General features: G+C 68.3%; 204 protein-coding genes, 1 tRNA gene and 1 riboswitch (1 of these 206 cut by a window edge). Of the genes, 84 read left to right on the top strand and 121 right to left on the bottom strand.

Translation table 11 applies throughout. The annotated features are described in order from the left end of the window. Positions 1–83 precede the first annotated feature (83 nt). From FS845_RS15220 to FS845_RS15230, 3 genes are all read right to left on the bottom strand, one after another. Complete coding sequence (locus FS845_RS15220; RefSeq protein WP_144636788.1) at positions 84–1,448, bottom strand: hypothetical protein; 1,365 nt, start codon at positions 1,446–1,448, stop codon at positions 84–86. An 11-nt stretch (positions 1,449–1,459) separates the two neighbouring features. Beyond that, positions 1,460–1,957: a type III secretion system chaperone gene (locus FS845_RS15225; protein ID WP_144636790.1), complete on the bottom strand. Its 498-nt coding sequence runs from the start codon at positions 1,955–1,957 to the stop codon at positions 1,460–1,462. A gap of 145 nt (positions 1,958–2,102) precedes the next feature. Next, positions 2,103–2,507 carry an NUDIX domain-containing protein gene (locus FS845_RS15230; protein ID WP_186332297.1) on the bottom strand — a complete coding sequence of 135 codons (405 nt, stop codon included), beginning with the start codon at positions 2,505–2,507 and terminating at the stop codon, positions 2,103–2,105. Positions 2,508–2,746: 239 nt separating this feature from the next. Between FS845_RS15230 and FS845_RS15235 the strand changes: the two genes are divergently transcribed. The 9 genes from FS845_RS15235 to FS845_RS15275 all read left to right on the top strand — a co-directional run bounded on the left by FS845_RS15235 (position 2,747) and on the right by FS845_RS15275 (position 10,394). Beyond that, on the top strand, positions 2,747–3,508 hold the full coding sequence (locus FS845_RS15235) for an autoinducer binding domain-containing protein (RefSeq protein WP_144636794.1): 762 nt from the start codon (positions 2,747–2,749) through the stop codon (positions 3,506–3,508). Positions 3,509–3,623: 115 nt separating this feature from the next. Continuing rightward, positions 3,624–4,583 (top strand): hypothetical protein, encoded by a 960-nt coding sequence (locus FS845_RS15240; RefSeq protein ID WP_144636797.1) that lies wholly within the window; start codon positions 3,624–3,626, stop codon positions 4,581–4,583. Positions 4,584–4,649: 66 nt separating this feature from the next. After that, the gene (locus tag FS845_RS15245) at positions 4,650–4,940 is read left to right on the top strand and encodes a hypothetical protein (RefSeq protein ID WP_144636799.1); all 291 of its coding nucleotides are present in this window, start codon (positions 4,650–4,652) and stop codon (positions 4,938–4,940) included. Positions 4,941–5,046: 106 nt separating this feature from the next. Further along, positions 5,047–5,838: an enoyl-CoA hydratase gene (locus FS845_RS15250; protein ID WP_144636801.1), complete on the top strand. Its 792-nt coding sequence runs from the start codon at positions 5,047–5,049 to the stop codon at positions 5,836–5,838. Beyond that, positions 5,838–6,962 (top strand): CaiB/BaiF CoA transferase family protein, encoded by a 1,125-nt coding sequence (locus tag FS845_RS15255; RefSeq protein ID WP_144636803.1) that lies wholly within the window; start codon positions 5,838–5,840, stop codon positions 6,960–6,962. The genes FS845_RS15250 and FS845_RS15255 overlap by 1 nt, the downstream gene beginning before the upstream one ends. A gap of 75 nt (positions 6,963–7,037) precedes the next feature. Then, on the top strand, positions 7,038–7,949 hold the full coding sequence (locus tag FS845_RS15260) for a LysR family transcriptional regulator (protein ID WP_144636805.1): 912 nt from the start codon (positions 7,038–7,040) through the stop codon (positions 7,947–7,949). Between the two features lie 112 nt (positions 7,950–8,061). Continuing rightward, positions 8,062–9,045, top strand: a complete 984-nt coding sequence (locus tag FS845_RS15265; protein WP_144636807.1) for a Bug family tripartite tricarboxylate transporter substrate binding protein — start codon at positions 8,062–8,064, stop codon at positions 9,043–9,045. 225 nt (positions 9,046–9,270) lie between these two features. Beyond that, complete coding sequence (locus tag FS845_RS15270) at positions 9,271–9,546, top strand: hypothetical protein (protein WP_144636809.1); 276 nt, start codon at positions 9,271–9,273, stop codon at positions 9,544–9,546. After that, positions 9,543–10,394, top strand: coding sequence for an OBAP family protein (locus tag FS845_RS15275; protein WP_186332298.1), 852 nt, complete (start codon positions 9,543–9,545; stop codon positions 10,392–10,394). Before FS845_RS15270 ends, FS845_RS15275 begins: the two co-directional genes overlap by 4 nt. Before the next feature lie 48 nt (positions 10,395–10,442). Here FS845_RS15275 and FS845_RS15280 read toward each other — a convergent pair whose 3' ends face one another. Next, positions 10,443–11,318 (bottom strand): LysR substrate-binding domain-containing protein, encoded by an 876-nt coding sequence (locus FS845_RS15280; protein WP_144636813.1) that lies wholly within the window; start codon positions 11,316–11,318, stop codon positions 10,443–10,445. A gap of 117 nt (positions 11,319–11,435) precedes the next feature. Between FS845_RS15280 and FS845_RS15285 the strand changes: the two genes are divergently transcribed. The 9 genes from FS845_RS15285 to FS845_RS15325 all read left to right on the top strand — a co-directional run bounded on the left by FS845_RS15285 (position 11,436) and on the right by FS845_RS15325 (position 20,887). Continuing rightward, complete coding sequence (locus FS845_RS15285) at positions 11,436–13,130, top strand: acyl-CoA dehydrogenase family protein (protein ID WP_144636815.1); 1,695 nt, start codon at positions 11,436–11,438, stop codon at positions 13,128–13,130. Positions 13,131–13,263: 133 nt separating this feature from the next. Further along, on the top strand, positions 13,264–14,247 hold the full coding sequence (locus FS845_RS15290; protein ID WP_144636817.1) for a Bug family tripartite tricarboxylate transporter substrate binding protein: 984 nt from the start codon (positions 13,264–13,266) through the stop codon (positions 14,245–14,247). Positions 14,248–14,257: 10 nt separating this feature from the next. Continuing rightward, positions 14,258–15,400, top strand: a complete 1,143-nt coding sequence (locus FS845_RS15295; RefSeq protein WP_144636819.1) for a CaiB/BaiF CoA transferase family protein — start codon at positions 14,258–14,260, stop codon at positions 15,398–15,400. 80 nt (positions 15,401–15,480) lie between these two features. Next, positions 15,481–15,556: transfer RNA gene (locus tag FS845_RS15300), tRNA-Asn, on the top strand. A 191-nt stretch (positions 15,557–15,747) separates the two neighbouring features. Beyond that, positions 15,748–16,140, top strand: coding sequence for a YkvA family protein (locus FS845_RS15305; RefSeq protein WP_144636821.1), 393 nt, complete (start codon positions 15,748–15,750; stop codon positions 16,138–16,140). Further along, positions 16,127–17,548, top strand: a complete 1,422-nt coding sequence (locus FS845_RS15310) for a DUF2868 domain-containing protein (protein WP_144636823.1) — start codon at positions 16,127–16,129, stop codon at positions 17,546–17,548. The genes FS845_RS15305 and FS845_RS15310 overlap by 14 nt, the downstream gene beginning before the upstream one ends. Positions 17,549–17,687: 139 nt before the next feature. After that, positions 17,688–18,419 (top strand): helix-turn-helix domain-containing protein, encoded by a 732-nt coding sequence (locus FS845_RS15315; RefSeq protein WP_144636825.1) that lies wholly within the window; start codon positions 17,688–17,690, stop codon positions 18,417–18,419. 333 nt (positions 18,420–18,752) lie between these two features. Further along, positions 18,753–20,063, top strand: coding sequence for an MFS transporter (locus FS845_RS15320; protein ID WP_260986298.1), 1,311 nt, complete (start codon positions 18,753–18,755; stop codon positions 20,061–20,063). A 35-nt stretch (positions 20,064–20,098) separates the two neighbouring features. Further along, positions 20,099–20,887 carry a substrate-binding domain-containing protein gene (locus FS845_RS15325; RefSeq protein ID WP_144636827.1) on the top strand — a complete coding sequence of 263 codons (789 nt, stop codon included), beginning with the start codon at positions 20,099–20,101 and terminating at the stop codon, positions 20,885–20,887. 20 nt (positions 20,888–20,907) lie between these two features. Here the strand turns inward: FS845_RS15325 and hemF are convergent, their stop codons facing one another. The 3 genes from hemF to FS845_RS15340 form a co-directional block, all read right to left on the bottom strand. Next, a complete protein-coding gene (gene hemF, locus FS845_RS15330) occupies positions 20,908–21,828 on the bottom strand; it encodes an oxygen-dependent coproporphyrinogen oxidase (RefSeq protein ID WP_260986314.1) in 921 nt (306 codons plus the stop codon). A 61-nt stretch (positions 21,829–21,889) separates the two neighbouring features. Further along, on the bottom strand, positions 21,890–22,954 hold the full coding sequence (locus FS845_RS15335) for a fatty acid desaturase (protein ID WP_144636831.1): 1,065 nt from the start codon (positions 22,952–22,954) through the stop codon (positions 21,890–21,892). Positions 22,955–22,966: 12 nt separating this feature from the next. Next, positions 22,967–23,578 (bottom strand): OmpW/AlkL family protein, encoded by a 612-nt coding sequence (locus FS845_RS15340; RefSeq protein ID WP_144636833.1) that lies wholly within the window; start codon positions 23,576–23,578, stop codon positions 22,967–22,969. A 110-nt stretch (positions 23,579–23,688) separates the two neighbouring features. Here FS845_RS15340 and FS845_RS15345 point away from each other — a divergent pair, with 110 nt between their 5' ends. The 9 genes from FS845_RS15345 (at position 23,689) to FS845_RS15385 (ending at position 35,630) form a co-directional block, all read left to right on the top strand. Then, positions 23,689–25,086: a GTPase/DUF3482 domain-containing protein gene (locus tag FS845_RS15345; RefSeq protein WP_144636835.1), complete on the top strand. Its 1,398-nt coding sequence runs from the start codon at positions 23,689–23,691 to the stop codon at positions 25,084–25,086. Positions 25,087–25,295: 209 nt separating this feature from the next. After that, complete coding sequence (locus FS845_RS15350; RefSeq protein WP_144636837.1) at positions 25,296–26,897, top strand: ABC transporter substrate-binding protein; 1,602 nt, start codon at positions 25,296–25,298, stop codon at positions 26,895–26,897. Between the two features lie 85 nt (positions 26,898–26,982). Next, a complete protein-coding gene (locus FS845_RS15355; protein ID WP_144636839.1) occupies positions 26,983–27,954 on the top strand; it encodes an ABC transporter permease in 972 nt (323 codons plus the stop codon). Between the two features lie 12 nt (positions 27,955–27,966). Continuing rightward, on the top strand, positions 27,967–28,887 hold the full coding sequence (locus tag FS845_RS15360) for an ABC transporter permease (protein ID WP_144636841.1): 921 nt from the start codon (positions 27,967–27,969) through the stop codon (positions 28,885–28,887). 10 nt (positions 28,888–28,897) lie between these two features. After that, positions 28,898–30,649 (top strand): dipeptide ABC transporter ATP-binding protein, encoded by a 1,752-nt coding sequence (locus FS845_RS15365; protein WP_144636843.1) that lies wholly within the window; start codon positions 28,898–28,900, stop codon positions 30,647–30,649. Positions 30,650–31,011: 362 nt separating this feature from the next. Further along, the gene (locus FS845_RS15370; RefSeq protein ID WP_144636844.1) at positions 31,012–32,562 is read left to right on the top strand and encodes a DEAD/DEAH box helicase; all 1,551 of its coding nucleotides are present in this window, start codon (positions 31,012–31,014) and stop codon (positions 32,560–32,562) included. A gap of 31 nt (positions 32,563–32,593) precedes the next feature. Further along, positions 32,594–33,223 carry a LysE family transporter gene (locus FS845_RS15375; RefSeq protein ID WP_144636845.1) on the top strand — a complete coding sequence of 210 codons (630 nt, stop codon included), beginning with the start codon at positions 32,594–32,596 and terminating at the stop codon, positions 33,221–33,223. 44 nt (positions 33,224–33,267) lie between these two features. After that, positions 33,268–34,875 (top strand): peptide chain release factor 3, encoded by a 1,608-nt coding sequence (locus tag FS845_RS15380; RefSeq protein WP_144636846.1) that lies wholly within the window; start codon positions 33,268–33,270, stop codon positions 34,873–34,875. Between the two features lie 29 nt (positions 34,876–34,904). Then, entirely contained in the window at positions 34,905–35,630 is a 726-nt protein-coding gene (locus FS845_RS15385; RefSeq protein WP_144636847.1) for a hypothetical protein, read from the top strand. A gap of 125 nt (positions 35,631–35,755) precedes the next feature. Here FS845_RS15385 and bfr read toward each other — a convergent pair whose 3' ends face one another. Both bfr and FS845_RS15395 read right to left on the bottom strand, forming a co-directional pair. Further along, complete coding sequence (gene bfr, locus FS845_RS15390) at positions 35,756–36,232, bottom strand: bacterioferritin (RefSeq protein WP_144636848.1); 477 nt, start codon at positions 36,230–36,232, stop codon at positions 35,756–35,758. Positions 36,233–36,608: 376 nt separating this feature from the next. Next, complete coding sequence (locus FS845_RS15395; protein WP_144636849.1) at positions 36,609–37,517, bottom strand: DMT family transporter; 909 nt, start codon at positions 37,515–37,517, stop codon at positions 36,609–36,611. 123 nt (positions 37,518–37,640) lie between these two features. On the opposite strand from FS845_RS15395, the gene FS845_RS15400 reads away from it, so the two are divergent. Beyond that, a complete protein-coding gene (locus tag FS845_RS15400; RefSeq protein WP_144636850.1) occupies positions 37,641–38,531 on the top strand; it encodes a LysR family transcriptional regulator in 891 nt (296 codons plus the stop codon). A gap of 98 nt (positions 38,532–38,629) precedes the next feature. Here the strand turns inward: FS845_RS15400 and FS845_RS15405 are convergent, their stop codons facing one another. Continuing rightward, positions 38,630–38,902 carry a bacterioferritin-associated ferredoxin gene (locus FS845_RS15405; RefSeq protein ID WP_260986299.1) on the bottom strand — a complete coding sequence of 91 codons (273 nt, stop codon included), beginning with the start codon at positions 38,900–38,902 and terminating at the stop codon, positions 38,630–38,632. 221 nt (positions 38,903–39,123) lie between these two features. Here FS845_RS15405 and FS845_RS15410 point away from each other — a divergent pair, with 221 nt between their 5' ends. Beyond that, positions 39,124–40,065, top strand: coding sequence for a bile acid:sodium symporter family protein (locus FS845_RS15410; protein ID WP_144636852.1), 942 nt, complete (start codon positions 39,124–39,126; stop codon positions 40,063–40,065). 194 nt (positions 40,066–40,259) lie between these two features. Here FS845_RS15410 and FS845_RS15415 read toward each other — a convergent pair whose 3' ends face one another. The 3 genes from FS845_RS15415 to rpoN all read right to left on the bottom strand — a co-directional run bounded on the left by FS845_RS15415 (position 40,260) and on the right by rpoN (position 43,016). Continuing rightward, positions 40,260–40,664 (bottom strand): VOC family protein, encoded by a 405-nt coding sequence (locus FS845_RS15415; protein ID WP_186332299.1) that lies wholly within the window; start codon positions 40,662–40,664, stop codon positions 40,260–40,262. 195 nt (positions 40,665–40,859) lie between these two features. Next, positions 40,860–41,471 (bottom strand): TetR/AcrR family transcriptional regulator, encoded by a 612-nt coding sequence (locus FS845_RS15420; RefSeq protein ID WP_144636853.1) that lies wholly within the window; start codon positions 41,469–41,471, stop codon positions 40,860–40,862. Positions 41,472–41,573: 102 nt separating this feature from the next. Continuing rightward, positions 41,574–43,016: an RNA polymerase factor sigma-54 gene (gene rpoN, locus FS845_RS15425; protein WP_144636854.1), complete on the bottom strand. Its 1,443-nt coding sequence runs from the start codon at positions 43,014–43,016 to the stop codon at positions 41,574–41,576. Between rpoN and FS845_RS15430 the strand changes: the two genes are divergently transcribed. The 4 genes from FS845_RS15430 (at position 43,015) to FS845_RS15445 (ending at position 46,614) form a co-directional block, all read left to right on the top strand. Further along, on the top strand, positions 43,015–43,632 hold the full coding sequence (locus FS845_RS15430; protein WP_144636855.1) for a hypothetical protein: 618 nt from the start codon (positions 43,015–43,017) through the stop codon (positions 43,630–43,632). The genes rpoN and FS845_RS15430 overlap by 2 nt on opposite strands. Positions 43,633–44,009: 377 nt before the next feature. Continuing rightward, on the top strand, positions 44,010–45,716 hold the full coding sequence (gene leuA, locus FS845_RS15435; protein ID WP_144636857.1) for a 2-isopropylmalate synthase: 1,707 nt from the start codon (positions 44,010–44,012) through the stop codon (positions 45,714–45,716). 128 nt (positions 45,717–45,844) lie between these two features. Further along, a complete protein-coding gene (locus tag FS845_RS26845) occupies positions 45,845–46,240 on the top strand; it encodes a type II toxin-antitoxin system VapB family antitoxin (protein WP_260986300.1) in 396 nt (131 codons plus the stop codon). Beyond that, positions 46,237–46,614 (top strand): type II toxin-antitoxin system VapC family toxin, encoded by a 378-nt coding sequence (locus FS845_RS15445; RefSeq protein WP_222129995.1) that lies wholly within the window; start codon positions 46,237–46,239, stop codon positions 46,612–46,614. The genes FS845_RS26845 and FS845_RS15445 overlap by 4 nt, the downstream gene beginning before the upstream one ends. Positions 46,615–46,646: 32 nt before the next feature. On the opposite strand, the gene FS845_RS15450 is transcribed toward FS845_RS15445, so the two are convergent. The 7 genes from FS845_RS15450 to FS845_RS15480 form a co-directional block, all read right to left on the bottom strand. Beyond that, positions 46,647–48,080: an aldehyde dehydrogenase family protein gene (locus FS845_RS15450; protein WP_144636859.1), complete on the bottom strand. Its 1,434-nt coding sequence runs from the start codon at positions 48,078–48,080 to the stop codon at positions 46,647–46,649. Between the two features lie 179 nt (positions 48,081–48,259). Then, on the bottom strand, positions 48,260–49,039 hold the full coding sequence (locus FS845_RS15455) for an SDR family oxidoreductase (RefSeq protein WP_144636861.1): 780 nt from the start codon (positions 49,037–49,039) through the stop codon (positions 48,260–48,262). 150 nt (positions 49,040–49,189) lie between these two features. Beyond that, the gene (locus FS845_RS15460; protein ID WP_144636863.1) at positions 49,190–50,059 is read right to left on the bottom strand and encodes an ABC transporter permease; all 870 of its coding nucleotides are present in this window, start codon (positions 50,057–50,059) and stop codon (positions 49,190–49,192) included. A gap of 11 nt (positions 50,060–50,070) precedes the next feature. After that, positions 50,071–50,841 (bottom strand): ABC transporter ATP-binding protein, encoded by a 771-nt coding sequence (locus tag FS845_RS15465; protein WP_144636865.1) that lies wholly within the window; start codon positions 50,839–50,841, stop codon positions 50,071–50,073. A 2-nt stretch (positions 50,842–50,843) separates the two neighbouring features. Beyond that, positions 50,844–51,908, bottom strand: coding sequence for an ABC transporter substrate-binding protein (locus FS845_RS15470; RefSeq protein ID WP_144636867.1), 1,065 nt, complete (start codon positions 51,906–51,908; stop codon positions 50,844–50,846). Between the two features lie 130 nt (positions 51,909–52,038). Continuing rightward, a complete protein-coding gene (locus FS845_RS15475; protein WP_144636869.1) occupies positions 52,039–52,248 on the bottom strand; it encodes a 2-hydroxymuconate tautomerase in 210 nt (69 codons plus the stop codon). A gap of 84 nt (positions 52,249–52,332) precedes the next feature. Then, on the bottom strand, positions 52,333–55,020 hold the full coding sequence (locus tag FS845_RS15480) for a DNA topoisomerase III (protein ID WP_144636871.1): 2,688 nt from the start codon (positions 55,018–55,020) through the stop codon (positions 52,333–52,335). Positions 55,021–55,083: 63 nt separating this feature from the next. On the opposite strand from FS845_RS15480, the gene FS845_RS15485 reads away from it, so the two are divergent. After that, the gene (locus tag FS845_RS15485) at positions 55,084–57,759 is read left to right on the top strand and encodes a GDYXXLXY domain-containing protein (RefSeq protein ID WP_144636874.1); all 2,676 of its coding nucleotides are present in this window, start codon (positions 55,084–55,086) and stop codon (positions 57,757–57,759) included. Positions 57,760–57,858: 99 nt separating this feature from the next. On the opposite strand, the gene gluQRS is transcribed toward FS845_RS15485, so the two are convergent. From gluQRS to FS845_RS15505, 4 genes are all read right to left on the bottom strand, one after another. Beyond that, positions 57,859–58,740: a tRNA glutamyl-Q(34) synthetase GluQRS gene (gluQRS, locus tag FS845_RS15490; RefSeq protein WP_144636876.1), complete on the bottom strand. Its 882-nt coding sequence runs from the start codon at positions 58,738–58,740 to the stop codon at positions 57,859–57,861. Between the two features lie 54 nt (positions 58,741–58,794). Further along, positions 58,795–59,253 (bottom strand): DUF494 family protein, encoded by a 459-nt coding sequence (locus tag FS845_RS15495; protein ID WP_144636878.1) that lies wholly within the window; start codon positions 59,251–59,253, stop codon positions 58,795–58,797. A 180-nt stretch (positions 59,254–59,433) separates the two neighbouring features. Then, positions 59,434–61,458: a TRAP transporter permease gene (locus tag FS845_RS15500; protein WP_144636880.1), complete on the bottom strand. Its 2,025-nt coding sequence runs from the start codon at positions 61,456–61,458 to the stop codon at positions 59,434–59,436. A gap of 97 nt (positions 61,459–61,555) precedes the next feature. Further along, complete coding sequence (locus tag FS845_RS15505; protein ID WP_144636882.1) at positions 61,556–62,518, bottom strand: TAXI family TRAP transporter solute-binding subunit; 963 nt, start codon at positions 62,516–62,518, stop codon at positions 61,556–61,558. A 135-nt stretch (positions 62,519–62,653) separates the two neighbouring features. Between FS845_RS15505 and FS845_RS15510 the strand changes: the two genes are divergently transcribed. The 4 genes from FS845_RS15510 to FS845_RS15525 all read left to right on the top strand — a co-directional run bounded on the left by FS845_RS15510 (position 62,654) and on the right by FS845_RS15525 (position 65,857). Continuing rightward, a complete protein-coding gene (locus FS845_RS15510) occupies positions 62,654–63,805 on the top strand; it encodes a DSD1 family PLP-dependent enzyme (RefSeq protein ID WP_144636884.1) in 1,152 nt (383 codons plus the stop codon). A 98-nt stretch (positions 63,806–63,903) separates the two neighbouring features. Next, positions 63,904–65,091 (top strand): acetylornithine transaminase, encoded by a 1,188-nt coding sequence (locus tag FS845_RS15515; RefSeq protein WP_144636886.1) that lies wholly within the window; start codon positions 63,904–63,906, stop codon positions 65,089–65,091. A gap of 217 nt (positions 65,092–65,308) precedes the next feature. Next, positions 65,309–65,512 carry a stability determinant gene (locus tag FS845_RS15520; RefSeq protein ID WP_144636888.1) on the top strand — a complete coding sequence of 68 codons (204 nt, stop codon included), beginning with the start codon at positions 65,309–65,311 and terminating at the stop codon, positions 65,510–65,512. 69 nt (positions 65,513–65,581) lie between these two features. Continuing rightward, on the top strand, positions 65,582–65,857 hold the full coding sequence (locus tag FS845_RS15525) for a type II toxin-antitoxin system RelE/ParE family toxin (protein ID WP_144636890.1): 276 nt from the start codon (positions 65,582–65,584) through the stop codon (positions 65,855–65,857). Positions 65,858–65,932: 75 nt separating this feature from the next. Here FS845_RS15525 and FS845_RS15530 read toward each other — a convergent pair whose 3' ends face one another. From FS845_RS15530 to FS845_RS15555, 6 genes are all read right to left on the bottom strand, one after another. Beyond that, a complete protein-coding gene (locus tag FS845_RS15530; protein ID WP_186332300.1) occupies positions 65,933–67,171 on the bottom strand; it encodes an MFS transporter in 1,239 nt (412 codons plus the stop codon). A gap of 162 nt (positions 67,172–67,333) precedes the next feature. Next, a complete protein-coding gene (locus FS845_RS15535; RefSeq protein WP_144637364.1) occupies positions 67,334–69,400 on the bottom strand; it encodes an acetyl/propionyl/methylcrotonyl-CoA carboxylase subunit alpha in 2,067 nt (688 codons plus the stop codon). Between the two features lie 150 nt (positions 69,401–69,550). After that, positions 69,551–71,158, bottom strand: a complete 1,608-nt coding sequence (locus FS845_RS15540) for a carboxyl transferase domain-containing protein (RefSeq protein WP_144636894.1) — start codon at positions 71,156–71,158, stop codon at positions 69,551–69,553. Between the two features lie 587 nt (positions 71,159–71,745). Beyond that, positions 71,746–72,927, bottom strand: coding sequence for an acetyl-CoA C-acetyltransferase (locus tag FS845_RS15545; RefSeq protein WP_144636896.1), 1,182 nt, complete (start codon positions 72,925–72,927; stop codon positions 71,746–71,748). Between the two features lie 146 nt (positions 72,928–73,073). Further along, positions 73,074–74,252, bottom strand: coding sequence for an isovaleryl-CoA dehydrogenase (locus FS845_RS15550; protein ID WP_144636898.1), 1,179 nt, complete (start codon positions 74,250–74,252; stop codon positions 73,074–73,076). A 174-nt stretch (positions 74,253–74,426) separates the two neighbouring features. Next, positions 74,427–74,816, bottom strand: a complete 390-nt coding sequence (locus FS845_RS15555; protein WP_144636900.1) for a MerR family transcriptional regulator — start codon at positions 74,814–74,816, stop codon at positions 74,427–74,429. An 87-nt stretch (positions 74,817–74,903) separates the two neighbouring features. On the opposite strand from FS845_RS15555, the gene FS845_RS15560 reads away from it, so the two are divergent. Then, a complete protein-coding gene (locus FS845_RS15560) occupies positions 74,904–75,962 on the top strand; it encodes an MBL fold metallo-hydrolase (RefSeq protein ID WP_144636903.1) in 1,059 nt (352 codons plus the stop codon). A gap of 132 nt (positions 75,963–76,094) precedes the next feature. Here the strand turns inward: FS845_RS15560 and FS845_RS15565 are convergent, their stop codons facing one another. Then, complete coding sequence (locus FS845_RS15565; protein ID WP_144636905.1) at positions 76,095–76,721, bottom strand: LysE family translocator; 627 nt, start codon at positions 76,719–76,721, stop codon at positions 76,095–76,097. Positions 76,722–76,941: 220 nt separating this feature from the next. Here FS845_RS15565 and metC point away from each other — a divergent pair, with 220 nt between their 5' ends. Then, a complete protein-coding gene (gene metC / locus FS845_RS15570) occupies positions 76,942–78,135 on the top strand; it encodes a cystathionine beta-lyase (protein ID WP_144636907.1) in 1,194 nt (397 codons plus the stop codon). A gap of 150 nt (positions 78,136–78,285) precedes the next feature. Here the strand turns inward: metC and FS845_RS15575 are convergent, their stop codons facing one another. The 5 genes from FS845_RS15575 to FS845_RS15595 all read right to left on the bottom strand — a co-directional run bounded on the left by FS845_RS15575 (position 78,286) and on the right by FS845_RS15595 (position 83,672). Further along, positions 78,286–78,924 carry a thiol:disulfide interchange protein DsbA/DsbL gene (locus tag FS845_RS15575; RefSeq protein ID WP_144636909.1) on the bottom strand — a complete coding sequence of 213 codons (639 nt, stop codon included), beginning with the start codon at positions 78,922–78,924 and terminating at the stop codon, positions 78,286–78,288. A gap of 63 nt (positions 78,925–78,987) precedes the next feature. Next, a complete protein-coding gene (locus tag FS845_RS15580; RefSeq protein WP_144636911.1) occupies positions 78,988–79,701 on the bottom strand; it encodes an SPOR domain-containing protein in 714 nt (237 codons plus the stop codon). A 9-nt stretch (positions 79,702–79,710) separates the two neighbouring features. Further along, positions 79,711–81,405 carry an arginine--tRNA ligase gene (gene argS, locus FS845_RS15585; RefSeq protein ID WP_144636913.1) on the bottom strand — a complete coding sequence of 565 codons (1,695 nt, stop codon included), beginning with the start codon at positions 81,403–81,405 and terminating at the stop codon, positions 79,711–79,713. A gap of 397 nt (positions 81,406–81,802) precedes the next feature. After that, a complete protein-coding gene (locus tag FS845_RS15590; protein ID WP_260986301.1) occupies positions 81,803–82,765 on the bottom strand; it encodes a Bug family tripartite tricarboxylate transporter substrate binding protein in 963 nt (320 codons plus the stop codon). Positions 82,766–82,817: 52 nt separating this feature from the next. Then, positions 82,818–83,672, bottom strand: a complete 855-nt coding sequence (locus tag FS845_RS15595) for a TauD/TfdA dioxygenase family protein (RefSeq protein ID WP_144636915.1) — start codon at positions 83,670–83,672, stop codon at positions 82,818–82,820. A 130-nt stretch (positions 83,673–83,802) separates the two neighbouring features. On the opposite strand from FS845_RS15595, the gene FS845_RS15600 reads away from it, so the two are divergent. The 3 genes from FS845_RS15600 (at position 83,803) to FS845_RS15610 (ending at position 85,476) form a co-directional block, all read left to right on the top strand. Next, complete coding sequence (locus tag FS845_RS15600; protein WP_186332301.1) at positions 83,803–84,606, top strand: IclR family transcriptional regulator; 804 nt, start codon at positions 83,803–83,805, stop codon at positions 84,604–84,606. Between the two features lie 79 nt (positions 84,607–84,685). Next, positions 84,686–85,036, top strand: a complete 351-nt coding sequence (locus tag FS845_RS15605) for a DUF1840 domain-containing protein (protein WP_144636919.1) — start codon at positions 84,686–84,688, stop codon at positions 85,034–85,036. A gap of 122 nt (positions 85,037–85,158) precedes the next feature. After that, a complete protein-coding gene (locus tag FS845_RS15610; RefSeq protein ID WP_144636921.1) occupies positions 85,159–85,476 on the top strand; it encodes a hypothetical protein in 318 nt (105 codons plus the stop codon). An 11-nt stretch (positions 85,477–85,487) separates the two neighbouring features. Here FS845_RS15610 and FS845_RS15615 read toward each other — a convergent pair whose 3' ends face one another. From FS845_RS15615 to FS845_RS15640, 6 genes are all read right to left on the bottom strand, one after another. Next, entirely contained in the window at positions 85,488–86,288 is an 801-nt protein-coding gene (locus tag FS845_RS15615; protein WP_144636923.1) for a carbohydrate ABC transporter permease, read from the bottom strand. After that, the gene (locus FS845_RS15620) at positions 86,285–87,148 is read right to left on the bottom strand and encodes a carbohydrate ABC transporter permease (protein WP_144637368.1); all 864 of its coding nucleotides are present in this window, start codon (positions 87,146–87,148) and stop codon (positions 86,285–86,287) included. The genes FS845_RS15615 and FS845_RS15620 overlap by 4 nt, the downstream gene beginning before the upstream one ends. Positions 87,149–87,196: 48 nt before the next feature. Continuing rightward, entirely contained in the window at positions 87,197–88,492 is a 1,296-nt protein-coding gene (locus tag FS845_RS15625; RefSeq protein WP_144636925.1) for an ABC transporter substrate-binding protein, read from the bottom strand. A gap of 46 nt (positions 88,493–88,538) precedes the next feature. After that, entirely contained in the window at positions 88,539–89,576 is a 1,038-nt protein-coding gene (locus FS845_RS15630) for an ABC transporter ATP-binding protein (protein ID WP_144636927.1), read from the bottom strand. 153 nt (positions 89,577–89,729) lie between these two features. Continuing rightward, complete coding sequence (locus FS845_RS15635; protein WP_144636929.1) at positions 89,730–90,551, bottom strand: phosphodiesterase; 822 nt, start codon at positions 90,549–90,551, stop codon at positions 89,730–89,732. Positions 90,552–90,666: 115 nt separating this feature from the next. After that, entirely contained in the window at positions 90,667–91,704 is a 1,038-nt protein-coding gene (locus tag FS845_RS15640) for a LacI family DNA-binding transcriptional regulator (RefSeq protein WP_144636931.1), read from the bottom strand. 255 nt (positions 91,705–91,959) lie between these two features. Between FS845_RS15640 and FS845_RS15645 the strand changes: the two genes are divergently transcribed. Next, the gene (locus tag FS845_RS15645; protein ID WP_144636933.1) at positions 91,960–93,258 is read left to right on the top strand and encodes an amidase; all 1,299 of its coding nucleotides are present in this window, start codon (positions 91,960–91,962) and stop codon (positions 93,256–93,258) included. Between the two features lie 47 nt (positions 93,259–93,305). Here FS845_RS15645 and ilvB read toward each other — a convergent pair whose 3' ends face one another. Beyond that, a complete protein-coding gene (gene ilvB, locus FS845_RS15650) occupies positions 93,306–95,123 on the bottom strand; it encodes a biosynthetic-type acetolactate synthase large subunit (RefSeq protein ID WP_186332303.1) in 1,818 nt (605 codons plus the stop codon). 93 nt (positions 95,124–95,216) lie between these two features. Here ilvB and FS845_RS15655 point away from each other — a divergent pair, with 93 nt between their 5' ends. After that, positions 95,217–95,693 (top strand): Lrp/AsnC family transcriptional regulator, encoded by a 477-nt coding sequence (locus FS845_RS15655; protein WP_144636937.1) that lies wholly within the window; start codon positions 95,217–95,219, stop codon positions 95,691–95,693. A 14-nt stretch (positions 95,694–95,707) separates the two neighbouring features. Here the strand turns inward: FS845_RS15655 and FS845_RS15660 are convergent, their stop codons facing one another. Next, on the bottom strand, positions 95,708–96,625 hold the full coding sequence (locus FS845_RS15660; RefSeq protein WP_144636939.1) for a bestrophin family protein: 918 nt from the start codon (positions 96,623–96,625) through the stop codon (positions 95,708–95,710). A 112-nt stretch (positions 96,626–96,737) separates the two neighbouring features. On the opposite strand from FS845_RS15660, the gene FS845_RS15665 reads away from it, so the two are divergent. Both FS845_RS15665 and ribB read left to right on the top strand, forming a co-directional pair. Next, a complete protein-coding gene (locus FS845_RS15665; protein WP_144636941.1) occupies positions 96,738–97,235 on the top strand; it encodes an SET domain-containing protein in 498 nt (165 codons plus the stop codon). 134 nt (positions 97,236–97,369) lie between these two features. Continuing rightward, a riboswitch (FMN riboswitch) is annotated at positions 97,370–97,521 on the top strand. A 106-nt stretch (positions 97,522–97,627) separates the two neighbouring features. Continuing rightward, positions 97,628–98,329: a 3,4-dihydroxy-2-butanone-4-phosphate synthase gene (ribB, locus tag FS845_RS15670; RefSeq protein ID WP_144636943.1), complete on the top strand. Its 702-nt coding sequence runs from the start codon at positions 97,628–97,630 to the stop codon at positions 98,327–98,329. 152 nt (positions 98,330–98,481) lie between these two features. Here ribB and FS845_RS15675 read toward each other — a convergent pair whose 3' ends face one another. The 3 genes from FS845_RS15675 to FS845_RS15685 are packed head-to-tail and all read right to left on the bottom strand — an operon-like array spanning position 98,482 to position 102,582. Then, complete coding sequence (locus FS845_RS15675; RefSeq protein WP_144636945.1) at positions 98,482–99,531, bottom strand: HlyD family secretion protein; 1,050 nt, start codon at positions 99,529–99,531, stop codon at positions 98,482–98,484. A gap of 10 nt (positions 99,532–99,541) precedes the next feature. Continuing rightward, entirely contained in the window at positions 99,542–101,098 is a 1,557-nt protein-coding gene (locus FS845_RS15680) for an MFS transporter (protein ID WP_144636947.1), read from the bottom strand. Further along, positions 101,095–102,582, bottom strand: a complete 1,488-nt coding sequence (locus FS845_RS15685; RefSeq protein WP_313960322.1) for an efflux transporter outer membrane subunit — start codon at positions 102,580–102,582, stop codon at positions 101,095–101,097. Before FS845_RS15685 ends, FS845_RS15680 begins: the two co-directional genes overlap by 4 nt. A 100-nt stretch (positions 102,583–102,682) precedes the next feature. Here FS845_RS15685 and FS845_RS15690 point away from each other — a divergent pair, with 100 nt between their 5' ends. Next, on the top strand, positions 102,683–103,387 hold the full coding sequence (locus FS845_RS15690) for a TetR/AcrR family transcriptional regulator (RefSeq protein ID WP_144636949.1): 705 nt from the start codon (positions 102,683–102,685) through the stop codon (positions 103,385–103,387). On the opposite strand, the gene FS845_RS15695 is transcribed toward FS845_RS15690, so the two are convergent. From FS845_RS15695 to FS845_RS15710, 4 genes are read right to left on the bottom strand one after another with little or no spacing between them, the layout of a single operon-like run. After that, positions 103,384–103,884, bottom strand: a complete 501-nt coding sequence (locus tag FS845_RS15695; protein WP_144636951.1) for a nucleoside 2-deoxyribosyltransferase — start codon at positions 103,882–103,884, stop codon at positions 103,384–103,386. The genes FS845_RS15690 and FS845_RS15695 overlap by 4 nt on opposite strands. A 5-nt stretch (positions 103,885–103,889) precedes the next feature. Beyond that, positions 103,890–104,498, bottom strand: a complete 609-nt coding sequence (locus FS845_RS15700; protein ID WP_144636953.1) for a flavin reductase family protein — start codon at positions 104,496–104,498, stop codon at positions 103,890–103,892. Continuing rightward, positions 104,495–105,424: a 2-dehydropantoate 2-reductase gene (gene panE, locus FS845_RS15705; protein WP_144636955.1), complete on the bottom strand. Its 930-nt coding sequence runs from the start codon at positions 105,422–105,424 to the stop codon at positions 104,495–104,497. The genes FS845_RS15700 and panE overlap by 4 nt, the downstream gene beginning before the upstream one ends. 46 nt (positions 105,425–105,470) lie before the next feature. Further along, a complete protein-coding gene (locus FS845_RS15710) occupies positions 105,471–106,418 on the bottom strand; it encodes a VTT domain-containing protein (RefSeq protein WP_144636957.1) in 948 nt (315 codons plus the stop codon). Positions 106,419–106,717: 299 nt separating this feature from the next. On the opposite strand from FS845_RS15710, the gene FS845_RS15715 reads away from it, so the two are divergent. Genes FS845_RS15715 through FS845_RS15735 form a run of 5 tightly spaced genes read left to right on the top strand, consistent with a single transcriptional unit; the run spans position 106,718 to position 112,636 of the window. Next, complete coding sequence (locus tag FS845_RS15715; protein ID WP_144636959.1) at positions 106,718–107,761, top strand: BMP family protein; 1,044 nt, start codon at positions 106,718–106,720, stop codon at positions 107,759–107,761. Next, entirely contained in the window at positions 107,758–109,305 is a 1,548-nt protein-coding gene (locus FS845_RS15720; RefSeq protein WP_144636961.1) for an ABC transporter ATP-binding protein, read from the top strand. The genes FS845_RS15715 and FS845_RS15720 overlap by 4 nt, the downstream gene beginning before the upstream one ends. Next, positions 109,305–110,375: an ABC transporter permease gene (locus FS845_RS15725; RefSeq protein WP_144637372.1), complete on the top strand. Its 1,071-nt coding sequence runs from the start codon at positions 109,305–109,307 to the stop codon at positions 110,373–110,375. The genes FS845_RS15720 and FS845_RS15725 overlap by 1 nt, the downstream gene beginning before the upstream one ends. A 10-nt stretch (positions 110,376–110,385) precedes the next feature. Then, positions 110,386–111,336 carry an ABC transporter permease gene (locus tag FS845_RS15730; RefSeq protein WP_144636963.1) on the top strand — a complete coding sequence of 317 codons (951 nt, stop codon included), beginning with the start codon at positions 110,386–110,388 and terminating at the stop codon, positions 111,334–111,336. A 16-nt stretch (positions 111,337–111,352) separates the two neighbouring features. After that, positions 111,353–112,636 (top strand): amidohydrolase family protein, encoded by a 1,284-nt coding sequence (locus FS845_RS15735; protein ID WP_144636965.1) that lies wholly within the window; start codon positions 111,353–111,355, stop codon positions 112,634–112,636. Positions 112,637–112,771: 135 nt separating this feature from the next. Here FS845_RS15735 and FS845_RS15740 read toward each other — a convergent pair whose 3' ends face one another. Both FS845_RS15740 and FS845_RS15745 read right to left on the bottom strand, forming a co-directional pair. After that, positions 112,772–114,274, bottom strand: a complete 1,503-nt coding sequence (locus FS845_RS15740) for a Fic family protein (RefSeq protein WP_144636967.1) — start codon at positions 114,272–114,274, stop codon at positions 112,772–112,774. Between the two features lie 78 nt (positions 114,275–114,352). Next, the gene (locus tag FS845_RS15745; RefSeq protein WP_144636969.1) at positions 114,353–115,273 is read right to left on the bottom strand and encodes a LysR family transcriptional regulator; all 921 of its coding nucleotides are present in this window, start codon (positions 115,271–115,273) and stop codon (positions 114,353–114,355) included. A 161-nt stretch (positions 115,274–115,434) separates the two neighbouring features. Between FS845_RS15745 and FS845_RS15750 the strand changes: the two genes are divergently transcribed. Continuing rightward, a complete protein-coding gene (locus FS845_RS15750; protein WP_144636971.1) occupies positions 115,435–116,367 on the top strand; it encodes a dihydrodipicolinate synthase family protein in 933 nt (310 codons plus the stop codon). Between the two features lie 233 nt (positions 116,368–116,600). Here the strand turns inward: FS845_RS15750 and FS845_RS15755 are convergent, their stop codons facing one another. The 11 genes from FS845_RS15755 to FS845_RS15805 all read right to left on the bottom strand — a co-directional run bounded on the left by FS845_RS15755 (position 116,601) and on the right by FS845_RS15805 (position 127,618). Beyond that, positions 116,601–118,148: a UxaA family hydrolase gene (locus tag FS845_RS15755; protein ID WP_144636973.1), complete on the bottom strand. Its 1,548-nt coding sequence runs from the start codon at positions 118,146–118,148 to the stop codon at positions 116,601–116,603. Between the two features lie 76 nt (positions 118,149–118,224). Then, positions 118,225–119,232, bottom strand: a complete 1,008-nt coding sequence (locus FS845_RS15760; protein WP_144636975.1) for a Bug family tripartite tricarboxylate transporter substrate binding protein — start codon at positions 119,230–119,232, stop codon at positions 118,225–118,227. Positions 119,233–119,394: 162 nt separating this feature from the next. Further along, entirely contained in the window at positions 119,395–119,754 is a 360-nt protein-coding gene (locus tag FS845_RS15765) for a RidA family protein (RefSeq protein WP_144636977.1), read from the bottom strand. 28 nt (positions 119,755–119,782) lie between these two features. Further along, positions 119,783–120,925: an NAD(P)/FAD-dependent oxidoreductase gene (locus tag FS845_RS15770; protein ID WP_144636979.1), complete on the bottom strand. Its 1,143-nt coding sequence runs from the start codon at positions 120,923–120,925 to the stop codon at positions 119,783–119,785. Beyond that, positions 120,925–122,403: an NAD(P)/FAD-dependent oxidoreductase gene (locus FS845_RS15775; protein WP_260986302.1), complete on the bottom strand. Its 1,479-nt coding sequence runs from the start codon at positions 122,401–122,403 to the stop codon at positions 120,925–120,927. The genes FS845_RS15770 and FS845_RS15775 overlap by 1 nt, the downstream gene beginning before the upstream one ends. Positions 122,404–122,420: 17 nt before the next feature. Next, positions 122,421–122,729, bottom strand: a complete 309-nt coding sequence (locus FS845_RS15780; RefSeq protein ID WP_144636981.1) for a (2Fe-2S)-binding protein — start codon at positions 122,727–122,729, stop codon at positions 122,421–122,423. Next, a complete protein-coding gene (locus tag FS845_RS15785) occupies positions 122,713–123,876 on the bottom strand; it encodes an NAD(P)/FAD-dependent oxidoreductase (RefSeq protein ID WP_144636983.1) in 1,164 nt (387 codons plus the stop codon). Before FS845_RS15785 ends, FS845_RS15780 begins: the two co-directional genes overlap by 17 nt. Further along, complete coding sequence (locus tag FS845_RS15790; RefSeq protein ID WP_144636985.1) at positions 123,876–124,676, bottom strand: ABC transporter permease; 801 nt, start codon at positions 124,674–124,676, stop codon at positions 123,876–123,878. The genes FS845_RS15785 and FS845_RS15790 overlap by 1 nt, the downstream gene beginning before the upstream one ends. An 11-nt stretch (positions 124,677–124,687) precedes the next feature. After that, positions 124,688–125,542 (bottom strand): ABC transporter permease, encoded by an 855-nt coding sequence (locus FS845_RS15795; RefSeq protein ID WP_144636987.1) that lies wholly within the window; start codon positions 125,540–125,542, stop codon positions 124,688–124,690. A 2-nt stretch (positions 125,543–125,544) separates the two neighbouring features. Beyond that, entirely contained in the window at positions 125,545–126,585 is a 1,041-nt protein-coding gene (locus tag FS845_RS15800; protein ID WP_144636989.1) for an ABC transporter ATP-binding protein, read from the bottom strand. Position 126,586: 1 nt separating this feature from the next. Further along, positions 126,587–127,618: an ABC transporter substrate-binding protein gene (locus tag FS845_RS15805; protein ID WP_144636992.1), complete on the bottom strand. Its 1,032-nt coding sequence runs from the start codon at positions 127,616–127,618 to the stop codon at positions 126,587–126,589. Between the two features lie 134 nt (positions 127,619–127,752). Here FS845_RS15805 and FS845_RS15810 point away from each other — a divergent pair, with 134 nt between their 5' ends. Beyond that, a complete protein-coding gene (locus FS845_RS15810; RefSeq protein ID WP_144636994.1) occupies positions 127,753–128,562 on the top strand; it encodes a GntR family transcriptional regulator in 810 nt (269 codons plus the stop codon). 46 nt (positions 128,563–128,608) lie between these two features. On the opposite strand, the gene FS845_RS15815 is transcribed toward FS845_RS15810, so the two are convergent. From FS845_RS15815 to FS845_RS15825, 3 genes are read right to left on the bottom strand one after another with little or no spacing between them, the layout of a single operon-like run. Beyond that, positions 128,609–130,300 carry a hydantoinase B/oxoprolinase family protein gene (locus FS845_RS15815; protein ID WP_144636996.1) on the bottom strand — a complete coding sequence of 564 codons (1,692 nt, stop codon included), beginning with the start codon at positions 130,298–130,300 and terminating at the stop codon, positions 128,609–128,611. Beyond that, positions 130,293–132,347, bottom strand: a complete 2,055-nt coding sequence (locus tag FS845_RS15820; protein WP_144636998.1) for a hydantoinase/oxoprolinase family protein — start codon at positions 132,345–132,347, stop codon at positions 130,293–130,295. Before FS845_RS15820 ends, FS845_RS15815 begins: the two co-directional genes overlap by 8 nt. Before the next feature lie 41 nt (positions 132,348–132,388). After that, the gene (locus tag FS845_RS15825; protein ID WP_260986303.1) at positions 132,389–133,297 is read right to left on the bottom strand and encodes a Bug family tripartite tricarboxylate transporter substrate binding protein; all 909 of its coding nucleotides are present in this window, start codon (positions 133,295–133,297) and stop codon (positions 132,389–132,391) included. A gap of 228 nt (positions 133,298–133,525) precedes the next feature. On the opposite strand from FS845_RS15825, the gene FS845_RS15830 reads away from it, so the two are divergent. Then, the gene (locus FS845_RS15830) at positions 133,526–134,425 is read left to right on the top strand and encodes a LysR family transcriptional regulator (protein WP_186332304.1); all 900 of its coding nucleotides are present in this window, start codon (positions 133,526–133,528) and stop codon (positions 134,423–134,425) included. Positions 134,426–134,428: 3 nt separating this feature from the next. On the opposite strand, the gene FS845_RS15835 is transcribed toward FS845_RS15830, so the two are convergent. After that, positions 134,429–135,592, bottom strand: a complete 1,164-nt coding sequence (locus FS845_RS15835) for an alpha-hydroxy acid oxidase (protein ID WP_144637002.1) — start codon at positions 135,590–135,592, stop codon at positions 134,429–134,431. 188 nt (positions 135,593–135,780) lie between these two features. Between FS845_RS15835 and FS845_RS15840 the strand changes: the two genes are divergently transcribed. After that, positions 135,781–136,065, top strand: coding sequence for an acylphosphatase (locus tag FS845_RS15840; protein ID WP_144637004.1), 285 nt, complete (start codon positions 135,781–135,783; stop codon positions 136,063–136,065). A 60-nt stretch (positions 136,066–136,125) separates the two neighbouring features. On the opposite strand, the gene FS845_RS15845 is transcribed toward FS845_RS15840, so the two are convergent. After that, a complete protein-coding gene (locus FS845_RS15845; protein WP_144637006.1) occupies positions 136,126–137,538 on the bottom strand; it encodes an amidase in 1,413 nt (470 codons plus the stop codon). 65 nt (positions 137,539–137,603) lie between these two features. Next, complete coding sequence (locus FS845_RS15850; protein ID WP_144637008.1) at positions 137,604–138,548, bottom strand: LysR family transcriptional regulator; 945 nt, start codon at positions 138,546–138,548, stop codon at positions 137,604–137,606. A gap of 217 nt (positions 138,549–138,765) precedes the next feature. Between FS845_RS15850 and FS845_RS15855 the strand changes: the two genes are divergently transcribed. The 5 genes from FS845_RS15855 to FS845_RS15875 all read left to right on the top strand — a co-directional run bounded on the left by FS845_RS15855 (position 138,766) and on the right by FS845_RS15875 (position 145,062). Then, positions 138,766–139,956: an acyl-CoA dehydrogenase family protein gene (locus FS845_RS15855; RefSeq protein ID WP_144637010.1), complete on the top strand. Its 1,191-nt coding sequence runs from the start codon at positions 138,766–138,768 to the stop codon at positions 139,954–139,956. A gap of 9 nt (positions 139,957–139,965) precedes the next feature. After that, complete coding sequence (locus tag FS845_RS15860) at positions 139,966–141,093, top strand: acyl-CoA dehydrogenase family protein (RefSeq protein ID WP_144637012.1); 1,128 nt, start codon at positions 139,966–139,968, stop codon at positions 141,091–141,093. Further along, a complete protein-coding gene (locus tag FS845_RS15865; protein ID WP_144637014.1) occupies positions 141,090–143,090 on the top strand; it encodes an acyl-CoA synthetase in 2,001 nt (666 codons plus the stop codon). The genes FS845_RS15860 and FS845_RS15865 overlap by 4 nt, the downstream gene beginning before the upstream one ends. 105 nt (positions 143,091–143,195) lie before the next feature. Then, a complete protein-coding gene (locus FS845_RS15870; protein ID WP_144637016.1) occupies positions 143,196–144,176 on the top strand; it encodes a tripartite tricarboxylate transporter substrate binding protein in 981 nt (326 codons plus the stop codon). A gap of 163 nt (positions 144,177–144,339) precedes the next feature. Next, a complete protein-coding gene (locus FS845_RS15875; protein ID WP_144637018.1) occupies positions 144,340–145,062 on the top strand; it encodes a ribonuclease activity regulator RraA in 723 nt (240 codons plus the stop codon). 3 nt (positions 145,063–145,065) lie between these two features. Here the strand turns inward: FS845_RS15875 and FS845_RS15880 are convergent, their stop codons facing one another. The 5 genes from FS845_RS15880 to dnaA form a co-directional block, all read right to left on the bottom strand. Continuing rightward, positions 145,066–146,541, bottom strand: a complete 1,476-nt coding sequence (locus FS845_RS15880; protein WP_144637020.1) for a hypothetical protein — start codon at positions 146,539–146,541, stop codon at positions 145,066–145,068. Beyond that, complete coding sequence (locus FS845_RS26850) at positions 146,538–147,866, bottom strand: KGGVGR-motif variant AAA ATPase (RefSeq protein ID WP_144637022.1); 1,329 nt, start codon at positions 147,864–147,866, stop codon at positions 146,538–146,540. The genes FS845_RS15880 and FS845_RS26850 overlap by 4 nt, the downstream gene beginning before the upstream one ends. Before the next feature lie 526 nt (positions 147,867–148,392). Then, a complete protein-coding gene (gene gyrB / locus FS845_RS15890) occupies positions 148,393–150,846 on the bottom strand; it encodes a DNA topoisomerase (ATP-hydrolyzing) subunit B (RefSeq protein WP_144637024.1) in 2,454 nt (817 codons plus the stop codon). Between the two features lie 166 nt (positions 150,847–151,012). Beyond that, positions 151,013–152,122: a DNA polymerase III subunit beta gene (gene dnaN / locus FS845_RS15895; protein ID WP_186332305.1), complete on the bottom strand. Its 1,110-nt coding sequence runs from the start codon at positions 152,120–152,122 to the stop codon at positions 151,013–151,015. 2 nt (positions 152,123–152,124) lie between these two features. Continuing rightward, entirely contained in the window at positions 152,125–153,567 is a 1,443-nt protein-coding gene (dnaA, locus tag FS845_RS15900) for a chromosomal replication initiator protein DnaA (protein ID WP_144637028.1), read from the bottom strand. A gap of 354 nt (positions 153,568–153,921) precedes the next feature. Here dnaA and rpmH point away from each other — a divergent pair, with 354 nt between their 5' ends. The 5 genes from rpmH to FS845_RS15925 all read left to right on the top strand — a co-directional run bounded on the left by rpmH (position 153,922) and on the right by FS845_RS15925 (position 157,703). Next, positions 153,922–154,056, top strand: a complete 135-nt coding sequence (rpmH, locus tag FS845_RS15905) for a 50S ribosomal protein L34 (protein WP_003800771.1) — start codon at positions 153,922–153,924, stop codon at positions 154,054–154,056. Positions 154,057–154,126: 70 nt separating this feature from the next. Continuing rightward, positions 154,127–154,498, top strand: a complete 372-nt coding sequence (locus tag FS845_RS15910; RefSeq protein ID WP_144637029.1) for a ribonuclease P protein component — start codon at positions 154,127–154,129, stop codon at positions 154,496–154,498. After that, positions 154,495–154,767 carry a membrane protein insertion efficiency factor YidD gene (yidD, locus tag FS845_RS15915; RefSeq protein WP_144637031.1) on the top strand — a complete coding sequence of 91 codons (273 nt, stop codon included), beginning with the start codon at positions 154,495–154,497 and terminating at the stop codon, positions 154,765–154,767. Before FS845_RS15910 ends, yidD begins: the two co-directional genes overlap by 4 nt. Before the next feature lie 49 nt (positions 154,768–154,816). Further along, entirely contained in the window at positions 154,817–156,505 is a 1,689-nt protein-coding gene (yidC, locus tag FS845_RS15920) for a membrane protein insertase YidC (RefSeq protein WP_144637033.1), read from the top strand. A gap of 208 nt (positions 156,506–156,713) precedes the next feature. Beyond that, positions 156,714–157,703 (top strand): tripartite tricarboxylate transporter substrate binding protein, encoded by a 990-nt coding sequence (locus FS845_RS15925; protein ID WP_144637035.1) that lies wholly within the window; start codon positions 156,714–156,716, stop codon positions 157,701–157,703. Between the two features lie 39 nt (positions 157,704–157,742). Here FS845_RS15925 and FS845_RS15930 read toward each other — a convergent pair whose 3' ends face one another. From FS845_RS15930 to FS845_RS15975, 10 genes are all read right to left on the bottom strand, one after another. Next, entirely contained in the window at positions 157,743–158,615 is an 873-nt protein-coding gene (locus tag FS845_RS15930) for an ABC transporter permease (protein ID WP_144637037.1), read from the bottom strand. Positions 158,616–158,624: 9 nt separating this feature from the next. After that, positions 158,625–159,443 carry an ABC transporter ATP-binding protein gene (locus FS845_RS15935; RefSeq protein WP_144637039.1) on the bottom strand — a complete coding sequence of 273 codons (819 nt, stop codon included), beginning with the start codon at positions 159,441–159,443 and terminating at the stop codon, positions 158,625–158,627. Between the two features lie 2 nt (positions 159,444–159,445). Then, complete coding sequence (locus tag FS845_RS15940; RefSeq protein WP_144637041.1) at positions 159,446–160,489, bottom strand: ABC transporter substrate-binding protein; 1,044 nt, start codon at positions 160,487–160,489, stop codon at positions 159,446–159,448. 40 nt (positions 160,490–160,529) lie between these two features. Further along, positions 160,530–161,429 carry a TauD/TfdA dioxygenase family protein gene (locus tag FS845_RS15945; protein WP_144637043.1) on the bottom strand — a complete coding sequence of 300 codons (900 nt, stop codon included), beginning with the start codon at positions 161,427–161,429 and terminating at the stop codon, positions 160,530–160,532. A gap of 320 nt (positions 161,430–161,749) precedes the next feature. Beyond that, positions 161,750–162,955 (bottom strand): M20 aminoacylase family protein, encoded by a 1,206-nt coding sequence (locus FS845_RS15950; RefSeq protein WP_144637045.1) that lies wholly within the window; start codon positions 162,953–162,955, stop codon positions 161,750–161,752. A gap of 59 nt (positions 162,956–163,014) precedes the next feature. Beyond that, positions 163,015–164,022, bottom strand: coding sequence for an ABC transporter ATP-binding protein (locus FS845_RS15955; RefSeq protein WP_144637377.1), 1,008 nt, complete (start codon positions 164,020–164,022; stop codon positions 163,015–163,017). A 66-nt stretch (positions 164,023–164,088) separates the two neighbouring features. After that, positions 164,089–165,084, bottom strand: a complete 996-nt coding sequence (locus FS845_RS15960; RefSeq protein WP_144637048.1) for an ABC transporter ATP-binding protein — start codon at positions 165,082–165,084, stop codon at positions 164,089–164,091. Between the two features lie 13 nt (positions 165,085–165,097). Next, positions 165,098–166,006 carry an ABC transporter permease gene (locus FS845_RS15965; protein ID WP_144637050.1) on the bottom strand — a complete coding sequence of 303 codons (909 nt, stop codon included), beginning with the start codon at positions 166,004–166,006 and terminating at the stop codon, positions 165,098–165,100. After that, complete coding sequence (locus FS845_RS15970) at positions 166,003–166,977, bottom strand: ABC transporter permease (RefSeq protein WP_144637052.1); 975 nt, start codon at positions 166,975–166,977, stop codon at positions 166,003–166,005. Before FS845_RS15970 ends, FS845_RS15965 begins: the two co-directional genes overlap by 4 nt. A gap of 46 nt (positions 166,978–167,023) precedes the next feature. Next, on the bottom strand, positions 167,024–168,613 hold the full coding sequence (locus tag FS845_RS15975; protein WP_144637054.1) for an ABC transporter substrate-binding protein: 1,590 nt from the start codon (positions 168,611–168,613) through the stop codon (positions 167,024–167,026). Positions 168,614–168,755: 142 nt separating this feature from the next. Here FS845_RS15975 and mnmE point away from each other — a divergent pair, with 142 nt between their 5' ends. From mnmE to FS845_RS15990, 3 genes are all read left to right on the top strand, one after another. Continuing rightward, positions 168,756–170,114 carry a tRNA uridine-5-carboxymethylaminomethyl(34) synthesis GTPase MnmE gene (gene mnmE, locus FS845_RS15980; RefSeq protein WP_144637056.1) on the top strand — a complete coding sequence of 453 codons (1,359 nt, stop codon included), beginning with the start codon at positions 168,756–168,758 and terminating at the stop codon, positions 170,112–170,114. A gap of 69 nt (positions 170,115–170,183) precedes the next feature. Next, on the top strand, positions 170,184–172,772 hold the full coding sequence (locus FS845_RS15985) for a glycosyltransferase (protein WP_144637058.1): 2,589 nt from the start codon (positions 170,184–170,186) through the stop codon (positions 172,770–172,772). A gap of 62 nt (positions 172,773–172,834) precedes the next feature. Continuing rightward, positions 172,835–173,767 (top strand): hypothetical protein, encoded by a 933-nt coding sequence (locus FS845_RS15990; RefSeq protein WP_144637060.1) that lies wholly within the window; start codon positions 172,835–172,837, stop codon positions 173,765–173,767. An 84-nt stretch (positions 173,768–173,851) separates the two neighbouring features. On the opposite strand, the gene FS845_RS15995 is transcribed toward FS845_RS15990, so the two are convergent. Together FS845_RS15995 and FS845_RS16000 are read right to left on the bottom strand one after the other, a co-directional pair. Further along, positions 173,852–174,901 (bottom strand): AEC family transporter, encoded by a 1,050-nt coding sequence (locus FS845_RS15995; RefSeq protein ID WP_144637062.1) that lies wholly within the window; start codon positions 174,899–174,901, stop codon positions 173,852–173,854. 105 nt (positions 174,902–175,006) lie between these two features. Then, positions 175,007–176,620: a B12-binding domain-containing radical SAM protein gene (locus tag FS845_RS16000; protein WP_144637064.1), complete on the bottom strand. Its 1,614-nt coding sequence runs from the start codon at positions 176,618–176,620 to the stop codon at positions 175,007–175,009. Positions 176,621–176,764: 144 nt separating this feature from the next. Between FS845_RS16000 and FS845_RS16005 the strand changes: the two genes are divergently transcribed. From FS845_RS16005 to FS845_RS16025, 5 genes are all read left to right on the top strand, one after another. After that, entirely contained in the window at positions 176,765–177,493 is a 729-nt protein-coding gene (locus FS845_RS16005; RefSeq protein WP_144637066.1) for a GntR family transcriptional regulator, read from the top strand. Positions 177,494–177,530: 37 nt separating this feature from the next. Continuing rightward, on the top strand, positions 177,531–178,454 hold the full coding sequence (locus tag FS845_RS16010; protein ID WP_144637068.1) for an NAD(P)-dependent oxidoreductase: 924 nt from the start codon (positions 177,531–177,533) through the stop codon (positions 178,452–178,454). Then, positions 178,451–178,864, top strand: coding sequence for a RidA family protein (locus tag FS845_RS16015; protein WP_144637070.1), 414 nt, complete (start codon positions 178,451–178,453; stop codon positions 178,862–178,864). Before FS845_RS16010 ends, FS845_RS16015 begins: the two co-directional genes overlap by 4 nt. A 23-nt stretch (positions 178,865–178,887) precedes the next feature. Further along, a complete protein-coding gene (locus FS845_RS16020; protein WP_144637072.1) occupies positions 178,888–180,126 on the top strand; it encodes a pyridoxal phosphate-dependent aminotransferase in 1,239 nt (412 codons plus the stop codon). Positions 180,127–180,237: 111 nt separating this feature from the next. Continuing rightward, on the top strand, positions 180,238–181,230 hold the full coding sequence (locus tag FS845_RS16025) for a Bug family tripartite tricarboxylate transporter substrate binding protein (RefSeq protein WP_144637074.1): 993 nt from the start codon (positions 180,238–180,240) through the stop codon (positions 181,228–181,230). 88 nt (positions 181,231–181,318) lie between these two features. On the opposite strand, the gene FS845_RS16030 is transcribed toward FS845_RS16025, so the two are convergent. The 14 genes from FS845_RS16030 to FS845_RS16095 form a co-directional block, all read right to left on the bottom strand. Then, a complete protein-coding gene (locus FS845_RS16030) occupies positions 181,319–181,828 on the bottom strand; it encodes a YcxB family protein (RefSeq protein WP_144637076.1) in 510 nt (169 codons plus the stop codon). A gap of 17 nt (positions 181,829–181,845) precedes the next feature. Beyond that, positions 181,846–182,967, bottom strand: a complete 1,122-nt coding sequence (locus FS845_RS16035) for a DKNYY domain-containing protein (RefSeq protein ID WP_144637078.1) — start codon at positions 182,965–182,967, stop codon at positions 181,846–181,848. 186 nt (positions 182,968–183,153) lie between these two features. Next, complete coding sequence (locus tag FS845_RS16040; RefSeq protein ID WP_144637080.1) at positions 183,154–184,494, bottom strand: amidase; 1,341 nt, start codon at positions 184,492–184,494, stop codon at positions 183,154–183,156. A gap of 21 nt (positions 184,495–184,515) precedes the next feature. Next, entirely contained in the window at positions 184,516–184,716 is a 201-nt protein-coding gene (locus tag FS845_RS16045; protein ID WP_144637082.1) for a hypothetical protein, read from the bottom strand. Positions 184,717–184,748: 32 nt separating this feature from the next. After that, complete coding sequence (locus FS845_RS16050) at positions 184,749–186,152, bottom strand: amidase (RefSeq protein ID WP_186332306.1); 1,404 nt, start codon at positions 186,150–186,152, stop codon at positions 184,749–184,751. Positions 186,153–186,177: 25 nt separating this feature from the next. Then, positions 186,178–187,581, bottom strand: coding sequence for an amidase (locus tag FS845_RS16055; RefSeq protein ID WP_144637086.1), 1,404 nt, complete (start codon positions 187,579–187,581; stop codon positions 186,178–186,180). Next, positions 187,578–188,675 carry an AbrB family transcriptional regulator gene (locus tag FS845_RS16060; RefSeq protein ID WP_186332307.1) on the bottom strand — a complete coding sequence of 366 codons (1,098 nt, stop codon included), beginning with the start codon at positions 188,673–188,675 and terminating at the stop codon, positions 187,578–187,580. The genes FS845_RS16055 and FS845_RS16060 overlap by 4 nt, the downstream gene beginning before the upstream one ends. Continuing rightward, positions 188,666–189,700 (bottom strand): ABC transporter ATP-binding protein, encoded by a 1,035-nt coding sequence (locus FS845_RS16065; RefSeq protein ID WP_144637090.1) that lies wholly within the window; start codon positions 189,698–189,700, stop codon positions 188,666–188,668. The genes FS845_RS16060 and FS845_RS16065 overlap by 10 nt, the downstream gene beginning before the upstream one ends. A 13-nt stretch (positions 189,701–189,713) precedes the next feature. Then, positions 189,714–190,730, bottom strand: coding sequence for an ABC transporter ATP-binding protein (locus FS845_RS16070; protein WP_260986316.1), 1,017 nt, complete (start codon positions 190,728–190,730; stop codon positions 189,714–189,716). A gap of 127 nt (positions 190,731–190,857) precedes the next feature. Further along, a complete protein-coding gene (locus FS845_RS16075) occupies positions 190,858–191,763 on the bottom strand; it encodes an ABC transporter permease (protein ID WP_144637096.1) in 906 nt (301 codons plus the stop codon). Positions 191,764–191,776: 13 nt separating this feature from the next. Beyond that, a complete protein-coding gene (locus FS845_RS16080; RefSeq protein ID WP_144637099.1) occupies positions 191,777–192,700 on the bottom strand; it encodes an ABC transporter permease in 924 nt (307 codons plus the stop codon). A gap of 15 nt (positions 192,701–192,715) precedes the next feature. Next, positions 192,716–194,320: an ABC transporter substrate-binding protein gene (locus FS845_RS16085; protein WP_260986305.1), complete on the bottom strand. Its 1,605-nt coding sequence runs from the start codon at positions 194,318–194,320 to the stop codon at positions 192,716–192,718. Positions 194,321–194,464: 144 nt separating this feature from the next. Next, entirely contained in the window at positions 194,465–195,937 is a 1,473-nt protein-coding gene (locus tag FS845_RS16090; RefSeq protein WP_186332308.1) for an amidase, read from the bottom strand. Further along, positions 195,930–196,169 (bottom strand): hypothetical protein, encoded by a 240-nt coding sequence (locus tag FS845_RS16095; protein ID WP_144637105.1) that lies wholly within the window; start codon positions 196,167–196,169, stop codon positions 195,930–195,932. The genes FS845_RS16090 and FS845_RS16095 overlap by 8 nt, the downstream gene beginning before the upstream one ends. Before the next feature lie 316 nt (positions 196,170–196,485). On the opposite strand from FS845_RS16095, the gene FS845_RS16100 reads away from it, so the two are divergent. The 3 genes from FS845_RS16100 to FS845_RS16110 all read left to right on the top strand — a co-directional run bounded on the left by FS845_RS16100 (position 196,486) and on the right by FS845_RS16110 (position 198,181). Next, entirely contained in the window at positions 196,486–197,250 is a 765-nt protein-coding gene (locus FS845_RS16100; protein ID WP_144637108.1) for a TetR/AcrR family transcriptional regulator, read from the top strand. Positions 197,251–197,601: 351 nt separating this feature from the next. After that, positions 197,602–198,018 carry a hypothetical protein gene (locus FS845_RS16105; protein WP_144637111.1) on the top strand — a complete coding sequence of 139 codons (417 nt, stop codon included), beginning with the start codon at positions 197,602–197,604 and terminating at the stop codon, positions 198,016–198,018. Between the two features lie 28 nt (positions 198,019–198,046). Beyond that, positions 198,047–198,181 carry an entericidin A/B family lipoprotein gene (locus FS845_RS16110; RefSeq protein WP_144637113.1) on the top strand — a complete coding sequence of 45 codons (135 nt, stop codon included), beginning with the start codon at positions 198,047–198,049 and terminating at the stop codon, positions 198,179–198,181. A gap of 166 nt (positions 198,182–198,347) precedes the next feature. On the opposite strand, the gene FS845_RS16115 is transcribed toward FS845_RS16110, so the two are convergent. The 18 genes from FS845_RS16115 to bcsD all read right to left on the bottom strand — a co-directional run bounded on the left by FS845_RS16115 (position 198,348) and on the right by bcsD (position 221,604). Next, the gene (locus FS845_RS16115) at positions 198,348–199,283 is read right to left on the bottom strand and encodes a 2-hydroxyacid dehydrogenase (RefSeq protein ID WP_144637116.1); all 936 of its coding nucleotides are present in this window, start codon (positions 199,281–199,283) and stop codon (positions 198,348–198,350) included. An 84-nt stretch (positions 199,284–199,367) separates the two neighbouring features. Continuing rightward, on the bottom strand, positions 199,368–200,102 hold the full coding sequence (locus tag FS845_RS16120; protein ID WP_144637118.1) for an SDR family oxidoreductase: 735 nt from the start codon (positions 200,100–200,102) through the stop codon (positions 199,368–199,370). An 81-nt stretch (positions 200,103–200,183) separates the two neighbouring features. Then, positions 200,184–200,765 (bottom strand): TetR/AcrR family transcriptional regulator, encoded by a 582-nt coding sequence (locus FS845_RS16125; RefSeq protein ID WP_144637121.1) that lies wholly within the window; start codon positions 200,763–200,765, stop codon positions 200,184–200,186. A 176-nt stretch (positions 200,766–200,941) separates the two neighbouring features. Next, on the bottom strand, positions 200,942–201,349 hold the full coding sequence (locus FS845_RS16130; protein ID WP_144637123.1) for an Hsp20/alpha crystallin family protein: 408 nt from the start codon (positions 201,347–201,349) through the stop codon (positions 200,942–200,944). Positions 201,350–201,374: 25 nt separating this feature from the next. Further along, the gene (locus tag FS845_RS16135) at positions 201,375–201,821 is read right to left on the bottom strand and encodes an Hsp20/alpha crystallin family protein (RefSeq protein WP_409929304.1); all 447 of its coding nucleotides are present in this window, start codon (positions 201,819–201,821) and stop codon (positions 201,375–201,377) included. A 236-nt stretch (positions 201,822–202,057) separates the two neighbouring features. Beyond that, on the bottom strand, positions 202,058–203,083 hold the full coding sequence (locus FS845_RS16140; protein ID WP_144637125.1) for an NADP-dependent oxidoreductase: 1,026 nt from the start codon (positions 203,081–203,083) through the stop codon (positions 202,058–202,060). A 185-nt stretch (positions 203,084–203,268) separates the two neighbouring features. Next, a complete protein-coding gene (locus FS845_RS16145) occupies positions 203,269–204,396 on the bottom strand; it encodes an alginate O-acetyltransferase AlgX-related protein (protein WP_144637127.1) in 1,128 nt (375 codons plus the stop codon). A gap of 13 nt (positions 204,397–204,409) precedes the next feature. Continuing rightward, the gene (locus FS845_RS16150) at positions 204,410–205,819 is read right to left on the bottom strand and encodes an MBOAT family O-acyltransferase (protein ID WP_144637129.1); all 1,410 of its coding nucleotides are present in this window, start codon (positions 205,817–205,819) and stop codon (positions 204,410–204,412) included. Between the two features lie 21 nt (positions 205,820–205,840). Continuing rightward, positions 205,841–206,515 (bottom strand): DUF4397 domain-containing protein, encoded by a 675-nt coding sequence (locus FS845_RS16155; protein ID WP_144637131.1) that lies wholly within the window; start codon positions 206,513–206,515, stop codon positions 205,841–205,843. A gap of 19 nt (positions 206,516–206,534) precedes the next feature. Further along, on the bottom strand, positions 206,535–207,197 hold the full coding sequence (locus FS845_RS16160; RefSeq protein WP_144637133.1) for an SGNH/GDSL hydrolase family protein: 663 nt from the start codon (positions 207,195–207,197) through the stop codon (positions 206,535–206,537). Between the two features lie 34 nt (positions 207,198–207,231). Continuing rightward, entirely contained in the window at positions 207,232–211,428 is a 4,197-nt protein-coding gene (locus FS845_RS16165) for a cellulose biosynthesis protein BcsC (protein WP_260986306.1), read from the bottom strand. Further along, positions 211,419–212,660 carry a cellulose synthase complex periplasmic endoglucanase BcsZ gene (gene bcsZ, locus FS845_RS16170; protein WP_260986317.1) on the bottom strand — a complete coding sequence of 414 codons (1,242 nt, stop codon included), beginning with the start codon at positions 212,658–212,660 and terminating at the stop codon, positions 211,419–211,421. Before bcsZ ends, FS845_RS16165 begins: the two co-directional genes overlap by 10 nt. A 5-nt stretch (positions 212,661–212,665) precedes the next feature. Beyond that, positions 212,666–214,999, bottom strand: a complete 2,334-nt coding sequence (bcsB, locus tag FS845_RS16175) for a cellulose biosynthesis cyclic di-GMP-binding regulatory protein BcsB (protein WP_260986307.1) — start codon at positions 214,997–214,999, stop codon at positions 212,666–212,668. Between the two features lie 38 nt (positions 215,000–215,037). Beyond that, positions 215,038–217,317, bottom strand: coding sequence for a cellulose biosynthesis cyclic di-GMP-binding regulatory protein BcsB (bcsB, locus tag FS845_RS16180; RefSeq protein WP_260986308.1), 2,280 nt, complete (start codon positions 217,315–217,317; stop codon positions 215,038–215,040). 68 nt (positions 217,318–217,385) lie between these two features. After that, positions 217,386–219,581, bottom strand: coding sequence for a UDP-forming cellulose synthase catalytic subunit (bcsA, locus tag FS845_RS16185; RefSeq protein WP_144637135.1), 2,196 nt, complete (start codon positions 219,579–219,581; stop codon positions 217,386–217,388). After that, positions 219,578–220,354, bottom strand: a complete 777-nt coding sequence (gene bcsQ, locus FS845_RS16190) for a cellulose biosynthesis protein BcsQ (RefSeq protein ID WP_144637137.1) — start codon at positions 220,352–220,354, stop codon at positions 219,578–219,580. Before bcsQ ends, bcsA begins: the two co-directional genes overlap by 4 nt. Then, positions 220,351–221,091 (bottom strand): cellulose biosynthesis protein BcsP, encoded by a 741-nt coding sequence (gene bcsP / locus FS845_RS16195; protein WP_144637139.1) that lies wholly within the window; start codon positions 221,089–221,091, stop codon positions 220,351–220,353. The genes bcsQ and bcsP overlap by 4 nt, the downstream gene beginning before the upstream one ends. 57 nt (positions 221,092–221,148) lie before the next feature. Further along, entirely contained in the window at positions 221,149–221,604 is a 456-nt protein-coding gene (gene bcsD / locus FS845_RS16200) for a cellulose biosynthesis protein BcsD (protein ID WP_260986309.1), read from the bottom strand. A gap of 530 nt (positions 221,605–222,134) precedes the next feature. Here bcsD and FS845_RS16205 point away from each other — a divergent pair. Continuing rightward, positions 222,135–223,562 (top strand): mannose-1-phosphate guanylyltransferase/mannose-6-phosphate isomerase, encoded by a 1,428-nt coding sequence (locus tag FS845_RS16205; RefSeq protein WP_144637144.1) that lies wholly within the window; start codon positions 222,135–222,137, stop codon positions 223,560–223,562. A 73-nt stretch (positions 223,563–223,635) separates the two neighbouring features. Next, positions 223,636–225,012 (top strand): undecaprenyl-phosphate glucose phosphotransferase, encoded by a 1,377-nt coding sequence (locus tag FS845_RS16210; RefSeq protein ID WP_144637148.1) that lies wholly within the window; start codon positions 223,636–223,638, stop codon positions 225,010–225,012. Positions 225,013–225,034: 22 nt separating this feature from the next. Here FS845_RS16210 and FS845_RS16215 read toward each other — a convergent pair whose 3' ends face one another. Together FS845_RS16215 and FS845_RS16220 are read right to left on the bottom strand one after the other, a co-directional pair. Beyond that, positions 225,035–226,312 carry a hypothetical protein gene (locus FS845_RS16215; protein WP_144637151.1) on the bottom strand — a complete coding sequence of 426 codons (1,278 nt, stop codon included), beginning with the start codon at positions 226,310–226,312 and terminating at the stop codon, positions 225,035–225,037. Then, positions 226,309–227,145: a WecB/TagA/CpsF family glycosyltransferase gene (locus FS845_RS16220; RefSeq protein WP_260986310.1), complete on the bottom strand. Its 837-nt coding sequence runs from the start codon at positions 227,143–227,145 to the stop codon at positions 226,309–226,311. Before FS845_RS16220 ends, FS845_RS16215 begins: the two co-directional genes overlap by 4 nt. A 212-nt stretch (positions 227,146–227,357) precedes the next feature. Between FS845_RS16220 and FS845_RS16225 the strand changes: the two genes are divergently transcribed. From FS845_RS16225 to FS845_RS16240, 4 genes are all read left to right on the top strand, one after another. Further along, positions 227,358–228,488, top strand: a complete 1,131-nt coding sequence (locus tag FS845_RS16225) for an SLBB domain-containing protein (RefSeq protein ID WP_144637153.1) — start codon at positions 227,358–227,360, stop codon at positions 228,486–228,488. A gap of 21 nt (positions 228,489–228,509) precedes the next feature. Next, positions 228,510–229,268, top strand: coding sequence for an SGNH/GDSL hydrolase family protein (locus tag FS845_RS16230; RefSeq protein ID WP_144637155.1), 759 nt, complete (start codon positions 228,510–228,512; stop codon positions 229,266–229,268). A 120-nt stretch (positions 229,269–229,388) separates the two neighbouring features. After that, positions 229,389–230,324, top strand: a complete 936-nt coding sequence (locus tag FS845_RS16235; RefSeq protein WP_144637157.1) for a glycosyltransferase — start codon at positions 229,389–229,391, stop codon at positions 230,322–230,324. Continuing rightward, positions 230,321–230,686: the start of an acyltransferase family protein gene (locus FS845_RS16240; RefSeq protein WP_144637158.1), read on the top strand. The gene runs 741 nt beyond the window's last position; the window shows 366 of its 1,107 coding nt (coding positions 1–366); its start codon is at positions 230,321–230,323; the stop codon falls past the right edge of the window. The genes FS845_RS16235 and FS845_RS16240 overlap by 4 nt, the downstream gene beginning before the upstream one ends.

Below are 230,686 nucleotides of genomic sequence, written 5' to 3' on the forward strand. Positions count from 1 at the left end.
GTTTCCTGAGTCACTGAAGCGTAGAGAACTCCAGTTTCCCAGACTCTTCCGGGTGAACAACCTATTGGAACATCACACCTAGATCACTCCTGCGACAGCAACTGTTGGTATTCGGTCTGGCCTGCCCGGATGAAGTCGACGATCTGGTCGATCGAATTGACGTCCAGTACGTTGGGATCATGAAACAGCGCCGGGCTCATGCCGTTCTGCAGCAGCAGTTTGTTGAGCGTCAGGAACGCAGCCGTCCGGATATTGCCGTCGGTAAACAGGTGGTGCTGATCCAGGTCCTGGCAGCATTTCGCGATACAGCGCAATGTCGACACCTCGTCGGTCGCCGTCTGGATCTCCTGGTGATACGCAGCAATGATATCGGCCGCCTTCTGGCGGCATTCGTGCTGCGGCTTCGCCTGGGCCACCAGATATTCCGTCGGCATGCCATGCGAGTCGCGCCACTGGAAGACGATCCACCGCTGGGGATCCCGCGCTTTGTCCGAGGCATCGAATTCGTCCCGTCCTTCCAATGACCAGTTGTTGCTCGCCAGCCCGAACATGACGCCCTCGTTGTCACGGTAACCCGGCTTGAGCACCGAGCCGCCATCCATTCGGTCGCGCTGGTGCACGCCCGCCACCGCGGTGTCGTGCAGAGCCTCGTACATATCCGCCGTCAATGGCTGATCCACCTCGCGGAGCATCTTGTTCAAGGCGCCCAGCATGCCGGCCATGTAGCCTCGCTCATTCTCGAAGTGATACATGCCGCGGTCATGGTGCTGTCCGTCCATCACGAGCTTGTACGCGTCTGCCAACGGACTGGACAGCTTGTTGACCCAGGGATTTCCGGATGCCTCGACCTGCGCGGAAAACCGCAATTGCTCCTGGACGGCCCGCAGGACCGAATCGACCTTCTCCTTGATCTGCGCGCAGGGGCCCTGGGCGTCACGAATGTCCTGGCGCATCTGCTCCAGCCCCGCCAGCATCTGTTCGGTACTGGGGGTCGGACCGTACTGATGCAGCAGCCGGTTTTCGATGACGACCTCGAGCTCGCCCTGGAACGCCCGCCCCAGATCGCTGCGCGGAGACAGCACGTCCGTGCCGCCGATATCGCTCCATTTCGCGCACAGGGCTGCGCACCCGGGCGGCGCGAAGTCGCTGGCCACATGCAACGCCTGGCCGATGATCGCGGGCGTCAGCGGCCGGCCCTCGGCGTGGGCCGTCTCCAGCAGCCCGCGCAATACGTCCTCGGCCTCGGGCGCCTCGCCATGGATCGCAGTGAACAGGTTGTCGAAGGCGGCCTGGTTCTGCCTGACGTAATCGGGTTGGTCCGTGGGCATGTCCTGCGTGGTCAGGCTGCCGGCATCGCCCAGCACGACGCGCGCATCGCCGCCGCCCTGCGCCATCTGGCGCCACTGGTCCAGCGCAACCGGATTCGAGACATTGTTCTGGATACCCATGCCGTGTCTCCTCAGGCGCGATTGAGCAACGGATCCAAGCCGCGAGGGCTGCCGGACAGGCCGCCCGCCGCGGCCTGCGAAGATGCGGTAGGCGGCGCGAGCCGATCGATGCGGCCCGACAACCGCTCGCTCCAACGCACGGCGTTGGCCGAAAACGTCTCGAAGATCGCGGCGAAGCGCTGGGCGTGCAGGCACTCCAGCGGCTCGTGATAGCGGTACACGACCGCCTGGTTCAACTCGCTCAGGCCGAAGAACCCGCCTGCCGTCAACGCGCCGTCCAGATTGCACTGCAGCAGGTAGCGGTGCAGCGCGGCGGCATCGCGCCCCGCCGTGCTGCACATTACCGAAGTCCAGTGCACGGCATCCTGCTTGTCGCTGTAGCTGATGTGCACCCAGCACGCGGCATCGATCCGGATCGAGCAGACCTGGGCGTCGTTGACGGGCAACTCGGGTTTGTCCAGCGAGCGGGCAAGATCCGCGACGAGACTTCGGAATACTTCAGCGCGCATGCTTCTCTCCAAGCGGTTGCGCCAGGGGCAATCCGGACGCCGGTCGATACTGGATGTCGGGCCATTCCCGAGTCAGTAACGCGGCGCGCATGGAGGTTCCACGAATCCGGCATTTCCAGCGCCCTGCACCGCCTTGCACATGCTTTCAGGTCACCGCGAAAACGTCCGGCTTGTTGGCCAGATACCAGGCTACCGACCGGGTGACCGGCAGTTGCCGTATCTCGGCGAGGTGGAAATAGCCGGCTCCGGCGCCCTCCATGACGCGGAAGTCGCCCCATTCGACGGGACGGGGAAGCAGCATCAATGGCGCCTCCTGGCCGTCGCTGCCGGTGCGCCGGCCTATCTCGATGAAATCGGCCGGCAGCGCGGCGATGCCCAGCTCTTCCTGCAGTTCGCGCGAAGCCGTATGCCGATGGTCGGCGTCCGCGGGCTCGACCGCGCCTCCCCAGAAGCTCCAGGCCAACGGGCCGATCGGAGCCGCGCTGTCGCGCATTTGCAGAAGCGATCGACCCAGGCGGTCGCGCACGAGAATGCTGATGTTGGTGATCAAGCGGCAGGTCCTGGCAAAAAATCGGGAGGGATGCGCCGGATCCGCGTCGTGACAACAGCGTCCGCGGCGATCTGGCGGCCGCTTTCCACGCCCGGCAGCCGGTCCCGCCGACACGGCGGCAACACGTGCCTCGTCCAGCATCCACGTTTCGATCTTAGTACGCGCGGGCCTGCCGAAGCCATCCTCCGGCCTACAATCGGCGCTTTCCAAGCTCTCCGCGCGTTTGCGCGCCCAAAAGAATGAGCGCCTCGCTGCCGATGTTCGAGCCCCTGCTGCACGCGCGCACGCGCGCCGAGGTGGACCGGTTTCTTGCGTCCCATGTTGAACAGCTGGACTATCGCTGCTTCTTCTATTCGCCCTTGCTGACCGAAACGCCCGCGCCGCGCTTCTTCCGCGATCCTGGACGCGTGCGCCGGGCCGAACAGCTGGGCCTGGAAAGCATCCACACCAGCTATCCCACCCCCTGGATCCAGCGTTACCAGGAGGCGCGGTTCGTCGAGACGGATCCGATCGTGAAACTGACTGCGAGCAGCACGCTGCCACTGCTTTGGGACGGGCTGTCGAAAGAGGATCGGCGCCATCCGGTGTTCGACGAGTCGCGCGAGCATGGGCTGGCCAGCGGCATCACCGTACCGCTGGCAGGCATCCATGGCGACAGGGCGCTGTTCTCGATCGCGGGCGACCTGCCGCCCGAACGCTCGCAGCGCCATACCGCCGCGATGGCCGGCCTGGTGACGATGACGGCCATGTACCTGCACGAGACGGTACGCCGCATCCAGCTGGGCCATCGCGCCGAGCAGATTCCCGCGCTGACGCCACGCGAGAAGGACTGCCTGCAATGGGCGGCCGTGGGCAAGACGTCCTGGGAGATCGCCTACATCCTGAACGTGTCGGAGCGCACGGTCGTGTTCCATATCGGCAACGCCTGCCGCAAGCTGGGCGCGGCGAATCGCCGCCAGGCCGTGGCGCGCGCCATCGGATTGCAGATCATCACGCCCTGACCTGTAAGTTCTTACAGCTGTCGCCGCACATGGGCTGCTGACACTATTCGCAACACCGACACCGGATCGCCGCAACGCGACCCGATCACTGTTCTGCGAGTCACTACCCATGAAAATGAAAACGACTTCTTTGATCGTCGCCTGCGGAATTGCCGCAGTGCTGGCCGGCTGCGACAAGGCGCAGACGCCCGCCCAGGCGCAACCCACGGCGGCCCCGGCGCCGGCGCAACCCGCTGCCGCATCCCCCGCGCCCGCCGCCAAGACGGCCGACGGCACGCTGCCGCGTCGCCCCGATGCCGAGCGCGCCTACACGCTGCTGGACCTGTCGCGCCAGAACATGCCGGAGCCTGTGTTCGATGCCCTGTCGGGCCAATTGCGCGACGCGTACTGGGCCGGAGCGGCCAAGGATTTGCCGGCGCTGGCGCAGGATTATTCGCCCGCCTATCGCAAGGAACAGGACAGCTTCAAGCGCGCGGACATCCTGAAGGAACTCACCCCGCAACTGGAAGCCGCGTATGCCGAAGCGCAGAAGCGCAAGGACTATGCGGTGCGCGTCCTGCAGACGGCATGGGTCGCCCCCTATGACGCCCAGAAAGGCGGCTTCGAGGTGACGCCGCTGGAGTCGGGCGAACAGAGCACGATGACGCTGCGCAAAAGCATGCGCGACAACGTGAATGCCATCTGGGAAACGGTGTTCGTGGGCACCTTGCCGGCGGCCGCCAGCTTCCTGTACAAGCCGCGCGACGAGGCCGAGGCACGCCGCGTCGAGGCCGCGCTGGCGCCGCAACGCGCGCATGGCAAGGACACGGTGCGCGCAACCCTCCAGTATCAGGGCCAGGTGCTGGGCGCGGCGCCCGCCAAGAATGGCTACAGCTATCGCGTGTTCCTGGGCGTGGACGCGATCACTCTGAACGACGGCAAGACCGGCCAGCCTCTGTTCACGATTCCCGGCAGTGCCCTGGGCCCCATCAAGACGGAATGCGCCTCGACGCGCGAAGCCCTGAACGTGGCCGAGCCTGTGATCACCGGCGGAGGCGTGTTCGGCTACAACGGCGCGTCGTCCGGCCGCTGCTGATTCCCTGATTCCCTGATTCCCTGATTCCCTGATTCCCTGATTCCCTGATTCCACCCGAGACCCGACATGACGATCTTGCGCTTCCCCCTGCCGCTGCGCGGCGCCCTGGCCGCCTTGTGCGTGACCCTGGCCGCCTGCGGCGCCGGCCTGTCCGGCGATTACGGCAACGAGATGGTGACTTACACCTTCCATTCGGACGGCACGGTCGAACAGAGCAGCCTGGGCATGACCATCAAGCTGAAGTACGAACTGAAGGGCAGGAAGCTCGAAATCCAGACACCGCAAGGCACTCTCGTTTATGAGATGCGGGACGATGGTGCGATCGACACGCCTTTTGGCGTGTTGAAGAAACGTTAGGCCAACATTCATTCCAATCCCGACTCAGTCCATGAAAATTAATCGTTTGTCGTGATCAAACAGCCTCTCTAGCATCGACGGGTACACCCCAAGATGGAGAGGAGACATGGCAGCGAGCATTCCCACCTTCGCGCACGCGCTGGTCACGCGCGACGCGCGTGGCGTCTACACCCTGCAGATCCACGACGCCAAGAGCCTGAACATCCTGGCCTCGGCGGTGACGCTGAGCCTGATCGAGGCGGCGCGCTGGATTGGCGCGCAGGACGATGCCCGCGCGGTCGTCATACGTGGCTCGGGCGAGCGCGCCTTCATCGGCGGCGCCAACATCTACGAGATGGCCGAGCTGGATCCGGAGGGCGGGCGCGACTTCATCACCCGGCTGCGCGACCTGTGCGACGCGGTGGCCGACATCCCGGTGCCGACCATCGCGCGCATTCCCGGCTTCTGCCTGGGCGCGGGCATGGAGCTGGCCGCGGCCTGCGACATCCGCCTGGGTTCGCATGACGCGGTGTTCGGCATGCCCGAGGTGCGCGTCGGCATTCCGTCCGTCATCCACGCGGTGCTGCTGCCCGCGCTGATCGGCCCCGGCGCCACCAACTGGCTGCTGCTGACGGGCGAGACGGTGGACGCGGCGCAGGCCTTGAAATGGGGTTTCCTGCAGTTCGCCGGCGAGGCCGCCGGGCTCGACGACCTGGTCGAACGCACCGTCGCCCCCATCGCGGCCAGCGGCCCGCGCGCGGTGCGGTCGCAAAAGGCGCTGCTGCGCTACTGGAGCGAATCCAGCATCCAGGCCGGCCTGGACCGCAGCGTGGCCGTGTTCGGCGACGCCTTCACCACCGACGAGCCGCGCCAGTACATGGCGCCCTTCGTCAACCGCAAGCAACATAAGGGGCAGTGATGGCGGGCCCCCTGCACGGCGTGCGCGTGGTGGACATGACGTCGGTCGCCATGGGGCCGTATGCCACGCAGATCCTGGGCGACATGGGCGCCGAGGTGATCAAGGTCGAGGCGCCCGAGGGCGACGTGTTCCGCACGACGGCGCCGGCCGCGCATGCCGGCATGGGCCCCGCCTATCTGAACCTGAACCGCAACAAGCGCAGCGTGACGCTGGACGGCAAGCAGCCCGAGGACCGCGAGCGGCTGCTGCGCCTGATCGACGGCGCCGACGTATTCGTGTCCAACGTGCGCACCGCGGCCCTGAAGCGCCTGGGCCTGGACGCGCAGACACTGTGCGCGCGCAACGGCCGGCTGATCCACTGTTCGGCGGTGGGCTTCGGACAGGACGGGCCCTATGCGGGCCGCCCTGCCTTCGACGACATCATCCAGGCCATGAGCGGCATGGCCGACCTGCAGGGCCGCAACGGCGGCGCGCCGGCCTACGTCAACACCATCATGGCGGACAAGGTCGCCGGGCTGACGCTGGCCTATGCGATTCCGATGGCGCTCTACGAACGCGAGCGCTCGGGCAAGGGGCAGGCCATCGAGGTGCCGATGTTCGAGACCATGGTCGCGTTCACGCTGGTGGAGCATCTGGGCGGCCACAGCTTCGTGCCGCCGCTGGGTCCGATGGGCTACGGCCGCGTGCTGTCGCCGCAGCGGCGTCCGTACCGCACGCGCGACGGCTATCTGGCGCTGCTGCCCTATACCGACGCGCAGTGGCAGCGCTTCTTCGCGCTGGCCGAGCGCGGCGACCTGGCGCAGGACACGCGCTACGCCACCGCGCCGTCGCGGGCGCGCCACTTCGACGCGCTGTACCAGGACCTGGCCGACATCGTCGCGCTGCGCGGCACCGAGGACTGGCTGGTGTTGCTGGCCGACGCGGACATCCCGCACTCGCGCGTGAACGCGCCCGAGGCCCTGCTGGACGATCCGCACCTTAAGGCGACAGGCTTCTTCCAGCACGTGGAGCATCCCACGGAAGGCCCGATGCTGGCCACGTCGATCCCCGTGCGCTTCTCGCGAACGCCGGGCACGATACGGCGGCCCGCGCCGCGCCAGGACGCGGATCGCGATATCCTGTAGCCGCGCCGCGACCGGCATGCACGGCCCGTGGCGTGCCGCATCGGGCAGCGCGCGCCACGGCGCCCACGCACAACCATGAACATCACCCTCAAGCAATTGCGCGTCTTCTGCGCGCTGTACGAACTGCGCAGCTTCACGGCCGCCGCCCGCGCGGCCTTCGTCACGCAATCGGCCGTCAGCAAGCTTTGCGCCGAACTGGAAGCCGAGATCGGCCAGCCCCTGTTCGAACGTTCCACGCGCAGCGTGACGCCGTGCGACGGCGCGGCCGAGTTCTATGCCTACGCGCAGGAGATACTGGGCACGGTGCGCGCCGCCGAACGCACCATGTCGGGCCTGCGCTCGCTGGAACGCGGCACGGTGGGCGTGGCGACCTCGCCGCTGATGATGGTCGGGCTGATGGGCCAGGTGGTGGCCGACTACCATCGCGCGCATCCCAGCGTGAAGCTGGAACTGTTCGAGTTGTCCACCGACGACACCATCGAGCACGTGCGCAACGGCCGCGCCGACTTCGGCATCGTGTCGCTGGAAACAGCGTCGGATGAACTGAGCACCCGCGTCATCTATCGCGACACCATGTATGCCGTCTGCGCGCCCGACCATGCGCTGACGCGCCGGCGCAAGGTGTCGTGGGAGGACGTGGCGGCGCACGATCACATCACCCTGCGCAACGTCTATAGCGTGCGACGCAGCCTGGACCGCGTGGCCGCCGACCTGAAGCTGGAATTCCGCTATCGCATCGAGGCGGGCATGCTGCTGTCGGCGCTCAACCTGGTGGGGGAAGGACTGGGCATCACGGTGGTGCCCGGCTATGCCTGCGACGTGGCGCGCCAGTTGGGGCTGCGCGTGCTGGACATCGACGGCGCGCGCCTGCACGGACACGAGCTGTGGCTGATCCAGCGCCGCACGGCGCGCCTGTCGCTGGCCGCGTCGGCCTTCCTGCAAGCCACCGAAGACTATCTGCGGCTGCGCCAATCCGGCAGGCATTGATCCCGGATTGGAATGAGTCTATGAAAATTAGTCCCTTGTTGGGATAAGCGGGCGGCGCGCATCATACGGCCTCGTACCAAGAGGCCGGTCCGCGGTCCCACAGGAGACAAGCATGATTCGATCGATCGGCGCATCGCGCCGCAAGCTGCTGGCCATGGCCTTCGCGCTGGCCGGCACCGCAGCAGCCGGCCTGTCGCACGCGCAACAGGGCTATCCGGACAAGCCCATCACCATCGTCGTTCCGTTCTCGCCGGGCAGCGCCACCGATACCAGCGCGCGCATCATCTCCGAGAAGCTGGGCCCGCGCCTGAACGTGCCCATCGTGATCGAGAACAAGCCCGGCGCGTCCGGCACGATCGGCGCGTCGTTCGCGGCGCGCGCGCAGCCGGATGGCTACACGCTGATCCTGACCAGCAGCTCGACGCACTCGGCCACGCCAGCGCTGTTCCGCAAGCTGCCGTTCGATCCCACCGGCGACTTCATCCACCTGATTCGCATCGCCACCATTCCGATGATGCTGGTGGTGCGCGAGGATGCGCCGTACCAGTCGCTGAAGGACCTGGTGAAGGCCACGCAGCAGAAGGCCCTGAACTACGCATACGGCTCGCCCACCAGCCAGATCGCGGGCGCGACGTTCAACACCGTGGCCGGCGCCGCCGCCAACGGCGTGCCCTACAAGAGCCAGCCGCCGGCCGTGACCGACCTGCTGGGCGGCCACGTCGATTACCTGTTCGCGGACCTGTCCGTGGTCACGTCCTTCATGCAGGGCGGCAAGCTGCGCGGGCTGGCGTTCACGGGGCACGAGCGCTCCAAGGCCTTCCCGCAGGTGCCCACGCTGTCCGAACTGGGCTACAAGAACTTCGACCTGGTCGTCTGGGTGGGCGTTGCCGCGCCGGCCAGGACGCCGGACGCCATCGTGCAGAAGCTGAACAAGGAAATCGCCGCGATCCTGGCCGAGCCGGAAGTCGTGCAGCGCTTCGAGTCGTTGGGCATGCAGGTCTCGCCCAACTCGGTGGACGATCACCGGGCCTTCGCGCTGGCGCAGCGCAAGATCTGGACGCAGCGCGCGGTCGACGCGAAGATCGAACCGCAATGACGCGCGGCGCGTCGCAGCAGGAAGCGGCCTGATTTACGGCCCGTTGAAATAAGCACTTCGGCCTGGCTGCCCTCACGCCGCGCAGGCCATCGTCGCCGGATCGCGGGCCGGTCCGGAAGGCGCTTCTTGCGCCACCGCCAACGACGAGGCGGCGCGCCGACGCGGCGGGCCTGGGTACGCGGTTTGCGCACAAGGGGCTCCACTCCCCGACTGGAGCCGCCCCTCATGATGCAATCCGCCCTTGGCCTGTCCGGCGCCCAGCCTGCGCCCCCCAGCGTGCACTTCCACACCGTGCCGCCCATGCCCGATCCCACGCCGATGCCCTCGCCGCCCGAAACGCCCCCGGGCGAACCGGGCCCTGACGTCGTGCCGCCGATCGATCCGCAACCGGAGATCGATCCCACCCCCGCCCCCGGCCCAGACATCGTGCCGCCGTCCATCCCTCCCGGCCAGACGCCTGTCGCCCGCGGGAGATACAGCCTGGCCTGGTGCTTCCTGTGAAACGGCGCTACGTGGCCGCCGCGGCGCTGCTTTGCCTGGCGGCCTGCAAGGACCGGGACACCGAGTCGCCGGTCGCCGCGCCGGGCGAGGACAAGAAAGCCGGCACCGCCGTCCTGGAGACGGGCGCGGAGGTGTTGCAGGACAAGCCGCCCATCGACGCCATCAACGCCTATCTGGACGGGTTCCATTTCTACAATGGCCGTCCGCAGGCGCAGATGGAGGCGCACCACTACTGCACGATCCTGAACGACGACATGATCCAGTGCGTGATCTACGACGGCAATGTCGGCGACGCCAAGCTGATGGGAATCGAATACATCGTCAGCGACAAGGTGTTCAAGACGCTGCCCGAGGCCGAGAAGCCGCTTTGGCACAGCCACGTGCACGAAGTGAAATCGGGGCAGCTCGTGGCGCCCGGCATTCCGCAGATGGCCGAGCATGCGCTGATGAAGAAGCTGGTGCACACCTACGGCAAGACCATACACACCTGGCATACCGACCAGGACAAGACGCTGCCGCTGGGCGCGCCGCAGCTGATGATGGGCTTCACGCAGGATGGGCAGGCCAACGAGGCCATGGTCGAGGCCCGCAACAAGCGGCTGGGCATCGATACGGTCGACAAGCGTGCCAACCGCGAGGACATCCCCACGCCGGAGGTGCTGCCGGGCGCGGATGCCTGGCAAGCCGGCAAGATCATCCAGTTCGCGGATCCGACGGGGCAGCGGCATGATCACCAGGGCAACCCGGGCGAACGCCCGGCCGAGTGGCGCCGGATGCGAACGCCCGGTCAGGACGGCCCTGATCCCTGGGCACGGAATGGGGATTCCTGCCCCTCGGGCCGCGGGTAGACGCGCGCCAGGGCGCATCCCTGGCGCGCCCGGCCGCGGTGTCGTCGACTAGGATTCGCCGAACGCGTCCAGCAGCCGCGCGATCAGCGGGTTGTCCGCGTCCCGCCGGCTGACGCCGTACGACTCGGACCGGGCCACCCCGCCCGCCAGCGGACGGAATACCGCGCCGCCCAGCGCCGAGCGCTCCAGGGCCTTGGGAACCAGCGCCACGCCCAGCCCCTGCGCCACCAGCGACACCACGGCCAGCCAATGCCGCACCTCGTGCCGCACGTCGGGGCGGAACCCGGCTTCGGCGCAGATGGACAGCACGCGGTCGTGATAGTCGGGCGACATGCTGTGCGCGAACAGCACCAGCGGCTCGGACGCCAGGTCCGCCGGCCGTACGGTGCGCCTGGCCGCCAGGCGGTGTTTCTCGGGCAGGCAGCACACGAAGGGCTCGGACAGCAGCAGCCGGCTTTCCAGTTCGTCCGGCAGGCGGCTGGTGTGCACGAAGCCCATGTCCAAGCGGTCCTGCATCAGTTCGGTGATCTGCTCGCCCGAGTTCAGTTCCGTCAGCTTGATGCGCACGCCCGGATAGCGCGCCTGGAAGCTGCGCAGCGCCTGCGGCAGGCCGCGATACAGCATGGCCCCGACGAAGCCGATGCGCAGCCGCCCGGCCAGCCCCGCGGCGGCGTCGCGCGCCTCGAGCGCGGCCTCCTCGGTCTGCGCCAGGATCTGGCGCGCGGAGGCCTGCATGGCGCGCCCCGCGGCGGTCAGCCGCACTTCCTTGTTGTTGCGTTCGAACAGCCGCGCGCCCACGCTGTCTTCCAGTTGCCGGATGGCCACCGACAGCGGCGGCTGGGAGATCGACAGGCGCGCCGCGGCGCGGCCGAAATGCAGCTCTTCGGCCAGCACGGAGAAGTAGCGCAGGTGGCGCAATTCCATTCCCGGACCTCGCTCAACGATACGATTTAAAAATCGTACAAAACTAAATCAATATTGGATAGCTATCGTCGCCCTCCCTAGAATGACCCGAAAAAGCAGTCATCAGGAGACCTCGGCATGTCCGACACCACCCCGCATCCCGTGCCCGACCGGCGCGGCGAGAATTTCTACACCACGGACCGGGAGCTGCTGCAGTTGCTGCCGCTGTACCTGCCGGCCGACCTGCTTGCGCACATGACGCCGCACCTGGTCCGCCTGGGCGAGCTGGCGGGCAGCCATCTGGACGAACTGGCCAGCACGGCCGACCACAACCCGCCCACGCTGCAATACCGCTCGCGCAGCGGCCTGGACGAGCAGCGCGTGCTGAAGCATCCCGCCTACGTCGAGATGGAGCGCCTGGCCTTCAGCGAGTTCGGCCTGGGCGCGATGTCGCATCGCGAGGAAACGCTGGGCTGGCGGGGCAGGATGCCGCCGGCGGTGAAGTACGCGTTGACGTTCCTGTTCGTGCAGTGCGAGTTCGGCCTGTGCTGCCCGGTATCGATGACGGACTCGCTGACGCGCACGCTGCGCAAGTTCGGCGACCCCGACCTGGTGCGCCGCTATCTGCCGCGCCTGACCTCGCTGGACTTCGATGAACTGGCGCAAGGCGCCATGTTCATGACGGAGCAGGGCGCGGGCTCGGACATCGCCGCCACGGCCACCGAAGCGCGCCGCGACGCGGACGGCAACTGGCGCCTGCATGGCGACAAGTGGTTCTGCTCGAACCCGGATGCCGACTTCGCGATGGTGCTGGCGCGGCCCGACGATGCGCCCGCCGGCATGAAAGGCATCTCGCTGTTCCTGCTGCCGCGCCATCTGGACGACGGCAGCGCCAACGCCTATCGCATCATCCGCCTGAAGGACAAGCTGGGAACGCGTTCGATGGCCAGCGGCGAGATCCGGCTGGAGGGAGCGCTGGCGTACCTGGTGGGAGAGCCCGGCCGCGGCTTCGTGCAGATGGCCGACATGGTGAACAACTCGCGCCTGTCCAACGGCGTGCGCGCGGCGGGCCTGATGCGGCGTGCGGTGGCCGAGGCCGAGTTCGTTGCGCGCGAGCGCCGCGCGTTCGGCAAGCCGCTGCAGGACATGCCGCTGATGCGCCGCCAGCTGGACAAGCTGCGCGTGCCCGCCGAACAGGCCCGCACCATGGTGTTCCAGACCGCGCAGGCGCTGGCCCGCTCGGATGCCGGCGAACCCGACGCCTATGCGCTGCTGCGCATCCTGACCCCCATGATCAAGTTCCGCGCCTGCCGCGACGCGCGCAAGGTGACGGGCGATGCGATGGAAGTGCGCGGCGGCTGCGGCTACATCGAGGAATGGAGCGATCCGCGCCTGCTGCGCGACGCGCACCTGGGATCGATCTGGGAAGGCACCAGCAACATCGTGGCGCTGGACGTGATCCGCGCCATCAAGCGCGAGGGTTCCTTGCCCGTGCTGCGCGCGCACCTGGCGTCGCTGCTGGAACAGGCGACCGTGGCGCCCGCGTTCGCGCAGGCATCGCGAGGCGCCCTGGACGCCGCCAGCGCGCTGGCCGAGACCGCGGCCCAGGAAGGCGGCGATGCGCTGGCGCGCCAGGCCGCGTCCGCGCTGTATCACTGCACCAGCAGCATCGCCATGGCCTGGGAGGCTTCGCGGACCGGCTCGGCGGACCGGCTGCGCTGGGCGCAGCTGGCGCTGCGCCACCGCGTGCTGCCGCGCGATCCGCTGGCGCCGGATGCGCTGCCCACCGCGTGGGCCGAGGGCCCGCGCCAAGCCGCCGCCAGTCCCGCCTGATCCCGAACACGGCGGCGCCGCCGTGTATTGCAACCCGGCGCCGCCATCCTGGTTTTCTTCACCCCCATAACAGCACCGCGATCCACCGGCACGCAAGCCGGCGCGACATGCGGCATGCACAAAGGAGACATCCATGCACAAGCGAATCTTCCTGTCCGCCCTGGCCGCGGCCATCCTGTCCGCGGCCGCGCTGCCGCCGGCGCAGGCCGCCGAGAGCTTCCCGGCCAAGCCGGTGATGCTGGTGATTCCATACCCGCCCGGCGGCCCCACCGACGCGATGGCCCGCACCCTGGCCGCGGAAATCTCGAACTTCATCAGCCAGCCCATGATCGTGGAAAACCGCGCCGGCGCCAACGGCAACATCGGCGCCGAATACGTGGCGCGCGCCGCGCCCGACGGCTACACGCTGATGTTCGGCACCTCGGGCCCGCTGGCCATCAACTCCAGCCTGTACAGCAACCTGAACTACGACCCGGTCAAGAGCTACGCGCCGGTGGTCAACGTGGGCTACCTGCCCAACATCCTGGTGGTGAACCCCAGCGTGCCGGCCAAGACCGTGCCCGAGCTGGTGGCGTATTCGAAGTCGCATCCCGGCAAGCTGACGTTTGCCTCGTCGGGCAGCGGCGCGTCGTCGCACCTGGCGGGCGTGATGTTCAACGGCATCGCCGGCACGGACATCCTGCACGTGCCGTACAAGGGCACGGGGCCGGCGCTGACCGACCTGCTGGGCGGCCACGTGACCATGAGTTTCACCGACGTGCTGACCGCCAAGCCCTACGTGGAGAACGGCAAGCTGCGCGCGCTGGGCGTGACCACGGCCAAGCGCTCGCAGGCATTGCCCGACGTGCCCACGGTGGCGGAACAAGGCTATGCGGGCTACGACGTCAGCGTGTTCTTTGGCATCGTCGCGCCTGCCGGCACGCCCGACGATCGCGTGCAGGTGCTGAACAAGGCCTTCGTGCAGGCTCTGCACTCCGACAAGGTGAAAGCCCTGTTCGCCGCGCAGGGCCTGGAGTCCGCGGCGGACAACAGCCCGCAGGCGCTGGGCAAGTTCATCACGCAGGAGAAGGCCAAGTGGAAGACGGTCGTCGAGAAATCCGGCGCCCAGGTCAACTGAGGAACACGGCATGAGCAGTGCAATCAACATGGGCTCGCTGGCCGGGCTGCGCGTGCTGGACCTGTCGCGCATTCTGGGCGGCCCGTACTGCGGGCAGATCCTGGGCGACCACGGCGCCGACGTGCTGAAGGTCGAGCCGCCGCAGGGCGACGACACGCGCACCTGGGGTCCCCCGTTCCGCGACGGCGTGGCGTCCTACTACTTCGGGCTGAACCGCAACAAGCGCGTGCAGCACCTGGACCTGGCCACGGAGCCGGACCGCGAGCGGCTACTGGCGCTGATCGCGCAGTCCGACGTGCTGCTGGAGAACTTCAAGATCGGCACGATGGAGCGCTGGGGCCTGGGCTACGAGGCGCTGTCGCAGCGCTTTCCGCGCCTGATCTGGTGCCGCGTGTCGGGCTTCGGCGGCGATGGCCCGCTGGGCGCCTTGCCCGGCTACGACGCGGCCATCCAGGCCATGAGCGGCATCATGAGCGTCAACGGCGAGGCCGGCGGCGAGCCGCTGCGCGTGGGCCTGCCCGTGGTGGACATGGTGACGGGGCTCAACGCCGTGATCGGCATCCTGCTGGCCCTGAACGAGCGGCAGCGCAGCGGCCAGGGGCAGTTCGTCGAGGCCTCGCTGTACGACAGCGGCGTGTCGCTGCTGCATCCGCATGCGGCCAACTGGTTCATGGACGGCCGCGTGCCGCGGCGCACCGGCAACGCGCATCCCAACATCTATCCGTACGACACGTTCCGCACGGCCACCGAGCCGCTGTTCCTGGCGGTGGGCAACGACCGCCAGTTCGTCACGCTGTGCGGCGTTCTTGGCCGGCCGGAACTGGCGAAGGACGAACGCTACGCCAGCGCGGGCGGACGTTCGACGAACCGCGTGGCGCTGAAGGAAGCGCTGGAGGCCGCGCTGGCCGGCTTCGAGGCCGAGACGCTGGTGCCGCGACTGATGGCGGCGAACGTGCCGGCCGCGCCGGTATTGCCGGTGGACGCCGCGCTGAATCATCCGCACACGGCGCACCGCGGCATGGTGGTCGAGATGGACGAGCACTACCGCGGATTGGGCGCGCCCGTGAAGCTGGGCCGCACGCCGGCCACCTACCGGCATGCCCCGCTGACGCCAGGCGAGGACTTCGACCCCTTGCCCGGCGAATCCGTGTGACGGGAAGGCAACAAAACCGCCTTCGATCCGGCCGCGCATGCACGGGGTCGTTTTTTCGTGCATAATCGCGGTCCTCCTGTTCCCTGATAGCTCAGTCGGTAGAGCGACGGACTGTTAATCCGCAGGTCGCTGGTTCGAATCCAGCTCGGGGAGCCAAGAAATTCAGTACGACGAACGGCCTTTGGGTGGCGACACCGAAAGGCCGTTTTTCTTTGGGCCGCCCGGCCGCGGCGCAGGCACGCCCGCAGGGGAACATCCCCCGGCCTATGGCACTCCAATAGACATCTACAATGTCTTTTCACGCTGGCGGCCCGCAGGCCGCCGGCCGCTTTGCCGGGGATGCCTCCATGCCGACCGTCGACACCGACTCTTACGAAAACGCCTATTCCGAGCGCCGTTTCTGGCGCAAGCTGACCGGCCAGGCCTCGGCCGCCGGCCGCCAGGCGCTGGAGAAAGCGCTGTGGCTGTACTACGGCGCGCAAAGCCCCGATACGCCCAAGTGGGCGCGCCGCACCATCTACGGCGCGCTGGGCTATTTCGTGCTGCCGCTGGACGCCATTCCCGATTTCGCGCCGCTGGTGGGTTACACGGACGATCTGACCGTGATGGCCGCCGCCCTGACCGCCGTGGCCTTTGCCATCGACGACAAGGTCAAGCAGCGCGCCAGCGACACGATGGCGCGCTGGACCCGCGGCAAACCCATCCCCGAGGCCGCTGCCCACACCGATGCCGCCTCCTGACGCGGCTGCACGGCCGGAAGGCGCCGCCTCGCACTGGCTGGCCGAGGCCGTGCGGCTGCGCGAAGCGCATTGGGGGCCGCTGGAAGACGCCGACGCGGTGCGCCAGGCGCGCCTGGCCGGCGGCACGCTGGTCTCGCGCATCCTGCTGCGAGCGCACCTGTTGGCGCGCCGCGAGGGCCTGGACGTTTTGCTGGGCCGCTGGCGCCAGGGCGCCGCGCTCACCTTCATCCTGCTGGTGCTGGCCACGCTGCTGGCCGGCGCGGGCGCCGCGCTGGGCGCCCTCGGCGACGGCAGCCGGCCCGTGAACGTGTTGTGGGCCGGCTCGGCGCTGCTGGGACTGCATGCGCTGATGTTCGTGCTGTGGCTGGCCACTTTCGCCATCCGCCGCACGGGGGCCACGGGCCTGGGCCGGCTGTGGCTGTGGACAACCCGTAAGTTGGCGCGCGGCCCCGATTCCGCGCTGGTGCCGCAGGCGCTCCTGAACCTGCTGGCCCGCGCCGGCGCGCTGCGCTGGCTGTTCGGCGCGGCCAGCCACCTGCTGTGGCTGGCCGCGCTGTGCGCCGCGCTGGCCGTGCTGCTGGCCATGCTGTCCACCGCCAGCTACCGCTTCGTGTGGGCCACGACGCTGCTGCAGCCCGATACCTTCGTGCGGCTGGTGGCGGCGCTGGGCTGGCTGCCGGCGCAGCTGGGCTTCAGCACGCCGGATCCCGCCATGGTGCGGGCCAGCGACGGCGTGCAGGCCCTGCCCGCCGGCGCGCAGGCGCAGTGGGCCGTGTGGCTGCTGGGCCTGGTGGTGTGCTATGGCATCGTGCCGCGCCTGCTGGCGGGACTGGTGTGCATGATCATGGCGGCGCGTGCGCTGCGCCGCCTGCGCATCGAGCCCGAACTGCCCGGCTATGCGGCCCTGCGCGATCGCCTGCAGCCGCCCGCGGAATCCATCGGACTGGACCAGCCCGCCGGACCACTGCGCACCCCGGCCGTGGTCGCCGCGCAGGCCTTGCCCGACCTGGCCGGCCATGCCGTGCTGGCCGGCATCGAGCTGCCGCCCGGCACGCCCTGGCCGCCCGAGCCGCTGCCCGAGCAGGCGCACGACGCGGGCATCCTGGACACACGCGAGCAGCGCAATGCACTGCTGGACGCGCTGGCGCGCAGCGCCGCGCCGCGGCTGCTGCTGGCCTGCGATGCACACCAGACCCCCGACCGCGGCACCCTGGCGTTGATCGCCGACCTGTCCGGCAAGGCGGCGCAGACGCGCGTATGGCTGTCGGCCGGCTTCGACGACCCGGCGTCCGCCGACCGCAGCGCGACCTGGCGCGCCCGCCTGCAGGAGGCGGGCCTGCCGCCCGAGGCGATCCTGGCGGACTCGGATGCGCCGCTGCAATGGCTGGCGTCGACGGCGCAGGCCTGAATGCGATTCGCGGTTCCTGGGCGTGGACCGTAAAAACAACAGGCTTCGACGAATTCGCGGAACCTTGCGCTGGATCAAATATCCCTACTCGAAATAGGGGTATGATGGTGACGACTCAGCGCCTCTCCAGGCTTACGCCATGCTCCCCCTGACCCTTTCCGCTTGCCCCGACGCTCCCCGGTCGGCCGATCCCGTCGCGTGCTCGAATTGCGCGCTGCGCGACGTCTGCATGCCCGACGACCTGACGCCGGCGGACTTCGAGCGCCTGGACGCGCTGGTCTGCGCCTCGCGCAAGATCACGCGCGGCCAGACGCTGTATCGCCAGGGCGACGCCTTCCGCAACCTGTATGCGATCAAGGCGGGGGCTTTCAAGACGGTGGTCACGCTGCGCGACGGCCGCGAGCAGATCACGGGGTTCCACATCGCGGGCGAACCGCTGGGCCTGGATGGGATCCATGCCAGCGAACACACCGCCGACGCGGTGGCGCTGGAAGACGGCATGCTGTGCATCATTCCCTACGGCCGGCTCGAGCGCCTGTGCGCCGAGATGCGCGCCATGCAGCGCCACCTGCATCGCCTGATGAGCGGCGAGATCGTGCGCGCCTCGCAACTGATGGCGCTGCTGGGCAGCATGCGCGCCGAGGAACGCGTGTCGGCCTTCCTGCTGAACCTCTCGCAACGGCTGCGCACGCTGCGCCATGCCGACATGGAATTCAAGTTGCGCATGTCCCGCGAAGAGATCGGCAGCTATCTGGGCATGAAACTGGAAACGGTCAGCCGCATGCTGTCGCGCTTCCAGGACGAGCAACTTATCGAGGTACGCGGCAAGCAGATCCGCATCCTCGACGCCGAAGGCCTGCAGCGCGTCTAGCCCGAGGCCTGAAAAGGTCGTTCATCCCGCACGCCGCGAACCCGGCCGACACGCCTGGTCACAGCCTGGTGCGCGGTTGCGCCCCTTTTTAACGTGGCGTTCAGTTCCAAGGAATAACGTAGCCACATACACAAATGTGGCCCGGGCAATCGTGCCCGGTGGCGTGCTTCACCGCGCCGTCCGCACGGCGAAGTGAAGGCAGCGCACAGGCGCAAGGTCCGCTATCCGCGCTCCGAGTGCACCGTGGCTGCCCATCGCATCCGCCGTTCGGCAGCGTTTCCCGAGCCTGGCCGGATGCGTTGCTCGCCTTGCCTTCCCAAAAGGAACGAGAGCATGCAACAGTCTGCATCGGCGCAGCGGCCTTCCGGGCTCGCGTTGGCGCGCATGGTCGTCCGCGTGACGGCCGGCAATTTCCTCGAACAGTTCGACTTCTTCCTGTTCGGCTTCTACGCGACCCAGATCGCGGCGGTGTTCTTTCCCGCCAGCAGCGAGTTCGCGTCGCTGATGCAGACCTTCGCCGTGTTCGGCGCGGGCTTCCTGATGCGGCCGCTGGGCGCGGTCGTGCTGGGCGCCTACATCGACCGCGTGGGACGCCGCAAGGGGCTGATCGTGACGCTGTCGCTGATGGCCAGCGGCACGATCCTGATCGCCTTCGTGCCGGGCCACGAGACGCTGGGCGCGCTGGCGCCGCTGCTGGTGCTGGCCGGCCGGCTGCTGCAGGGCTTCTCGGCGGGGGCGGAGCTGGGCGGCGTGTCGGTCTATCTTTCGGAGATGGCCACGCCGGGCCGCAAGGGCTTCTACACCAGCTGGCAGTCGGGCAGCCAGCAGGTGTCCATCGTGGTGGCCGCCGCGCTGGGCTTCGCGTTGAACCACTGGATGGATACCGCCACCATCGCGGCCTGGGGCTGGCGCGTGCCGTTCTTCGTGGGCTGCATGATCATCCCGTTCATCTTCATGCTGCGCCGCAGCCTGGAGGAGACCGAAGCTTTCAAGACCCGCACGCATCGCCCCGACCTGCGCGAATCGTGGCTGTCGCTGGTGCAGAACTGGAAGCTGATGCTGGGCGGCGCGCTGCTGGTGGCGATGACCACCACGGCGTTCTACCTGATCACCGTCTACGCGCCCACGTTCGGCAAGAGCGTGCTGCACCTGAGCACCTCCGACAGCCTGCTGGTGACGCTGTGCGTGGGCGTGTCAAACTTCATCTGGCTGCCCATCGGCGGGGCGCTGTCGGATCGCATCGGCCGCAAGCCCGTGCTGCTGGCGATGACCGCGCTGACCATCGTCAGCGCCTATCCGGCGCTGTCGTACCTGGCCGATGGCCCCACCTTCGGCAAGATGCTGGGCGTGCTGCTGTGGCTGTCGTTCCTGTACGGCATCTACAACGGCGCGATGGTGGTGGCGTTGACGGAAGTGATGCCGGCCGCGGTGCGCGTGGCGGGCTTCTCGGTGGCCTACAGCCTGGCCACGGCGATCTTCGGCGGCTTCACGCCCGAGATCGCCACGGGCCTCATCCACGTCACGGGCGACCGCGCGGCGCCCGGCTGGTGGGTGACGATCGCCGCGGCCTGCGCGTTCGGCGCTACGCTGGCCCTGTACGGGCGCCGCGGCACGCAAGCGCCTGCCAGCGCGCCCGCCCACTGAAGACCACGCAGGCTTTTCACACGACTGGAGCAGACATGAAGAGAATCCATTTTCGCGCCCTGTCCCTGGCGGGGACGCTGTTGGCATCCTCGCTGGCCTTGCCCGCCGTCCACGCGGCGGAACTGCACGTGCTGATCTCCGGCGGCTTCTCGGCCGCCTACGAGGAACTGGGCAAGGAGTTCACCAAGGCCACGGGCAACACGCTGGTCACCGAGCACGGTCCGTCGATGGGCACGACGCACCAGGCGATTCCCAACCGCCTGTCGCGCCATGAGCCCGCGGACGTGGTCATCATGGTGGGCTACGCGCTGGACGACCTGGTGAAGAAGGGCCAGGTGGATGCCGCCTCGCGCGTCGAGCTGGCCGATTCGCGCATCGGCATGGTGGTGCGCAAGGGACAGGCCAAGCCGGACATCTCCACCGAGGAAGGCCTGAAGAAGGCCTTGCTGGCCACCAAGTCGTTCGCCTATTCCGACAGCGCCAGCGGCGTCTACATCGAGCGCGAGATGCTGAAGAAGCTGGGCATCGAAGACCAGGTCAAGGACAAGGGCCACAAGGTGCAGCGCATCCCGGTGGCCTCGCAGGTCGCCGCGGGCAAGTACGCCCTGGGCTTCCAGCAGGTGGCCGAACTGCTGCCCGAGAAGGGCGTGACCTTCGTCGGCAAGGTGCCCGACTCCGTGCAGTCGGTCACGCGCTACGCGGGCGGCGTGCCCAGCGAATCGAAGCACGCAAAGGAAGCCGCGGACCTGTTGAAGTTCCTGGCTTCGCCGCAGGCCCAGGCCACCCTCAGGAAGACGGGCCTGGATTCCATCGCCGCGAACTGAGCGCGTGCGGCGCGGGCGCCTCAGCGCCCGCCCGCCAGCCAGTCGCGCCGCACCAGGAAGTCCGCGTACAGGCGCGCCTCGGCCGACCCTGGCTCGGGCTGCCAGGCATAGCGCCAGGCGGCGTTGGGCGGCATGGACATCAGGATGGACTCGGTGCGCCCGCCGCTCTGCAGGCCGAACAGCGTGCCGCGATCCAGCACCAGGTTGAACTCGACGTAGCGGCCGCGCCGGTAGGCCTGGAAGTCGCGCTCGTGCTGGCCGTAGGGCGTGTCGCGGCGCTGCGTCGCGATGGGCAGATAGGCCCCCAGGAAGGCGTCGCCCACGCTGCGCAGCAGCGAGAAGTCGCCATCGAAGCCCAGCTCGCAGAAGTCGTCGAAGAAGATACCGCCCACGCCGCGCGGCTCGCCGCGGTGCGGCAGGTAGAAGTAGTCGTCGCACCACAGCTTGAAGCTGCGGTAGAGATCCGAGCCATACGGCGCCAGCGCATCGCGACAGGCGCGGTGGAAATGCCTTGCATCGTCCTCGAAGCCGTAGTGCGGCGTCAGGTCCATGCCGCCGCCGAACCACCACACGGGGGGATGGCCCTTGGACTGCGCGCAGAACAGCCGCACGTTCATGTGCACGGTCGGGCAGTACGGATTGCGAGGATGCAGCACCAGCGACACGCCCAGCGCCTCGAAGGCGCGGCCCGCCAGGTGCGTACGGCCGGCGCTGGCGGACGGCGGCAACGCATCGCCGCGCACGTGCGAGAAGTTCACGCCGCCGCGCTCGAAGAACCCGCCGTTCTCGATCACGCACGAACGGCCCTGGCCGCGCAGCGCCTCGCCCGCGGGCCGGGCCCACTCGTCGACCTCGAAGGGTTCGCCGTCGAACTCGGAGAGCGCCGCCACGATGCGCTGCTGCAGGTCGACCAGATAGCCGCGCACGGCCAGCACGTCGATGTTGTCGTCCGCGGCGACGCCGATCGGCGCGATCCGCCGGCCCAGCGCATGGTGGGCCTGTTCAGGAAGTGGGAGTGCCATGGAAGTCGGTCCATTGATGAGTACGCAGGTCGTACAACTTGCAGCGCCGGGCGGTGTCCCGATACCAGCGCAGCGAGAACGGCTGGATGACGATGCGGTCCGGCAGCATGTGCTCCAGCGTGCGCTGCGCCGCGTCCAGGCGGTACAGCGGAATGCTCATGTCCACGTGGTGCGCCGTGTGTTCCATGATGTGATGCAGCAGGGCGCCCAGCGGCCGTGGAAAGGTCAGGTGCACGGTGGTGGACACGAAGGGCTGCGCCCGCCCCCATTGCGTGCGATCGTCGTACCAGCCCACGCGCACGTGGGTGTGATGGGCATACAGCACGAAGCCCACCAGGGTGCACCAGACGAAGAACGGCAAGGCCACGCACAGGACCAGCAGCAGCGGCACGGATTGCCCCGTGGCCAGCGAGGCCCAGCACGCCAGGCCTACGGCGGATGCGCCGAATACTGCTACCAGCAGGCAGTCGCGCAGGAACACGGGGCGGCGCGTCGGCATCGAGGCGCGGCTGGGAAAGAACAGCCGCCGCCACCAGATCTCGATCATGTAGTACAGCCCTGGCGCCCAGCCGCTGCGGTAGACGCGTTCCATCCACCGGCGATGCCGCGGCAGGGCGTCGAACTCGGCTTGCGTCAGCGGCGCCCAGACGAAGTCGAAGCCCTTCAGGTTGGTGTAGCCGTGGTGCACGACGTTGTGGCCCACTTCCCACAGGCTGTACGGCGTGAGGGACGGCAAAAAGGCGATGCGGCCCAGCCAGCGGTTCAGCCGGCGCGACGGCGTCAGGCTCTGGTGGCAGGCGTCGTGCGCGATGATGAAGAGGCGTCCGATGACCAGTCCCGCGGCGATGCCGCAGGCGATCTTCAGCAGTACGCTTTCCGCCAGCACCACGCCGGCCAGCGCCGCCGCCAGCAGCGCATAGTCCAGCAGCAACAGCAGCACGGGATACGCGTACGTGCGCGTCACCAGCGGCGCCAGCCAGTCGCGCAGCACCTTGCGGTGCGGCAACGGCGCGCCGGGCGGGACCGGCTCGTGGAAATGCGTCATGTCCCGCCGACCTCAGAAGCGCCGGCCGATGCCCACGCCGACCAGCCAGGGATCGATCTTCAGCGTGCCCAGCGAGGCGCCCGCCAGCGAGGCATCGGTGCGGATCCACAGCTTCTTCACGTCGACGTTCATGAACCAGTCGTCGTCCAGGCCGATGTCCATGCCCAGCTGCAGCGCGGGGCCGAAGCTGTCGCGGTCGATGCGTACGCGCTGGCCCCCCGCGGACAGGCTGTTGTCGTAGAAGCGCGTGTAGTTGACGCCCGCGCCCGCATAGGGCCGAAAGCGCCCGTCCGGGTTGAAGTGGTATTGCAGCGTCAACGTGGGCGGCAGCAGGCTGACCTTGCCGAGGCTGCCCGCGCTGGAGGCGAGGCGGTGGCGCGTGGTGCCCAGGATCAGTTCGGCGCCCAGGTGGTCCGTGAACATGTAGGTCAGGTCCAGTTCGGGCACGGTGGACTGTTTGACACCCGCGTCCAGCGCTGACAACGTATCGTTGGTCGACACGTCCGGCGCCACGTGCAGGACGCGCAACCGGACCAGGACGTCGCCCTGGGCTGCCACGGCATTTCCACCGGCCAATGCCAGCAGGGCGGCCGCGCAGGCTATTCTGATGCTCTTCATGTTCATGACTACGCTCTCGTTGAGGATGCAGCCATCATTCCATCGGCGCCCTGGCGGCGCCTTGCGGCAGATCAAGTTTTCCACGCCCGGCCCGCGCGCGGCCTCGGAGCGCGCCCATGGCTGAGGCGCCATTGAAGATCGCGGTGGTGGGCCACACCAACACCGGCAAGACCTCGCTGTTGCGCACGCTGACGCGCGATCCCGCGTTCGGCCAGGTGGCCGACTCGGCGGGCACCACGCGCCACGTCGAGGGCGTGCGGCTGGCCGCGGGCGACGACGCCACGGTCGAGTGGTACGACACGCCGGGCATGGAAGACAGCATCGCGCTGCTCGAATACCTGGAGCGGCTGGACGACCCCGGCCAGCGGCTGGATGGCCCCGCGCGAGTGCGCCGCTTCCTGGACTCGCCCGAGGCGCGCGGCCGCTTCGAGCAGGAGGCGCGCGTGCTGGCCAAGCTGCTGGACTGCGACGCGGCGCTGTACGTCATCGATGCGCGCGATCCGGTGCTGGGCAAGCATCGCGACGAACTGGCGCTGCTGGCCGCCTGCGGTCGGCCGCTGTTGCCCGTGCTGAATTTCGTGCAGGCGCCCGCGCATCGCGCGCAGGCCTGGCGCGACGCCATGTCGCGGCTCGGTCTGCATGCCGTGCTGGAGTTCGACACAGTGGCGCCGCCGCTGGATGGCGAGGCGCGGCTGTATGGCCGCCTGGCCATGCTGCTGCACCCGCACGCGGACCTGCTGGAGCGCATCGCCCGGGCCCTGTCGCGGCAACGCGCGCAACGCCGCGCCGACGCCTGCCGCGTGTCCGCCGACCTGCTGATCGACGCCGCTGCGCTGCGCCTGACGGTCGCGGACGAACCCGACGCGGTGGCCGCGGCCACCGACACCCTGCGCGAGCAGGTGCGTCTGCGCGAACAGGCCGCCTCGCAAGCCCTGTTGGCGCTGTACAACTTCCGGCCTGGCGACTACGCCGCCGACGCGCTGCCGCTGGCGGGCGAACGCTGGCGCATGGATCTCTTCCATCCGCAGGCGGTGAAGGACATGGGCGTGCGCCTGGGCGTGGGCGCCGCCGCGGGCGCGATGGCCGGCGCGGCCGTCGACCTGGCCGTCGGGGGACTGAGCTTCGGCGCCGGCATGCTGCTGGGCGCGGCCGCCGGCGGCCTGTGGCAAGGCGTCAGCCAACTGGGCCAGCGCATGGCCGACCGCATGCGCGGCCATCGCGAATTGAGCGTGGACGATACCGTGCTGCGACTGCTGGCGCTACGCCAGCGGCAATTGATCCAGGCGCTGGAGCGGCGCGGCCACGCCGCGCGTGACCCCGTGCGCCTGGACCAGCCGGCCGACGACGCGTGGCGGCGCGCCGCGCTGCCGGACGCGCTGGCCGAAGCGCGCAGCCGGCCCACGTGGTCCGCGCTGAATGCGCATCACGAGGACGACGACCGCCGCAAGCTGAAGCTGGCCGAACTGGCCGATCACCTGGCGCAGGACATGGCGCAGGCCGATCCGACCGAGTGATAACCCCAATCCAAATTGGTTGACGCTTAAACGTAAGATGCGACGTACATCGGCGCGGCCTGCAAGGTGCGGCCTGCAAGGTGCGGCCCCGCGGCCGCGCCGCCGGATTTGCTGGATGAGCCATGCCCCGGCCTGATGATCTCGATCGGGGAACGGGGCCCTGTCAGTTCTGCCGCGCCACCGCGCGCACCGTACGGAGCACTAGGGCTATGCGCATCAAACCCGCAGTAAAGATCTCGGCATTGGCCCTGGCCCTCGCGGCCTCGGCATTCTCCGCGGGCGCCACCGCCCGCACCCTGCACTGGGCCTACCAGGGCGACGCCACGTCGCTGGACCCGATGGCGCTGAACGAGACGTTCACGCTGGGTTTCCAGGGCAACATCTACGAAACGCTGGCCGGCTACGACGGCAACCTGAAACTGGTGCCCGTGCTGGCCGAAAGCTGGGAGAACCCCGAGCCCACCAAGTGGATCTTCAAGCTGCGCCAGGGCGTGAAGTTCCATGACGGTTCGCCCTTCACCGCCGACGACGTGATCTTCTCGTGGAAGCGCAGCCTGACGCCAGGCTCGGACATGAAGGGCTACGGCGCCAAGGCCAAGGACGTGCGCAAGATCGACGACCACACCGTCGAGGTCATCACGCCCACGCCCAACCCCATCCTGCCGCGCGAGTGGTCGTTCCTGTTCATCATGAGCAAGTCGTGGTCGGAGAAGAACAACGCCACCGAGGCCACCAACGTGAAGGGCGGGCAGGGCAACTACGCCAACCTGCATACCAACGGCACCGGCCCATTCATGGTGACCGAGCGCCAGCCCGACGTGAAGACGGTGCTCAAGCGCTTTCCCGACTACTGGGACAAGAAGGTCAAGACCAACGTCGACGAGGTCATCTTCCAGCCCATCGCGCAGGAAGCCACGCGCGTGGCCGCGCTGATCTCGGGCGAAATGGACATCGTGCAGCCCGTGCCCGTGCAGGACTGGCAACGACTGGAGGACGCCCCCGGCGTGAAGCCGCTGACCGCCCCCGAGGCCCGCGCCATCTTCATCGGCATGGACCAGGCGCGCGACGAGCTGCTGTTCTCCGACGTGAAGGGCAAGAACCCGTTCAAGGATCCCAAGGTGCGCGAGGCCGTGGTGCTGGCGGTGGACACCGCCGCCATCAACGCCAAGATCATGCGCGGCGCGGCCAAGCCGCTGGGCTCGCTGGTGGCCACCGCCATCAACGGCTATGCCGACTCGTACGGCGCGCCGATCAAGCCCGATCCCGAGCGCGCCAAGAAGCTCCTGGCCGAAGCCGGCTATCCCAAGGGATTCACGGTGACGCTGGACTGCCCCAACGACCGCTACGTCAACGACGAGAAGGTCTGCCAGGCCGTGGCCGGCATGCTGGCGCGCGTGGGCATCAAGATCAACCTGCTGGCGCAGAGCAAGTCCAAGTACTTCGCCAAGGTGCTGCTGCAGGCCGGCAACGAGACCAGCATGTACATGCTGGGCTGGACGCCCAGTTCAACCGACGCGCACAATGCGCTGCTGAACCTGGCGGCCTGCCGCGATTCGAAGACCGCCAGCGGCCAGTTCAACCTGGGCGGCTACTGCAACAAGGAAGTCGACGAGCTGACCACCAAGGTCGGCACCGAGACCGACCAGGCCAAGCGCAACGAGATGATCAAGCAGGCCTTCGAGATCGTGCGCAAGGACTTCGGCTACCTGCCGCTGCACCAGCAGCCCATGTCGTGGGGCGTGAAGGACAACATCCAGGTCATCCAGCGCGCCGACGACGTGCTCGACCTGCGCAACGTCGTGATGCCCTGACGCGTCGCCCCTGGGGCGGCCGGCGCGCCGCCCCGATGTCCTTCAACTCGCGCCCCGCGGCGCACGGCCCCGAGGCCCTCCGCACATGCTTTCCTTCATCGCGCGACGACTGCTGCAGTCGCTGATCGTCATGCTGGTGGTCGCGCTGATCGCCTTCTCGATGTTCCGCTACGTGGGCGACCCCATCGCCGGCATGGTGGGCCAGGACACCACCGAGGCGCAGCGCGCCCAGCTGCGCGACGACCTGGGCCTGAACGACCCGTTCGCCGTGCAGTTCGCCCGCTTCGTGGGCAATGCGCTGGAAGGCGACTTCGGCATCTCGTACCGCCAGCGCCGGCCCGTCAGCGGCCTGATCGAGGAACGCCTGCCCGCCACGCTGGAGCTGTCCTTCGTATCGGCGCTGATGGCCCTGGCCTTCGGCATTCCCATGGGCATCTACACAGCGCTGCGCCGCCGCGGCGTGCTGGCCAAGGCCTTCATGGCGCTGTCGCTGGCCGGCATCTCGCTGCCGACCTTCCTGATCGGCATCCTGCTGATTCTGGTGTTCGGCGTCCAGCTGCGCTGGCTGCCCAGCTTCGGACGCGGCGAGGTCATCGCCATCGGCGGATGGACCACGGGCCTGTTGACGCCCTCGGGCCTGGCCGCGCTGATCATGCCGGCCATCACGCTGGCGCTGTTCCAGATGACGCTGATCATGCGGCTGGTGCGCGCCGAGATGCTGGAAGTGCTGCGTACCGACTTCATCAAATTTGCCCGCGCGCGCGGCCTGCCCGAGCGGCTGATCAACTTCCGCCACGCGCTGAAGAACACCATGGTGCCCGTCATCACCATCACGGGCCTGCAGCTGGGCTCGATCATCGCGTTCTCCATCATCACCGAGACCGTGTTCCAGTGGCCGGGCATGGGCCTGCTGTTCATCCAGGCCATCGGCGCCGTCGACATTCCGGTAATGGCCGCGTACCTCGTGCTGATCGCCTTCTTCTTCGTCGTGATCAACCTGATCGTGGACCTGCTGTACTTTGCCGTCGACCCGCGACTGCGCGTGCAGAGCCGATAACCAAGGACGCGCATGAGCCTCACCCTGCTGTTCTCCCGCGCCGCCGACAGCGACCTCTGGCACAGCTTCCGGCGTTCGCCCGGCGCCATCGTCTCGGCCGTCGTCACGCTGCTGATCGTGGCCGGCGCGGTGCTGGCCCCCATCGTGGCGCCGCACAATCCGTTCGACCTGGCGTCGCTGAGCATCATGGACGCCAACACGCCGCCCTCCTGGAATTCCGAGGGCAACGCCGACTTCCTGCTGGGCACCGACGACCAGGGCCGCGACGTGTTCTCGGCCATTCTGTACGGCGCGCGCGTGTCGCTGACGGTGGGCGTGGCCTCGGTGCTGTTCGCCATGGTGCTGGGCGTGTCGCTGGGCCTGATCAGCGGCTATGCGGGCGGCCGCGTGGACAGCATCATCATGCGCATCGCCGACGTGCAGCTGTCGTTCCCGGCCATCCTGATCGCCCTGCTGGTCGACGGCGTGGCCCGCGGCCTGCTGCCGCGCGACATGCACGACCAGCTCGCGATGTACGTGCTGATCTTCGCCATCGGCATCTCGGGCTGGGTCCAGTATGCGCGCACGGTGCGCGGCTCCACGCTGGTCGAACGCAACAAGGAATACGTGCAGGCGGCCCGGCTGATCGGCATCGGGCCCATCACTATCCTGCGCCGCCACATCCTGCCCAACGTGATGGGACCGGTGCTGGTGATCGCCACCATCCACCTGGCCGTGGCCATCATCACCGAGGCCACGCTGTCGTTCCTGGGCGTGGGCGTGCCGCCCACCGCGCCGTCGCTGGGCACGCTGATCCGCATCGGCAACAGCTACCTGTTCTCGGGCATGTGGTGGATCTCGATCTTCCCGGGCGTGGCGCTGGTGGCGCTGGTGCTGTCGGTGAACCTGCTGGGCGACTGGCTGCGCGACGCGCTCAACCCCAAGCTGCGCTGAGGACGACGCCATGGCCCTGCTCGACATCGACGCCATCCGCATCGAATTCCCCAGCCGGCGTGGCAACCACGTCGCGGTGGACGGCATCACGCTGGCGCTGGAGCCCGGCGAAATCCTCGGCGTGGTGGGTGAGTCCGGCGCCGGCAAGTCCACCATCGGCAACGCCGTCATCGGCCTGCTCGAAGCGCCTGGCCGGCTGACCGGCGGCCAGGTGCGCCTGGAAGGCCGGCGCATCGACACGCTGCCGCCGCACGAGCAGCGCAAGGTGCGCGGCCGCCGCATCGGCATGATCTTCCAGGACCCGCTGACCTCGCTGGACCCCTTGCAGACGGTGGAGAGCCAGTTGGTCGAGACCATGCAGGTGCACCTGGGCGTATCGCATGCCGATGGGCGCCGCCGCGCCGTCGACCTGTTGAAGCAGGTGGGCATCGACAATCCCGAGCTGCGCGTGAAGCAGTATCCGCACCAGTTCTCGGGCGGCATGCGGCAGCGCGTCGTGATCGCGCTGGCGCTGTGCTGCGAGCCCGACGTCATCATCGCCGACGAACCCACCACCGCGCTGGACGTGTCCATCCAGGCGCAGATCCTCGACCTGCTGCGCAAGCTGTGCAAAGAGAAGCAGGTCGGCATGATCATCATCACGCACGACATGGGCGTGATCGCCGACGTGACCGACCGCGTCGCGGTGCTGTACCGCGGCCACCTGGTCGAGCAGGGCCCCACCGCCAAGATCCTGGGCGACCCCGACCATCCCTACACGCGCAGCCTGATCTCGGCCGTGCCGCGGCCCGACGTAAAGCTGCGGCGCTTTCCCCTGGTGACCTACATCGAGGACGTGCGCACGCCCGCCGCGCCGCTGGACCTCGCCACGCACTGGCTGGGGCAGCGGCGGGATTTCGGCGACGCCCAGGACGGCCCGCTGGTGCAGGCACAGAACCTGGGCATGCGCTTCGTGCTGCGCAACGCGTTCCTCAAGCGCAACCGCCGCACGCTCGATGCCGTGAAGCAGCTGGACCTGTCCATCGCCGAAGGCGAGGTCTTCGGCCTGGTGGGCGAGTCGGGCTCGGGCAAGTCCACCGTGGCGCGGCTGATCGCGGGCCTGTACACGCCCAGCAGCGGCGCGGTCAGCTTCGCCGGCACCAACCTAACCGCGCTGCGCGGCGAGAAGGCGCTGAATCCCTTCCGGCGCCAGATCCAGATGGTGTTCCAGGACCCGTATTCGTCAGTCAACCCGCGCATGCGCGTGCTGGACATCGTGGCCGAGCCGATCCGCTTCCACCGCCTGGCCGACGACGAGGCCCAGACACGCCGCATCGTGGCCGATCTGCTCGAAGTGGTGGGCCTGGGCGCGCAGGCCGCGCAACGCTATCCACACGAATTCTCGGGCGGCCAGCGGCAGCGCATCTGCATCGCCCGCGCCCTGGCCACGCGCCCGCGCTTCCTGATCTGCGACGAGCCCACCTCCGCGCTGGACGTATCCATCCAGGCGCAGATCCTGAACCTGCTGAAGGACCTGCAGGAACAGCTGCGCCTGACCATGCTGTTCATCAGCCACGACCTGCCCGTGATCCGCCAGATGTGCGACCGCGTCGGCGTGATGCGGCACGGCCAGTTGCTGGAGGTGGCGGACACGGAAACCCTGTTCCGCACGCCGCAGCACGAGTACTCGAAGCATCTGCTGGGGCTGATGCCGAAACTGCAGGCGATGTCGCGGGAGGGGTTGGAGATCGAATCGGCGGGGGCGGCGCCGCCAGACCGCTAGGCACCTTCAAACCGCCCCCACCTCCGCGGAAGGGTGTCCATGCCGGCTGGCCAGGGGCCAATGGCTGGATCGATCCAGCCCAACAACGACAGGATTCGGTGGGGCCTTTCCGTTCCACATGCCACGCCCGATTTCACATCGCGCGTGACATCTTCGCCACACGCGCGGCTCCCACCCACGGATCAGCTACAATGCCCCGCGTGCTATCCCAATCAGCACGCCGCCGCGGGCGCAATCTTGCCGCCTAGCGCCGGGGCTTCCGCCGCCCTACATACCCGGCGGGTCCTGCCCCCTTTCTCCTCATTTGCATGCCTGGATTGGTGTCACTCAACTCGAGCGACAGGCTTGCCGCTGGAGTTGTCTTGACTACCACTGTTTCCTTCGCCGACCTCGGACTGGTCGATTCGCTGTTGCGCGCGATCGCCGAGACCGGCTATACCGCTCCGACCCCCATCCAGGCACAGGCCATTCCGCAGGTGCTCAAGGGTGGCGACCTGCTGGCCGCCGCGCAGACCGGCACCGGCAAGACCGCCGGCTTCACGCTGCCCATCCTGCAACGCCTGACGCAGACCAAGCCCACGCTGAAGAAGCCCGGCCGCCCGCGCTGCCTGATCCTCACGCCCACCCGCGAGCTGACCGCCCAGGTCGCCGAATCGGTGCAGACCTACGGCAAATACACTGGCCTGTCGGCCATGGTGATGTTCGGCGGCGTCAACATCAACCCGCAGATCAGCGCGCTGAAGAAGCCGCTGGACATCCTGGTGGCCACCCCCGGCCGCCTGCTGGACCACGCCGGCCAACGCACGATCGACCTGTCGGGCGTCGAGATCCTGGTGCTGGACGAAGCCGACCGCATGCTGGACATGGGCTTCATCCGCGACATCCGCAAGGTGCTGGCCCTGCTGCCCAAGCAGCGCCAGAACCTGCTGTTCTCGGCCACGTTCTCGGACGAGATCCGCACGCTGGCCCGCGGCGTGCTGAACAATCCGGGCGAAGTCTCGGTCACGCCGCGCAATACCGCCACGGAGCTGGTCACGCAGACCGTGCACGCAGTGCCGCAGTCGCAGAAGCGCGACCTGGTCAGCCACCTGGTCAGCGAGAACGGCTGGCACCAGGTGCTGGTGTTCACGCGCACCAAGCACGGCGCCAACCGCCTGGCCGAGAAGCTGGTGAAAGACGGCCTGTCGGCCGCCGCGATCCACGGCAACAAGAGCCAGTCGGCCCGCACCCGTGCGCTGTCGGGCTTCAAGGACGGCAGCGTCGCCGTGCTGGTGGCCACCGACATCGCCGCTCGCGGCCTGGACATCGACCAGCTGCCGCTGGTGATCAACTTCGAACTGCCCAACGTCCCCGAGGACTACGTGCACCGCATCGGCCGCACCGGCCGCGCGGGCGCCACGGGATCGGCGATCTCGCTGGTCGACGACAGCGAGATCAAGCTGCTGAAGGCCATCGAGCGCCTGATCAGCAAGACCATCGAACGCAAGCCCGTGACGGGCTGGGTGCCGCCCGCGCGCAGCGCCGCCGATGAGCCCGAGGACGACCGCGACGACGACGACCGCCCGCGTGGCGGCGGCCGCCGCCCGGGCCAGGGCGCCGGCAATCGCGGCGGCAACGGCGGACGCGGCGGCCAGGGCAACGGTGCCCGCGCCGGCCAGGGCAACCGTACCAGCCAAGGCAACGCCGGCGGCCGTGGACAGGGCCAGGGCGCCGGCAACGGCCGCGCGCCGCAACCCGCTCGCGCCGCGCAGCCGCGCAACGGCGACCGTCAGCCCACCGGCGAACGCCGGGATGGCGGCCACCGAGATGCCCTCCGCCCGCAGGGTTCGCACCGCCCCGAAGGCGGCGCGCCGCGCAACGGCGGTTCGCGTCCGGCCGGCGCCCCACGTGCGGGCGTGCTGCTGGGCAAGTAAACTCGCCCATCCTCCACGCCTCGCACCCGCCATGCCGCTGTCGACCTGGTTGACCTTCTTCGTCGCCTCCTGGGCCATTTCCTTCTCGCCCGGCGCCGGGGCCATCTCGGCCATGTCGTCGGGGTTGAAGTACGGCTTCTCGCGCGGATACTGGAACACGGCAGGCCTGATCCTGGGCATCCTGATCCAGTTCATGATCGTGGCGGTGGGGCTGGGCGCGTTGCTGGCCACGTCCGAGACCGCCTTCGCGGTGGTGAAGTACCTGGGCGTGGCCTACCTGATCTATCTCGGCGTACGCCAGATCCGCACCGACGCGGCCCCCGTGGCGGTCGACGGCGGCGATCCGGGCCGTGCGTCGATCCGCGAGCTGGTCGTGCGCGGCATGCTCATCAACATCACCAACCCCAAGGGCACGGTGTTCCTGATGGCAGTGGTGCCGCAGTTCGTCGACCCCGCGATGCCGCTGACGGCGCAGTACATGGCCATCGCCGGCACGCTGGCCTTCACCGACCTGGTGGCCATGGGCGTCTACACGCTGCTGGCCGCCAAGGTGCTGCGCCTGCTGCGCAGCGCGCGCCACATCCGCCTGATGAACCGCATCTTCGGATCGCTGTTCATCCTGGCCGGCGTCGTGCTGGCCACGTTCCGCCGCCATACCTGAGTGGACACGGCGCCTTCGGGCGCCGCTTGTAAAATCCCCGCACCATGACGATCACCCAAGAAGTCGCGCGGCGACGCACCTTCGCCATCATTTCGCACCCGGACGCGGGCAAGACCACGCTGACCGAGAAGCTGCTGCTGTTCGCAGGCGCCATCCAGATCGCCGGCAGCGTGAAGGCCCGCAAGGCCTCGCGCCACGCCTCGTCCGACTGGATGGAGATCGAGAAGCAGCGCGGCATCTCGGTGGCCTCGTCGGTGATGCAGATGGAATATCGCGACTGCGTCATCAACCTGCTGGACACCCCGGGCCACCAGGACTTCTCCGAAGACACGTACCGCGTGCTGACCGCCGTTGACGCGGCACTGATGGTGATCGACGCCGCCAACGGCGTCGAGCCGCAGACCATCCGCCTGCTGCAGGTCTGCCGCGCGCGCAACACGCCGATCATCACGTTCATCAACAAGATGGACCGCGAGGTGCGCGAGCCGCTGGACCTGCTGGCCGAGATCGAATCCCACCTGGGCATGGACGCCGTGCCGTTCTCCTGGCCGGTCGGCATGGGCAAGGCTTTCGGCGGCGTGTTCGACATCCGCCGCGACCGCATGCGCCTGTTCCGTCCGGGCCAGGAACGCCGGTCGGACGACGATGACATCATCCAGGGCCTGAAGAATCCCGAGATCGCGGAACGCTTCGGCTCGGCCTTCGAGCAGGCCAGCGGCGAGATCGACCTCATCACCGAGGCGGCGCCCGCCTTCGACAGCGCGGCCTTCCTGGCCGGCAAGCAGACGCCGGTGTTCTTCGGCTCGGCCATCAACAACTTCGGCGTGCAGGAAGTGCTGGACGCGCTGGTCGAGCAGGCGCCCCCGCCGGGCGCGCGCGAGGCCATGGAACGCACCGTGCAGCCCGAGGAGCCCAAGTTCACGGGCGTGGTGTTCAAGGTGCAGGCCAACATGGACCCGGCACACCGAGACCGCGTGGCGTTCGTGCGCGTCAGCTCGGGCCGCTTCGAGCGCGGCATGCGCCTGAAGGTCGCCCGCACCAACAAGGAAATGCGCCCCAACAACGTGGTGTCGTTCCTGTCCCAGCGCCGCGAACTGCTGGACGAGGCCTATGCCGGGGACGTCATCGGCATCCCCAACCACGGCGTGCTTCAATTGGGGGACGTGCTGACGGAAGGCGAAGCGCTGCGCTTCACCGGCCTGCCGTTCTTCGCCCCTGAACTCTTCCAGGCGGTCGAGGTCAAAGATCCATTGCGTACCAAGCAGTTGCGCATCGGCCTGACGCAGTTGGGCGAAGAGGGCGCCATCCAGGTGTTCCGCCCCGAGGCGGCCGGCGGCGCGCTGCTGCTGGGCGCGGTGGGCCAGCTGCAGTTCGAAGTGGTGGCGCACCGGCTGAAGGCCGAGTACGGCGTGGACGCCCGGATGATGCCTTCGCGCTATAACATGGCGCGCTGGATCACCTCGGACGACCCCAAGGCGCTGCGCAAGTTCATGGATGCCAATGCCGCCCATATCGCCTATGATGTGGTCGATGCGGTGGCCTTCCTGATCGGCTCTGCGGCTCAGCTGCGCGTGGCCGAAGAGCTGTATCCAAACGTTAAATTCCACGCCATGCGCGAGCATGGCGGCAAGGTCTTCGCAGACAAGGTCTAGCCTGCCCAGGCAGGCGGTAGAGGGTATCAATGTCGTGGCGTGTATTGTTCGCGGTGCTACTGCTGGCGGTCGGCGCGGCCGCCTTCGGAGGCATCCAACTGGGTGATTGGCTGGTGGCGCATGCTCCGCAGGCCACGCCCGCTCCCGGGCAGGAAGAAACCGAGGCCGCCCAGCAACCCGTGCTGGATGCCAACGGCCGTCCCTACGTGGCGCAGCCTCCGCAGCCGCGCGTGGACGGCTCGTTGGGCGTGCCCGAGAAGCCTGCCGGCTCCGATTGGGCCATTCCCACCGTGTCGCTGTTCGACACCGTCACCGACCCGGCGGTGCAGATCTCGCGTACCAACGTCTCGCAGGAAGAGGCCCGCCAGCTGGCCGCCAATTCCGACGTGCCGCTGCCCAGCACCGGATCCGACGTCACCACGCTGGACCTGCAGTCGCTGGGCAACCAGGGCACCGGCGTGCAGCCCACGGCGCAACAGCCCGCGGCCACCCCGATCCGTCCCGCCCCCGGCGTGTCCATGAACCAGCCCGCCATGGGCCAGGCTTCGGCGCCCGCGGCCATGGGCCAGCCAGCGCAGCCCAGCGTGCCGCAGAACAACCCCGGCCATTGGCAGGAAGCGCTGCGCAGCGAACTGGCGCAGTGCGCGGACCGCGGGTTCTTCGAACGCCCCACCTGCTCCTGGAACGCCCGCAACAAGTACTGTGCGCCCAACCGCGCATGGGGCGCCATTCCCGAGTGCCCGAACCGGCCCTAGGCCACCAGGCATGACGGATCGCGCGCCCGGCGCACGATTCGATCGAATGACGAAAAGGGCGCGGATATCCGCGCCCTTTTTGCTTGCTGGCCGCCGTATTCGCACGGCGGCTGTCCGGCCATGGCTCAGCCGGCGACTTCCATCTGGCTTTGCAGGTAGTTCTGCAGGCCCACCTGATCGATCAGGCCGATCTGGGTCTCCAGGTAGTCGATGTGTTCTTCGGTGTCGTCCAGGATGTCCTGGAACAGATCGCGCGACACGTAGTCGCGCACCGACTCGCAGTACGCGATGGCGTCCTTCACCGTAGCCTGGGCCGCGGTTTCCAGCTTCAGGTCACAGGCCAGCAGTTCCGGCACGTCTTCGCCGATCAGCAGCTTGTGCAGGTCCTGCAGGTTGGGCAGGCCGTCGAGCATGAAGATTCGTTCGATCAGGCGGTCGGCATGCTTCATTTCGCCGATGGACTCTTCGTACTCGTGCTTGCCGAGCTTGTTCAACCCCCAGTGGTTCAGCATGCGCGCATGCAGGAAGTACTGGTTGATGGCAGTCAGTTCGTTGGTGAGCTGCTTGTTCAGGAACTGGATGACCGTCTTATCGCCTTTCATGATGAACTCCTTGTATTCATGCGCATGCCCGCGGCAATTGGCGCCATTCTCATGCGAATGCACGAAGGCTAACACCGCGCAATGGGCTGCGACTACCCTTTGCCTGCATTTGGTAAACGGCTTTGCGAGTGCAATACGGAAACGGGAATCGAATGAGAATGAGTATGCGTGCGCGACAGCCCGCATCTCCGGGCACGGTGTCACGCAGGCCGGCGGACCGCGCACGCCCTGGTTTCGCGCGGATTTGGCGGCCTTGGCGGCCCGGTTGACGCGGTACGCGTCGCCGCGAGCGCGCATGCCATGAAGATGACAGCCGTGTTGGCCTCAGGCAACAATGCCCCGCACGGGCACCAGGCCCGCGAGGCCGATGCCATGGTCAGCCGCGGCGCGTGGCCAGCCAGATCCCGAAGGCGATGGGCACGATGCCGGCCATGTCCATCCACGACACGGGCTCGCCCAGCACGGCCCAGCCGAACAGCAGGCCCAGCGGGGGCATCAGGAAATGCAGCGCGCTGGCCGACGTGGCGCTGTTTCGGCTCAGGATGGTAAACCACAGGGCATAGCTGCCCATCGAGACCGCCACGATGGTGTAGGCCATGCTCCAGAACAGGCTGGCGCTCAGGTGCACCTGGTCGAGCGATTCGTAGTGCAGCGCGAACGGCAGCAGCACCACGGAGGCCGCCAGCGATTGCACCGCGGTCGCGCTCCACAGGTTCGCACGCGGCTTCAGGCGCTTGTACGCCAGCGTGCCGGCCACCAGGCCCAATAGCCCCATCACCACGTGCAGCGTGCCCTGCAGGTCTTCATGCATGCCCACCAGGCGCGAGCGCAGCACCAGCATCACGCCCAGCAAACCCAGGCAAAGGCCCAGCAGCTTGCGCCAGCCCAGTTTCTCGCCCAGCACCGGCCCGGCCAGCAGGCCGATCAACAAGGGGTTGGTGCTGATCAGCACCGCCGTGAACGCGGACGACACCGTCGCCATGCCGCTCCAGCTGAACCCCAGGTAGAAGGCGTTGTTCAGCACGCCCAGGCCCGCCAGGCACAACAGCTCGACCGCGGGAATGCGGCGCAGTCCGCCCGTGATGGCCGCCATGCCCAGCATGAGCAGGCCGGCGATCAGGAACCGCACGGTCAGCAGCGTCAGCGGCGGACAGTCCTGCAGGGCGATCTTGGCCGACGCGAACGCCGAGCTCCACAGCAGGCAGAACAGGGCGATGGATCCCCATGCGGTGGGCCGCTCGCCGGACGGCGCAGCGCTGGCGGGCAGTGCAAGCGTGGATTTCATGGAGAGTGAGCGTGGAGATAGGCGCAACGGCGACTGTGAGGGGCATTCTGCGCCGGCCCTCATCCATTGACAAATTCTTTATTCGGATCAAAAGTATTTGAAATTCCACTGGATAGGCTTGGTATGGACCTCGACTTGCTGCACAGCTTCGTTTCCGTCGTGGATGCCGGCGGCTTCACGCGGGCCGGCGAACGCGTGCACCGCACGCAATCCACTGTCAGCCAGCAGATCCGCAAGCTGGAGGCGGCGCTGGGGTGCGCGCTCTTCATCCGCGAGGGCCGCCAGGTGCGGCTGACCGAGGACGGCGAGCGCCTGCTGGGCTACGCGCGCCGCATGCTGGCGCTTTCAACCGAAATCCGCGAGGCAGTCAGCGGCGCCCGGGGCGTCGACATGGTGCGGGTCGGCGTGCCGGACGACTTCGCGGTGGAACGCCTGACGGGACTGGTGGCCGGCTTCGCCCGCGCGCATCCGGCCGTGCGCGTGACGATGCGCTGCGATCTCAGCGCCGTCCTGTCGCGCAGCCTGGAGCGCGGCGAGCTGGACCTGGCGTTGTTCAAACGCGAGCCGGGCGCGGGTGATTGCGTAGCGGCCTGGCCGGAGCGCCTGAGCTGGCTGGGCGGCCTGGACTGGCCGCACGTGCTGCCCGACCCGGTGCCGCTGGTGACGTTTCCGCAAGGCTGCATGTATCGCAACCGCGCCATCCACACCCTGGAAAGCGCCGGCAAGCGCTGGCGCATCGCCTACGAAAGCCCGCACATGGGCGGGGTGCAGGCGGCGCTGGAGGGCGGATTGGGCCTCGGGTTGATGGACCGGCGCTGCATCACGCCGGCCATGCGGACCTGCGACGAGCTGCTGCCGCGGCCCGCGCCCAGCGAGCTGGCGTTGTGCCTGAGCCCAGCGGCGTCCACCGCCGCGCGTCTTCTGGCGCAGTCGATGCGGGATTTCTGCGAGGAGGTGGTGTCGACCGCACGCCTGGTCGACACGGCGACGCGCGGCGCGGCCATGGCGGCCTGATCACACGAAAATACAGGGACAAAGACGGCGCGGAGCCAGGAATGGAGGGCCGCGAGGAACGTGACGCGGCAGGGCGGCCCGACCCGAGCCCGGGACGATCAGGCGGCCTGGGAGACGGCGCCGGTGTTGGCGGCCGGCTGGTCGTTCTCGACCCGGACCGTGGGCATGTTCACCGGAACGGCAATCGAACGTACGTCGCAGACGGTGGAACAGCGGCCCCCCGGCAGGTACTCGGCCGCGGTGGCGGCACAGCAACCGCAGCACGAGGCGACGCCCAGTTCGAATTGCAGGTCGCCAAGCGACGTCGCGCCCGCGTCCACGCAGGCGCGGACTTGGCGTTCGGTGACAGCGTTGCAGACACAAATATACATGAGAATAATTATCGTCAATTGTTCTCGTGTGCGCAAGTACTGCGCAAAATCGGGGTGGCGCGACGGCAACGGGCGGCAAACCGCCCCCTGCGCAGGGCCGCTTGCGCCTGGCCGTGCTAAAAAGGCGGGCCCGCGCCGCGCGCGAGCAGCATTTCCACGAATCGCCTTTTCAAACCGTCCGTCGAGGCCCCGGCCGCGACGCGCCACACGCTGCACCCCTCATGTCGTTCATCACCCGCCTGTTTCCCCTCTGGGCGCTGCTCATCTCGGCAGCCGCCTACTTCGTCCCGACCACCTTCCGCCCGTTGCTGCCCTATGTGGAATACCTGCTGATGCTGGTGATGCTGGGCATGGGCGCCACGTTGACGTTCGCCGACTTCCGGCGCGTCGTGAAGCAGCCGGCGCCCGTCATCGCAGGCATCGTCATCCATTACCTGGTCATGCCGCTGGCCGCCTTCCTGGTGGCCAGGCTGCTGGACATGCCGCCCGAACTGACGGTCGGCATGATCCTGGTGGGCAGCGTGGCCAGCGGCACCAGTTCCACCGTGATGGTGTACCTGTCGGGCGGCGACGTCGCCCTGTCCGTCACCATCGGGGCGCTGTCCACGCTGGTGGGCGTGATCGCCACGCCGCTGCTGACCCTGCTGTACGTGGACGCGGCCGTGCCCGTGAACACGCTGGGCCTGCTCTTGAGCATCCTGAAGATCGTCGTGCTGCCGGTGGCGCTGGGGCTGCTGCTGAACCACTTCGTGCGCCCGCTGGTGCGCGCGGTCGAAGGCGCCCTGCCGCTGGTGTCAGTGCTGGCCATCATGGCCATCCTGGCCGCCGTGGTCGCGGCCAGCCAGGCCAGCATCGCCAGCGTCGGTCCCATCGTGCTGCTGGGCGTGATCCTGCACAACGGCCTGGGCCTGCTGGGCGGCTATTGGGGCGGGCGCCTGCTGCGCTTCGACGAATCGGTCTGCCGCACGCTGGCGCTGGAAGTCGGCATGCAGAACTCGGGCCTGGCCGCTGCGCTGGCCAATGCGTATTTCACGCCCCTGGCCGCGCTGCCCGGCGCGATCTTCTCGGTGTGGCACAACATCTCGGGCTCGCTGATCGCGGCTTTCTGGGCCAGCCGGCCGCCGAAGGACGGCGTCAAGCTCCAGGAAAGGCCACGGCATTGATGCAAAGGCGCGCGCGGGATGCGCACGCCTTGTCCTGCAAGCCCATGTCGGGCGATCGCTTGCGGCCGACCGTGTCACGCCGAGCATTCTGCGTCTGGCCTCAACGCCGGACGTTCCACGCGGCGTTCCGCGCCGGACGTTCCACGCCGGGACGTTCCACGCCGGGACGTCCACGCCGGACGTTCCACGCTGGATCACTCATCAAACGTGCCGCGGTATTCGGCCGCGACGTCGGCGCGCGTGTTGAACTCGAACATCACGCCGCCGGGCGCGCGGCAGAAGAAGCGCGAGCCGCGGCCGTTGTTGAACACGTCGGAGACCATCTCGACGCCCTCGGCCTTGAAGCGCGCGTACAGCGTCTGCACCGCATCGGCGTCGGGCAGCTCGAAGCCGCCGTGGAAGTTGGTGGGCCACGAAGGCTTGCCCTCGACGTGCTCGATCACCACGTCGAAGCCGGGCCGCTTCAGGATGTAGGACTTGTCCCATGTTCCATCGATGGTGAAACCCAGGTATTTCTCGAAGAACCGCACGGTGGCGGCAGTGTCGGCGGAAGGAAAGCTCAGGTGGTTGAGCTTCATGGCGGTGGTCAGTTCGGTCATCGTCGTCTCGTCGGGAGGGGTCGGGCACGGCGGCATGCCGTGCGCTGCGATGACGTCAGAATATAAGCAAAAGCTCGCATTGGCCTACTCGCATCCGGCCCAATGCCGCCGCTGGCGCGCAAGCCCCGACCCTGTGCGGCCTGACAGCATGCAGGGCTGTCGCACCGAGGCCGATTGCTCGCATTCGCCGATTTTTCAGGCCGCGTCGACGCGCGCCAGATAGCCGAAGACGGCCGCGCGGATGCGCCGTTCCAGATCGGCGACGTCGCGTTCGCCGCGCTCGCCCGCCGCGTCGGTCATCGCGCGGATGATGGCGGCCACGTCGCCGGCCGCGACCTCGGGCCGCGCGCACGTCCGCCTCGCGCGCCGGATGCACGTGATCAGCACGGTATGGAAATCCTGCGGCTTGTCGACCTCGCCGCGCAGCGCGGGCCGCGCCTCTTCCACGTCCAGCAGGCGCGCCAGCATCGGGCGCTGCAACTGCTGCCGCACGGCGGCGCCGATCAGGTATTCCAGCGCCGCCTTGCCGCTGCGCTGGGCCAGCGCGCCGCGCGCGTCGTCGTAGAAGCGCGCGGTCTCGCGCGCGATCAGGGCGACCGTCAACGCGTCCTTGCCGGGGAAATACTGGTACAGCGAGCCGATGCTGACGCCCGCGCGGCGCGCCACCGCGTTCGTGTTGAAGCCCTCCAGGCCCTCGGCCTCGAGCACCTGCGCGGCCGCCTCCACGATGGCGGCCACGGTCTCCTGGGAGCGCGCCTGCGTGGGCGCCTTGCGGGGCCGCAGGGGCTTTGCCTCGTTCTGGTTCATGCGTCTTCCTTGCCCGCCGTCGGGTCCAGGACAGTCCGGCGACCGCGGGCGTGCCGCGCTGCGGTCGGTCTGGTCACGATGCGCACCGGCATGCGGCGACGTTCAGCGCACGGCGGCCTGCGCCTTGCGTATCGCCGCGGGCGCGATGCGCAGGGACTCGCGGTACTTGGCAACCGTGCGCCGCGCGATGACGATGCCCTGGTCGGCCAGCCGCTGCATGATCTGGCTGTCGGACAGCGGCTTGGCGCGGTTCTCGCCCGCCACCATCTGGCGGATGTGCTCCTGCACGGCCGTGGCCGACGCGGAGTCGCCGCTGTCGGTGGCCACGCCGGTGCCGAAGAAGCGCTTGAGCTCCATCGTGCCATACGGCGTCAGCATGAACTTCTGCGTGGTGGCGCGCGAAATGGTGGATTCGTGCAGGCCCAGTTCGCCCGCGATGTCCTTCAGGATGAGCGGGCGCATGGCCGCCGGCCCCTGGCTGAAGAAAGCCGCCTGGTGCGCCACGATGGCCTGCGAGACGCGCAGGATGGTGTCGAAGCGCTGCTCGACGTTGCGGATCATCCAGCGTGCCTGCTGCAGCTGCGCATGCAGGCCCGCGTGGCTGGATTCGCGCTGGTTGCCCAGCATCTGCGCGTACAGCCCGTTGACTTGCAGGCGCGGCACCACGGCGCTGTTCAGCACGGCCTGCCAGCCTTGCCGCGTCTTGCGCACGATCACGTCGGGAATCGCATAGTCGGCCGCCGGCACCGTCCAGGCACGGCCGGGCCGGGGATCGAGCCGCTGGATGAGCTGATAGGCGGCGCGCTGCGTGGCGTCGTCGCAGCGCAGCGCCTCGCGCAGGCGCGCCGGATTGCCGGTGGCCAGAAGCGGCAGGTGCTGCGCACAGATCAGCCGCGCGGTGGCCAGCACCTCGGGATTCGCGGCTTCGGGCAAGCGCGACACGTCGGGATGGCGCAGCTGCAGCACCAGGCAATCGGCCGTGTCGCGCGCGCCCACGCCGGGCGGATCGAACGACTGCAGCAGCCTGAGCGCCGCGCGCAGTTCGTCCAGGTCGACCTCGAGCTCTTCCGGCAGCCAGCTCAGGATCTCTTCGAGCGGCGAGCCCAGGTAGCCGTTCTCGTCCACTTCGTCGATCAGCAGCGCCGTCAGGGCGGCGTCGCGGGGCCCCGCGCGGGTCAGGACCAACTGGCCCAGCAGGTGTTCGCGCAGGGTGTCGGCGCGGGCCGTCTGCGGCGTTTCGCTGTCGTCGTCGGGATAGACGCCGCCCGAACCCGGCATCTCTTCGATGCGCAGTTCGGTGTCGGGCGGGCCGTCGTCGTTCTCGACCGAGGCCTCGCGCTGGGGATCTGCCGCGTCGGCCTGGGCGGGGTCCTCGTCGCGTTCCAGCAACGGGTTCTCGGACAGCGCCTGCGAGATTTCCGCCTCGAGCTCCAGCGACGACAGCTGCAACAGCCGGATGGACTGTTGCAGTTGGGGGGTCAGCGTCAGATGCTGGCCTGGACGGAGTTCTAAAGCGGGACGACTCATAGGTACAATATTTTGCATGATGAATCCCACTTCGCCCGAACGCATTCGCCAGGACAGCCGCATCGTCGGCCAGACGCTGGTGAAACTTGCGACTCCACGCCTGGTCGTCCGGGCCTTGGTCATCGTCATCGCAGCCATCATATGGCTCTACGTGTCCTCCAAATTGCTCAGTGTCGGACGCTCGATCAACTTCGAGGGCCTGCACTCGCTGGGACAGCAAACCGTAGATCTGCTGACCAGGATCAACCCCTACGTCTGGTGGGGCGTGGTGGCCATCTGGTCGCTCATCGTCTTCTTCCTGGTGCGCTCGTGGGTGTATTCGGACATGGCCGCGGCGCGCGCCCGCCCGCTGGACGCCAACACGCTGGCCAGCCTGCGGGCCTCGCTGTCCGACGAATCCATCGACGTGCTGCGCTGGGTGTGGGGCGATCGCGACGAGCCCTTCACCGTGGGCGATCTGCAACGCACCCACCGGGAACTGCGCCACAACCGGATCGGCAAGATCGCGCTGGTGCGCGAGCAATCGGCCATCCTGGACCAGCGGGGCGCCACGGTCGCCACGCCAGCCGGCATACCCCTGGCACCCGCCGCCCCGCGCCAGCATACGGAACCTACCATCGGCCCGTTCCGATAGACGCCGTCAATTGCGCGCGCGCGCAAAATGTGTTTGACTACTGCTTATGGCCGCTGATTGCACCCTCCTCGCAATTGCCGCCGAGCGCATCGACGCCTCGGCCGCCGGCCTGCGCGCGTCCGTCGCCCGCCTACTAGCGCTATCGCTACACCTACCGATCGGTTGCCGGGCCTAGGGCCCAAAGTGGTAGCTCGGCAGCCTGGGTCAGCCCTATCCCGACCCGACACGCCCGCCACGCGTCCATCCACGTTCCCGCGCTTTTCCCCGATTTGAAACCGAATCCGGCCACACTTCTGGCCTGAAGCCTGAAACCAGGCCGCCGCTGCCGACTGTTCGCGCGGACGGCCTCCCGGATTCCAAGACACCGAGGTGTACCGATGATGCTCGCCAACCCCGCCACCAAGTACGTACCGTTCCGCCCGTTCGCCCAGGATTTCGCCGACCGCACCTGGCCCAGCCGCCGCATCACCACGCCGCCGATCTGGATGAGCACCGATCTGCGCGACGGCAACCAGTCGCTGATCGAGCCCATGAGCATCGAGCGCAAGCTGCGCTTCTTCGAACAGCTGGTGAAGATCGGCTTCAAGGAAATCGAGGTGGGTTTTCCGTCGGCCTCGCAGACCGACTTCGATTTCGTGCGCAAGCTGATCGAGGAAAAGCGCATCCCGGAAGACGTCACCATCATCGTGCTGACGCAATCGCGCGAGGACCTGATCACCCGCACGGTGGAGTCGGCGGCGGGCGCCAAGCGCGCCATGGTGCACCTGTACAACGCCGTGGCGCCCGCTTTCCGCAAGATCGTCTTCAACATGAGCAAGGACGAGATCCAGAACATCGCGGTGACCGGCACGCGCCTGATCAAGCAGGAAATGGCCAAGTACCCGCAGACGCAATGGCGCTACCAGTACTCGCCCGAGGTGTTCAGCACCACCGAGCCCGAATTCTCGCTGGCCGTGTCGGACGCCGTGGCCGAGGAATGGAACGCCACGCCGCAGGACAAGATGGTGCTGAACCTGCCAGCCACCATCGAGGCCACCACCCCCAACCTGTACGCCGACCAGATCGAGTGGATGCACCGCAACCTGGCGCGCCGCGACAGCATCATCCTGAGCGTCCACCCGCACAATGACCGCGGCACCGCCGTGGCCGCCGCCGAATTCGCCGTGATGGCCGGCGCCGACCGCATCGAAGGCTGCCTGTTCGGCAGCGGCGAGCGCACCGGCAATGTCGACCTGGTCACGCTGGCGCTGAACCTGTACACCCAGGGCGTGCATCCGGGGCTGGATTTCTCCGACATCGACGAGGTGCGCCGCTGCGCCGAGTACTGCAACCAGTTGCCCGTGCATCCCCGCCATCCCTACGCGGGCGACCTGGTCTTCACCGCGTTCTCGGGCTCGCACCAGGACGCCATCAAGAAGGGCTTCTCGCAGCAGCAGGCCGACGCTGTCTGGGAAGTGCCCTACCTGCCCATCGACCCGGCCGACCTCGGCCGCAGCTACGACGCCGTGATCCGCGTGAACAGCCAGTCGGGCAAGGGCGGCGTGTCGTACCTGCTCGAGCAGGAGCACGGCCTGGTGCTGCCGCGCCGCCTGCAGATCGAATTCAGCCGCGCCATCCAGCGCGTGACCGACGAAACGGGCCGCGAAGTCACCGCCGACGATGTCTACACGATCTTCGACGAGGAATACCTGCAGCAGCATGCTCCGTGGAAGCTGATCCGCCACCGCATCGACGGCGATCCCAGCGCCGGCGAAGGCAAGCAGTTCACCATCACGGCCGAGCTGGAATACGACGGCGAGCGCCGCACGGTCACGGGCAGCGGCGACGGCGCCATCTCGGCCTTCGTGGCGGCGCTGGACGTGCCGGTGCGCATCATGGACTACCACGAGCACTCGATCGGCACGGGCACCGACACCCGCGCGGCCAGCTACGTCGAGATGCGCGTGGGCGACTCGCCCACCGGTTTCGGCGTCGGCATCGACCGCGACATCGTCACCGCGTCGTTCCGAGCCGTCCTGAGCGCCGTGAACCGCCATCTGGCCACCGGGGCCAGCGTGGACGCCGACGAGGCCGTGGCGGCCTGATAGGGGATTTGGCGGGCCCCTCGGGGGCCGCCTGGCCCGTTGGGCTTGCCCGGCCTGTCCGTTTGCCTGATGAAACCCGCCTATTGGCGGGTTATTTCATGCCTGGACCAATGTCGTCCGATAAGCCCATGGCATCGGAGCTGGACAAAAGAATCTCTCTTTTGTCGGACTTGGCCTATTTGGCAGCGTGCTTTGCAACAACCGGCTTGCATCCCGGCAGACTGGTGTTTCACTGCACCGCAGGTATTCAAGGATGCAACATGGCCACGAACATGACGCAGGGCGCTGCTGGCGCCAATGCAAGTCCCGATCAGCACCAGGGGGCCGGTCTCAGTACAACTGTCACGGTGAACGATGAACTGTTATGCAAAGCACGTACCTACACCGGCATCGCGGAAACCTCGGCGTTGATCGACCGCGCACTGAAGTGCCTCGTGGAACGAGAGGCCTCGCGGCAACTGGCCAGGTTGCATGGTTACGCACCCGGCCTTAGCGATATTCGAGCAGCCGGAGGCGCCCGATGATGATGCTTGTCGACTCTGCCATCTGGATCGATCATTTCGACGGCAGAAACACCAGTCTGCAGGCGCTGTTGGACCGTACCGACATTCTGGTCCACCCTTTGGTGGTTGCCGAAGTCGCCTTGGGCAACCTTCCTCGACGGCAAGCCATCCTGCAAACGCTGCACGACTTGCCGCACATCGACGAAGCCTCGCACGCCGAAGCGCTGGCCTTGCTGCATGACAAGGGCCTGGATGGATCAGGCATAGGCTGTGTCGACCTGCACCTGCTGACCGCCGTAACGCTGCAGCCGGACACAAAGTTATGGACCAGGGACAAGCGACTGCACAAGGCTGCCCATGCAATGGGGCTGGCCGCATGTCCTACGCCAGCCTGACGCGTCAGGCTGGCACGTCATCACCACCGCGTTCAATCGTGCTTGATCGAGATCGTCTTCAGCACCGTGAACCCGTACAGCGCCTCGAAGCCCTTTTCGCGGCCATGGCCGCTGGCCTTCACGCCGCCGAAGGGCAGTTCGATGCCGCCGCCGGCGCCGTAGTTGTTGATGAACACCTGGCCGCTGCGCACCTTGCGGGCCAGGCGCAGCTGGCGCGCGCCGTCGCGGGTCCAGATGCTGGCGACCAGGCCGTATTCGGTGGCATTGGCGATGCGCACGGCATCGGCTTCATCATCGAAGGGCATGGCGCACAGCACCGGGCCGAAGATTTCCTCTTGCCCCAGCCTGTGGTCCACCGGCACGTCGCGCAGCAGCGTGGGCGCCTGGTAATAGCCTTCCGCGGGCGCGCCGTCCACCACGGCGCCCTGGGCCACGGTGGCGATGCGGTCCTGCTGCGCGGTCTTCAGGAAACCCTGCACGCGCTCCAGCTGGGTCTTGCGGATCAGCGGCCCGCAGTCCAGATCCATGGTGGCCGGCCCCGTGCGCAGCTTGGCGAAGGCGGCGCCCAGGCGCTCCAGCACGGCCTCGTAGGCCGTGCGCTGCACCAGCAGGCGGCTGCCGGCCGAGCAGGTCTGGCCCGCGTTCTGCACGATGGCGTTGATCACCACGGGCAGCAGGGCGTCGACGTCGGCATCGTCGAAGACGATCTGCGGCGACTTGCCGCCCAGTTCCAGCGTGACGGGCACGTGGCGCTCGGCCGCCAGCTGCGTCACCAGCGCGCCGATGCGTGGCGAGCCGGTGAACGAGATGTGGTCGACACCAGGATGGCGCGTCAGCGCGTCGCCGGCCTCGTGTCCATAGCCGGTGACGATGTTCAGCGCGCCCGGCGGAAAGCCCACCTCGGCGGCCAGCTCGGCCACGCGCAGCAGCGACAGGCATGCATCCTCGGCGGGCTTGACCACGCAGGCATTGCCCGCGGCCAGCGCGCCGCCGACGCTGCGGCCGAAGATCTGCATGGGATAGTTCCACGGCACCACGTGGCCCGTCACGCCGTGCGGCTCGCGCAGCGTCAGCACGGTGTAGCCCTGCGTGTAGGGCAGCGTCTCACCGTGCAGCTTGTCGGCCGCGCCGCCATAGAACTCGAAGTAGCGCGCCAGGGCAGTGACATCGGCGCGCGCCTGCTTGGTGGGCTTGCCGCAGTCGCGCGACTCCAGTTCGGCCAGTTCGTCGAAATGGTCCAGCACCTTCACCGACAGCTTCAACAGCAGCCGGCCGCGTTCGGCGGCGCTCAGCAGGCCCCAGGCGCCTTCGTAGGCGCGGCGGGCGGCCTGCACGGCCAGGTCGACGTCGGCGGCGTTGCCGCGCGCGATGCTGTCGAACTCCTGGCCGGTGGACGGGTCGATGACGGGGATGCGCTCGCCCGACGAACCCTGCGCCGGCCGATTGTCGATGAAGTGCTGTCTCATAACCACCTCTGATAGATAGGCTTGGGGAAGGTCGCGTCCGCATGACGGGGCGCCTGCCGTGGCGAGCCACGCCGTATGGGCGGGCCGGCATCCGATGGGCGGAGCCCTGTGCTGTCCTCGGATATGCCGGCACATCCCGTGCCTGCCTGTCCGGGCAGCACAGCCAGTGTAAACACTCTTCAGAACTGGACCGACAAGCCCCCGTCGACGACCAGGACGTGGCCATTGACGTAGGACGCCGCGGGCGAGGCCAGGAACACCGCGGCCCCGGCGATCTCCTCGGGCTGGCCCCAGCGGCGCATGGGGTTGCGCGCGGCCACCGACGGGCCGATCACGGGGTCCGCCACCATCGCGGCATTGGTCTCGGTGGCGAAGGTTCCGGGCGCGATGGCATTGCTGGTGATCCCCAGCGGCGCATACTCCATGGCCAGCGCGCGCATCATGCCGGTCAGGCCCTGCTTGGCGGCCGGATACACCGCGTCGCCGGCGCGCGCCAGTTCGCCCACCACCGAGGTGACGGCAATGAGGCGGCCATGCCGGTGGCGCGCCATGCGCTCGGCGGCCAGCTTGGCCAGCACCATGCCCGCCACGAGGTCGGTGTCGATCAGCGCACGGATCTCGGCGGGCGTCACGGCCTGCATGGTCTTGCGGTTGCGCGCGCCCACGTTGTTGACCAGGATGTCCAGCCGGCCGAAGTCGGCGTCGACGCGGGCGAAGGCGGCCTCGACCGCGGCATCGTCGGCCACGTCGAACGGCAACGCCGACGCGGCTAGGCCGTCGCCGCGCAGGGCTTGCACCGTCTGCGCGATGGCCTGGGCATTGCGGCCGTTGATCAGCACGTGCGCGCCGCTGCCGGCCATGGCGCGCGCGATGCACAGGCCAAGCCCGCGAGCCGAACCGGTGACCAGGGCGACCTGGCCGGCCAGCGAAAACTGTTGCAGATACGATGAGGCAGTCATGCGGGAGGACTCGAAACGATGGAAGCCGCGTTTCCGGCTTCGGGTGGCCCGGTGGCGGGGCCGGATCAATCGGAAGGCGCACGATGGCCAAGTCATCCGGCGCCGTAACGCGCCTTTGCTGCCCTGCCGCCGTGGCCACGTGGATCAACGCTACGAGTCGCGGAACTCGGGCGCCCAATGCAGCAGTCTACGCTCCAGCCACGTCACTGCGTACACCAGCACGATGCCGACGATGGACAGCAGCGTCACGGCGGCGAACATGTCGGTGGCGTTCAGCGTGGCCAGCGCGGTGATCATCAGGTAGCCCATGCCGGTGGTGGAGCCCACGAATTCGGCCAGCACCACGCCGATCAGCGCGAAGCTGATGGCGTTGGGCAGCGCCGCGAAGGTCCACGCGGCCGCCGTGGGAATGCGCACGCGCCACAGGATCTGGCGCGGCGAGCCGCCCAGGGTGCGGCAGAAATCCACCAGTTCGCGCTCGACGCTGCGGCCGCCCTTGTAGGTGTTGAAGAACACCAGGAAGAACACCACGAACCACGAGGTGACCACCTTGGACGCCAGCCCCAGGCCGAAGAACATGGTGATCAGCGGCACGAAGGCGATGCGCGGCATCGAGTTGAACGCCACGATGAAAGGATTGCACACTTCGGACAGCATGCGGCTGCGGGACAGCGCCAGGCCGACGGCGAACCCGCTGCCGACGCCGGCCAGCAGGCCCAGCATGGTCGCCTGCAGGGTCAGCAGAAGGTGGGGCCAGACCGAACGCGGACCGGGCTGCATCCACTGCCACAGCCGCACCGCCACGCGCGAAGGCTGGCTGATGAAAAAGGGATCGAACAGGGTGTTCTGCACGAACCAGGGAATGCGCGTCAGCCCTTCCCAGGCGCCCAGCAGCACGGCCAGGATCAACAGCTGCCAGAGGCCGACGCGCAGGCGATGGCGCAGGCCGGTGCGGCGGTCCTGGCGCACCTGGTCCTGCAGGGCGGCGGCGGCCTGGGAGGGAAGCGGATCGAACGCCATGGTGAAATCCCTCAAGCCGCCGCGCGGAACTGCTGGCCCAGTACGGACCACAGGCTTTGCACGTGCGCGGTGAACCGCGGCGTCTCGCGCAGGGCGAACACGTCGCGCGGATGCGGGATGTCGATGCGTTCGTCGCGCAGCACGCGGCTGGGCGGGCCGGACAGCACCACCACGCGATCCGACAGCGTGATGGCCTCGTCCAGGTCGTGCGTGACCATCACGATGGTCTGGCCCAGCTTGCGCCAGATCTCCATCAGCTCGCGGTGCAGGTGCGTCTTGGTATGCGTGTCCAGCGCGCCGAAAGGCTCGTCCAGCAACAGGATGCGCGGCTCGACGGCCAGGCTCATCAGCAGGGCGACGCGCCGGCGCATGCCGCCCGACAACTGGTGCGGATAGGCATCCGCGAAGGCCGACAGATGGCCCAGCTCCAGCAGTTCGGCCACGCGCGGCGCGATGCGCGCCGCGGGCACGCCCTGGAATTTCAGGCCCAGCGCCACGTTCTTGCGCACGCTGTACCAGGGCAGCAACGTGTCCTTCTGGAAGATGTAGCCCAGCGCCGGCGGCACGCGGCCCTGCACGGGCTGGCCGGCCACGCGGATGGCGCCGGTGGTGGGCGGCAGGAAACCCGCAATCATGTTCAGCAGCGTGCTCTTGCCGCAGCCGGACGGCCCGACGATGGACACGAACTCGCCCTGCACTATGCGCAGGTCGACGTGGCCGACGGCGTGCACGGTGCCGGTGCGCGCCTGATAGGCCTTGCCCACCCCTTCCAGTTCGATCATCGTCACAGGCCTCGTGCGCGGCGCACGAAACGCATGTCGACGCAGTCGGCATAGGGCGCCTTCAGCAGCTCTTCGTTGCTGTACTGGCGGCCGTCGCCCATCACCGCCGTCATGCGCGCATAGGCGTCCTGCGTGATGATGTTGTCGTTCAGGAAAACGGTCTTCTTGTAGACGTCCAGTGTCTTCTCGATGGCGGGCCGGGCGAAGGCACCGAGGTAGTCGTCGTAGATGGCGTCGGCGATCTGCGCGGCGCTGTGGGCCGTGATGTAGTCCTGCGCCTTGACCAGGCCGCCGACGAAGGCCTGCACCACTTCCGGGCGCTTCTCGATGGTGTCGCGCAGCGTCAGCGCCGCGATGCCCGGCACGTCGCCGCCCATGAATTCCTGCCACGAGGCCTCGGTGGTGGCGTCGAAGATCGGCACGCCCCAGCCTTCCTGCTGCGCCTGCTCCATCATCGACATGGTGGCCATGCTGGCCGACACGGAGCCCGTCTTCAACGCGCCCAGCATGGTGGCCAGGTCGCCCAGCGGACGGATGTCGACCTTGTCGCCCATGCCGGCCTTCTGCGTCAGGTACACGGCCATCAGCCAGGTGCTGGACTGCGGCTGCGTGGCGCCCATGCGCTTGCCGGCCAGGTCTTTCAGGCTGCGCACCTTGCCGCTGTCGTAGTCCTCGCGGCGCACGATGACGTTGGCGTAGGTCAGCTTGCGGTCGAAGCCGAACACCAGCGCGGCGGGCTTGCCCGACAGCGTCAGCGCGGGCGCGGCGGTGGCGGCCGTGGCGCCGAACACGATCTGTCCGGCCGCCAGCAGCTGGTTGGTGCGCGGCCCGCTTTGCGAATTCAGGTACTCGACCTCGAGCCCGTTCTCGCCGAAGTAGCCCAGCTTCAGCGCCACGTAGCCCGCGGCGAAGAAGGGATCGATGCTGCCCTGCCCGTAGGCGATCCTGCCCAGCTTCCGCGCGCCGAAGGCCGAGTACGGCGCCAGCATGCCGGTGGCGGCCAGTCCCGCGGAGGCAGCCAGGAAGCGGCGCCGCGAAGCGCCTGTGACCAGCGTAGGGGAAGTCATGTCGTCCTCGCGAGGTGTCGTTGTGATGATTGTGCGCACAACGATACCGCAGTCGGAGGGCTAGGGGACGCGCGTGCCCGGCCATGCCGCATCCCGCCAGGCGTGGCCGCGACATCGCCCACGAGGGGCGCTAGCCGTGGCCTTTCGGCGCGGCGCCGCGGCGCGAGATCAGCGTGCCTGCCACGGCCCAGTCATGCGCCGCGACGTCCTGGAACACGACGAACACACTCTGCGGATTGGCGCCGGCATGCTCGACCAGCGCCTGGGTCACCGATGCGGCGATCGCGGCCTTCTGGTCTTCGGTACGGCCTTCCAGGATTTCGATGCGGACGTAGGGCATGGGGATTCCTTGGTTGGGGAAAAAGACGGAACCGGAAGGCCCGGCGCGCGCATCCACGCGCGCCGGGGCCGATCGCCAGGCAGGTCAGCCGGCGGTCTTGGCGGCCTTCTTGGCGGCGGTCTTCTTCACGGCAGCCTTCTTGGCGGCCGTCTTGGTCGCGGTCTTCTTGGCAGCCGTCTTGGTGGCCGCGGTCTTGGCCGCCTTCTTGGCGGCGGTCTTCGTCGCGGCCGTGTTCGTGGCGGTCTTCGTGGCGGTCTTGGCCGCCGCGCCGTCGCCCGCCCCCGCCGCTGCCTTCCTGGCCGGCGCACGCCCCGGCTTCTCGGGACGCGGCTCGAACTCGAAGCCCACCTTGCCGTCGGGCTGGCGCACCAGGAAGGCCTTGAACTTGCGGTTGGTGCGGCTGGACACGAAGCCGTCCAGCAGGTCGGTGCGGCCGTTGGCCAGCAGCTTCTCCATCTGCTCGCGCGAGATTTCCTGCTGCAGGATGACCTTGCCCGACCGGAAGTCGCAGGTCTTGGACGGACCCACCGACTTCTCGCACAGGTAGCTCATGCCGTGCTCGAACACGCGCGACTGGCACTTGGGGCACGGGCCCACCGGCGTGTGGCCGGAGAAGTCCACTTCCTCGCCGTCCTCGTCATCGCTCTGGCCGAAATCGAACTCGAGCTTGTACTCGTCGCTGATGCGCAGGATGGCCGCGAACGGACGGCCCATCTTGCTGATGAAGCCCTGCAGCGGACCGATCTCGCGCTTGGCCAGCAGTTCTTCCACCTCGGGCAGTTCGAAGGTGCGGCCGCCCGGGTGCTTGCTGATCGAGAAATCGCACTGCGTGCAGGCGTAGCGGCGGTAGTTTTCCTTGACCACGCCGCGGCACTTGGGGCAGGGCGTGGTCAGCGTGGCGTAGTCGCCCGGCACCGTGTCGCGCTCGTACTCCTTGGCGCGCTTGACGATCACCTGGGTCATCTGCGCGATCTCGCGCATGAAGGCCTCGCGGTTCAGGCCGCCCTGCTCGATCTGCTTGAGCTTGTGCTCCCATTCGCCGGTCAGCTCGGGCGAGGTCAGTTCGGCCACGTCCAGGCCGGCCAGCAGCGTCATCAGCTGGCGCGCCTTGGCAGTGGGCACCAGGTCGCGGCCCTCGCGGCGCAGATACACCTCGTTCAGCAGGCCTTCGATGATGGCCGCGCGCGTGGCCGGCGTGCCCAGGCCACGCTCGGACATGGCCTCGCGCAGCTCTTCGTCGTCGACCAGCTTGCCGGCGCCTTCCATGGCCGACAGCAGCGTGGCTTCGTTGTAGCGTGGCGGCGGCTTGGTCGCCAGGCCCACCGCGTCGACTTCCTCGGTGCGCACGGTCTCGCCGTCGGCCACGGGCACCAGGTTGGCGTCCTCGCCCTGGGCTTCCTTGCCGTACACGGCCAGCCAGCCCGGCGACACCAGCACCTTGCCTTCGGTCTTGAAGCGATGACCCTGCACCTCGGTCATCCGCGTGGTGACGCGGAACTCGGCCGACGGGAAGAACACCGCCAGGAAGCGCTTGAGCACCAGGTCGTACAGCTTGCCCTCGGCTTCGCTCAGGTCGCGCGGCACCTGCAGGGTGGGGATGATGGCGAAGTGGTCCGACACCTTCTTGTTGTCGAAGATGCGGCGGTTGGGCTTGACCCAGTCGTTCTTCACCACCGTGCCCGCGTGCCGGGACAGCCCACCCACCGCGGCGGAGTCGCCCTGCGCCAGCGCCTGCATGGTCTGGCGCACGGTGCCGATGTAATCCTCGGGCAGGTAGCGCGAATCGGTACGCGGATAGGTCAGGGCCTTGTGGCGCTCGTAAAGCGTCTGCGCCAGCGCCAGCGTGGTCTTGGCCGAGAAGCCGAAGCGGCCGTTGGCCTCGCGCTGCAGCGAGGTCAGGTCGTACAGCGCGGGCGAAGCCTGCGTCGAGGGCTTGGATTCCTCGGTGACGCTGCCGGGTTGCTCGCGGCACGCGGCCACCACGCTCTGCGCGGCCGCCTGCGACCACAGGCGCGACTCGCGCTTCTCGGGATCGCGGTCGTCCTTCCTGAAATCCGGATCGATCCAGCGGCCCTGGTACAGCCCGGCAGCGGCCACGAACGTGGCATGCACTTCCCAGTAGTCGCGCGACACGAAGCGGCGGATGCGCTCTTCGCGTTCGTGCACGATGGCCAGCGTCGGCGTCTGCACGCGACCCACCGGGGTCTTGAAGAAGCCGCCGTCCTTGCTGTTGAAGGCGGTCATGGCGCGCGTGCCGTTGATGCCCACCAGCCAGTCGGCCTCGGCGCGCGAACGCGCGGCGGCCTCCAGCGGCTTCAACTGCGTGTCGTCCCGCAGGTTCTGGAACGCGTCGCGGATCGCCTGCTGCGTCATCGACTGCAGCCACAGGCGCTGGATGGGCTTGTTCACCCCGGCGTACTGGATGATGTAGCGGAAGATGAGTTCGCCCTCGCGGCCCGCGTCACAGGCGTTGATCAGGGCGGTGACGTCCTTGCGCTTGGCCAGCCGGACCAGCAGCTTGAGGCGCTCGGACGAACGCTTGTCGGTCGGGCCGAGTTCGAAGGCCGGCGGAATCACCGGCAGATGCGTGAAGCTCCATTTGCCCTTCACGGGATCATTGGGGGCGACCAAGCCGAGCAGATGCCCGACGCTGGAAGCGAGGACGTAACGTTCGCTTTCAAAAAAGTCGCCCTCTCGCGCGAAGCCTCCAAGGGCGCGTGATATATCCAGGGCTACCGAGGGCTTCTCGGCAATAATCAGCGTTTTGCTCATGGGTATCCAGTGGCGGCAGTCCCGCCTCAATTAGCGCGGATGATAAGAGGGGAGATTCGGGGCATGCAAGTCGGGGGTCATTCGCCGGCGGGATCGGAATTGCACACATGGCGCAATTTCCTGGCCCGCGCCACGCTCGGATTGGGCGTCGTGCTGCTGGGCAGCGGGGTCATTTGCTGGGTCGCGGCCAATTGGCCGGCGCTGGACAAGACCGAGCGTTTCGCGGGCGCGCAGGCCGTGCTGGCGCTGTGCGCGCTGGCCGCCGCCTGGATCGGACTGCGCCTGCGCGCCGACGCCGACACGCGGCGCCACGTGGCCGGCGCGGTGCTGACATTGGCCGGCCTGATGCTGGGCGCGCTGCTCGCCCTCGTAGGACAAACTTACCAAACAGGTGCCGACACCTGGGAATTGTTCGCCGTCTGGGCAGTGCTGCTGTTGCCCTGGGCGCTGGCGGCCGCCAGCCAGCCGGTCTGGCTGCTCTGGGCGATCGTGGTCAACCTGGCCGCGTCGCTGTGGCTGGGCGAGCAACTGTTCGTGTGGTGGGTCGCGTTCGCGGGCCCCGGCTTTCCCAGCCTGGTCATGGCCGGCCTGAACTTGCTGCTGCTGGCCGGCTGGGAACTGGCCGCGCGGCACTGGCGCGCCGGCACCCGGGTCGGCCCGCGCGTGCTGGCCGCGCTGGCGCTGGGCGTGCTGGTGCTGGGCCTGCTGGTGGGCGACGTCATCCTGGGACTGGGCACCTACACCGGCGTGGCCTGGGCGGCGGCCACCGTGGCGCTGGGCCTGTACTACTACAGCGTGCGGCGCGACCTGGTCATCCTGGCGATGCTGGCGGCCGGCATCATCTTCGTGTCGCTGCGCATCGTCGGCGAATGGCTGCTGCGGCTCGAGCCCGGCGTGTGGGTCGCGCTGCCGCTGGCCGCGCTGCTGATGGGCGAGGCCGTGCTGGCCGCCCGCTGGCTGCGCAAGCTGGCGGCCGCCACGCCTGGCCGGCTTCCGGCCGATCCGGAGCCCGCGGGCGCCTCGGCGGGCAATCCGGTCGATCCCGCCGCCGATACCGCTCCGGTGATCGCACTGGCCGACGGGGCAGTCCTCGCCCGGCCCGAGACCCCCTGGTACATCCACGGCCTGCTGGGCCTGAGCGCCTGGCTGGCGACGCTGCTGCTGTTGCTGTTCCTGGCCGTATCCGGCCTGATCGGCTCGCCGGAGTTGGGGCTGGTCGCCGGCCTGGTCCTGTGCACCGCGGCCATCGCGGTGCTGCGCAACGCCAGCGCGCCGTTCTGGCGGCAATGCGCCGTCGCGCTCGGCTTCACGGGGCAGATCCTGATCGCCTACGGGCTGTACGACGTGTCCTCCTCCATCGGCGGCACCTGGCTGCTGGTGCTGGCGATGGGCATCCTGGTGTACGTGCTTGCGCCCGACGCGCTGCTGCGGTTCCTCAGCGGCTGGATGATGGCGCTGGCCGGCGCCTGCCTCGTCTGGTGGTCCATGTTGCCCGGCCTGGCCGGCAACATCGACCTGCTGGACGCCATGATGGACTACGACGTGAGCGTGGCGTCCATCGTCTGGCAGCCGGTCGCGGTGCTGGGCGCCTGGGCGGCCGCCGCCGCCTTCTGGATCGGCCACCGGCTGGCGCCGCCGCGCCAGCGCAGGCTGGACCCGCTGGGCTGGTCGCTCGCCATCGCGGTGCAGGGCCTCGTGTGGATGTCCGGCGGCGTGGCGGCCCCGCACCTGTTCATGCTGTGGTCGGCGCGGCCTTCCACCGCTGCGTTCAGCGTCGCCGGCGCCCTGCTGCCCGCCGTGGTTGCGGCGCTGGTGCTGGGCGCGCGCCGCGCGGCGCTGACCGCCGCGCTGGTCTGGACGGTGCCGCTGGCCCTGCTGGTGCTGGCGCTGTTCTGGCTGCCCAGCCCGGGCATCGCCTTCGCGCTGGCGTGGATGCTGCTGGGGGTCGGCCTGAACAAGCCGCGCCTGGCCATCTTCGGCGTACTGGCGCTGCTGTCGTACCTGCTGATCTATTACTACCAGCTGGAGGTGCCGCTACTGCAGAAGGCGGGCTGGCTGGCCACGGCGGGCTTGCTGATGTTCCTGCTGCGCGGCATGGTGTGGCTGGTGCCGCGCGTGATGCGCACGACGACGGCCGCCCCCTTCGTCATGGCCCCCGCCACCGGCCCGCAGCGCTGGCGCGCGGCCGGCGTGCTGGCCGGCCTGCTGCTGGCGCTCGGCGCGGCCAATACCGCCATCTGGCAGCGCGAAGACCTGCTGGCCTCGGGCCGCGTGGCCATCCTGGAGCTGGCGCCGGTCGATCCGCGCTCGCTGATGCAGGGCGACTACATGGCCCTGCGCTTCGCTGCCGGCAACGACATCAATCGCCTGCACGACGCCGCGATGGAAGCGCTGCCCGAAGAGCAGGACAGCCGTTTCGTGCGAACCGATGGATACGTGGTGCTGACGCCCGATGAACAGGGCGTGGCCCAGGTCGCGCGCGTGCAGGAAGCCGCGCAGCCGCGCCAGGATAACGAGCTGGTGCTGCGCTACCGGCTGCGGCCGGACGGCGTGCGCATCGTCACCAATGCCTACTTCTTCCCCGAAGGTCAGGCGGAGCATTTCGCCAATGCGCGGTATGGCGAGGTCCGGCTGGACGACAGCGGCACGGGCTTGCTGGTGCGCATGCTGGATGAGAAGCGGCAGCCGCTGCAGGCCCTCGGGCCAGAAAGGCCGCCGGAAGAGACGGATGTGCCGTAGGGGGCGCTGCCTGGGCCCGGGCGGGACCGCACGGCCCTCGGGCGCGACACGCCAGCCAGGATGACGGCTGCGCGGCGCCGCATCGCGCAGGCAATCAAATCAATCCAGCGGAAACCGCCGCGCCCAGCGCCGCGTCGCGTCGGCCAGGAATGCCGGAACGTCCGCCGCGGCAAAGGCCTCGAAGCCCAATGCCAGCCAGGCCGCTTCGAGCGTCCGCAGCGGCCGCCCGGTATCCAGTGCCGCCGCGCCATTCTGCTTGGACAGCTTCAACCCGCTGGCCGGGTCCACGATCAGCGGCACGTGCATGACGCGCGGCACGGGCAGGTCCAGGAGGCGCGCCAGTATCCTTTGCCGCGCGGTGGAGCCGAGCAGGTCCGCGCCGCGCACCACGTCGGTCACGCCCTGCGCGCCGTCGTCCACCACCACCGCCAGCTGATAGGCCCACAGGCCGTCGGCGCGGCGCAGCGTGAAGTCGCCCACGGCCTGCGCCACGTCCTGCCGCTGCGGGCCCAGCCAGCGGTCCTCGAAGAACTCCACGCCCGGCGGCACGCGCACCCGCCACGCGCGCGCCTGGCGACCTGGCGGCAGGCCATGGCGGCACGTGCCGGGATAGGGGCGCTCGCCATCCGCGCCGGCCTCGCCGCCGCGCGGCTGCGAGTCGGCGATCTCGCGCCGCGTGCAGCCGCAACCGTAGACCAGGCCGCGCGCCGCGAGTGCATCGAACGCCTGCTGGTAGGCCGCGCCGCGCCGGGATTGCCACATGACGTCGCCGTCCCAGTGCAGCCCCAGGCCGCGCAGCTGCGCCATGATGCGGTCGGCCGCGCCCTCGACGGTGCGCGGGGTGTCGACGTCCTCGATGCGCACCAGCCAGCGGCCCTGCCGGGCGCGGGCGTCCAGCCAGCTGGCCAGCGCGGCCACCAGCGAGCCCGCGTGTAGCGGCCCGCTGGGGCTGGGAGCGAAGCGGCCGATGTACGTCGTCACGGAAGGGAATGAGAAAAGGGCCCCGGCGGGGCCCCGTGGTTGCCGCGGCGCCGCCTAGTGCAGGCGGCGGCCGCCTTCGTCGTCCAGCAATTCTTCGAGCACCAGGTTGTCGATCTCTGCCTCCTGGCTCCAGAGCACCATCAGCGCGATGATCTTGATGCGCGACAGCGGCACGGGCGTCTCGGGCGCCGCCAGGGCGCGGTCGATGACGATCTCGCGCAGCGGCGCCGGCAGCACGCCGGCGGATTCGAGGAAGGTGATGAAGCCGATGGACTCGGTGCCGAGCTGCTGGTACTCGGAATCGGTGTAGATGCGGATGCCGCTGCTGGGCACTTGAGCCAGTTCGACGCAGCGTTCGGTGGTTTCGGCCAGGCCGTAGAGCCAACCCAGTGCGTCGTCGATGTCTTCGTGCTCGAAGCCGGCCGCAGCGAGTCGCTTTGCCAGCACATCGGCCGCAGGACAGGCTTGCGGCGTGTAGTAGTTTTCGAACAGATAAACCAGGATATCGAACATATGGTGGCCAGGTGGCCGTTTGCCCAGTCGGCCCGCATATCGGCAAACCAGCAAACGTAAATTTACTTTACGCTGATTTGCCCCCTGGGGCAACTTGGTCCGACGGCCGAGCGGACGCTGTCGCCCGGCCTCCGAGACAGGGGTTGTCTGATCGACGCCACAGCACGGCTGCCCGGCGCGTCAGGCGGCCGCGACCCCTTTTTCCGCGCGCGCCTGCAGCACCTGATGCACCAGCGCGGGCGCGGCCACGGCCAGTCCGAGCAACCCGCTGGCCAGGCCCGGGGCGATGGTCAGCAGCGCGCCGATGGTGCACAGCCAGCGTTCCCACGATTTCATGCCGACCAGCATGTAGCGCGAGAATGCCGCCGACAGCAGCACCAGCCCGATCATGCAGCCGATCAGCGTCACGCAGAACTCGTACAGCGAGAAGCCCTGCACGGAGATCAGCAGCGACGGGGAGAACACGAAGACGAACGGCACGATCAGCTTGGTGATGCCCAGCCGGAACGCCGTGTTGCCGGTCTGGAAGGGATCGCTGCCCGCCATGCCGGCCGCCGCATAGGCCGCGAGGGCCACGGGCGGCGTGATGTCGGCCAGGATGCCGAAATAGAACACGAAGAAATGCGCCGCGATCGGCTGCACGCCCAGTTGCACCAGCGTGGGCGCGGCCACGGTCACCATGATCAGGTAGTTGGCCGTGGTGGGCACGCCGCATCCCATCAGGATGCACACCAGGCCCGTCATGAACAGCGCCGCCACCAGGGTCAGCGACTGGTTGCTGGCCAGCGTGTCCGGAATCACCGTACCCACGCCGGCCGCCAGCCACTGCGCGGCGGAGATCACGATGAAGGAGATCTTGAAGCCGACGCCGGTCAGCGTCACCACGCCGATGATCAGGCCCACGGTGCCCGCCGCCGCGCCCACGGCCAGCGCGTACTTGGCGCCGGTCTCGAAGGCTTCGTACAGGTCGCGGCCGCGCAGCCGCTGGTAGGGGTTCAGCAGTCCCACCAGGATGCAGCCGGTGATGCCGGCGAACGCCGCCAGGTAGGGCGTGCGCCCGCTGGCCAGCACGCCCACCAGCAGCGCCAGCGGAATCAGCGTCGGCCAGCGCTTGCGGAAGGATTCGCGCAGGCGGGGCATTTCCTCGGCGGTCAGGCCGCGCAGGCCCTCGCGCTTGGCCTCGAAGTGAACCTGCATGAACATGCCGAAGAAATACAGCAGCGCCGGGAAGATGCCCGCGATGGCGATCTGCTGGTAGGGGATGCCCAGGAACTCGATCATCAGGAAGGCCGCCGCCCCCATGATGGGCGGGGTGATCTGCCCGCCCGTGCTGGAGGCCGCCTCGACGCCGCCGGCGAAGTGGCGCGGATAGCCCACGCGGATCATGGCGGGGATGGTCAGCGAGCCGACCGTCACGGCATTGGCCACGGACGAGCCGGACAGCATGCCGAACATGGCCGAGCCGAAGACCGACACCTTCGCCGGTCCGCCCGCATAGCGGCCGGCCACCGTGGACGCCGTATCCAGGAACAGCTGGCCCAGTCCGATGCGGGTGGCCAGCACCCCGAACAGCACAAAGTGGAACACGTACGTGGCCACCACGCCCACCGCGATGCCATAGACCCCCTGGCTGGTCAGGTACATGTGGTTGACGATCTGCGCCCAGCTGTTGCCGGCGTGCTGGAGCAGGCCCGGGAACCACGGTCCGAATGCCGCGTACGCCATGAACACCAGTGCGATGATGGGCAGCGGCCAGCCCATGGCGCGCCGGGTGCCTTCCAGCAACCCGATGATGAGGATCGAGCCCATGGCCACGTCCAGCGGCAGCGGATTGCCGACGCGATAGGCCAGGTCGTCGAAGATGTAGGGGATGTACAGCACGCTGAGCGCCAGCACGCAGGCGATCGCCCAGTCGTACAGCGGCACGCCGCCCGGCGCGTACCAGGCGCTGCGCGGCTCGCGGCGATAGTGCGCCTTGCTGAAGCCGAACACAAGGAAGATCAGCGCCAGCACGAAGGCCAGGTGCACGCCGCGGTGCGTGGCCTCGCGCAGCAGGCCGAATCCCGCGGTGTAGTAATGGAACAGGGACAGCGCCACCAGCAGCAGCGAGACGATCCACGCGGCCGCCTTGCCCAAGGGGCGGAAGCGGATCTCGGAGTCGTAGGTTTCCGCCAGTTTCTGGGTCTTGTCGTGGTCGATCTGCATGGCGGCGAGCGCTCGGAAAGGATGCATGGGAATGCAGCGCGCCGGCCCGTCGGAAGGCCGGCGCGCGGGATGACGTGGGTGCCTGGCGCGGGGCCGATTACTTCAGCAGCCCCGCTTCCTTGTAGAACTTCTCCGCGCCCGGGTGGAACGGAATGCCCGCGCCCTTGACGGCGTTCTGCAGCGTGATCAGCTTGCCCTTGGCATGGCCGTTGTCCAGCGTCTTGCGCGTGGCGTCGTTGTAGAGCTTCTTGGTCAGCTCGTAGACGACGGCCTCGGGCAGCTTCTCCGACGTGACCATCTGCGCGTTGACGGAGATCGTCTTGACCTCGGCGACGCCCTGATAGGTGTTCGCGGCGATGACGTCGGGCGTGAAGAACTGCTGCTGGCCGCGCAGCTTGTCGATCTCGGGGCCGACCAGGGACACCAGTTCGATGCCGCCGCCGCTGGCGGCCAGTTCGGCGATGGCGCCGGCGGGCGCGCCGCCCACGAAGAAGAAGGCATCCAGGCTGCCGTCGCGCATCTTGTCGCCGGCCTGGTTGGGCTTGAGGTATTCGGCCTTCACGTCCTTGTCGGCCATGCCGTAGGCTGCCAGGATCAGGCGCACGTCGACCAGCGTGCCCGAGCCCGGTTCGTCCATCGACACGCGCTTGCCGCGCAGGTCGGCCACGGACTTGATGCCGGCGCCCTTGCGCGTCACCAGGTGGATGCTTTCGGGATACAGCGTGGCGATCAGGCGCAGGCCCTGCGCCTTGGGCTTGCCCTCGAACGTGCCGGTGCCGCTGTAGGCCCAGTAGGCCACGTCGGACTGCGTGAAACCGGCTTCCAGCGAACCGCCCAGGATGCCATTGATGTTGGCGACCGAGCCGTTGCTGGCCACCGCGGTGGCGATCAGCTTGCCGGGCTCGGAAATCGAGTTGGCGATCATCCCGCCCACGGGATAATAGGTGCCGGCGGTACCGCCGGTACCGATGCGGAAGAACTGTTGGGCGTGCGCCGACGTGGCCGCGCCCGTCATGGCCAGTGTGACGGCCAGGATCTTGATCCAGCGATTGAGCTTCATGGCTTCTCCGTAGTATTTAGGCACAGCTTTTTGTCAGTAAATTGTCACATGTGGCCACGTGTGCGCCAATGCTCGCGAGGCTATCGTTTACCTGGGGGTGACACCGTGCTCACCCCGCGGATTCCAAGAGGAAACATGGCGACACCCGACGCACCCACCAGCCCCGAGGGCGAACCCTTTCTGCCGCCCCCGGCCTTGCCCGGACAGACCCTGGCCAGCGTGGACACGCCCGCGCTGGCGCTGGACCTGGACGCCTTCGAGGCCAATCTGCGGCTGATGCAGGATTGGGCCGACCGGCACGGCGTCGCGCTGCGCCCGCATGCCAAGGCGCACAAGTGCCCGCAGGTCTCGCTGCGCCAGCTGGCGCTGGGCGCGCGCGGGATCTGCTGCCAGAAGGTCAGCGAGGCGCTGCCCTTCATCGCCGCCGGCATCCTCGACATCCACATCAGCAACCAGGTCGTGGGCCCCGCCAAGCTGGCGCTGCTGGGCCGCCTGGCGTCCGGCGCGAACCTGAGCGTCTGCGTCGACCATCCCGACAACGTCAACGCGCTGTCCATCGCGATGGTGCAGGTCGGCGTCCAGCTGACCGTGCTGGTCGAGGTGGACGTGGGCCAAGGCCGCTGCGGCGTCGCGGACAGCGGCCAGGCCGTGGCGCTGGCGCAGCGCATCCAGGCCGCGCCGGGACTGGTCTTCGGCGGCCTGCAGGCTTACCACGGCTCGGTGCAGCACCTGCGCACGCGCGCCGAGCGCGCCGCGGTGTGCGCCCAGGCGGCCGAACGCGCGCAAGCGTATGCGCAGGCCCTGCGAGACGCCGGCATCGCCTGCGATCGCATCACCGGTGGCGGCACGGGCAGCGCCGAGTTCGACGCGGCCAGCGGCGTCTACACCGAACTGCAGGCGGGCTCGTACGCCTTCATGGACGGGGACTACGGCGCCAACGAGTGGGACGGCCCGTTGGCGTTCCGCCACAGCCTGTTCCTGATGTCGACCGTGATGAGCACGGCCAAGCCCGGCCGCGCGGTGCTGGACGCGGGACTGAAGTCCACCACGATCGAATGCGGGCTGCCCACGGTCCACCAGCGCGCCGACCTGCGCTACGTCGCGGCCAACGACGAGCACGGCGTGGTGACGGTGCAGGAGGGCGCCGGGCCCGCGCTGGGCGAGCTTCTGAAACTGGTGCCCTCGCACGTGGACCCGACCTTCAACCTGCACGACGAGCTGGTCGCCTATCGCGGCGACACGGTGGCCGAGATCTGGCCCGTGGCGGCGCGCGGACTCAGCCGCTAGGACACCTTTGCAACAATCCCGGCCCGGCGGTCACGAAAGGATCGCCGGCCGATGCTACATTTCCGTTTTTCCTTGTTTCCCTATCGCCAGGAACCGCCATGGACTTCAACCAGTTCAACGTCAACGCCCTCATGGAGATCACCTCCCGCCCCGAACTGGTCTTCGTGCGAGGCCAGGGATCGTGGCTGGAAGACCATGAAGGCAAGCGATACCTGGACTTCGTGCAGGGCTGGGCCGTGAACACGCTGGGCCACTGCGCGCCCGAGATGCGCCGCGCCCTGATCGAGCAGTCCGAGAAGCTGATGAACCCGTCGCCGGCGTTCTACAACCAGCCCTCGATCGACCTCGCCACGCGCCTGACCGGCGCGTCGTGCTTCGACCGCGTGTTCTTCGCCAACAGCGGCGCCGAGGCCAACGAAGGCGCCATCAAGCTGGCGCGCAAGTGGGGCCAGGTGCGCCGCGACGGCGCCTACAAGATCATCACCATGAACCACGGCTTCCACGGCCGCACCCTGGCCACCATGTCGGCCTCGGGCAAGCCGGGCTGGGACAAGATGTTCGCGCCGCAGGTCGAGGGCTTCCCCAAGGCCACGCTGAACGACCTGGACTCGGTGCGTGCGCTGATCGACGACAAGACCGTCGCCATCATGCTCGAGCCGGTGCAGGGCGAAGCCGGCGTGTTCCCCGCCACGAAGGAGTTCATGCAGGGCCTGCGCAAGCTGGCCGACGAGCACCAGATGCTGCTGATCGTCGACGAAGTGCAGACCGGCATGGGCCGCACCGGCACGATGTTCGCCTACCAGCAATTCGACGTGGTGCCGGACATCATGACGCTGGCCAAGGGCATCGGCGGCGGCGTGCCGCTGGCCGCGCTGCTGGCCCGCCAGGAAGTGTGCGTGTTCGCGCACGGCGACCAGGGCGGCACCTACAACGGCAACCCGCTGATGGCGGCCGTGGGCGTGGCCGTGTACGACACGCTGACCTCGCCGGGCTTCATGGAAACGCTGGCCGCTCGCACCAAGCAGCTGTCCGAAGGCCTGAAGGCCCTGTCGGACAAGTGGGGGATGAAGGGCGAGCGCGGCATGGGCCTGCTGCGCGCCCTGCTGCTGGACCGCGACGACGGCCCGGCCATCGTCGAGGCCGCCCGCGACCTGCCGGAAGGCCTGCTGCTGAACGCCCCGCGCGCCAACCTGCTGCGCTTCATGCCGGCACTGAACGTCAGCGAAAGCGAAGTGTCGCGCATGCTGGAGCAGCTGGATGGGGTGATCGCCAGCGTGCGTAAGTAAGCGCCGCGGCACTTGGCCGCTGAAGAGAATCGCCGCGACTGTGCAGACAGCGCGGCGATTCCTTTGCACCCCCTGGGCCGGCAATCGCCATCCGTCTTCCTACGGGCAGCATCCTGTGGATGCGGCCTGGGCGCTGGGGGAATGGGACAGATTTGTCCCTATGTGCCATCGCAACGTCCATGTGCTTTAAAATAAGGGTTCATCAGGAGCTTTTGCCATGGGCGCAGTCCTCTCTCCCGTTGTCTCGAAATCCGAGACCGAAGACCAAGCGGTCAGCCATGACCGCTGGTTTCGTGCAAAGGTGCAGGCCAGCTTGTCCGATCCGCGTCCCGCCACCCCGCATGACCAGGTCATGGCCCACATGGATGCCATCATCGAAGCGGCGGAAAAACGTCAGCAAAGCGAGAAAGGCTGCAAGTAACCAGCCTTGAATCGAACCGGGACGGCATTCCAGCGAATGCCATGTGCCTGAAACGCGCCTGGATGACGCATGCTGGAAGTTTCCTGGCTACCCGCCGCCTTCGACGACTTGGCCAAAATCGTCACCTATATTGCCGAGCAGGACCCCAAGGCCGCACGCAACCTGCAGCAGCGCATCGAAAACGCAGTGCTGCCCGCCTCCGAACATCCTCATCTCTATCGACCCGGGCGCGTAGCGGGCACCCGCGAAATTGTCGCGCATCCCAATTACCTGGTGGTCTATCGCGTCACGGATGTGGCCATCGAAGTGATCAGCGTCCTGCATGCGCGGCAGCAATATCCCTGATACCAGGTTGGTGCCACGTATTGAAGAGGCCTGCTTCCCTCGAGAGAGCCTCTGCCGATATTGCGCAAGCCGACGTCAGTTCTCGCCATGCAGCGACTTCAGCTTCCTTAGCTCCGGAAACCACCACATCCACAACGCCGCCACCGCCACGGTGCCGATGCCGCCCAGCACCACGGCGGGCACGGCGCCCATCCAGGCGGCGCTCAGGCCGGCGCGGAATTCGCCCAGCTGGTTCGAGGTGCCGACGAACAGCGTGTTGACCGCGCTGACGCGGCCCAGCATTTCGTCGGGGGTGTTCAACTGCACCAGTGAAGACCGAACCACCACGCTGATGGCATCCGACGCGCCCAGCAGCACCAGCGCGGCCACCGACACCGGAATGGACGTGGACACGCCGAACACCACGGTGGCCAGGCCGAACAGCATCAGGGCGCCGAACAGCATGGGGCCGATGCGTTCGCCCAGCAGGTTGTGGCGTGCCAGCAGCAGGGCCATCAGCACCGCGCCGCAGGCGGGCGCGGCGCGCAGCGCGCCCAGCGCCCAGGGGCCGGCCTGCAGGATGTCCTTGGCATAAATGGGCAGCAGGGCCACGGCGCCGCCCAGCAGCACGGCGAACAGGTCCAGCGACAGCGTGCCCAGCAGGATGCGGCGCTGGAAGATGAAAGTGATGCCCGCGAACAGCGTGCGCAGGGTGGTGACTTCGCGGCGCGGCGGCGCGCGCTCGATGACCATCGTGACCATGCAGGAGAACGACACCAGGTACATCGCAGCGGCGATGCAGTAGATCCAGCCCGCGCCCAGGCCGTAGCCCACGCCCCCCAGGGCCGGACCGGCGATCATCGCCACCTGGTTCGACGACGTGGACATGGCGGTGGCGCGCGGAATCCACGCCCGCGGCACGATGGCCGGCAGCAGGGTCGGCAGGGTGGGCGCCTCGAAGGCGCGCGCGGAGCTGATGAGCACGATCATGGCGTACAGCAGCGTGCGGCCGCCGATGCCGTAGAGCGCCGTCAGGGCCAGCACCAGGGCCGCGACGGCCTCGATGACCATGCAGACGGCGACGATGGTGCGGCGGTCGTAGCGGTCGGCCACGTGGCCCACGGCCAGCGTCAGCACGGCCATGGGCAGGAACTGCGCCAGGCCGATCAGGCCCAGGTCCAGCGCGCTGCCGGTCAGTTCGTAGACCTGCCAGCCCAGCGCCACGGATACGATCTGGAAGGACAGCGAGGCGCCGAAACGCCCCGCCAGGAAATGCAGGAAGGCAGGCCGCGACAGCGGACTGGGGGAATCGGCGAGGGATGGATCGGCGGACATGGGAGGAAGCAGGTCGGCCGCCGACGCTCGTGTGTCGAAGCAAGGGGCGGCGTCCCTGGTGCGCGGGCGCTCGGACGGCGCCGGGAAGCGGAGATTCTAGCCACGCCTACCTGACATCGGACTAACGCACTTGTAACTGGCGCTTCCTTGGCAAGCCGCGCGTCAGCCCTGCGCCGCCTCCAGCGCCACCAGCTCCGCACCCTCGGTCACCTGGTCGCCCACGCCATAGAACACCTCGCGCACCTCGCCGTCGGCCGGCGCCGAGATCGTGTGTTCCATCTTCATGGCCTCCATCACGAGCAGCGGCTGGCCCTTCTTCACCGCATCGCCCGCCTGCACGCCGATCGAGATGATCTTGCCCGGCATGGGCGCGGTCAGGCCGCCACCATGGCCCTGCTCGTCGTCGCCGGCATGACGCAGCGCGTCGTGGCGCTCCAGCACGCGCACCGTGTCGCCGCGGAAGACGTGGAACTGGTCGCCCTGCACCACGACCGTGCCGCCCACCTCGCGCCCGTCCAGCACGATGCGCAGCGCGCAGCTGTCGGCGCCTTCGGATTCCACGCGCCAGGACCATGCCTGCTCGCCCTGGCCGCCATCGATGCGCCAGCCGTCGGGCCGGCACGCCGCGGCCACGGTGCGCATCTGGCCGCCATCGATCCACGCCAATTGCTGCGGCAGGCGGCCGCTGACGCGCCAGCCGTCGCGCACGCTCCAGGGATCGGCCGGCGCGATGCCGAGCGCGCCGGCAGGCGTTGCCGTCCCCGCCGACTGCGTCGCCGCGCCGCCCTTGCCATCCATGCCCTGCCGGGCCAGCCACGCGGCGCTGGCCAGCGCCAGCGTGTCCGCATCCGCCGGGCTTGGCGCGGGCAGCAGCGTGGCCCGGCGCCGCTCGATCAGGCCGGTATCCAGGTCCGCGGCCGCGAAGGCCTCGTCGCGCATCAGGCGGCCCAGGAAGGCCGCGTTGGTCTGCACGCCCACCACGCGCGTATGCGCCAGGGCCTGCAGCATGCGCAGGCGCGCCTGGTCGCGGTCGGCGCCATGCACGATCAGCTTGGCGATCATGGGATCGTAGAAGGGCGTGATGGCATCGCCCGCGCGCACGCCGCCATCCACGCGCACGTCGCCGTTGGCGAAGGCCGCATGCGCCGGCAGGTCCAGGTGGACCAGCGTGCCGATGGACGGCAGGAACCCATTGTCGGGATTCTCGGCATACAGCCGCGCCTCGATGGCGTGGCCCGTGATGCGCAGGTCCTGCTGGCGCGCCGGCAGCGACTGGCCCGCGGCCACGCGCAACTGCCATTCGACCAGGTCGTGGCCGGTGATCAGCTCGGTGACGGGATGCTCGACCTGCAGGCGCGTGTTCATCTCCATGAAGTAGAAGCGGCCATCGGGCTCGGCGATGAACTCGACCGTGCCCGCGCCCACGTAGCCGACCGCGCGCGCGGCCGCCACGGCTGCCTCGCCCATGGCGCGGCGGCGCTCATCGGTCATGCCGGGCGCGGGCGCTTCCTCGATCACTTTCTGGTGGCGGCGCTGCACCGAGCAATCGCGTTCGAACAGGTAGACGCATTCGCCCTGCGTGTCGGCGAACACCTGGATCTCGATGTGGCGCGGCTTCTGCAGATAGCGTTCGATCAGCACGCGATCGTCGCCGAAGCTGGACGCCGCCTCGCGGCGGCACGAGGCCAGCGCGTCGGCGAAGGCGGCCGAATTCTCGACCACGCGCATGCCCTTGCCGCCGCCCCCGGCGCTGGCCTTGATGAGCACCGGATAGCCGATGGCATCGGCCTGCGACTGCAGGAAGGCCGCATCCTGGTTGTCGCCGTGGTAGCCCGGCACCAGCGGCACGCCGGCCTTCTCCATCAGGGTCTTGGCGGCCGACTTGCTGCCCATGGCGGCGATGGCGTCGGCGGGCGGGCCCACGAAGGTCAAGCCGGCCTGGGCGACCGCGCGAGCGAAGTCCTCGTTCTCGGACAGGAAGCCGTAGCCCGGATGGATGGCCTGCGCGCCGGTGGCGCGCGCGGCCTGCAGGATGGCGTCGGCGCGCAGGTAGCTGGCGCGCGGCTCCGGCCCGCCGATGTGCACGGCGGTGTCGCAGGCCGCGACGTGGCGCGCCTGCGCGTCGGCGTCGGAATAGACGGCCACGGTGCGGATGCCCAGTCGGCGGGCGGTCGCGGCGACGCGGCAGGCGATCTCGCCGCGGTTGGCGATCAGCAGGGTATCGAACAGTTTGCTCATGGGCGGGTCCGAGAAAAAACTACAACGGCCAATACAGCTATCGCGGGCACCGCGGATCCGGGCTCCGCCGGCCCGCCGGTGCCGCCCCCTGGAGGGGGCGCGCGCAGCGCGTAGGGGGTGGGCTTTCTTCCAGGCTTTTCTCTACATCCGGAACACGCCGAACCGCGTGTCCTCGATCGGCGCGTTCAAGGCCGCCGACAATCCCAGCCCCAGCACGCGGCGCGTGTCGGCGGGCGTGATGATGCCGTCATCCCACAGCCGCGCGGTGGCGTAGTAGGGGTGGCCTTCGCGTTCGTACTGGTCTCGGATCGGCGCCTTGAAGGCGTCCTCTTCCTCGGCGGGCCATTGCCCGCCCTTGGCCTCGATGCCTTCGCGCCGCACGGTGGCCAGCACGCTGGCGGCCTGCTCGCCGCCCATCACCGAGATGCGCGCGTTGGGCCACATGAACAGCAGCCGCGGCGAATACGCGCGGCCACACATGCCGTAGTTGCCCGCGCCGAACGAGCCGCCGATCAGCACCGTGAACTTCGGCACGGCCGCGGTGGCCACCGCCGTCACCATCTTGGCGCCGTGGCGCGCGATGCCTTCGTTCTCGTACTTGCGGCCCACCATGAAGCCGGTGATGTTCTGCAGGAACACCAGGGGAATCTTGCGCTGCGCGCACAGCTCGATGAAGTGCGCGCCCTTTTGCGCCGACTCGGAAAACAGGATGCCATTGTTGGCCACGATGCCCACCGGCATGCCGTGGATGTGCGCGAAGCCCGTCACCAGCGTGGCGCCGAAGCGGGCCTTGAACTCGTCGAACTCGGACCCGTCCACGATGCGCGCGATGACCTCGCGCACGTCGTAGGGCTTGCGCGTATCGGCCGGGATGATGCCGTTGAGCTCGGCCGGATCGTAGCGCGGCTCGCGCACGGGCTGCAGCGCCAGCGGCCGGGGCTTGGTGAGATTGAGCCGCGCCACCGCCCCGCGCGCCAGCTGCAGCGCATGCAGATCGTTGGCGGCCAGATGGTCGACCACGCCCGACAGGCGCGTATGCACATCGCCGCCGCCCAGGTCTTCGGCGCTGACGATCTCGCCCGTGGCCGCGCGCACCAGCGGCGGCCCGCCCAGGAAGATCGTGCCCTGGTTGCGCACGATGATGGACTCGTCGCTCATGGCCGGCACGTAGGCGCCGCCCGCGGTGCAGGAGCCCATCACCACCGCGATCTGCGCGATGCCCTGCGCGGACATGTTCGCCTGGTTGTAGAAGATGCGCCCGAAGTGGTCCCGGTCCGGAAACACCTCGTCCTGGCGCGGCAGGTTGGCGCCGCCCGAATCCACCAGATACACGCACGGCAGCCGGTTCTGCGCCGCCACCTCTTGCGCGCGCAGGTGCTTCTTCACCGTCAGCGGATAGTAGGTGCCGCCCTTGACCGTCGCATCGTTGCAGACGATCACGCACTCCTGGCCCGAGATGCGGCCGATGCCGGTGATGATGCCCGCCCCGGGCGCCTCGCCGTCGTACATGCCGTGCGCGGCCAGCGGCGAGAGTTCCAGGAACGCGCTGCCCGGATCCACCAGCCGCTCGACGCGCTCGCGCGGCAACAGCTTGCCGCGCGCCGTATGCTTGGCGCGCGCGGCCTCGTTGCCACCCAGCGCGGTACGGGCCGTCTGGGCGGCCAGATCATCCAGTTGCGCCTGCATGGCGCGCGCGTTATCGGTGTATTCCTGCGAACGCGGGTTGATGCGGGATTCGATAATCGGCATGTAGGTCTTGTCTCTCTTCAACGCGCGCACGGCGTTTATGGCGCGGGGAATTATTTTTGTCGTACGGTCTTTGTGCTTTGCCGTTTCGGCATTGGTTCTTGAGGCGTCCTTTCAGCTTTCCGGCCTCGTGGCGGCCAATTGGAGCGAGGGCAGCCCCGCAGGGGCCGAGGGCGCCTGGTGGCGCGCCCGAACCGAGTGACTTGGCCGCCACGAGGCCGGAAAGCTGAAAGGACTCACAGCAATGCGAGCTCGCGGCATCGCAGTACTGGGGGTAGTGGGGTTCTGGTTGAACATGCACAGCGTGCATGCCGGCTCCGCTTCTCTCCACAAAGAAGAGGTCTGCCCACCACACCTCCAACGACATCGCAGCTGATTCCAGAGGTGTGACGGCGATTGAGTTTGCACAGAGCCAGCAGCGTTGCGGCGGATGGGGCGTCCCGGCCAATTGGAGGAGGGGAAGTCCCCGCAGGGGACCGAGGGCGCCTGGTGGCGCGCCCGAGCCCGACGACTTGGCCGGGGCGCCCCATCCGCCGCAACGCTGCGACTCAAGAACTCAAACAACAACCACCGCTACAAACCAAAACCCATCAAACCATCTCGATCGCCATGGCAACCGCTTCCCCGCCCCCGATGCACAGCGTGGCGACGCCCTTCTTGCCGCCCGTCTTGCGCAATGCGCCGACCAGGGTGGCGACCAGGCGGGCGCCCGACGCGCCGATGGGGTGGCCCAGGGCGGTCGCGCCGCCATGGACGTTGACCTTCTCGTGCGGCAGGTCGAAGTCCTTCATGGCGGCCATGGTGACCACCGCGAAGGCTTCGTTGATCTCGTACAGGTCGACGTCGGACGGCTTCCAGCCGGTCTTGGCGTACAGGTTCTTCAGCGCGCCCACCGGCGCGGTGGTGAACCACTGCGGTTCCTGCGAATGCTGCGTGTGCGCCACGATGCGGGCCAGCGGCTTGCAACCCAACTTCTGCGCGGTGGATTCGCGCATCAGCACCATGGCGGCCGCGCCGTCGGAGATCGACGAGGCGTTCGCGGCGGTGACCGTGCCGTCCTTCTTGAAGGCGGGCTTCAGCGTGGGGATTTTTTCCGGCATGGCCTTGGCGGGGGCCTCGTCGGTGTCGATGACCGTGTCGCCCTTCTTGCCGGCCACGGTGACGGGCGTGATTTCCCACTTGAACGAGCCGTCTTCGCTGGCGGCGCGCGCGCGGCGCAGCGATTCCAGCGAGAAGGCGTCCTGCGCTTCGCGGGTGAACTCGTACTTCGTGGCGCAGTCCTCGGCGAACACCCCCATGGCCTTGCCGCGGTCGTAGGCGTCTTCCAGGCCGTCCAGCGCCATGTGGTCGTACACCGTGGCGTGGCCGTAGCGGTAGCCCTGGCGGCCCTTGAGCATCAGGTAGGGCGCGTTGCTCATGCTTTCCTGGCCGCCCGCGACCACCACGTCGGCGGTGCCGGCCAGCAGCAGGTCGTGGCCGAACATCGCGGCCTTCAGGCCCGAGCCGCACACCTTGTGGATGGTGGTGCACGACACGCCCAGCGGCAGGCCAGCGCCCAGCGCGGCCTGGCGGGCGGGCGCCTGGCCCTGGCCGGCTTGCAGCACGTTGCCCATGATGACTTCGTTGACCTGCTCCGGCTTCAGGCCGGCACGCTCGACGGCGGCCTTGATGGCGACGGCGCCCAGCTCATGGGCGGCCAGGCCGGACAGGCTGCCCAGCATGCCGCCCATGGGCGTGCGGGCGACGGAAACGATGACGACGGGATCGGACATGATGAGACTCCTGGAAATCGGGACGAAGCGGGCGCCGGCACGGCGTGGCCGGCCCGGGCGCTGCCGCCTGGAAGTAATCGTAAGGGATAAAGTCTTTCAGCCGGACGCACGGCATCCCCGGGCGACGGCGCCCGCGGACGCGCGCGTCAGGCGGTTTCGTTGAACAGCTCCCGGCCGATGAGCATGCGGCGGATTTCGCTGGTGCCGGCACCGATCTCGTACAGCTTGGCGTCGCGCCAGAGGCGGCCCACCGGGTATTCGTTGATGTAGCCGTTGCCGCCCAGGATCTGCACGCCTTCGCCTGCCATCCACGTGGCCTTCTCGGCGGTATACAGGATGAGCGCGGCGCAGTCCTTGCGCACCTGGCGCACGTGCTCGCGGCCCAGGCTGTCCAGGTTCTTGCCCACGGCATAGCAGAACGCGCGGCTGGCCTGCAGCACCGCGTACATGTCGGCGATCTTGCCCTGGATCAGCTGGAACTGGCCGATGGCCTGGCCGAACTGCTTGCGGTCGTGGATGTACGGCACGGCCACGTCCATCACGGCCTGCATGATGCCCAGCGGTCCGCCCGACAGGACGGCGCGTTCGTAGTCCAGGCCGCTCATCAGCACCTTGACGCCGCCGTTCACCTCGCCCAGCACGTTCTCGGCGGGCACCTCGCAATCCTGGAACACCAGTTCGCCGGTATGGCTGCCGCGCATGCCCAGCTTGTCCAGCTTCTGCGCCACCGAGAAGCCCTTGAAGCCCTTCTCGACCAGGAAGGCGGTGATGCCGCGCTGGTTGGCCTCGGGGTCGGTCTTGGCGTAGACCACCAGGGTATCGGCGTCGGGGCCGTTGGTAATCCACATCTTGGTGCCGTTCAACACATAGCGGTCGCCCTTTTTCTCGGCACGCAGCCGCATGCTGACCACGTCGGAGCCGGCGCCCGGCTCGCTCATCGCCAGCGCGCCCACGTGCTCGCCGGACACCAGCCTGGGCAGGTAGCGGGCTTTTTGGTCGTCGGTGCCGTTGCGGAAAATCTGGTTCACGCACAGGTTGGAATGCGCGCCGTAGGACAGGCCCACCGAGGCGCTGGCGCGCGTGATCTCCTCCATCACCACCATGTGGGCCAGGTAGCCCAGGCCCGTGCCGCCGTATTCCTCGCTGACCGTCATGCCCAGCACGCCCAGGTCGCCGAACTTGCGCCACAGGTCCATGGGGAACTGGTCGGTGCGGTCGACCTCGGCCGCGCGCGGCGCGATCTCTTCCTGCGCGAAAGCGCGCACGGCGTTGCGCAGCATGTCCAGGTCTTCGCCCAGATCGAAACTGAGGCCGGGAATGTCCATGGTTGTCTCCGTGACAGTAGGCACTTACTTTTATGGTGTGCTTCGACGCTGCCGTCCGGTCGTGGCCGGCCGCGTCATCCTGCTCGCCAGCACAGCGCCGGGCAATGATGCACTGCAACTATAACGTTTACGTAAACGTAAAGTAGACAGGGAAAACCCGTACCCGCCGGCGGCTCAGGGAATCGTCCGCTTGTACGTCAGCAACTCCTGGCAGTTCAATTCCTGGCTCTCGATTTCCTGCAGGGTCTCGTCGATGTCCTGGCGTTGCTGCTCGAGCTGGGCCCGATGGCGGGCCAGCACGTTCAGGTATTCGCGCAGCTGCGGCTCGGTGTCGACCGGGCTTTCGTACATGTCGATCAGCGAACGGATCTCGGACAGCTGCAGGCCCAGCCGCTTGCCGCGCAGCGCCAGCTTCAGGCGGGTGCGGTCGCGCGTGCCGTAGACGCGGTTGCGCCCGTCGCGCGCCGGACTGACGATGCCCTGGTCTTCGTAGAAGCGGATCGTGCGGGGCGTGATGGCGAACTCGCGGGCGAGCTCCGAGATGGTCCAGGTTGACGGCGGCATGCGATGTATGGCAGTTTACGTAAACGTAAATTATGCTGGCCGGCCTGCCCCGTCAAGCCGGACGCTTCCACGTAGGCCTATCCGCAGATGAATCCCAACGAACATCAACTGCAGTATCCCTGGGGCGACGCGCAGCCCGACGCCGGCACCTCGCAAGCCGTGGCGGACGGCGTCAAATGGATCCGCATGCCGTTGCCGTTCGCGCTGGATCACATCAACCTCTGGCTGCTGCGCGACGAGATCGACGGCCGCCAGGGCTGGACCGTCATCGACTGCGGTATCTCGCGCGAGGAAGTGAAGACGCTGTGGAACCAGATCTTCGAGTCGCAGCTCGAAGGCCTGCCCGTGCTGCGCGTGATCGTCACCCACATGCATCCCGACCACGTCGGCCTGGCCGACTGGATCTGCCAGCGCTGGAACGCGCCCTTGTGGATGAGCATGACGGACTACGTCACCGCCTGCCTGTGGTGCTCGGACCAGAGCGGCTCCGGCCCCAACGGCGAGGCCGCGGTGCGCCACTTCGCGCGCCATGGCATGACCGATCCCGAGTCGCTGGAACAGATCCGCCAGCGCACGGGCTATTACATCAACCTGGTGCCGTCCATGCCGCGCCGCTACGTGCGCCTGCTGCACGGCGACCGCGTGAAGATCGGCCCGAACACGTGGCAGGTCATCGTGGGCTACGGCCACGCGCCCGAACACGTGTCGCTGTACAGCGACGCGCTGCGCGTGCTGATCTCCGGCGACATGGTGCTGCCGCGCATCTCCACCAACATCAGCGTGTTCGCGTACGAACCCGAGTCGAACCCGCTGCCGCTGTACCTGAACTCGCTGGACCGCTACGACGGCCTGCCGGCCGACACGCTGGTGCTGCCGTCGCACGGCCGGCCGTTCAAGGGACTGCACGAGCGCATCGCGCAGCAGCACAGCCATCACGCCGATCGCCTGGCCGAAGTGCTGGAGGCCTGTGCCACGCCGCAATCCACGTCGGACATCGTGCCCGTGCTGTTCCGCCGCAAGCTCGACCTGCACCAGATGACCTTTGCCATGGGCGAGGCGCTGGCGCATCTGCACGCGCTGTATTTCGAAGGCAAGCTCACGCGCGCCGAGGGGCAGGACGGGATCGTACGCTTCACCGCGGCGTAGGCGGCCGTCGTTGGCCGGGGGCACGCCAGGCAGGACGCGGCAGCAGCACCGTTTGCAGCGGTCGGGCTTGGCGACAGCGGCCGACGTGCGGCGGAGGCAAGGTCCGCCAGACCCCGCGCCCGCCTGCGCCTTTCAGCGGCTGGACGTCACCAGCCGCAGCGCCAGTCCGACGAACACCACCGCCGCCAGACGGTTCAGCACGCGCTGCGCCACGGGCGAGCGCTGCAGCAGCTGGCCGAAGGCGCCCGAGAAAAACGCGATGGCGCTGAACACCAGCAAGGCCGCCACCATGAAGGCCACGCCCAGCTCCACGATCTGCAAGGCAACCGGGCCCGCATCGGGCCGGGTGAACTGCGGCAGGAAGGCGAAAAAGAACAGCAGCACCTTGGGATTGGTCAGGCTCATGATCACGCCGCGGCGGTACAGCGCGGGCGAGGACATGCGCTCGGGGCGGCCCAGGTCTCCCGTGCCCACCGGCGCGCGCCACGCGCCCCAGGCCAGATAGGCCAGGTACGCCGCGCCCGCCAGCTTCAGCACCGTGAAGGCCGTGGGCGAGGCGGCCACCATGCCCGCCAGCCCGACCGCCACCGCCGCCGTGTGCCCCAGCACGCCGGTGCACAACCCCAGCACCACCATCATGCCCGCGCCGCGACCCCACATGGCGGACTGCACCAGCACGAACAGGTTGTCCGGGCCGGGCGCCAGGGCCAGCAGCACGGCAATACCGAAGAAGGCGATGAGGGCATCCAGGGGAAGCATGCGGGGTCTCCGTTTTTGATTTGCGCCATCGCACGGATGCGACGCCAGTGCCGCGCGCGAGGGGGCGAGGGGCAAGGCCGCGGGCCTTGCCTTGGCTGCCCGATGACGTGCTCCGATCATACGGGAAGCGCGTTCCGCCGGGCGTCCGCCCAATCCATGCGTGCCGGGCCATCGGTATAAGATTGGCCCCATCCCCATCAGACCCGACCCGCCGTAGCCCATGTCCGATTCCCGCCAGCACATCGATACCGTCCTGCAGCATACCGGCACCGCCCGCTTCGATCCCGAGACCGGCGTGGCGCCGGTCAACCAGCCGTCCGTGCGCGCCAGCACCGTGCGCTTTCGCGACCTGGACGCGCTGGAGAATGCCTACCGCCGCAAGGCCGCGGGCGAGCGGGCCATCACGTATGGCCGCGCCGGCATGGAGACCCACCTGGCGCTGGAAAGCATCTTCAACCAGCTGGAGGGCGGCACGCACTGCTACCTGTCGTCGTCGGGCATGGCCAGCAATACGCTGGTGTTCATGGCCCTGCTGTCCGCGGGCGACCATGCGCTGGTGGCCGACTGCGTGTACGGCCCCGTGCGCGAACTGCACGACGCGGTGCTGTCGCGGCTGGGCATCGAGATCACCTACTTCTCGCCCGACGCCGACCTCGAAACGCTGGTGCGGCCCAACACGCGTCTGCTGTATGCCGAATCGCCCGGCTCGCTGCTGTTCCAGATGATGGACATGCCCGCGCTGGCCGCCTTCGCGAAGCAGCACAAGCTGGTGCTGGCCACCGACAATACCTGGGGCTCGGGCTACGTGTACCGGCCGCTGGAACTGGGCGCGCACGTGTCGGTGATCGCCGGCACGAAGTACGTCGGCGGCCACTCCGACCTGATGCTGGGCGCGGTGGTGACCAACGACGACGAGATCGCCAGGCGCCTGGCCCGCACGCAGTACGCCATGGGATATTCGGTCAGCGCGGACGACGTGTGGCTGGCGCTGCGCGGCGTGCGCACCATGCCGATCCGCATGGCGCAGCACGCGAAACATGCGATGGCCGTGTGCGAGTGGCTGGCCACGCGGTCCGAGGTGTCGCGCATCTATCACCCGGCGTGGCCGCAGGATCCTGGCCACGCGCTGTGGCAGCGCGACGCCAGCGGCTCGAACGGCATGCTGGCCGTGTCGCTGAAGCTGTCGCCCGCCGCCGCGCGCCGTTTCGTCGAGGCCCTGACGCTGTTCGGCATCGGCTTCTCGTGGGGCGGCTTCGAAAGCCTGGTGCAGCTGGTGTCGCCGAAAGACCTGGCCAACCACGCCTATTGGCAGGAAGGCGACCTGGCGGCGGTGCGGCTGCACATCGGACTGGAGGATCCGCGCGATGTGATCGCGGATCTGGAGCAGGCATTGCGGGCGGCCGCGCAGGCGTAGAAGCCCGACGCGACGCGCAACGGGCGCGGCGTCTCTCGCCGCCATCGCCGGCGGGGCGACCGCGCGCCGCCCCAGGCCGGCGGATAATGAAAAAGGGGCGCTCGGTGCGCCCCTCGTCGTTGGCATGCGGCGCGAACGCCGCGCGGCCGATTACCTGTTGCCGGCGCGCGCCAGCGGAATCAGCTTGTCGACTTCCTTCAGGGCGCCGTCGTAGCTGTTGCCGGCCATGACGGGCGAGGTCAGGAACTTGCCGCCCACGGTGAACGACGGGGTGCCGTCGATCTGCGAGGCCTGGCTGAGCTGGTCGGCGCGCTGCACCTGGCTGGTGACGCTGAACGAATCGAACACGGATTCGAACTTGGCGCGGTCCACGCCCTGCGCGGCGGCCCAGTCGGCGATGGCCGACTTGGTGAACAGGCGCTTCTTCTCGACGTGGATGGCGTTGAAGACCTTGGGATGCAGGTCGGTGCGGCCCATGGCCTGCAACGTGTAGTACAGCTGCTGCAGCGGCTTCATGCCGGCGTTGAAGGCGATGGGCACCTGCTTGAGGATCACGTCCTGGGGCGCCTTCTTGACCCATTCCTCGACCATGGGTTCCATGGCGGCGCAATGCGGGCAGGTGTAGGCGAAGTACTCGACGACCTCGATCTTGCCCGGGGAGTCGGACGGCAGCGCCGGATTGATGACCTTGTAGGCCTGCGTGCCCTGGGCCTGGCTGGCCGGGGCGAAGAAGCTCATGGCGGCCAGCGCGGCAGCGGCGACGAAACGGGTGTAGGTCCTGGACTGCATCAGTCTTCTTCCTGAGGTAAATGAGTTACAGACCCCGGCCTGCGCCGGGAAGTTCCATGAAGCCTATTGCTGGCGCACCACGGTGGATTCGATCTTGTTCTCGCCCAGGCGGGTGCGCGCGCGATTCATGTCGTCCAGCTTGGCGAACGGGCCGACCCGCACACGGTTGATCTGCGCGCCGTTGCTCTCGGCCCGCTGCACGGCCACCGGCAATCCCAGCAGCAGGATGCGGGCACGCAGCGACTCGGCGTCCTGCTGGCCGCGGAACGCGCCGGCCTGCAGATAGTAGTTGCCCGATTGTTGCGGAGCCGTGGCAGGCTTGGCGGCCGGCGCGGGCGCGGCCGGCTTGGCGGCGGGCGTGGCCGGAGCGGCCGGAGCCGCGGGCTTGCCGGCGGGCGGCGCGGCGGGCGTCGCCGCTTCGCCGCTGGACGGCAGCGTGGCGATCAGCGCGCCCAGGTCGTCCGGCGGGCCCGACGGCTTGGCGGGCAGCACGCCCGGCAGCGGCGCCGACGGCGAGTCCGCCGTGGGGCCGGTGGGCACGTTGCCCGCCGGGCCGTCGCGGCCGTAGAGCGCCTTGTTGGGATCGTCGACCTGACGCGGGTCCGCGGCCTTGCCCTGGTCGTTCTGGCGGGTGGCGCGGTCGACGAAAGGCATGGGCGCATTCGTGACGTAGAACGCGACGACGGCGGCGACGATCAGGCCGATCAACAGCCCCGCCAGCACGCCGTACATCATGCTGCCGCCCTCGGAACGGCTGGATTTGCGCTTGGTGGCCATGGCGCCCCGTTACTCGCGATCCAGGCGGTCGGGGGCGGTGACCCCCAGCAGCCCCAGGCCGTTGGCCAGCACCTGGCGCGTGGCATCCGCCAGGCGCAGGCGCGCCAGGCGCAGTGCCTGGTCGTCGACCAGCCAGCGCTCGGCGCCGTACCAGCCGTGCAGGTCGGCCGCGCAGTCGCGCAGCCAGAACGCGATGTGATGCGGCGAGAGCTCCTGCGCGGCCAGCTTCACCACCTGCGGGAACTCGGCCAGGCGCTGCATCAGCGCGAACTCGGTCGGCGCCACCAGCAGCGCGGTGTCGGCCGCGGCGATGGCCGAGGCCTCGGCGCCGGCGTTGGCCGTGACGGTGCGGATGCGGGCATGCGCGTACTGGACGTAGTAGACCGGGTTCTCGTCGCTCTTGGACAGGGCCAGGTCGATGTCGAACACGAATTCGGTGTCGGCGCGGCGCTGCGCCAGGAAGAAGCGCACCGCGTCGCGGCCCACCCATTCGATCAGGTCGCGCATGGTGACGTAGCTGCCGGCGCGCTTGGAGATCTTCACCTCTTCGCCGCCGCGCATCACCTTGACCATCTTGTGCAGCACGTAGGACGGGAAGTCCTTGGGAATGCCGGCCTCCAGGCCCTGCAGGCCCGCGCGTACGCGCGCCACGGTGCCGTGGTGGTCGCTGCCCTGGATGTTGACGGCGTGGTGGAAACCGCGTTCCCACTTGGCCTTGTGATAGGCGACGTCGGGCACGAAATACGTGTAGCCGCCTTCGCTCTTGCGCATCACGCGGTCCTTGTCGTCGCCGGTGCCCAGCTCGGTGGTGCGCAGCCACAGCGCGCCTTCCTGCTCGTAGGTGTGGCCGCCGGCGATCAGCGCCTGCACCGTGTCCTCGACGCGGCCCGACGTGTACAGCGAGCTTTCCAGGTAGTAGTTGTCGAACGCCAGGCCGAAGGCCTGCAGGTCCAGGTCCTGCTCGCGGCGCAGGTAGGTCACGGCGAACTGGCGGATGTCGTCCAGGTTGTCGACGTCGCCGCTGGCCGTGACGGGCTCGCCGTCGGAGGCCTGCACCGTGGCGCGGGCCTGGAAATCGCGGGCGATGTCGACGATGTAGTCGCCCTTGTAGCCGTCGGCGGGCCAGTCGGCGGAATCGGTCTCGATGCCGCGCGCGCGGGCCTGCACGCTGATGGCCAGGTTCTGGATCTGGTTGCCGGCGTCGTTGTAGTAGAACTCGCGCGTGACGTCCCAGCCGCTGGCGTCGAACAGGCGGCAGATGGCATCGCCCAGCGCGGCCTGGCGCGCATGGCCGACGTGCAGCGGGCCGGTGGGGTTGGCCGACACGAACTCGACCAGCACCTTCTCGTCGCGGCGCGGCGCGCGGCCGTACTGATCGGCCTGCCGGGCCACCACGCCGATGACGGCCTGGCGGGCCGCGGCGGTCAGGCGGAAATTGATGAAGCCGGGGCCGGCGATCTCGGCCGTCTCGACGAGGGCACGCGCCTGCGGCTCGGCCAGCAGCGCGTCGACCAGCTGCTGCGCCAGCTCGCGCGGATTGCGCCTGGCCGGCTTGGCCAGCTGCATGGCCACGTTGCACGCGATGTCGCCGTGCGCCGCGACCTTCGGGCGCTCGAGCTGGACGTTGGGCTGGGCGTCGGGCAGGGCGCGCGCGACCGCGGCCTGGATCAGGGAAACGAGTTGTTGTTGTTGCTCGAGGAGCATGGATGACCGGAGAAATGAGTCAGTGAAAGCACGCGCGCCGCCAGGGACGCACTCGCAGCCCGGGGCCTGGGCCGAGGCGCGCCGGGGCCGGTGCGGCGCAAGGGCGGCAGACCGGCAAAACCGCCTAGATCATAGCGTGAATTGATGTCCGAAGCCGTCCGCGCGGCAGTGCCCGGGGCCATGTCCGGACTGGTGGATGTCAGATCTCGCGGGGGGCGGATCGTTCGCGGATGCCCGGTTCCGGAAGGGGCGGCTCGTCCGCGCCGCCGGATGGCGCGTGGCCCAGGTATGCCGTGGACGGCCCGGCGCGCGCGCCGCACCGTTCAGGAGAGGGTCCGCGCGATGGCATGCGCCAAGGCCGGCGGCCCCGCCAGCGAGGCCGCCGCGCCAGGCCTCGCTACTCGGCCTGGATGCCGCTGCGCTGCACGACGGGGCGCCACTTCTCGATCTCGGCGCGCAGGAAGCGGTTGAACTCGTCGGGCGTGGAGGCCACCGGCGACATGCCCAGCTCGGCAAGCTTGGCGCGCATCGAGGCCGCGGCCAGCACGGCCGCGGTGTTGTCGCGGATGTCCGCCAGCACCGGCTGCGGCGTACCCGCCGGCGCGATCAGTCCGAACATGCTGCCGACCTCGAATCCCTTGAACGTCTCGGCCACCGTGGGGATGTCCGGATAGGCCGGGTCGCGCCGCGGCGAGGCCAGCGCGATGATCTTCAGGCGTCCGCTCTTGACCAGCGGCAGCGCGGACTGCAGGACGTCGAACATGATGTCCACCTGTCCGCCGATCAGGTCGGTCTGGGCGGGGCTGCTGCCCTTGTACGGCACGTGCACGATGTCCACGCCCGCGACGTTCTTGAACAGCTCGCCCGCCAGGTGGGTGGACGTGCCGGCGCCGGGCGAGGCATACGAGAGCTTGCCGGGCTGCTTGCGGGCCGCCTCGACCAATTGCGGCACGGTGCTGAACGGCGCATCCGCGCGCGCCACCAGCACCAGCTTGGAATCGACCAGCTGCGTCACGCCCGTCAGGTCGCGCAGGGTGTCGTAGGACATGGAGCGGCGCACCAGCGGGTTGATGGTGAAGGCGCTGTTGACGATGCCGATGGCCTGGCCGTCCGCGGCCGCCTTGGCCACCTGGTCGGCCCCGATCATGGTGCCGGCGCCGGGCTTGTTCTCGACGATGACGGGCTGCTTCCAGCGCGCCTGCAGGCCCTCGGCGAGCAGGCGGGCCAGCGCGTCGGTCGGCCCGCCCGGCGGGAACGGCACGATCAGGCGTACGGGCCCGTTGGGGTAGGCCTGCGCCGCCGGCATGCCGGCGATGATGACTGCCGCGGCGCACAGCGCCGCGCTCAGGATACGTTTCACGGTGTCTCCTCTGCCGCTGATGCGGCTTGTTCTGTGGGTACTGCTTGAAAGTTCAGGCATCCAGGGTTGTGGTGCGGCGCAGCTCGCGGCGGGCCGACAGGTCGAAGGCGCGGCCGCGGTGCAGCGTGCTGCGGTTGTCCCAGATCACCAGGTCGGCGGGCTGCCAGACGTGGCGGTAGACGAAGCGCGGCTGCGTGGCGTGCTCCAGCAGGTCCATCAGCAGCAGGCGGCCCTCGGCCACCGACAATTGCACGACGTGGCTGGCGTGCGCGCCGATGAACAGCATCTCGCGGCCGCTGCCGGCATGGCGGCGCACCAGCGGCCACACGGCCGACGGAATGGCCCGGCGCTGTTCTTCCGTGTAGTCGGTGTCGCCCAGCAGGAAGCGCGAATGCAGCGCGTAGTGCTCGGCCGAAAGGCCCGCCAGCCTGCGCTTCTGGGGCTCGGGCAGGGCATCGTAGGCCGCCCGCATGTCCGCGAACTCGGTTTCGCCGCCCTCGTCCGGCAGCACCACCGCGTGCAGCATCGAATAGCGCGCCGCGGGCGCCTGGAAGGAACTGTCGCTGTGCCACAGCTGGTTAGCCAGGTTGCCCACGATCTTGCGGTGGTTGCGGTCGGCCACCTGCCCGTCCTCGGCCACGTTCGAAATGTCGAGCAGTTCGTCATGCTGCAGCCGGGTGGCGGATTTCGACGCTTTTTTGAAACCGAGGTCCAATTCTCCGAACGTCCGCGCGAAGCGCAGCTGCTGGTCGGGCGTCAGCGCCTGGCCGCGGAAGACCAGCACCGCATGCTCGTCCATGGCCCGGTCGATTGCGGAAACCTGGTCGCCGTCCAAGGGCTGCGACAGATCGATGCCCGTGGCATGGGCGGCGAAGCCCGGCTGTATGGGCGCCAGCGTTAGACTCATGTCATCCTCCATATTATGGAACTCAGTTTTATTATATTTACTTGTCTCGCCGCAATGTGGACCATTTTCCTAAGGGGAATCCCGTAAAATGAAACCGCCCCGGCCGTCCGGCCCATTTTCAGGAATCGACATGCAAGACACCCCGTCCGGCGCGGAACTGGCGGAAGGCGAAGTGAGCGCACTGGCGCGGGGCCTGGCGGTCCTGCGTTTCATCGGCGGGCACGAGAGCCCCGCCACGCTGAAGGAAATCTCGGAAGGCACCGGCATTCCGAAGGCGACCGCGTTGCGCCTGACGGGCACGCTGCTGGCGGCCGGGCTGTTGCGCCGTCCGCCGGGCTCCGAGCGCTACGCACTGGGGCCGGGCATCATGGCGCTGAGCAATGCATACCTGTCACGCATCGACCTGCGCGCCGAGGCGCGCGCGCCCATGCGCGCCTTCGCCGAGGAGGCGGGCGTCACCGTGCATCTGGGCACGCGCGATCGTCTGGACATGGTGCTGCTGGAATCCGTGCGGCCGGCCTCCGCGGCCATCGTCATGCGCATCGGCATCGGCGCACGGCTGGGCCTGGCCACGTCGGCCTCGGGCCGCGCCTATCTGGCCGGCCTGCCGGAAGACGAGCGCAGCCGCCTCATAGACAGCCTGCGGGTCGGCCTGGACGACCGCTGGCCCACGCTGGCGGCCCCGCTGCAGCAGGCCCTGGCGCAATACCAGGAGGTGGGCTACGTCGCCTCGTTCGGCGAGTGGCATCCCGACGTGAATGCGGTGGCCACGCCGCTGGTGATGCCGGACGGCGAGATCTATGCGCTCAATTGCGGCGGCCCCGCGTTCAAGCTGCCGCCCCAGGTGCTGTGCGACGAGGTGGCCCCGCGCCTGCTGGCCTGCGCGCGCGCCATCATGGACGGCATCGGCGCCACGCCGCCGTCCGCGGGCTGACGGCGCGGCGCGCAGGCTGGCAGCCCCGCACGGGCTGAGGTAGTGTACGGACTTGTAGTGTCCCTCAGGAGAAGACGACATGCTGGTCACTTTCCATTCCAAGGCCGTCGCGGACGTCCTGATGCGCAGCGACGACGTAGGCCCGCTGCTGATCGCCGCCGGCAAATCCTTCGGCGACAAGATTCCCGAACGCGGCGTGTTCACCCGCGAGCAGCTGCCGGCCGCCATCGCCGGCCTGCAGCGCGCCATCCAGGCCGACAGCGGCCACGGCGAGCCCGACGACGACGAGCGCGATCCCGACAAGCCACCGGTCCATCCCGTGGACCAGCCCGTCGCCCTGCGCAACCGCGCGTTCCCGCTGCTGGACATGATGCGCAAGTCGCTGGAAGCCGGCGAGGACATCACCTGGGAAACGTCGCGGGGGTGGTAGGCCGCGCCGTGCGAGGCGGGCGGGTCCCGAGGACCGGCGCGGCAATGTCGCAGCGCCGACATTCGATGGCGGCGTTTTGCCTCATACTTTCCACCCCGCCACACGACGCCAGGAGCCCCATCATGCGCAGCGACGTTACCGTGATCTTCGATGCCCGCCACACGGTCGACCTGTCGGTCGACGTCGACCCGTCCCCGCAACGCGCGACCCAGGCGCGCGACTGGTTCGAAAGCGCCTGGGAAACGCTGGGCTGCGAGCCCCTGCGCCCCAGCGGCAAGGTGCTGCTGCTGGACAAGATCATGGGCGTGGCGGACGCCCTGGGCTACGACACGCTGAAGAACGACGAGAAGGAATCGCGCGAATTCGCCGAACAGGCGGCGCTGGCGCTCGGCAAGGCGCGCATCACGGTGGACCTGCCGGGGCTGACGGTCGGGTACTGACGCCCCGTCCCCTACCGTATCCCCGCCCGCATGAACGACTGCACGAACTGACGCTGGAACAGCAGGAAGGCCACCAGCAGCGGCGCGGCGGACAGCAGGGTCGCGGCGGTGATCACCGACCAGTCGATGCCCTGGTCGGATGACGAGAACACCTGCAGCCCGACGGTCAGCGGACGCGACTCTACCGAGTCGGTGATGATCAACGGCCACAGGAAGTTGTTCCAGTGGTAGCTGACCGACACCAGGCCATAGGCCACGTACACGGGCCGCGCCAGCGGCACGTACACCTTCCACAGGATCTGCAGCGGCCCCGCGCCCTCGACGCGCGCGGCGTCTTCCAGTTCGCGCGGCACCGTCTTGAAGGTCTGGCGCATCAGGAAGATGCCGAAGGCCGACGCGAAATACGGCAGGCCGACGGCGAACACCGTGTCGCGCACGCCCAGCAGCGTCATGGTGCGATAGTTCTCGACCAGCAGCGCGTCGGGCATCACCATCAGCTGCACCAGCACCAGCAGGAACAGCGTGTCGCGGCCCCGGAAGGCGAAGCGCGCGAAGGCGTAGGCCGCCAGCGTGCACAGCACGAATTGCGCGCCCGTCACCATGGTGACCAGCAGGAAGGTGTTGAGGAAATACCGCGCGAAGGGCGCGGAGTGCCAGGCGCGCGCGAAGTTCTCCAGCGTCAGCGGCGCCAGCAGGTCGAAGCGCGTGGCGTACGCGGCAGGATGAAAGGCGGCCCATGCGGCATAGGCCAGCGGCACGATCCACAACAGGCCCAGCAACCACGCGCCCAGGGTGTCCAGCGTACGGTTCATTGGTAGTGCGTCCTGCGGTCGAGCCAGCGGAACTTGGCCAGCGTCACCAGGGCCAGCACGCCCAGCAGCACCACGGTCAGCGCGCTGGCGTAGGCGGTGTCCCAGAAGCTGAAGCCCACCTGGTAGATGTAGTACAGCAGCAGTGTGCTGGCGTTGTCGGGGCCGCCGCGCGTCATCACCACCACGTGGTCGACCATGCGCACGGCGTTGATCAGCGCGTTGACCAGCACGAATAGCGTGGTGGGCATCAGCAGCGGCCACAGCACGCGGCGGAAGTACTGCCAGCGCGACGCACCTTCGAGCATCGCGGCCTCGCGCAGCGAGGTCGACATCGATTGCAGCGCCGCCAGATAGAAGATCATGAAGAAGCCGGCCTCTTTCCACACGGTGACCAGCATCAGCGCGGGCAAGGCAGTGTCGCGGTTGCCCAGCCAATTGGGGCCGGGCAGGCCGAACACCTGCATCACCTGCGCGATCAGGCCGTACTGCGGCGTGTAGAAGAACAGCCAGATGTTGGCCACGGCCACCATGGGCAGCACCGTGGGCGTGAAGTAGGCCATGCGCAGGAAGCCGCGGCCGGCCAGCTTGCGGTCGACCCACAGCGCCATGGCCAGCGCCACGCCGATAGACACGGGCACGGTCACCAGCGCGAACCCCAGGTTGTTCCACAGCGCCTGCCAGAACACCGGGTCGTCGCGCAGCGCGGCGTAATTGTCCAGCCCCACGAAGCGCGCCGGGCGGTTGGCCTTGGGCGTGCTGAAGAAGCTGTGCCAGATGGTGGCCAGCGCGGGATAGTGCGTGAAGGCGGCCAGCAGCACGATGGACGGCAGCAGCATCAGCCAGGCATACACCTGGGCCATGCCGTTGCCCGCGGATCCGCGCGTTGCCATGGCCGCCCCCTCCCTGCCTTACTTGTACGGGCGCAGGATGCGCTCGGCTTCGCGCTGCGCGTCCGTCAGCGCCTGCTTCGGCGTCTTCGCGCCCGTCAGCGCGGCCTGCAGCGCGTCGTTCAGCACCTTGGTGACGCGCTGGTTCTCGTGCGTGGAGAACTCGGCCACGCTGACGTCCAGCTGGTCGCGCGCGACTTCGGCGGCGGGCACGTCCTTCACGTACTGCTTCATTTTCTCGGTCTGCCAGGCCGCAGGCGTGACGGCCACGTAGCCGGTGGCGATGCTCCAGTCGGCGGCGCGCTCGGGCGTGGTGGCCCACTTCGCGAACTTGACCGCGGCCTGCTGCTGCGCCGGCGTGGCCTTCTTGAAGACGTAGAAGTTGCCGCCGCCCGTCGGGCTGCCGCCGCGCTTGCTCTTGGGCATCATCGCCACGCCGAACGGGAACTTGGCGTTGGCGCGGATGTTGGTCAGGTTGCCCGTGGTGGTCCAGACAATGGCGGCCTTCTTCTCCAGGAAGTCCTTGGGCGTGGTGCCCCAGTCGATGGTGCCCTTGGGCATCACGCCGTGCTTGTAGGCCAGGTCATGCCAGAACTCGGCGGCCTGGACCACGCCCGGCTTGTCCAGGTGGACCTCGTTGCCGGCCTCGTTCATCAGGATGGCGTCGTTGGGCGTGGTCAGCGCCTGGAACAGCCAGTAGGCGAAGGCGCCGCCCGAGGGGATCTCGATGCCCCACTGCGTGACGTTGCCCGAGGCGTCCTTCTTGGTCAACTTGCCCGCGTACTCGACCAGCTCCTGCCAGGTGGCGGGCGCGCGCTCGGGGTCCAGGCCCGCTTCCTTGAAGAGCTCCTTGTTGTAGTACATGACGATGGTGGATCGCTGGAACGGCACGCCCCACACGTGGCCGCCGGTGCGGCTGTTCTGCATGAAGGCGTCGTAGAAGCCGCCCAGCCACTTCTTGTCCTCTTCGCTCCTGGCGACCGAATCGATGGGCACGATGGCGTCTTCGTCGATCAGCGTGAACATGTCGGTGGACAGCAGCACGGCCAGCTGCGGCGGCGTGCCGCCCTTCTGCGCCGTCAGCGCCTTGGCCACGGAGTCCTGGTACGAGCCCGCGTACACCGGCTTGACGCGGATGTCGGGGTTCTCGCGGTTGAACTGCTCGGCCATGCCGTCCACGATCTTGGTGACGGGACCGCCGACCGCGACCGGATAGTAGAACTCGACTTCGACCGGCTGCTGCTGCGCCTGCGCGGGCAGCGCGACGGCGCCGTACGCAAGCGCGGCGGCCAGGGTCTTGGATACGATGCGTCGCATGAGGGTGTTTCCTTTCCGTGAGGTTCGGCGTGCCCGGCCGAGAGGTTCAGACTGCGGTTGCCGCCGCATCGGCGGCGAAGAAATGCTGGTGGTCTGCGTCCCACGCCAGGCCGATCCGCTGGCCCTGGCGCAGCTCGGGATGGCCCGCCATGCGCACGGCGACCAGGCTTGCGCCCAGGCGGCACTGCACGATGGAATCGGCGCCGAAGTATTCGATGGCCTGGACCATGGCCGGCTGGCCATCGCCATGCAGGCGCAGGTGCTCGGGCCGCACGCCCAGCGTGCGGGTGTCCGCCGGCACGCCGGCCAGCGCGGGTCCATGCGTGCCCGCCACCACGGCCTGGCCGTGCAGGGTGTCCAGCGCGATCAGGTTCATGGGCGGCGTGCCGATGAAGCGCGCGGCGAAGGGAGTGGCCGGCCGGGCGTACAGACCCGCGGGGGTGTCCCGCTGTTCGATGCGGCCGGCCCGCATCAGCACGACCTGGTCGGCCATGCTCATGGCCTCGGTCTGGTCGTGCGTGACGTAGACCATGGTGATGCCCAGCTCGCGCTGCAGGTTGCGGATCTCGCGGCGCATCTCGTGGCGCAGTTGCGCATCCAGGTTGGACAGCGGCTCATCCATCAGGCACACCGGCGCTTCGGAGATGACGGCTCGGCCCAGCGCCACGCGCTGCTGCTGGCCGCCCGACAGTTGCGCGGGCCGGCGGTCCAGTAGCGCCTGCAAGCCCAGCAGGCCGGCCACGCGGTCGACACGGCGCGGAAAGTCGGCCGCGGGCTCGCGGCGCACGCGCAGGCCGAACAGCAGGTTCTCGCGCACCGTCAGGTGCGGAAACAATGCATACGTCTGGAACACCATGGAGATGCGGCGCTGCGCCGGGGCCATGCGCGTGACGTCGCGGCCGCCGATGAGGATGCGGCCCGAGGTGGGCGCGTCCAGCCCGGCGATCATGCGCAGCGTGGTCGACTTGCCGCAGCCCGACGGGCCCAACAGGGCCGTGAAGCTGCCGGACGGCGCGCTGAAGCTGACCCCGTCGACGGCGGCCGTATCGGCATATCGCTTGGTGAGGTTTTCGAGCACGAGCATGGGATTTTTCTTATGGGCGCGGCCCGCGCCGGGCCACGAATGAAATCCTTTTCATTCTGGCCAGGGAACATGACGGCGCGATGTCAGGAATGGGGGCCGCGGTCTGCGCACAACGGCTTGCAGGACTGCGTTGCGCGACAGGCCCGCGCGACGTCACTCGTCGATCAGTTCCCCACCCTCGTGGAAGGGATACGGACCCGGGTAATCGTCGATGTACGCGTGGTGCGTGACCAGCGCGCCGTCCCGCCATTGGTGCAGGTGGAAGCCCGGCGGCTCCATCATGAAGGCGGACGGGCCATCGGGCCGCAGGTCCAGCGCCACCTGGTGCGCCGTACTGGGCGCGGTGGACGCCACGGTGCCGGCATAGCGGCGGAAGATCGTGCGGTGCAGGTGCCCGCACATGATGCGTTCGACGTTGCCATGCCGGCCCACGATGGCCTCGAAGCGCTCCGCACCGCTCAGCAGCCCGATGGCGTCCATGTGCCCGATGCCGGTGATGAACGGCGGGTGATGCATGACGATGACGGTGGGTCGTTCCGTCTGCTCGTCCAGGCGATCGGCCAGCCAGTCGAGGCGCCGATCGCACAGCGCGCCGTGGCTCTGCATGGGCACCACGGTGTCCAGCACGACGATGCGCAGCGGATAGTCTTCCACCGTGTACTGCACGAAGCCGTCCACGCCACGCAGGTAGGTGTGGTCCTCGAACACGCTCTGCAGCTCGGCGCGCGCGTCGTGGTTGCCGGGCAGCAGGTAGTACGGCGCGGCCAGGCGGTCCAGCATGCCCTTCAGGTGCTGGTATTCGGCGGGCCGGCCAAAGTCGGTCAGGTCGCCGCTGATCATCACCACGTCGGGCGCGGGATCCAGCGCATTGAGCGCCGCCACGGCGGGCGGCAGGAACAGGTCGGTCTCAACGATGCGATAGGCCTTCTGGCCGGGCATGCGGATATGCAGGTCGGTGATTTGCGCAATGAGCATCTCGCGCTCCATGGATCAGTGATTGATCAGCTGCACGCTGACGGCGCGGCGGCAGTGCCCGGGTCCCGCACGGCCAGCGTGCCGCGCAGCATGGCGTTCAATGGACGTTTCATGGTCAGGATTTCCTGGTGGGACGCGTGGACGGGGCCGGCGCGGCGACCGTGCCCCCGGGGAGAATGCGATGCGGCAGGCGCACGGACGGCGTGTCCGCGCCGTCGAGCTGCGCCAGCAGGTGGGCGCAAGCGGTGGCGCCGATCTGCCGGCTGGGCTGTTCGACGGAGGTGAGCGGCGGCACCATGAGCGCGCCGATGGCCACGCCGTCGAAGCCGCACACGGACACGTCGCCGGGCACGCGCAGGCCCATGCCCACCAGGTGCGCGATGACGGAGGTGGCCAGCAGGTCGTTGGAGCAGAACAAGGCGGTGGGCGCCTGCGGTCCCTGTAGTGTGTCGCGCAGCACGTCCGCGCTGGCGGCGGTGTGCGCCGGCATGACCAGATGACCGAGCGGATCGAGGCCATGCTGGCGCGCCGCGGCGCGCGCGCCTTCGAGGCGGCGGCGCGCGCGGTCGGACGCGGCCAGCGGGCCGGTGACGATGGCGATGCGGCAATGGCCCAGCGAGGCCAGCCAGGCCACCATCTCGCGCGCCGCGGCGCGGTTGTCCACCGACACGAAAGGATGCGTGGCGGACTCGTTGTAGGCCAGCACGTGCGGCATGCGCGCCGCCTGCAGCGCTGCCAGCGTGGCGTTGCGCGCGGGCGTGCCGACGGTGAGGATCAGGCCGTCGATCTGGTGGTCGATCAGTTCCTGCACCACATGCGACTCCACGGCGGGCGCATAGCCCGTGGTGGCCACCATGACGCTGTAGCCGGCTTCGCGCGCATGCTGCTCGGCGCCTTCGAAGCAATCGGCGAACACGGGATTGGTCAGCGTGGGCAGCAGCAGGCCCAGGGTGCGGGTGCTGCCGGCGCGCAGGCTGCGGCCGACGCGATTGGGACGAAAGCCGTGTTCGCGCGCGACGGCCTCGATGCGCGCCAGCGTGTCGGCCTTCAGCAGCTCGGGCTGATTGAAGGCGCGCGAAACCGTGGCTGGCGACACGCCCGCCTGGCGGGCGACTTCGACGATGGACGAACGGGCGGGGGCTTTGCGGGTCACGGCGGCGGCCTTGGTGAAAACGATTTCAAATTTACGGGCCGCGGATGACAGCCTCATGTCATCCGCCCACGCCACGGGCACGCCTCTTGCGGCATATCAAGATGTCCGGAATGAGGCAATAACGCTTCGTGGGGTTGGCGCAACAGTGAGGTTGCTTCTACACTGCGGACATATTTGGTCATCAGGCCGAACGCTGGAACAAAATTTCGTGGGCCGGCGTCATAAAGAAAGAAAACACTCGTTGGGGAAAACGGGATGGCGACTGTATTGAACAAGCTGGGGGCGCTCGAGGCCGCCCGCCTACTCAACCGCCGGGAATTGAGCGCCGAGCAGTTGATGCGCGCCTGTCTGGCCCGCATCGAACAGCGCGAACCTCAGCTGCAGGCCTGGGCCGCCCTCGATGCCGATGCGGCGATCGCGCAGGCGCAGGCGCTGGACCGCGGCCCGATCCGCGGCGTGCTGCATGGCCTGCCCCTGGGGGTGAAGGACATCTTCGACACCCACGACCTGCCCACGCGCTATGGCTCCAGCATCTACGAGCATCATCGGCCCGATGCCGACGCCGCGTGCGTGGCGCTGTGCCGCGACGCGGGCGCGGTGGTGCCGGGCAAGACGGTGACCACCGAGTTCGCCACCTACACCCCCGGTCCCACGCACAATCCACGAAACCTGGCCTACACGCCGGGTGGCTCGTCCAGCGGCTCGGCCGCCGCGGTGGGCGACGACATGGTGCCGCTGGCCCTGGGCACGCAGACGGCCGGCTCCATCATCCGGCCGGCCGCGTATTGCGGCATCGTCGGTTTCAAGCCCAGCTTTGGCCGGGTGCCGCGCGCCGGCATGAAGAACCTCGCGGATTCGCTGGACACCATCGGCGGCTTCGGCCGTTCGGTGGACGACGTGGGCCTGCTGGCCTCGGTGCTGTTGCGGGATCCGCGTCTGCTGAAGCTGGGCTACGACGGCAAGCCGCGCATCGGCATGTTCCGCTCGCAGCAATGGCGCCACACGCTGCCGGAAAGCCGCACCGCGTTCGAGCACGCCGCGCGCGTGCTGTCCGCCGCCGGCGCGCGCGTCGAGGAAATGCCGCTGCCCACCGAAGACTGCATGGTCGTGCAGCTGCATGCCGACATCATGGCGTACGAAGCCGCGCTGTCGCTGGCCTTCGAACGCCGCACCTACGGCGCGCAGCTCAGCATGAAGCTGCAGGCCGTGCTGGACGCCGGCGCGGGCATCTCGACCGAGCAGTACCTGACGCTGCGCCAGCATGCCGTGCGTATCGCCGCGCGCATCGACGGCTGGTTCGACGACTACGACATCCTGCTGGCGCCCAGCGCCGCGGGCGAGGCGCCGTTCTTCGAACAGGGCACGGGCGATCCGCAGTTCTGCCGTGGCTGGACCATGGCCGGCGTGCCCACGGTGCACCTGCCTTTCGCGCAAGGACCGCAGGGCCTGCCCGTCGGCCTGCAGGCCATCGGCCGCGCCAACGACGACCATCGCCTGCTGTCCGTGGCCAGCTGGGTGCAGGGCGTGCTGGCCGAGCAGCCGCCCGAGATGTAGGCCGGCGCAGTCCCGCGACGCCGCCCATAAAGGCCGGCATCCCTGTTTCAGGTCGAGGAATCCTCGTACCAGACCCCTTCCGCCAGCATCATGCGATGGTGGCCCTGTCCCGCGGGCATCATCGGAAAGCAGTTCTCCTGCGCCTGCACCACCACGTCCAGGAAGAACGGGCCGTCGTATGCCAGGCATTGCGCCAGCGCGGCGTCCAGCTGCGCAGGATCCTCCACGCGCGCGGCGCCCCAGCCGAATGCCTTGGCCAGCGCCACGAAATCCGGCAGGGCCTCGTTGTAGCTGTGGCTGTAGCGGCCGCCGTGGATCAGTTCCTGCCACTGGCGCACCATGCCCATGTAGCCGTTGTTGCAAAGCACGACCTTCACCGGTACGCGGTGCTGGATGGCGGTGGACAGCTCCTGGATGTTCATCAGCACCGACGCGTCGCCGGTGACGCACGCCACGGTGCGGCCCGGATGGGCGATCTGCGCGCCGATCGCGGCGGGCACGCCGTAGCCCATGGTACCCGCCCCGCCCGAGGTCAGCCAGCGATTGGGCAGGTCGAAGCGCAGGTACTGCGCGGCCCACATCTGGTGCTGGCCCACGTCGGTGGAGACGATGGCGTCGCGGCCGGCCAGCGCCGCGTCCAGGCGCTGCATCAGGTGCTGCGGCAGGATGGCCTTGTCGTTCGGCGCGTAGTCCAGGCAGCGGCGCGCGCGCCAGGTGTCGATGCGCCGCCACCAGGGATCCAGCCGGCCGGCGGGCAGCGCCGGCAGGTCCGCCGACAGGGCCTGCAGCATCGGCAGGGCATCGCCCACCAGCGCCACGTCCACGCGCACGACCTTGTTGATGGAGGTGGGATCGATGTCGATGTGGATCTTGCGCGCGTGCGGGCAGAACTCGGCCAGCTTGCCGGTGATGCGGTCGTCGAAGCGCGCCCCCACGCAGATCACCAGGTCGGACTCGTGCATGGCCAGGTTGGCCTCCAGCGTGCCGTGCATGCCCAGCATGCCCACGAACTGCGGATCGGAGGCGGGAAACGCGCCCAGGCCCATCAGGGTCAGCGTGCACGGCGCGCCGCTGGCGCGCACCAGTGCGGTGAAGGCCGCGCAGGCCTCCGGCCCCGCGTTGACCAGGCCACCGCCGCCGTAGAAGACGGGTCGCTCGGCCTGCTCGATCAGCGCCAGCGCACGGCGCAGCGCGCCCTGCGGCAGGCGGCCGGCATTCTTGACGACGTGGCGGCGCGCGCGCAGTTCGGCGTCGCCGCGGCGCTGCAGGGCGGCTTCCGAATCCGCGCAGCCGGGCTCGGGCACGGCCAGCTGCACGTCCTTGGGCAGGTCCACCAGCACCGGACCGGGCCGGCCCTCGCGGGTCAGCGCGAAGGCGCGCGCCACCACCGAACCGACTTCGCCCGCGCAATGCACCTGCGTATTCCACTTGGTGACCGACCGCGAGATGCCCAGCGCGTCGCACTCCTGGAACGCATCGGTGCCGATGGCCGACGTGGCCACCTGGCCGCTGATGCACAGCACGGGGATGGAGTCGCACATGGCGTCCAGCAGGCCCGAGGTGGTGTTGGCCATGCCGGGCCCGGAGGTGACGAACACCACGCCCGGACGCCCGGTGCTGCGCGCATAGCCTTCGGCGGCGTGCACGGCGGCCTGTTCGTGGCGCACCAGCACGTGGCGCAGGCGCGGCTCGGCGTGCAGCGCGTCGTACAGCGGCAGCACGGCGCCGCCGGGATAGCCGAACACGGTGTCGACGCCACAGGCGATCAGCGTGTCCAGCAGGATCTGCGCGCCGTTGCGGGGCTGTTGGGCGGCGTCCAGGACGGCGAGGGCGGAGGGAGAGAGACGATCGTTCATGTTGATCATCTTAGGGCCAAATGAGAAGAATTTTTATCTTATTTTCTGCGCCACGAGCCGGATTGCAGTAAATTCTTCTTCAATTCTTCGGATGTGAAGAAAATGAATCTGGACAAATTCGACTTGGCAATATTGAAGGTCCTGCAGGACAACGCGCGCGCCAGCCTGAACGATATTGGCGCCATCGTGGGCCTGTCGCCCACGCCCTGCTGGAACCGCATCAAGCGCATGGAAAAGGCGGGCGTCATCCGCGGCTACACGGTGGACATCGATCCGGCCAAGCTGGGATACACGGACACGGTCATCGTGCACGTCACGCTGGAAAGCCACAGCGAAGAGACGCTGTACGAGTTCGGCCGCGCGCTGTCCGAGATTCCCGAAGTGCTGGAGGCCTTCCTGGTCTCGGGCGACTACGACTACTACATCCGCATCGCCGTGCGCGACACGCGCGACTACGAGCGGCTGCTGCGCGAACGGCTCTATCGCATTCCGGGCATCCGCCACAGCAAATCGGGCTTCGTGCTGCGCAGCCTGAAGGAATCGAAGCTGCCGCTGGTGGCGCCGCCGGCGGGCGATTGAGCCGAGCTGCCGGGTTAGGTCAGCACGTAGTCGCGAGGCGCCAGCGGCTCGGGCAGCGGCTGCACGCCCAGGCCCTCGAGCAGGTCGATCTCGATGGTGCGCGCCATGGCCTGCAGCGGCAGGTCGTTCTCGGCCATGCCGAAAGGCTCTTCCAGTTCGTCGCCCAAGGCATCCAGCCCGAAGAAGGTGTAGGCCACGATCACAACGGCCAGCGGCGTCAGCAGGCCCAACGCCCCCACCAGCCCGAACGGCAGCAGCAGGCAGAACAGCCAGGCCGTGCGGTGCAGCAGCAGCGAATAGGCGAAAGGCGTGGGCGTGTTCTGGATGCGTTCGCAGGCGGCCTGCACGCCGGCGCACGCACCCAGGCGCGCCACCATGCCCTGGTAGACGACTTCGCCGATCACGCCGCGGCGCAGGCAATCGGCCAGGTCGGCATTGATGGCGCGCAGCAGCGCGTCGGGCAGGTTGCGCCGGCCGCTGCACGCGCTGACGTCGGACGCTTCGAGCCATGGCCGCGCGGCGGCCAATGCATCGGTGTCGCGCAGCCGCGCCGCCAGGGCGTGCGCATGGGCGATGAGGCGGCGCACCAGGCGTGCCTGCAATTCGGGCTCGGCGGGCGACAGCACCGCCGCGGACTCGCGTGCCAGGCTGCGCGCCTGCACGATCAGCTCGCCCCACTGGCGACGGCCTTCCCACCAGCGGTCGTAGCAGACGTTGTTGCGAAAGCCCAGGAACACCGACAGCGTCAGGCCGAACAGCGAGAACGGCACCGCGCCAAGGTGCCCCGGATCGAACGCGCCACGCGCATGCATCCATCCGACCGCGCACGACAGCACCAGGATGCATGCCAGCTTGGGCAGGATGACGGGGATGATCGATCCGCGGCTGACGAACAACAGGCCCAAAGCGGAGGGACGCGGACGGACGATCATGGTGGATGCAAAGTGGCGGTACGGCAGACGGTGCCAACCACTATACGCCTGTGCCCGCGCCATGACGCGCCGATATAATGGCGCACGCTTACGCCACCGCATCCCGTTCTCAATGACCTCCGACACCGCCAAACCGTGGTACGCCGTGCGCCGCTCCGAGCTGCATGGCAACGGCGTCTTCGCCGCCCGAAAGATTCCCGCCGGCACGCGCATCATCGAGTACGGCGGCCGGCGCATCACGCCGGAGGAAGCCGATCGCCGGCATCCCACCAATCCCGACGATCCGTTCCACACGTTCTTCTTCGCGATCAGCTCGGGCAAGGTCATCGACGGCGGCGACGAGGGCAACGACGCGCGCTGGATCAACCATGCCTGCGCGCCCAACTGCGAAGCGCAGGAAGGCTCAGGCGGCAAGCGCGTCTACATCGTCGCGCTGCGCGACATCAAGCGCGGCGAAGAGCTGTTCTACGACTACGGCCTGGTCATGGACGGCCGCATCACCAAGAAGTTGAAGGAAGGCTACCGCTGCCTGTGCGGCGCGCCCGAATGCCGCGGCACCATGCTGGCGCTGCCCGAGAAGAAGAAGAAAAAGCAGAAGGACGCGGACTGAGCCAGAGGCGTTTGCCGCTGCGCGCGGCCACTGGCCCACCCCGTAAGCTTCAAAGCAATCTGTCTAACGCCGGCCGCTATTGCCGCCCATGACAGGCGTACAATTTGTGCACGGTCGCAATCCAGCGGCCTGCAGTACGTCTTCAGGGCGGGGCGAAACTCCCCACCGGCGGTATGCCGCGCAATGCGGCGAGCCCGCGAGCGCCCGTGGTCTTCCGATCACGGGGTCAGCAGATCTGGTGCGATGCCAGGGCCGACGGTCACAGTCCGGATGAAAGAAGATGTGCCGGCACGCCATCCACGGCAAGGGCTACGTACGCCCATGCCGGTGCGGCGTACGGCTGTCCGCAGCCCTGAAACGTTTTTCGCCCCTTTTTTCGCGAGAGCGTTTCAATGTCCTCTACCGTTTCCTCTTCCGTCGTTTCCCCCCTGTACGCGCAGCCCTTCGCCATGCGGCTGGAGCGCGCCCTGCAGCACCTGCGCATCGGCCGACCCATCATCCTGATGGACGACGCCGACCGCGAGAACGAAGCCGACCTGATCGTCGCCGCCGACAAGCTGACCGTGCCCGTGATGGCGCAACTGATCCGCGACGGCAGCGGCATCGTGTGCCTGTGCCTGCCCGGCGACGTGCTCGACGCACTGGGCCTGCCGCCCATGGTCAGCAACAATGGCGCGCGCCACGGCACGGCGTTCACCGTGTCCATCGAGGCGCGCGAAGGCGTCAGCACCGGGGTGTCGGCGGTCGACCGCGTCACCACCATCCGCGCCGCCATCGCGCCGCAGGCGCGGCGCACCGACCTGGTCAGCCCGGGACACGTGTTCCCGCTGCGGGCCCAGCCGGGCGGCGTGCTGACGCGCCGCGGCCACACCGAGGGCTCGGTGGACCTGGCCGTGCTGGCCGGCCTGCCCGCCGCCGGCGTGCTGTGCGAACTGATGAATCCCGACGGCACGATGATGCGCGGCGCATCGCTGGAACGCTATGCGGCCACGCACGGACTGGTGGCGCTGCACATCGCCGAACTGGCGGACCACCTGCGCCAGCGCGCCGAGGCGGCGCAGGCGGCCGACGCGGTCGAGGCCATCGCGGCCTGACGCGGCATCAGGCGCGATCACGCGTGATCCCGTGGATCGCGCGGCCAAGCCTGTATTCATCGCAACAGTGGGTCGACCCGAGGCGCGCCGGCGTCGACCATTGCCGCGCGCGACCGTCGGGCCTGGGCCCTGGGCCCTGGGCCCTGGGCGCATCATGAACGCACGGGCCGAGCCTCGACGTCGATCCGGGGCTGCACCGACATGCCCACGCGCAGCCGCTCCAGGCCGGGCTGGTCCGGGTCCAGCGCGATGCGCACGGGCAGCCGCTGCACGATCTTGGTGAAGTTGCCGGTGGCATTGTGCGGCGCGATGGGTGCATAGCTGACGCCGCTGGCCGGTCCCAGGCTTTCCACCGATCCCGAGAACGCCATGCCCGGCAACGCATCCACCACGATGCTGACGTGCTGGCCCGCCTGTACGCGCGCCAGCTGCGTCTCGCGGAAGTTGGCTTCCACGTAGATCTGCTGCAAGGGCACCAGCGTGACGATGGGCTTGCCGATGGCCACGAAGCCGCCGACGCGCACGGTGCGCTCGCCCACCGTGCCGGCCACCGGGGCCACGATGCGCGTGCGCGACAGCTGCAATTCCGCCTGCGCCAGCGCCGCGGCGGCCGTCTGGCCGCTGGCTTGCGCCTTCAGCAGCGCGGCGCGCAGCGTATCCGTCCTGCGGGCCTCGGCCTGCACCGCCGCGTCCGTGCGGTCGCGCGCGGCCTGCCGGATGCGCAGCGTGGACTCGGCCTGCTGGCGCGCCTGCGCGGTGCCGGCGCCATCCTTGGCCAGGTTGCGGTAGCGCACCGCATCGGCGCGCGCCAAGGCCAGTTCGGCATCGCTGGCCGACAGCTCGGCGTGCTTCTGGCGGATGGTGGAGGCCTGCATCGCGATCTCGGCCTCCAGGCCCTGCACCGCGGCTGCGGTCTCGGCCACGCGCGCCTGCGCGATTTGCACCGCCAGCACGAAATCTCGGTCGTCGATGCGCGCCAGCAACTCGCCGGCCTGCACGGCCTGGTTGTCTCGCACCGCGACCTCGACGATCTGTCCCGCCACCTGTGGCGCCACCAGCGTCATGTCGGCCATGACGTAGGCGTCGTCGGTCGCCTGCGTCGAGGACAGGGAGGCGGGACGGTTCAGCACGTAGATGCCGCCCGCGACGCAGGCGGCCAGCACGCACACGCCTGCGATCTTGATGGACTTGGGAAGTGCCATGATCGTGTCTCTATGAAGAACGGGTTTGGATCTGCGGCGCCGGGATGTACTTCATGGCGAACACGCAGGGAATCAGCAACAGCGCCGCGGCGCCCAGCGCCAGATAGGCGTCCGCGATGGACAGCACCGCCGCCTGCTGGCGGACGGTGAGCGCCAGGCTCGCGGCATCCGCCGCATGCAGGCCGCGCCCCGAGACGCCCGCCAGCTGGTCCAGCAGCATCTCGGCATGGAAGCGCTCGCGCAGCTCGACCAGCCGGGTAACCGCGGCGGAACCGGCCAGCGAGGCCAGCGCGCGCAGCAGGTTCACGGTTCCGGACACATAGGCGCCCTCGGACGGCTGCACCACGCTGGTGGCCAGGAACAGCATCGACACCACCGCCATGGGTTGTCCCACGGCCTGCAGCATCTGCGGCACGAGGAACTCGCTCCACATCCATTCATGGGTGAGCCTGCTGCCCAGCAGGCAGGCGATCGCGATCAGCACCAGGCCCAGCGCCAGCGTGCAGCGGGCATCCACCCACTTGCGGTACAGCAGCAGGGACACGGCCGGCGCCAGCACCAGTTGCGGCAACCCGATCAGCAAGCCGATCGGCGCGGACTGCAGCGCCCGGTATTCCCATGCGCGCGCGAGGTGCGACACGGGCAGCAGCGAGCCCGACAGGAAGATCACCACCAGGCAGAAGAAGATGGAAAAACCCAGACCCAGGTTGCGGCGCTCAAGCAGCTGCAGCTTGATGAAGGGCGAGGGATGGTGCCATTCGGTCAGCAGGTACATGCCCATGCATGCCACACCGCAGGCCGCCGCGCAGGCGATCAGCGGCGAACGGAACCAGTCCAGCCGGCTGCCCTGATCCAGGGTCACGGCCACCAGGGCCAGGCCCAGCACGCCGAAGACCATGCCGAACCAGTTCGCGTCCTTGAAACGCCCGGGCTTGGGCGCATCCTGCGGAATGCCCCACGCCACCAGAGGCGCGGCCAGCAACGCGGCCGGTACGGCCTGCCAATACACCAGGCGCAGGTCGGACACCTGGTCGGTCCACAGGCCCGTCAGCCAGATCGATACGTTCGGCGAGAAGGTGGCCGTCATCGAATAAATGGCCAAGGCATACAGCCGCAGGCTAAGCGGCAGGAAGCGCAATGCCGCCATCATCAAGAGCGGTATCAGCGCGCCGCTGGCCACGCCCTGTATCGCGCGCAGCGCCATCAGCAGCGGCAGGTTCTGCACCCAAGGCAATAGGATGGCGATGGCGGCGATGACGGCCAGCACCAGCAGATGGAAGCGGCGCAACGACAGCGTGACGGCGAACCACGCCGCGAACGGCATGGCGATCAGCTCGCCTGCGCTGTAGGCGGTGTTGAGCCACGATGCCTCGTCGATGCCCACGCCCAGCCCACCGCGAAGGTCCGCCAGCGCCAGCGCGCCCACGCGGCTGTTGATGCCGGACATCATCGCGGCGATGAAGATGCCCAGCAGGCCGACGGCGAGACGAGGCCCGAAGGGAATGGCCTGTACAGGTGCTGCCTGCGCTGGCGCGGCGCCCGAGAGTGGAGCCGTGGCACTGTTCATGAAGAGGCCTTTCGTGCCTCGGTCGCCGACTGCGAAGCAGCATCGACCGCATCCGGATCCCACCCGCCGCCCAGCGCCTTGTACAGCGCCACCAGCGACGTGCCCACCGCCGTCGTGCTGTCGGACAGCGCCAGCTGGTCTTTCAGCAAGGCCTGCTGCGCGACCAGCACGCCCACGTAGTCGGCCACGCCGTTCTGGTACTGGCTCTGCGTGGCCGCGAAGGCCTCGCGCGAGCGCGCATAGGCCTCGACCAGCGCGTCGTGCTGCTGATATTGCGCGCCACGCGCGTTCAACGCATTGTCGATCTCGTGCCAGGCCTGCAGCACGGTCTTGCGGTACTGGATGGCGGCGGCCTGCTGGCTCGCCTTGGTCAACTCCAGCGTGCGCTTCAGGCGCCCGCCTTCGAAGATGGGCAGGTGAATGGACGGGCCGATCGAGAAATTGCGCGCGCCCCATGTTCCCAGGTCGCCGTCGTCCAGCGCCTGCAGGCCGATCGAGCCGCCCAGCGTGATGCGTGGATAGAAGTCCGCCTGGGCCGCCCCGATGTCGGCGGTGGCCGCATGCAGCGCCGCCTCGGCCTCGCGGATGTCGGGCCGGCGATGCGCCAGTTCCGACGGCAGGCCTACGTTGGCGTTGGGGGGCACGCGCGGCATCGCGCCCGTGGGCGCCAGCAAGGCATCCAACTGGCGCGGCGCCTGGCCGATGGACAGCGCCAGCGCATTCATCAGCTCGTGCTGGCGCTGCGACAGCTCGGGCAACAGCGCCTGCACCTTGGCCAACTGCGACTGCGCGGCCGCCAGATCGAAGCGCGTGGCCACGCCGTTGCGCTGCCGCGTCTGCACCAGCTGCACCATGTGCCGCGCCAGCGCCTCGTTCTGCCGAGCGATGTCCAGGCGCTGCTGCACGCCGCGCAGCACCAGGTAGTTGCGCGCGATCTCGGCGGCCAGCGACACACGGACCGCCTCTCGCTGGTACGCCTGCGCCTGCATTCGGGCCAGCGCGCCTTCTTTCAGGCGGCCCTGGCGGTTCCACAGGTCGATTTCCCAGCGGGCGTCGAAACCCGCCTGCCACAGGTCGGTCGGGTCGGTGGGCGCGCCCAGCGCAGCCATCGGGCCGTTTTCGCTCAGGCGCTGGCGCGTGTAGCTGGCGCCGGCATTGATCTGCGGATAGAGCCCCGCGACGGCGATGCCGTATCTTGCGCGGCTTTGCGCCAGGCGGGCGGAAGCGGCCTGCAGATCCAGGTTGCCGTCCCACACGCCTGCCAGCAGGCCATCCAGCACCGGATCGCCGAACAGCGTCCACCAGCGGCGCGGCACGGGGTCGGACGAGACGGCGGCCTGCGCGTGCAGGGTGTCCGGCCGCGGCGCCAGCCGGGCCGATTGCAAGGCATCTTCGGGCCGCTGGAAGTCGGGACCCACGGCGCAACCGGCCAGCATGGCGGTGGCCAGGGAGATCGTCAGCAGGGTCGAGGAGCGTTTGAACACGGGAATCACCTGATATGCAAACTGTACTGTACGGTACAGTTCATATGCTAGGTTGTACAATTTCCCATGTCAACAGGATTGAACTGAAAGGTACAGTTTTATGTCTACGCCTGACCACACCCCAGCCGCACGGCCCAATGCCAAGGCCGCCAAGGTTCTGGAAGCGGCCCGCGACGTCTTCCTGCAACATGGTTTCGCCGAGGCCACGTCCGACATGATCCAGCAGGCCGCCGGCGTCTCGAAGGCGACCATGTACGCGCACTTCGAGAACAAAGAGGCGCTGTTCGTCGCGGCCATCGAGCACCAGTGCGGCGAGGTCGTCGCCGAAATGCGCAAGACCGAGTTCGCCGCCGGCCCGATCCAGGCCATGCTTACCGAGATCGGCCGCACCTATCTGCTGCAGGCGCTGTCGCCGCGCGGGCTGGCCACGGTACGCGTGGTGGTGGCGGCGGCGCCGCGCTTTCCGGCGCTGGCGCGCACGTTTTTCGTGCTGGGCCCACGCACGGTGTGCGATCTGGTCGCCCGCCAGCTGACGCTGGCCATCGGACGTGGCGACATCGACCTGGGCACGGTAGGCCTGGATGTGGCTGCCAACCATTTCCTCAGCCTGGTGCGCGGCGAGGCCCAGCTGGAATGCCTGCTGCATCCGGACAGCCGGCCTTCGCAGGCACAGATCGAGAGTTGGACCACGTCGGCCGTGGAAACCTTCCTGCGCGCCTATGGCGTGGCGCGCCAGGCTTCGGGCAAGCGCGCCGCCAATCCAGAGGCGAAGACGGCGGCACGCAAACAGGCAGCCCGCCGCTAGCGCGCGCGGGCCATCTCCCGCAGGCATTGCGCCGCGTCACCCACCACGATGCGGGCGCTGCAGGCCAGCATCAGGTTCAGGTTCAGGCCGAAGTCCTCGACCGTATAGCCCTGCGCATCGACAGTGCGCGTGGGGTCGGCCGGATCGGCGCCCACGCCCACCTGTCGCAGCAGCGGTTCGGCCCGGTCTGTATAGCCCCACACCGGCTTGCCCAGCGCCACCGCATAGCCCACCTCGAACGCCGTGCCGGAATCCGGCTCGGCGCCGCGAAAGGGCGCCAGGTTGGCCATGACCACGTCGGCCTGGCGGATCAGCGCGGTGTTCTGGCGGTAGATCCAATCGGCCAGCGCGCGGCCCGACAGGCCCGCGGGCACGGCGTTGTCCAGCGGAAACAGGCCTTCGTGGCCATGCTGGCGGCACTGCGCCTTCAGGCGTTCGCCGTGCGCCACGGCATCGGCCAGGAACACGTCGAAGCCGGCCAGATAGATGCGCGCCATGGCGTTTACTCCTTGCTGCCGGGCACGACGAAGCCCGGGCCGGTTTCGAAGAACGAACCGCCGGCCACGTAGTGCAGCGAGCGGCGTTCGGGGCCGGAAAAATGCCAGCGGTTGCCGGAGAACGCCGCGGGATCGGCCCAGGCGGCCACCACCTCGCCGATGAAGAGGTCGTAGCGCTGCTCGTTGCGCGGCTCCGGCACCACCTTGCATTCCAGGCAGGCCAGGCTGCCTTGCACCAGCGGCGCGCCGACGCGGCTGGCGGACTGGGCCACCAAGCCGGCCGCCGCGAACTTGTCCTGGTCCGGCCGCGCGGAATGCGAGCCCACGTACATCACGGCCCCGGCCTGCTCGCGCGCCGGCACGCACAGCGTGAACTCGCCCGAGGCCTCGATGAGCGCGCGCGTTCGGGTACTCTTGTCGACCACCACCAGCATCCTGGGCGGATCGAAATCCAGCGGCATGGCCCACGCCGCGGCCATGACGTTCCGCTCGCCCGCGTGCGCGCTGGTCACCAGCACGGTGGGGCCGTGGTTCAGCAGCAGGTAGGCGCGCGGCAGGTCGACGGGCGCGAAGCCATACGCCGACACGCCTTCGTCGTCCTGGGGAAGGCTCATTGCGACGCGGCGCGGCGCGCCTGGTAGACCTGCAGATGGATATTGGCCACGGTCAGGTAGGGCACGTCCAGGCCCGCCGCCGCCGCGCGGCGCACCATCTCGCCCACCAGGTGATCGCCCTCGACCTGGCCGCCCTGGCTCAGGTCGCGGAACATCGAGGCGGTCAGGGACGAGGTCCGGTCGGTCTGCGTCTTCTGCACGGCCGCGTCGGCCTCCGGACGCACCGGATGGCCGTTGGCGGCCGCCACCGACTGGCATTCGCGCAGCAGCGCAAGCATGAAGGCCTCGCCGCCGTCGGACGACGCGATCTGGCCGACCGTGCCGCGCATGAGGCAGGTGGCCGCCGCCAGCGTGGTCAGGCCGACGTATTTCTCCCAGATGTCCTGGTAGATGTCTTCGCTCAGGCGGGCCTTGAACGAGACGCCGGCCAGCGCCGTCTCGATGGCCACGCAGCGCTCGCTGCGCGGCTCGCCGGTGCGTTCGCCGTAGATCAGGTTGGCATGCTTGCCCATGTGCACGATCTCGCCTTCGGGGCCCATGGTGGCCACGATCTGGCACAGGCCGCCCAGCACGCGATGCGCGCCGAAGGCCGCATCCAGCGCGTCGTACTGGCGCACGCCGTTCATGATGGGCAGCACGACGGTGTGTTCGCCAACGGCGGGGCAGATCGCCTCGATGGCGCTGTCCAGGTCGTAGGCCTTGCAGCTGAGCACCACCACGTCGTAGGGGCCGCCGACGTCGCCGGCCACGGCCAGCTTGGGAGCCAGCGTCGCATCGCCCATCGGACTCTTGATGCGCAGGCCGTCGCGGCGCAGCTTCTCGGCACGGGCTTCGCGCACCAGGAAGGTCACGTCCACGCCGGCTTCTGCCGCGCGCCCGCCGAAGTATCCACCGGTGCCGCCGGCGCCCAAGACCAACATCCGCATTGCATTCTCCGAGATAGCGCGGCCGCCTGCCGGGCCGCGCCCGCCATTATGCGCCGTAAGCGGCGGGCGTCATCTCCGGATGCGTGCGGGCGGCGCGCTCCCAGGCCTCGTAGCCGCCTGTCAGCGCCCAGATGTGGACGAAGCCCGCATCGCGCAGCCGCGCGGCCAAGCGGGCCGCCGAGATCTCGTTGGGGCACGAGCAATAGACCACGATGTGCTCGGGCACGCCGTCCAGCGGCAGATCGGCCAGCCGCACTTCTGTATCGGCCACCAGCGCGCCGGGAATGCGCGGCATGGTGTCAGACAGGCTCGGCCGCACGTCGATCACCACGGGCGCCAGGCCTTCGGACTGCCAGCGCACCAGTTCGTCGGCGGTGAGGCGCGGCACGCGCTTGAGCGTACGCACCAGCACCATGCGCCGGAATGCGCGCACGGCCACGTACACGGCCAGCGCCAGGGCGATCAGCAGCAGGCCGTAGAGGCCATAGCGGTCCAGCACGTCCAGGATGTCGTTGACCAGCTCCTGGAAGAGCGCGCCGGCCGCCACGCCCAGGCCCGCCCAGATCATCGAGCCGGCCAGGTCGTAGGCCAGGAAGCGCCGGTACGGTGTGCCGGTGAGGCCCGCCATGATGGTCGACAGCGCCCCCGCCCCCGGCAGGAACTTCGACACCAGCAACGAGCGCACGCCCACGCGCAGATACAGTTTCTGCGCCGTGCGGATGCAGGAGTCCTGCGACAGCGACACCTTGCACGCCAGGCCCAGCAGCCGGCCGCCGATACGCTGGCCGGCCACGTACCAGGCGGTGTCGGCCAGCGCGCAGGCCAGCGTCGCCAGGAACCAGGTGCCGACCAGCCCGCCCACGCCCTTGGCCAGCGCGCCGGCGGCCACCAGCATGGGGAAGGCAGGAATGGGCAGGCCGGCCTGTTCGACCAGCACGTTGAAGAAGACCAGCCAGCCGCCGTACTGCTGCAGCAGGGTTTGGATGTCTTGCATGCGTAGAAGGAGAAGCGCGTGGGGAGGCCCGCATTTTAGGCCTGCGCCACGCGCGACGACCACAAGCCCATGGAATGGAAACGGGTACGCGCACCACACATTGCACTTCATTGGTGCATTCCCGCCTGACCTTCGGGCATGGACAGGCGTATCATTCCCCGCCGCGGTGCGCCCGGCCTCGAATCGCGGCATCCCGCGCGGGCCGGCGGCACGCCCCGGATGGCATGCATATTGCTTTTCTCCGGCACGGGCCCCACGCCCGCATTTCCCTTGATCGTCCACTCTCGGAGCCCCCTTCCATGACTTCCCGGTTCTCCTCTTCCGTGTCCGGACCCGCCCGCCGCGCCCTGCTGAAGCTAGGTGCTGCGGCTGGCCTGGCCGCCGGCCTCGCCCTGACGGCCTCCACCGTGCACGCGCAGGCGGCGCCGGCCAAGGTCAAGGTGGCCGCGGTCTACACCGTGCCGGTCGAGCAGCAGTGGGTGTCGCGCATCCACAAGGCGCTGAACGCCGCGAAGGACCGCGGCGAGATCGACTACGCGTTCTCCGAGAACGTCAGCAACGCCGACTACGAGCGCGTGGTGCGGCAATACGCCGAGCAGGGCAACAAGTTCATCGTGGGCGAGGCCTTCGCCGTGGAATCGGCCGCGCGCAAGGTGGCCAAGGACTATCCCGGCACGGCCTTCCTGATGGGCTCGTCGGGCAAGCCGCAGGCGCCCAACTTCTCGGTGTTCGACAACTACATCCAGGAGCCGGCCTACCTCACCGGCATGATCGCCGGCGGCATGACCAAGACCCACCGCATCGGCCTGGTGGGCGGCTATCCCATTCCCGAGGTCAACCGCCTCATGCAGGCCTTCATGGCCGGCGCCAAGGAAGTCGACCCGCAGGTCGAGTTCACCGTCAGCTTCATCGGCTCGTGGTTCGATCCCCCGAAGGCCAAGGAAGCCGCCTTCGCCATGATCGACAAGGGCGCGGACGTGCTGTACGCCGAGCGCTTCGGCGTGTCGGACGCCGCGAAGGAACGCGGCAAGCTGGCCATCGGCAACGTGGTCAACACGCAGCAACAGTATCCCGAGACCGTGGTGGCCTCGGCCCTGTGGAACATGGAGCCCACCATCGAGCATGCACTGGGCCAGGTGAAGGCCGGCACGTTCAAGGCCGAGGACTACGGCCAGTACTCGCTGATGAAGTTCAAGGGCTCCGAGCTGGCGCCGCTGGGCACCTTCGAAGGCAAGGTGCCGGCCGAGCTGATGGCCAAGGTGGCCGCCAGGCAGAAGGCCATCCTGGACGGCAGTTTCGCAGTCAAGGTCGTGGACAGCGAACCCAAGTCGACCGCCAAATGACACAGCAGTCCGCCGCGCTGCGCCTGACGGGCATCACCAAGCGCTTCGGCAGCCTGACCGCCAACGACGACGTGTCGTTGACGCTGGCGCCGGGCCAGGTGCTGGCCCTGCTGGGCGAGAACGGCGCGGGCAAATCCACCTTAGTGTCCATCCTGTTCGGCCATTACGTGGCCGACTCGGGCAGCATCGAGATCTTCGGCCAGCCGCTGCCGCCGGGCCGGCCCGACGCGGCATTGGCCGCGGGCGTCGGCATGGTGCACCAGCACTTCACACTGGCCGACAACATGACGGTGCTGGACAACGTGATGGTGGGCACCGAATCGCTGTGGCGCATGGCCTCGGCGCGGCGCCAGGCGCGCGCCCGGCTGGCCGAGCTGGGCCAGCGCTTCGGCCTGTCGGTGTCGCCGGACGCGCGCGTCGGCACGCTGTCGGTGGGCGAGAAGCAGCGCGTCGAGATCCTGAAGGCGCTGTATCGCGGCGCGCGCGTGCTCATCCTGGACGAGCCCACCGCGGTGCTCACGCCGCAGGAATCGCAGGCGCTGTTCGCCACGCTGCGCGAGTTCGTGGCGCAGGGCCTGGCGGTGATCTTCATCTCGCACAAGCTGGACGAAGTCATGGCCGTGTCGCAGCGCGTGGCCGTGCTGCGCCAGGGCAGGCTGGTGGCCGAGCGCGACACCGCCGCGACCAGCGCCACCGAACTGGCCGAGCTGATGGTGGGCCGCAAGGTCGTGCTGCCGCACGCCGACGCGGCCACGCCCGCGCAGCAGGCCGCCCCCGTGATCACCCTGTCGCAGGTCGGCGTGCGCGAATCGCGCGATGCCGTGCCGCTGCTGCACCCGCTGGACCTGACCGTCCACGCGCACGAGATCGTCGCGGTGGCGGGCGTGGCGGGCAATGGCCAGCAGGCGCTGGTGTCGCTGCTGACGGGCCTGCGCCAGCCTTCCGAAGGCGCCATCCGCCTGGGTCCGGAACGCGCGCTGGCGCCGGCCTCGCCCGCGGGCTGGACGGTGGCGGGCGTGGGCCGCATTCCCGAGGACCGCCACCACGAAGGCGTGATCGGCGACAACCCCGTGTGGGAGAACGCCATCGTCGAAGACCTGCACGATCCGCGCTATGCGCGCTGGGGCCTGGTGCGCGCGCGCGCCGGCCGCGAGCATGCCAAGGAACTGGCGCGCCGCTTCGATGTACGCGCCGCCTCGCTGGACGTGCGCACGCGCAGCCTGTCGGGCGGCAACATGCAGAAGCTCGTGCTGGGCCGCGCGCTGCTGCGCGAGCCGCGCTTCATCGTGGCCGACCAGCCCACCTGGGGCCTGGACATCGGCGCGGTCGCCTACGTGCGCGAGCAGTTGCTGGCCGCCCGCGCGCGCGGGGCCGGCATCCTGCTGGTCTCGGAAGACCTGGAAGAGATATTCGCACTGGCCGACCGCATCGCCGTACTGTGCGGCGGCAGGCTGGTGGACGTGCGGCCCACGTCCCAATGGACGCCGGCCACGGTCGGCCTGGCCATGACGGGCACGCCCTCGAAGGAAAACACCCTGCAATGATGAAGTGGACCCTGGAACGCCGCGCCGACCCGAGCCGGTTGGCGCTGGCCATGGCGCCGCTGGTGGCGGTGGCCTGCACCCTGCTGGTGGGCATGCTGCTGGTGGCATGGGCGGGCGCCCCCGTCGGCCGGACCTATGCGCTGCTGTTCGACGGCGCCTTCGGCTCGCGCTTCGCGCTGTCCGAAACCCTGACGCGCGCCACGCCGCTGATGCTGACCGGCCTGGCCTGCGCCGTGGCCTTTCGCGCGCGGCTGTTCAACATCGGCGCCGAAGGCCAGCTGTACATGGGCGCGCTGGCGGCCGTGGCGGTGGGCGGCATGCATGGCGGCGCCGCCTTCGACCTGCCCACGCCCGTGCTGTTCGCCGGCATGATGCTGGCGGCCGCGCTGGCCGGCGCCGTGCTGCTGCTGGTGCCCGCGCTGCTGAAATCGCGCTTCGGCGTCGATGAAGTGGTGACCACGCTGCTGGGCAACTTCATCGTGCTGCTGTTCGTGTCGATGATGCTGGACGGCCCCATGAAAGACCCCATGGCCATGGGCTGGCCCCAATCGGTGGCGCTGGACGGCAGCCTCGAACTGGGCAAGCTGATCGAGCGCACGCGCGCCCACACGGGCCTGCTGTGGGCCATCGGCCTGGCCGTCGGCCTGTGGCTGGTCAACCGCTATACCGTGTTCGGCTTCCAGATGCGCTCGGTGGGCGCCAACGCGCACGCCTCGCGCTTCCTGGGCCTGCCGGTGCAGCGCGTGATGCTGTGCACCGCCATGCTGTCGGGCGCGCTGGCCGGGCTGGCCGGCGCCATCGAAGTGGCGGGCCGCACCAGCTACGTCACGCTCGACATGTCGCCCGGCTATGGCTACACCGGTGTGGTGGTCGCCATGCTGGCGGGCCTGCATCCCATCGGCGTGGTGGCGGCCAGCGTGTTCGTGGCCGGCATGCTGGTGGGCGCCGACAGCATGAGCCGCGCCGTGGCCGTGCCCAACTACATCGCCGACGTCATCGTCGCCGTCGCGCTGCTGGCCATGCTGGTGGCGACGCTGTTCGCGCAGTACCGCGTGCGCCGCGTACGCTGAGGAATACGAGATGGAATGGATAGACCTGCTGGGCTCCGCGCCGTTCTGGGTGGCCGTGCTGCGCCTGGCCACGCCGCTGATCCTGGGCACGCTGGGCGTGCTGCTGTGCGAACGCGCCGGCGTGCTGAACCTGGGCATCGAGGGCATCATGGTGGCCGGCGCCTTCAGCGGCTGGCTGGTGGTGTACCTGGGCGCGCCGCTGTACGTGGGCCTGCTGGCCGCGGCCGCCGCGGGCGCGGTGTTCGGCCTGCTGCACGCGGGCCTCACCGTGGGGCTCGGGCTGTCGCAGCACGTGTCGGGGCTGGGCGTCACCATGCTGGCCACCAGCCTCAGCTACTTCGCCTACCGCGTCACGTTTCCCAGCGTGAACACGCCGCCCACCATCCAGCCCTACGCCGAGATGAAGTTCCTGGCGGGCATCCCGCTGATCGGGCCCACGCTGGCAGGCCAGACGCCCATGACGCTGATCGCGCTGGCCGCCGTGCCGCTGGTGGCCTGGGTGCTGAACCGCACGCCGCTGGGCCTGGCCATCCGCATGGTGGGCGAGAATCCCGCCGCGGCCGAGGGCCAGGGCCTGTCCGTCGTGCGGCTGCGCACCGGCGCCATCGTGGCGGGCTCGGCGCTGATGGGCCTGGCCGGCAGCTTCCTCACGCTGGCCGCCTTCAACGCCTTCTTCTTCAACATGGTCAACGGCCGCGGCTGGATCTGCGTGGCGCTGGTGGTGTTCGCCTCGTGGCGGCCCGGCAAGGCGCTGCTGGGCGCGCTGGTGTTCGCCTTCTTCGACGCGCTGCAGCTGCGTCTGCAGCAGGGCGCCACGTCGCTGCCCGGCCTGCCCGAGCTGCCGTATCAGGTCTACCTGATGCTGCCTTATATTCTTTCCATCCTCGCCCTGGTGGTGATGGCGCGCCGCGCCGCCTACCCGCAGGCGCTGATGAAGCCCTATCGCAAGGGCGAACGCTGATCGAGGTTCACGCTTCATGTTCGATTTATTGATCACCCGCTGTACGTTGCCCGATGGGCGCGGCCCCGTCGACGTCGGCGTCGCCAATGGCCGCATCGCCGCCATCGAGCCCTCGCTACAGGGCCCCGCCGGCCAGACGGTCGACGCCGCCGGCCAGCTGCTGACGCAGCCTTTCGTCGACGCGCACTTCCACATGGACTCGACGCTGTCGTACGGCCAACCGCGCGTGAACCAGTCCGGCACGCTGCTGGAAGGCATCGCGCTGTGGGGCGAACTGAAGCCGCTGCTGACGCAGGACGCTCTGGTGGAGCGCGCGCTGGCCTATTGCGACTGGGCCGTGGGCCGCGGCCTGCTGGCCATCCGCTCGCACGTGGACGTGTGCGATCCGCGCCTGCTGGCCGTGGAAGCGCTGCTGCACGTGCGCGAGCGCGTGAAGCCCTACCTGGACCTGCAACTGGTCGCCTTCCCGCAGGACGGCGTGCTGCGCTCGCCCGGCGCGCTGGAGAACCTGAAGCGGGCACTGGACATGGGCGTGGACGTGGTGGGCGGCATCCCGCACTTCGAGCGCACCATGGCCGACGGCGCGGAGTCCGTGCGCATCCTGTGCGAACTGGCCGCGGAACGCGGCCTGCGCGTGGACATGCACTGCGACGAGACCGACGACCCCATGTCGCGCCACATCGAGTCGCTGGCCTTCCAGGCGCAGCGCCTGGGGCTGCAGGGCCGCGTCACGGGCTCGCACCTGACGTCCATGCATTCCATGGACAACTACTACGTGTCCAAGCTGATCCCGCTGATCCGCGAGGCCGGCGTGGCCGCCATCGCCAACCCGCTGATCAACATCACCATCCAGGGCCGCCACGACACGTATCCCAAGCGGCGCGGCATGACCCGCGTGCCCGAACTGCTGGCGGCCGGCGTGCCGGTGGCATTCGGCCACGACTGCGTGATGGACCCCTGGTACAGCCTGGGCTCGGGCGACATGCTGGAAGTCGCGCACATGGGCCTGCACGTGGCGCAGATGACGGGCCGCGATGCGATGCACGCCTGTTTCCAGGCGGTGACGTCCACGCCGGCCGCGATCCTGGGCCTCGACGAGACCGGACTGGAAGTGGGCAAGCGCGCCGACATGGTGCTGCTGCAGGCCAGCGATCCGGTGGAAGCGGTGCGCCTGGGCGCCACGCGGCTGAAGGTGTGGCGTGGCGGGAAACTGATCGCCGAGACGCCGCCGGCCACCGCCACGCTGCATCTGGAAGGGCGGCCTGGGCAGGTGGATTACCGGATGGGCCGGCCTGGATAGGGTGCGCCCGGCTTAGGGCGACGGCGTAGCACCCGCCTGATGCGTGCGGCATACCGGGAAATCTTCGAGAAAAACTCACGCGACTCGAAAAATACTCATTTTTCGATAATTTTCTCTAGTTTTCCCAAAAAAAACTCATTTTTGATCATCATCAGAGACGGTACTGGTCGTTGAATGACCAAAGGCCTGCTGGACGACGGCTTCGATCCTGTCCAGGACGTCGGCGGGAAGATGGCTGTATTGCTTACGACGATGGCCAGAGAGTCGGCCATGCTGGGACTGCGCCATGCGAATGAGAGCAGACAGGTCTTTTCGCGGCAGGTCGAACTCTTGGTCCAATTGAGCGAAGGCCTGATCGTATCCCGCCAGCCAGGCCAATTCGCTGGGGATTTCCTCTTCCACGGCATGACGGATCATGCGGTGAAGGAATGCCACTTCATTGCTCGCATCGAAGAAGCGGTAAGCACTGCTTCCGGGATGGGCGCGGATGATCGGGTCTGGCTCCGCGCGAATGTAGTCCCACATCCGGGTCACCGGTTGCGAGAAGCCTTGCAGGACGCCCAGGTAGTCAGGAATGTGCTTCTGGATGACAGCTGAAACGGGCACCACCGTGGCGCCGGGCAGCAATCCGGAATGCGCCAGTACATGATGGATGAAGAAGCGATGCAGCCTCCCGTTGCCATCCAGAAACGGGTGCAGGTACACGAAACCGAACGAAGCGATCGCGGCCTTCACGAGCACGTCGGTACAACGTGTGCGGTCATTGACGAATGCTTCCCAGCCCCGCATGGCACGGGCCAACTCATCCTGCGGGACCGGGAAAAAAGTGATCCGCCCGGTCGAGTCCTCCAACCAGTTCTGCTTCAAGCGGTAAGACGCCTCCTGGCTGTAGACGTCGCGCACGACCGTGTTCTGCAGATTCACTAGCCAGTCTTCATCGACCCGTACCGCCTCGCCGGCCCGGCGGAGCAATTGCACGAACCGCTCTTGCTTGTCCGAGCTGGGGGATTCGTGCTCGATGGCAAAACTGCTTCGCGTTTCCGACAGATAGAGATAACTGAGCGCACGCTCATATAGCGCGGGGTCGGCGACGGAAGCAAGCGTCGATCGTGCGGACTCGAGCAATTCCGGCAAGGACGGCCCGTGAGCCAAAACCCGGCGATGCACGACAGGAGAAAAATCTGCCGTGCCCAGCGCGTTGTTGTTGACACGGAATTTTCGATCCCGCACGGACTGCTGTGCAGTGACGTACTCGTCCTCGGGAAAAAGTGCGACATATCCCGCAGTGGGAGAAGCCTCGACGGGCATGACGTTACCGGTCAACCACTCCCATAGGTGACACGCCCTTCTCAAACTCGCGCTGTTCGGTGATTCCCGCAAACGACTGGCCAACTGAGCGGCTTCGGACCATTGCGCGAAAAGAACGTCGATCACTTCGAGATTCACGCCTTCGTGACGCAAGGCGAAGTCGAGGTGTCCGGCAACCGAATCCTCGATCACGACACCTCTTGGAAAAACGATCTGATCGACCGACTCCATCTTTCGATTGACGGACCCGCTGATGAGGGCACGCCTGTCCAAGGGGCGAACCCGGAGCCCGAGACGCTCAATCAGTTGTGCGTAGCCCACGGTTGTCATGAAGGACTCGAAATTTTGTCAGAGTTATCGAATTTTTCTCATTCTAGGGACGAAATTCGACCAAGACTCGAAATTTACTCATTTTTGGTGCACTCGGGCACGCAAACGCTCCGCCGCATGCGCTCCCGCCTCGCTCATCGCCGCCTCGGTCGCTTCCACGAAAGCCTCCGACAGCGCCGCGTGCGGCGTCTGGGTCGCCCAGATCACGCCCATGCGGCGCACCGGCGCCGTGCCCGGCAGGGGCACGCGCGCGATGCCGATGCTGTCCAGCCACTCCGGCGCCCAGTCGGGCACCAGCGACACGCCCAGGCCTTCGCGCACCATGCTGGCAATCGCCATCAATCCGTCGATCTCCAGGCGCTCGTGCGGCCGGATGCCGTGCTGGCGCAGGTAGCGGTCGGCCATGCGCCCGCCCCACGCCGCGCGGTCGTAGCGGATGAAGGGCTGCCCGGCCATCAGCTGGTGCGCGTCGTCCGTGGCGACGTCGGGATGCGCCAGCACCACCAGCGGCTCTTCGGCGATGGTGCGCCATCCATAGCCCTTGGGCAGCGCGAACTGCGGCTGCACGATGAAGGCGACGTCCACGTGTCCGCCGATGGTGCGGTGATACAGGTGGCTGGACGTGCCGGGCTCGACATACACGCTGAGCGAGGGATAGCGGCGATAGAGCCGCGTCAGCACGGGCGGCATCACGCCGGTCAGCGCCGACACCGACACGCCCACGCGCAGTTCGCCCAGCGGCGCGTCGTCGCCGGCGCTGGCCCGCAGGTCGCGCACGTCGCGCAGCACCAGGCGGGCGCGCTCCAGCATGCGCAGGCCGGCCTCGGTCGGTTTCACGTGGCGACCCGCGCGCCGCACCAGCGTCGTGCCCAGTTCCTGCTCCAGCGCGCGCACGCGCGCGGCGATGGCGGCCGGCGTCAGGTCCAGCCGGCGCGCGGCCTCGGCCAGCGATCCGGCCTCGACCACCGACACGAAACTCTGCAGGAACTGCGTGTCCATGGATGTCCACTCCGTGCGGGCGTACCCGCCGCATTGCGGCGAGACCCCAATAATTCTATGTTCTGAAAGCTGTACAAACAGCTTTTCGCGCAAGCCCACATGGTGCCAGAATCGAAGTCCGCACCGGCGTCCGCCGCCGCAACGTCATGGAGACTGTCGCAATGCCCAATTCCACAGGACTGTCCGGCGTATTCTCGCCGGTCCTCACGCCGTTCGACGCCCAGGGCCGCCCCAGCACCGAACGCTTCGTCAAGCATTGCCGCTGGCTGCGCGGGCAGGACGTGGGCCTGGCGGTGTTCGGCACCAACTCCGAAGCGAATTCCCTCACCGTCGGCGAAAAGCAGAAGCTGCTGGCCGCGCTGCTGGAAGCCGGCGTCGAGCCCTCCGCGCTGATGCCCGGCACCGGCGCGTGCGCGCTGCCCGATGCCATCGAACTCACCCGCACCGCCGTGCAGGCCGGCTGCGCCGGCGTGCTGGTGCTGCCGCCGTTCTACTACAAGGGCGTCAGCGATGAAGGCCTGTTCCGCTATTTCGCGGGCCTGATCGAAGGCGTGGCCGACGAGCGCCTGCGCATCTTCCTCTATCACATCCCGCCCGTGGCGCAGGTGCCCATCAGCCTGGACCTGATCGACCGCCTGCTCGACCGCTATCCCGGCATCGTGGCCGGCGTGAAGGACAGCTCGGGCGACTGGGCCAACACCTCCGCCATGCTGGAACGCCACGCCCCGCGCGGCTTCCAGGTCTTCGCAGGCAGCGAGGTCTTCCTGCTGCGCACCCTGCGCGGCGGCGGCGCCGGCTGCATCACCGCCACCGGCAACGTCAACCCCGGCCCCATCGTCGACCTGTTCAAGCACTGGCAGGACGCCGACGCCGACGACCGCCAGGCCGCCCTGGACACCACGCGCGGCATCTTCCAGCGCTACCCCATGATCCCCGCCATGAAGGCCGCCATCGCCTGGCAATCCGGCGACGCCGACTGGCGCCACGTCCGCGCCCCGCTGGTCGAACTGGAAAAAACCCAGGCCGACGCACTGTGCGCAGAACTGGAAAAATCGGGCTTCACCATGCCCGACGCGAAGTCGCTGGCTGCTTAATCCCACCACCACGCAGTACCAACATAAGCCCGATCCGGCGAAAGCCGGATCGGGCTTTTTCTCTCTCACACAACCGCGTTGCGACCCGTCGAATTGCGCAACTGCAAGCCGCAGGCTTACCGGAGAAGTCTCGCCCGCAGCGCGAAAGCGCGAGGACGAGACTTCGCAGGCAAGCCTGCGGCGTCAGAAGAACACAAACCGCCGCATGAAAATGAACCACCCCAAAACAACTCTCAACTAGTCACGCCAATGTTCCACGGAACAAACTCATGATCCCCCAACCCCAACTCCTCGCTGCGCGTCCTCCCCCCTGACGCCACTCGCAGGATCTCCGCGAAAATCTGCTCCCCCATCTCCGCCATCGTCGCCGTCCCGTCCAGCACCTGGCCGCAATTCACGTCCATGTCCTCGGTCAGCCGCTCGTACATCGGCGTATTGGTCGCCAGCTTGATCGACGGCACCGGCTTGGCGCCGAACATCGACCCTCGCCCCGTGGTGAAGCAGATGATGTTCGCCCCGCCCGCGATCTGTCCCGTCGCCGACACCGGATCGAATCCCGGCGTGTCCATGAACACGAACCCCGCCTGACGCACCGGCTCGGCGTAGCGATACACCTCCATCAGCCCGGTGGTGCCGCCCTTCATCGACGATCCCAGCGACTTCTCGAAGATGTTGGCCAGCCCGCCCATCTGGTTGCCGGGACTGACCTTGCCGTTGATCTGCACGTCGCGGCCCGGCGAGTACTCGTCCTTCCACCAGCGGATGCGGCTGACCAGCTTCTCGCCCACCTCGCGGCTTTGCGCGCGCGAGGTCAGCGTGTGCTCGACCCCGTAGATTTCGGGCGTCTCCGACAGGATGGCCGTGCCGCCATGGCGCACCAGGATGTCCATGGCCGCGCCCAACGCGGGGTTCGCCGTGATCGACGAGAACCCGTCCGATCCGCCGCACTGCAGGCCGATCTTCAGATGCCGCGCGGACACGGTTTCACGCCGCACGTCGTTCGCGGCGGGCAGCAGTTCGCGCACCGCGGCCACGCCGGCCTCGATGGTCTTGCGCGTGCCGCCCGTCTCCTGCATCACGAAGGTGCGGATGCGTTCGCCGGCCTGCAGGCCCTGGTCCTTCAGCAGCGCGTCCAGCTGGTTGCGCTCGCAGCCCAGGCCCACGATCAGCACGCCCGCGAAGTTGGCATGGCATGCGTAGCCGCCGATGGTCCGGCGCAGCAGGTCCATCGGCTCGCCCGACATCTCCATGCCGCAGCCCAGGCCATGGCTCAGCGCCACCACGCCGTCCACGTTGGGATACTGCTTCATCACCTCGGGCGTGAAGGCTTCGGCGATGCGGTGCACCACCGTGGCCGAACAGTTCACGGTCGACAGGATGCCCACGTAGTTGCGCGTGCCCACCTGGCCGTTGGCGCGCACGATGCCCTGGAACGTGGCCTGCCGGGCCTCTGGCAGCACGGGTGTCTCGACGTAATCGCGGCCATGCGCGTAATCGCGGTCGAACTCGCGGAACTCGGTATTGTGCGAGTGCACGTACGTGCCAGCCGGAATGTCGGCGGCGGCGAAGCCGATACAGACGTTGTATTTCAGGATGGGCTCGCCCAGGCGCAGGTCGCGCGCGGCGATCTTGTGGCCGGCCGGCACCTGGCTGCGCGACGTGAAGCCCTCGCTGGGCACGTCGGTGCCGATGCCCACCGGCACGCGCGCCACCACGATGTTGTCGGAGGGATGCAAACGGATGATGGGGCCGCTGGCCCGTTTTGCGGATTGATCGATCATGATGGCTACGGCCTGTTCATACGGAAAAAAGCCTCGCGCGAGCCGCACGGTGGCCTCGCGCAAGGCGGCTCGGTTCTCACTCGGGGCGGATGCCGAGGTCGCGGATGGTCGACGCCCAGCGCGGCACTTCCTGCTTGATGAAGGCCGAGAACTTGTCAGGATCGGTGCCGACCACGGTGAACCCCTGTTCGGCGAGCTTGTCGCGCGTGGCGTTGTCCTGCAGCGAGGTCTGCACCGCGCCGTACAGCTTGTCGACGACGGGCTTGGGCGTGCCGGCAGGCGCGAAGATGCCGTACCAGGTCAGCACCTCGAAGCCGTCGTAGCCCGACTCGGCCATGGTTGGCAGGTCGGCCGCCTTGGGATCGCGTTGCAGGCTCGTCACGGCCAGCGCGCGCAACTGCCCCGACTTCACGTAGGGCATGGCCACGGGCAGGTTGGCGAACATGAAGGGCACCTGGCCGCCCAGCACGTCGGTGATGGCGGGCGCCTCGCCCTTGTAGGGCACGTGCGTCACGGGCGTCTTCAGGCGATGCGAATACAGCTCTCCGGCGATGTGCTGCGGCCCGCCCTGGCCCGACGACGCGTAGGTCGTGCCGCCGTTGCCCGACTTGCGGATCTGCGCGTCCAGCTCGGCCACGGTCCTGGCCTGCACCAGCTTGGGATTGACCACCAGCACCAGCGGCATCGACACCATCATCGTCACCGGCGTGAAGTCTTTCGACGGATTGAAGGGCAGCTGCGGGTACAGCGAGGGCGCCACCAGCATGGTCGACTGCGAGCCCAGGAACAGCGAATAGCCGTCGGGCTTGGAACGCGCCACGTTGTCCGCCGCGATGGTGCCCGTGGCCCCGGGCCGGTTCTCGACCACCACCTGCTGGCCCAGCGCCTGCGACGCCCGCGCGCCGATCAGCCGCGCCACCACGTCGGCGCCGCCGCCGGGCGCGAAGCCCACCACCAGGCGCAGGGGACGGTCGGGGAAGGCGTCCTGGGCGCTTGCCTGCGCGGCAGCGCCCAGCGTGAGCGCCAGCGTACAGGAGGTGAGGGCGAGCCGGCCCAGCAGGGGCCGCAGCAGCGGGGTGAACATGGTTGTCTCCGGATTTTCTAGGTATGGATGTGCCGTCCGGGCGGCAGGGCAACCGGGACGGGCAGGCCTATTCTGGCCGCGCCGATACCCCGGTTCAAGTACGCTTGAGTAGGTTCAGACCATAAGATTTTTATGTTCTCAACCCTTGGGAAAGCGTGCGCGTCAGGAAGGCGTGCGGGCCGCCGTCACGATGATCTCCACCAGCAGGTCCGGCGACGCCAGCTTGGCCTCGCACGTGGCGCGCGTGGGCATCGCGTCCTTGGGCGCCCATTCGGCCCATACCGAATTCATGCCCGCGAAGTCGCGGTCGATGTCCTTCAGCCAGACCTGCACCTGCAGCATGCGCGACTTGTCGGTGCCGGCCTGCGCCAGATAGGTGTCGATCTTGGCCAACACGCCGCGCGTCTGCGCCTCGATGCCGCCGGGTTCGTTGGCGGTGACGCCCGCCACGTACACGGTGTCGCCGTGGATCACGATGCGGCTGAGTTTGGCGTTGGAATCCATGCGCACGATGTCGTTCATGCCGTACTGCTCCTGAAGATGAATGCGGTCACTGCGGACCGGAAGGATGACCGGTGCGCACGAAGCGCCCGATGCTGAAGGGTTCGATGGGCAGGCTGGCCGTGCCCTGCGTCACCAACTCGCACAGCAGGCGGCCGACGATGGGCCCGAGCTCGAAGCCATGAGCCGAGAAGCCGAAGGCATGGAAGGCGCGTTCGCGCCGCAGGCTGGGACCGATCACGGGAATCTCGTCGGGCATGCAGGCCTCGATGCCGGCCCAGCCGCGATTGACCACGGCGCCTTCCATGTGGGGAAACAGGTCGCACACCGTGCGCGCGCCTTCGCCCAGCGAGCGGAAGTCCAGCTCGGTCCACTCGGCTTCGCGGTCCACCCACGCGCGCCGGCCGCCGCCGATCAGCACGGTGCCGTTGCCGCGCTGCTTGAATGACAGCGGACGGCCGGTGCCGATCACCACGGGGTCCAGGAAGTGCGGCATGCGCAGCGTCACCAGCATCATGGGACTGATGGCCTGCAGGGGCACGGGCTCATCCCATTGCCCGGCCACGCGGTCGGCCCAGGCGCCCGCGCAGTTGAGCAGCGTGGGCGCCGTGTACGTGCCCGCGCTGGTCGTCACCGTCCACTGCGCGCCGTCGCGGCGCGTCTCGTGCACGCGCACGCCTTCCAGGAAGCGCGCGCCCAGGCTGGCGGCCTTGCGGCGAAACGCCAGCGTGGTGCGATAGGGATCGGCCGCCGCGTCGCCGCGGGCGATGACGCCACCCCGCACCGTGGGCGCGATGCGCGGGATCATCGCGCGCAGTTCATCGGCGCCGATCCATTCCTCGTGCGTGTAGCCGTGGGCATGCATGGCCTGCAGCCGCGCCGTCAGCGTGGCCACGTCCGCCTCGTTCTCGGCCACGCGCACCTGGCCGTGCTGTTCGAAGCCGCAGTCGTCATCGACGAGATCGCCGATGCGATACCAGAGCTCGCGCGACGCCAGCGCCAGCGGCACTTCGGCAAGATGTCGGCCCAGCGTGCGCACGCCGCCCGCGTTCACGCCCGAAGCATGGCGGCCGGCGTAGTTCTTCTCGATCACCAGCGCCGGGACGCCCGCGCGCGCCAGGTGCAGCGCGGCCGAGCTGCCGTGCAGCCCGCCGCCCACGATGATCACCTCGGCACTGTGCGAGTCGGCCATTATTTCTTCAGGCGCACCACCGCCTGCCGCGAGGCGTCGGTCTGCGGCAGCGTGGCCAGCTCGCCCAGCGTCAGCGGCTTGGTCGGGAAGCGCAGGCGGTAGTAGCCCACCTCGCTGACCGGCACGCCGCGTTCCTCGGCGATCAGCTCGCTGACGGTCAGGCCGCAGAAGCGGCCCTGGCACGGGCCCATGCCGCAACGCAGGAAGGCCTTCATCTGGTTGGGGCCCGAACAGCCCAGCGCCACGGTGTCGCGCACCTGCTGCGCGGTGACCTCCTCGCAGCGGCACACGATGGTGTCGCCGGTGGGACGCCGGTACGCGTCGGACGCCTTGTACAGCGTGTCGAAGAAGGCCCGGCCACGCACCGCGCGCGCCAATGCCTGGCGATGCGGCACGGCCTGCTGGTCGCGCTGCGCGGCCTTGATGCGGCCCAGCATCTTCACGGCATTCAGCGCCGCCAGGCGGCCGCGATGCTCGGCGGCCAGGGCCCCCGCGATGCCCGCGCCGTCGCCCGCGATGCCGATGTCGGGCACGGAGGTCGCGCCCCATTCGTCCACCTTGGGCTGCCAGCAGTCCAGCGCGGCGTTCCACTCGTGCTGCACGCCCACGGCGCGCGACAGGTTGACGTTGGGCACCACGCCCTGGTGCAGCATCAGCTGCTCGACGGGGCGCTCGTGCTGGCGGCCGCCCGCCGTGTAACGCACCGATTGCAGCTTGCCGTCACCCACTGCCTGCAACTCGCGCACGTCCCTCACGATGGGCACCGCCGCCCTCACCGCGCGCATCAGCTTCAGGCCCTTGCCCAGATACGGCGAACGCAGGAAGTCCCACGCATGCGGCAGCGCCTGCGCCACGCGGCCCGCCGGCATGGTCTCCAGCAAGGCGTCGATCTTCGCGCCGGCATTCAGGTATTGCCACGCCACCAGGTACAGCAGCGGACCGCAGCCGGCAAGAACCGTGGGCCCGCTGGGCACCAGGCCCGCCGACTTCAACAGGATCTGCGCGGCGCCCGCGGTGATCACGCCGGGCAGGGTCCAGCCCGGGATGGGAAAGGGGCGCTCCTGCGCGCCGGTGGCCAGCAGGATGTGTCGGGCCTGGACCATGCGGGCCTGTCCGTCCACGGAATACGCCACCTCGAAGCCCTTCTCGGGTGCCTCCGCCGTCATCCGCGACACGGCCCACACCGTGGCGCCGGGCTCGTAGCGCGCGCCGCTGGCGCGGAAGGGTTCGACCAGGCTGGCGCCGTGCCAGTAGTCCTCGCCCAGGATGCGCTTGTCCGCCACCGGCGTGGTGGTGATGGCGCGATAGATCTGGCCGCCGGGCGCGGGCTGCTCGTCCAGCAGCAGCGTGTCCACGCCCAGTTTCGCGGCCGTCGTGGCGGCGGCCAGGCCGGCGGGCCCGGCGCCGATCACCAGCAGCTCGCAACGCGACAGGTTCATCGGTTCGCCTTCGTGCCGTGCGCCCGGGTATGCGCCCATGGAGGAATCCGCCTGGTTCATGAGCGCACCTCGCGCGCGCCGCGCTGGCGCTCGATCTTCATGCCTTCGTGCACCGGCGTCATGCACGCCTGGCGGTTGGGCTGGCCGTCGATGGTGACCAGGCAGTCGTAGCAGACGCCCATCATGCAGTACGGGCCGCGCGGCACTTCACCCACCGCCGTGTCGCGGCAGTCGGCGTGGCCCGCGGCGAACAGGGCGGCGGCCACGCTGTCGCCCTGACGGCAGCCGAGCTCGGCACCGTCGACCGTGATGCGAACCGGCGTGCGGGCGGCCTGGTCCGCGGCCGCATCAAGCCTCTTGAACATGGAACCTCCGGGTGGAAAACGGCGCCATGTCGTCGGCCAGCGCGTCGGCGGCGATCATGGGAGCGAGTTTGAGCGCATGGGCCGCGGCCAGCGTGACGCCGCTGTGGCAGGTGGCCACAAACGCGCCCGGACAGGTCTCGGACTGCTCGTAAATGGGGAAGCCGTCGCGCGACATCACCCGCAGCGCGGCCCACGACCGCACCACGCGCACGTCGCGCAGCGCGGGCAGGGTGCGCACGGCACGGTCGGCCAGCGTGCCCAGCACGGGCAGGCCGGCGACCTCGTCGGCATAGCCGGCCTCTTCCTGCGAATCGCCGATGAGCCACGAACCCTCGTCCATCTGGCGCAGCGTGCTCAGCGGGAGTTTCAGCACGGGCCTGGTGCGTTCCAGCACGATGATCTGGCCGCGTTGCGGCCGCACCGGCAGGTCCAGGCCGATATGTCTGGCCAGCTCGGGATTGCCCAGGCCGCCGGCCAGCACGAGGCGGCGCGCGCGCAGCGTGCCCTGCGGCGTGTCGACGTGGAACACGCCGCCGTCGTCGCGACGGATGCCCGTGGCCTTGCGACGCGGCAGGTAATCGACGCGGTCGTGCGCGAAGGACGCATGCAGCGCGCGCAGCAGCTTCAGCGGATTGGCGATGCCGTCCACCGACGTCAGGCTGGCGCCGCGCACGTCGGGCCCGATGCCGGGCATGACGTCGGCCAGTTCCTTGCGGTCAAGCATCTTCCAGGCGTACTGCGGCATGCCGGGCTGCTGCTGCAGCTTGGTCATGAACTGCACGCGCGCGTCGAATTCCTCGTCCGACAGCACCGGATGCAGGCCGCCATTCTGTTCCAGGCGCACGTCCACGCCGGTCTTGTCCAGCAACTCGGCGGCCAGTTGCGGCCACAGCTCCGCGGAACTGATGGTCCAGGAACCATAGCGCGGCAAGCCCATTCCCTTGCTTTGCACCCATACCAGGCCGAAGTTGCCGCGCGAGGCGCGGAACGCCACGTCGCCTTCGTCCAGCACCGCCACGCGCTCGAGCGAGCGGCGCAGGCCATAGGCGATGGCCGATCCGACCAGGCCGCCGCCGATCACCACCGCATCGTGGACCCCGCCTTGCGGCGCCGCGCCCCCGGGCGGGGGCACCGTCTGCTGATTCATCAACGTCCCTTTCCGACAAACAGTTTTTCCAGGCCGATCGCGCGGTCCAGGATGAAAATCGCGATCGCCGTCGCGTAGATCAGCACCGCCGACACGGCCGTCACCAGCGGGTCGATGGTGTCCTCGATGTGCAGGAAAATGCGCACGGGCAGCGTGGTGGTCGACGGCGAGGCCAGGAAGATCGACATCGTCAGCTCGTCGAAGCTGGTGATGAAGGCGATCACCCAGCCGCTGATCACGCCCGGCAGCACCAGCGGCAGCACCACGCGCCGGAATGCCGTCCAGCCGGAGGCGCCCAACGACAGCGCGGCGCGCTCCAGCGCCGGGTCGATGCCCGTGGCCGAGGCCAGCACCAGCCGCAGCGCGTACGGCATGATGATGATGACGTGCGCCACCACCAGCCCGAAATACGTGCCAACCAGGCTGACGGTGGTGTAGAACTTCAGGAAGGCCAGGCCCAGCACCACGTGCGGGATCATCAGCGGCGACATGAAGAAGGCCAGCAGGGCCTCGCGGCCGCGGAAGCGGTTGCGCGCGATGGCCAGCGCGCCCGGCACCGCCAGCACGATGGCAAGGGTGGCCGACAGCGCGCCCAGCCCCAGGCTGAACCAGAACGCCTCGATGAAGCGCGGGTTGTCCAGGATGGCGCGGAACCAGCGCAGCGACAGGCCGCCGGAGGGCAGCGAGATGAAGCCTTCCGACGTGAACGCCACCGCGCACACCATCACGATGGGCGCCAGGATGAAGGCGATGAAGACCGCGTGGAACAGCAGGGCCAGCGGGCCGTTGCGGGAATTCATGTTGGCCTCGTTCAGTTGAAGACCGCGTTGTAGCGGCGCTCGACCATGCGGTTGGACGCCAGCAGCACCACCACGGTGGCCAGCAGCAGCAGCATCGCCAGGGCGGCGCCCAGCGGCCAGTCCAGCGTGTTGAGGAACTCGTCGTAGGCTGCCGTGGCCACCGTCTTCAATCGCCGGCCGCCGATGATGGCGGGCGTGGCGAACGCGCTGGCCGCCATGGCGAACACCATGATCGAGCCCGACAGGATGCCCGGCATCACCTGCGGCACGATCACGCGGCGGATCACCGTGAACTGGCTGGCGCCCAGCGACAGCGCGGCCGACTCGGTGGACGGGTTGACCCGCTGCAGCGAGGCCCACACCGCGATCACCATGAAGGGCACCAGCACGTGCGTCAGCGCGATGCCCACGCCGAGGTTGCTGTACATCAGGCTGACCGGCGACGAGATCAGGCCCAGCGCCAGCAGCGCCTTGCTGATCAGCCCCGTGGAGCCGAACAGCAGCGCCCAGCCCAGCGTGCGCACCACCACCGAGATCAGCAGCGGACCCAGCACCACCATCAGGAACAGGCCTTTCCAGGGGTTGGCCATGCGCGACAGCACGTAGGCCTCCGCCGTGCCCAATACCATGCAGGCCACGGTGACCGCGGCCGCCACGCCGAAGGTGCGCGCATAGATCTCGTAGTAGTAGCCGTCGGTGAGGATGGCGACGTAGTTCTTCAGCGTGACGGCTTCCTGGATGCCGCCATAGAAGTCGAAGTTGAAGAAGCTGATCAGGAACACCAGCGCCAGTGGCACGGCCAGGAAAGTGCCGTACACCACGATGGCGGGCGTGCTGAGCAGCCAGGGGTTGGCGCGTTCGCTCATTCCTATTCTCCGACCGGCCGCATGTCTTCCGCGCGCCAGCGCAGATGCACCGGGCTGCCTTCCTGCGGCACCGGCACGCCGTCGTTCTGGCGGATCACCAGCACGTCGCCCACCGAAGTCTCGACCTGGCACAGCCAGTGGTTGCCCTGGAACACGCGGGCCTTCAGCTTGCCCGGCAGGGCACAGGCCGAGGGCTCCGAGAACAGGATCTTCTCGGGACGCACGATGACCGGGCCGGCCGGCATGGGCACGCCGTCCAGCGCGACGCGCGCCTCGCCGATGCCCGCGCGCGCCTCGCCCTCGTGCTGCACCGGCTGCGGCGTGAACAGGTTGGCTTTGCCCAGGAAACCGCCCACGAAGCGGCTGACGGGCGCCTCGTAGGCCGAGAACGGATCGGCCACCTGCTCGGCGCGGCCCTGGTTCATCACCACGATGCGGTCGGACAGCGCCAGCGCTTCCGATTGGTCGTGCGTGACCAGGATGGTGGTGGTGCCCACCGTGCGCTGGATGCTGCGCAGCTCCAGCTGCATTTCCTCGCGCAGCTTGGCGTCCAGGTTTGACAGCGGTTCGTCCAGCAGCAGCACCGCCGGCTTGATGACCAGCGCGCGGGCCAGCGCCACGCGCTGCTGCTGCCCGCCGGACATGCGCGCCGGATGGCGGTCCGCCAGGTGCGACAGGCCCACCAGCTCCAGCGCCTGGCCCACGCGCTTGACGCGCTCGGCGCGCGGCACGTCGCGCATCTCCAGCCCGAAGGCCACGTTCTCGGCGGCCGTCATGTGCGGGAACAGCGCGTAGTTCTGGAACACCATGCCCAGGCCGCGCTTGTTGGCCGGGATGCGGCCCATGTCGCGGCCGTCGAGCACGATGCTGCCCGCGGTGGGTTCGACGAAGCCCGCGATCATCTGCAGGGTCGTCGTCTTGCCGCACCCGGACGGCCCCAGCAGCGAGACGAACTCGCCGCGATTCACGGACAGGCTGACCCCGTCCACGGCAACGACGTCGCCGTAGCGCTTGGTCAGCCCGTTCAACACCAGATAAGTCATGTCAGCGCTCGATCTCGCGCGTCCAGCGCTTGTTCCAGTCGTCCCGGTTCTGGTTGACCGTGTCCCAGTCGATGACGATCAGCTTGGCGGCGCGCTCGCCCATGGGCAGCGGCACGTTGGGGTCGTCCTTGGCCTGCGCCTTCTTGTTCACGGGGCCGTAGCCGTAGCTACTGGCCAGCTTGCTCTGCACCTCGGGCGACACCAGATAGCTGACGAAGGCCTGCGCCAGCGGGTTCGGATTCGGCTTGGCCACGGGGCAGGCCGACGACAGCAGCGCATACGCGCCCTCGCGCGGATACACGAAGCCCACCGGGAAGCCCGTATCGGCGAAGGACTTCACGCGGCCGCTGCCCCACACGCCGATGATGGCCTGGCCGCTGGAGAACAGCTCGGTCATCTTGCCGGGCGAGGGTTCGTACACCAGCACGTTCGGGCCGACCTGGTCCTTGAAGGTCTTGAAGCCGGGATCGATCTTCTTCTCGCCGCCGCCGCCTTCGCGCGCGTACTCCACCAGCGCGTGCAGGCCGTAGGTGTTGTTCAGCGGCGGGATCACCAGCTGCTGCTTGTACTTGGGGTCCTTCAGGTCGGCCCACGAGGTGGGCGCGGCCCACTTCTTCTCCTCGAAGACCTTCTTGTTGTACATGATGCCGGTGGCCACGATGCCGATGGCGACGGCCTTGTCTTCCTTGTACAGCGCCGTGCCATACATGTCGTCCTTGGGCAGGTTCTGGATGGGCGCGCAGAAGCCCAGCGCGATGGCCTGGTACATGGGGCCGTCGTCGATGATGGCCACGTCGACCTGCTGGTTGCTCTTCTGGGCCTGCAGGCGCGCCACGGTGTTGGTGGAATTGCCCGCCACGTAGTCCATCTCGACGCCATGCTGCTTGCCGAAGGCCGGGAAGATCTCCTTGCGCATGATGTCTTCGAACGATCCGCCGTAGCCGGCCACCACCAGCTTCTGCTGGGCATGCACCGCCGTCGACGCCAGGGCCGCCAGCGTGGCGGCGGCAAACACTGCAACAACCTTACCCATGATTGAACCCCCGATCTTTATTGGCCGTACAATTTGTCCGGACATGAATGTCCGAACAAATAATCGGACGTTCACGCTAAAGTCGTCAACATAGTGATGTCCCTTACTTCCCTACCGATTTCCCAGGAAAGCCCATGATCCGATCCGTGTCGCCCGAGCCCGCCGAGGAACCCGGCGCCACGTTCAGCGCCGGCACCGACACGCTCGCGGAAGATCCCCGCGCGCCCCGTTACAAGGCCATCTACCAGGACCTGGCGCGCGGCATCCGCTCCGGCCGCTACCCGGTGATGACGCTGCTGCCCACCGAGCACGAGCTGTGCGTGCAGTACGACGCCAGCCGGCATACCGTGCGCGAGGCCATCCGACTGCTGACCGAAGCCGGCATGGTGTCGCGCCGGCCTGGCGTGGGCACGCGCGTCGAGGCCGCCAAGTCGGCCACCCGCTACACCCAGCGCATCTCGCAACTGTCCGACCTGTTCCAGTACATCAAGAACGCCTCGCTGCGCGTGCACGACGTGCGCATGATCAAGGCCAACGCGCGGCAGGCCGACATGCTGGGCTGCCCGCATCGCCACCCCTGGCTGTACGTGCGCGCCATCAAGCTGCTGGGCGCCCGCGCCGCGCCCGTGGCGTTCTCCGAGGCCTACATCCATCCCGACTACGCCGCCATCGAGGCCGACATCGGCCGCGTGCACCTGCCCCTGTCCGGCCTGATCGAGACCCGCTACAGCCAGCGCGTCAGCGAAGTCGCGCAGGAATTCTCGGCCACGCCCATCGCCAAGGAAATCGCGGAACTGCTGAAGGTCGCGCCCAAGTCGGCGGGGCTGGTCATCACGCGCCGCTACTTCGGCGAGGACAGCACGCCCATGCTGGTCACGGTCACCACCTTTCCGCACAACAAGATGAAGTACTCGATGTCGCTGAAGGTGGACTGGCCGGAATAGGCGCCCGGTTCCCCGCGGGAGACCGGATCGCCGTTCCCGCGCAGGCCTATTGCGCGTAGGCCGCCGCGTGCTCCCGGGTGACCTTGCCGTCCAGCAGGTCGCGCTCCAGCCTGGCGCGCGGCCGTTCGGCCGGGCTGCCGTAGCCGCCGCCTCCGGGCGTCTCGATGCGCACGCTCTCGCCCGGCGCCAGCGGAATGTTAGCGGTCTTGGAGAACAGCACTTCTTCCTGCGGCGTGCCGAAGTTGCGCACCAGCCGCGCGCGCCGGCCGTCGCCGCCGCCCGCCACCCCGCTGGCCACGCCCACGACGTGGCTGTCCGAACGGGCCGAGAACACCACGCCGGGGCCGACCGCGCGGATCTGCTTGGCGATCGCCAGGCCGCCGCGCGTGCGGCCGGGGCCGCCCGAATCGGCGATCAGCGCGTACTCGTCCATCAGCAGCGGATACTCGTTCTCCAGCGCTTCCACCGGCAGATTGGACGTGTTGGTCATGTGCACGTGCACGCCGTCCATGCCGTCCGTGTCGTAGCGCGCGCCAGCGCCGCCGCCCAGGGTTTCCAGGTACACGAAGTCGCCCGCGCGGCTGGGCCAGCGGCCCGAGAACGTGATGGCCGGGCAGCAGTCATTGCCCGAGGCCATGATGCGCTCAGGCGGCAGCAGGCCGCGGAAGGCGCCGAAGATGGTGCCGGCCACCTTCTGCGCGGTGATCGAACGCGCGCCCACCGCGGCGGGCGCCTCGGGATTGGTGATGGTGCCCAGCGGCGCCGACACCGAGATCGGGTCGAACAGGCCCGCGTTGGGCGCCAGGTCCGGGTCCAGCAGCGCCTTCACGGCGTAGTACACGCACGCGCGCAGGGCGTTGAAGGGCAGGTTCATGGCGCCGCGCGCCTGCTTGCCCGTGCCCTCGAAGTCGAAATGCAGCGTACCGGCGGATACCGTCAGCGTCACCTGGATGGGCACCGGGTCGCCGCCCATGCCGTCGTCGTCCAGGTCGCTGCGAAAGGCATAGCTGCCTTCCTTCAGCTCGGCGATGCGGTTCTGCAGGCGGCGGCGCGTGTAGGTGATGACGTCGTCCACCGAGCGCAGCACGGCGTCCAGGCCCATCTGGCGGATCAGGCCCTGCACGGCGGCCGCGCCGCGGCGGTTGGTGGCCATCTGCACGCGCAGGTCCAGCACGCGCTCTTCCGGGTCGCGGGTGTTGGAAGAGATCAGGCGCAGCATGTCCTCGTCCACCTCGCCGTTGCGGCCGATGCGGCAGGCGGGGATGCGGATGCCTTCCTCGAAGATCGACTTCAGGCCGCCCGCGATCGAGCCGGGCACCGCGCCGCCCACGTCCGAGTGGTGCGCGATGTTGGCGGCGAAGAAGCGCAGCGTGCCTTCCCAGAACACCGGCGTGACGATGTTGATGTCGGGCAGGTGGCTGCCGTCGGCCAGGTAGGGGTCGTTGCAGATAAAGATGTCGCCGTCGCGGATGTCCTGGGGCTTGTAGGCGGCCAGGATGGCGCGCATGGCGCCGTCCAGCGAGCCCAGGTGCAGGGGAATCTGCGTGCCCTGCGCCACCAGTCGCCCGGCGGCGTCGAACAGCGCCACCGAGCAGTCCTTGCGCTCCTTGATGTTGGTCGAGAACGACGCGCGCACCAGCGTGTTGTTCATGTCCTCGGTAATCGACAACAGGCGGTTGCAGAACACCTCCATGCCGATCGGGTCCGCCAGGACCGGGGCTTCGAGCGTCTCAGCCATGCTGGCCTCCTTGCAGCAGAATGATCAGGTTTCCGTAGTCGTCCACGGTGACGTGCTGGCCGGGGCCGATCACCGTGGTCGAGCTCATTTCCTCCACCAGCGCCGGGCCGGTGAATTGCGTGCCGGCCGGCAGCAGGTCGCGGTCGTACACGGGCGATTCCAGCCAGCCCGCCGCGGCGCCGAAGTACGCGCGGCGCTCGCCCATGCGCGCCAGGGCCAGGCTGCCCTCCACGTGGCGCGGCGCAAGCGGCGCCTTGATGACCTGTCCCACCGCCTGCAGGCGGCAGTTGATGATCTGCACGCCGCGGTCGTCCACCGTGTAGCCGTACTCGCGTTCGTGCGCGTCGCCGAAGCGGCGCAGGAACTCCGCGCAGCCCTGCGCGGCGTCGTCCATCGCCACCTGCACCTCGAAGTTCTGGCCCTCGTAGCGCGCGTCGATGGCCATGCGCACCTGGCGCATGTCGGGCGCCACGCGCTCGGCCTCCAGCCAGTCCTGCGCCTGCTGGTCCAGCTCGGCGAAGACGGACTGCACGTGCGGCCAGTTGGCCTCGGACGCCAGCGAGATCTCGCTGCGCACGAAATCGAACGAGATGTCGCTGAGCAGGATGCCGCGCGCGCACATGGTGCCCGGCTCCTGCGGCACGATCACGCGCGGGATGCCGCACTCCTCGGCCACTTCCACCGCGTGCAGCGGGCCCGCGCCGCCGTAGGCGTACAGCGCGAAATCGCTCAGCGCGTAGCCTCGCTCGGTGGACACGGCGCGGATCGCGCGGCTCATGTTGGCCGCCGCGATGCGCAGGATGCCTTCGGCCGCGTCCTCCATCGTCAGGCCCAGCGGCTGGGCGACCTTCTGCTGGATCACGTTGCGCGCCGCCTCGGCATGCACCGCCATGCGGCCCTTCAGCAGCGACACGGGGTTCAGGCGCTGCAGCGCGATCTCGGCATCGGTGATGGTCGGTTCGGTGCCGCCGCGGCCGTAGCCCACCGGGCCCGGTACCGCGCCCGCGCTGTGCGGACCGACCTTCAGCGCGCCGGCATCGTCCATCCACGCGATGCTGCCGCCGCCCGCGCCGATAACGTGGATGTCGACCATCGGCGTCTTGACCGGATAGCCGGCCACGTGGCGATGCGAGGTGAACAGCGGCTGGCCGTCCACCACCAGCGACACGTCGGTGCTGGTGCCGCCCACGTCGAAGGTCACCAGGTTGGGACTGCCGATCACCCGGCCCACCGCGGCCGCGCCCACCACGCCGGCCGCCGGGCCGGACAGGCAGGTGCGCACCGGATAGCGGCGCACCGTGTTGATCGACATCAGGCCGCCGTTGGAATGGATGGTGTGCGGCTCGTGCGCGATGTCCAGTTCGCGGGTACGCGCCAGGAAGCGCTCCAGATAGCGTTCCATGCGCGGCCCCACCGCGGCGTTCAGCACGGTCGTGGACAGCCGCTCGTACTCGCGGAACTCGGGCAGCACCTCACTGGACATGCTGACGTACACCCCCGGCAGCTCCTCGGCCACGATCTCGGCGGCGCGCCGCTCGTGGCCGGGATTGCGGTAGGAATGCAGGAAGCAGATCGTCACCGCCTCGATCCCGCCGTCGGCGAAGACGCGCGCCGCGGCGCGCACCTGCGCCTCGTCCAGCTCGCGCAGCACCGTGCCCGAGGCGTCGACGCGCTCGTCGATCTCGATGCGGAACTGGCGCGGCACCGCCACGGGCGGCTTGCCCACGCTGTAGTCGTACAGGTGCGGACGCGTCTGGCGGCCGATCTCCAGCACGTCGCGGAACCCACGCGTGGTCAGCAGCCCCACGCGCGCGCCCTTGCGCTCGATGATCAGGTTGGTGGCCACCGTGGTGCCGTGCCCCACGTGCGAGACCTGGCTGGGCGACACCCCGTGGTCGGCCAGCAGGCCCGCGATGCCGTTCTGGATGGCCTCGGAAGGATCGTGCGGGGTCGAGGGCACCTTGTGGAAGTGCACCTGCCCGCTGCCCTCGTCGATCATCGTGAAGTCGGTGAACGTGCCCCCGACGTCTATGCCTATGCGATACATGCGTGCGTCATCCTATGTTGTGTGGGCGGCCCGCGCCGCGCTCAGTCCAGCTTGATGCCGGCCTGCTTGACCACCTGGCACCACTTGGCCACTTCGGTCTTGATCATGTCGCTGAAGGCCGGGCCCGCCACGTTGGACACTTCCGCGCCCTGGGCCTCCAGGTATGGCTTCATCTCGGGGCCGTGCAGCACCGCCACCAGCGCGTCGGTCAGCGGCTTGCGGATGTCCTCCGGCAGCCTGGCAGGCGCCAGCATGCCGAACCACACCATGGCCTCGTAGCCCGGGTAGCCCGACTCGGCCACCGTGGGCACGTCGGGCAGCATGGCCGAGCGCTTGTCGGAGGTGACGGCCAGCGCCTTGATCTTGCCGTCCTTCACATAGGGGTAGGACGTCATCACCACGTCCATCATCATGTTGACCTGGCCGCCGACCAGGTCGATCAGCGCCGGGCCCGAGCCGCGATACGGCACGTGCACCATCGACACGCCGGCCGTGCTCTTGAACAGCTCGGCCGCCAGGTGGTTCGACGTGCCCTGGCCGTTGGAGGCGAACGAATATTTTTCGGGCTCTTTCTTCAGCAGCGCCACGAACTGCTGCAGGTTGTCGGCCGGCACCGACTTGTTCACCACCAGCACATTGGGGATGGTGGCCACCACCGACAGCGGCGTGAAATCCTTGATCGGGTCGTAGGGCAGCTTCGAATACACACACGCCGCGCTGCCGTGCGTGCTGACCGAGCCCATCAGGATGGTGTAGCCGTCGGCCGGCTGGCGGGCCACGTACTCGGTGCCCACGGTGCCCCCGGCGCCCGGCCGGTTCTCCACGATGACGTTGGCATTGAGCTTCTTGCCCAGGCCCTCGGCCACCTTGCGCGCGATCAGGTCGGTCGACCCGCCCGCGGCGAACGGCACGACGATGCGCACCACCTTGTCCTGCGGCCATGCGGCCAATGCCGGCGCCGATGTCGCCAACGCGAAAACCGCGGCCGCCATCCGGCATGCCGAGACGAAACGTCCAGCTGTCATGTATTACCCCTTGTGTCGTTAGAACTTCTTCGGTCGCCGGTCGTGCGCCGGCATGTGTTCACTGCAACAACAAGGCCATACTAGGCTTGTGCAAGAAGAGACAGCAGCGTTTCTTGTTTATAGTGACATCAACGGCATTTATGGAGCCCGGCGATGAAGCATCCAGACCTGAACCTGCTGCTGCATTTCGAGGCGCTGATGAGCTGCCGCAGCCTGACCCGCGCGGCCGAGCAGCTGGGCGTCAGCCAGCCCGCCATGAGCGCCGCGATGAACCGCCTGCGCCGCCTGTTCAACGATCCGCTGCTGGTGCGCGAGGGTGGCACGTGGCAGCCCACCGAGCAGGCCCACGAACTGCATCGCCGCTTCCGGCCCCTGCTGGAGGAATGGCGGCGCGCCACGCGCGAACTGGACGCCTTCGATCCGGCGCATTCGTCGCGCGCGCTGTCGCTGTACGCCACCGACTACGTGCAGTTCACCTTGCTGCCGCGCCTGCTGCCCGACCTGGCGCGCGACGCGCCGCATTTCCAGCTGCGCATCGTGCCGGCGCGCCCGCAGCACGGCCTGAGCATGCTGGATACCAACCATGTGGAATTGATCGCGGGCTACTTCCCCGAGCCGTCGCCCGACCTGCGCACGCGCTTCCTGTACGACGAACCCGCGGTATGCGTGGTGCGCGAGGGCCATCCCGCCTTGCGCAAGCGCTGGAACCTGGATGCCTACCTGAAGTACGGCCACCTGGACCTGGCGGCGCACACGCGCTTCTTCAGCAACGCGGTGGACCGCGTGCTGCTGGGCCAGAACCGCAGCCGCCACATCGTGGCCACGCTGTCCAGCTACCTGGTCTGTCCGTTCGTCATCGCCGCGTCGGACCTGATCGCGACCATGCCGGCCAGCATTGCCAAGACCATGGCCGCGGCCACCAGGACGGTGACGCTGAAAGTGCCGATCGGCCTACCGAACATCGCCGTGTCGCTGTACTGGCACGAGCGGTATCAGGACGATGCGGGGCATGCGTGGCTGCGGCAGTACATCGCCGATCGGGTGACGCTGTAGGGCTTACTCCGGATACGTACCCGGCACCAGGATGCTGCGGTCCACCTGCGACAGGTTCTTGCGGCCGCACAGCGCCATGGTGACGTCCATTTCCCGGTACAGGATCTCGAGCACGCGCCTGACGCCGGCCTGCCCGTAGGCGCCCAGGCCATACAAAAAGGCGCGGCCGATCATGGTGCCGCGCGCGCCCAGCGCCACGGCCTTCAGCACGTCCTGGCCGGAACGGATGCCGCCGTCCATCCAGACTTCCATGCGCGAACCGGCGGCATCGACGATGGACGGCAGCACGCTGATGGACGACTGCGCGCCGTCGAGCTGGCGGCCGCCGTGGTTGCTGACGATGAGCGCATCGGCACCGCTCTCGGCGGCCAGCCGCGCGTCCTCGGCGTCCAGGATGCCCTTGAGGATGAGCTTGCCGCCCCAGCGCTTCTTGATCCACTCGACGTCGGCCCAGCTCAGTCGCGGGTCGAACTGCTCGGCGGTCCAGGCCGACAGCGAGGACAGGTCGGTGACGCTCTTGGCGTGGCCGACGATGTTGCCGAAGGTGCGGCGCGGCGTGCCCAGCATGTTCATGCACCAGCGCGGCTTGGTGGCCAGGTTGAGCATGTTGCGCAGCGTGGGCTTGGGCGGCGCCGACAGGCCGTTCTTGATGTCCTTGTGGCGCTGGCCCAGGATCTGCAGGTCGAGCGTGAGCACCAGCGCCGAGCAGTTGGCCGCCTTGGCGCGGTCGATCAGGTTGTCGATGAACTCGCGGTCGCGCATCACGTAGAGCTGGAACCAGAAGGGCTTCTGCGTGTACTTTGCAACGTCTTCGATGGAGCAGATGCTCATCGTGGACAGCGTGAACGGCACGCCGAAGTCGGCCGCGGCCTTGGCGGCCAGCATCTCGCCGTCGGCATGCTGCATGCCGGTCAGGCCGGTGGGCGCCAGCGCCACGGGCATGATGGCGTCCTGGCCTGCCATGGTGGTGGCCAGCGAACGGCCTTCCATGTCGACCGCCACGCGCTGGCGCAGCTTGATCTTGTGGAAGTCGGCCTCGTTGGCGCGGTAGGTGCCTTCGGTCCAGGCGCCGGAGTCGGCGTAGTCGTAGAACATGCGCGGCACGCGGCGCTTGGCGATGATCCGCAGGTCTTCGATGGTGGTGATGGTGGAGAGGTTCTGGCTCATGTTCTTGGGATCGTGATGGCCATATGTGGCGAATCGCCAAATATCGTGGATGAAACGCGAATACCGTGCCGCGCCCCCTTGCGCAGGCGTCGCCAGTATACGCCCGACCCTTCGGACCGGTCTGACCAGTCCCTATAATCAGACTCATGGCGGCCGCACCGCCGCATCCGCAGGATAAGGACAGAATCATGCAACACGCCCCCCTCGAAACCGTGCTGGTCACCATCCGGGGCAAGGTCCAGGGCGTCGGCTATCGCCACGCCACGGTACGGCGCGCCCACATGCTGGGCGTGACCGGCTGGGTACAGAACCTGGAGGACGGCACCGTCGAGGCGCTGGTGCAGGGCACGCCCGACCAGGTCGACCACATGCTGGAATGGCTGCGCCGCGGGCCGCCCGCGGCCGTGGTCACCGACCTGGAAACCCAGCGCGACTTCGGCGAGAAGCGCTACGGGCGTTTCGAGCAGCTGTAGGCGGCGCCGGCCCGCGCGGGCCTTGCCGCGGCCGCTGGCAGGCCTTGCGGCCCGCGCCCGTCATAACGTCGGCGCCTGCTTCCAGAACTGCGTCTCGCGTTCGAACGCGTGCGCCATCTGCAGCACGCTCCATTCGTCGCGGTAGCGGCCCACGATCTGCAGGCCCACCGGCAGCCCCGCCGGCGTGAAGCCGCACGGCACCGAGATGGCGGGATGGCCCGTCAGCGACACGTAGTAGGCCGAGCGCATCCAGTCGATGTAGTTCAGCATCGGCATGTTGTCGATGGCCAGCGGGTATTCCTCGTCCACCAGGAACGGCGTCACCTGGCTGACGGGACCGATGATGAAGTCGTAGCGCTGCATGAAGGCATGCATGCGCTCGAACAGCGCGGCGCGTTCGCGTTCGGCGTGCACCAGGCGCTCGGCAGGCTGCGACCAGCCCAGCTCGGTGTTCCAGATCACCGTCTGCTTCACCTTGTCGTGGTACTTGCGCACCGTGTCGCCCTGGCCGATGGCGAACTGCTGCGCGCGCAGGGCCTGGAAGGCGCCGTCCGCGTCGCCGAAATCGGGGCAGGCCTCTTCCACCGAGCATCCCAGCCGCGCGAACACTTCCAGCTGCGCTTTCAGCGCCTGCACCACGGCGGGCTCGACCGGCAGCCCGTCCCAGTCCATCGTCACCGCCACGCGCACGCCGCGGAAATCGCGCTCCAGCGGATCGAGAAAGCGTCGCGGATCCTGTTCGATGGCCAGCGGATCGCGCGCATCGGGTCCGGACAGCGCCGCCAGCATCAGCGCCACGTCGCCCACCGTGCGGGCCATGGGGCCCGCCACGGTCAGCGTGCTGTACGGCGCCGCCGTGGGCACGTTGGGCACGCGGCCGGGCGAGGGCCGCAGGCCCACCACGTTGCAGAAGCTTGCGGGATTGCGCAGCGAGCCGCCCATGTCCGTGCCGTCGGCCAGGGGCAGCATGCGCGTGGCCAGCGCCGCGGCCGCGCCCCCGCTGCTGCCGCCCGGGGTGCGCTTGCGGTCGTACGGGTTGCGCGTGGCGCCGAACACCGTGTTGAACGTGTGCGAGCCCGCCCCGAATTCCGGCAGGTTGGTCTTGCCCAGCGTGATGGCCCCGGCCGCGCGCTGGCGCTCGACCGGCAGGCTGTCGCGCGTGGGCACGAAGTCGCGGAACACCGGCGAGCCGTAGGTGGTGCGCATGCCGGCCGTCAGGAAGCTGTCCTTGTGCGCCACCGGCAGGCCGTGCAAGAGGCCCAGCGGCTTGCCCTCGGCCTGCGCCTGGTCAGCCAGCGCGGCCTGCTTCAGAGCACCTTCCGCGTCCAGCGTGACGATGGCGTTGACCTTCGGGTTCCACTGCTCGATGCGGGCCAGGTGCGCCTGCACGACCTCGCGCGCGCTGAGGTGGCCCGCGGCGATCTCGGCGCGCATCTGCAACGCGGTCATCTCGCAGATCGAGGTGGAATCCATGGGCAAATCTCCTTGTTGCGTTACGGCGGACAGCGGCTTTCGAGCGCACTCACTATACGCCGGGTCTATGCGTCGGACCCGCCATGCGCGGCGGGCCCGGCCGCGCCTGTGCAGGCCGCGCCCCGCGCGCATTCCAGCAGGTAGTCGATCATGGTGGCGATGGCGCGCGGATGATGCCGGTTGGGCATGTACAGCATGAACATGCTGCGGCCGTAGATGCTCAGCCGCCATTCTGGCAGCACGCGGATCATGTCGCCGCGCGCCAGGTCTTCCCGCACCACGTAGTCGGGCAGCAGGCCGAGGCCCAACCCTTCCAGGATGGCATGGCGCAGGAAGGGATAGTCGCGCGACCCCACCGCGGGCGCCTCCAGCGTGACCTGGTGCTTGCGATCCTGCGCGTCGTAGGCCGACAGCCGCGTGGGCCGCCCGATCACGGCGGCATACAGCAGCGGCGCCTCGCGCAGGTCGTCGGGATGCCGCGGCAGCGCATGGCGGGCGGCGTAGTCGCGCGACACGCAGGCGTAGTAGCGGATCGTGCCCAGTTCGCGCGCCACCAGCAGGGGCGGCGGCTCGGACATGATGCGCACGGCGATGTCGACCTCGTCGCGCACCAGGTCGTCCACGCTGTTGTTGAACAACACGTCAAGCAGGATGCCCGGATAGCGCCGCTTGAAGGCCATCAGCCACGGCGCCATCACGAAATGCCCGTAGCCGCTGGGCACGCTCAGGCGGACGCGGCCTTGCAGCGTGTTGCCCAGCGTCTGCACCGATTCGCGCGCAGCCGTCAGCTCGTCCTGGATGCTGCGGCCATGGCGATACAGCTTCAGCCCCAGCTCGGTAGGCTCGACACGTCGCGTGGTGCGGCGCACCAACTGCATGCCGACCGAACGCTCCAGCTGGCTCAGGTGATAGCTGACGTTGGCACGCGTCATCTTCAGGCGACGCGCGGCTTCGCTCAGGTTGCCGGCATCGAGGATCTCGACCAGCAGGGTCAACGACTTCAGGTCCATGGGCTTGCTGCTGCGCAGCGTACGCGTTCAGTGTCAAAACTTCCTGGACAGATTGTCAATGGAAAGAGGGATTGTCAAGGAAGGCTTGCTGACGAAGAATCTGTCGATACGACGAACGCCGGCCCACGACCGGCTCGACACGGAGACACGCCGCGATGCCGGCCCCTTGCCCGCGCAAGCCGCGCCTCGCGCGCTTCCCACGCCACGGAATCCCTTCATGGACCTGACCTTCAGCCCCGAGGAACTGGCCTTTCGCGACGACGTGCGCGATTTCCTGCGCCAGCGCCTCTCCCCCGAACTGGCCGCCAAGGTGCGCGCCGGCAAGCACCTGAGCAAGGCCGAGATGGAAGGCTGGCACGCCGAGCTGCACGCGCGCGGCTGGCTGGCCAGCCACTGGCCCGTGGAATACGGCGGCACCGGCTGGAGCGCCGCGCAGAAATACCTGTTCGATCACGAAAGCGCCCTGGCCGGCGCGCCCCGCATCGTGCCCTTCGGCGTCAGCATGCTGGGACCCGTGCTGATCAAGTACGGCAACGAGGCGCAGAAACGCCATTGGCTGCCGCGCATCCTGGATGGCTCGGACTGGTGGTGCCAGGGCTATTCCGAACCCGGCGCGGGCTCGGACCTGGCCTCGCTGCAGACACGCGCCGTGCGCGATGGCGACGACTACATCGTCAACGGCCAGAAGACCTGGACCACGCTGGGCCAGCACGCCAACATGATCTTCTGCCTGGTGCGCACCGCCAGCGAGGGCCGGCCGCAGGAGGGCATCAGCTTCCTGCTGATCGACATGAATTCGCCGGGCATCGAGCTGCGGCCCATCCGCACGCTGGACGGCGACCACGAGGTCAACGAAGTCTTCTTTTCCGACGTGCGCGTGCCGGCGCACAACCTGGTGGGCGAGGAGAACCGCGGCTGGACCTGCGCCAAATACCTGCTGACCTACGAGCGCACCAACATTGCCGGCGTGGGCCTGTCGTATGCCGCGCTGGCCGAGCTGAAAGCGGCCGCGTCCAAGGCCGTGCGCAACGGCCGGCCGCTGACCGAAGACCCGCTGTATGCCGCGCGCCTGGCTCGCGTCGAGATCGACCTGGACAACATGCGCACCACCAATCTGCGCGTGATCGCGGCCTCAGAGCACGGCACGCCCGGCGCCGAGAGCTCGATGCTGAAGATACGCGGCACGCAGATCCGGCAGGAGATCTCGTCGCTGATGCGCCGCGCCGCCGGCCCGCATGGCCGGGCGCACGATCCGCGCATGCTGGAGGCGGGCGACGCGCTGGGCTTCGGGCCGCCGGGCACCGAGGGCTCGGCCGCGCGCTACTTCAACCTGCGCAAGCTGTCGATCTTCGGCGGCTCCAACGAGATCCAGCGCAACATCATCTCGAAAATGATCCTGGGACTATAGGGCGCACACATGGACCTTCAGCACACCGACGATCGCCGCATGCTGGCGGACATGCTGGGCCGCTTCATCGGCCAGCAGCATGACGCCGCCACGCGCATGCGCATCGCGTATTCCGACACGGGGCACGATCCCCAGCTGTGGCGGCGCTTCGCCGAGCAGGGCGCCATCGCGGCCCTGTTCCGCGAGGACGCCGGCGGCCTGGGCGGCGGCGCCTTCGACATCACCGTCGTGTTCGAGGCCCTGGGCCGCGGGCTGGTTGCCGAGCCTTTCCTGGGCACCTTGATGGCGGGCAGCGTGCTGGCCGCCGCGGGCGATGCGCATCGCGGCATGCTGGAACGCATGATCGCTGGCGACGAGATCGTCGTGCTGGCGCATGAAGAGGCGGGCGGCTACGCGCCGGATCGCATCGCCACGCGTGCCCGGGCCGATGGCCAGGGCTGGGTGCTGGACGGCGTGAAAGCCGCGGTGCCGTGCGTGCAGGCGGCGGAGCATTTCGTCGTCTCCACGACGCGCGCCGATGCGGGCAAGGGAGACACGCTGCTGTTCCTGGTGCCGCGCGACGCGGCCGGCCTGACGGTGCGGGACTGCGCCACCATCGATGGCGGCCGCGTGGCCGACCTGGAAATGCGCGGCGTGCGCGTGCCGGCCTCGTCGTTGCTGGAGCAGGCAGGCCCCCCGGTGCTGGAACAGGCGCTGGGCCGCGGCATCCTGGCGTTGTGCGCCGAAGCCGTCGGCATCATGGACGTCATCCGCGAAGCCACGCTGGACTACCTGCGCACGCGCCGCCAGTTCGGCGCCGTGATCGGCCAGTTCCAGGCCCTGCAGCACCGCATGACCGAACTGGTGATAGAGATCGAGCAGGCGCGCTCGGCGGTCATCAACGCCGCCTCGGCCGTGGACGACGACGATGACCGCGTGGCGCGCGAGCGCGCGCTGGCCGCCGCCAAGTCCACCATCGGCCGCGTGGGCGCGCTGGTGGCCGAAGAGACCGTCCAGTTGCATGGCGGCATCGGCATGACCTGGGAACTGCCGCTGGCCCATTACGCCAAGCGCCTGGTGATGATCGACCATCAGCTGGGCGACGAGGACGAACATCTGGCGCGCTACATCGCGCTGGACCGGGCGCAGCACGCATGACGACTGCCGCGCCCCCCTGGCCCGACGACGCCGTCGCCGCCCAACGCGCCTTTCGCGCGGGCCCGCCCGTGCGCAGCCTGGCCGACGTGCGCAGGTTGGAAGCGCGTCCGCTGGAAGAGGCCGTCACCGCGGCCAGCACCTACGAGATCTTCCGCAATGCCGCCGCGGCATTCGGACCGAAGCGGGCGTTGACATTCCTGCGCACCGCCGAGCCCGGCGCGACGGCCGATGTGCTCAGCTACGCGGAATTGCTGCAAGGCATCCACCGCACCGCCAATGCGCTGCATGCCCTGGGCGTAGGCGCGCGCGACAGCGTGGCGATCATGCTGCCCGGCTGCCTGGAGTCTCACCTGGCCTTGTGGGGCGGCGAAGCGGCCGGCATCGTGCAGCCGCTCAATCCCATGCTGAACGAGGACAAGCTGGCGGCGCTGCTGAACGCGACGGGCGCGGTGGCGATGATCGCGTACGGCAGCGACACGGAATCGGGGATCTGGTCGAAGGCGTTGCGGCTGGCGGATGCGGTGCCGACGCTGCGGGTGGTATTGCGGGTGGCGCCCGTGGATATGGCGGTGGATGCGCAGCCGGCATCGATGGGCACGCCTCACGAGGCCGCTCCGGCGTCCTCCGAACAGCACGCCGGCAGCCGCGTACGCACCCTCGACTTCCACGACGCGCTCGCCGCCCAGCCGCACGACCGCCTCGCCAGCGGCCGCGTCCCGCAAGGCGGCGACGTCGCTGCCTACTTCCACACCGGCGGCACCACCGGCGCGCCCAAGCTTGCCATCCACACACACGCCAACCAGGTCTTCACGGCATGGGCCGGCATGCAGATGCAGGGCGCGGGCCCGCACGACGTCGTGATCAACGGCTATCCGCTGTTCCACGTGGCCGGCGTGCTGCCGTCCTCGCTGGCCGCGCTGTCGGCCGGCGTGGAGATCGTCATCCCGACCACCACGCTGATGCGCAACCGCGACATCATCCGCAACTACTGGCGCCTGGTCGAACACCATCGCGCCACCTCGCTGCAGGGCGTGCCGACGGTGCTGGCGGCGCTGGCCGAAGTGCCGCTGGACGGCGCCGACATCTCTACGCTGCGCTACTGCCGCACCGGCGCCGCGCTGCTGCCGCCCGAGCTGGCCGCGCGCTTCGAACGCCAGTTCGGCCTGCACGTGCACGAGAGCCTGGGCATGACCGAGATGGCCGGCATCTCCAGCATCACCCCGCCCGGCGTGATCGGCGCGGTGGGCTGCGTGGGCTTTCCGCTGCCGTACGCGCGCATGCGCATCGTGGCGCTGGACAGCCTGGACGGCAACGGCCGCGACCTGCCCGCGGGCGAGGTCGGCATGGTGCTGTTCCGCTCGCCCAACGTGTTCCCCGGCTACCTCGATCCCGCCGACACCGCGGAGGCCTTCATGCCGGACGGCTGGCTGATCACGGGCGACATCGGGCTGGTCGACGACGAAGGCCGCCTGCACCTGAAGGGCCGCGCCAAGGACCTGATCATCCGCAGCGGCCACAACATCGATCCCAAGGCCATCGAGGACGCGCTGGGCGGCCACCCCGCCGTGCGGCTGTGCGCCGCGGTGGGCGCGCCCGATGCCTACGCGGGCGAACTGCCCGTGGCCTATGCCGTGCTGGCCGAAGGCGTGGACGTCAGCGAGACCGAGCTGCTGGCCTACGCCGCCAGCCACGTCGAGGAAGCGCCCGCGCGCCCCAAGCGCATCACCATCTTGCCCGCGCTGCCGACCACCAACGTGGGCAAGATCTACAAGCCCGAGCTGCGCCGCCTGGCCACCGAGGCCGCCGTCGCCAATGAAGCCCAGCGCCTGTGGCAGGCCGCGGGCGGCGCGGGCGTGCCGCCGCTGACGGTCCGGGCGGACTCGCCGACCACGGTGGTCGTGACGCCGTCAGGTGTCATCGACCTCCTGTTATATGAATCCGTCCGCGAGGGCTTGAAGCGCCTGCCGCTGGACATCCGGTTTCAAGAGAAACAATAAGCTGTACCGCGGGACGGACGTACCGAGGCGCGAGAACGCTGCCGCAGCAGTCGATGCACCAGAACAACGACACATACCAACGATAAACCGTAGGAGACAACCCCCATGACCCAGCCGTCCACCCGACGCGCCTGCCTGCTGGCGCTTGCCGGCGCGGTGCTGGCCGCCGCCCTGCCCAGCGCGCACGCCGCCGACACCTACCCCAACAAACCCATCACGCTGATCGTGCCCTGGCCCGCCGGCGGCTCCACCGACCGCCACATGCGCGCGCTGGCGCACATCGCCGGCAAGCACCTGGGCCAGCCCGTCATCGTCGAGAACCGGCCCGGCGCGGGCGGCACGCTGGGCCCCAGCGGCATGGCCATGACCGCCAAGCCCGACGGCTACACCATCTCGCAATATCCGCTGGGTCTCTTGCGCATGCCGCACATGCAGAAGGTGAAGTGGCATCCCATCGACGACTTCACCTTCATCATGGGCCTGTCCGGCTACACCTTCGGCCTGACCGTGCGCAGCGACTCGCCGTTCAAGACCTTCAACCAGTACATCCAGGCCGCGCGCGACAAGCCGGGCAGCGTCAACTACGGCTCCACCGGCACGGGCTCGTCGCCGCACCTGTTCATGGAAGAAGTGGCCATCAACGCCAAGGTGAAGCTGGAGCACATCCCCTTCAAGGGCAGCGCCGAGCTGCAGCAGGCCCTGCTGGGCGGCCACATCATGGCGCAGAGCGATGCCGCGGGCTGGGACAAGTTCGTGGATGGCGGCCAGATGCGCCTCCTGGTCACCTTCGGCGAGAAGCGCACCGAGCGCTGGCCCGACGTGCCCACCGCCAAGGAGCTGGGCTACGGTGTCGTGTCCACCTCGCCGTATGGCCTGGCGGGACCGAAGGGCATGGACCCGAAGATCGTGAAGATCCTGCACGACGCGTTCAAGCAGGCGCTGCTCGATCCGGAGAGCGTGGAGATCATGCGGCAGCTGAACCAGGACGCGGCGTACAGCACCGGCGAGGACTTCAGGAACTGGGCCAGCCAGACCTTCGTGAAGGACAAGGAGATGATCGACAGGTTGGGGCTATCCGCGAAATGAGCACGCCATGAGTGCCTGAATGTCGGGCCCGGCACCGGCCTGCGCAAGCAACCGCAAAGCGTTCGCGCTTGATTCCGCCAAGCGGTATTGGCGGTAGCGTGGATGTGCTACGGTCCTTGCAAAGGCCATCAGCAGCCTGCCACCCGACACTCAGGAGCACCCCATGGGCATGGACCCGATCGAGCTGGACAACGACATCGTGCGCGCGCTGTCCAGCGTCACCACCGCCACCTTGACCACCGTGCTGCTCAAGAAGGGGTTGCGCAACGTGTGGATGCGCGGCGCCAAGCCCATTCGCACAGGCCAGTCCCGCGTCGTGGGCCGCGCCTTCACCATGCGCTTCGTGCCCGCCCGCGAAGACCTGGCCACGCCGGCCTCGTGGAGCTCGCTGATCTCCACCCGCTCCGCCATTGAGGCCATCCCGCCGGGCTGCATCGTCGTGGTCGACGCGATGGGCGTCACCGACGCCGGCATCTTCGGCGACATCCTGTGCGCCCGCATGGCCAAGCGCAAGGTACTGGGCCTGGTCACCGACGGCGCCATGCGCGACATGGACGGCGTGCTGGATACGGACCTGCCCGTGTGGTGCGCGGGCGCCGCCGCGCCCCCGTCGGTGGCGGGGCTGACCTTCGTGGGCTGGCAGGAGCCGATCGGCTGCGGCGGCGTGGCGGTTTATCCCGACGACATCGTCGTGGCCGATGGCGATGGGGCCGTGCTGATTCCGGCGGCGCTGCTGGATGAGGTGATCGATGCCGCGGTGGAGCAGGAGCGGCAGGATGGGTGGATCATGCAGCAGGTGGCCGAGGGGCAATCGCTGCCGGGGTTGTATCCGCCGAATGAGGAGAACCGGGCGCGTTATGAGGCTTGGGTGAAGCAGCAGCTATGAGGCTTATCTGGGCGGCCTGACTCCCCCCATACGTCTAATGCCGAAGCCGACGCGGAAAATATCCGGCATATTCAATCTGTCATCCTCGGTCCGATAGAGAATTGCGAGCTCGACCAGATCTTCAATCAATGCATCTCGGGTACCTCTTCGTAAAGGATCAGTACCGTATCTACGAGGAGGCAGCTTCTCGGCCGTCGCTTCTCTAAATCGCTCCATCCAGGTCCGCTTCCAGTATTCGGTTAAACCGCTCGCTTCGCACGGAACAGTCAATCCCCGCGCGGCCTCCAATAGCGGTTTTACCCATGGATAATCCTCGGATATTTCTCCCACCCTGATCTCTGACGCTTTGGTGACGCCTTGCTGAATACCTCGAAAATGCAGCGCGTGATTATGCTCAGGCTCATGCTCTTCGGTCCACTCCGCAGCAGCCCGGAAAGCAAGCAAAAAACTTCGAGGCCCCAAGCGGCCTCGTGCATCCGCTAGATGCGTAGGTACCCATGTATATACATATCCACGCTTTGCTGACGTACCTACCCACGGCCCAGTAATTGACTCAATGACCGACCTCGCCGGTTGCTCCCCGGAACTTAACGAACGTGGCAGTTGATAGGTCTTAGATTCTTGGGGCCAGTCAATTTTTGCTTTCCTCGCCACTTCCTCTCTAAAGCTTTTACCTACTTGATGCTCATTTGCCAAATACATCAATACAAGAGCAAAGAGATCGCTAGGACGCCAAGTCAATTCAACTCGATTAGCTCTTAACTTAGAGCTATCTACGAAATTCCAAACTTCATCGTCCTCTTCCATATCAGGACGAAGAAATATCTTCAAGCGAATTGCACGACGCGATCTACAGATAAGAGCAAACTGGAGCAATGACCGCAAATACTGCCTCACCTCCGACCAATCGTTACCAATGCGGTCCAGGGCATCAAATACTACGAGTAAAGTTTTCCCTTGATCTGCAAGTTCGCGATCACACTCAGCGAGCAGCGCAGCCCCCTTTTTTGGGTTTGCTGTAAACCACTTCACAGCCTCTTCCCAAGATCTGCCCCAAAAATGAGGATTCTTTAAAAATTTTAAAGCATGCCAGAGAACAATAGTGTGCCAGACATCAGAAGGGTCAACACCTGACTGAATCAAATTAGATAGGTCAAGGGGCGTCGGAAACTCTTCGCTACTTGGATCGAGCGCAAATCCGATTGCCACCTGAGCCTTCAAAAGCTCCGGCAAGCGTCCAGCTTTTGCTACGTACTCCCTGTGCTCTTTGCTATTAAGAACAGCAGTCCAGTAGCTTTTACCAGATCCTCTCATCCCAACAACAACACTTGAATTAAGGCCGAGTGCTTTCGCATGCGAGGCCGGCATGTACATTGAATTTCGACTAGGCGGACGCAACGATTCCTGTGCGGTATCTTCGATCCGCGATAGCGCCAGCCGGATCTCAAGCGAGTCAAAATTAAAGGTCAAATTTTTCACTTCCCTACCTCCATCTCCGGCTTCTCTTGAGGCCAAAGTCGGTGATAGACCCCGTCGAAAAATTCGCCAAATATTCCTTGAATGAAAGACCAGTCAGGACGAGCACCTGGTGAAGTGAGCGACAGACCGCGGACTCCGAGGTCAAAATTAATAAAAAATGGGTAATGCGGCGCTTCCACACTAAACCTATCAAATACCTGGGGCTCAAACCCTGAAGAGGTTGCCGCTGTTTCATCGTCGTAGAAGCTATTCCATGCCTCATAAGACGAGGAAACCCAATTCTTCCTGACATCTTCTCGCGGCTCCGTCTGCGCTGCGACCATTTTCAGTCGCCACCGGAGGTCATCATCGCTTCCCATTCCATGCTGAACTGATCTAGCAGCACGCAGATGGTCAAAAAGTTGCCCAAAGGCCCACCAATTTTGATCGTCATTTCGACCAAAGAAAAACGCCTCGGCGGCCAACCTAGTAACTGCGGCTGATCCAATATCATGCAATCCAGCTCGCGCATCCAACAATATAACGTCTACTTCATAATTATCTATATTTTCACAAAATTGAAGCAGTTTTTGGAGTCGCTCTGCCAAGCCTACCACTTCGGACCCGCTTGTGGACGGCATATAGACGCGTCCTAGCTTAGAAACGTAATTGCCCGTCAGCGCCCCATAGGCTGGGATCACTTTTATTTCTCCGGCAGAATCGTTCCCAATTTCGCAATCCGCCACGCAGCGGCTAAGAAGCCCCCCGTCTGCCCCGCCATTTAGATCTTCAATCAGCCAGTCAATAAGCCCAAAATCAGGAAGAGTCGATGTCAGAATAGAACCAATGCCCGGAGCTTCGAGGTCTAAATCTATAACTAACACACGCTTACCTTGCCTCGCGAGATACCAAGCGAGCATAGAAAATGCAGTACTTCTTCCCACACCGCCCTTGATGCTAAATGCAACTGCGGTGGGAATTGTCGGCCGTAATGACAGCGGCTCACGCAACCAGTCTTGATTGGTGATTAACCTATCCACCAAATACCCTGCCCCGTGCCAAATAGAGACCCGATCCGGCGAGCCGATAACGTCCTCTGGATCAATCAGATCACTTTGCTTTAGAAGGACTTGATTTTTTCCAGAGCTGTAATTTTCAAGAGCCACATGCAAATCACTAGCCAGGGATTGCCATTCTTCGGCATTCATGGAATCATCAGGAAGCACGACAGTTATTGCGCCCTGAATATCACGAACTATAGTCGCCTGCGGTTTTTGTTTAGAGGCTTGAAATTTTCCTTCGAGGAGCCTCTCGACCACCCCAAGAGCGTCATCAAACATAATCATTTAACCACCTCTATATCCGATAACTTTAGCTGCTGACAACAACCGCTTAGCACTTGATTTGTGTCTTTCAAGCCTTTCATCGTCGGCGTACCCACTGGCCCAATAGCGCTGCCCAACATCCCAGTCACTAAATGGGTTCTCATTCCGAAGGAGGGCGACGAGTCCGGCTAAATGCCGAGGGACACTCCCGAGAGGCACTCGCCCCCACAGCTCGTTGATGTGAAGATAATACCCTTTGGGCAATTTACCACTGTCTACGTGACCTTCAGGGAAGAGTAGAGCTGTTTTTATCGCACACTCCGCAGCCATTCCGTATAGATGGTCGGCATTATCTTTATGCCCACCTTCAAGAAGGTGCTCCGCATTGCGCCAGTGGCGGAAACCCGCGTCTGCATAATTTTCACTCATCTTAATTGTGGCTGCGTCGTATTAAGAAGTTAAAATTTAGCCACTAATGCAAAAGGGCCGTAATGGCCCTTATGAGAACGCGGCTGCGATAGTCAATTGGAATAAAAAGTCCGTGATGCTAGGCGTCGATATTCCCCGCCGACAACGCATGCGCCTCAATAAACGCACGCCGAGGCTCCACATCATCCCCCATCAGCGTCGTAAACACCTCATCCGCCGCAATCGCATCCTCGATCTGCACGCGCAGCAGACGACGCACCTTCGGATCCATCGTGGTCTCCCACAGCTGCTCGGGATTCATCTCGCCCAGGCCCTTGTAGCGCTGCTTGCTGATCCCACGCTCCGCTTCGCTGCGCAGCCACTGCATGGCTTCGCGGAAGTCTGACACCGGCTGCTCCTTGCGCTTCTCGCCTTCGCCGCGCGCGACGATGGCGCCGCCGCGGATCAGGCCCAGGAAGGTCTTGGCCGACTTGGACAGCACGGCGTAGTCCGAGCCGCCCACGAAGTCGCCGTCGATGACGCTGACGCGCACGTTGCCGTGGTGCTGGCGCTTGACGATCAGGCGGTGCTTCTCGGTGGCCTCGTCGAACTGGGCCTCGATGTCGACGCCCGCGCCGAATTCGCTGCCGGCCAGCGCGCGCGCCAGGGCCTGCGCGGACGCCTGCGTACGCTCGGTGTTGTCGAGGTTGATCTCGACGCCTTCGGCCAGGGCCGACAACGCCGCCACGTCGAACACGCGCGACAGGCGGCTGATGACGGCGTCGGCCAGCACGTACTGGCGAGCCAGCTCGGCCAGCGCCTCGCCCGTGATGGGATCGGCGCCGTCGCCCGGCAGCAGCGTGGCGTCTTTCAGCGCCAGCTGCAGCATGTACTGGGCTTCCTCGACGTCGTCCTTCAGGTAGCGCTCGTCGCGGCCGACCTTGACCTTGTACAGGGGCGGCTGGGCGATGTAGACGTAGCCGCGCGACACCAGCTCGGGCATCTGGCGGTACAGCAGCGTCAGCAGCAGCGTGCGGATGTGCGCGCCGTCGACGTCCGCGTCGGTCATGATGATCAGGCGGTGGTAGCGCAGCTTGTCGATGTTGAAGTCGGGGCCGATGCTGGTGCCCAGCGCGGTGATCAGCGTGGCGATCTGCTCGCTGGCGATCAGGCGGTCGAAGCGCGCCTTCTCGACGTTCAGCACCTTGCCGCGCAGCGGCAGGATGGCCTGGAACTTGCGGTCGCGGCCCTGCTTGGCCGAGCCGCCTGCCGAGTCACCCTCGACGATGTACAGCTCGCACAGCGCGGGATCCTTCTCCTGGCAGTCGGCCAGCTTGCCCGGCAGGCCGGCGCCTTCCAGCACGCTCTTGCGGCGCGTCATCTCGCGGGCCTTGCGCGCGGCTTCGCGGGCGCGGGCGGCCTCGACGATCTTGGCGCACAGCGCCTTGGCGTCGTTGGGGTGCTCCAGCAGCCAGGTTTCCAGCGAACGCGCCACGGCGTCTTCCACGGCCGGACGCACTTCGCTGGACACCAGCTTGTCCTTGGTCTGGCTGCTGAACTTGGGCTCGGGCACCTTCACGGACAGCACGCAGGCCAGGCCTTCGCGCATGTCGTCGCCGGAGGTCTCGACCTTGGCCTTCTTGGCCATCTCGTTGTCGGTGATGTACTTGTTCAGCACGCGCGTCATCGCCGCGCGCAGGCCGGTCAGGTGCGAGCCGCCGTCGCGCTGCGGGATGTTGTTGGTGAAGCACAGCACGCTTTCGCCGTAGCTGTCGTTCCACTGCATGGCGACTTCGACGCCCACCAGCACGCCGCCCGCGCTCGATTCCGCCGTGACGGCGAACACGTTGGGGTGCAGCACGGTCTTGCTGCGGTTGATGTACTCGACGAAGCCCTTCACGCCGCCCGAGAACGCGAAGTTCTCTTCCTTGCCCTGGCGCTGGTCGATCAGGCGGATCTTCACGCCGTTGTTCAGGAACGAGAGCTCGCGCAGGCGCTTGGAGAGGATCTCGTAGTGGTATTCGACGTTGGTGAAGATGACCGAGTCGGCCAGGAAGCGCACTTCGGTGCCGCGCAGGTCGGTCTTGCCGGTGACGGCCAGGGGCTCGACGCGCTCGCCGCGGCGGAACTCCATCTGGTGCACTTCGCCGTTGCGGCGGATGGTCAGGCGCAGCCATTCGGACAGGGCGTTCACGCACGAGACGCCCACGCCGTGCAGGCCGCCGGACACCTTGTACGAGTTCTGGTCGAACTTGCCGCCGGCGTGCAGCTCGGTCATCACGATCTCGGCGGCGCTGCGGCCGAACTCGTCGTCCTTGTGCACGTCGGTGGGGATGCCGCGGCCGTTGTCGGTGACCGAGATGGAGTTGTCGGTGTGGATGGTGACGACGATGTCGTCGCAATATCCGGCCAGGGCTTCGTCGATGGCGTTGTCGACGACCTCGAACACCATGTGATGCAGGCCGGTGCCATCGGACGTGTCGCCGATGTACATGCCGGGGCGCTTGCGCACCGCCTCCAGGCCCTTGAGCATCTTGATCGAATCGGCGCCGTAGCCGCCGTTTTCAGCCGGAGTGTTCTGTTGCTCAGACATATTGAATTCTTAGCCTTGAAAAGAGCCACCCTGCCGCACCTTCGGCCGGCAGCTCCAACGGGGGAGCGCGCGATGCCTGGGGCGGCCCGGCGACAAAAGCGGCCTCACGGCCGGGCAGGCCGCCGCGAACAGGAGGTTCGGCGGCGGCCGCTGGGCGCATGCGCGATCAGATGCGCATGGGCATGACGACGTACTTGAACTGGTCGTCTTCAGGCAGGGTGATGAGCGCGGACGCGTTGGCGTCCGGCATCACGGACCACTGCACGTTCTCGGTCTTGACGTTGCCCAGCACGTCCAGCAGGTAGCTGACGTTGAAGCCCACGTCCAGGGCCTCGTGCCCGTAGTCGATGTCGAGCTCTTCCTGCGCCTCTTCCTGCTCGGCGTTGGAGGACGAGATCTTCATCTGGTTCTGCGCCAGCTGCAGGCGCACACCCTTGAACTTGTCGGTGGTGAGAATGGCCGCGCGCTGCAGGCTGCCCTGCAGCAGTTCGCGCGACACGGTGAAATGGCGCGAGTAGTTGGTCGGGATGACGCGCGTGAAGTCGGGGAACTTGCCCTCGACCAGCTTGGAGACCAGCTCGACGTCGCCGAAGCGGAAACGGATCTGGCCGGGCGCGACGTCCAGCGACACGGGCTCGTCGGAATCTTCCAGCAGGCGCTGCATTTCCAGCACGGTCTTGCGCGGCACGATGACTTCGTGGCGCTCGGCGATGCCGTCGGCCTCGGTGGCGCAGTGCGCCAGGCGGTGGCCGTCGGTGGCGACCGCGCGCACGTGGCCCGGTTCGAACACCAGCAGCATGCCGTTCAGGTAGTAGCGGATGTCCTGCTGGGCCATGGCGAAGTGCACCATGTTGAACAGGTGGCGCAGCATGCGCTGCGGCATGGTCAGCGAGACGTTCCACTGCTCGGGCTGGGCCACGGTGGGGAACTCGCTGGCGGCCAGCGTCTGCAGCGCGAAGCGGCTCTTGCCGGTCTGCACGGTGAGCTTGTTGTTGGCCAGCGACAGGCGCACGTCGTCGGCGGCCGGCAGCGCCTTCAGGATGTCCAGCAGCTTGCGCGCGGCCACGGTGGTGGACTCGTTCTCGGAACCCACACCGAAGTCCGCATGCGTGGTGATCTGCACTTCAAGGTCGGTGGCGATGAACGACACCTTGTTGCCCTCTTTGCGCATCAGGATGTTCGCCAGGATGGGCAGGGTGTGGCGTCTTTCGACGATACCCGCCACGGTCGACAGCGGTTTCAGCAATGCATCGCGTGTGGTTTGTACGAGTTGCATGTTCATCCTTTTAGAGTTTGTTCCAACACGTGCAGGGTATGGTTGAGTTCCGCTTGCTTGGCCCGGGCATCGGAGATCTTGCGTACCGCGTGCAGCACCGTGGTGTGGTCGCGGCCGCCGAACAGATCGCCGATTTCCGGCAGGCTTTTCTGGGTCAACTCCTTCGCCAGATACATTGCTACCTGGCGCGGCAAGGCAATATTGGCGGGACGCCGTTTCGAATACATGTCGGCGACTTTGATCTTGTAGAAGTCGGCGACCGTTTTCTGGATGTTCTCGACCGTGATCTGGCCGTTGGACACGGACAGCAGGTCTTTCAGGGCGTCCTTGCAGACGTCTACCGTGAGGACGTCGCGGCCGTGGAAGCGCGCATAGGCCAGCACCTTGCGCAACGCGCCTTCGAGCTCGCGCACGTTGCTGCGCAGGTGCTTGGCGATGAAGAACGCGACCTCTTCGGGCATGGGCACGCCTTCGGATTCGGCCTTGCGCAGCAGGATGGCCACACGCATCTCGAGCTCGGGCGGCTCGATGGCCACCGTGAGGCCCGAGTCGAAGCGCGAGATCAGGCGGCTGTCGATGCCGGACAGCTCCTTCGGATACGTATCGCTGGTGATGATGATCTGCTTGCGCTGCGCCACCATCGCCTCGAACGCGTAGAAGAACTCTTCCTGCGTGCGGTTCTTGCCCGAGAAGAACTGGATGTCGTCGATCAGCAGAAGATCGAGCGAGTGGTAGTAGCGCTTGAAGTCGTCGAACGCCTTGCGCTGGTAGGCCTTCACCACGTCGGACACGTACTGGTCGGCATGCACGTAGCGCACGCGCACGCCGGTGCCGGCGGCCACCATGGCGTTGCCGATGGAGTGGATGAGGTGGGTCTTGCCCAGCCCCACGCCGCCATACAGGAACAGCGGGTTGTACGAGATGCCGGGGTTCTCGGCCACCTGCAGCGCCGCCGCGCGGGCCAGCTGGTTGGCCTTGCCGGTGACGAAGTTCTCGAACGTGAGGTCGGTGTTCAGCCGCGAACGTTCGTACACCAGGCTGGCCGCGTCGGTGGCCGCGCCCGCCAGGGCGGGCGCCGCAGCGGCGGCGGGTACGGGGATTGCTGCAGGCTCGTCCAGGTGCATTTGCTGCGTGGACGCAACCGGCGGCGGTGTGGAGTTCGGCGTACGCGGGGCCTGCGGAATGCGCGGCGCGGCGCTGCTGCCGGGCAACTCGAACGCGACCTGCACGGGACGCTGGAACCACTCGGTGGCCAGGGCTTCGATCTGGCTGGAGAAGTTCTTGCGGACCCAGTCGAGCTTGAAACGGTTGGGCGCGGCGACGCGCAGCACCGCGTTCGCCTCGTCGAAGGCAAGCGGGACTAGCGGCCGGATCCAGGCGCTGATCTGCTGGGGGGGGAGTTCCTGCTCAAGACGACTGACGCAGGTCTGCCAGAATTCTTTCATGTCGCTCTTGTTCAAACCTCGATTCTACCGTGCCTGGGGGCAGGTTATCCACAGCCTGCCGCCGTTACATCTGGGAGAGCGGGCGCTAACTGTTTGACAACGCGAGGGAAACTTGCTGAAATGATGGGCTTTTCCGAATTCTACCCGTCGAAGACGGGGTGAAAGTGCGGAAGCGGTGCCTGGAAGCGCTTCGCGAACCGGCCCCGCAAGTCCCTGACCGCGGCAAAACCGCAACAGGGAAGCCCGCAGCCGCGGGCCTGGCCTGGCGGCCCGCCGCCTGCCACATGGCAAGAAACACAACCAACCCGCAGCAAGTAACCCGGTCATTCGGCCTGTTCTTTCCTTGGAACGTCCATGAAACGCACCTACCAACCTTCCGTCACCCGTCGCAAGCGCACCCACGGCTTTCGCGTGCGCATGAAAACCCGCGGCGGCCGCGCCGTCCTGAACGCTCGCCGCGCCAAGGGCCGCAAGCGCCTGGCCGTCTAAGGCCTGGCGGTTTCGAAACCGCATCGCGCCCTGTCGGCGCACCGTGCGGTTTTGGCTGGACCTGCCGTTCATGACACGCGCCACGCTACCCGCGGAGGCGCGACTGCATCGCCCCTCCGAGTACGCCGCCGCCTTGAAAGGCCGGCGAGCAGCCCGAGGGGCGTTTTTCATCATCAGCGCCATTCCGGCCGTCTCCACGGCCGGAGCGCCCGCCTGTGCGCGGCTGGGCATGGTGATCGCCAAGCGCTTCGCGCCCCATGCCGTCACCCGCAATGCCCTGAAGCGCGTCATCCGCGAGGCGTTCCGGCACAAGCGGCTGGCGTTGCCGGCCCACGATTACGTGGTCCGGCTGCAAAGCCGCGTGGCGCCCGTCTCGCTGACCGAGCTGAAGCGCGCGGCACGCGCTGAAGTCGATGCCCACTTCGAGCGTATCGCGCGATGATCAAGGCCCTGCTGATCGCGCCGATCCGGTTCTACCGCTTTTTCCTCAGCCCGTGGATTGGCCGGCAATGCCGCTTCACGCCGACCTGTTCCGCCTACGCCATCGAGGCCATCGAAACCCACGGCCCGTTGCGCGGTCTATGGCTGGGGGCCCGCCGTATCGGCCGCTGCCATCCCTGGTCGCCCGGCGGTCACGATCCGGTGCCGCCTTCCGGCGGCAACGGGCCGGCCTGCTGCCCGGAGCACCGCCACCGCACCGGAATGGATTGACGCTACACTGGTGGGCTTTGCTGGTCCGCCGCTTACTTCCTCAGGAACCATGGATATCCGACGCACCGTCCTCTGGATGATTTTCGCTTTCTCGCTGCTGCTGCTGTGGAACAACTGGCAGGTTCAGCACGGCAAGCAGTCGCTGTTTGGTCCGTCCACCCCGGCGGCCCAGACTCAAAACGCCAAACCGGCCGAACCCGCGCCCACCGCTTCCATTCCGAATGCGCCCGCGGCCAACACCGGTTCGTCCACGCCCAGCGCGCCGGGCAGCTCCGTGCCCGGCACGGGCACGCCGGTCAAGGCGGAAGAAGTGGTGATCACGTCCGACGCCCTGCGCCTGACCTTCGACACCACCGGCGCCCAGCTGATCCGCGCCGAACTGCTGAAGTTCACCGACGGCGACACGCAGCGCCCCACCGTGCTGCTGGACCGTTCGCCCAACCTGACCTACATCGCGCAGTCCGGCGTGGTCGGCGCCGCCAACGGCGAAAGCTTCCCGACGCACCAGACGCCTTTCCGCCTGGTCTCGACCGAGCGCACGATGACCGGCGACAGCCTGCCCATCGTGTTCGAAGCTGAATCGGGCGGCCTGAAGGTCACCAAGACCTACACGCTGCATCGCGGCCGCTACGACGTCGACGTGCGCCACGACCTGTCCAACACGGGTTCGGGCCCGGTGCGTCCCGCGCTGTACCTGCAGCTCGAACGCGACGGCAGCGACCCGGCCGGCACGTCCAGCTTCTATCACACGTTCACCGGCATGGCCGTGTACTCCGACCAGGAGCACTTCCAGAAGGTCACGTGGTCGGACATCCAGAAGAACAAGGGCAGCTACGTCAAGCAGGCCGACAACGGCTGGATCGCCGTGGTGCAGCACTACTTCGCCACCGCCTGGATTCCGCCGCAGGGCAAGGCCCGCAGCAACGAACTGCTGCAGGTCCAGCCCAACCTGTATGCCGCGCGCACCGTGGAAGCGGTGGGCGAGGTCGCCCCGGGCTCGACGGCCACCGTCGACTCGCACCTGTGGGTCGGTCCGCAGGACCAGAAGGCCATGGCCGCGCTGGCCCCCGGCCTGGAACTGGTGGTCGACTACGGCTGGCTGACCATCATCGCCAAGCCGCTGTTCACCCTGATGACCTGGCTGCACAGCATCCTGGGCAACTGGGGCTGGACCATCGTGGCGTTGACCGTCATCATCAAGGCCATCTTCTTCCCGCTGGCCGCCGCCAGCTACAAGTCGATGGCGCGCATGAAGCGCGTGGCGCCCCGCCTGCAGGCCCTGAAGGAGAAGTACGGCGACGACCGCCAGAAGCTCAACCAGGCCATGATGGAGATGTATCGCACCGAGAAGATCAACCCGCTGGGCGGCTGCCTGCCGATGGTGGTGCAGATCCCGGTGTTCATCTCGCTGTACTGGGTGCTGCTGGCCAGCGTCGAAATGCGCGGCGCGCCGTGGATCCTGTGGGTGCACGACCTGTCGGTCCGCGATCCGTTCTTCATCCTGCCCGCCATCATGATGGGCACCATGTTCCTGCAGATCAAGCTGAACCCGACGCCGCCGGACCCCATCCAGGCCAAGGTCATGATGGTCATGCCGCTGGTGTTCGGCGGGATGATGTTCTTCTTCCCGGCCGGCCTGGTGCTGTACTGGTGCGTGAACAACACGCTGTCCATCGCGCAGCAATGGACGATCACGAAGAAGATGGAAAAGGAAACGGCCGGCGCGGCGAACAGCTGACGCCGGGCATAGAGGCGGCAAGCCGCCTCGATCACGTTTCCCCAGGGCTGGACGCCGAGCGTCCAGCCCTTTTTGTTTCTGCGGCGCGCAGGCATGCGTGCGATACTTTTTTCGCGGTACCGATGAAGAGTCAGGAGCACTGACACCGGCCCGCGCCCCGCATGCAGCGGCGCGCAGCGGCCACGGCCCACGAACGAGGAGACTACGGATGACACAGCAGCAACCGCGCCGGCGCCGCAGCGTGCTGGCGATGATGGCGATCGCCCTGTTGGGCGGCACGCTTGCCGCGGCCGCTCCGGCGCGGGCGGCGTGGCCGGAGAAGCCGATCCGCGTGATCGTGCCGTATACGCCGGGCGGCGCCACCGATACCGTCACGCGGGTGGTGATGGAGAGGCTGTCCCGCCGCCTGTCGCAGACCATCATCATCGAGAACAAGCCGGGCGCCAACAGCAACCTGGGCGCGGCGCAGGCAGCCAAGGCGGAGCCGGACGGCTACAACTTCCTCAGCATCCTGCCGGCCTACGTGATCAACGCGCATCTGTACGACCTGAACTACTCGCAGGCCGATTTGGTGCCGGTCGTGCAGATGGCCGATCTTCCGCTGTTCCTGTTCGTGCACAAGGATCTGCCAGCCAAGTCGCTGGCCGAGCTCGTATCGTACGGACAGGCCAATCCCGACAAGCTGACGTATGCGTCCAGCGGCACCGGGTCCAGCGCCCACCTGACGGGCGCCGAGATGGCGTTGCGCGGCAAGCTGCGCATGACGCACGTGGCCTACAAGGGCAGCGCGCCCATCCTGGCCGACCTGCTGGCGGGACGCGTGTCCATGGCCTTCGATCCCATCCTGGTGCCCATGCAGTACGTGAAGGAAAGGCGCCTGCGCGTATTGGCCTTCACCGGCAAGGAGCGCTGGCCCACCGAACCCGCCATCCCGACGATGGAAGAGGCGGGCATGCCGGGCTTCGTGACCAGCTCATGGGTCGGGCTGCTGGCGCCCAAGGGTACGCCATCGGCCATCATCGACCGCATGGCCGCGGAAATCAGCGCCATCGTGCGCGAGGCAGACGTGCAGAAGACCTTCCTGGATGCGGGCTTCCTGCCGGCAGGCAGCACGCCCGCGGCCTTCGGCGAGCTGATGCGCAAGGACAGCGAACGCTACGGCCGCGTGATCGAAGAGGCGCACATCACGGTGAATTGAGCGCGGCCGCCGGCAGCGCCATGCGGCATCCCCCGCGCATCAGCGCTGCATGCCCCAGCGCCGCACCGTCACGCGCTCCAGCAGCTCGAACACCAGGTTCTCGACCAGCAGGCCGATGATCACCACTGCCACCAGGCCGGCGAACACGCGGTCGGTGTAGAGCTCGTTGCGGTTCTGGAAGATGTACCAGCCCAGGCCGCCCTGGCCGCTGGACGCGCCGAACACCAGTTCGGCGGCGATCAGCGTGCGCCAGGCGAAGGCCCAGCCCACCTTCAGGCCCGACATGATGGCGGGCAGCGCCGCCGGCACCAGGATGGCCAGCACGTAGCGCAGGCCCGTCAGGCCGTAGTTGCGGCCCGCCATGCGCAGCGTCTCGGACACGCCCAGGAAGCCGCTGTACATGTTCACGGCCAGCGCCCACAGCACCGAGTGGATCAGCACGAACACCAGGCTGCCCTGGCCCAGGCCGAACCACAGCATGGCCAGCGGCAGCAGCGCGATGGCGGGCAGCGGGTTGAACATCGAGGTCAGCGTGGACAGCAGGTCGCGGCCGAAGCGCGTGGACACGGCCAGCGTGGTCAGCACGAAGGCCAGCACGATGCCGGCCAGGTAGCCCTTCAGCAGCACCGACATCGACAGGGCGGCGCGGCTGGTCAGCTCGCCGGTCGCCACGCCGTCTATGAAGGCGCGGCCGGTCTGCAGGGCGCCGGGCAGCAGCAGGTCGTTGTCGGCATAGCGCGCGCCGGCCTCCCACAGCAGTGCCAGCAGCACCAGGATCAGCGACTTGCGCACGATCGCGTGGCGGAACAGGCGCTCGTGCCAGGACAGCGGAACGGCAGCGGCAATGCCCTGCGGCAGCGGTTCGGGCTCGCGCACGAACTCGGGCCGCACCGAGGCGGTGGATACGGACATGGAGACTCCTTACGCGGCGGCCTGCTGCGCGGGCCGTGCCGCGGCCTCGGGCTCGTCGAACAACAGGTCGTGGATGCGGCGCGACGCGGCCTGGAAGCCCGCGGAACCGGGGCTGCGCAGGTCGTATTGGTGCGCGTTCAGTTCGGCGCGCACGCGGCCGGGATGCGGCGACAGCAGCAGGATGCGGTTGCCCAGCACCAGCGCCTCGTCGATGGAATGGGTGACGAACAGCAGCGTGAAGGGCGAGCCTTCCCACAGCGCCGTCAGCTCTTCCTGCATGCGGCGGCGGGTCAGCGCGTCCAGGGCGGCGAACGGCTCGTCCATCAACAGCACGCGCGGCTGCATGGCCAGGGCGCGGGCGATGGCCACGCGCTGCTTCATGCCGCCCGACAGCGTGTGCGGGTAGGCATCGGCGAACGCGGCCAGGCCGACCTTCTCCAGGTAGTGCATCGCGCGCTCGTCGGCCTCGGCGCGCGACAGGCGGCGTGCGGCGCGCAGCGGGAACACTACGTTCTGGCGCACCGTCTTCCACGGCGGCAGCTGGTCGAACTCCTGGAACACCACCACGCGATCGGGGCCGGGGCCGCCGATGCGCTTGCCGTCCAGCAGGAACTCGCCCTCGACGGGTTTGACGAAGCCGGCGGCGGCCTTCAGCAGCGTGGACTTGCCGCAGCCCGACGGGCCCAGCAGGATGAAGCGGTCCTGCGGCAGCACGTCGAAACTGACCTGGTGCGTGGCGCGCACCAGGCGGTCGGGCGTCTTGTACTCGATGGTGACGCCGCGGGCGGACAGCAGCGGGGTGGGCAGGGGGCTGGGCGCCACGCTCATCTTCAGCTGCCCTGCGCCGTGACGGCGTCGTCGAAGAAGTAGTCGCGCGCGCTGGCCGGCTTGTTCTTGATGGCGCCCACCTGGTGCATGAACTCGGCCAGCGGATAGGTGTTCTCGGGCGCCAGCTTGAACTGCACCTGCGGGTTGGTGATGAACTTCAGCAGCAGGGCGCGGTCGATTTTGGCCTGCGTAGCCTTGATGTAGATGTCGGCCGCCTGCTCCGGGTTGGCGCGCACGAACTCGGCGGCTTCCGCAAGCGCGGCCAGGAAGGCGGCGTAGGTCTTGGGATTTTCCTTGCGGTACTTCTCGGTGGCGAACAGCACCGTGGACGAGCTGGGGCCGCCCAGCACGTCGTACGAATTCAGCACGATGCGCGCCTTGGGATTCTCGGCCAGTTCCTGGTCCTGGAAGGGCGGATTGGCGAAGTGGCCGGTGATCTCGGTGCCGCCGGAGATGATGGCGGCGGTGGCGTCGGGATGCGGCAGCGCGACGGTCAGGCGGTCCAGGCGGTTGAACTGCTCGGCGCCCCACTGCCTGGCGGCGGCCATCTGCAGCACGCGCGACTGCACCGACACGGTGACCGCGGGCACGGCGATGCGGTCCTGGTCGGTGAAGTCGGCGATGGTCTTCACCTTGGGATTGTTGCTGACCAGGTAGTACGGGAAGTTGCCCAGCGAGGCCACGCCGCGCACGTTCTGGCGGCCGTGTGTGCGGTCCCACAGCGTCAGCAGCGGGCCGACGCCCGCGCCGCCGATGTCGACCGCGCCGGACAGCAGCGCGTCGTTCACGGCGGAGCCGCCGGACAGCCTGGCCCATTCCACCTTGATGTCGACGCCGGCTTGCTTGCCGTGTTTCTCGATCAGCTGCTGTTCGCGCGTGACGTTCAGCAGCAGGTAGACGATGCCGAACTGTTCGGCGATGCGGATGCGGCCCTCGGCTTGCGCCGGGGTCGGCGAGGCCAGCGCCAGCACGGCGATGAGCACGGCCAGCACGGTGGCGGTCAGCACGCGCGTGACGCGTTCGCGGGAGGTTTCGACAGGGCGCATGAGCGTACGTCCGGAAAGCGTGTGAGAGATGCGGCGGCCTTCAGAAAGGCGCGTCGCCTTCGATGGTGGTGCGGAACAGCTTGCGGCGCAGTTCGGGGGGACAGCCGGCGGCCAGGTGGATCAGCGAGCGGTTGTCCCAGAACAGCAGGTCGTGCGGCTGCCACTGGTGGCGGTAGATGTGCTCCGGACGCACGGCGTGCGCGTTCAGCTCGTCCAGGACCTGGCGGCTTTCGTCCTCGGGCAGGCCTTCGATGCGAGTGGTGAAGCCCTCGCTGACGAACAGCGCCTTGCGGCCGGTCTCGGGATGCGTGCGCACCACCGGGTGGGACACTTCCTTCACCTGCGCGATCTGCTCGGCGCTGAGCGTGGGGCGCCAGTTGTCCTGGCCGCGCAGGCGGTCATAGCGGGCCAGGTACGAGTGGATGGCATTGCGCCCCTCGACGATCTTGCGCAGATGTTCCGGCAGGGTCTTGTAGGCCAGTTCCATGTCGGCGAACAGCGTGTCGCCGCCTTCGGAGGGCAGCTCCTGCGCGTGCAGCAGCGAGCCCAGCGCCGGCAGCTCCTTGTACGAGATGTCCGAGTGCCATTCCTTGCCGGCGTCGCCCAGGCCGATGGGACGGCCGTCCTCGACGATGTTGGAGATGATCAGGATCTCGGGGTGGCCGGCCAGGTGGAACTGGTGCAGCACGTGGATCATCAGCTTGCCGAAGCGGCGGCTGAAGTCGATGTGCTGCTGCGGGGTGATCCGCTGGTCGCGGAACACCACCACGTGATGGTCGAGGTGGGCGCGATGCACGCGGGCGAAATCCTCTGCGTTCAGGTCGCGGCCCAGGTCCAGGCCCACGATCTCGGCGCCGATGCCGTTGGCAAAGGGGCGCACCTCGAAATCTTGGGAGGCGGCCGGGAACGGGCGTTCCAGGGTGGCGGGATTGGCGGACATCGTATCGCTCCGTATGGGCCCGCGTATGCGCCGGCCACGTTCGCCGCGATATCAGCGGCGCTTATATGAGTAGGAGCTTTTGATTATGAAAACCTCGGGGCCTTACGCAAACGAATAAATCTTCCTTTCGACAGAGCTTTTAGTCATATGGGCTCGCATATGAAATGGACCCATATGCTTATGTCGAATCCCAGGGGTTTCCACGGCGGGAACGTGCTCTGAATGCGCGCAGGCACGTGCGGGCGATGCACAAATGAAAAACGCCGACCCGTAGGTCGGCGTCAAATGCGGGCGATGCCGCGGCAGGTCGTTCGCCGCGCTCAGCCCTGCTTGAAGAAGGCCTGCACCAGTTTCACCCAATAGGTCGCGCCCACGGGCAGCAGCTCGTCGTTGAAGTCGTAGTTCGAGTTGTGCAGCTGGCACGGGCCCATGCCGTGGTAGCTGGCCAGGCGATGGTCGCCTTCGCCGTTGCCCAGGAACAGGTAGCAGCCGGGCTTCTCTTCCAGGAAGAACGAGAAATCCTCCGCGCCCATGAAGGCCGGGATGGTCTGGTCCACGGCCGCGTCGCCGAAGGCCTCGCGCGCGACCTGCGCGGCGAAGGCGGTTTCCTTCTCCCAGTTGACCAGCGGCGGGTAGGCACGCACGAAGTGCAGCTCGCCCGTGCCGCCATAGACCTGCGGCAGCGTGGTGGCGATGCGGCGCATGTCGTCTTCGATCTTGTCCAGCGCCTCGGTGGTGTAGGTGCGCACCGTGCCGCGCAGCACGGCCTCGTTGGGAATGACGTTGTAGGCATCGCCCGCGTGGACCTGCGTGATGGACAGCACCGCCGAATCAAGCGGGTCGCGGCTGCGCGAGATGACGGTCTGCAGCGCATGCACCATGTCGGCCGCCACCACGATGGGGTCGACCGCGCGGTGCGGCTGCGCCGCATGGCCGCCCACGCCCTTGATGACGATGTCCCAGCGGTTGCTGGAGGCCATGGCCGGGCCGGTGCGGAAACCGAACTGGTTGGTCGGCATGCCGGGCATGTTGTGCAGGCCGAAGATGGCGTCACAGGGGAATTTCTCGAACAGCCCATCCTTCATCATGGCGCGCGCGCCGGCGTTGCCGCCTTCTTCCGCAGGCTGGAAGATGAAGTTGACGGTGCCGTCGAAGTCGCGGTGCTTCGACAGGTACTGCGCCGCGCCCATCAGCATGGCGGTGTGGCCGTCGTGCCCGCAGCCGTGCATGCGTCCGGGAATGGTGGACTTGTGCTCGAAGCGGTTCAGCTCGGGCATCGGCAGCGCGTCCATGTCGGCGCGCAGGCTGACGGCACGTTTGGAAGAGCCGCCGGTGCCGCGCAGCACGCCCACCACGCCGGTCTTGCCCAGGCCGGTATGCACTTCCAGGCCCAGGTCGCGCAGGCGCTGCGCCACCAGGCCGGACGTGCGCGTTTCCTCGAACGCCAGTTCGGGATGGGCGTGGATGTCGCGGCGCAGGGCGGTCAGTTCGCCGTGCGCGCGTTCGATTTCGTCGATGGTTTTCATGGAAGATTCCCTCGTAAAGCGTCAGTCCGGCAACGGACCGTGAACCGTCTAATCTTAAATCAGCCGGCAGGCGCATCGTTCAGGTGGCACGCGCTGAGATGGCCCGGCGCCACGCGGCGCAGCAGCGGCTGCTCGGTCTTGCAGCGCGGCATGGCATGCGGACAACGCGGGTGGAAAGTGCAGCCGGGCGGCGGCGCCAGCGGCGACGGCAGTTCGCCCTTGATGGGCTGGTATTGCCGCCGGCCCGCCGACAGCGTCGGCAGTTCCTTCAGCAACGCCTGCGTATACGGATGGTTGGCGCGGGCGAACACGTCGCGGGCGCTGGCCAGCTCGACGACGCGGCCCAGGTACATGATGGCCACCCGGTCGGAGATGTGGCTGACCACGCTCAGGTTGTGGCTGATGAACAGGTAGGTCAGGTTCAGGTCGGCGCGCAGGCGCTCGAACAGGTTCAGCACCTGCGCCTGGATGGACACGTCCAGCGCGGCCACGGCCTCGTCGCACACGATGGCCGAGGGCTTCAACGCCAGCGCCCGCGCGATGCCGATGCGCTGGCGCTGGCCGCCCGAGAACTGGTGCGGATAGCGTTGCGCGTAGGACGGGTCCAGGCCCACCTGGCGCATCAGCTCGGCCACGTATTCCGCGCGCTCGCGGCGCGCCACCAGCCCATGCACCATGGGCGCCTCGCCCACGATGTCGGCCACGCGCATGCGCGGATTCAGCGAGGCGTACGGGTCCTGGAAGATCATCTGCACGCCCAGTTCGTACTGCCGCCGTTGCGCGGCCGGCAGCGCCGCCACGTCGCTGCCGCGATAGTGGATGGCACCGTCGGTGGGGCGCAGGATGCCCGCGGCGATGCGGCCCAACGTGGACTTGCCGCAGCCCGACTCGCCCACGATGCCGATCACCTCGCCGGCCGCCACGTCCAGGTCCACGCCGTCCACGGCATGCACCGTCAGCGTCTTCAGGCCCGCGCCGAACAGGTTGGCGATGCGGCCGGCCAGGTCGACCGGCTGCACGAAGCGCATCTGCACCTGGCGCAACGACAGCAGCGGGGCGGTATCCACCGCGGCGGTATCCACCGGGGCGGTATCCACCGTGGCGGCATGCACGGTCTGATCGGGCGTGTCCACTCAGGGCTCTCCGGCGTGCCAGCAGCGCACCCAGTGCGCGGGCCGGTATTCGATGGGATCGGGCGCCGCCTCGCAAGCCTGCGAGGCGCGCGGACAGCGCGTGCGGAATGCACAGCCCCGCGGCAGGTTCAGCAGCGATGGCGTCATGCCGGGTATCTGCGCCAGCGGCTTGCCGCGCGACTGCGGCGTGGGAATCGACGCGATCAGCCCGTGCGTGTAGGGGTGCAGCGGATGGCCGATGACGTCGTCCGTGGCGCCGGTCTCGACCACGCGGCCCGCGTACATCACCGACACGCGGTCGGCCAGCCCGGCCACCACGGCCAGGTCGTGCGTGATCCAGATCAGCGCCGTGCCGGTGTCGCGGCACAGATTCTGCATCTCGTACAGGATCTGGCCCTGGATGGTGACGTCCAACGCGGTCGTGGGCTCGTCGGCCACGATCAGCCGCGGCTTGTTCAGCAGGGCGATCGCGATGGCCACGCGCTGCCGCATGCCGCCGGACAGCTGGTGCGGATAGGCGCGCAGGCGCTCCTGCGGCGCGGGGATGCCCACCATGGCCAGCGTCTTCAGCGCGCGCTCGTGGGCCTCGGCACGGGAGACCCGGTGGTGAGCCAGCACCGTCTCGATCATCTGCGTGTCCACGCGCAACACCGGGTTGAGCGTCATCATGGGGTCCTGGAAGATCATCGCGATCTCGTTGCCGCGCAGCGCGCGCCAGCGCTCGGGGGTGGCCTGGCGCAGGTCGTCGCCGGCAAAGCGGATGCTGCCGTCCACGATGCGGCCGGGCTCGTCCAGCAGTCCCATCAACGAGAAGCCGGTGATGCTCTTGCCCGAGCCGGACTCGCCGACCAGGCCCAGGATCTCGCCGCGCGCCAGCGTCAGGTCGACGCCGTCCACGGCCTTGACCACGCCGGCGCGCGTGGGAAAGTGCGTCTTCAGGCCGCGCACGTCCAGCACGGGTTCGGCGGCGTGATCGTGGGCGATGACGTTGTCCATGATCCGGTGGCCTTCAGGAAACGTGGCGCGGGTTCAGCACGTCGCGCAGGTGGTCGCCCACCAGGTTGATGGCGATGATGGCGACGGCCAGCGCGATGCCGGGGAAGAACGAGATCCAGTACTGGCCCGACAGCAAGTACTCGAAGCCGTTGGAAATGAGCATGCCCAGCGAGGGCTCGGTCACCGGCACGCCCACGCCCAGGAACGACAGCGTGGCTTCCAGCGCGATGGCGTGCGCCAGGTCGATGGTGGCGATGACGATGAGCGGCGGCATGCAGTTGGGCAGCACGTGGCGGAACAGGATGCGCCCCCAGCCCAGCGACAGACAGCGCGCGGCCTCGACGTATTCCTTGCCGCGCTCGACCAGCGCCGCGCCGCGCGCCGCGCGGGCGAAGTAGGCCCACTGCACCACCACCAGCGCGATGATGACCTTGTCCACGCCCTTGCCCAGGATGGCCAGCAGCATCAGCGCCACCAGGATGGCGGGAAACGACAGCTGGATGTCGACGACGCGCATCAGCAGCGCATCCACGCGCCCGCCGAAATAGGCGGCCACCAGGCCCACCGCCGCGCCGATGGCGAAGGCCGCCAGCACCGACACGAAGCCCACCGTCAGGCTGGTGCGCAGGCCATACAGGATGGCCGAGAGCACGTCGCGCGCCTGGCCGTCCGTGCCCAGCAGATACGTGCCGCCCGCCAGGCTCTCGCCACCGGGCGGCAGCTTGGAATCCATGATGTCCAGCGCGCCGATGTCGTAGGGGTTCTGCGGCGCGATCCACGGCGCCAGCAGCGCCGCGCCGATCACCAGCACCAGCAGCACCAGGCCCAGCGTGGCCAGCTTGCTGGCGAAGAAGTCGGAGGCCAGCCTGCGCCAGGGCGATTCGGCGGCGGGCGGGGTGGCGGTGTCGGCGAGTGCGCTCATCGGCGGGCGTCCAGGCGTACGCGGGGATCGAGCACGGTGTACAGGATGTCGACCACCAGGTTCAGCATCACCAGCAGGAACACCGTCAGCATCAGGTAGGCCACCACCACCGGGCGATCGAGGTTGATGATGGAATCGATAAGCAGCTTGCCCATGCCGGGCCACGAGAACACCGTCTCGGTGACGACGGCGAAGGCGATCACCTGGCCGTATTCCAGGCCCGACACCGTCACCACCGGAATCAGGATGTTCTTCAGCAGGTGCACGCCCAGCACCCTTCTCTGCGGCAGGCCCTTGGCGCGCGCGAACTTGATGTAGTCCATGGGCAGCGACTCGCGCGTGGCCGCGCGCGTCACGCGGATCACCAGCGAACACTTGGCCAGCGCGATGGTCAGCGCGGGCAGCACCAGGCTGGACCAGCCGTCCAGCGTCAGCACGCTCAGGCTGATGGGCCCCAGCGACACCGCGTCGCCGCGGCCGCTGGCCGGAAACCAGCCCAGCATCACCGCGAACACCATGATCAGCATCATGCCGACCCAGAAATTGGGCAGCGAGAAACCCAGCACCGACCCGGTCATGATGGCGCGCGAGCGCGCGGCCTTGGGCTTCAGGCCCGCCAGGATGCCCAGCGGCACGCCCACCAGCACCGACAGCAGCATCGCCACCGTGGCCAGTTCCAGCGTGGCAGGCATGCGCTGCAGGATCAGGCGCATGGCCGGCTCGCCGGTCAGGAAGCTGTTGCCGAAGTTGCCCTGCACCGCCTGGCTCATGAAGATCAGGTACTGGCGCCACAGCGGCAGGTCCAGGCCCAGCGCGCGCCGGATGGCGTCGCGCTGCGCCTCGGTGGCCTCGGGGCTGGCCAGCATGGCGATGGGGTCGCCCACCATGTAGATGCCGGCGAACACGAGGGCCGACATCACCACCATCACGACCAGGGTCTGCAGCAGGCGGCGGATGATCGTGGCTAGCACGGCATCGCCCTCCCGCCGCTTCTACAGCTCATCAACGGCACGTCGATTACTTCGCCGGCGTGACGAACTGCGCCTGGGTGGTCTGGTCCGCGCGGCCCTGGTAACGCAGGTCCGACTTCATCGCCCATACCGACAGCTCGAAGTGGATGGGCAGGATGCCGTAGTCATCGATCACCATGCCGCTGGCCTTCTGCAGCAACTCGGCGCGCGCCTTGTCGTCCATGGTGGACGAAGCCTGCTCGACCAGCTTGTCCATCTCGGGGTTGGAGTAGCGGCCGCGGTTGGTCGTGCCCACGCCACGCTTCGGGTCCGGCGTGACCAGCAGCGAGTTCAGCGGGTTCGACATCTCGCCCGTGGACACCGCCCAGCCCGCCAGGTAGGCGCTGAACTGGTAGGAGTCGCGGCCCTTGAAGAACACCGGCGGCGCCAGCGCGTCCACGCTGGTCTTCACGCCGATGCGCGTCCACATCGACGCGATGGCCTGCGCCACCTTGGCATCGTTGATGTAGCGGCCCGACGGCGAGCCCAGCGTGATCGCGAAGCCTTCGGGATAGCCGGCCTCCTTCAAGAGCGCCTTGGCTTTTTCCACGTCGGCCTTCGGGATGGCGGTTCGTTCCTTCGACGTGCCGAACATCGGATACGGCAGCAGGTTGGCCGCGGGCAAGGCCGCGCCGCCCATCACGCGCTGCACGATGGCGTTGCGGTCGATGGCCAGCGACAGCGCCTGGCGCACGCGCTTGTCCTTCAGCGGGTTCTTGTCGGTGCCCTGGATGCCGGGGCTCTTCTCGGCATTGAACTGGTCCATCGCCACGTACACCATGCGCGCCGACGGTGTCTGCTCGACGAACAGTTTCTTGTTCTCCTTCAGGCGGGCCAGGTCGTCGGTCGGGGGATCCTCGATCACGTCCACGTCGCCGGCCAGCAGCGACGCCACGCGGGACGCGGCGTTGGTCATGGGGCGGTAGACGATGCGGTCCCAGGCGGGCTTCGGGCCCCAGTAGTTGTCGTTGCGCGTCAGCACCAGTTCGGCGCCGCGCTTCCATGACACGAACTTGTACGGCCCCGTGCCGACCAGGCCGTCGCCGCTGTTGAGCTCCGTGGTCGTCTTGCCTTCGGGCGCCGTGCCGGAGGCAGCCTTCTTGGACATGATGGGCAACTGCGCCAGGTTCACCAGCAGCAGCGGCGAGGGCTCTTTCGTGGTGATGCGCACGGTCTGCAGATCCACCGCCTCGACCTTGTCGACCGCGCTGAGGTACAGCGTGAAGGGCGACGGGCTGTTCGGCACCTTGGGCGCGCGCTGGTACGTGAAGACCACGTCCTCGGCCGTGAAGGGCGAGCCGTCCGAGAACTTCACGCCCTTGCGCAATTTGAAGGTCCAGACCTTGCCGTCGACCGTCCACGACTCGGCCAGCGCCGGCTGCGGATTCAGCTTGGGATCGGTGTTCACCAGGCCATCGAACAAGGTGTTGGAGATCTGGATGTTGGGCGTGAGCGCGTGATACTGCGGGTCCATCGAGCTGGGCTCGGTCTTCAGGCCCACCACCAGGTCTCGCGCCTGGACGGCGCCGACCGCACCAAACGCCATTGCCACTGCCGCCGCGCCACAGGCCATTGCCCGTGCGATCTGGAACGCCATCGTGTTCTCCATGTGGGGCCGGCTTATGGCCGGCGCATGCTGAACCAGCAAAGTCCATGCCATGTCGCGCGAAGCGGGCAGGCTGCCGGGCAGCGGGTATATTCCCTTATCCCCCAGCCGTTTTGAACAGAGTAATTACCCGATGTCCCCCCACGCTCCCATCGCCGCCATCGCCACTGCCCCCGGACGGGGTGGCATCGGTGTGGTGCGCGTGTCAGGCGCCGATCTGGTGCCTGTGATGCGGTCGCTGTTCGGCCGCGTGCTGGCGCCGCGGCATGCGCACTACCTCCCTTTCGCGTCGGCCGACGGCGAGGTGCTGGACCAGGGCATCGCGCTGTATTTCAAGGGACCGAACTCGTATACCGGCGAGGACGTGCTGGAGCTGCAGGGGCATGGCGGGCCGGCGGTGCTGCGGCGCCTGCTGTCGCGCTGCCTGGAGGCCGGGCACGAGCAGGGCATACGGCTTGCCGAGCCCGGCGAATTCACGCGGCGGGCTTTCCTGAACGACCGCATGGACCTGGCGCAGGCCGAGGCCGTGGCGGACCTGATCGACGCGTCCTCGGAAGCCGCGGCGCGCGGCGCGATGGCATCGCTGTCCGGCGACTTCTCGCGCCGCGTGGAGGAGCTGGCCGAACGCATCGTGCACCTGCGCATGCTGGTGGAAGCGACGCTGGATTTTCCCGAGGAAGAAATCGATTTCCTGGAGAAGTACCAGGCCCGGCCGACGCTGGCCGCGCTGGCTTCCGACCTGGACACCCTGATCGCGCAGGCGCGGCAGGGCGTGATCCTGCGCGAAGGCCTGCACGTGGTGCTGGCGGGCCAGCCCAACGTGGGCAAGTCCAGCCTGCTGAACGCGCTGGCGGGCGACGAGGTGGCCATCGTCACGCCCATCGCGGGCACTACGCGCGACAAGGTGGTGCAGGAGATTCACATCGACGGCGTGCCGCTGCACATCGTCGATACCGCGGGGCTGCGCGAAACCGAGGATACGGTGGAGAGCATCGGCATCGCCCGCACGTGGAAGGAGATCGAGCGCGCGGACGTGATCCTGCATCTGCAGGACGTGACGCGGCCGGGAGACCAGCTGGACGCGGCCATCACGGATCGATTGCCCGCGCGCACGCCGGTGCTGGTGGTCTACAACAAGGCGGACCTGCTGGGGGATGCGGCGGGGCTCGTGGCGCCGGAAGGGTCGCTGGCGATCTCGGCGCGCGAGGGCGCGGGGCTCGATCGCTTGCGCGGCGAGCTGCTGCGGCTGGCGGGTTGGAATCCGGGTGGCGAATCGCCCTGGCTGGCGCGCGAACGGCATCTGCATGCGTTGCAGGCGTCGGCGCAGCATCTGGCAATGGCCGGCGAGCATGCGGAGCTGGATGACCGAGTGCTGGACCTGTTCGCGGAAGAGCTGCGGCTGGCGCACGAGAGCCTGGCGTCGATCACGGGGAAGTTCACCAGCGATGATTTGCTGGGGGAAATATTTTCCAGTTTTTGCATTGGAAAATAAGCAACCTTTGAAAATCGGCTCTGCGGTACACTGCGCGGCTTAATGAAAAAACTGCACTAGATCAAAGAGATGACGGAAGAGAACGGCAGCAACGAGGCAGAACGCAATGAGCTGGAAGCACTGAAAGCGCAGATCGACGAACTCGAAACAAAACTTGCCAACGAAACCGCGGACCGCATTCGTGCGCAAGAGAAAATAAATCAGATTTACGCCAGCAAATCCTGGCAGATTACCGCGCCACTGCGAAAAACCATTATTGCCCTCAGGCACATGAAGCAAGGCACGCGCACGGTGCGTGCCAAGATGCCGATGGCATCCGCGCGGATGGATGGGCCGACGGCGCCCGCGCAACTGGAAGCGGTGTCCGAATACGAGGCCCGCACCCGTGCCCAGGCTGTGCACTTCCGCAACTACGCCAAGTCGCCTTCCAAACAGAAGGCCCAGCAGATCGCCAATCTGCTGGCCCTGCACAAAGACCGGAAAGGTGTTGTGCTGTGCGTCTGCGGCTATGATCTGGCGCTGAAGCAGCGGCCGGACCACATTATGTCCGAGCTGGCCAAGGCTGGTTATCTCTGCATAATGGTCGAATTTGGCGGACATTATCCGACCATACGCAAGACGGCCCGAAATATCTTCGTATCGAACATGATCGAGGATTTTCTCGCATATTTTTCCGACCGGCCCGTCATAGCCTACGTGCACGCCCCTGGCTTCAAATACGTCATGGACCTGTGCAAAAAGGCCACCGTCATCTACGACGTGCTCGACGATCTGAAGATCTTCGCGGAAATCTCCAATGCCCTGGTAGAGGATCACGCTGCGCTTCTGCGCAAGGCCGACGTTTGCCTGTTCTCGGCCCAGCAGCTCCTGGAAGTCAACAAGAGCAAAACGCGGCATGCGTTGTTGCTGGAAAACGGCGTGCAGAAGGCCGACTTCATCGGAGGCGACCGGCAACTGGCGGGCGTCACCACCGAACAGGCGGCCATACTGGAGACCCGCACGGTGGTGGGCTACCACGGCGTCGTGTCCGACCTGCTGGACTTCGACGTGCTGGAACAGCTGGTGCAGGACGAGGCGCACGCGCTGCTCATGGTCGGGCCGGTTGCCGCCTTCGACAACGCCAACCTGCCCGAGGTGGAACGGCGTGTCGAGCGCCTGAAGAAGAAATCCAACTTCGTCCACCTGGGCGCCAAGCCGTATGGCGAGCTCAAGCATTACCTGGCATGGGTCGATGTCGGCATCGTGCCGTTCATCGTGTCCGAGAAGACGGATCCGGTGTCGCCACTGAAGCTGTTCGAATACCTGGCGGCCGGCAAACCAGTCGTGGGCACGCCCACCCGCACCATCCGTGCGTACGGCAACGAGCTGATCGTCGCGGAGCCGCGCGATTTCGCCGCGGCCATTCTTTCCGGCCGCTGGAAGACGGCGTTTACCCAGGCGTCCGCCGATCTGGCCACGCGCCACGAATGGCCCGCGCTCAACGCGCCGCTGATCAGCTTCCTGGATAAGACGTGCGCTCGCGAGGCCGCGCCGGCGGCGGCGCGCGCCGGCCTGCGCCGGGTCGACATCGTCAACATCAACTTCTACGACTGGGATGGCAAGATCGTCTACAAGGGCGGCGCCGAGCGCTATGTCTATGACCTGGCGGTGATGCTTAAGGAGATGGGCTGCGAGGTCCGGTTGATCCAGAACGCCAACGCGCCGTTCGAACGCGACTTTCATGGCATTCCGGTCGTCGGCCTGCCCGCCTCGGCAGGCCTGGATTGGGAAAAACTGTCGAGCGCCTACGCCGACTTCTGCAAAGATGCGGACCTGGTCATTGCGTCGCCCACCGAACTGTCGACCAGCCTGGCAAAGGTCAAGCGCGTCATCTCGATCAACCACGGCATCCATTGGGACACCGTGTACAACGTGCTGCAGAACCACAACACGGGCGCGCACACCCACGTGTTCAGAGGCCTGCAGAACAGCAACCACTGTGTCTGCGTCGATACGAACTTCATCAACTGGGTGCGCAGCTATGACTGGCGACTGGCGACGGGACTGACCTATATTCCGAACTACGTCGACACGGACCAGTTCAAGCCCACGCCCAAGGATTTCTCAGCACCCGTCGTACGCGTGCTGCTGCCGCGGCGCCTCTACGACGCGCGCGGGCTGTACCTGACGATCAACGCGTTCGACTCGCTGTTCGAACGACGCAGCGATATCCACCTGACGTTGTGCGGCCAGGCCAGCTATCCCGACACCGAAAAGGTGCAGGCCTTCGTCGACCGCCACCCCGGCCGCGTGGACTGGATCGAGTACGACATGCAGGACATGCACAAGGCCTACGTGGACAGCCACATCGCGCTGGTCCCCAGCATGTTCTCCGAGGGCACGTCCTTGTCGGGCATCGAGGCGCTGGCCACGAACAACGCCGTCATCGCCACCAACATCGGTGGCCTGCCGAACATCATCACCGATGGATACAACGGCCGCCTGATCCAGACCGACGCTTGGGAACTGGCGGACGCAATCGAAGACCTGGTGCAGAACCGCCAGAAGATGGCAATGCTGGCCGCCAACGGCCTGCATACCGCCGAGGCGTTCAGCAAGAAGAACTGGGAAGCACGCTGGAAGCGCGTGCTGGAAAGCATGCTGGCCGCGGAAGACTGATCCGTGCCGCGTCCGAGGCAGGGAAGTCGAGGTGGCCAGGCGCCATGGCGTAGTCTCCCGCCATGAGCCTGGCATCGCGATCCCTGCCTCGCCCTGCCATCCCGGCCCCCCTGGAGGGCATCCCCGACGTCGTCGCCACGCGCTGCGTCTGCTACGGCATCGCGGCGATGTTTCTCGCGGTGGCGGGGATGCTTACCTTCTTCTTCTTCACGGATCCCTCCGACCTCGACAGCCCCGGCATGATCCTGTTGCTGGGGGCACTGGTGCTGGGCATCTACGGCCTGGCCGGGTACTTCATTTTCGAAGGCCTGCGCGCCGGGCAGGTGTGGCTGCGAGTGGACGGGACCGGGGTGTACGCCGGCCGCGGCACGCAGCCGGGCGAGCCGAACGAAATGTCGCTTGCGTGGAAGGACATGGCGGTCAATCGCAGCCTGGTCTACGACGTGCATGGCAGCTCGTCCTCCGGCGCCCACGCGACCACGCCCTGCATGCGGTATTGGCGGCGCGAGGCCGATGGCAGCCTGGTGGAGCGGCGGATGCAGATTTCGCTGGCCACGTCGCTGCGCTGCGTGCGCTTCCGCAATCGGGACGCGCTGGTGCGCGCCGCGCTGCAGCACGTTGCCAACCAGCCGGGCCTGCGCATCCATGGCAGCCTGTTCATGGAAGCCGGCTTCGATCCCGAGACTTGGGAACCCCGCGATGGTCCGCGCAGGGCGCTGTGGGGGATTGCGCTGGTGACGGTGGCAGTCACCCTGGGCATGGCCAGCTTCATGATGGACTGGTCGCCGTTGGTGCTGGGCATGAGCGTGGCGGTGGTGTTCGCGATCTGCCTGTGGGCGACAGGCGTGATGTGGACGCGCGCCTATCCCGGCGCGGAAGACATCATCGTATTCGGCGTGCAGCCTGCGCCGCCGCAGGCGCCCGCGCGGGTCCATGCGCGTCCGACGCCGCCTCCCCCCGGCAATCGCCCTGCCCGCAATAAGCGCCGGAAGTGACGCCTGCGACGACCAGCGCGACATCCGCGAGCAGGCTTCGTGACACGTTCCCATCGCAACGGGCCGGGCCCGCCTGCGGTTCAGTCAAGACGCCCCCTTCCCCATGTGCATGTAAGCCATGATCGCCGTCAGCGTCAGCAGCGACGCCACGGTGGAGAACAGGATCGTGCGCGACGTGACGCCCGCCTCGCGGCGATAGAACTCGGCCAGCATGTACGGCCCGGTGCCGGTGGGCAGGGCGGCCAGCAGCACGGCGATCTGCACCATCGCGGTGGGCAGCGAGAAGACCACCGCGGCCAGCCACCACGTCAGGCCGGGCTGCACCACCAGCTTGACCAGCGTCAGTGCCATCGGCGTGCGGTGGCCGGGCAGGGCGACGGCTGGCTCGGGCGTGCGCGCCATGACGCGCGTGGACGATCCTGCCGCGACCTGCCCGGACGGCCGTGCCGCATTCGATGCATTCGCCGCCTGCGCCGGCGAACGATCCGCCAGGAACAATCCCAGGCTGACCAGCGCGCACGGACTGGCCGCGCCGCCCAGCAGCTTCAGGAAGGTCTCCGCGCCCGCCGGCACGGCCAAGCCCGACGCGGCCACGGCCGCCCCCGCGATGGGCGCCACGATCAGCGGATTGCGCGCCAGCGCGCGCACCACTTTCCACGCCAGCCTGTGCGGCGCGCGTTCGGCCTGCAGGCCGGCCTCGATCAGCACGATGGCGAAGGCGAACAGCACGCAGGCCACCAGGATGGTGGCGATGGTGGTGGGCATCAGGCTTTCCGAGCCGAACATCAGCAGCGCCAGCGGAAAGCCGATGTAGCCGGTGTTGGGATACGAGGCCGCGATGGCGTCGACGCTGGCATCGGCCAGGTGGCGACCCGCCATCAGGCGCTGCGCCAGCACCACCAGGAACACGGCGGTGCAGGCGATTGAGAACGTGGCCACGAAGCCGGGCTGGTACAGCTGCTGCCACGTGGTGCGCGCCATCACGTCGAACAGCAGCGCGGGCAGCGCCAGCCAGACGACGAAGCGGTTCAGTTCGGAAGCAGCGGAGGGTCCCAGTAAGCCGCGGCGGCGGCACGTATAGCCGGCCAGGATCAGGGCGAAGATGGGAAGCAGGATGGCGAAGGTGGCGGACATTGCTGCGGACGGACCGCGCGGCGAGGCGGACGGCGAATCAGGGAAATGACAGGGAAAGCGCTTGCGTGAAGCGTCCGCCAAGATACTCCCTTTCGCGCCGCGACGTCACACGGTCGTCCTCGCCTCCGGCTTGTTCCGGCTGACCTGTTCCACCTCGAATCCCAGCACCATCGGCCTGGCCACGGGCGCCGCGGGCACCTTCGGCGCCTTCCTGCGCGGTTGGATGCGTATCGGCTCGGTCCGACCCGCGCCGGCCTTCGCCGGCCTGAACCACGCGCGCAGCGTCTCGGGCACGCGCGCGAACTGCGTGGCGAACAGGAACTCCCACACCTCCGCGAACCACACCTTGGCCGAGCGCCGGAAACTCCAGCGCATCGCACGCCGCGTCATCGCGTCCTCGTGCCGCAGGATGCGCCACAGCGCACGCGGCCGGCAGTGCACCAGCACTTCCATCAGCTTGACCAGCGCGAACACCTGCCAGGGCTTCAGGTGCGGCGTATCCAGCAACTGGTGGCGGTAGTCCCACTTGCCGCGATCCGTCTGTATCACCCGTCGTTCCGCATTCTCGACCACCCAATCGGACCAGCGGTGCGGCGTCACGTACATGGCATTCAGCAGGTCCGGGTCGTAGGCGAAGATCTGCCGCAACGCGCGCCAGTAGTGCCCGAAGCGCTCGTCCTCGAACCCCACGATGTGCCCCAGCATCGACAGGATGCCATGCTGGCGCAGCAACCGCACCGCCTCCCGGTCCGTCGCCGTGGTGGAGCCCTTGCGGATGGCCGCCAGCGTCTCGGGATCGGTGGTCTCGATGCCCATCAGGATGCACATCAGGCCCGCGCTGCGGTACAGATGCAGCATCCCGGCATCGCGCACCACGTCGGCCGCGCGCAGCGTGGCGAACAGGCGGATGGGCAGGCGGCGCGACGACAGCTCTTCCAGGAAGGCGCGCCACATCTTCTTCGAAGACGTCGGGTTTTCGTCGGCCAGCGTGACGAAGGCGATGCCGTGCTCGCGATGCAGCATCTCGATCTCGTCGACCGCCAGCCTGGGCGTGCGATGCCGCCAGCGCTCCCAGAACTGGTACTGCCCGCAGTAGTTGCACTGGTGCGGACAGCCGCGCGAGAACTGCACGATGGCCGCGCGGCCCAGCCCGAAACACTGATAGCGGTCCCAGTCGTCGATCAGCTCCCAGCCCACGCGCCAGTCGTCCAGCGTGCGGATGGCGGGCGCATCGGGCGTGCGCAGCGGCTCGCCGGCCAGGCGCAGCACCAGGCCCTGCACGTCGGCGGGGTTGCCGCCTTCGGCCAGCGCCTGGACCAGGGCGCGCGCCACGGCCTCGCCCTCGCCCGAGACGATGAAATCCACGGACGGCTCGGTCGCCAGGATGTCTTCGCCGTGATAGGTGGGATAAGGGCCGCCGTAGACCGTGCGGATGCCGGGGTCGACCGACTTGGCGGTGTCCAGCGTGGCGATCGCCACCTCGTGCGCGGGCGTGGAGCCCGCGTGGCCGGTCATGACGATGTCCGGGCGCCAGGCGTGCAGGTGCGCCGCGATCTGCGCCTGCGTCAGCCGCAGCGCCTCCGCATCCAGCAACCTGACCTCATGGCCCGCGTCGATCAGCGGACCACCCACGCACAACAGCCCCAACGGTATCTGGTGTCCGGCGCCATGGACGCTGGTGATGGACAGGTATGGCGGATTGACCAGCAGGATGCGCAACGACGGACTCCCCAGGCAGCTTGACGGCGCAGGCAGCCTAGCACGCACGGGAAATCCCTAGGATTTAGGGTCGCAACGAAGTGTATACACTGAGGCTTCGTCAAGTGTATACAGACGCGCATACAAACTGTGTCCGGTTCTGCCATGCCCACTGCCGCCCCTTCTTCCGTCCCGGTCTACGACCGCATCAAGTCGATGGCCGCCACCTTCCGGCTGCGGCCGGGCGAGCGCGTCAACGAGGTCGAGCTGGCACGCCAGTTGGGGGTGAGCCGCACCCCGGTGCGCGAGGCGCTGAACCGCATCGCCGCCGAAGGCTTCCTGGTGGCCACGCCCAACCGCGGCTATTCGGCCCGCGCGCTGGACGCCAAGCAGATCCTGGACCTGTACGAATACCGCGCCACGGTCGAGCTGGGCCTGGTGCGCCTGGTCTGCGCCCGCGCCACCGACGAGCAGTTGCGCGAGCTGGCCGACTTCACCGAGCAGAGCCGCGACACGCCCGAGACGGACGAGCAGGCGCTGCACCTGCTGGAGCGCGACGAGGCCTTCCACGAGCGCCTGGCGCGCCTGGCCGGCAACGACGAATTCCTGCGCTCGGTGCGCTCGCTGAACGAGCGCATCCGCTTCGCGCGCTGGCTGGACCTGAAGTCGCGCCGCTTCGCCACCCGCAACGACCATCCCGAAATCGTGCGGGCGCTGCAGGCGCGCGACCTGGAACGCGTGGAAGCGCTGATGCGCGGACACATCAGCCATCACCTGGACCACGTCATCGAACTGATCCGGGCCGGCTACGCCGAGATCTACATGGGCAATGCGCTGGCCGACTTCGCCGAGACCCGGCTGGCCAGCGCCGCGCCGCCCGCCTGTCCTCCCTGATTCCCTTTCCCACAGCCAAGACGAGACCCACCACCCCATGAAAGCCTGCTTCATCGACGCCAATCCCACGCTGGCCAAAGTGGCCGAACGCCTGCATCTGCCCGCCGACCTGCCGCTGACGATCAACCGCCAGCCGGACATCACGCCGGACCAGATTCCCGCGGTGCTGGGCGACCACGAGATCATGATCGTCGACCACACGCACCTGCCCACCGACATCGCGCGCGCCTGCAAGCAGCTGAAGCACGTGGTGTTCCTCGGCACGGGCCCGCGTTCGTACATGAACCCCGAGGAGCTGGCCGGGATCGGCATCGAGGTGCACATCATCAAGGGCTATGGCGACACCGCCGTGGCCGAGTGCGCCTTTGCGCTGATGTGGGCGTCGGCCAAGGGCTTCGCCAAGATGGACCGCGCGATGCGCGCGGGCAACTGGCTGCGCTCGGACGCCGTGCAGATCACCGGCAAGACGCTGGGCCTGGTGGGCTTCGGCGGCATCGCGGCCGAGATGGCGCGCCTGGCCATCGGCGCCGGCATGAAGGTGATCGCCTGGAACCGCAGCCCCAAGTCGCATCCGGGCGTGGAGTTCGTGTCGCTGGACGAGGTGCTGGCGCAGAGCCACGTGGTGTCGATGCACCTGCTGCTGACGGACGAGACGCGCGGCCTGATCTCGCGCGAGCGCATCGCGCAGATGCGCGACGGCGCCATCCTGGTGAACACCGCGCGCGGCGCGCTGGTCGACGAGGACGCCATGATCGACGCGCTGAACTCGGGCAAGCTGCTGCACGCCGGCCTGGACGTGTTCGCCGTCGAGCCCATGCCCAAGGACCATCCGCTGACCAAGCTGGAGAACGTCACGCTGTCGGCCCACTCGGCCTTCCGCACGCCCGAGGCCAGCGACAACCTGGTGCAGGCCGCGCTGAACCACTGCCGCCGCGTGTCGGGCATCGGAGCGCAGCAATGAGCGCGCCGGGCCGCCCCAAGGGCGAATACCGGAGTGCGCAGCACGAAGGCGACACGACCGGCGCAGCCATCACCCGCCTGGACCAGAACGCGCGCCGCTCGCGCGCGGTGATCCACAACGGCACCGTGTACCTGGCCGGCCACACGGCCGACGACCGTAGCGCCGACATCCAGGGCCAGACCCGTCAGGTGCTGGCCAAGGTGGACGAGATGCTGGCCGCCGCCGGCACCGACAAGTCCAAGGCGCTGAACGTGACCATCTGGCTGTCGTCCATGGCGCACTTCGCCGGCATGAACGAGGTCTACGACAAATGGATCGTGCCCGGCCAGGCGCCCGCGCGCTGCTGCGGCGCCATCGAACTGGCCGCGCCGGACATCCTGGTCGAGATCATGGTCACGGCGGCGCTCTAAGCCTCATCTGGAAATCAACGAAGATGTCTGAACAGAACACTCCCACGAACGACGCCCCGGTGCTGCGGCGCGCGCGCCGTATCGCCAGCATCGAAGTCTCGGGCATCCTGCGCATCGGCGCGCAGGCCGCGCGCATGAAGCGCGAAGGCCGCGACGTGATCGTGCTGGGCGCGGGCGAACCCGATTTCGACACGCCGCAGAACGTGAAGGACGCGGGCAAACGCGCCATCGACGCGGGCGAAACCAAATACACGCTGCTGGACGGCACGCTGGCGCTGAAGGCCGCCATCTCGCGCAAGTTCAAGCGCGAGAACGGCCTGGAATACGGCGCCGACGAGGTCACCGCCAGCGCCGGCGCCAAGCAGGTGATCCACAACGCGCTGCTGGCCACGCTGGACGACGGCGACGAAGTCGTCGTGGGCACGCCCTACTGGGCCTCGTACGCCGACATGATCACCATCGCCGGCGGCACCACGGTGCAGGTGGCCTGCCAGGAAGAGAACGGATTCCGCCTGCTGCCGCAGGACCTGGAGGCGGCCATCACGCCGCGCACGCGCTGGCTGATGCTGAACTCGCCGTCCAACCCCACGGGCGCCGCGTATGGCCGCGAGCACCTGCAGGCGCTGGCAGAGGTGCTGCTGCGCCATCCGCACGTGTGGATCATCGCCGACGACATCTACGAACACCTGGTGTACGACGGCTTCGCGTTCACCACGCTGGCGCAGGTCGAGCCGCGCCTTAAGAACCGCACGCTGACGGTCAACGGCCTGTCGAAGGCCTACGCCATGACGGGCTGGCGGCTGGGCTACGCGGGCGGTCCGCGCGAGCTGATCGCCGCGATGGCCGTGGTGCAGAGCCAGAGCACGTCGAATCCGTCGTCGGTCACGCAGGCCGCGGCCATCGAGGCGCTGGACGGTCCGCAGGACGTGCTGGCCGAGCGCCGCGAGTCATTCCGCGTGCGCCGCGACCTGGTGGTGGACGCGCTGAACGCGATTCCCGGCATCCGCTGCCGCCGCCCCGAAGGCGCGTTCTACACGTATGCCAGCTGCGCCGGCGTGCTGGGCCGCCGCACGCCCAAGGGCGAGGAGCTGAAGACCGACGTCGACTTCTGCCGCTACCTGCTGGAAGAGCATGACGTGGCCGTGGTGCCCGGCACGCTGTTCGGCCTGGCGCCGTATTTCCGCATCAGCTACGCCACGTCCAAGGCGCAGCTGGAGACCGCCATGGCGCGCATCGCACGCGCCGTGGAGGCGCTGCAGTAAACGAACCTCGCCGGCGTGCTGCATCCGCAATGCGGCGCGGTCAGGCGGGGAATCCAACAACACGCAGTACGGCGTTTTGCCAATCGCGCACTTACAAGGGGAAAAACCATCATGATGCGTTCGATCACGATTGCAGTACTTGCTTTGTCCACCACGCTTGCCGCGTCCGCGCAGGCGGAAGATGCGGCCAAGTGGCCCACCCGCGCGATCACCATCGTGGGCGGCTTTCCCGGCGGCGCCGGCACCGACCTCTATGCCCGCAAGCTGGGCGAGGGCCTGACCAAGGAACTGGGCGTGCCCATCGTGGCCGACAACCGCACGGGCGCGGGCGGCAACGTCGCCTCGGACATGGTGGCCCGCGCGAATCCGGACGGCTACACCTTCCTGCTGGGCACGGCCGGCACGCACGCCATCAACGCCGCGCTGTACAAGTCGCTGCCGTTCGACGTCGAGAAGGACTTCACGCACATCGCGCTGCTGGGCGACGTGCCCAACGTGCTGCTGGTCAATCCCAAGAAGCATCCCGACGTGAAGACCTGCGGCGACCTGGTCAAGCTGGCCAAGGCCAGCCCCGGCAAGCTGAACTACGCATCCACCGGCAACGGCGCCTCGGGCCACCTGGCCGGCGCGCAGTTCACCAACGGCGCAAAGATCGACGTGCCGCACGTGCCGTATCGCGGCCAGGGCCCGGCCATGACGGCGCTGCTGTCGGGCGAGGTGGATTTCTTCTTCAACCAGAGCGCGCCGTCGGTGCCCGCCGTGAAGGCCGGCCAGGTGGTGGCGCTGGGCGTGACCACGGCGCAGCGCATCAAGGCGCTGCCCGACGTGCCGACGGTGGCCGAGGCCTGCAACATCCCCGGCTATGAAAGCAGCACCTGGTATGGCCTGTTCGCGCCCGCCAAGCTGCCGCCCGAGATCCAGAAGCGCATGAGCGAAGCGGTGATCAAGGTCATCAGCACGCCCGATTTCCGCGCATGGCTGGAAGACCTGCAGGGCATCGCGCCCCCGGCCGATCCCAGCATCGCCGCGTTCCAGCGCATCCACAAGGCCGACCTCGCGCGCTGGGCCAAGGTGGTCGAGCAGTCGGGCGCGAAGGTCGATTGACGCCTGGATGACGGCGTCCGCCATTTCCATGGCGGCGCCGGTGGGCGCGCCGCGGCGCGCCCGAACTCCGAGGCCTCGCCCGCCTCGTTCAGCGCCCGGGCGTGCGCACCTTGCCGCGCAACCATTCCAGGTCCGCGGCATCGATGCCCTGCAACGGCAGGACATTGAACTGGTTGGGTCCCATGAACAGCATCCAGTAGCCGGGCCGTTCCCAGATCTCGGTCAGCGCGGCCCATGCGATGTGGCCCGATCCCAGTTCCGACACCACGCCCAGGCCATCGTCCTGGAATGCGATGCGCGCCGTCGGCGACGGCATGCGACGCAGCTTGCCGACGCTGTTGCGATAGTGGGCGATCCAGCCGGTGGCCACGAACAGGAAGGGCAGCAGGGCTCCCGTGAAGGCCACGCCCACCATCCAGCCCTGCATGCCGCGCAACACCATGAACACACCCAGCACGAGCATGGCCAGCGCGCCCAGCCACAGGCCTTTCTGCTCGCGCACCAGGCGGCGCATGACGTAGGTGCGCACGGCGTCCTGCACCATCGCGGCCGTGTAGGCCACTTCGTAGACACGCGGGCTCGTCGTTGCGGCGCTCATCGTGATTCCCGGAAAGATCAGCGCGTGCGCGCCATGTCGTGCCACCACCAGCCGTGCAGGTCGGAGTGGTATTCGAAGAAGGCCGTCCAGGCCTCGAACGCGGCGTCGGGCGCCATGGGCTTGCCGTACCGATAGGCCCGCAGCCGATCCACCGCGCAGTAATGCATGCCGGGATGCGGCTCGCCGGGCACGGGCACGCGGAAGGTCTCGACGTCCGCGTCCGCGATCAGCAGCTTGTCGTCGTGGAACCAGACCTGCATGCCGTCGGTGCCGTAGCCGCCGCCCAGGTCTCGGAACGTGGGCCGTGCGCCGCGCAGGCGTGCGCCATAGAAATACAGGTGCTCGGCGTCACGCGCGAAGACGCTGGTCTTGTACAGCGGATCCTGGCTGACGTCGCGGAAGTTCAGGCGCAGCTCGGGCACGATCTCGAAGCGCTCCGGGCTCTTCGTGCGCAGCGTCTTGCCGGTGATGTAGTAGGCGTTGCGCGCGTCCTTCGCGTAGCGCAGGTTCAGCGGTTGAAAGGTCGCCGGGTCGGCACCCTCCACCACATACCAGTAGACGCGCCCGCCCGGGCCGCCCAGTTCGCCCTGGCCGTAGACGTGCTTCGCGTCGCGCAGCCACCGCCCGCCAAGCCATTCGAATGTCGCGTAGTCGGCTCCCAGCGGCTGGCGGTCCTTGGTCTGCAACGGCTTGCCCAGGAAGTACACCTGCCGGCCATCGTGGCTGTAGAAGCACAGCGTCATCTCGGGATGCGTGGCGATGTGCACGGCGGTCCAGGGCACGTCGGCGAACGGGCCGATGTGCGGATTGGCCCAGGCGGCCGGACGCACCTCGCGCACGAGGGCCTCCATCGTGGTGTTCGCGGGATCGATGATGCGCAGGCGCGGGCCCGTCACGCGCGCCAGGATGTCGGCCTCGTCGTCCGTGCCGAAGTAGTCCTGGTACCCGAAGTCGAAGCGGCCCAGGTAGTCGTAGGCCTTGTGCAGGGCCTGCCACTGCGGCGCGGACAGGCCCAGCAAGGGCAGCACGTCGTCAGGGCTACGGCCGGTGGCCAGGAAGAAGCGCGCGGCCACGTAGAGGTCGTAGGGCAGGATCGGGCCGGGGCCCGCGGGCGGCGTCGGTGCCGCCCTCCTAGCCATTGCCGCCCCCGGCGTGCCGCGATGCGCGTCGGCGGTTGCTGCTCGGACGTTCCAGGATCATCGGCGGTCTCGTCATGGCTGCCGCCGGAGGCGGCGGATCTCGGCGCAATGCCGGGCCATTCTAGCAACCGTGAACGGCATGCCCGCGTCGCGCCCATGCCGCCCCTGCAACGGATCGTACCGGCTTCAGGCCATGGCGGGCGCGTCCGCCTTCACCGGCGTCAGCTTGCCGTTCTCCCGGACGTCGATCGCCGGCGCGCAGGCCAGCGCGATCTCCAGCAACTGGGAATCGGAGTAACGCGGCCCGACCAGCTGGACCCCCAGCGGCAGGGCGCGCGCGCTCACGCCCACCGGAATGCCCACGCACGGCACGTTCAGCAGCGTCCACATCGAGTTGAAGACGGGGTTGCCCGACGAGGCCAGTCCCTCCGGCGCCTCGCCCGGCGACGACGGCGTGAGCACCACGTCCAGGTCTGCCCCGAACCGACCGTCGAACAGGCGGCGGCATTCGGCGGCCAGGTCATAGGCGCCGACCAGCTTGGCGGGCGTGATCTTGGTGGAGTTGCCGACGATGTCCAGGAAGTGCTGCGCCAGCATGTGGCGGCGCGGGCCCAGGTAGTCGGGCAGGAAGGCCCCGCGGCCTTCGCCGCGCATCACGATCTGCTGCGCGTCGTCCAGGCGCGCGAAGGGCTCGGGCAGGGTGATCTCGGTGACGATGGCGCCAGCGGCTTCCAGGCGGCGGCCGGCCTCGAACAGCGCCTCGCGCGCATATGCGTCGGCCAGCTCCCAGGCGGGCGACCGGTACAGGCCGACCTTCAGTCCCTTGATCTGCACCGGCTTGGCGTATTCGGCATCCAGCAGGCGGAACTCGCGCGCCACCAGCTGCAGGTCCTCCACGCAGCGGCCGTACCAGCCGATGGTGTCCAGCGTGTGCGAGTAATTCTTCGCGCCCTCGCGGCTGACGGCGCCGTGGGTGGGCTTGATGCCGTAGATGCCGTTGAAGGCCGCGGGGCGGATGTGCGAACCGCCCGTCTGCGTGCCAAAGGCCAGCTGCACCTGCTTGTCGCCCACGGCGGCGCCCGAGCCCGATGACGAGCCGCCGGGCGTATGCGCCAGGTTGTGCGGGTTGCGCGATGCCGCCATGCGGCCGCCGGAGGCGAACTCCACGGTGTCGGTCTTGCCGACCACCAGCGCGCCGCTGTGGCGCACCACGGCCACGCATGCGGCATCCTGGCCGCTCTGGTGATCGACGTACAGCTGCGAATTCTGCTGCGTGGGCATGTCCACGGTCTGGATCACGTCCTTCACGCCGAAGGTCAGCCCGTGCAGGGGACTGACGGGCGGCGTCTTGTCCAGTTCGCGGGCCTTGCGAAGGACGCTGTCGCGGTCCACGTAGCTCCAGGCGCGCACCGCGGGGTCGCGTTCCTCGATACGGGCCAGGGTGGATCGGGCAAGCTCTTCGCAGGACAGCTTTTTGGCGGCGATCAGCGCGGCGGCTTCGGTGGCGGTCAACTCGTACGGTTGCATGGCGGTTCCTTGAGGCGTGGGTTATTCGATGGGCATCTTGAACGTCAGCGCGGGCTCGCAATCCTTGGCCGGCATGCGCGCGATGTCCATGCCGGTCTGCGAGACGTTGGTGGACAGCTCGTGCATGCGCTTCATCAGCGGCTCGGGCAGCGACAGGCCGAAGCGGCGGCAATGCGCGGCGATCTCTTCGGCGGTCCAGAGTTCTTTGGGCGGGGTGGGCATGGGAAACGATCTCCAGGAAGGGAACGGCGGGGTTACAGCGCGGGGCGCCTGTCGCGCCACGCGGTGGCGCGCTCGTAGGCGCGGGCAACCTTGAACACGGTGGGCTCGTCGAACCAGCGTCCGACCACCTGCGCGTTGGTGGGCAGGCCATCGGCGTCGAAGCCGGTGCACACCGTCATGGCCGGATGGCCCGACGCATTGAACGGCGGGCAGACGTTCTGGCTGGTGAAGGTGCGCAGCACATCGTTGTCGGCGAACCTCGGTGCGACGTGGAAGGCGCAGGGCGCGATCAGCGCGTCGACGCTGCGCACCAGCTGGTCGGTGGCGTCGGCCAGTTCGCGGCGGCGGCGCTGCGCGGCCAGGTAGTCCACCGCGCGCGTCATGAAGCCCGACATCAGTTTGTCGCGCAGCGCGAAGCCCATGTCGGCGCCTCGCTTCATCAGGTCGTCCTCGTGGATGGTCATGGACTCGGTCCAGTTGATCACCGACGTGACCTTGCGGTATTCGTGGATGGGCGCGGGCAGCGTCACCTCGACCACGCGCGCGCCTTCGGCCCGCAGCACGCGCACCATGTCTTCCAGGCCGTCGCGGTTGGCGGGCTCCAGGTATTCGCCTTCGGGGCCGAAATCGCGGATGACGCCGATGGTCATGCCGCGCACGCCGTCCTCCAGGCCCGCCAGGTAGTCGGGCACGGCGCGGTCCCCCGACGCGGGATCGCGCGAGTCATGGCCCGCCACCGCGCGCAGCACGATGGCGCTGTCCTCTACGGTCCACGTCAACGGCCCCGGCGTGTCCATCGAATAGCAGTTGGGCAGGATGCCGTAGCGGCTGATCAGGCCGTAGGTCGGCTTCATGCCCTGCAGGCCGCATGCGGCGGCGGGCAGGCGCACCGAACCGGTGGTGTCCGACCCCATGGCGATCATCGCCGTGCCCGCCGCCACTGACGCGCCCGCGCCGGTCGACGAGCCACCGGTGAAGCGTTCCAGGTCCCACGGATTGCAGGCCGGGTCGAAGGGCAGGTCGAAGTACACGCCGCCGTTGCCCGTGCCGTATTCCCAGGTGTTCAGCTTGCCCAGCATCACCGCACCGGCGGCGTCCAGCTTCTCGACCACCGCGGCGTCGTGCCCCGGCACGAAGTCCATCAACAGGCGCGAGGCCGCGCAGGTGCGTACGCCGCGCGTGTAGTAGTTGTCCTTCACCGCATACGGGATGCCGTGCAGCGGGCCGCGCCAGCGGCCTGCCATGATGTCGGCTTCGGCCTGGCGCGCCGCGTCGCGCGCGGCGTCGGCAGTCACCAGCAGATAGCTCTTGACGCGGCCGTCGACGGCCTCGATGCGCGACAGGAAGGCATCCAGGAGTTCGACGGGCGACAGCTTGCGGGCCTGCAACAAGCGGCCGGCTTCGCCCGCGGTCAGGTGAAAGAGTTCGGTGTCCATGTTCCGTGTGGTATCCATAGGGGGCTCAGATCGACGGCCGGCGCTCGCGCCAGCCAGTGGCCTGTTCATAGGCGCGGGCCACCTTGAATACGGTGGCCTCGTCGAACCAGCGGCCGACGATCTGCGCATTGGTCGGCAGGTCCTGCTCGTCGAAACCCGTGCACACGGCCATGGCGGGATGGCCCGACGCGTTGAAGGGCGGGCATGCGGTGTCGGCGGTGTAGGCCTTGACGCGCTCGATGTCGTCGATGGGCGCGGCGGTGTGGAAGGCGCAGGGCATGACCAGCGCGTCGACGCTGCGCACCAGCGCGTCGGTGGCGGCGGCGAGCTCGCGGCGGCGGCGCTGCGCGGCCAAATAGTCCACCGAGCGCGTCAGGAAGCCGCTCATCATCTTCTCGCGCAGCGCGTAGCCCATGTCCTGTGCGCGCGTCATGAACTCCTGCTCGTGCAGCGACAGCGATTCGGTCCAGTTGATGACGGTGGTGGCGCGCTTGTAGTCGGCGATCTCGGCGGGCAAGGCCACGTCCACGATGCGCGCGCCCTGCTCGGCCAGCACGCGGCACATCTCGTCGACGTGGCGGCGGTTGGCGGCGTCCACCAGCGATTCCGCGTCGCCCAGGTCGCGCACGATGCCGAGGGTCATGCCGCGTACGCCCTCGCCCAGGCCGGCCACGAAGTCGGGCACGGCGACGTCCACGCTGCCGGGATCGCGCGCGTCGTAGCCGGACAGCGCGCGCAGCATGAGGGCGCTGTCCTCCACCGTCCACGTCAACGGTCCCGGCACGTCCAGCGAATAGCAGTTGGGCAGGATGCCGTGGCGGCTGACGCGGCCGTACGTCGGCTTCATGCCTTGCAGTCCGCACGCCGCGGCGGGCAGGCGCACCGAACCGCCGGTGTCCGACCCCAGCGCCACCATGGCGGTGCCGGCGGCCACCGACGCGCCCGAGCCGGACGACGAGCCGCCGGGCGAGTGCGCGAGGCTCCACGGATTGCGGGCCGGTTCGAACGGCAGGTCGAAGTACACGCCGCCATTGCCCGTGCCGTATTCCCAGGTGTTGAGCTTGCCCAGCAGGATCGCGCCGGCCGCCTGCAGCTTCTCGATGGCGGCGGCGTCGTGGTCCGGCACGAAATCCAGCAGCAGGCGCGAGGCCGCGCAGGTGCGTACGCCGCGCGTGTAGTAGTTGTCCTTCACCGCGTACGGGATGCCGTGCAAAGGGCCGCGCCAGCGGCCCGCCATGATGTCCGCCTCGGCCTGGCGCGCGGCATCGCGCGCGGCGTCGGCCGTCACCAGCAGATAGCTCTTCAACCGGTCGTCGACCGCCTCGATGCGGGCAAGGAAAGCGTCGACCAGCTCGACCGGCGACAGCTTGCGGGCCTGCATTAGGCGGCCGGCCTCGCCGGCGGACAGGTGAAACAGTTCGGCACTCATGGGTGCGCTCCTCGGGACGATTTGGGCAGGGGGTGGGGCAGTTCGATCAGGCCGATGCGCCGCATCGCGGCGAACAGCCAGGGCGTGGCGGAGACCACGATGAAGACGCGGCAGATGTGAAAGCCCACCACCAGCGGCACTTCCAGTCCCAGCGAGCGCGCGGTCAGGCACATCTCGGTGACGCCGCCGGGCGCGGTGGCCAGCACCAGCGCGGCCAGCGAGGCCCCGGACGCCGCGGACAGCAAGGCCGCCACGGCCGCGCAACCCGCGGCCAGGATGCCGACGTTGAGCAGGATGGCGGGCAATGCGCGGCGCACGGCAAGCATGTCCTGCCGTCGGAAGGCCAGGCCCAGCTGCGTGCCGATGCAGACCTGCGCGGCCGCGGCCAGCCCGGAAGGCATGGCGGGCGGCGCCCAGCCGGACAGCGTGGCGGCGATGGCCACGGCCAGCGGCACCAGCAGCCAGGCGCTGCGCACGCCGGCGCGCGTGGCCGCGATGGTGGCGGCGGTGGAGCCGGCCAGCAGCAGGGCCAGCTCCAGCAGGCCCAATCCGGTCAGCGCTTCCGGCGCGGGCGCGGGGCCCCGGCCCGCGCCGCCGAAAGTCAACGCGGCGGGCAGCACCATCACGAGCACGACGATGCGCAGCATCTGCGACACCGCGATGGGCACGGGCTCGCCGCCGTAGCGGCCGGCCAGCATGCACATCTCGGCGGGACCGCCGGGCACGCTGCAGAAGAACGCGGTGACGCGATCGATGCCGCTGGTGCGCGTCAGCAGCAGCGACGCGGCGCAGGCGATGAACACCGTGGCGAACACCGCCGCCAGGATCAACGGCACATGGTCCAGCAATTGCCGCGCGGCCTCGGGCGTGAAGTACAGGCCCAGCGTGGTGCCGACCACGATCAGTCCCGCGCTGCGCAGTCCCGCCCAGCCCGCCACGCGCACGCCCGACAGCGATGCGACGGCCGTGACGACCACCGGCCCCAGCATCCATGGCAAGGGCACATGCAGCCGCGCGAACAGCCAGCCGGCCAGGCCCGCGCCCACATACGTCGCGGCGGCCCGGGCCACCAGGCCTGGAGTGATCACCGGCATGCCGCATCCATCGAATAGGCGTTCAACGGCTGCTGCAACAGGCGCTGCGGCGCCAGCACGCAACGCGCGCGATGCGCGCCCAGGCCGGCCATGGCGGGCACGCCGGCGTCGCATTCGGGGCGATGCGAGGGGCAGCGCGGCGCGAACGTGCATCCCGGCGGCAGCGCGGTCAGGTCGGGCGGCGCGCCGGGAATCGGCACGAGATCCTGCTCGCGGTCGTCGCCCGACACCGTCGAGCGCAACAGTCCCTGCGTGTACGGATGCGCCGCGCGATCCATGATGTCCTCGATGGAGCCGGTCTCGGCGAAGCGGCCGGCATACATCACCGCCACCTTGTCCGACACCTCGCAGGCCACGCCCAGGTCATGCGTGACGAAGATGGTGGCCATGCCCAGCTCGCGCTGCAGCTCGCGGATCAAGAGCAGCACCTGGATCTGCACGGTGGCGTCCAGCGCGGTGGTGGGCTCGTCGGCCAGTAGCAGCTTGGGCCGGCACGACAGGGCCAGCGCGATCATGGCGCGCTGGCGCAGCCCGCCGGACAGCTCGTGCGGATACGCGGCCAGCCGGCGCGCGGCGGAAGGGATCTGCACCAGTTCCAGCAGCTCCAGCGCGCGCCGCATGCCGTCGCGATGGCTCACGCCGTCGTGGCGAACCACGGTTTCCGCGATCTGCTGGCCGATGGTGTAGACCGGGTCCAGCGCCGTCAGCGGCTCCTGGAAGATCATGGAGATCAGCGAACCCCGGATGTCCGGCAGCTTCTTGCGCGGCAGGTTCAACACGTCGACGCCGCCGACGTGGACCTTGCCCGACAACTGCGCGGTGGGCGGCAGCAGGCGCATCAGCGCGCGCAGCGTGACGCTCTTGCCCGAGCCGGATTCGCCCAGCAGGCACAGCACCTCGCCCTGCGCCAGCGAGAACGACACGCCGTTGACCACGGGCACGTTCATGTCGCGGCTGACGAAGCGCACCGAGAGGTCCTCCACCTCGACCAGCGGCACGCGTGGGGCATTCGTGGAGTCTTGCATCGCGGTTCTCCTGTCAGGCCGCCGCGGTCGCGCGCGGCATCGTGGCGATCGGCATCTCGGCGCGCGCCAGCGGAAAGTGGCAGGCGGCCATGTGGCCCTCGACGTCGGGCGACGGCAGCAGCATGGGGGCCTGTTCCGCGCAGAGCGCCTGCGCGCGCGGACAGCGCGTGCGGAAGCGGCAGCCGCTGGGCGGATTGATGGGATTGGGCGGGTCGCCCGACAGCGGCGGCTGCGTGACGCGGCGGCGCGGGTCCATCGACGGCCGCGACGCCAGCAGCGCGGCCGTGTACGGATGGCGCGCGCCGCCGTAGATGGCGTCGACGGGCCCGGATTCGACCACCTGCCCCAGGTACATCACCAGCACGCGGTCGCTGACGTACTGCACCACGTTCAGGTCGTGCGAGATGAACAGGTAGGTCAGGCCCAGCTCGCGCTTCAATTGGCGCAGCAGGTTCAGCACCTGCGCCTCGACGGACTTGTCCAGCGCGGACACGGACTCGTCCAGGATCAAGAGGCGCGGCCCCATGGCCAGGGCGCGCGCGATGTTCACGCGCTGCCGCTGTCCGCCCGACAGCTCATGAGGATAGCGCTGCGCGAACGTGCCCGGTTCGAGGCCCACCATGCGCAGCAGGCTCAGCGCGCGGTTGCGCGCCTGCGCACGGTCCATGCCCGCCACCGTTGGCCCGAAGGCGATGCTGTCCACGATGGTCAGGCGCGGATTGAGCGAGGCATAGCTGTCCTGGAACACCATCTGCATGTGCAGGCGCAGCTCGCGCACGCTGATGCCGCGCACGCCGGCCACTTCGTCGCCATCGAAGATCAGCGAGCCCGAATCCGGCTCGATCAGGTGCATCAGCAGGCGCGCCGTGGTCGACTTGCCGCAGCCCGACTCGCCCACGATGCCCAGCGTCTCGCCCTTGGCCACTTCGAAGCTCACGCCGTCCACGGCGCGCACCGCCGTCTTGGCGCCGCCCGGCAGCACGCCGCCGCCGATCTCGAAATGCTTCTTCAGGTCGCGCACGATCAGCATCGGCTGCGCGGGGCCGCCGCGATCGCGCTGGTCGTCATTGCGATCCAGCAGGCGCAGCGTATCTTCGGCGGGCGCGGGACCGGAGGCAGGGGCGTTCTTCAGTCGTGCAAACATGGCTGTCTCCCGGTCAGGCCTTGACGTCCATCGCGCTGCGCAGCCCGTCGCTCATCAGGCTGCAGCACATCGAGGTCACGAAGATCATCACGCCAGGCAGGATGGCGGTGATGGGCGATACGTAGATGGCCTGGCGCAGCGCGTTGAGCATCAGACCCCATTCGGCGTTGGGCGGGCTGACGCCCAGGCCCAGGAAACTGAGACCGGACGAGATGACGATGCTGACGCTGATCAGGCTGGAGGCGTACACAAGGATGGGACCGGTGACGTTGGACAGCACGTGGCCGCGGATGATGCGCAGCGCCGATGCGCCGGTGGCACGCGCGGCTTCCACGTAGTCCTGCGTGCGCACCTGCGTGGTGACGCTTTCGGCGATGCGCGCGATGGGCGGGATGAACACCAGCGTCAGCGCGACGATGCTGTTGAGCAGGCCCGCGCCCAGCGCCCCCGAGATCGCCACGGCCAGCAGCACCGACGGAAACGCGTAGAACACGTCGATCAGGCGCATGATGACCATGTTCCAGCGTCCGCCCGCGTACCCCGCGATGACGCCCATCGCGCCGCCGATGCAGGTGGCCAGCACCACGGGCGTGAAGCCCAGGAACAGCGACAGGCGCCCGCCGTGGATCAGGCGCGACAGCATGTCGCGGCCCAGCTCGTCCGTGCCCAGCAGATGGCCTTGATAGCCGAACGGCTTCAGGCGCCGCACCATGCTCATCTTGAAGGGATCGTCCAGCCCCAGCCAGGGCGCGAAGACCGCCAGGCCGATGATGGTCAGCAGGATGAAGCCACAGGCCAGCGTGACGGGATCGCGCGCCAGGCGGCGGCCCACGGTGTGCCAGAAGCCCCGGCTGGGCCGGCGGAACGCCACGGGCGCGGCGATCGGCGCGGCGCCGGCGGTTGCGGTGTGGGAAGTCATGGTGCGCTCCGGTTCAGATGCGCTTGACGCGCGGATCGACGACCATCTGCAGCACGTCGACGATGAGGTTCATCAGCACGAACAGCGACGCCAGCACCAGGATCGTGCCCTGCAGGATGGGCAGGTCGCGGGTGAAGATGGCCGAGTTCAGCAGGAAGCCCGTGCCGGGCCAGGCGAACACGGTCTCGACCAGGATGGAACCGCCCAGCATCTGGGCGAACTGCAGGCCCATCACGGCCATCACGGTGGGCGCCACGTTCTTGGCCACGTGGGCCAGCACCTGCGGACCGCGCAGGCCCTTTGCATACAGGGTCTGCACGAATTCCTGCTTGCGGATCTCGATGACCGAGGCGCGCACCGACCGCGCGATGATGCCCATGGGAATCACCGCCAGCGTCACGGTGGGCAGCACCATGTGCTGCCAGTCCAGGTTGCCCATGCCCGAGGCGGGCAGCCAGCCCAGCTCCACCGAGAACAGCACGATCAGCACCATGCCCACCCAGTAGTGCGGCAGCGATACGCCCGTGACCGCCATGCCGGTGACGACGCGGTCCAGCACGCGCGACCGCGAGTAGCCTGCCACGCCGCCCATCGCGCAGCCGCCCACGAAGGCCACCGCGATGGCGGCCAGCGCCAGGATGATGGAGTTGCCGATGGCCGGCGCGATCTCGTCCATCACCGGACGCCCGCTCTTGATCGACGCACCCAGGTCGCCCGTGACGGCGCGGCCCAGCCACTTCAGGTACTGCACGGGCACCGGCTGGTCGAATCCGTACGCCGAGCGGATCTGCGCGATCACCTGCGGCGAGGCGTTCTCGGGCAGCACGGAACTGAGCGGATCGCCGGGCGCCAGGTGCACCAGCGCGAAGCACACCAGCGACACGCCCAGCGCGATGGGCAGCGTGTACAGGATGCGGTGGAGGATGTATCGCAGCATGGGAGGTCTCCCGGCTTATTCGACCGATACGGGCGTCAGGTCCTGGAACCAGCTCTGCGCCTGCACGAAGCCCTTCACGTTGGGGCCCAGGGCGCGCGGATTCAGGTCATGCACGACCCAGATCCACATGGCCTGGTCGACGATGCGCGTGTGCAGCTTGGCCAGCAGCGCATCCTGCTTGGCGGGATCGAACTCGACCTGCGCGGCGGCGGCCAGTTCGTCGGCTTCCTTGTCCTTGAAGCCGCCCCAGTTGTAGCCAACCGGCGGACGCGTCCTGGACCACGACGGGCCGATCAGGCCGATGAACGGATCCCAGTACGCCACGCTGTTGTTCAGGCCGTGGATGCCCTTGTTATCGGGCGTATCGGAGCTGACGCGGCGATGCGAACGCAGCGCCTCCCACTCCATCACTTCGAGCTGCACGTCGAAGCCCACGGCGCGCAGGTTCTCCTGCACGAACTCGTTCATGGGCAGCGGCTGCATCTGGCCCGACCCGGCGGTGGACACGGCGAACTTCACGCGCAGCGGCTTCTGCGGGCTGTAGCCGGCCTCTTTCATCAGGCGCAGCGCTTCTTCCGGGTCATAGCGGATCTTGAAGTTCGGCTGGCCGAACCACGGATGCTTGGAGTCGATCATGCCCTCGGCCGGAATCGCCGTGCCGCCGAGGAATTCGGACAGTCCCTTGCGGTCGATGGCCAGGTTGGCCGCCTTGCGCACGCGGATGTCCCTGAAGGGGGAGTCTTCGGAATAGCTCAGGATGTACGGCCAGTTGTGCGGATAGATGTTGGTGACGATCTGCATGCCCGCCGACTTCAGGCGCGGCAGGGTGTCCGGCGGTGGCGCCTCGACCCAATCCACCTGCTTGGACAGCAGCGCGGCCACGCGCGTGTTGGGATCGGGCATGGTCATGAGCACCATGCGATCCGACTTGGGCACGCGCTTGGGATCCCAATAGCCCGGGTTGCGCACGAGTTCGGCGCGCTCGCGCGGCACCAGCTTGTCCAGCATCCACGGGCCCGTGCCGGACGGCTTGAAGGCGACCTTGTTCCAGTCGTTGCCCATCTCCTTGAAACGCGCGGGGCTGGACATCAGCACGAAGGTCATCAGGTACGGAAAAACCGCGTCGGCCTCCTTGGTGGTCACTTCGACGGTCATCGGATCGACCACGCGGTACGACGCGATGTTGGAGATGTACTGGCCGGCCTGCGTGGCCTGGCTCTGGTCGAACTGCGGCGCGTCGCGCTTCATCAGCTTGTCCAGGTTCCACACCACGGCGTCGGCGGTGAACGCCGACCCGTCATGGAACTTCACGTCGGGCCGCAGCTTGAAGGTCCACTTGGTGTGGGTGGCCGTGTCGGCCTCCCAGCTCAGGGCCAGCCCCGGCGCCAGCCTGGCGGGCACGTCGGCGCGCGACAGGTCCCAGCGCACCAGGCCGTCGTACAGGGCAAAGCCGATGAAGCGCAGGCCTTCGCCGCCCTGGCTGGGCTGGCCCGTGGTCAAGGGAATGTCGGCCATGGTGGACGCCACGCGCAGCACCTTCTCGGCGCGGGCGTCGGAAGCGTGGATCGCGAAGGCGAGCACTGCGGCCAGGAGCGAAGCCGCTGATTTTTTGATAGCCAAGGTGATTCTCCGGTTTGCTTGCGGGATCGACGGACGCAAGGGTCCGCCCGTACGGAAAAGCCGACTGCGGGTAAAGCGGGGCCCTGCCGCGCGCCCATTCGGGCGGCGGCGCGGGCAGATCGGGTTCGGGAGTAGCGGTCGGCGCTAGGCCGCGATGGTCTCGGGTGGGGCCGCCTGGCGCGCCAGCGCGGCCACGTCGGGCCGCCGGCCGCGCCAGGCAGTGGCGCGTTCATAGGCATCGCCCACGCGCAGCACCGTGGCCTCGTCGAAAAGCCGGCCCGCCAGCTGCAGCGAGAACGGCATGCCGTCGGCATCGAAGCCGCTGCAGATCGACAGCGCCGGATTGCCGGTAACGTTGAAGGGCGCCGTGTAGCTGGGCGCCTCGAACATCCATTCGGGCCTGGTGGCGGCCAGCACGCCGGCCGGCTCCGCGCAGGGCAGCGCGAGTAGGTCGATGCGCCCTGCATAGGGGCGCCCGCCGGTTCCCGCTTCGAACACCGCCTGCGTGGCCGCGGCCAGGCGCGCACGCATGCGCGTGGCCTGCACGTAGTCCTCGGCGCGCAGCAGTGCGCCGCACATCACGCGGAAACGCAGGCTGGCGCCGAACAGGTCGGGACGCGTGCGCAGGTCCTGCTCATGGATGGCGAACAGCTCGGTCATGGCGATGACGCGCTTGCTGTCGTTGTATTCCAGGATGGGCGGCAGCGTGACGCCGCGCACGGTGGCGCCCAGGCCGCGCAGCACGTCCAGCGAGGCCTCGAAGGCCTGCCGATAGGGCGCGGAGATGGGCGCCTCATGATCGAGCCATTGCCACGGCACGCCGACCACCAGGCCCTTCGCATCGCCGTTCAACGCGGCGCGGTAATCGGGCACCGGCACGTCCGCGCAGGCGGGGTCCAGCGGATCGTGGCCGGCGGTGATGCCCAGCAGGATGGCCAGGTCTTCGCAATTCCACGCCATGGGGCCCGCGTGATCGTGGCTGAAGCAGTTGGGCAGGATGCCGCGGCGGCTCAGCCGGCCATACGTCGGCTTGATGCCGGCGATGCCGCAGGCGGCCGCGGGCAGGCGGATCGACCCGCCGGTATCCGAGCCCATGCTGGCCAGGCACAGGCCGGCTGCGATGGCCGCGCCCGATCCCGACGACGATCCGGCAGGACTGCGTTCGGCATTCCAGGGGTTGCGCGCGGGCGGCGCGACCACGTCCCACGACGGCCCGCCATGCGCGAACTCCCAGGTGGTGGTCTTGCCCATCAGCACGCCGCCGGCGGCCGCCAGCGCGGCCTGCGCGGGGCAGTCCTCGGCGGGCACGTTGTCGGCCAGCAGGCGGGACTGGCCGGTGGTGCGGATGCCCGCGGTCTCGTAGATGTCCTTCAGCGAATACGGGATGCCATGCAGCGGGCCGCGCGGACCGCTGCGCTGGATCTCCGCCTCGGCCTCGCGGGCCTGGCGGCGCGCCAGGTCCGGCGTCGGGGTGACGAAGCTGCTCAGCACGCCATCCACCGCCTCCATGCGCGCCAGGCAGGCCTCGGTCAGCTCGACCGGCGACAACGCGCCGGCGGCGATCAGGCGGCCGGCCTCGCCCAGGGTCAGGAAGGTGGGATCGTCGACGTCAGCCATGGCGGACCTCCGCCGTGGGCAGGAAGGCGCGGGGGTCGAACACATGGGCGGGCTCCGCGCCGCGCGGGTAGCCCCGATGGATGCGCGCCGCCAGGCGCTCGACGTAGCCGTAGGCCGCGATCACCTCCGGCACGTAGGCCTCCGGCAGGCAAAACCGGGCATTGTTCAGCAGAACCGCGATGTGTTCCGCAGGCGTGGGGCTGATCCCCTCGGGTACGGCTGTATGCGACATTCGTAGACCCCTTGTGTATCCGGGCGCCGCGCCATGCTGCATGCGCACAATCCCGTGATTTCAGCCACTTGGACTGAATTTCAGTGTTTAAACACTTGTTTTCATTCTAGGGGGCAAGAGTTGGGTGTCAAGGCAACAGCATGGTGAATGCTGCACCACAACGAAGAAATCGAGCTGCAAAATGGTGAATTTGGCGGATTTTCAGGGTAATTACCTAGATTTTGAGCATGCTCGTCTTCCCTGAGTGTCGTCGCTCAACCGCTACTTGTATGATCCTTGGGTCTTTTTAAAACAATCATTTTAATTTGGATGGGACATGAGCACTTCCGATCTCGGCCCGGTGTTGCCCGATGTAGATGACGACCTCGCCGCCGCGCAAGCGCCCGCGTCCGCCACGACGCCACCGGACATGGACCTGCCGGTTCCCGACCGCATCCTGAAGGTGGCCAAGGAACTGATCGCCCGCAAGGGGCCGGCCGCCACCACGGTGCGCGACATCTGCGACGCCGGCAACGTCAACGTGGCGTCCATCCACTATTACTTCGGCTCGAAGGACGCGCTGGTCAAGACGGTGTTGCTGACCATCCTGGAACCGGTCAACATCGAGCGGCGCGTCCTGCTTGAGGAGGCGCGCCGCCAGTTCCGGCCTGGTCCGTTGCCGGTGCCGACGATCCTCGAGGCGCTGTTCCGCCCGCTGGTGTCGGCCGAGCGCAGCGCCGACGGCGGCCGGCTGTTCGTGCGCGCCGAAAGCCACCTGCGCGCCGCGCCCGACAGCGACTACACGCTGTTCGTGGGCCAGCACATGGACGGCTATGCGCAGATGTTCATCGACGCGCTGGCGGCCAGCCTGCCGCGCTTCACGCGCGCCGAGATCATCTGGCGCTACGAGTTCGTGCGCGGCTCGGCCATGCACCTGCTGGCCAACTGCGATCCCTTGTCGCAGAAATTCCAGGTGCTGACCGGCGCCGGCCAGATGATCGACCTGGATGACAACGAACTGGTATTGCGCGAACTGCTGGGCACGGCGCTGCTGGGCCTGAGCGCGCCGGCCGCCTGGACGCCGCAGGACATACACCGGTAGCCGCCCCGATGCGCCGGCGGGCGCAGCCGCGGCGGCGTTGCACTCGATCCAGGCGCCATTACGGGGTCCGATTCCGGCCTGGCTTGGCGAAATGCCATCCCCCTGGCGGCAAAAACTACCTGCCGCTGCCCGATCCGGCACGGCCCGCCGCACCGAGACCCGCTTCGCGCCCGACGGCAGCGATCGGACCCGAAGCGCGCGTACGCCGGCGCGACGGCGCCTCCCCCGCAGGACGGCCGTCGCGCCGCCGAAGCGGTCCCTCGAAGGCAGTTCCGCACCCCAGGCACGACGCTTGCTGATAGCGATTCGTGCCGTCCGCACCCCGCGGCGCCATCCTCGAGGACGACCAGTATGAAAAACGTCACGCGCTTCCTCGGCTGCCTGCTCATCGGCATGGGCGCAGCCACGACCGCCGCGCATGCGCAGCAGGCTCAACCGCAACAAGGGCAACAGCAGGGCCAGTCCCAGATGGGCCAGCCCCAGATCATGACGCCCGACCAGATCAACGCCCGCTACGACGCGGCGAAGAAGGAGTGCGATGCCATCAAGGGCGACCAGCGCGAGATCTGCCTGAAGCAGGCCGCCGCCGACCGCACCACCGCCCGCGCCGACGCAAAGGCGGGCAAGGAAAAAGCCGAAGCCGAGCGCGATGCGGCCAAGACCAAGCGCGACGCCAACTACGACGTCGCGATGAAGAAGTGCGACGCCTTGTCGGGGGATGCCCAGGACAAGTGCGAAGCCGATGCGAAGACCCAATACGGCAAGTAAGCCGTCAACCCCCAGAAAGGAGCATCACATGAAAACCTCCCGCAAACTGCTCGCCGCGATGCTGGCCATGGCTGCGCTGGTCGCCGGCTGCAACACGATGGAAGGCGCCGGCAAGGACATCGAGCGCGGCGGCGAAAAGATCCAGGACGGCGCCCGCCGCTGAGCGGCAGGCCTCGAAGACCGCGCCGGGCATTGCCCGGCGCGTTTTTTTTGCGCCTCGGATCCTGCAGAACCGGGGCAGAGACATGCGGAAGATGGGACGTGAGACCTGATCGTCATGCCGGCCAAGCGCCGAACGATCACGCGCCACGTCGGCGCGCCCCCGCCGCCTACAGCGGCGAGATCATCGGCTGCCCGGCGAAATGCCGCTGCGCGTTGTCGATGAAGCGCTGCACCGACATCGCCATGGCGCGCGGCGAGTTGCCGCCCACGTGCGGCGTCAGCACGATGTTGTCCAGGCCGATCAGCTCCGCGGGCGCCTCGGGTTCGCTTTCGTACACGTCCAGCCCCGCGCCGGCGATCACGCCCTCGCGCAGCGCCGCGGCCAGCGCCTGCGTGTCCACCACGCTGCCGCGTGCCATGTTCACCACATAGCCCTTGCTGCCCAGCGCGCGCAGGACGTCCGCATTGACCATGTGGCGCGTGGCCGCGCCGCCCGGCGTCATCACCACCAGGTAATCCGCCCATTCGGCCAGCGCCTGCGCGCTGTCGAAATAGGCATGCGGCGAGTCTTCCAGCTTGCGGCGGTTGTGATAGCCCACCTCCAGGTCGAAGCCCCGCGCGCGCTGCGCGATCTTGCGGCCGATCGTGCCCAGGCCGAGGATGCCCAGGCGCTGGTGCGAGAAGTTCGGCAACGGCGGCAGGCCGTCGCGCCATCCGCCGGCACGCGTGTGCGCATCCAGGCCGCGCAGGTTGCGCACCGCGGCCAGCAGCAGGGCGAAGGCATGGTCGGCCACGCAATCGTCATTGGTGCCCGCGCCATTGGCCACCGCGACGCCACGGCCGCGGGCGGCATCGACGTCCAGGTTTTCGTACCCTGCGCCCAGCGCGCAGGCCAATTCCAGGTTCGGCAATCGCGCCATCTCGGCGCCGGTGAAGCCGACCGAGCCATTGGTCAGCACGACGCGGATCGCACCGGCGTCGGCATGCGCAATGGCCGCGGCGCGCTCGGCGGCCGTGGGCGCATAGCGCACGTCGTAGTGCTCACGCAGTTGATCGAGGTAGGAGTCGGCAAGCGCGTTCAGGACCAGCAGGACGGGTTTCATCGGATGCGTCGTGGGAAGTGGAACGGACCTGCGTATGCTAACGCCATCCCCGGCCCCGCTGCTCCACAGCGCGGCCAGCACGGCCTAGAGGGTCATGCCGCCATCGATGGTGAGGCTAGCCCCCGTCATGTAGCGGGACGACGCGCCGGCCAGGTAGGAGACCAGCTCGGCGATGTCCTCGGGTTGGCCCACCTGGCCCAGCGGCACCAGGCCCTTGATCTGCTCGAGGTACGTGGCCGTCATGTCGGTCTCGATGGGGCCCGGCTGGATGTTGTTGACGCGGATGCCGCGCGGTGCCAGTTCCAGCGCCAGGCCTTTCACCAGGGCGGCCACCGCGGCCTTGCTCATGCCGTAGACCGTACCGATCGGGCTCAGGGAACGCACGGCGCTATTGCTGCCGATGGTGATGACGCGTCCATTCTCGCCCATGTGGGCGACCGCCGCCTGGATCGCCACGTACACACCGCGCACGTTCACCTGGAGCACCTGGTCGAGATCGGCCAGCGTGAAGGTATCGACCGTGCCCAGGCGCAGGACCCCGGCGTTGACCACGACCGCGTCGAGCCGCCCGAAATGCGCCACCACCGTATCGACCGCTGCCCGAATGGCCGCTGCATCGGCGCTATCGGCCTGCACGGCGCGGGCCCAGCCGCCATCGGCTACGACGGCGTCGACGACAAGCTGCGCGCTGTCCGGACGCGATACGTACGTGAAGCCCACGGCGAAACCGTCGCGCGCCAGGCGGCGCACCGCGGCCGCGCCTATGCCTCGCGAGCCGCCGAAGACGAGGGCGACTTTGTTTTCCGAATCAATGCTCATGAGAAAATCCTTGTTATGGAATGAACAGTCAATAATTGGCCAAAAAAAACATGCCGCCTGGCACCTGCCGGGGCGTCGTGCCTACGCCTGCAGACGATCCGCCGCGAAGCGGGCCAGGCGCCGCATCTCCACCGCTTTCGCGCCGCTGCGAGCGGCCAGCTGGATGCCGGTCATGCTCATCATCACGTAGTTGGCGGCTTCGCCCGCGTTCAACGCGGGATCGATCTCGCCTGCCGCCTGTCCTTCGCGAATGCGCTTGACCAGCCGTGAATGCAGGTAGGCCGAGACTTTCGTGCGCAGGTCGGACAGCTGAGGCTCGGCGGAGCCGAATTCGCAGGCGGAACCCACACCCATGCATCCCAGCGCTCGCAGCGCGTCGTCGTCGACCGCCAGCCCTTCCAGCATGTCCCGGATGCCTTGCAGGGCGGACGCGGGAGACTGCAGACGTTGCACGTGGGAAGACGTGGAGCTTTGCTGGTAGTCGGCCAGCGCTTCCGTGTACAGCTGCCACTTGCCGCCGAAGGCGTTGTAGAGACTTTGGCGCCCAATGCCCATGGCCTTCACCAGATCGTCGGTGGACGTGCCGGCATAGCCCTTCTCCCAGAAGACGAGTCGGGCTTGCTGCAGGGCGGTTTCACGATGGAATTCACGAGGTCTGGCCATGGCGCCATCGTAGATCGTTATGGATCGTCCAGTCAATAACCTGGGGAGGCAAGGCCGCGAAATTGGAAAAACCGCGCGGCTGCCGCTCTCGAGTGCTGCAAAAAAAGGCCGGACCGCCATGGGGCGGAACCGGCCAACTTGCCGCTGCGAGACAAGAGGGAGACGCGGTCAGCCGATCAACCCAGCTGCACCTCGACGCGCCGCGGCTGCGCGGCCTGCGCGCGCGGGATGCGCAGGGTCAGCACGCCGTCCTTCAGCGTGGCCTCGATGGCGGCGGTGTCCAGCTCCGGGCTCAGGTTGAACGCGCGGCGATAGCGAGGCTGCTCGACCTCGGTATGGAACACCTGCAGGTTGGCGGGCACGTCGATGCGCGCCTGCGCCTCGATGTACAGGCGGTCGGACTGCACGCGGATATCGAGCTGGTCCTTCGGCACGCCCGGCAGGTCGGCGATGAGCGTGATGCCCTGGGCGTCTTCCAGGATGTCCACCGGCGGGACGAGGGTGGCGCGCGCTTCTGCACGCGAATCGGTGCGGGTGTCGGTGCGGGTCTCGCCGCGCACGGCGACGGGGCTTTCGGTAGTCATGTCGGGCTCCTGTTCGAATGGGCGGTTACTGCACCGTGATGGCGCGGGGTTTGGCGGACTCCTTGCGGCCCACCGTGATGCGCAGGCAGCCGTCCACATAGCGCGCCTGCACGCGGTCGGGATCGGCGTCGCGCGGCAGTTCGACCGCACGGCGGAAGCTGCCGGACAGGCGTTCGCGCGCATACACCGTGGTGCCTTCGGGCAGCTCTGCCAGTGCACTCTTGCGCTCGCCCGAGATGGTCAGCAGGCCGCGATCCACGGTGACCTCCAGCGTGGCGGGATCCAGCCCCGGCGCGAAGGCCACCAGTTCGACGGCCTCGTCGGTGGTGCCCGCGTTCAGCGCGGGAAAGCCGCGGCCGTTGGACCGCAGGTTGGTGGGAGCGCCTGCGCCGCGCAGGGCGTCATCCATCTGTTCCCACAGACGGTCGAAAGCCCGGAAGACGTCCGGACGAAACAGTTGCTGCATAGCCATGATCGATTTCTCCATGCGTGACGAAGCCAGCCGTCTCGCGTGTGCAAGACTGCCGCCGGCCTTTGCCGGCATAAGGGATGGGTTTGGGTGGGCGGTACTGCTTGCCGCCCATGCACCCAAGTTGGAGGTACGCGGGAGGATTTCAAGAGGGCTTTTTTCAGAGCCCTTTCGGGACGCGCCCGGCCGCCCGGCGGCGCCGTCCCCGGACCTGGCGCGCTCGGCGGGCGCGGCGGCCCCTACTGCGCCACGCGGATCAGCAGCTTGCCGAAATTGCCGCCCTTGAGCATGCTCATGAAGGCGCGCGGCGCGTTCTCCAGGCCATCGACGACGTCCTGCGCGTAGCGGATGCTGCCATCGCGCACCAGCGGCGGCAGTTCCTCCAGGAACGCGCTGCGGTGCTGCTCCAGGTCGTAGTTGATGAAGCCGCGCAGGGTCAGGCGCTTGGACAGCACCGCGCGCATCAGCGCCGGCACGGTCAGGTCGCCGGGCTGGGTCGTGGTGCCGTTGTAGTCGGCGATCACGCCGCAAACCGGCACGCGCGCGAAGGTGTTCAGCAACGGCACCACCGCCTGCCACACCGCGCCGCCCACGTTCTCGAAATACACGTCGATGCCGTCGGGGCAGGCCTCGGCCAGCGCCTGCGGCAAGCCCGGCGCGCGATGGTCGATGACCGCGTCGAAGCCCAGCTGGTCGCGCACGTACGCGCACTTCTCGGGGCCGCCCGCGATGCCCACGGCACGCGCCCCGGCGCGCTGCGCCAGCTGCCCCACCAGCGAGCCGACGGGGCCGCTGGCGGCGGCCACGACGACGGTCTCGCCCTTGCGGGGCTGGCCGATCTCGCGCAGCCCCGCGAAGGCGGTGAACCCCGGCATGCCCAGCACGCCCAGGCGCGTCTCGATGGGCGCCAGCGCGGGATCGATGCGGTGCACGCCCTTGCCGTCGGACAGTGCATGCGTGGTCCAGCCGCAGTGCGCCAGCACGTGGTCCCCCGCCTGGAAGCCGTCCAGCCGCGACTGCACGACCTGCGCAACCACCTCGCCCACCATGGTGCCGCCCAGCGGCACGCTGGGCGCGTAGTTGCGCGCGGCGTTCATGCGGCCGCGCATGTAGGGGTCCAGGGACAGGTAGAGCGTGCGCAGCAGCATCTGACCCGGCCCGGGCTCGGGCACGTCGTGCGTTTCAAGACGGAAATCGGTGTCGACGGGTTCGCCGTCGGGATGCGCGGCCAGCACGATGCGGTGCGCGGCGGTCTGCTTGGGCATGATGTCCTCGCGGGATAGAGGCCGCAGGGCGCAGGCGCGCGGCGCGGCTCGGGCGTGGACCATTATGCGGGCGTGGCGTGGCGCGCCACAAGCGGCGTGCCCGGGATAGCCCTGTCCGGTGCATCCGGCCCGTGATCCGTGGCCGTCCGGGCGCGCGGGGCCGCCCCGCCCGTGCGCCGAACCCGCTACTTCACCTGGACCGCGTCGGCATCCGCCAGCGGCGTCTGCAGGTCGCGCTCGTTGACTTCCCACACGATCAGCTTGGGTGGCGTCTTCGCATACGACGTACTGGCGAAATACGCCTGCGCTGCGCCGCCGAACATCCCGCCGTCGCGCGCGAAGTTGCCCACCGCGCCGCCCAGCGCCTGAGACAGCTGGGGGATGAAGTTGGACGTGCGCGAATACGAAGTCCCCAGCACCGCCACGGTGGGCAGGCCCGCGTCGCCGAACAGATCGTCGGCGGACGTCGCGGCCTGCGCCTGGGCCGTGTAGACGTGCTCCTGCACGATCTCGCCCTTGGGCTGCCAGTCGGCCGGCAGCCAGTCCAGGCCCGCCAGGCGCACCAGGTCGCCCTGGCGCGGTGCCTGGAGCTTGGCCTGGACCGTGTAGGCCGCGGGCTGCAAGGGTGTGCCCAGCGCCTTGATGCGTTGCGCGATGGCCTGCGCGGCGGCGCCCGCGCCCGCCTCGTTCCAGTGCGTGTCGGTGCGCAGGTAGGCATCGCCCGGGACGCCCTGCAGCGCGGGGGTCAGGTCCACCACCGGCACGCCCCGGGCGGTCAGGCGTGCGATCCAGTCGGTGGCGCGCGCCTGCAATTCAGCGGGGCGGTGCAGGCCGCACAGATGCTCGGATTCGATGCGCGTCTTGTCGGGCACCACGGCCACCAGCAGGCCGATGCCGTGCTTGCCCAGCGCCTGCTGGACCCGCGCCACCGTGGCCGCGCGGGCCTGCGCGTGGAGCGCCGCATCGCGGTGTACCAGGAGCTCGTCGCGCAGGAACAGCCAGCCGTCGCAGCCCTGGCGCACGCGCGGCCCCAGGTCGCGCAGCGTCAGCCAACCCAGCCCGCGTTGCAGCCGCGCGGCCTCGGCAGTCAGCGGCGCGTCGGACATGTGATGCGCGATGTCGCGCATCACGGTTCCGTCCAGCACGCGGTCCAGCGACGGGTTGTCGCGCATCAGCTGCATGTTCTGCGCCAGCACGCCCCAGCCGTTGGAGACGAAGCCCGCGGCCAGGAACGCGATCAGGCCCACCGCGGCCAGCTTGCTGGTGCGCGTCGCGGGAGCGTAGGGCGGCGTGGTGTTGGTGGTGGCGTTCATCGGGCGGGACCGGTCAGAACTGGAAGTAGAGGAAGGGCACGGCGCCGCGCGCCGAGATCAGGCCGAACGACAGCAGGAAGCCCGCCAGCGGCCAGGCGGACCGCCACAGCTGGCGCAGGTGCGTGTCGGGCCGGCTGGCCCACCACGGGTGCATGGCCGGCAGGATCACGCAGACAATGCCCAACGCGGCGGCCAGCGCATGCACGGGCCGCACGATCACGGCCAACGCGTCGGACAGGCCGATGCCGTTCAGGCCGAACTGCCCGCGATACATGTTCAACGCGGACTCGAAGCCCACCGCGCGGAACAGCGTCCAGGCCAGCATCACGAACAGCAGCGTCAGCACGTGCGACAGCCAGCGCGGCACGGCGGGCAGGCCTCCCTCGTTCCAGGCGCGCGCCACGGCCAGCGCCAGGCCGTGCGCGATGCCCCACAGCAGGAAGTTCCAGCTGTCGCCGCCGTGCCACAGGCCGGCGATGGCCATGGTCAGCAGCAGGTTGCGGTACGTGGCCCAGCGGCCGCCGCGGTTGCCGCCCATGGGGATGTACAGGTAATCGCGGATCCAGCTGGACAGCGAAAGATGCCAGCGCCGCCAGAAGTCCTGGATGCTGCGCGCCAGGTACGGGTTGTCGAAGTTCTCGGGAAAATGGAAGCCCAGCATCTGCCCCAGGCCGATGGCCATGGCGCTGTAGCCGGCGAAGTCGAAGAACAGCTGCAGCGTATAGGCGCCGCATCCCAGCCACGCGTCGGCCAGCGTGGGATCGGGCAATGCGAAGGCGGCGTCCACCAGCGGCGCCAGCGTATCGGCCACCAGCACCTTCATGCTGACGCCGATCATGAAGCGGCGCGCGCCCGACGCGAAGCCGGCCCAGTCGACCAGCCGCGATTCCAGTTCGCGCTTGACCCACTGGTAGCGGATGATGGGGCCGGCGATCAGGTGCACGAACATGGCCTGGTAGGCGCCGTAGCTGATGAAGCTGCGGTCGGCCGGCACCGTGCGGCGCTGCACGTCGATCAGGTACGAGACCGATTGCAGCACGATGAAGGACAGCCCGATGGGCAGCACCACGCGCTGCCATTCGATGGGCATCGCGCCCATCATCTCGCCAACATGGCTGGCGCTTTCCACGACGATGTTGGCGTACTTGAACCAGCACAGCGTCGCCACGTTGATGACGATGAACACGGCCAGCCGTTGCTTGCGCCCGCGGTCGGTCCGCGCGCCCTCGATGGCCATGCCGCCGATCCAGCCCAGCGCCGTCAGCGCGATGAACAGCAGCAGGTAGATCGGGCTCCACCAGCCGTAGAAGATCCAGCTGGACACAAGCAGGATGGCGTTGCGGTGCCGCGGCGCGCCCAGCGCGTACACGAGCAGGAACGCCGGCAGGAACAGCGTCAGGAATTCCAGCGATGCGAAGACCATGGAAGCGGCGGCGGGACGGTATCAGTTCGCCAGGGCGTCGACGGCGCGCAGCAGCCGCGGCCCCTGGGTGGAAGGCAGCAGGAAGACTGTGTAGCGCTCGCCGGCCTGCAGCGTGCCGAGGTCCAGCGGCTGGCCGGCGGGCTTGCCGCCGCACGACGGCTGCACGGACAGGGCCACGGGATTGATCTGGCGGCGCGCCACCGCGCCGTCGGCCACGCGTTCGAAGATGGCCACGTTGCGGCCCGCCGCCAGCAGGCCGGCGTCCGCGCAGCCGGCATCCAGGTTGTAGAAGCCCAGCGATGCCTTCAGCGAATTGAAGTCGTCGGGCTGTTCGCGCAGCGTGACGGCGCGCAAGGCGCCGTCCGCGGCCGGCACGCCCACCACCGTGGCGAACTCGCCGGGCTGCACGGTGACCGACACGACCTGCTTGGCCGAACCGCTGGTCAGCGTGCCCTGCAATGCCGATCCGGCGCGCACCGGCAGGAAGTTCGAGGCCGGCGACTTGTCGTCCAGTGTGATGCGTGCCTTCGAGCCGCTGGCGCTGACCTCCATCGACGCCGTGCCGCCGTTGACGAAGCGCAGGAACGAAGCATCCTGCGCGGGGCCGGTTTCGTACAGCTCCATCTGCGCGGCGTGCGAGGCGCCTTGCGCGGCCAGCAGCAGGGCGGCAAGCGCCAGGAAGGGAGTTCGCTTCATGGTGTCGGGATTCCGTGTCTCAGCGCTTCTGCAAAGCCTTCACGGCGGGCAGGTCGACCAGGCGATTGGAGATTGCGTCGCCCCACGCCTTGTAGCCGGTGTTGGTGTAATGCTGGCCGTCGGTGGTGGGCCACTGGCCCTGCTTGGAGAACGGCAGCGAATCGATGTAGGCGCACGGCGAGACGTTGCTGTTCAGGAAGGCCGACATCTGCTGCACGCGCGGGAAGTTCTTCTGGTACTTGCCGCCTTCGGTGCCCCAGCTCGGACCGACCCATACGCACGCGGTGTTGGTGGCGGCGATGGCCTTGGTCAGGCTGGTGGTCTGCTGCCACACCCAGGTCTTGGGAAACGACGGGTTGGTGTAGCCCGCCATCGTGTCGCCCAGCACCACGATGACCAGGTTCGGCTTGTAGGTGGCGATCAGCTCGCTGATGGGCGTGGTCTTGGCGTCGCCGCTGCGCAGCGTGATCTGGCCCTTGCCGACGCGCTCGGCACCGCCGCAGGTGCCCGGCGTGACCTTGGTCCAGTCGCCGGCGTTGCTGCCGCACACGCCGATGGTGCGCACCTCGGCGCCCTGGCTGATCAGGTCGTCGTGCAGCGTGGTGATGAGATAGCCGGGAGCGCCCAGATGGCTGTCGCCGATCATCAGGATGCTCATTCCGGCAAGCACGGTAGCCAACATTTGCGTTACTCCTAAAACGTGTCGCGGCGCGCGGTCAGCGCGAATACGGCGATTGGAACGGGACGACGGGCAGGTCCATGGGACGCGTCATCGGATACAGGGCATATCGCAGGTACAGGCCGCCGGCCCATTGGCGGTAATCGGTGGCGTTGTCCAGGCCGAGCGTTCCACCCATGAACAGGTTTCTCGTCAGCTGGTACTCGGCCGCGCCGGACAGGCTGTAGCCGATGCCGGTCTTGGATTGGCCGTCGTACACGGGCTGGCCCACGTTGAAGCCCTGGCCCTGGGCCACCGCCATGCCGGCCGCCGCGGCGTTCTGCAGCAGGCTGCTGGTGGGGAAGTAGTCGGCGTCGTCTTCCTTGAAGTGCTGGATGCCGACCGAGCCCTGCAGCTTGTAGCTGAAACGGCCCGCGCGCTGCGCCCAGGTCACCGGCAGGCTCAGCGCGTAGAACTGCTGCGGGCTGAAGTAGCCGCCATGGCCATAAGTGAAGTAGCGCTGGTTGTTGTCGTAGAAGATGGCGCCGACGTTGACGCCCGTGCTCAGCATGCGGTCCGGATCGTTGATCACGCGCCAGTAGGCGCCGGTGCCGACCTCGGTGCGCGAGTTCGACTCGACGTTGTGGCCCAGCAGCTTGTGCCACGAGCCGTACGCATAGGCGCCCACGTTGTTCTCTTCCAGGCCGATCTGGCCGGACAGGCCATTGGCGGTGACGGCGCCCCAGGTGTCGTCCACGCCGCCATCGGCCACGCCCAGCGTGCGCAGGCCGGTGTTCAGGCGCGGATCGCGCACGCCGGCATACGACACCACGCTGTCGGTCACGGCGCGGCGCGAGGCGTTCACGTTGTACCAGCCGTTGGCGCCCACCGTGCCGCTGAGCTTCACGCCGCCGATCACGTTGGTGCGTTCGAAGCCCAGCGGCGTGGTGCCGATGTCGGCGGCCAGGCCGCGCGTCTCGTAGCCGATGGACGCGCCGACGCCGCGGTCGCGCAGCGACCGGACCGGGCCCGAATTGCCCGTCAGTTCCGCGGCGCTGGATACGGGACCGCCGCCGAAGCGGCTGTTCTTGTAGTAGTCGCCGCCCAGCGTGCCGGCATCGACGTTCACCGGCGTGGCGTTCAGCACCAGCTTGCCATCGCCCACCGGCATGCGCGCCTCGACCGGGGCCTCGATGGTGGTCATGCGGCTCAGCCCGGCCTCGCCGTTGTTCGGGCGCACGAAGACGCCGGCGCGGATCTCGGGACTGCGCTCCTGGCGGATCTCGTCCAGCTCGTTCTGCAGCGTCGACGGTGCCGCCGCGGCGACCCTCGATCCGTTCGAGGAGGGTTCGGCCACGGGCGCGGGCTCGGCGGCGTAGGCGCCCGCGGGTTGCGCCGGCATGCCGCCACGCGCGGCGGGCACGGCCACGGCGCCGATGGCCGACGGACCGACCACCGGCGCGGCGGTGGCCGTGCGCGAGCGGGGGGCCTGCGCGGCGGCGACGGGCGCGACCGGCGGCACCGGCATGGCGGCGGCATTCGCGGCGGGGTAATCGCGGGCGTACGGGGCATTGGCGCCGGAAGCGCTGGACGCACCGGTCGCGACCGCGTAGGTCGCGACGGCCGGTGCGGCCTGCGGCACGGGTTCGCCCAACGCGTCGCCCAGCACCTGGGCGGAACGCGCCGACTGCGTGCGCTGGCCGGGACGGCCCACGAAGGGATTGTCGGACGGGGCGGCACGGCCCGCGCCGGCAGCGGCCATGGCAGGCGCGCCGCGCTTGTCCTGCGCGGCGATGGCCGCGGCGTACAGCTCGGCGGCCCGCCCCGTCTTGCCCTGGGCGCGGTACAGGCGCGCGGCGCTGGCCAGGATGTCCGGGTCGTCCGGCGCGATCGCCAGGGCATTGTTCAGCGAGCGCTCGGCATAGCGCCAGTCGTTCAATTGCGCGGCCACGTTGGCGGCGCCTATCTGCAGCTGCGCGTTGTCGGGCTCGCGCTCCAGCAGCTTGCGGTAGATGTCCAGTGCCTTCTCGCGATCGCCGCCGGCGGCGTACATGCGCGCCAGCGCGCCCTGCGCCAGCGTGTCGTTGGGCCGTTGCTTCAGCACCGGCGACAGCATGTCGTACGCCGCCACCAGATCGCCCCGCTCGCGCAGGCGGTCCGCCTGGCGCACGGTGTACAGGCGCACCAGGTCGTCGAAGGCGGCGCGCTGGCTGGCGCTCATCGAGCGCGGCTGCAGGCGGCGCAGCACGCCGGCCACCTCGACGTCCTGGCCGGCCTTCAGCAGCAGGCCGGCATACGGCAGCAGCACGTCGGTGGCGGGCTCGGCGCCGGACACCATCGGACGCAGCAGCGCCAGGCCACGCGACGTGTCGCCGGCATCGACGTAGGCCTGGCCGATCGTGCCCAGCAGTTCGGGATCCTGCGCGGCGGCGGGCTCCAGGCTGGCCAGCAGCGCGCGCGCCTGGTCGGGCTGGCCCGCGCGGGCCATGGCGGACGCCTGGCCGGCCTGCGTCTGCACCCAGAGGCGGCGTTCGAGCGATTGCATCTCGGCCGTGCGGGACTGCTGCGGCACGCGCGACAGCGTGGCGTAGGCCTTGGCCGACTGGCCGCGTTCGGCCGACACCAGCGCGCTGGTGTAGAGCGCGTCGGCCATGTCGGGATTGGTTTCGAGCAGCCCGTCCACCACGCGCTGCGCCTCGGTGTCGGCGCCGGTGCGCAGCAGCAGGCGCGCCAGTTCATAGCGCAGCCAGGGATTGGTGGAATCGTTGCTGACGGCGTCCTCGAGCAGCTGCTGCGCGCGGGCGGCATCGCCGCGCTGGTCGGCGGCGCGGGCCTGACCGGCCGCCACCGCGGCGCGCAGGCGGGTCACGTCGCCGACGTCGGCAGCCTGCTCGGGTCCCATCGATTGCACCAGCGCCATGGCCTCTTCGGGCCGGCCGCTCTGCGCCAGCACGCTGACCAGGCCGCGCATGGCCTCGGGATCGTTGCGATGGCGCGCCAGCACGGCGCGGAAGGTGCGCTCCGCGCCGGGCAGGTCGTTGTCCGCCAGGGCGAGCCGGCCCAGTGCGTTGTAGGCCGCACTGGGGCCCCCGTCCAGCTTGACGGCCTGGTCCAGCATGCGCCGCGCGCCGGCGCGATCGCCGGACTCGCGCGCCGATTCGGCCTGGTCCACCAGGGCCCAGTAGCGCGCGCCGTTCAGCGCCTTCTTCCAATTGCCGCCGGCGCCGGGCCGCGACGCGGCGCGCGACAGCAATTCCTGCGCGCGCACGGGGTCGTTCTGCTGCATGCGCACCACGCCCAGGCCGCCCAGGGCATCGGCATTGTCGGGCGTCTCGCGCAGCTTCTCCTGGAAGGCGGCCTCGGCCGAGGCCAGGTCGCCGGATTCCAGCGCCGCGAAGCCGCGCGCCAGGCGCGGGTCCTGGCGCCAGGGCGCCGCGGGACGCGCGGCAGCCGTGCGCGCAGCGGCGGGCGCCGCCGTGCGCTGCATCTGGTCGCGGATGGCCTTGTCGTCGGGATGGGCCTGCAGATAGGCCTCGAACAGCGGCTTCTCGGCCGGCCGCGGGTTGCCCATCCAGACCAGGCCCATGCGCCAGCTTTCCAGCGCGTCCGCCCCCACGTCGTTGCGGCGCGACAGCTGCGACAGCAGCTTTACGCCATCGGCGCGGCGGCTCTCGTCGCGGATCAGGTGCTTGGCCAGCGCCAGCTGGATGTTCGGATTGTTCGGCGACTGGCGCGACAGGCGCTCCAGGCCGGCGATGGCGGCGCCCAGCTGGCCGTCGACGTAGCCCAGGCGGCTGTAGTACTCGAGCGCCAGTTCGCCCTGCGGCTCTCGGCCCTGGAACGCCTGCCGGTAGTCGGCGATGGCGCCGGGCAGGTCGCCGCTGGCGGCCTTGGCGCGGGCGTTATCCAGGTCCGTCTTGCCCGTGCCGCCGGCCAGGGCGATGTCCTGCTGCAGGCGCTGCGCATACGCGCCGTTGGCGTCCAGCCGGCGCAGGCGGTTCAGGTACTGCTGCGCCTCGGCCGCGCGGTCGCCGCGCAGCGCCGCCAGCCCCATGCCGTACAGCGCCTCGGGCTGGTTCGGATCCGTCAGCAGCAGCTTTTCCCAGGCCTGTCCGGCACGCCGCATGTCGCCCTGCGATTGCCAGTAGCGGCCCTGCTCCAGCAGCGTCGAGGCCGCGTCGGGCTGGGCCCAGCCGGCCTGGTGCAGCAGCGTTGCCAGCAGCCCCGCGACGATCTTGTGGCGGCTCATGGACATGTCTTCTCCTTCGGTAGTCGCACCCTGCCGGATGCGCCGAATTTATAACGCTGCTCGAGCCAGGCGGTGCCGAAAAGGCTGAGCATGTAGTCGTAATAGGGGGGCTGGCGTTGGCCAGGTTGCGCGGACGCCACACTGGCGTCCCAATCGGCCTGCACGCGGTGCAATTGGGCACGCAGCAACTCGGCCTGGCCCGTGGCCTGCAGGTACGGCAGCAGCGCCGCCGAGAAACCGAACGGACCGGTGCCCGTGGCGCTGCCCGCGTCCGTCTGCACGATCTCGGGCGGCATGCCGGCCTTGGCCGTGGCCTGGGCCAGGCCCTGCACGGCCTCCAGCATGGGGGCAGCCAGCGGATCGGTGGAAGGCGTCATGCCGGCCCACAGGTAGACGCGGATCGCGTCGTAGCTGCCAACCGGACCCTTGACCGGATCGGCCACGAACGCGCCGCCGTCGCCCTCGGCACGGTACGCCGTCCAATCCGGCGCGAAGCCATGCGGGCTGGTCTGGCGGACCATGCGCAGCGTGTTGTCGGCGATGGCGGCCCACGGCCCCTGCGGCGAGGCTTCGGCCAGGCGCCGCAGCACCGGCACGGGCAGATAGCTGGGATTGAAACGCCATTGCAGGCCGGGCTGCACGAAACCGATGGGCCCGGGCAACAGCATCGGCCCCAGGCCGGGCACCTGCGCGATCTCGCGCGCTTCGATCAGCGCCAGCAGGGCCCGCGCGTCCCGCTCGTAGCGCGGACGGTTCCACAGGCGCGCGGCCTCCAGCAGCGCGTAGACGAACCAGACGTCCGCGTCCGATGCGGCGTTGGTGTCCAGCACGCCCCACGTGCCGTCCTGGCGCAGACCCCAGAACCACGCGGGCAGGTTCTTCGAGATGTCGCCGCCGGCCAGGTTGTCCACGGTCCATTGCCACAACTGGTCGAAGGTCTTGCGGTCGCCCGCGACCAGCGCGAAGAACATGCCGTACGACTGGCCTTCGGACGAGCTGTGCCGCTGCGGCGTGCTGGCGTCGAGCACGCGTCCATCGGGCTGCACGAAATGCGTGAGATACCCGTCCCACTTGGGCCAGGACTGCGGCCCGCACGTGGCCGTGCCAGGCGCCGCGGCGCCGGCCGCCCGCGCGGCGGGCATCGGCAATGCCATCAGCAGCGCCGCGGCCACACCGCACAGCATGGCGGCGGCGCGGCCGGGCAGCCTTGGCAGGCGAAAGAGCGGCGCCACGCGCATGGCCGTCACGCCTTCGGCGCGCGCGGCTTGCGACGGCCCCGCAGCAGCGACGCCGCCAGGGCGAGCGCCGCGACCAGCACGGCCAGCGACACCAGCAGGCCGGCCAGCGTCAGGTTGGGCGAGATCGACGACAGGGTCCAGTCGATGCGTTTGAAGAACCCGAGCGACCCCACGTAGTACTGGTGTTCGCCCACCAGCGAATCGACCTGCTTGCCGCGGATGATGGCCAGGCTGCCCTGGATCGGCCGCTCGTAGTCCTTGCCGCCCAGCAGCGCCGACGCCGCGTCCTGCAGGCCTTCGGGCTGGTTGCTGGCGATCAGCACGACACTGCGCTGGCTTTCCTGCGGCGATTCGAAACCCGCCACCACGGCGCTGACGCCGCTGCTGGTGTAGGCCAGCGCCGTGCGGCGCGGCGCCTCGTCCAGGCGCGGATCGACGTGGAACCAGCCCATCACGCGATAGACCAGGTCGGACACGGCGAAGCGCGCGTTGCGCTCGTACGCGGCCGGCATGCGCTCGGCCCAGTCCTTCAGCCAGGACTGGTCGGCGCCCGAGGCGATCACCAGCAGGTCCTTGCCCGACGGAGCGGCCGAGGCCTGCGCGCGCGTCACGGTGACGCCCGTGGCGGGATAGCCGGTGGACTCGCCCATGCGGCCCATCACCGTCAGGAAGGTGCTGTATTCCTGCGGGCCGGCGTTCGAACCCAGGACGACGGCGGTCTCGGACAGGTCGGCCATGCGCGTGAACGGAAAGCCGGCCTGAGAGAACGCGGCCAGATCGGGCATCGCCATGAAGTGCGGATAGCCGCTGACGTCGATGGTCGATTCGGGATCGATCGCGCCGCGCACGTTGTCGATGATGATGTCGCGGCACTCGCCCTGCTTGATGTAGTCGTACATGTAGCGGAACTGCAGTTGCCCGCGCGACTTCAGCAGTTCCAGCGGCACGTCCAGCCGCGCCTGCATCGGCAGGCTTTCGTCGGGCAGCACCTGCGCGCGCAGCTTCTGGCCGTCCTCGATGCGTTCCAGCGCGAACAGCGGCATCGACTTCACGAACTGGTCGTCGACACTGAACAGCAGCGACGAGTTCACCGACGAGGGCTGCGGCGTGTAGCGGTAGTGCAGGTCCACCGGCACCTTCTTCTCGCGCCAGCCGAACAGGTCCGGCGCCACGCGCACGTCGACGCGGATGGTGTCGGGGCTGAAGCCCGACACGTTCATGCGCTGGGCGTCGATGAGTTCGCCGAACGACACCGGACGGTCCGAGCGCAGCCACTTGGGCGCATCGTACGGCTGGCGCGGCTTCAGGTCGGCGAACTGCGTGATGGTGGCGATCGGGCCGGTCAGGGTCTGGCTACCGGTGACCAGCGCGGCGGCGGCCTGCTTCAGCTCCTTGGCGTCGCGGCCCATGACCAGCAGCAGCTTGCCGTTGGGATCGTTGGGATTGGTGACCACGGCCAGCGTCGGGCCCTGCAGCGGCGCGGGGGCCATGCCGGCCTGCGCGCCGCCCGCGGCGAACACCACCGCGTTGCCCTGCGCCGGGATCTGCGCCACGGTGGCCGGGAAGCGCGCGCCGCGATAGCCGGCCAGCGCTCCGAACCACGACGACACCGCGCCGGCCGCTTCCAGCGCGGCGCCATCGGGCGTGCCGGCGAAGACGAAGGGCAGTTCCAGGCGGCGGCCGTCGCGGCGGTCGAAGAAGGGCTCGGGCAGGTTCGCCAGTTCGTTGGGCAGTTGCAGCGGCGTGGTGGCCAGTTGCAGCATGCTCTGGTTGCTGATGTTGGCCCACAGGCTGGAGTGCAGGGGATCCTCGCAGTCCATCGTGTAGTGGCCGATCAGCTGCAGCCGCAGGTTGCTGAAGGCCGTGATCAGGTACGGCGGAATCTCGACGGTGCGCCGCAGGTTGGCGCCCGCGGTCTCCTTGGGCACCGGAATCGTCGCGGCCACTTCATCGTTGACCAGCACGTTGATGTGCGACAGGTCCGTCAGCAGCGACGGCGAATACGCATAGCGCAGGTCCAGCCGCGCGCCCGTCACCACCTGGTCGTTGCGCACGCCGAACGCGAACGTGTTGCTGCCGTCCACGCCGCGCAGGTTGACGGGATACTGCGCCCCCAGCTGCTCCAGCGAGTAGCGCACGGTCGGCGAGAATGGGACGGCCACGGGCGCCGGGGCGGCAGCGGGCTGGCCCGCCGGCTGGGCAGGCGGAATGGGCGCGCGGCCCCCGGTCTGCGCCATGGCCTGCGTGCCCAGCACGCAGCTCATCAGCAGGGCGGACCACTTCACGAACGCGGGACGCAGCGCGAAGACGCGTGCAGTACGGGAGTCGGACTGAAGCATGGCGGAGGTCTTTTCTTGGCGTTTCACGGGAAGCATGTTCAGGATCCGAGGCGGCGTTGCGCACGGGCGCGCAGGGACAGGTAGACCAGCACGGCCAGCACCACGGCGCTGAATATCACCGCCAGCACCAGCAGCAGCGGGTGGTTGGCGAAGAACCACTGCACGGCCAGCCACGGCGGCAGCGTGCCGACGTAGTAGCTCTGTTCGTTGGCCAGGGTGGCGACTTCCGTGCCTTGCACCACGGCCAGGTTGCCCTGGATCTTCTGGTCGTTCGTGCGGTTGACCAGCACCGCGTTCACGGTGGCGGCCAGGCCATCGGCATTGCTGCCGCTGACGACCACCACGCTGCGGCCGGAGGACAGCGGCGACTCGAGCCCGGCCAGCACGCCGCCGGGGCCGTTGCCGCTGGCGGCCACCCTGGCATTGGCCGGCGCCGCGCGCGTACGCGGGTCGCCGCCTTTCCAGTCCAGCTTGCGCGCCAGCCAATCCGAGATGCCGAAACCGCCGCCGTCGCCGTCGAAACCGCTGGGCATGTCGCCGCGCCAGGTCTTCAGCAGGGGCTGGTTGCCGCCCGAGGCCAGCACCAGCAGGTCCTTGTCGCGCAGCGCATCGGTCTGCGCGGCGCGGCCCACCGTGACGCGCACCGCTGGATAGCCGGTGGAGTCGCCCATGGCACCCAGCAGCGTCAGGTAGGCCGAGTAGTCGTCCGCGCTGGCCTGGTCGGGCAGCACCACGGCGGTCTCGGACAGGTCGGCCATGCGCGTGAACGGGAAGCCCGCGTCGCTGAAGGCGCCCAGATCGGGCATCGGCGCATACTGCGGCAGGCGCGAGATGTCGATCGACGAGCCCGGGTCGATGGCGCTCATCACGTTGTCGACGATGCTGTTCTGGCACTCGCCCAGCTTGGCGTACTCGTACACGTAGCGGAACTGCAGCGCGGCCAGCGGCGGCAGCATGTACGACGGCACCTGCAGCGTGGTGCGCGCCTCGGAGGCCGGCATGCCCGTCACCCTGCTGTAGACGTCGGAACGCACGTCGGGATGCAGCGACAGGCTCTGCACCAGCTGGTTGCCCGCCGTCACTTCCAGCACCGACTGCGGCGCCGGGCGCGGCGAGTAGCGATAGTGCAGGTCGACGGGCACGCCATCGCTGCGCCAGCCGAACAGGCCCGGCGGCAGCCGCAGGTTCAGGTTGATGGGCGCGGGACGATGGCCATACACGTTCAGCTGGTCGGTGGGCACCAGTTCGCCGAACTGCACCGGACGGTCCCGGCGCAGCCAGTTGGGCGCGTCGTAGGGCTTGCGCGGTTCGGGCGCATCCAGCCTGGTGATCTGCGCGGTCGGGCCGGACAGCGTCTGGTAACCCAGCGCCAGGGCCGTGGCCGCCTGTTTCAGCTCGGCATCGTTGCGCCCCATCACCAGCAGCAGCTTGCCATGCGGATCGTTGGGATTGGCCACCATGGCCAGCGACGGACCCGGCACCGCGGGCACCTGCAGGCCGGGCAGGGCATCGCCCGGCCGGGCGAACACCACGGCATGGCCCTGGGCCGGCAGGGCGTCCAGGCTGACCGCGAAGCTGGCGCCGCGGTAGCTGGCCAGCGCGCCCAGCCACGAGGACACGATGCCCGCGGCCTCCAGGCGGCCCGCGTCGGGCGAGCCCGGCAGCACCACCGACAGCTTCAAGGCACGGCCGTCATGCGGGTCGAAGAACGGCGCCGGCAGCAGCGCCAGGTCGTTGGGCAGGTCCACGGGCACCACCGTCAGCGCAAGCGAGCTGCCGGGATTGACGTTGGCCCACAGGCTGGAATGCACGGGATCCTCGCAGCTCAGCGTGTAGTGGCCGATCAGCTGCAGGTTCAGGCGATTGAACTCGCGCAGGGCCGGCACCGGCAGTTCAACGGTGCGCTGCTGGGGCTTGCCCGCGGTCTCCTTGGGCAGGGGCACGCTGTCGGCCACGTCGCCGTTCAGCTGCACCTTGATATGCGACAGGTCGGGCAGCAGGGCGGGTGAGTACGTGTAGTCCAGGTCCAGGCGCATGCCGACGATGCGCTCGTCCAGGCGCACGCCGAAGTCCACGCCGTTGACCCCGTCCACGCCGCGCAGGAGCAACCCTTGCCGCGCCCCAAGCTGCGACAGCGGAATACGGTAGGTGCGGGCGTCGGTGGGCAGAGCGGCCGCGGGCGGCGGCGCCTCGGCCTGCTGCGCGGGCGGGACGGCGGCCGCAGCGGCCGACGCGGCGGCTGGCTCGGGCGCCGATGCGGCAAGCGCCGGGGATATGCCGGCCGCCCACAGCAGCGCGGCAGCCAGCATGGTCGGCATGCTCGGTCTCGGTCGCGCGGACGCGGACATGCACGGATCGGGCCTGGAGGTCATCACGCTCTCGTTGTTCAATTCTTGGGGGATGCCGAAACCGTACGGCGCAGGTTGGCCATGCCGCGATCGCGCAGGTAGCGCAACAGCAGCGTGAAGCCGCGCAGGCCGATGGAGGAGATGTGGCGCATGGCGACCAGCGGCGAGTCGGGCGTGCTCTGGCCCCACATCGATGCCCACGTATCGGCGCGCGCGAACGTGACCTGCGCCAGTTCGCTCTCCTGCTCCAGCGTCAGGTTCTGGAAGCTCAAGCCCAGGCGATTGCCGCGGCTGAACGTGACGCTCGCGGGAAACACGCCTTCGAATTCACCGCGGAAAACCGAGATCATGACGCTCGTACCCTGCGGCACCTGCGCGCCGTCGGGCAGCACCACGCCCAGTCCGCCTTGCGAGAAATCGCTGATGCGGCAAGCCATCCGGCGCCCATCGGGCAGGCCGACGGCAGCGGGCAGGTCCACCGCGACGCGGTGCGTGCTGCGCAGTTGCCGCACCTCGCCCGCCACGGCCACGGCCGCTCCGGTGATGATGATGTTGTAGAACGTCCAGGCCACGTTGATCAGGATGGTCAACGCCGTATCGAGGTCGGACGCGAAGAACATGCTGGTCAGGCCGATCACCATGCCCAGCAGATTCAGGCCCAGCAGTACGACGTAGGGCCGCGCCAGCTCCCAGTCGAAGTACGACTCGCTGATCACGCCGCCCTTGGCCGTCACGTTGAAGATCGCGCGATTGGGGCTGATCAGCGTCTGCAGGGCAGGCCGCATGATGTACCACGCGAGCACCGCCTCGTAGACCTCGTTCCAGAACGAATGCCGGAATCTTCCCTGCACGCGCGACCCGCTCAGGCTCGACAGGACGATGTGCGGCAGCGCATACGCGGCCACCATCAACGCCGAGGCGTGGAACACGTGCGCCCCGAAGAACAGGAACGCCAGCGGAGTGGTGAGGAACACCACGCGCGGCAGGCCGAAGAAGAAGTGCAGCATGGCATTCAGGTAGCACAGCCGCTGCCCCAGCTTCAGGCCGGGTCCCAACAGGGGATTGTTGATGCGGATGATCTGCGCCATGCCCCGCGCCCAACGGGTGCGCTGGCCGATGTGGCGTGAAAGGTTCTCCGTGGCCAGGCCCGCCGCCTGCGGTATCGCCAGGTAGGCGGTGTTGAATCCGGCGCGGTTCATCTTCAGCGCGGTCAGCGCGTCTTCCGTCACGCTTTCGGTCGCGACGCCGCCGACCTCGGCCAGCAGGCTGCGCCGCATCACGGCGCACGATCCGCAAAAGAACGTGGCGTTCCACAGGTCGTTGCCGTCCTGGATGACGCCGTAGAACAGCTCGCCCTCGTTGGGCACGTTGCGGAAGGTCTCGAGGTTGCGTTCGAAGGGATCGGGCGAGAAGAAAACGTGCGGCGTCTGCAGCATCGCCAGCTTCTCGTCCTTGACGAACCAGCCCATGCAGATCTGCAGGAACGAGCGCGTCGGGATGTGGTCGCAATCGAACACCGCGACGAATTCGCCGTCGGTCCTGGCCAGCGCGGCATTGATGTTGCCGGCCTTGGCGTGGCGATTGTCGTCGCGCGTCAGGTAGCCCGCGCCAGCCTGGGCGCAGAAGTCGCGGAACTCGGCGCGGCGTCCGTCATCCAGCACGTACACGCGCAGGCGATCGGCGGGCCAGTCCAGCGACATGGCGGCCAGCACCGACTGCCGCACCACGCTGAGCGGTTCGTTGTAGGTCGGGATGAAGACGTCGATGGACGGCCACACGGCGGGATTGCCAGGCATCGGCATCGGCTTGCGCTGCAGCGGCCAGGCGCTCTGGAAGTAGCTCAGCAGCATCACCGTCAGGGCGTACAGCTCGGCCAGCAGCAGGCCGTAGCCGAACGCCATGTCGATGGGATCCAGGAAACCCAGCGTCTGCGTCACCCGCCAGTACATGTAGCGCAGCGACACGATGATCGACAGCGCCACCATCACCAGCGTGATCAGGCGTCCGCCCATGCGGTGCAGTACCAGCGCCAGCACCACGCAGATGCCGGTGAACATCAGCTGCTGGGCCAGGCCGAACTCGACGGTGACCGCCAGCACGAACAGCAACGCCGCCACCGCGCCCGCCAGCACGCGCATCCAGCGGTTGGACCACAACGGCATCGCCAGCAGGGCCTCGTCCCATGGAGCGGCGCCGTCGCGGCGGCCCAGGCGCCCGGAAAAGGGGTTCTTCATGCCGGCTGGCCTCCGGCGACGCGCAGTTGCTGCTGCACCCACCCGGCGCACGCCAGAAGGTCGGCGCGCCCCAGGCTGTACGGATCGTGTTCGATGACGGTACGGCCGTAGGCCAGCGCCTCGCTGACGGACTGGTCCTGGTGCACCACGCCGATCACGCGCTCGCGCAGCGACTCGCGGATCAGCCGCACGGCGTCCTTGGACAGCTGCCGTGCGCCGTCGGCCTGATTGACGACGTATCCATGGCCCAGGTAGTCGCTGCGGTTGGCGCAGTAGTTCTGGATCAGGCCCTCGATCATCGGCAGCGTGGCGTAGGACGCCGCGTCGGCCAGCGTCACGGCCAGCACCAGGTGGGCGATGCCCAGCGACTGGCGCAGGTACTCGGAGGGCCCGGGCGGCGTGTCGATCACCACCACCGTGTCCTCGGTGACGTTCAGGCCTTCCAGGTGGCGCTTGAGCCACAGCGGATCGGCCACCAGCTGGCGCTCCAGCGCCTGGCGGTCGGTTTCGTTGACCTGGCCGAACGGCATCATGTAGATGCCCGACTGGCCTTGCACGCAGGCGTTGCGCCACGACGTGCCGCCCACGCTGGCGCGCGAGATGCCGCCGATGTTGTGCAGGTCGCCGCCCAGGTGGAAGCGCAAGGCGTTCTGCGGGTCCAGGTCGATGGCCAGCACGGCGCGGCCCGCCTGCCGCAAGGCGACGCACAGATTGGCGGCCACCGTGCTCTTGCCCACGCCGCCCTTGGCGGAAACGATAGCGATGATCTTCACGATTGCTTGTTGGAAGAGAAGGAGCCGGATGCCAGGCGGGCGAACACGTTCTTGAGGGACCCGCGCGCCGGAGCGGGCTCGACGGCCGGCTGCGAAACCGGGACTTGCGCCGCCGGATGTTGCGGCGCGGGTGCAGGCACGGCCGCCACGGCAGGCACCGGCACGGCCACCATCGGCGCGGCCTGCACCGGCGAGCCCTGCGCGGCAACGAACGGCGCAGTCGCGGGCGCCGGCTCGGCCATCTGGGGCGCAACCGGCGCCGGCACGGCGACAGGCGCCGGCGCGAAAACCTGGAGGGCAGCAGGCGCCTGAACCGGCTCCGGATATGCCGGCGCCGCCGTGACCTCAGGCGGCTGCGGGGCGGACGGCGCCAGAGACACCGGCGCCGCGTCGACGGGCGCCGCCGCAACCGGCATCTGCCCGGCAGCCAGCTCGGCCTCCGCCTTCACCGACGGCGCCAGCCAGGGCTCGATACGCACGGCCGCCGCCAGCGGGATGGGCATGGCGGCGGGGACGACCACGGGCGAACTCGGCGGCCACGGCGAGCCGGCATTCGGCGAATCGGCACGCTCGCCCACCGAAGGCGGCAGCATGGCCAGCTCGGGCCGGATCGCCGACAGCAGCGGCCAGCGCTCGCGCGAGGCCTGCGCCTGGTTGGCCTGTCCTACCTCCAGGTACTGCTCGGCGTCTCCACCAAATCGTTGGTAGAGGCTCGAAATATCGGTGGAATCGCTCATGGTTCGACCTGTTCGGTTGGGACCCGCATGCCGGCCGCAGGCGGCCTCGAAGGCGGCTTACTTGCCGAATCGGAAAACGACGGTCCCCAGGGAATCGGGTTCGCCCGCCTGGGTCACGTGCAGTTGCGCGTCGGCGCCCAGGTCACGCATCCAGAACTCGTAGGCGCCTTCCAGGAAGCCGTTCGTCCAGCCCTTGTGGCTGGCGCCGAACGCGGCCTGTAGTGGAGCGCAGTTGTGCGTCAGCGCGAGGTGGTCGTCCGCTTCGGCGATCTCTACCCAGCCCCAGTCCTGCGCGTGCCAGACACGATTGATGGCCGCCTGCAGTTCGCTGATCGTTCCCGAGCCGCCCAGCGCGTGCTGCCGCGCGAAACGCTCGCCCGTGCGCCGCATCACGTTGCGCAGGTGATTGGGCGTCAGGTCCTGCGTGAGCTCCGCCGCCAGGGCGGCGAGGAACTCGCGCCACTGGTGGGCGCACAGGCGCTGGCTGAGATGGGTGTGAAGGGCGCTTTCCACGAATGTCCTCTGGTTGTAAGGCATCAGAACGCTATGCCAGAGCGCAGCGGGCATGTGCCTGCCGCCTGCGGTGCGTGCAGACCGCAAAAGTTTGAAATTATGCGCAAAAAGGGTGCAGCCATGCGCCCGTCGGCATTCCCCGGACGGAAATGCGCAATCCACCAGACGGACGAGGAAAGTCGGGCGAGGTGGTTCCCCATCGAATGGACAAGGAAAGAGACGGCGGGAATCTTCTTGCTTGCTGTGTTCGTGTGGTGAGAAACCGACATGGCACTTCTGCCAAGTGGCAAGGCGGAGCTGCGGGGTTCCGGCCGCATTCTTGAGGCATGACCTTGCGTCTGAGGCGCACGGAATCGCTGGGCCAGGAGGCGGAAAGCGGGGTTCCGAACGCAACCGATTCTAATATGGTCACTGTTAAAATCTGAATGATTTGACACCCCTGGATTCATTTTTCGGGCCAAACTGACGTTTTTTGACGTTTCGCAGCGCATGCGCGGCGTATCCTGCCGCTCAATTCCAAGGAGCCCAGCATGTCCAGCGCAGCACCCGTGAAGTTGCAACCCGTCCTGCTGGCGGGCGGCTCGGGTACCCGGCTCTGGCCACTGTCCCGGGAAAGCTATCCCAAGCAGTTCCTGCCCTTGCTGGGCGACAACTCCGCGTTGCAGGCCACCTGGCAGCGCGTGGCCGAGCTTGCCGACCACGCGCCCGTGTTGGTAACAAACGAAGCGCATAGGTTCATCGTGGCCGAACAATTGCGCCAGCTGGGCCTGCAGCACCCCGCCATCCTGCTCGAACCCGCCGGCCGCAATACCGCTCCCGCCATCGCGCTGGCCGCGCTGCATGCCGTGGCGCAAGGCGGCGATGCGCTGCTGCTGGTGTTGCCGTCGGACCACGCCATCCTCAAGCCGGAAGCCTTCCGCCAGGCCGTCGCCCAGGCGCGCGAGCCCGCGCTGGCCGGCAAGCTGGTCACCTTCGGCGTGGTGCCCGCCTATGCGGAAACCGGCTATGGCTACATCCGCACCGCGGCGGGCGGCGATGCCGGGGCTCCCGCCGCCGTCGAGGCCTTCGTCGAGAAGCCCGACGCCGCCACGGCCGCGCAATACGTCGCCAGCGGCCGCTATTTCTGGAACAGCGGCATGTTCCTGTTCCTGGCCTCGCGCTATCTGCAGGCGCTCGGGCAACACCGCCCCGATATCCTGCACGCCTGCCAGGCCGCCGTGGCCGGGCAGCGCCACGACGGCGATTTCGTACGTTTCGACCAGGCCGCCTTCGCCGCCTGCCCGTCCGACTCCATCGACTACGCCGTCATGGAACGCGACCCGAACGTGGCCATGGTGCCGCTGGACGCGGGCTGGAGCGACATCGGCTCGTGGGCCTCGCTGTGGCAGCTCACGCCGCGCGACGAGCAGGGCAACGCCTTGCGCGGCGACGTGATCGCCGAGGCCTGCCAGAACGTCTACGCCTATTCCAGCCATCGCCTGGTGACCCTGCTGGGCATGCAGGACACGGTGGTGGTCGAGACGCCCGACGCCATCCTCGTGGCGGCGCGCGACCAGGTGCAGGACGTCCGCCGCATCGTGGCGCGCCTGCAGGCCGACCAGCGTCCCGAAGCGGCCCAGCATCGGCTGGCCTATCGCCCCTGGGGCACGTACGACGCCATCGATAGCGGGTCGCGCTTCAAGGTCAAGCGCATCACGGTGGCGCCCGGCGGCCGCCTGTCGCTGCAGATGCACCATCACCGCGCAGAACATTGGATCGTCGTTGCGGGAACCGCACGGATCACGCGCGGCGAAGAAGTTTTTCTCCTTACTGAAAACCAATCGACGTATATTCCGCTGGGCGTGCGCCACCGCCTGGAGAATCCGGGGTCGATTCCGCTGGAATTGATCGAGGTCCAGTCGGGTCCCTACCTCGCCGAGGACGACATCGTCCGCTTCGACGATTCCTACGGCCGTTGATGCCGCCGTCCGACCACCCGCCATCCATACAATGTTCCTGCGAGAAAAGCCCAGCCATCACCAGAACGCATTCATGACTCTGGCAGGCGGCGTCAGCGCGCTGCTGAATGCGCTTCCGTTCTTGCTGCTGGCGGGCGTGCACGGGTACGACAATCCCGTCTACCTGCAGGCCGTGCCCGGCCTGATCGCACTGAGCGCCTTCCTGGTCTACACGCGCTTTCGCCTGCTGGTCAGCGCGCGCACCATGGCCTGGATGCTGGGCCAGGGCGTGATGCGCTGGTTCAACGTGCTGTTCGCGGCGCTGGCGGGCCTGTTCTTCCTGCCGCACGGCGACGTCGACATGCCGCAGCTGCGGCCCTTGCTGCTGGAATGGATCGGCATCTCGCTGGTGCTGCAGGTGATCGGGCTGGCCGTGCTGCGGCGCGCCGCCTATCACATCAACAACTCGCCCTCCAGCCGGCGCATCGCGGTGTTCTTCAGCATGGGCCCCGAGGCACGCAAGCTGGCCATGCGGCTGCAGCGCTCGCCCATCCTGGGCATCCACATCGACGGCTACTACGCGCGCCAGCCGCTCGACCTGCCCGGCAACACCGAATACCTGCCGCGCTACCTGGGCGACTACGCCACCGCCACCGCGCAGATCGATTCCGGCGACATCGACGTGGCCTTCGTGCCGCTGGACAAGGAAGGCTACGAGGCGCCCACGCTGGACCTGATGAACCAGCTGTACGACTCCACGGCCGCCATCTACCTCATTCCCGAGTCGCCCATCCTCGGCGAGTCGGTGGCCGACAGCGCCAACATCGCGGGCGTGCCGGTGCTGGCACTGCACGAGACGCAGATGATCGGGCTGTCGCGCACGCTCAAGCGCGCCACCGACCTGCTGCTGGGCCTCATCGTGCTCATCCTGGTCGCGCCCATCATGCTGCTGGTGGCGCTGGCCGTGCGCCTGGATTCGCCGGGTCCCATCATCTTCCGCCAGCGCCGCTACGGCGAGCGCGGTATGCCCATCACCGTCTACAAGTTCCGTTCGATGCGCGTGGGCAGCGACCAGGCAACGGACGGCGTGCTGCGCCAGGTCAGCGCGAAGGACGACCGTGTCACGCGCGTGGGCCGCATCCTGCGCCGCACTTCGCTGGACGAGCTGCCGCAGCTGTTCAACGTGCTGGGCGGCTCCATGAGCCTGGTCGGGCCCCGCCCCCATGCCGCCGAACACAACGAGATGTACCGCCGCCTGATCCGCGGCTACATGCTTCGCCACAGCGTCAAGCCGGGCATCACCGGCTGGGCGCAGATCCACGGCCTGCGCGGCGAGACGGACACGCCCGACAAGATGCAGCGGCGCGTGAAGTACGACCGCTACTACATCGCGAACTGGTCGCTGCTGCTGGACATGAAGATCCTGGTCCGCACGGGGCTGATGATCCTGTGGGATCGCAACGCCTACTGATCGCCAGGGCCGGCCACAGGCCTCAGCAGAGGTCGAATTCCGGCCGGCGGTACAGGCATTCGCTGGACTTCAGGCGCTCGCGCAGCGTGCCGCCCTGGTCGCCGTAGGTGTATTGCACTCCCAGGCGCACGAAGACCTGGTCGTAGGAGTCCTGCGGCGTGGGCGCCGTCTCGCGGTCCCGGTAGAAATCCAGCACCCAGCGCAGGTTGTCCCGCGGTTGCCATTCCAGGCGCGGGCCGTAGCGCAGCACCTGCACCGTCTCGCTGTCCCCGCTCACCGCGTCCTGCTTCTGCACGGCGCGCTCGATTCCCATGCCCAACGAGATCTTGGGCGTGGCACGCCAGCGCACCGCCAGGCGTCCGCCCGTCTCGGTGGCATACAGCACGTCGGGATTGTCGTCATAGGCGTACGGGCGGCGCCACAGCCGCAGGTCGAACTGCGTCTTGGGCGAATAGTCCCAGCGCGCCAGGGCGTCCAGCGTGACCAGGTTGGTGTCGCGCCCCTCCAGGTGCGCGTAGCGGCGCTGCAGGTAGCCCACGCGCGCGCCCACCAGGGTCTTGGGGCTGTACTCCCATTGAACGTTGACGAAGCTCTCGGTGTCGTCGTACGCGTTGTCCAGCAGGGTGGCCTGGCTGGAATTGCGGCGGATGTAGTCCACGCCGGTGCGGCGCACGCCCGCCTGCGCGAACGAGCGGCCCAGGCCGGTATGGAAGGCGGATACCTGCCAGCCTGTCTCGTCGCGATCGTACAGTTGGCGGTTGCCCTCGTTGTCGTAGCGCACCGTGTTCTGGAACAGGGTGACCACGGGCAGGCGCAGGTTCTCGGTGACACGCACGCCGGCTTCGGCCTGCAGGCCCTGGCGCTTGGTGATGTCGCGCTGCGGATACGTGCGATTCAGGTCGTTGAGCTGTTCTTCATGGCGCACGCCGACGCTGCCGTCCAGCAGCCGGCCGGCACGCCAGCGCAGGTCCACGTTCAGGCTGCGCGGCTGGTGATCGAGCTGGCGCGAATTGCTGTAGCGCGCATCGGCAACGGTTCCCGCCACGTCCAGCCGGGTGTCGCGGGACAGCAGCGGCACCTGCGCCGCAAGGCCGATGGCGTTGACCATGACCGAGGCGTCGCGCCGCTGGTCCGAGGACTCGGGCAGGCGCGCCGGATTGCTCTGGCGCTGCACCGAGCTGGTCACCTGCACGGCGTAGTCGATGCCTTCGGGAAACTCCGCCGCGGGCGCGGCCGGCGTCGACGCCAGCAGCACGGCCGACGCGACCCACGTGCGCCGCATGCGCACGGGGCACGTCACGGCGCGTCGCCGCCATTGCGCTGGCTGCGCCATTGTTTCCAGCACAGCAGGGCGAACCAGGGGTCGTCCACCAGGTAGCGGCGCCACAGGCGGCGCGGGTTGTTGAGCAGGCGCCACAGCCATTCCATGCCCGTGCGCTGGAAGGCGCGCGGCGCGCGGCGCGACAGGCCGATGGCGAATTCCATCGCGGCGCCCACGCAGAGCACGACGCCGCCGGGCAGGGTGGGCGCGTAGTGCAGCGCCCAGTTCTCCTGCTTGGGCAGGCCCAGGCAGGCGAAGACCACGTCGGGGGCGGCCTGGCGCACCTGCTGCGCGAAGGCCTCGCCCTCGGCGCCCAGCGGCTCGAACTGCATCGAGGGGCAGACGATGTCGATGCGCAAGCCCGGGAAATACTCGGCGAAGCGGGCCTTCAGGTCGGCCTCCGAGCCCGGACGTCCGCCCAGCAGCATCACGCGCCAACCGTTCTGCCGCGACTGTTCGCACATCGCCACGAACAGATCGGCGCCGGTGACGCGCTGCGGCAGCGGCCGGCCCAGCAGCCGGCTGGCCCACACCACCGGCATGCCGTCGGCGAAGATGTAGTCCGCGCGCGCATAGCGTGCGCGGAATTCGGGCCGGGCGTCCAGGCGCACGACGTGGTCGACGTTGGGCGTGACCACCACCCGGGCATGGCCGTCGCGCCGCTCGGCGGCCTGGGCCAGCGCCTGCACCGCGTCGTCGAACGACACGGCCGCGATGTCCAGTTCGAACAGGCGGACCTTCGGCAGGGCGGGGAGATCAGCGGGAGAGATGCCGGCGCCGTCGGGGCCGGAGGGGTGCGGCAAACTTTGCAAAGACAGGTCTCGGTGGAGGGAGAAAGTGCTATATGGTGTCTGCCGCGCCCCGATGCCCCGCGCGGCGGGCGTACCGATGACCGAACGCCGTATTGTATTTATAAACTTTTGAGCGTGACAGATTGCATGCGCTACTATCGTGGCGGCATGTACACGGCGCTGAACGAGTGGAGATGAGTTTGCCGGCCTTCAGGTGGATACTACAACTCGCCATGGCTATGGCGATGTGCGTTCTGGCGCCGGCATACGCGCAGCAGCTGCCCATCCCCGATCCGGTCATGCCGGCGGGCGCCCGGCCGCAATTGCCCATCCCCGACCCGGTGATTCCGGCAAGCCCGCAGCAGCAGCTCCCCATACCCGACCCGGTCGTCCCCGCGCGTCCTCAGCAGCAGTTGCCTATCTCCGACCCCGTGGCGCCCCCGCGCGCGCAGCAGCTGTCCATGGATCCCGTCGTGCCGGCGCGCGTCCAGCCGGCGCCGCAGCAGCGCGCGCCCGCGGCTTCCGCGACGCGCGCCACGCCGCAGTCCACGCCCGTGCCGGCGCGTGGCCCGCAGTTGCCCATTCCCGATCCCGTGTCGCCTGCGCGCGACAACGCGCAAGCCATCGCCCCCACCGGCGCGGTCAGCGCCGTGGGCCCCGGCGACACGCTGCTGATCACGGTGTTGGGCCAGGCCAACATGGAAAGCCGCGTCACGGTCGATGCCGACGGCGAAATCGTAGCGCCCCTGCTGGGCAGCCTGCGCGTCGGCGGGCAGACGCCTTCGGCGATCGGCCGCCAGATCGCCGAGGGCCTGCGCAAGCGGGGCCTGCTGAACGATCCGCAGGTCGCGGTCGAGGTCATCACGGTGCGCAGCCGCGTGGTCTCGGTACTGGGCCAGGTGTCGCGTCCGGGCCGCTATGCCATCGAAAACAACCTGTCGGTGCTCGAGGTCCTGGCCATGGCCGGCGGCACCTTGGCCGACGCGGCCGATACCGCGGTGCTGATGCGCCGCGGCGACGGCGGCCAGCAACGCATCGAGATGTTCGTGGGCAACCGGCAGTCGCCCTCGCGCGTGGTGCAGGACACCGAATTGCAGCCCGGCGACGTCGTGTTCCTGCCCCAGGCGCCGCGTTTCTATGTCTACGGCGAAGTGCGCAGCCCCGGCGCCTATCCCGTCGAGCAAGGCCTGAACGTCATGCGCGCCTTGTCGTTGGCCGGCGGCCTGACCGATCGCGCCTCGGACAGCCGCATCGACCTGAACCGCACCGACGTCGTCACCGGCGAGATCAGCAAGAAGCGCGTCAAGCTGGGTGAGCGGGTGCAGGCGGGCGACGTCATCCACGTCGACGAACGCCTGTTCTGACCGGACCACCGCGAGGACCCCATGTTCAATCGCCGCTCCTTCCTGGCCGCGCTGTCGCTCGGTCCCCTTGCGATGGGCGGCACGGCGCGCGCCCAGACCGCGCAGCCGTATGCCGTGGTGGTGGGCGACTCGATCGCCGAAGGCGAGATCCAGCGCAAGGGCCGCCTGAACGTCCAGGGCCGCTTCGTGCCCGACTACGTCTCCCAGCCCGGCCAGCTGTCGTACGAACTGGCGGCGGCCTCCGGCGTGTTCCATTTCAACCATGGCATCGGCGGCCAGACCTCCACCGCCGTGCGTGCGCGCTGGCGCCGCGACGTACTGGCCGAGGGCTTCGATCCGGGCGACGGGCGCGGCCCGCGCACCTTGCCGGCGGGTACGCAGCCGCTGCTGGCCTACCTGCACGTGGGCATCAACGACGTCGCCGCGGGCGTGCCGCTGTCCTCGCTGCAGGACAACTTCTCGTACTTCGCGCAAAGCACCAGCGGGCGCATGGTGCTGGTGGTGGACAACATCGGCGCATGGCTGGGCATGACCGATCCGATGATCGAGGTAGCCACCGCCTTCAACCGCTGGCTGGCCGAGACGCTGGCGCCGCGCAATCCGCACATCGCGGTGGTCGACTACCTGAACTGGTCCAGCAACGGCAGCGACAACTTCCGCACCATGGCCCCGGAACGTTTCGCCGACGGCCTGCATCCCACCATCGCCGGGTATACCGAGTTCGCCGGCTTCATCCGACGCACCGTGAAGCTGCCCGCCAACAGCCCGGTGCGCTACTGACGCGGCGATGCGAATCCGCAACGGCGAGGCGCGCGCGTCCTGCCGCCGCGATGGCCACATTACAATCGCGGCGCCGCCCCGCCGGGGCCCGGCAATGCGCCATGCGCGGGAACGCCAAACATGAGTGACAAGCCCGTCAAACACCACCTGAACCCCATCACGTCCGAGCCGGCGGTCAATCCCACGGTCATCCCGCTGGTCATCATCTCGCCCGTGCGCGACGAGGCGAAGTACCTGCGCCTGACGATGGACTCGATCGTGGCGCAGACGCTGCGCCCGGTGGAATGGATCCTTGTCGACGACGGATCGTCCGACGCCACGCCCGACATCGTGCGCGAATACGCCGCGAAATACGACTTCATCCGCCTGGTGCCGCGCGAGAACCGCGGATTCCGCAAGCTGGGCGGGGGCGTGATCGCCGCCTTCAACTACGGCAAGGAACGGATCCGGCACACCGATTACCAATATATCGTGAAGCTCGATGGCGACATGTCGTTCGGGCCGCGCTACCTCGAGCGCATGATGGCCATGTTCGCCACGGACGCCAAGCTGGCGGCCGTCTCGGGCAAGGTCTACCGCGAGGAAGACGGCCGCTACATCGAGGAAAGCCATATCGAGGAGCAGGTCGCCGGCCAGTTCAAGCTCTACCGCCGCGACGCCTTCGAAAGCATCGGCGGCTTCGTCGAGCACCTGGCCTGGGACGGCATCGACGTGCACCAGTCGCGTTTCAAGGGCTGGCGCACGCTGAGCTTCTACGATCCCGATGCGTGGCTGTGGCATCACCGCATCATGGGCTCGTCGGACCGCAGCATCTACGTGGGCCGCATGCGCTGGGGCCGCGCCAACTGGTACATGAGCTATCACCCGCTGTATGCGCTGGCCGCGGGCGTGAACCGCATGCGCGAGAAGCCCTACGTCATCGGCGGACTGCTGATCATCGCGGGCTACCTGCAGGGGGCCATCAAGGGACTGCCGCAATACGCGGACCCCGAGTTCCGGCGCAAGCTGCGCGCCTGGCAGATGCAGCGCCTGCGCGGCTGGCTGACCGGCAAATGACGCCCCCGGGCCTGGCCCACGCGGACCCGGCCGGCAAGCTGGCCGGCACCGTACCCATCGCCGACCATTACCTGCCGGCGCTGGATGGCCTGCGCGCAATCTCCATCCTGCTGGTGATGGTGGCGCACATGTGGCTGAGCCACATCGTGCCCGGCGGCCTGGGCGTCACCATCTTCTTCTTCATCAGCGGCTTCATCATCACGCGCGTGCTGCTGCGCGAACACGGCGCCACGGGGCGCATCGGCATCGGCGCCTTCTACGGCCGGCGCGCCTTGCGCCTGCTGCCCGCGCTGTACGTCTTCGTGCTGGCCAGCCTGGCCGCCATGCTGGCGGCGGGCAGTCCCATCCCATGGCCCGACGTG

Origin of the sequence: Bordetella genomosp. 13 (genome assembly GCF_007679965.1) — a bacterium.
Classification (GTDB): Bacteria; Pseudomonadota; Gammaproteobacteria; order Burkholderiales; family Burkholderiaceae_B; genus Bordetella.

Coding starts and splice junctions, on each gene's coding strand:
- FS845_RS15660 (WP_144636939.1), bottom strand. CDS start 96,625: ATGATCGTCCGTCCGCGTCCCTCCGCTTTGGGCCTGTTGTTCGTCAGC.
- FS845_RS15325 (WP_144636827.1), top strand. CDS start 20,099: ATGAAGAGAATCCATTTTCGCGCCCTGTCCCTGGCGGGGACGCTGTTG.
- FS845_RS16090 (WP_186332308.1), bottom strand. CDS start 195,937: ATGGCTGACGTCGACGATCCCACCTTCCTGACCCTGGGCGAGGCCGGC.
- FS845_RS15710 (WP_144636957.1), bottom strand. CDS start 106,418: ATGCAAGACATCCAAACCCTGCTGCAGCAGTACGGCGGCTGGCTGGTC.
- FS845_RS15270 (WP_144636809.1), top strand. CDS start 9,271: ATGATGCAATCCGCCCTTGGCCTGTCCGGCGCCCAGCCTGCGCCCCCC.
- FS845_RS15700 (WP_144636953.1), bottom strand. CDS start 104,498: ATGAGCCTTCCCCAGGACGACGAAGGCGTGTCGGCGTATGGCTTCGCG.
- FS845_RS15860 (WP_144637012.1), top strand. CDS start 139,966: ATGGACCTTCAGCACACCGACGATCGCCGCATGCTGGCGGACATGCTG.
- FS845_RS15675 (WP_144636945.1), bottom strand. CDS start 99,531: ATGGCACTTCCCAAGTCCATCAAGATCGCAGGCGTGTGCGTGCTGGCC.
- FS845_RS16110 (WP_144637113.1), top strand. CDS start 198,047: ATGAAAACCTCCCGCAAACTGCTCGCCGCGATGCTGGCCATGGCTGCG.
- FS845_RS15380 (WP_144636846.1), top strand. CDS start 33,268: ATGACGATCACCCAAGAAGTCGCGCGGCGACGCACCTTCGCCATCATT.
- FS845_RS15935 (WP_144637039.1), bottom strand. CDS start 159,443: ATGAGCGTGGCGCCCAGCCCCCTGCCCACCCCGCTGCTGTCCGCCCGC.
- FS845_RS15645 (WP_144636933.1), top strand. CDS start 91,960: ATGGCGACTGTATTGAACAAGCTGGGGGCGCTCGAGGCCGCCCGCCTA.
- FS845_RS15635 (WP_144636929.1), bottom strand. CDS start 90,551: ATGCTCATTGCGCAAATCACCGACCTGCATATCCGCATGCCCGGCCAG.
- FS845_RS15830 (WP_186332304.1), top strand. CDS start 133,526: ATGAAGCATCCAGACCTGAACCTGCTGCTGCATTTCGAGGCGCTGATG.
- FS845_RS16145 (WP_144637127.1), bottom strand. CDS start 204,396: ATGAACGCCACCACCAACACCACGCCGCCCTACGCTCCCGCGACGCGC.
- dnaA (WP_144637028.1), bottom strand. CDS start 153,567: ATGAAAGAATTCTGGCAGACCTGCGTCAGTCGTCTTGAGCAGGAACTC.
- FS845_RS15415 (WP_186332299.1), bottom strand. CDS start 40,664: ATGACCGAACTGACCACCGCCATGAAGCTCAACCACCTGAGCTTTCCT.
- FS845_RS16075 (WP_144637096.1), bottom strand. CDS start 191,763: ATGACTTCCCACACCGCAACCGCCGGCGCCGCGCCGATCGCCGCGCCC.
- FS845_RS15960 (WP_144637048.1), bottom strand. CDS start 165,084: ATGGACAACGTCATCGCCCACGATCACGCCGCCGAACCCGTGCTGGAC.
- panE (WP_144636955.1), bottom strand. CDS start 105,424: ATGCGGATGTTGGTCTTGGGCGCCGGCGGCACCGGTGGATACTTCGGC.
- FS845_RS15840 (WP_144637004.1), top strand. CDS start 135,781: ATGCAACACGCCCCCCTCGAAACCGTGCTGGTCACCATCCGGGGCAAG.
- FS845_RS15990 (WP_144637060.1), top strand. CDS start 172,835: ATGAGCCTGGCATCGCGATCCCTGCCTCGCCCTGCCATCCCGGCCCCC.
- FS845_RS15910 (WP_144637029.1), top strand. CDS start 154,127: ATGACACGCGCCACGCTACCCGCGGAGGCGCGACTGCATCGCCCCTCC.
- FS845_RS15835 (WP_144637002.1), bottom strand. CDS start 135,592: ATGAGCCAGAACCTCTCCACCATCACCACCATCGAAGACCTGCGGATC.
- FS845_RS15495 (WP_144636878.1), bottom strand. CDS start 59,253: ATGTTCGATATCCTGGTTTATCTGTTCGAAAACTACTACACGCCGCAA.
- FS845_RS16115 (WP_144637116.1), bottom strand. CDS start 199,283: ATGAAACCCGTCCTGCTGGTCCTGAACGCGCTTGCCGACTCCTACCTC.
- FS845_RS15870 (WP_144637016.1), top strand. CDS start 143,196: ATGACCCAGCCGTCCACCCGACGCGCCTGCCTGCTGGCGCTTGCCGGC.
- FS845_RS16015 (WP_144637070.1), top strand. CDS start 178,451: ATGAGCGCGCCGGGCCGCCCCAAGGGCGAATACCGGAGTGCGCAGCAC.
- FS845_RS15245 (WP_144636799.1), top strand. CDS start 4,650: ATGACGATCTTGCGCTTCCCCCTGCCGCTGCGCGGCGCCCTGGCCGCC.
- FS845_RS15815 (WP_144636996.1), bottom strand. CDS start 130,300: ATGGCTGAGACGCTCGAAGCCCCGGTCCTGGCGGACCCGATCGGCATG.
- FS845_RS15340 (WP_144636833.1), bottom strand. CDS start 23,578: ATGAACATGAAGAGCATCAGAATAGCCTGCGCGGCCGCCCTGCTGGCA.
- FS845_RS16040 (WP_144637080.1), bottom strand. CDS start 184,494: ATGCAACCGTACGAGTTGACCGCCACCGAAGCCGCCGCGCTGATCGCC.
- FS845_RS15600 (WP_186332301.1), top strand. CDS start 83,803: ATGCAAGACACCCCGTCCGGCGCGGAACTGGCGGAAGGCGAAGTGAGC.
- FS845_RS15240 (WP_144636797.1), top strand. CDS start 3,624: ATGAAAACGACTTCTTTGATCGTCGCCTGCGGAATTGCCGCAGTGCTG.
- gyrB (WP_144637024.1), bottom strand. CDS start 150,846: ATGTCTGAGCAACAGAACACTCCGGCTGAAAACGGCGGCTACGGCGCC.
- FS845_RS16055 (WP_144637086.1), bottom strand. CDS start 187,581: ATGAGTGCCGAACTGTTTCACCTGTCCGCCGGCGAGGCCGGCCGCCTA.
- FS845_RS15220 (WP_144636788.1), bottom strand. CDS start 1,448: ATGGGTATCCAGAACAATGTCTCGAATCCGGTTGCGCTGGACCAGTGG.
- FS845_RS16155 (WP_144637131.1), bottom strand. CDS start 206,515: ATGAAGCGAACTCCCTTCCTGGCGCTTGCCGCCCTGCTGCTGGCCGCG.
- FS845_RS15500 (WP_144636880.1), bottom strand. CDS start 61,458: ATGCAGATCGACCACGACAAGACCCAGAAACTGGCGGAAACCTACGAC.
- FS845_RS15360 (WP_144636841.1), top strand. CDS start 27,967: ATGAGCCTCACCCTGCTGTTCTCCCGCGCCGCCGACAGCGACCTCTGG.
- FS845_RS16080 (WP_144637099.1), bottom strand. CDS start 192,700: ATGCTGCGATACATCCTCCACCGCATCCTGTACACGCTGCCCATCGCG.
- FS845_RS15405 (WP_260986299.1), bottom strand. CDS start 38,902: ATGTATATTTGTGTCTGCAACGCTGTCACCGAACGCCAAGTCCGCGCC.
- FS845_RS15865 (WP_144637014.1), top strand. CDS start 141,090: ATGACGACTGCCGCGCCCCCCTGGCCCGACGACGCCGTCGCCGCCCAA.
- FS845_RS15365 (WP_144636843.1), top strand. CDS start 28,898: ATGGCCCTGCTCGACATCGACGCCATCCGCATCGAATTCCCCAGCCGG.
- FS845_RS15260 (WP_144636805.1), top strand. CDS start 7,038: ATGAACATCACCCTCAAGCAATTGCGCGTCTTCTGCGCGCTGTACGAA.
- FS845_RS15695 (WP_144636951.1), bottom strand. CDS start 103,884: ATGGCGCGCATCTATCTGGCCGGCTTCGACGTGTTCCTGGCCGATGCC.
- FS845_RS15505 (WP_144636882.1), bottom strand. CDS start 62,518: ATGAAGCTCAATCGCTGGATCAAGATCCTGGCCGTCACACTGGCCATG.
- FS845_RS15265 (WP_144636807.1), top strand. CDS start 8,062: ATGATTCGATCGATCGGCGCATCGCGCCGCAAGCTGCTGGCCATGGCC.
- FS845_RS15855 (WP_144637010.1), top strand. CDS start 138,766: ATGGACCTGACCTTCAGCCCCGAGGAACTGGCCTTTCGCGACGACGTG.
- FS845_RS15750 (WP_144636971.1), top strand. CDS start 115,435: ATGCCCAATTCCACAGGACTGTCCGGCGTATTCTCGCCGGTCCTCACG.
- FS845_RS16125 (WP_144637121.1), bottom strand. CDS start 200,765: ATGGCCAGACCTCGTGAATTCCATCGTGAAACCGCCCTGCAGCAAGCC.
- FS845_RS16045 (WP_144637082.1), bottom strand. CDS start 184,716: ATGCCCACCCCGCCCAAAGAACTCTGGACCGCCGAAGAGATCGCCGCG.
- FS845_RS15770 (WP_144636979.1), bottom strand. CDS start 120,925: ATGGCCGACTCGCACAGTGCCGAGGTGATCATCGTGGGCGGCGGGCTG.
- FS845_RS15975 (WP_144637054.1), bottom strand. CDS start 168,613: ATGGCGTTCCAGATCGCACGGGCAATGGCCTGTGGCGCGGCGGCAGTG.
- FS845_RS15805 (WP_144636992.1), bottom strand. CDS start 127,618: ATGGGTAAGGTTGTTGCAGTGTTTGCCGCCGCCACGCTGGCGGCCCTG.
- FS845_RS15335 (WP_144636831.1), bottom strand. CDS start 22,954: ATGACGCATTTCCACGAGCCGGTCCCGCCCGGCGCGCCGTTGCCGCAC.
- FS845_RS15315 (WP_144636825.1), top strand. CDS start 17,688: ATGCTCCCCCTGACCCTTTCCGCTTGCCCCGACGCTCCCCGGTCGGCC.
- metC (WP_144636907.1), top strand. CDS start 76,942: ATGTCCGATTCCCGCCAGCACATCGATACCGTCCTGCAGCATACCGGC.
- FS845_RS26845 (WP_260986300.1), top strand. CDS start 45,845: ATGGCATCGGAGCTGGACAAAAGAATCTCTCTTTTGTCGGACTTGGCC.
- FS845_RS15280 (WP_144636813.1), bottom strand. CDS start 11,318: ATGGAATTGCGCCACCTGCGCTACTTCTCCGTGCTGGCCGAAGAGCTG.
- FS845_RS15925 (WP_144637035.1), top strand. CDS start 156,714: ATGACACAGCAGCAACCGCGCCGGCGCCGCAGCGTGCTGGCGATGATG.
- FS845_RS15625 (WP_144636925.1), bottom strand. CDS start 88,492: ATGCGACGCATCGTATCCAAGACCCTGGCCGCCGCGCTTGCGTACGGC.
- FS845_RS15940 (WP_144637041.1), bottom strand. CDS start 160,489: ATGCGCCCTGTCGAAACCTCCCGCGAACGCGTCACGCGCGTGCTGACC.
- FS845_RS15630 (WP_144636927.1), bottom strand. CDS start 89,576: ATGCTCGTGCTCGAAAACCTCACCAAGCGATATGCCGATACGGCCGCC.
- FS845_RS16230 (WP_144637155.1), top strand. CDS start 228,510: ATGTTCAATCGCCGCTCCTTCCTGGCCGCGCTGTCGCTCGGTCCCCTT.
- FS845_RS16010 (WP_144637068.1), top strand. CDS start 177,531: ATGAAAGCCTGCTTCATCGACGCCAATCCCACGCTGGCCAAAGTGGCC.
- FS845_RS15470 (WP_144636867.1), bottom strand. CDS start 51,908: ATGACTTCCCCTACGCTGGTCACAGGCGCTTCGCGGCGCCGCTTCCTG.
- FS845_RS15720 (WP_144636961.1), top strand. CDS start 107,758: ATGACACAGCAGTCCGCCGCGCTGCGCCTGACGGGCATCACCAAGCGC.
- FS845_RS15565 (WP_144636905.1), bottom strand. CDS start 76,721: ATGCTTCCCCTGGATGCCCTCATCGCCTTCTTCGGTATTGCCGTGCTG.
- FS845_RS15290 (WP_144636817.1), top strand. CDS start 13,264: ATGCACAAGCGAATCTTCCTGTCCGCCCTGGCCGCGGCCATCCTGTCC.
- FS845_RS15305 (WP_144636821.1), top strand. CDS start 15,748: ATGCCGACCGTCGACACCGACTCTTACGAAAACGCCTATTCCGAGCGC.
- FS845_RS15225 (WP_144636790.1), bottom strand. CDS start 1,957: ATGCGCGCTGAAGTATTCCGAAGTCTCGTCGCGGATCTTGCCCGCTCG.
- FS845_RS15845 (WP_144637006.1), bottom strand. CDS start 137,538: ATGGATTCCACCTCGATCTGCGAGATGACCGCGTTGCAGATGCGCGCC.
- FS845_RS15945 (WP_144637043.1), bottom strand. CDS start 161,429: ATGTCCGCCAATCCCGCCACCCTGGAACGCCCGTTCCCGGCCGCCTCC.
- FS845_RS16025 (WP_144637074.1), top strand. CDS start 180,238: ATGATGCGTTCGATCACGATTGCAGTACTTGCTTTGTCCACCACGCTT.
- FS845_RS15595 (WP_144636915.1), bottom strand. CDS start 83,672: ATGAGTCTAACGCTGGCGCCCATACAGCCGGGCTTCGCCGCCCATGCC.
- FS845_RS15555 (WP_144636900.1), bottom strand. CDS start 74,816: ATGCCGCCGTCAACCTGGACCATCTCGGAGCTCGCCCGCGAGTTCGCC.
- FS845_RS15665 (WP_144636941.1), top strand. CDS start 96,738: ATGACCTCCGACACCGCCAAACCGTGGTACGCCGTGCGCCGCTCCGAG.
- FS845_RS16165 (WP_260986306.1), bottom strand. CDS start 211,428: ATGTCCATGAGCCGCCACAAGATCGTCGCGGGGCTGCTGGCAACGCTG.
- FS845_RS15475 (WP_144636869.1), bottom strand. CDS start 52,248: ATGCCCTACGTCCGCATCGAAATCCTGGAAGGCCGTACCGAAGACCAG.
- FS845_RS15530 (WP_186332300.1), bottom strand. CDS start 67,171: ATGTCCGCCGATCCATCCCTCGCCGATTCCCCCAGTCCGCTGTCGCGG.
- FS845_RS15250 (WP_144636801.1), top strand. CDS start 5,047: ATGGCAGCGAGCATTCCCACCTTCGCGCACGCGCTGGTCACGCGCGAC.
- bfr (WP_144636848.1), bottom strand. CDS start 36,232: ATGAAAGGCGATAAGACGGTCATCCAGTTCCTGAACAAGCAGCTCACC.
- FS845_RS15735 (WP_144636965.1), top strand. CDS start 111,353: ATGTTCGATTTATTGATCACCCGCTGTACGTTGCCCGATGGGCGCGGC.
- yidD (WP_144637031.1), top strand. CDS start 154,495: ATGATCAAGGCCCTGCTGATCGCGCCGATCCGGTTCTACCGCTTTTTC.
- FS845_RS15525 (WP_144636890.1), top strand. CDS start 65,582: ATGCTGGAAGTTTCCTGGCTACCCGCCGCCTTCGACGACTTGGCCAAA.
- FS845_RS15420 (WP_144636853.1), bottom strand. CDS start 41,471: ATGAACCAGAACGAGGCAAAGCCCCTGCGGCCCCGCAAGGCGCCCACG.
- FS845_RS15400 (WP_144636850.1), top strand. CDS start 37,641: ATGGACCTCGACTTGCTGCACAGCTTCGTTTCCGTCGTGGATGCCGGC.
- FS845_RS15550 (WP_144636898.1), bottom strand. CDS start 74,252: ATGGACATTCCCGGCCTCAGTTTCGATCTGGGCGAAGACCTGGACATG.
- FS845_RS15395 (WP_144636849.1), bottom strand. CDS start 37,517: ATGAAATCCACGCTTGCACTGCCCGCCAGCGCTGCGCCGTCCGGCGAG.
- FS845_RS16235 (WP_144637157.1), top strand. CDS start 229,389: ATGAGTGACAAGCCCGTCAAACACCACCTGAACCCCATCACGTCCGAG.
- FS845_RS15615 (WP_144636923.1), bottom strand. CDS start 86,288: ATGAACCGTACGCTGGACACCCTGGGCGCGTGGTTGCTGGGCCTGTTG.
- FS845_RS15690 (WP_144636949.1), top strand. CDS start 102,683: ATGTCTACGCCTGACCACACCCCAGCCGCACGGCCCAATGCCAAGGCC.
- FS845_RS15950 (WP_144637045.1), bottom strand. CDS start 162,955: ATGAAAACCATCGACGAAATCGAACGCGCGCACGGCGAACTGACCGCC.
- FS845_RS16140 (WP_144637125.1), bottom strand. CDS start 203,083: ATGCCCAAGCAGACCGCCGCGCACCGCATCGTGCTGGCCGCGCATCCC.
- FS845_RS15480 (WP_144636871.1), bottom strand. CDS start 55,020: ATGAGCAAAACGCTGATTATTGCCGAGAAGCCCTCGGTAGCCCTGGAT.
- FS845_RS15285 (WP_144636815.1), top strand. CDS start 11,436: ATGTCCGACACCACCCCGCATCCCGTGCCCGACCGGCGCGGCGAGAAT.
- FS845_RS15810 (WP_144636994.1), top strand. CDS start 127,753: ATGATCCGATCCGTGTCGCCCGAGCCCGCCGAGGAACCCGGCGCCACG.
- FS845_RS15655 (WP_144636937.1), top strand. CDS start 95,217: ATGAATCTGGACAAATTCGACTTGGCAATATTGAAGGTCCTGCAGGAC.
- FS845_RS15320 (WP_260986298.1), top strand. CDS start 18,753: ATGCAACAGTCTGCATCGGCGCAGCGGCCTTCCGGGCTCGCGTTGGCG.
- dnaN (WP_186332305.1), bottom strand. CDS start 152,122: ATGCAACTCGTACAAACCACACGCGATGCATTGCTGAAACCGCTGTCG.
- FS845_RS15610 (WP_144636921.1), top strand. CDS start 85,159: ATGCGCAGCGACGTTACCGTGATCTTCGATGCCCGCCACACGGTCGAC.
- ilvB (WP_186332303.1), bottom strand. CDS start 95,123: ATGATCAACATGAACGATCGTCTCTCTCCCTCCGCCCTCGCCGTCCTG.
- FS845_RS15455 (WP_144636861.1), bottom strand. CDS start 49,039: ATGACTGCCTCATCGTATCTGCAACAGTTTTCGCTGGCCGGCCAGGTC.
- FS845_RS16100 (WP_144637108.1), top strand. CDS start 196,486: ATGAGCACTTCCGATCTCGGCCCGGTGTTGCCCGATGTAGATGACGAC.
- FS845_RS15235 (WP_144636794.1), top strand. CDS start 2,747: ATGAGCGCCTCGCTGCCGATGTTCGAGCCCCTGCTGCACGCGCGCACG.
- FS845_RS16130 (WP_144637123.1), bottom strand. CDS start 201,349: ATGACTACCGAAAGCCCCGTCGCCGTGCGCGGCGAGACCCGCACCGAC.
- FS845_RS16150 (WP_144637129.1), bottom strand. CDS start 205,819: ATGGTCTTCGCATCGCTGGAATTCCTGACGCTGTTCCTGCCGGCGTTC.
- FS845_RS15375 (WP_144636845.1), top strand. CDS start 32,594: ATGCCGCTGTCGACCTGGTTGACCTTCTTCGTCGCCTCCTGGGCCATT.
- bcsB (WP_260986308.1), bottom strand. CDS start 217,317: ATGCCGACCATGCTGGCTGCCGCGCTGCTGTGGGCGGCCGGCATATCC.
- FS845_RS15575 (WP_144636909.1), bottom strand. CDS start 78,924: ATGCAGTCCAGGACCTACACCCGTTTCGTCGCCGCTGCCGCGCTGGCC.
- FS845_RS15995 (WP_144637062.1), bottom strand. CDS start 174,901: ATGTCCGCCACCTTCGCCATCCTGCTTCCCATCTTCGCCCTGATCCTG.
- FS845_RS15520 (WP_144636888.1), top strand. CDS start 65,309: ATGGGCGCAGTCCTCTCTCCCGTTGTCTCGAAATCCGAGACCGAAGAC.
- FS845_RS15715 (WP_144636959.1), top strand. CDS start 106,718: ATGACTTCCCGGTTCTCCTCTTCCGTGTCCGGACCCGCCCGCCGCGCC.
- FS845_RS16020 (WP_144637072.1), top strand. CDS start 178,888: ATGTCTGAACAGAACACTCCCACGAACGACGCCCCGGTGCTGCGGCGC.
- FS845_RS15510 (WP_144636884.1), top strand. CDS start 62,654: ATGGCGACACCCGACGCACCCACCAGCCCCGAGGGCGAACCCTTTCTG.
- FS845_RS15605 (WP_144636919.1), top strand. CDS start 84,686: ATGCTGGTCACTTTCCATTCCAAGGCCGTCGCGGACGTCCTGATGCGC.
- FS845_RS15580 (WP_144636911.1), bottom strand. CDS start 79,701: ATGGCCACCAAGCGCAAATCCAGCCGTTCCGAGGGCGGCAGCATGATG.
- FS845_RS15725 (WP_144637372.1), top strand. CDS start 109,305: ATGAAGTGGACCCTGGAACGCCGCGCCGACCCGAGCCGGTTGGCGCTG.
- bcsB (WP_260986307.1), bottom strand. CDS start 214,999: ATGCTTCAGTCCGACTCCCGTACTGCACGCGTCTTCGCGCTGCGTCCC.
- FS845_RS16160 (WP_144637133.1), bottom strand. CDS start 207,197: ATGTTGGCTACCGTGCTTGCCGGAATGAGCATCCTGATGATCGGCGAC.
- FS845_RS15430 (WP_144636855.1), top strand. CDS start 43,015: ATGATGAATCCCACTTCGCCCGAACGCATTCGCCAGGACAGCCGCATC.
- FS845_RS16205 (WP_144637144.1), top strand. CDS start 222,135: ATGTCCAGCGCAGCACCCGTGAAGTTGCAACCCGTCCTGCTGGCGGGC.
- FS845_RS15410 (WP_144636852.1), top strand. CDS start 39,124: ATGTCGTTCATCACCCGCCTGTTTCCCCTCTGGGCGCTGCTCATCTCG.
- FS845_RS15310 (WP_144636823.1), top strand. CDS start 16,127: ATGCCGCCTCCTGACGCGGCTGCACGGCCGGAAGGCGCCGCCTCGCAC.
- FS845_RS16210 (WP_144637148.1), top strand. CDS start 223,636: ATGACTCTGGCAGGCGGCGTCAGCGCGCTGCTGAATGCGCTTCCGTTC.
- bcsZ (WP_260986317.1), bottom strand. CDS start 212,660: ATGCGCGTGGCGCCGCTCTTTCGCCTGCCAAGGCTGCCCGGCCGCGCC.
- FS845_RS15850 (WP_144637008.1), bottom strand. CDS start 138,548: ATGGACCTGAAGTCGTTGACCCTGCTGGTCGAGATCCTCGATGCCGGC.
- FS845_RS16120 (WP_144637118.1), bottom strand. CDS start 200,102: ATGAGCATTGATTCGGAAAACAAAGTCGCCCTCGTCTTCGGCGGCTCG.
- FS845_RS15730 (WP_144636963.1), top strand. CDS start 110,386: ATGGAATGGATAGACCTGCTGGGCTCCGCGCCGTTCTGGGTGGCCGTG.
- FS845_RS15560 (WP_144636903.1), top strand. CDS start 74,904: ATGAATCCCAACGAACATCAACTGCAGTATCCCTGGGGCGACGCGCAG.
- FS845_RS15255 (WP_144636803.1), top strand. CDS start 5,838: ATGGCGGGCCCCCTGCACGGCGTGCGCGTGGTGGACATGACGTCGGTC.
- FS845_RS15460 (WP_144636863.1), bottom strand. CDS start 50,059: ATGGCGTTCGATCCGCTTCCCTCCCAGGCCGCCGCCGCCCTGCAGGAC.
- FS845_RS15875 (WP_144637018.1), top strand. CDS start 144,340: ATGGGCATGGACCCGATCGAGCTGGACAACGACATCGTGCGCGCGCTG.
- ribB (WP_144636943.1), top strand. CDS start 97,628: ATGTCCTCTACCGTTTCCTCTTCCGTCGTTTCCCCCCTGTACGCGCAG.
- FS845_RS15785 (WP_144636983.1), bottom strand. CDS start 123,876: ATGAATCAGCAGACGGTGCCCCCGCCCGGGGGCGCGGCGCCGCAAGGC.
- FS845_RS16225 (WP_144637153.1), top strand. CDS start 227,358: ATGGCTATGGCGATGTGCGTTCTGGCGCCGGCATACGCGCAGCAGCTG.
- FS845_RS16070 (WP_260986316.1), bottom strand. CDS start 190,730: ATGCTGATCGTGCGCGACCTGAAGAAGCATTTCGAGATCGGCGGCGGC.
- FS845_RS15445 (WP_222129995.1), top strand. CDS start 46,237: ATGATGATGCTTGTCGACTCTGCCATCTGGATCGATCATTTCGACGGC.
- FS845_RS15385 (WP_144636847.1), top strand. CDS start 34,905: ATGTCGTGGCGTGTATTGTTCGCGGTGCTACTGCTGGCGGTCGGCGCG.
- FS845_RS16095 (WP_144637105.1), bottom strand. CDS start 196,169: ATGTCGCATACAGCCGTACCCGAGGGGATCAGCCCCACGCCTGCGGAA.
- FS845_RS15295 (WP_144636819.1), top strand. CDS start 14,258: ATGAGCAGTGCAATCAACATGGGCTCGCTGGCCGGGCTGCGCGTGCTG.
- FS845_RS15450 (WP_144636859.1), bottom strand. CDS start 48,080: ATGAGACAGCACTTCATCGACAATCGGCCGGCGCAGGGTTCGTCGGGC.
- FS845_RS15800 (WP_144636989.1), bottom strand. CDS start 126,585: ATGACTTATCTGGTGTTGAACGGGCTGACCAAGCGCTACGGCGACGTC.
- yidC (WP_144637033.1), top strand. CDS start 154,817: ATGGATATCCGACGCACCGTCCTCTGGATGATTTTCGCTTTCTCGCTG.
- argS (WP_144636913.1), bottom strand. CDS start 81,405: ATGCTCCTCGAGCAACAACAACAACTCGTTTCCCTGATCCAGGCCGCG.
- FS845_RS15795 (WP_144636987.1), bottom strand. CDS start 125,542: ATGAGCGAACGCGCCAACCCCTGGCTGCTCAGCACGCCCGCCATCGTG.
- FS845_RS15540 (WP_144636894.1), bottom strand. CDS start 71,158: ATGCCGATTATCGAATCCCGCATCAACCCGCGTTCGCAGGAATACACC.
- FS845_RS26850 (WP_144637022.1), bottom strand. CDS start 147,866: ATGATTATGTTTGATGACGCTCTTGGGGTGGTCGAGAGGCTCCTCGAA.
- FS845_RS15355 (WP_144636839.1), top strand. CDS start 26,983: ATGCTTTCCTTCATCGCGCGACGACTGCTGCAGTCGCTGATCGTCATG.
- FS845_RS15930 (WP_144637037.1), bottom strand. CDS start 158,615: ATGTCCGTATCCACCGCCTCGGTGCGGCCCGAGTTCGTGCGCGAGCCC.
- FS845_RS15760 (WP_144636975.1), bottom strand. CDS start 119,232: ATGTTCACCCCGCTGCTGCGGCCCCTGCTGGGCCGGCTCGCCCTCACC.
- FS845_RS15465 (WP_144636865.1), bottom strand. CDS start 50,841: ATGATCGAACTGGAAGGGGTGGGCAAGGCCTATCAGGCGCGCACCGGC.
- FS845_RS16030 (WP_144637076.1), bottom strand. CDS start 181,828: ATGAGCGCCGCAACGACGAGCCCGCGTGTCTACGAAGTGGCCTACACG.
- FS845_RS16035 (WP_144637078.1), bottom strand. CDS start 182,967: ATGGCTAGGAGGGCGGCACCGACGCCGCCCGCGGGCCCCGGCCCGATC.
- FS845_RS15515 (WP_144636886.1), top strand. CDS start 63,904: ATGGACTTCAACCAGTTCAACGTCAACGCCCTCATGGAGATCACCTCC.
- leuA (WP_144636857.1), top strand. CDS start 44,010: ATGATGCTCGCCAACCCCGCCACCAAGTACGTACCGTTCCGCCCGTTC.
- FS845_RS15680 (WP_144636947.1), bottom strand. CDS start 101,098: ATGAACAGTGCCACGGCTCCACTCTCGGGCGCCGCGCCAGCGCAGGCA.
- bcsP (WP_144637139.1), bottom strand. CDS start 221,091: ATGAGCGATTCCACCGATATTTCGAGCCTCTACCAACGATTTGGTGGA.
- FS845_RS15755 (WP_144636973.1), bottom strand. CDS start 118,148: ATGATCGATCAATCCGCAAAACGGGCCAGCGGCCCCATCATCCGTTTG.
- mnmE (WP_144637056.1), top strand. CDS start 168,756: ATGTCCCCCCACGCTCCCATCGCCGCCATCGCCACTGCCCCCGGACGG.
- FS845_RS15820 (WP_144636998.1), bottom strand. CDS start 132,347: ATGTATCGCATAGGCATAGACGTCGGGGGCACGTTCACCGACTTCACG.
- rpmH (WP_003800771.1), top strand. CDS start 153,922: ATGAAACGCACCTACCAACCTTCCGTCACCCGTCGCAAGCGCACCCAC.
- FS845_RS15790 (WP_144636985.1), bottom strand. CDS start 124,676: ATGAATTCCCGCAACGGCCCGCTGGCCCTGCTGTTCCACGCGGTCTTC.
- FS845_RS15740 (WP_144636967.1), bottom strand. CDS start 114,274: ATGACAACCGTGGGCTACGCACAACTGATTGAGCGTCTCGGGCTCCGG.
- FS845_RS16005 (WP_144637066.1), top strand. CDS start 176,765: ATGCCCACTGCCGCCCCTTCTTCCGTCCCGGTCTACGACCGCATCAAG.
- FS845_RS16050 (WP_186332306.1), bottom strand. CDS start 186,152: ATGGACACCGAACTCTTTCACCTGACCGCGGGCGAAGCCGGCCGCTTG.
- FS845_RS15965 (WP_144637050.1), bottom strand. CDS start 166,006: ATGAGCGCACTCGCCGACACCGCCACCCCGCCCGCCGCCGAATCGCCC.
- FS845_RS15780 (WP_144636981.1), bottom strand. CDS start 122,729: ATGTTCAAGAGGCTTGATGCGGCCGCGGACCAGGCCGCCCGCACGCCG.
- bcsA (WP_144637135.1), bottom strand. CDS start 219,581: ATGAAGAACCCCTTTTCCGGGCGCCTGGGCCGCCGCGACGGCGCCGCT.
- FS845_RS15775 (WP_260986302.1), bottom strand. CDS start 122,403: ATGGGCGCATACCCGGGCGCACGGCACGAAGGCGAACCGATGAACCTG.
- FS845_RS15345 (WP_144636835.1), top strand. CDS start 23,689: ATGGCTGAGGCGCCATTGAAGATCGCGGTGGTGGGCCACACCAACACC.
- rpoN (WP_144636854.1), bottom strand. CDS start 43,016: ATGCAAAATATTGTACCTATGAGTCGTCCCGCTTTAGAACTCCGTCCA.
- FS845_RS15765 (WP_144636977.1), bottom strand. CDS start 119,754: ATGAACGACATCGTGCGCATGGATTCCAACGCCAAACTCAGCCGCATC.
- FS845_RS16065 (WP_144637090.1), bottom strand. CDS start 189,700: ATGCAAGACTCCACGAATGCCCCACGCGTGCCGCTGGTCGAGGTGGAG.
- FS845_RS15745 (WP_144636969.1), bottom strand. CDS start 115,273: ATGGACACGCAGTTCCTGCAGAGTTTCGTGTCGGTGGTCGAGGCCGGA.
- FS845_RS15485 (WP_144636874.1), top strand. CDS start 55,084: ATGCAAGTCGGGGGTCATTCGCCGGCGGGATCGGAATTGCACACATGG.
- FS845_RS15545 (WP_144636896.1), bottom strand. CDS start 72,927: ATGTCCGATCCCGTCGTCATCGTTTCCGTCGCCCGCACGCCCATGGGC.
- FS845_RS16060 (WP_186332307.1), bottom strand. CDS start 188,675: ATGCCGGTGATCACTCCAGGCCTGGTGGCCCGGGCCGCCGCGACGTAT.
- FS845_RS15350 (WP_144636837.1), top strand. CDS start 25,296: ATGCGCATCAAACCCGCAGTAAAGATCTCGGCATTGGCCCTGGCCCTC.
- FS845_RS15985 (WP_144637058.1), top strand. CDS start 170,184: ATGACGGAAGAGAACGGCAGCAACGAGGCAGAACGCAATGAGCTGGAA.
- FS845_RS16105 (WP_144637111.1), top strand. CDS start 197,602: ATGAAAAACGTCACGCGCTTCCTCGGCTGCCTGCTCATCGGCATGGGC.
- FS845_RS16135 (WP_409929304.1), bottom strand. CDS start 201,821: ATGGCTATGCAGCAACTGTTTCGTCCGGACGTCTTCCGGGCTTTCGAC.
- FS845_RS15620 (WP_144637368.1), bottom strand. CDS start 87,148: ATGGCCCAGGTGTATGCCTGGCTGATGCTGCTGCCGTCCATCGTGCTG.